Origin of the sequence: Chiayiivirga flava (assembly GCF_014202825.1) — a bacterium.
Taxonomy (GTDB): domain Bacteria; phylum Pseudomonadota; class Gammaproteobacteria; order Xanthomonadales; family Xanthomonadaceae; genus Chiayiivirga; species Chiayiivirga flava.
Genome location: NZ_JACHHP010000002.1, coordinates 630,234 through 860,919, shown reverse-complemented (window position 1 = coordinate 860,919; position 230,686 = coordinate 630,234). Strand labels below are relative to the sequence as shown.

The window sequence follows — 230,686 nt, the reverse complement described above, 5'->3', positions numbered from 1 at the left end:
CTGGCCTGTGCCGCCCCGGCCGCCGCGTCCGCGCTGCCGCTGGTGGAACTGGATGCCGGCTTCGAGTCCGACGGCGTCTTTGTGGTGCCGCCCAACACCGCGGGCACCGCGCGCACCGTCGCGCACCTGCCGCGCCGCGACAAGGGTTCGGTCGCGGTGGTCGCATTCACCGGCGGGCAGTGTCCGGCCCTGCGCGAGTGCGTGCTGACGCTGGGCTTTTCCGACGGCGGCCGCGTCGACACGATCGGCGGTCCGGGCCCGGAGATCGCGTTCACGTCCGTCGGGGGCGCCGCGATCGATTCGCAGGATCGCGTGCTGATCGCCGGCGCCAACGAGACCGCGCCCGGCAACGTCGATTTCCAAGTGCTGCGCCTGCTCGCCAACGGCGCGGCGGACGCCGGTTTCGGCAACGGCGGCGCCGCTACGGTCGGCTTCGACTACGGCGGCAACGACACCGACATCGCGCACGCCGTGGCCATCGATGCCGGCGATCGCGTGGTGCTGGCCGGCGCCGTAGAACTGGCCGGCACGCTCGACACGGATTTCGGCATCGCGCGCCTGCGCACCAACGGCACGCTGGACCCGAGCTTCAACCTCGGCGGCCGCGTGACGATCCATTTCGACTTGCAGTCCACCAACCCGACCGATGCCGCCAGGGCGGTGGCCGTGCAGGCCGACGGCAACATCGTCGTGGCCGGCACGGTGCGCGACTTCGCAGTCAACGTGATGCGCATCGGCATCGCCCGCATGACGCCCGATGGCGGACTGGACCCGACCTGGTGCGAGGAAGACTGCGATTTCACCTACGGCACCGCACGCAACGGCAAGCGCGTGATCTTCTTCGGCGCCGCGTCCGAAGCACGCGAACACGACCTCGCGCATCTGGCCGTGGGTGATGGCGGCGAAGTCGTCATCGCCGGCAACATGCGCTTCGGCGGCGTATTCAGCGGCTTCGTGCAGCGCTTCGCCTACGACGGCGATTTCCAGCGCGAGCGCACCATCAATGCAGGCGATGCGAGCCCGGGATCGGCCACGCGGCTCGGTTCGGTCAGCCTCGTCGATCCCGGCTGGCCGGCGTCGGACATGATCGTCACGGGCACCACCGGCCCCGCCGGCGACAACCGCTTCTTCGCGCAACGCCTCGACTTCCAGCTGGCGCCGAAGATGGGCTGGGCCAACGGTGCGCCGGACACCAGCCTCCTGCAGTGGATCGCCAGCGACAGCCTGTTCGACCCGGGCGAGGATCGGCCCGGTCTCGGATCGATCGATGCGCGCGGGCGCGTGCTGACGGCGGGGGCCGCGGAGGTCGCAGCATCGACGGGTTCGTTTGGCGCGATGATGGGCCGCATCCAGTCGCCGACCTTCGTGTTCGCCGACGGGCTCGAAACCGAAGGCGGGCTGTAGGCCGCGCACCGCATTGGAGTGCGCTGCGCTGCGGCGGTAAAGTCGCAGGCTCTTCGAACGGAGCCTGCGACATGATCGAACTGCACTACTGGCCGACACCGAACGGCCACAAGATCACGCTCTTCCTCGAAGAAGCCGGCGAACCGTACGAAGTGCAGGCCGTCGACATCGGCGCGGGCGACCAGTTCAAGCCCGAATTCCTGCGCATCGCGCCGAACAACCGCATGCCGGCGATCGTCGATCGCGAACCGGCCGACGGCGGCGCGCCGATTCCGATCTTCGAATCCGGCGCGATCCTGCTCTACCTCGCCGAAAAGACCGGCAAGTTGCTGCCCACGGACATCCGCGGGCGCAAGACCGCGCTCGAATGGCTGTTCTGGCAGATCGGCGGGCTCGGGCCGATGGCCGGGCAGAATCATCATTTCGCGCGTTACGCGAAGGAGAAGATTCCCTACGCGATCGATCGCTACGTCAACGAAACCGACCGCCTGTACGGCGTGCTGGACAGGCATCTCGACGGCCGCACGTTCATTGCCGGCGACGCGATGAGCATCGCCGATTGCGCCTGTTATCCGTGGATCGTGCCGCACGCGGACCAAGGCATGGCGCTGGAGGATTTCCCGCATCTCAAGCGCTGGTTCGACGCCATCGCCGCGCGTCCCGCCACGCAGCGTGCCTACGCGTGGGCCGAGAAGATCAAACGCACGCCGATGGACGACGCACAGCGCGCCGTGCTGTTCGGCCACACGCGCAAGTCCGTGAAATGAGCCGGATCCGCCGATGAAACTCGCCACCGCCTTCGCCTGCCTGCTGCTGATGACGACCGCCCACGCCGACACGCCCGCCACCGCACCCCGCGCACTCACGCTCGAGGCCATCACCGGCGACGCGCCGCTGTCCGGGCCCACGCTCATGCAGCCGAAGATCGCGCCGGACGGCTCGCGCGTCACCTTCCTGCGCGGCAAGGACACGGACCGCTTTCGCCTCGACCTGTGGGAATACAACGTCAAGGCCGACAGGACGCGCCTGCTGGTCGACTCGGCCGTGGTGCTGCCCGGCGATGAAGTGCTGTCGGACGAGGAAAAGGCGCGGCGCGAGCGGCAACGCATCGCGGCATTTTCCGGCATCGTGGCCTACGACTGGGCGCCGGACAGCCGTCGCCTGTTGTTTCCACTTGGCGGCGAGCTCTACCTGCACGATCTCGAGGCGCGTGGCGCCGACGCCACGCGCAAGCTGACGTCGGGCGGCGGGTTCGCCACCGATCCGAAGGTCTCGCCGAAGGGCGGTTACGTGAGCTTCGTGCGTGCGCGCAATCTGTGGGTGGTCGATCTGCAGACCGGGCGCGAGCTGCAGCTCACGCGCGATGGCTCGGACACCATCGGCAACGGCGTCGCGGAGTTCGTGGCGGACGAGGAAATGGATCGCCACACCGGCTACTGGTGGGCACCGGACGACAGCGCGATCGCCTACGCCCGCATCGACGAATCGCCGGTGCCGATCCAGCAGCGCTTCGAGATCTACGCCGATCGCACCGAGGTGGTCGAGCAGCGCTATCCGTCGGCCGGCGATCCGAACGTGCGCGTCGAACTGTTCGTGGTGAACCCCGCGGCGTTCGCGAAGGCGCCGGGCACGGTGGACGGCACCATCGAGACGCGCAGCGGGCCGCAGACGGTGAAGCTGCAGACGTCGATGGCGCCGCCGCAGCCGCAGCGCATCGACCTCGGTGCGGAAACCGACATCTACCTCGCGCGCGTGGACTGGCGCGATGCGCAGCACCTGACGTTCCAGCGCCAGAGCCGCGACCAGCGCACGCTGGATCTGGTCGAAACCGACCTCGCCACCGGCACGCAGCGCACGCTCGTGCGCGAGACATCGACCACGTGGGTGCCGCTGCACCACAACCTGCGTTTCCTCGACGACGGCAGCCTGCTGTGGTCGTCCGAGCGCAGCGGCTTCGAGCACCTGTACCGTATTGCGACCGACGGCACTGCCACGGCACTGACCTCGGGCGACTGGATCGTCGAAAGCGTGCTCGGCGTCGACGAGGATGCGGGCACGGTGTACTTCAGCGCGACGAAGGATTCGCCGCTGCAGCGCCACGTGTATTCGGTGCCGCTGGCCGGCGGCGATATCATGCGGCTCTCGCAGGCACCCGGGATGCACGATGGGCGCTTCAGCACGAATGCGTCGATCTGGGTCGACAGCTGGTCGAGCACCACGACGCCGCCGCAGATAGAGCTGTATCGCGCCGACGGACGCAAACTCGCCACGCTGCTCGACAACGATCTCGCCGCGCCGACGCATCCTTACGCACCATACCGCGCCGCGCATCGTCCGACCGGGTTCGGGCAGCTGCTGGCCGACGACGGCAGCGTGCTGCATTACAGCGTGGTGAAGCCGGTGGGGTTCGATGCGTCGAAGAAATATCCCGTCGTCGTTTACGTGTACGGCGGCCCGGCCGCGCAGACCGTGCTCGAATCGTGGCCCGGCCGCGCCGATGCCTTCTTCAACCAGTACCTCGCGCAACAGGGCTACGTGGTGTTCTCGCTCGACAACCGCGGCACGCCGCGACGCGGGGCGAAATTCGGCGGTGCGCTGTTCCGCAGGCAGGGCACGGTGGAAGTGCAGGACCAGCGCCGCGGCATCGACTGGCTGCGCGCGCAGCCGTGGGTGGATGGCGAACGCATCGGCGTGCACGGCTGGTCGAACGGCGGGTACATGACGCTGATGCTGCTGGGGCAGGCGTCGGATGCGTATGCCTGCGGCGCCGCGGGTGCGCCCGTCACCGACTGGGCGCTGTACGACACGCACTACACCGAGCGTTACATGGATCTGCCGAAGGCGAACGTGGAAGGCTACGAGGCGGCGAGCGTGTTTTCGCATCTGGACGGGATGACGTCGAAGCTGCTGCTGGTCCACGGCATGGCGGACGACAACGTGCTGTTCACCAACAGCACCAGGCTCATGAGCGAGCTGCACAAACGCGGCAGGGCATTCGAACTGATGACCTACCCCGGCGCCAAGCACGGCCTGCAGAAGGCCGACCTGCTGCATCGGCTGCGACTGACGGAATCGTTCTTCGCGCGTTGCCTGATGCACTGAGCGCCGCGCATGGCACGGAACCTGCGACACGATCTTCGGGCGCGCACGTCGCGCGGCCCGGACCGAAGGAGACGACCATGCAACCGACCCGCACGACCGCGATGCAGGCCTGCATCGACGCCTGCATCCGCTGCCAGCGCACCTGCCTGCACGAGGCGATGACGCACTGCCTCGAAGCGGGCGGCGAACACCTCGAGCCGGAACACTTCCGTCTGATGCTCGACTGCGCCGACATCTGCCGCACCAGCGCGGACTTCATGCTGCGCTCCTCCGCGCTGCACGGGCTGACGTGCGGGGTGTGCGCACAGGTGTGCGAACGCTGCGCCGACAGCTGCGATGCCATCGACGGCATGCAGGCCTGTGCGGACACGTGCCGCACGTGCGCCGAGCACTGCCGGGCGATGGCGACCGCGCACTAGCGCCGCGCACCGGACAACCGCACGCCCTGACCCGCGCCGGCGTAGAGCCAGCACGCTGCGGCCATTGCGCAATGCGGCCCGCAGACGCGCGCATCCGTGCAGTCTGCGCTGCCGCATCGGCGTCGCGGCGAGCGCGCGAAACGACGCAACGCATGCAACCGGTGTCCGACGGCGGCCGGCGCGGCGGCGTTCCGACCGCGCTCGCCCCCCGCGCGGGCAATGCACCGGTCGCCCGCCGGATGTCACACTGCGCCCATTGCGCCTGTCCCGGACGTCATGCTGACCTTCCTCACGGCCACTGCGAACCTGCCGTTCACCGTCGCGCTGGGCGTGATGCTGATCCTGCTGCTGATCGAAATCGTCAGCCTCGGCTTCGGCGTCGCCGCCTCGGGGCTGTTCGACAGCATGCTGCCGGACGTCGACGGCCACGGTCTCCACGTCGGGGACGGCGGCGGGTCCGAGCTGGCCGGCGCGCAGCTGGCCGAGCGCTGCATGCAGTGGCTGCACATCGGCCGCGTGCCGATGCTGATCCTGATCGCGACGCTGCTGACCGGTTTCGGCCTGTGCGGGCTTGCGTTGCAGTGGATCGCAGCGCACCTCACCGGGGCGCTGCTGCCGGCCTGGATCGCGGCCCCCGTCTCGGTGTTCCCCGCGCTGTTCTTCGTGCACGTGGTCGGCGACCTGATTGCGCGTGCGCTGCCGCAGGACGAAACCGATGCCGTGTCGAGCGACTCGTTCGTCGGCCGCAGCGCCACCATCGTGCTGGGCACCGCGCGTGTCGGCGCCGCGGCCCAGGCATGGCTGCGCGACGAACACGGCAAGCGCCACTACGTGATGGTGGAGCCGCGCCACGACGGCGACGCGTTCGAGGCCGGCGACCGCGTGCGCCTGGTGGCCCGCGACGGCGCGCGTTTCCGTGCAGAACACGACGGCGGCTGAATCCGGACCACTTTTTGCCACCCACCTCCCAGGGGAACCCGATGGATCTGAGCAACAACACCGAAACGATCACGATCCTCGTGCTCTCCGCCATCGTCGCGGGCTTCCTGCTGTTCGTGCTGCTCGTCGTGGCGCGCCTGTACCGCCGCGCGACGAAGGAAGTCTCCTTCGTCCGCACCGGTTTCGGCGGCCAGAAGGTCATCATGAACGGCGGCGCGCTGGTGTTCCCCGTGCTGCACGAGATCATCCGCGTCAACATGAACACGCTCAAGCTCGACGTGATGCGCGCCCGCGAGCAGGCGCTGATCACGCGCGACCGCATGCGCGTCGACGTGCAGGCCGAGTTCTACGTGCGCGTGCAGCCGACCGAGGAATCCATCGCCAACGCCGCGCAGACGCTCGGCGCCAAGACCATGGTGCCGCAGGAGTTGAAGGAACTGGTCGAAGGCAAGTTCGTCGACGCGCTGCGCTCGGTCGCCGCCGAGATGGGCATGGAAGAACTGCACGAGCAGCGCGCCATCTTCGTGCAGAAGGTGCAGCAGGTGGTGGCCGAGGACATCCTCAAGAACGGCCTCGAACTCGAGTCCGTGTCGCTCACCGGCCTCGACCAGACCAGCAAGGAGTTCTTCAACCCCGACAACGCCTTCGACGCCGAGGGCCTGACCAAGCTCACCGAAGCGATCGAACTGCGCCGCAAGAAGCGCAACGAGATCGAGCAGGACACCGAAGTGCAGGTGCAGCGCAAGAACCTCGAAGCGCAGCAGCAGCGCCTGCAGATCTCGCGCGACCAGGAATACGCGCGGCTGGAACAGGAACGCGAGGTCGAGATCCGGCGCGCCGCGCAGATCGCCGAGGTCGCACGCGAGCAGGCGCAGAAGCAGCAGGAAGCCGAGGGCGCCAAGATCGTCGCGCAGCAGCAGGTCGACCAGGCCAAGCTCGTCGCGCAGCGCGCGGTCGAGGAACAACGGATTGCCATGGAGCAGCAACTCAAGGAACGCGACATCGAGAAACTCAAGAACGTCGAGACCGCACGGGTCGCACAACAGAAGGTGGTCGAACTCGCCGAGCAGGACCGCGCCATCGCCATCGCGGAAAAATCGAAAGCCCAGTCCGAGGCACAGGCTGCGGCCGATGCCGCGCGCGCGGCGGCGGTGAAAGCGGCGGAGCAGGTCGATACCGTACGCGAGGTCGAACGTGCCGAGCGCCAGAAGAAGATCGAACTCGTCGAAGCCAGCAAGGTGGCCGAGCGCGAACAGATCGCCATTACCGTGGCCGCGCAGGCCGACAAGCAGGCCGCCGAAGAAAAGGCCGAAGCCATCCGCACGCTGGCCAATGCCAACGCCGACCAGAAGCGCATCGAGGCCGAAGCCGATGCCGCGTCCGAGAAAGTGCGCGCCGACGCTGCCGCCGCGCGCTACGAGGTGGACGCGGAAGGCAAGCGCAAGCTCAACGACGCCGCCAACACGCTGTCGGCCGAACAGATCGCGATGCAGCTGCGTATCGCGTTGCTCAACCACCTGCCGGCGATCATCCGCGAAAGCGTCAAGCCGATGGAATCGATCGACGGCATCAAGATCGTGCAGGTCGGCGGCCTCACCGGCAATGGCGGGATGGGCGACGGCGCGGGCGCGGCGGCCGGCGATGGCAACCTCGCCGAACAGGTGGTCAGCAGCGCGCTGCGCTACCGCGCGCAGGCGCCGCTGCTCGAATCGCTGCTGGCCGAGGTCGGCCTGTCCGGCAAGGATGCGGCGGGCCTGACCGCGGCCCTGCACGAGCAGGCAACGCCGGGCGGCGCTCCGGCGCCCGGCAGTCGATCGGAGCGCTGAGCACGCACCGCGCAGCGACCGCACAACGGCTCGCCGCGCGCATGAAGTTTTTTCATGCGCGCATGCGCGCGGTTACTTCGTGCAAAAAACTTGCGTCTGTGCCTCATGGCGGTAGCATCGTCGACTCGACCGGGGGAGGCCGAGGATGCAACGCAAGCGCGGTGCGCGCGAGCCGGGCCAGCAACGCACGCTCTACCAGCGTGCGCGGCTGGCGATCATGCTGGGATTCGGCGTTGCGCTGATCCTGCTGGGCTGGGCCACCTACGAGGCCTACCGCCAGAGCCGGACGACCGCAGCCGGCGGGGAACGGGTCGATCACACGCTGCGCGTGCTCAATACCGCGCTGCAGCTGGAAACCACCCTGCTCTCGATGGAGGTGGAGCATCGCGCGTTCCTGGTGCGGGGCGATGCCGCGCTGGCGGCAGCGCGCGATACCCACGCCCGACTTGCGCTGGACCTGCTGCGCGACCTCGCCGTGCTTGTCCGCGACAATCCCACGCAAGCACCGCGCATCGCCCGGATCGAGGCCTTGCTGGGCGAACGCCGCAACGCCATGAACGAGTCCACGACGCTGGTGCAGAACGCCGGCGTGGAGGCAGGGCGGGACAATTTCCGGCCGCAGGGCGAAGGATCCATCGAGCCGATCCGGGCGCTGCTGGGCGAGATGCGCGTGGTGGAGGAACGCCTGCTCGAACAGCGTTCGCGGCAGGCCATCGCCGCGGCGCAGCGGCTGCGCTGGGCGCTGCTGTACGGCCCCGGCGCGGGACTGGGCGCGATGCTGCTCGGCTTCCTCGCGCTGCTGCGCATGCTGCACCACGCCGACGCGATGCGCCGCCAGCTGGCGCAAGCGAACGCCCTGCAGACGGCCATGTTCCAGAGCGCCGGGCCGATGCTCATCGCCACCGCCCCGGACGGACGCATCACGCTGTTCAATCGCGCCGCCAGCGAGAAGCTCGGCTATCGGCCGGAGCAGATGATCGACAAGCTCACGCCCGCGGTGTTCCACGACGCCGACGAGATCGCCGAACGCGCCGTGACCCTTGCGCGCGAGCTGGGCACCCCGGTGGCGCCGGGGTTCGAGGTGTTCACGACGCTGCCCGAACGCGGCACGCCGGAGGAACGCGTCTGGACCTATGTGCGCAGCGATGCGAGCCGGTTCCCGGTGCAGCTGGTGGTCAGCGCCTTGCGCGACGAAGGCGGCACGTTGCTGGGCTTTCTCGGAGTGGCGCAGGACATCAGCGAACGCGTCGCGGCCGAGCGCGCCATCCGCGATCTGAACGCCGCCCTGCTCAGCCGCACCCGCCAGCTGGAGGACTCGGTGCGCGACCTCGAGAGCTTCAGCTATTCGGTGTCGCACGATCTGCGCGCACCGCTGCGGCATGTGGACGGCTATGCGCGCATGCTGGCCGAGGATGCGGGCGACGCGCTCGACGCCGAATGCCGCCGCTACATCCGCGAGATCGGCACCAGCGCGCAGCGCATGGGGCGGCTGATCGACGACCTGCTGTCGCTCTCGCGCCTGGGTCGCACGCCGCTGCAGCGCGCGCCGGTGGACATGAACGCGCTGGTCCGCGATGCCTGCCGCGAGCTGGACTGGCACGGCCAGCCCGACAGCGTGATCGAGATTTCGCGTCTGCCGCCGTGCGTGGGAGATTCGTCCCTGTTGCGACAGGTCTGGGTCAACCTGCTTTCCAACGCGATCAAGTACAGCGCGCCGCGCGGTGCGGCGGCGCAGATCCAGGTGGACGGTTCGCGCAACGGCGATCGGGTGCGCTACCGCGTCGCCGACAATGGCGTGGGGTTCGACATGCGTTTTTCCGACAAGCTGTTCGGCGTGTTCCAGCGCCTGCACGCGCAGGACGAGTTCGAGGGCACCGGCGTCGGACTCGCCATCGTGCAGCGCGTGGTGGCCCGGCATGGCGGCAGCGTGGACGCGCGCGGGCAGCCCGGCGCCGGCGCGGAATTTTCCTTCGAACTGCCCCTGGAGGCCCCGGCATGAACGACTTCGACCAGGTCGAGATCCTGCTCGTGGAGGATTCGTCCGCCGACGCGGAAATGACGCTGCGCACGCTGAAGCGGCGCGGCATCGCCAACCGCATCGAATGGGTGCGCGACGGCGTGGAGGCGCTCGACTTCCTGTTCTGCGAAGGCGCTTGGGCGCAGCGCCGCGACACGCGCCCGCGCCTTGTACTGCTCGACCTGAAGATGCCGCGCATGGACGGCCTGCAGGTGCTGCAGCGGCTCAAGCAGGACGACCGCACGCGCACCATCCCGGTGGTGATGATGACCTCCTCGCGCGAGGAGGGCGATCTGCTCGCAAGCTACAACCTCGGCGTCAACAGCTTCGTGGTCAAGCCGGTGGACTTCACCGAATTCGCCGAGAAGGTGGCCGAGATCGGGATGTACTGGATGCTCGCCAACCAGGCGCCGCGCTGAGCCATGCCATACTTGCAGGGACAGACGCTGCGCGTTCTGCTGATCGAGGATTCGAGCGCCGACGTCGACATGGTGCTGCGCTCGCTGCGCGAACTGGACCGTCCGTTCGAGCATCGTCGCGTCGCGAGCGAGGCCGACCTGCAGCGCACGCTCGCGGCGTTCGAGCCGCACGTGGTGCTGAGCGACTTCTCGATGCCCGGATTCAGTGGGCGCGCGGCGCTCGACATCGTGTCCGCCGTCGCGCCGCAGACGCCGTTCATCTTCGTGTCCGGCACCATCGGCGAGGAGCTCGCGATCGAAGCGCTGCAGCTGGGCGCCGCCGACTACGTGCTCAAGGACAACCTGCGCCGCCTGCCGGCCTCGGTGGAGCGCGCCCTGCGCATGGCCGCGCAACAGCAGCAGCAGCTGCGCACCGAGCGTGCGCTGCGTGACAGCGAGGAGCGCTACCGCAGCATCGTCGAGAGCACCGCCGACTGGATCTGGGAGATGGATCCGCAGGGACGCATCACCTACTCCAACGCCGCCATCGAAACGATCCTCGGCTACCACCCCAGCGAAATGGTGGGGCGCGACGCCATGCAGTTCGTGCCTTCCGAACAGCGCGCGGACCTGGAGCTGACGATGCTCGGCCACGTCGCCCACCGCCGCGCCTGGCGCGGCTGGATGATGCCGTGGCTGCACCGCGACGGCGGCATCCGCATCCTCGACAGCAGCGGCGTGCCGGTGTTCGGCGAGAACGGCGCCCTGATCGGCTACCGCGGCACCGATCGCGACGTGACCCTGCGCATGGAGCAGGACGAGAAGATCCGGCGGCTGGCACGCATCCACGCGGTGCTCAGCGCACTCGGCAACGCCATCCTCGTGTCGCGCGACCGCGACGATCTGCTGACCCGTGCATGTCGCCTCGCGGTGGAACAGGGCGAATTCCCGGCCGCGGCCATCGTCGAGATCGACCGCGCACAGGGCACGCGCCAGCTCACCCACCACCACGGCGACGGCGACCTGCACGATGCGACCGTGCGCGATCTCGCGTCCGCGTCGCCCGATGCCACCTGGAAGATACTGCGGCGGGCCTTGCAGACGCCGCGCCGCTCACTGATCCGGGAGGTGGCGACGCTGCACTCCGACCCGCTGGTGCGCGAGGCCTACGCCCGCACCGGCACCCACGCCCTCGTGCTGCTGCCGCTGGGCCGCGACATGACGAGCGTGCTGCTGCTGCACAGCCGCCAGGCGCATGACTTCGACGCCGACGAAGTGGCGCTGCTCGAACGCCTCGGCGCCGACCTCGACCATGCGCTCGATTTCATCGCCAAGAGCGAGCGCCTCGAATACCTCGCCTACCACAACCCGCTCACCGGCCTGCCCAACCGGGCCGCGTTCGGCGAACTGGTGGGAACGCGACTCGGCCAGGGGCCGCTGCTGGTGGCGATGTTCGACGTGGTGCATTTCCATTACTTCAACGACTCGCGCGGCCGCGACTTCTGCAACGAGCTGCTGCGCAGCATCGGTCGCCGGCTCGGGGAGCGCTTGCCGGCGTCGGCCGTGCTCGCGCATCCGGTCGAGGACAGCTTCGCCGTCGTGCTGCCGGACGGCGCGGGCGAAACGGCGCGCGACGACATGGCACGCCTGATCGACGGTTGCTGCGGCGAACCGTTCAACGTCGACGGCGAACACGTGTATGCGGAACTGCGCTGCGGGCTGGTCGAGGCGCCGCGGCACGCGACCGATGTGGAGGCCATCGAACGCAATTCGCTCGCGGCGCTGGCCGAGGCGCGCAACCGCAACGAGCGCGTGGTGATGTACAGCGAGGCGCTGAGCGACCGCGCGCAGCGCCGCATCGCGCTCGAACGCGAATTGCGCGTGGCGCTGGAGGCGAACCAATTCGAACTGTTCCTGCAGCCCAAGTTCGCCGCGCGCGGCGACGTGCTGGCGGGCGCCGAGGCCCTGCTGCGCTGGCGGCATCCGCAACGCGGCCTCATCGCGCCGTCGGAATTCATTCCCGTGCTGGAGGACACCGGCCTGATCGTGCCGACCGGGCGCTGGGTGATGCGCAGCGCGATCGCGATCGCGCGCCGCTGGCGCGAGGCCGGCCACCCGGAATTGCGCCTGGCGGTGAACGTGTCGGCACGCGAACTGCGCCGCGACGACTTCGTCGCCGACAGCGCCGCCAGCATCGCCGCCTGCGGCACCGGGCACCGGCTGGACATCGAGATCACCGAAAGCCTGCTGATGGAGAACATCGACCACAGCATCGACGTGCTGCGCCGCATGCGCGCGCTCGGCTTCCGCGTGCACATCGACGATTTCGGCACCGGCTATTCGTCGCTCAACTACCTCTCGCGCCTGCCGGTGGACGTGCTCAAGATCGACCAGGCCTTCATCGCGCAGATCGCCGACAATCCCGAATCGCTGGCCCTGGTCACCAACATGATCGGTCTTGCGCACGCGCTCGACCTGCGCGTGGTGGCCGAGGGCGTCGAACACGAGGAACAGGCCAAGCTGCTGCGCCTGCTGCGTTGCGACGAGCTGCAGGGGTTCCACCTCGGCCGCCCGATGCCGGTCGAGGAGTTCGAGCGCACGCTGCTGGCGCGCTGACCGCGCGCGGAGCTCAGTCGATGTCGAGCCACACGGGCGCGTGGTCGCTCGGGCGTTCCCACGTGCGCGGCTCGCGATCGATCGCGGCGCCGGTCGCACGCGGACGCAGGCCCTCGCTCGCGAGCACCAGATCGATGCGCAGTCCGAGATTGCGGCGGAACGCGGCGGCGCGGTAGTCCCACCAGCTGAACTGCCCGGCTTCATCGGAAAACCAGCGGTAGCTGTCGGCGAGGCCGAGGCCTTCGAGCCGGCGCAGCGCGGCGCGTTCGGCGGTCGAGGTGAGGATGCTGTCGTCGTTCCAGATCGCCGGATCGTGCGTGTCGCGATCGGCCGGCGCGATGTTGAAGTCGCCCAGCACCACGAGATTCGGCCAGCGCAGCCGCTCGGACGCGAGCCAGCCGTGCACGGCGTCGAGCCAGCGCAGCTTGTAGGCGTATTTTTCGCTGCCGACGCTGTGGCCGTTGACCACGTACAGGTTCACCACGCGCAGATCGCCGAACGTGGCCGCGATGACGCGGCGCTGCTCGTCCTCGAATCCCGGGATGCCGATCTGCACGTCCGTGGCCGGCATGCGCGACAGCAGGGCGACTCCGTTGTAGGTCTTCTGCCCCGCGAACACGCTGTGGTAGCCGAGCGCGGCGAGGGCATCATCGGGGAAGCGGCTGTCCTCGAGCTTGGTTTCCTGCAGCGCGGCGACATCCGGCGCCCGCTCGCGCAACCACTGCTCCAGGTGTGGCAGGCGCACATTGAGGGAATTGACGTTCCAGCTGGCGATGCGCATGGGAATCCTGGGGTGAGGTTGCGACGGCGCATCGCATTCTGCCTGTGCCGCTGGGTGTCACGCCAAGAGGCCGCAGGACCCGTCTGCTCGCTGAACGAAACCGTCGGGGCATGCGCTGCGGCCCGGGCCGCCGCGTACGGCCTTTTTGTACCCACACAAAAAGGAGTCGCCCATGTCGACCATCCACTCACGCATCGCCGGCGCCGCCCTGCTGGCACTGTGCAGCGCCTCGGCGCTTGCCGCAACGCCCGGCGCGTTCGACAGCTCCTGGGGCTTCGGCGGCGGCAAGGCACAGCTGCCGTTCGATCTGGGCGTCCTCAAGCGGGATACGGCCACGGCCGCCGTCCAGGGCAGCGACGGCTCGTTCTACATCGCGGGCACGGTGACCGGGGCGGACAATCTCGATCACATCGGCATCGCCAAGCTCAGCCCGGACGGCAAGATCCTCACGGGGTTCAGCGGAGACAGCCGCAACGTGTCGCTGCTGGCGAACGTCGTGGCCACCGGAATCGCGCTGTCGCCGGACGAAAACCGCGTCTATGTTTCCGGCTATACCACGGCGAATGCGCCGGACTACGACATGGTGGTCTGCCAGTTCTCGGCCAACAACGGCACCAATGTCGTGTTTCCGGACAGCGGCACCAATTCCAGCTGCGTCTCGCCGAGCAGTTTTCCGGGTGACCAGGACATTGCACGCGACGTCGTCGTGCAGCCGGACGGAAAGATCGTCGTCGCCGGGACGGTCGGACGGACCTCGCCTTCCAACACCTACGCCGCGTTCGCGCGCTTCGAAGCCGGCGGAAACGTGGATTCGACATTCGGGAACGTGCTCGGCAAGCCGGGGCTGGCCCTGGTGCGGGACACCGACGCCTACGCGCGACATGTCGTGCGTGCCGTTGCGCTGACGTCGGACGGAAAGATCGTCGGCGTCGGCGACACGGTGCGCGTCAACACCACCGATCTGGCCGGACTCGTCGTCCGGATCGACGGCGCTCCCAACAGCCAGGCGGATGCCGAGGAGCTCGCGGTGCAGCGCGACAACAGCCCGGACCGTGACACCGTCTTCAACGACGTGATCGCCGTGGCCGATCCCGATGCGGAAGACGATGCCCTGCTGGTGGCCGGATCGGTGGAGCTGAGCGCGAACAAGGCAAGCGGCTTCCTCGGCAAGATCCGTTCCGACCTCGGCGCACTGGACATCGGAGGGTTCGGCGAAGACAACGGATTCACTGCCGTGACTCCCACGGTCGATACCCTCGCGTTCCGCTCGATCGCGCTGCAGGACAGCGGCAAGATTCTCGCGCTCGGAACGCGCGTCTACGACGATTTTCCGTATACGTTCGTCGATGTGATGCGGTTCGATGCCGACGGCATGCGCGACGGGCAGTTCGGTCTGGGACAGGTCCTGAATGCAGGCCACACAGTGATCGACTTCGGGACGGACGCAGGCTTCAACGCGCCCGCCGGGCTCGCGGTGCGCGGCAACGAAGGCGCATACATTGCCGCTCACGCATTCAAGACGGACCAGAACAACGACTTTTTCGCAGCCAAGCTCAGGCTCGACGTGCTGTTCGCCGACGGCTTCGAGGACTGAATCGACGTTCCGCAACAGCAGACCCGGCCAGGGACGGCTGGGCCTGCTGTTGTCTCGCCGTCGTCGGCATCGCAGGCACCATGCACGGCGACGAGCCGCATCGCGGAATCGGACGCGTATGGCTTCTCTGCGCCGTCGCAGCAGACAGGCGGTCGGCCTCCGCCGCAAGCGGCGCCAGTCCGTGCATCGGAGGGCACGGCCTGCGTCGCAAGGCCATGCTTTTGCACCGCGGTCGGTCGTGCCTGCCGCAAGACAACCGCTGAACCTGCGACGACCGATGCACAGGCCGCGCTCGACAGCGCGCCGCATCGATCGGACACTGGCGTCCGCCGCAAAGGATGAAACGCCATGTCCACTCCCGCAAGCACACGCCCTGTCCTGCTCGTCGCCGCCCTCGCGCTCTCGCTAGCCGGCTGCACTCCGCCGGCGCCCGAGGCTCCCGCGTCCGCACCGTCGGCGCCTGCGTCGTCCACCGCCACGACGGCGCCTGCAACCGCGCCCGCGGACGCCTGCGACGCCTCCAAGGCGCAGTGGGCGATCGGCCAGTCCCTCGACGAAGCCCTGCTCGAACGCGCGCGGGTCGACGCCGGCGCGCGCGTTGTCCGCAGTCTCAAGCCCGGTCAGATGGTGACGATGGAATTCAATGCCGAGCGACTCAACGTCGACGTGGACGACAACGCCATCGTCACCGGCGTGCGCTGCGGCTGACGTCCGCTCAGCGACGCGACGCGACGCGCGCCCGCAGCGCGTCGCGGTCGAGCAGGTCGCCATCGACGTAGAACCACAGCCCGTTCTCGCGCACGAAGCGCGAGAGTTCGTGCTGTCGCTGGGCCGAGCCTCCGCCGACGCGGAACCGTGCAATGAACTCCACCGTGGCGTGGTCCGGCCCGTCGGCCTTGCGCGCCACCACATCGAGCCCCAGCCACGCGGTTCGCGCGGCCGACTTGTCCTGCAGATCGAGCACGGCCGGACGCGTGGACGGGTGCCAGGTGGCCAGAAGGTAGTCGACGTTGCCCCGCGTGTAGGCGGTGTAGCGTGAGCGCATCAGCGTCTCGGCGTCCGGCGCCGGCGCGCCTGCGTGCAGCCTGCCGCAGCAGTGTGCGTAGTCGAGGATGCGGCCGCAGGGGCAGTTGCTCTTCATCGTGCGCCGTCCCTGGCCGGAGCGTCAGTCCGCGACGCCGTTCCGCTCGCGCATGTGCCGCACCGACCGCGCCACCAGTTCGCGCAACACATCCATGTCGACCTCGTCCAGCCGCTTGACGTACAGGCAGCTCTTGCCGGTGGTGAACCGGCCGAGCCGTGCCAGCAGCCCGTCGTAGGCGTCGAAGCCCGGCATGATGTACAGCGTGAGCGCGGCCTTGCGCGGCGAGAAACCCACCAGCATCCAGTCGAGTTCGCGTCCGCTCTCGTAACGCAGGCGGCAGTGGCCGAAGCCGACGATCGCCGGGCCCCACATCGCCGGCGGGTCGCCGGTGACCTCCTGCATCAGTGTGCACACCGCCTGCGCGTCGCGGCGGCGGCGCTCGTCGGTCACCGTCGCCAGAAACGCGGCAGGGCTTGCCAGCGTCTTCTGCGTCTTGAGTTCGGCCATGCGCGTTCCCTGCCGGGGGCGGAGCCGATACCTTAGTTCGCCCGCGCAACCGGCGCCAGCGTGGATCCCTGGGCATGCCCTCGCTGCACCGCAGCACGAGCGACGCTACCATGCACCGCCATCCCACCGGACATGACCGCATGAAATTCGCCGGTACCGATCGCTACGTCGCCAGCGACGAGCTCACACTCGCCGTCAACGCCGCGATCACGCTGCAGCGCCCGCTGCTGATCAAGGGCGAACCGGGCACGGGCAAGACCCTGCTTGCCGAGGAACTTGCGCGCGGCCTCGGCGCGCCGCTGATTCCCTGGCACATTAAGTCCACCACCAAGGCGCAGCAGGGCCTGTACGAATACGACGCCGTCAGCCGCCTGCGCGACTCGCAGCTCGGCGACCCGCGCGTGCAGGACGTGCGCCACTACATCCGGCGCGGCAAACTCTGGGACGCGTTCGCGAGCGAACAGCGCGTCGTGCTGCTGATCGACGAGATCGACAAGGCCGACATCGAGTTCCCGAACGACCTGCTGCTCGAACTCGATCGCATGGAGTTCCACGTCTACGAAACCGGCGAAACGGTCCGCGCCGTGCAGCGCCCGATCATCGTCATCACCTCCAACAACGAGAAGGAACTGCCGGACGCGTTCCTGCGCCGCTGCTTCTTCCACTACATCGCCTTTCCCGATCGCGACACGCTGCAGCGCATCGTCGACGTGCATTACCCGGACATCGACAAGGACCTCGTCGCACGCGCGCTCGACATGTTCTTCGACCTGCGCGACGTGCCCGGCCTGAAGAAGAAGCCGTCCACCTCCGAACTGATCGACTGGCTCAAGCTGCTGCTGGCGGACCAGATTCCCGCGAGCGCCCTGCTCGAACGCGATCCGGCCAAGGCCATCCCGCCGCTCTACGGCGCGCTGGTGAAGAACGAGCAGGACGTGCAACTGCTCGAACGCCTGGCCTTCATGCATCGGCGCGGCAACCGCGCCTGACACGGCGACGCACCCGTGCTGATCGGCCTGTTCGAATCCCTGCGCGCCGAGCGCGTGCCGGTCACGCTGCGCGAGTGGCTCGACCTGATGGGCGCGCTGCAGGCCGACCTCGCCTTCGCCGATCTCGACGCCTTCCACTCACTCGCACGCACCGTGCTGGTGAAGGACGAACGCCACTTCGACCGCTTCGACCGCGCCTTCGGAAAGTTCTTCGGCCAGATCGCACGCATCGACATGGAGCAACTCGCGCAGGTGCCCGAAGAATGGCTGCGGCAGGCCTTCGACCGCCTGCTCACCGACGAGGAGCGCGCGAAGATCCGGGAACTCGGCGGACTCGACGAGTTGATGCAGCAGTTCCGCGAACGCCTCGCCGAGCAAAAGGACCGCCACCAGGGCGGCAACCGCTGGATCGGCACTGGCGGCACCAGCCCGTTCGGCGCCGGCGGATTCCATCCGAACGGCATGCGTGTGGGCGCGAAGGGGGGCCAACGCATGGCCGCGAAGGTATGGGAGCAACGCAGCTACCGCAACCTCGACGGCGATGCCGAGCTCAGCCCGCGCAACTTCAAGATCGCGCTGCGCCGCCTGCGCCGATTCGCACGCGAAGGCGCGGCCGACGAACTCGACCTCGATGGCACCATCACCGCCACCGCGCGCGAGGCCGGCATGCTCGATATCCGCATGCGCCCCGAGCGCCACAACGCGGTGAAGGTGCTGCTGTTCCTGGACATCGGCGGCTCGATGGACGACCACGTCGCGGTGTGCGAAGCGCTGTTCGCCGCGTCGAAGTCCGAGTTCAAGCGCATCGAGCACTTCTACTTCCACAACTTCCTCTACGACCACGTGTGGAAGGACAACCGCCGCCGCGCCACCGAGCGCACGTCGGTCACCGAACTGCTGCGGCGCTTCAATCCCGACTACAAGGTGATCTTTGTCGGCGACGCCGCGATGGGTCCGTACGAGATCACGCATGCCGGCGGCAGCGTCGAATACTGGAACGAGGAATCGGGCGAGGTCTGGTTCGAGCGCGTGAAGCGCCACTTCCGCAAGGTCGCCTGGATCAATCCGAATCCGCCGGATCGCTGGCGTTACCATCAGTCGACGCAGATCGTGCAGCAGCTGGTCGAGCAAAAGATGTACGCGCTGACGCCGGACGGGCTGGCGGCGGCGATGCGGTTTCTGGCCTGACGGGGTTGCGGATTGGGGCGTCCGGAGACGCGCAGTGGTTCGGCGGGTGGCCCCCATCCGCCTGCCGGCACCTTCCCCCGCTACGCGGGAGAAGGGCATCTTCGAATCGGCTTTCAGATGTTTCGAGTGCTTCGGTCTTCGAACAGCAGACAACGAAGTTCCCTTCTCCCGCGTAGCGGGGGAAGGTGCCGGCAGGCGGATGGGGGCACCCCGAAGAAGAGCCGTTACCGATCGAAAAAACAGCTTGAATCCTCAAGCCGCCAACCCGTAGCTCTTCAGCAACGCCGCCGGATCCGGCTCGCGTCCGCGGAACGCGACGAAACTCTCCAGCGCCGGCCGCGATCCACCCACGGCAAGAATCTCCTCGCGATAGCGCGCCCCGGTTACCGAATCGAAAATCCCGGCATCGTCAAACGCCGCAAACGCATCCGCCGACAACACTTCGGCCCACAGATAGCTGTAATAACCCGCCGCATAACCGCCCGCGAAAATGTGCGTGAACGCATGCGGAAACCGATGCCACTCCGGCGGCACGATCACCGCGACCTCGCGCCGCACCTCGTCGAGGATGTCCAGCGCCCGCGCCCCGCGCGCCGGGTCGAATTCCAGGTGCACGCGGAAATCGAACAGCGCGAACTCCAGCTGCCGCACCAGGAACATCCCGGCCTGGAAATCGCGCGCGGCGATCATCTTGCGCAGCAGCGCGTCCGGCAGCGCCTCGCCGGTCTTCCAGTGGCGCGCAAACAGATCGAGCGCCTCGCGCTTCCACACGAAGTTCTCCATGAACTGGCTCGGCAGTTCCACCGCGTCCCATTCCACGCCGCTGATGCCGCCGACCGACGGCAGGTCGATCTCGGTCAGCATGTGGTGCAGGCCGTGGCCGAATTCGTGGAACAGCGTGACCACGTCGTCGTGCGTGAGCAGCGACGGCGTGTCCGCACTCGGCGGCGCGAAGTTGCACACGAGGAAGGCCACCGGCGGCTGCAGCGTGCCGTCGTTGTCGCGGCGGCGGTTGCGGCAGGTGTCCATCCACGCGCCGCCCTTCTTGCCGCTGCGCGCGTACAGATCGACGTAGAAGCCGGCGCGCACGCTGCCGTCGGCGTCGAGCACGTCGTAGTAGCGCGCGTCCGGATGCCACAGATCGACATCGTCGCGCTGCCGCAGGCGCACGCCGAACACGCGCTCGGCCACGGCGAACAGGCCCGCGATCGCCGCGTCGAGCGGTAAGTACGGCTTGAGGTCTTCCTCGCTGAAGTCGAAGCGCCGCTGGCGCAGTTTCTCGCTGGCGTAGCCGATGTCCCACGGCTGCAGGTCGTCGATGCCGAGCGACTCGCGCGCGAACGCGCGCAGTTCGTCGAGTTCGCGCAGGGCCACCGGCCGCGCCCGCGCGGCCAGATCGTGCAGGAAACCGAGCACGCGCTCGGGCGTGCCGGCCATCTTGTCGGCCAGCGACAGGTGCGCCTCGCTGTCGAAGCCGAGCAGCAACGCGGCTTCGTGACGCAGCGCGACGATGCGTTCGATCCGCGCCGAGTTGTCGAACTGGCCCGCGTTCGGGCCCTGGTCCGAGGCCCGCGTGGCGGACGCGCGGTAGATCTCGGCGCGCAGTGCGCGATCGTCGGCGTAGGTGAGAATCGCGGTCACCACCGGGCCCTTGAGCGTCGCCAGATGGCCGTCGAGGGATTTGTCGCGTGCCGCCTGCGCCAGCATCGCGCGCGCCGAGTCCGGAAGGCCCGACAGCTCGGCATCGGCGAGCGGGCGGGTCCACGCATCGGTGGCGTCGAGCACGGCGTTGCCGAATTCGGTGGTGATCTTCGACAGTTCGTTCTGGATCGCCGCGAAGCGTTCGCGCGCCGGCGATTCGAGCGCCACGCCCGAAAGGCGGAAGCCGCGCAGGCTGTCGTCGACCAGGGTGCGGCGGGGACGGTCCAGCCGGGCGAAGTCCGCGCCGTCGCGCAGTGTTTTCACCGCGTCGTACAGGGCGCGGTTCTGGCCGAGTTCGGTCGAATGGTCGGTGAGTTTTTCCAGAGCCTCGCCGTAGGCGTCGCGCAGCGCGGGCGTGTCCTTCACGCCGTGCAGATGGCCGACCGGCGACCACGCCCGGTTGAGCGTTTCCTCCAGCGTTTCGAGCGGCTGCATGAGCGTGTCGAACGTGCGCGCGGCGGGATCGGCGACGAGGCGCTCGACCTCGCTGCGGAAGGTGGCGAGCAGCGCGTCGACGGCGGGGTTGACGTGGCCGGGTTCGATGCGGGAAAACGCCGGCAACGGGCGGTCGGCAAGCAGGGGATTGGTGGTGTCGGTCATCCGGGCAAGGTGACGGGTGGCGACGGCGAATTCAAGCGCTCGCCACGGCAAGGTGAATGCAGGCGGAACGGTTGCTACACTCGGGAATCGTGTGGCCCACGCCGTGTGGCCCGACCGTTTCCCGGGGTGACCGATGTCCGTTTCGCGATTGCTGGCGCTGCCGCTGGCGCTTTCCACCGTGTTCCTGCCCGCCGTCGCCACGGCGCAGAGCCTGCCGGCGCCGGCGCTTCCCGATGCCGCGCAGCGCGACGACACCTGGGCCGTGCGCCTTCGCCCCGGCGCGGACCCCGCCGCCGCCGCCGCTGCCGCCGGCGCGGTGAACCTCGGCCCGATCGCGAAGCTGCCCGACACGTATCTGTTCCTCGTCGCCGGCGGCGGAGCGCAGCGTGCGGCCATCGACCATCGCCTGGCGCGCGCGGCCGACATCCTCTGGCAGGAACACCAGGTGCCGCGCCAGCGCTACCCGCGCCTGCCCACCGACCCGCTGTTCCCGAACCAGTGGCACCTGATCCGCGGCGCGCTCGCGAGCGTGGACGCCAATGTGCAACCAGCCTGGGACGCGGGCGTGGTCGGCAACGGGGTGGTCATCGCGGTGGCCGACACCGGCGTCGCGCACGCGCATCCGGATCTGGCGCCGAACTACCGCGCCGACCTGAGCTTCGATTTCAACGGCAACGACCCCGATCCGAACGACAGCCACGGCCACGGCACCTCCGCCGCAGGCGTGGCGGCGGCGGCCGACGATGGCGGAAGCTGCGGTGTGGGCGCGGCCTATCGCGCGCAGATCGCCGGACTGCGGCTCATCGACGGCTTCGTCAGCGATGCCACCGAAGCGCAGGCGCTGGCCTGGATGGTCGACGACGTGGCCATCTCCAGCAACAGCTGGGGTCCGAGCGACAACGGCGCCACGGTCGAAGGGCCGGGCCCGCTCACGCGCGCGGCGATGGAACAGTCGGCCGCCGAAGGCCGCGACGGTCGCGGCACGATCTACGTGTGGGCCGCCGGCAACGGCGGCACCACCGACGATGTCGGCGCCGACGGCTACGCCAGCATGCGCCAGGTCATCGCCGTGGCAGGCGTCACGAGCGAAGGCGGCACGCCGTGGTACGGCGAACACGGCGCGGCGCTGCTCGTGGCCGCTCCGACCAACGGCGGTTCGCGCGGCATCACCACTACCAATCTTGGCGGTGGCTGCACCAACTCGTTCGGCGGCACCTCGTCGGCCGCACCGCTGGCGGCCGGCATTGTCGCGCTGATGCTCGACGCGCGCCCCGAGCTCACCTGGCGCGACGTGCAGCAGGTGCTCGCGCTCACCGCGGTGAAGGTCAATCCCGGCCACGCCGGCTGGTTCGACAACGGCGCCGGCCTGCACTTCAACGAGTTCTACGGCTACGGCATGATCGATGCCGGCGCGGCGGTGGAACTTGCCACCACGTGGGAATTGCTTGCGCCCGCAATCGAATCCGTCTCGCCGGTGCACACGCCGGCCATCGCGATCCCGAACGCGGCCGCAGGCGGCGGCGCCACCGACAGCATCACCGTGGACAGCGACATCGATGCGGTCGAACACGTCGAGGTGATCTTCAGCGCCGCGCACCAGCGCCGCGGCCAGATGGAGGTCACGCTCGTCTCGCCGTCGGGCACGGAAATCCGCCTGCTGCGCCGTCGCTCCCCGGACAATTCCGGCACGGCCTTCAGCAACTGGAAGTTCGGCGCGAATGCCTTCCGCGGCGAGGATCCGAACGGCGACTGGACCCTGCGCGTGCGCGACGCGGTCAACGACGGCTTCTCCGGCACGTGGCAGAACTGGCAGCTGATCGTGCACGGCACCGGACCGATCGGCCCGCAGCCCGACGCCGCCATCACCACGCCGGCACCGTTCGCCGACACGCCGGTATCCGGGCAGAGCGATGCGCAGGACGTGGTGCTGACGAGCACCGGCGATGCGCCGCTGTCGCTCGACACCGACGCCACGCTCGACGACGCGACGCATTTCGCGATCGAAGCCAGCACCTGCACCGCCGGCGGCAGTCTCGAACCGGCCGCGACCTGCACCGTCACCGTGCGGTTCGCGCCGCAATCGCCCGGACCGCACGCCACCGTGCTGCGCATCGCCACCGATGCCGGCGAATTCAGCGTGCCGCTCGGCGGCACCGGCGTCGTCGCGAGCGGGGCCTGGAGCGGCGATGCGGACTTCGGCACGGTGGGCATCGGCCACGCCGGACCGCTGCGCGAATTCACCCTCGCCAGCGTGGGCGGCGCGCCGCTGCAGCTCGCGGGGGCACCGAGCATGAACAATCCCGCGCACTTCATCGTCGAGGCCGGCACCTGCGTCGACGGCATGGACCTGGGCACGAGCGGAACCTGCACCGTCGGCGTGCGCTTCGCACCGACCGCAACCGGCACGCAGACCGCGGTGCTGCGCGTGCCGACCAACGCGGGCCTCGTGACCCTCGCGCTGTCCGGCGAGGGCGTGGACATCGGCGGCAGCTGGAGCGGCAACGCCGCGTTCGGCGAACTGCTGGTCGGCAGCACCAGCGCCACGGCGACGCTGGTGCTGACCGGCGACGGCGCCACGCCGCTCACGCTGACGACCGATGCCGTCCTCGACGACACCGCGCAATTCGCCGTGACGGCGAACGGCTGCCTCGCCGGCACGGTGCTCGAGAGCGGCGAATCGTGCAGCGTGGAGCTTGCCTTCGCGCCGCAGTCCGCCGGCGCCTTCGCCACCCTGCTGCGCGTTTCCAGCAATGCCGGCGAACTCACCGCGCCGGTCAGCGGCAGCGGCATCGTGCCGATCGCGATCTTCGGCGACCACTTCGAAGCGGCCGACTGATCCGGCTCGGGCGTCGCCGGTGCCGCTGCGGCGGCACCGCCGACGCTCAGCGCGTCAGGAATTTCACCAGCCGGTCGGCGAGCCCGCGGTACGGCGGCTTGAACAGCGCCATGCCGGTGAACCGTGCCTGCCAGAACACCGAGGTCTGCTTGCTGAAGGTGAGGAAGCCTTCGCGGCCGTGGTAGTGGCCCATGCCGCTCGGACCGACACCGCCGAACGGCAGGTCGGCCTGGGCGAACTGCAGCACCGTATCGTTGATCGCCGCCCCGCCGACCACGGTGCCGTCGAGCACGCGCCGCGTGCGTTCGCGGTCGTGGTCGAAGTGGTAGAGCGCGAGCGGGCGGTCGCGGCGGTTGACCGCGGCGAGCACGGCGTCGAGTTCGTCGTAGCTGAGGATCGGCAGGATCGGGCCGAAGATCTCGTCCTGCATCACGCGTGCGTCGTCGCCCGGTTCGAGCACCAGCGTCGGCGGCAGTACGCGTCGTTCGGCGGCACGTGCGTCGTCCACGGCGACGAGCGGCATCACGGTCAGGCCGTGCGCGCGCGCATCGTCGAGATACCCGCGCAGGCGCTCGAACTGGGCGCGGTTGACGATGCGGGTGTAGTCGGGATTGTCGTCGAGCGTCGGATATCGCGCCCGCACCTCCTGCGCCAGCGCCGCGACGAACGCATCGCGCTGCGCGCGCGGCACGTACACGTAGTCCGGCGCGATGCAGGTCTGCCCCGCGTTGAGCCACTTGCCGGACGCGATGCGTGCGGCAGCACGGTCGAGCGGGTAGCCATCCGCGACGATGGCCGGCGACTTGCCGCCGAGTTCCAGCGTGACCGGCGTCAGGTTCGGCGCGGCGGCAGCGAGCACCTTGCGGCCCACCGCGGTGGAGCCGGTGAAAAACAGATGATCGAACGGCAGCGCCGAAAACGCGGCGGCCACGTCGCCGTCGCCGAGCGCCACGGCCACGCGCTCGGCCGGAAACACGTCGGCCAGCAGCGTGCGCAGGAACTCGCTCGTGCGCGGCGTGTGCTCGGACGGTTTGAGGTACACGTGATTGCCGGCCGCGATCGCCACCGCGAGCGGCATCAGCGCGAGGTTCACCGGATAGTTCCACGGCGAGATCACGCCGACCACGCCGAGCGGCTGCACGCGCACCTGCGCACGCGCCGGCAGGAACAGCATGTCGACGCGGCGGCGCTGCGGCTTCATCCAGCGTTTGAGATGGCGGCGCAGATGGTCGATCTCGCCCAGCACGGTCATGCCGTCCGAGACCAGCGTCTCGTGCCGCGAGCGGTGGCCGAAGTCGGCGGACACCGCCGCGTTCATCGCGTCGAGCCGGGCCTTGAATGCGCTGCGCAGGCGTTCGAGATCGTCGATGCGCTGGGCGTAGTCCGGCACCCGTGCGGCCTGCGCGGCACGCAGGCGGGCGAGCGTCGGGGCGAGGTCCGCAATCGGCGTCGTGTCGGTCATCGATGCAGTGTAGCGGTCAGCCGGTGTTCTGCACGCCCGCGCTGATGCCGTTGACCGTGGCCACCAGCGCGCGATAGTCGGCATCGTCCGGCCGGTCGTTCGCGCGCCAGCGTTCGAGCAGCTCCACCTGCAGCAGGTTGATCGGATCCACGTACGGATTGCGCAGACGGATCGACAACCGCAGGCGCGTGTCGCCGGACAGCAATTCGTCCGCGCCCTTGAGCGCAAGCACGGCATCGCGCGCACGGTCGAACTCGGCGTCGATGCGCGCAAAGAAATCGTCGTGCAGGGGGCCTGCGAGGCGCGAGTATCCGGCAAAGATCTCCAGGTCCGACTTGGCCAGCACCATTTCCAGATCGTCGACCAGGGCGGCGAAGAACGGCCAGTCGCGCACCATCTCGGCGAGCGCCTCGACACCCCACTGTTCGATGCCGTGCGTCAGCCCCGCACCGACGCCGTACCAGCCGGTGAGGCCGCAGCGGTTGAGCGACCACGCGAACACCCACGGAATGGCACGCAGCGCACTCACGTCGCCCTTGCCGGCGCGCTTGGGCGGGCGCGAGCCCAGACGCAGGCGTTCGATCAGGTCGATGGGCGTCGCGGCACGGAAGTAATCGCGGAAACTCGCATCCTCGTGCACCAGCGCGCGGTAGGCATCGCGCGAGACCTGTGCCATCTCGCGCATGCGCGCGCGCCACGCCGCCTCGCGCAGCTCGGGCGGGCGCGGGCGCAACGTCGCGCGCAGCACCGCGCCGGTGGTCTGTTCGAGGTTGCGCAGCGCGAGCGCGCGGATGCCGTACTTGCGGTGGATGACCTCACCCTGCTCGGTGACGCGCAACAGACCGTCGACCGTGCCGCGCGGCGCGGCGATCACCGCGCGCTCGGTCTTGCCGCCGCCGCGGCTGATGCTGCCGCCGCGGCCGTGGAAGAACTCGACCCGCACGCCGTACTCGCGACCGAGTGCGAACAGCGCGATCTGCGCCTGCTGCAGCGCCCAGCGCGAGGCCATCATGCCGGCGTCTTTCGAACTGTCGGAATAGCCGAGCATCACCACCTGGCGGTTGCCGCGCGCGCGCAGATGCTCGCTGTAGCGTGGCTCGGACAGCAGCGCGGTGAGCACGTCCGGCGCGGCTTCGAGGTCGGCGACGGTTTCGAACAGCGGCGCCACGTCGATGGCAATGTTCGCATCGGTATCGCCGGCGCAGCGGGCAAGCGCGAGCACGGCCAGCGCGTCGGCGGCGCTGCGGCTCATGCTGACGATGTACGGGCCGAGCGCGGCGGCGCCGTAGCGTCGGCGCGCCTGCGCCAGCGTGCGGAACACCGCGAGCGTCGGTTCGGCCGCAGCGACGTCGCCGGCCATCGAGGCCGGCGGTGCGCGCTCGGCCAGCACCGCGGTCAGGCGCTTCACGCGCTCGGCGACGGAGGCCTGCGCGAAATCCGCGTCGGCCAGGCACACGCCGAGTGCCTCGGTGTGCACGGCCGAATCCTGCCGCACGTCGAGCGTGGCCAGATGGAATCCGAACGAACGCGCACGCCACAGCACGCGCCGCAAGGCGAAACCCCCGGCGTGTTCGCCGCGGTGTGCGGCAAGGCTGCGGCCGATGCGTTCGAGATCGGCGATGAAGCCGTCCGGGCCGTCGTAGCCGAGCGGCACGTCGAGTTCGGTCGCTTCCAGCCGTGCCGCCATCAGCGTCAGCAGGTTGCGGTACGGCATGTCGGCGTGGCGCGCGCGGATCGCGGCGGCGGCGTCGGGGAACCGCGCGCGGTAATCGTCGATGCGGGCGAGCACCTCGTCGGAGACCGCCACGCGCGTGGTCGACTGGCTCAGCACGCTGCCGAGCTTGGCGAGATCGCGCCGATACGCAGCCAGGATCGCGCCGCGCTGGCTCGCGAGCGAGGCGGCGACGGTGTCGGCGCCGACATTCGGATTGCCGTCCATGTCGCCGCCCACCCACGAGCCGAAGCGCAGCACGGTCGGCAGCGGCGGCACGGTGCCCTGCTCTGCGCCATAGACCTCGCGCAGCGCGTCCTCGAGCATTTCGTAGAACACCGGCAGCACGCGGTAGAGCACGTCGGAGAGGTAAAAGCCGACGTGCTCGAGTTCGTCCGCCACGGTCGGACGTTCCGGCGGGCTCTCGGCGGTCTGCCACGCGGCGGTGAACGCGGTGCGCATGCGTTCGACGTCGGCGCGGCGCTCCTGCGGCGTGAGTGTGCGGTCCATGTCCTCGACCAGGCAGCGCACCACTTCCTGTTCCTTCTCCAGCAGTGCGCGGCGCACGGCTTCGGTCGGGTGCGCGGTGAACACCGGCTCGATGCGCAGACGCGCGAGTTGCGTCGCGAGCTCGTCGATGCCGACACCGTCGGCGCGGAGCCGCTGCAGCGCGTCGACCAGGCCGCCGGGCTGCGGCGCGTCGCCGTCGCGCTGGTAGTCGCGGCGGCGGCGGATGCGGTGCACGCGTTCGGCCAGATTGACCGCGTTGAAGTATGTGGAAAACGCGCGCACCACCGCTTCGGCGGTTTCCGGATCGATGCCGTCGAGCTGTGCGGCGAGCTCGTCGGCCGGCGCTTCGGCTTCCCGGCGCAGGATGGCGGCGACGCGCACGCGTTCGACCAGCGCGAGGAAGTCGTCGCCGCGCTGTTCGGCCAGGATCTCGCCGACGAGTGCGCCGAGGCGGTTCACGTCCTCGCGCAGGCACTGGTCGGTGGCGGGCAGCGCGACCTCGCGCAGCGGCGTGTCGGGATGGATGGCGGTGTCGGCGGTCATTCGCCGAGCCTACCGCAATGGTGCGGCGGTGCAACATGGCCGTCCGCGCGTATGCCCTGTGACTTGCGCGGCGTCGCGCACGGGCGCATAACGTGCGTCGACAGGGGCATCGGGAGGGCGGACGATGATCGGACATCGGCGACACTCGGCAGGCTTGGCCCTGCTGCTGCTTGCGGGCGCTGCAGTGCAGGCGGCCGGAACCACGGCATCGGCGGAAGACGCGCCGGCCACGGCAACGACGGCAAGCGCCGCACCCGGCGCGGATGCGCCTGCAGCCGCGCCGGCGCCCGACACGCCGGAGGGCCTGTTCGACCGCCTCGATCGCAACGGCGACGGCGCGATCGATGCCGAGGAGTTCCGCAACGCGATGGCGCGCCGTTTCGGCCGCCTCGACGCCGACAGCGACGGGCGGCTTTCCGGCGACGAGATTCCCGACAACGCGCGCATCGCGACGTTCGCCGACGCCGACGGCCATCTGTCGCACGAACAGTTCCAGGATGCCGTTCCGCAGGTGTTCGCGGACGTCGACGCGGACGGAAACGGCACATTGTCGCTCGATGAAATGCGCCATGCCCGCCGGGAGAAACAGCCATGATCCGCACCGTCTGCTGGATGCCGCTGCTGGCGGCGCTCGCCTGCGCGGCGGGGCTGTCGGCCCCGCAGGTGGCGCAGGCCCAGTCGACCTTCCGCTGCGAGTCGCAATCGCACCAGACCAACTACTGCGACGTGGACACGCGCGGCGGCATCCGCCTCGTGCGGCAGCTCAGTCACGCCGGCTGCTGGCAGGGCGATACCTGGGGGTACGACCACCGCGGGGTGTGGGTGAGCAACGGGTGCCGTGCCGAATTCGCCGGCAGCGGCTGGAACGACCATCGCCGCGACGACGGCAACAACCGCGACGCGGCCGTCGCGGGGGCCCTGGTGCTGGGACTGATCGGCGCCGCCATCCTCGCCGACAAGCACAACGACCGCGACGACCGGCGCGACGACAACCGCTACGACGGCGGCTACTACGGCAGCAGCATCACCTGCGAGTCCGACGACGGGCACTACCGCCGCTGCCCCGCGAACATCGGGCGCGGCCGCGTGGAGATCGAGCGCGTGCTCAGCCGCGCGGATTGCCGCTACGGCCAGAGCTGGGGCACCGACCGCGGCGGGATCTGGGTCGACCGCGGCTGCCGGGCACGCTTCTCGATCCACTGACGCTGCCCGCGCGCCGCGCACGGGCGTGCGCGGCGCTTGCTGCATACTCTGGCGCTGTCGCCGGCCCTGCGCCGGCCTCGCATCGGGGTGACGCGTGCATTGGGTGATGGCGATCGTCGGGGCGTTGCTCGGTGCGCTGCTGGGCGGCGCGGACAGCAGCGTGCTGGGATTCTTCGTGGGCATCCTCGTCGGATGGCAGGGCGTGCGCATCGCGCAGTTGCGGCGGCGCGTGGAGGAGGCCGAGGCGCTGGTGCGCGGCGCGAGCGCGTCGATGACGGTGCAGGCGCGCGCGGTGGCGCTCGATGCACTGGCGACGGTGCGCGGCGAGGTCTCGGCCGGAGCGGCGGCACGCTCCGCCGACCCTGCCCCGTCGCCCGCCGACGCCGCGGCGCCGGCAAGCGGCCCGGCGACGTCGCCGGGCGATGACGTCGCACGGCCTGCCGCGCCCGCCGCAGCGCCACCGCAGGCGCCGTCCCACGTCGCAGCGCCCCCGCCGCGGACACCGCCCGTCGGGCCGCAGCCGGGCTCCGTCGCGTCGCCGACGCCGCCCGTCGCCGCGCCTGCGGCACCTGACCGCGCCTGGCGCGAATCGCCGGCACCCGCCGCGATGCCGCGCGCACCGGCCGAACCGGCTCCGCTCGATCGTTTCGCGGCCGCGGTGAAGCGCTGGTTCTTCACCGGCAACGTGCCGGTGAAGCTGGGCATGGTGGTGCTGTTCTTCGGCGTGGCGGCGGCGCTGAAATACGCAGTGGAGCAGGGCTGGCTCAGCGCGCCGATCGAGTTCCGCCTGGCCGGGATTGCCGCGCTCGCGCTCGCCGGGCTGGTGTGGGGCTGGCGCAACCGGCGCGAACGTCCGGCGTTCGGCCTGAGTCTGCAGGGTGGCGCCATCGGCGTGCTGCTCTTGACGGTGTTTGCGGCGTTCCGGATGTACGGCGTGCTGCCGCCGGGCGTCGCGCTGGCCTTGGTGGTGGTTCTCGTCGCAGGCGCGGCGGCGCTCGCGGTGCTGCAGGATGCGGTGGCGCTGGCGGTGCTCGGCTTCGTCGGCGGCTATCTCGCGCCGGTGCTGATCTCCACCGGCAGCGGCAACCACGTGGCGCTGTTCACCTACTACGCGGTGCTCAACGCGGCGGTGTTCGCCATCGCGTGGCTGCGGCCATGGCGCGCGCTGAACCTCATCGGCTTCGGCTTCACGTTTGTCATCGGCACGCTGTGGGGCGCGCAGTATTTCCGGCCCGAGCTGTTCGCGACGGTGGAGCCGTTCCTGGTACTGTTTTTCCTTTTTTATGTCGCGATCCCGGTGTTGTACGCGCTGCGCGACGGCGGCGGTCGGCGCGGCTTCGTCGACGGCACGCTCGTCTTCGGCACGCCGTTGCTGGCGTTTCCGCTGCAGGCGGCGATGCTGGCCGACGATCGCCACGCGCTCGCGCTCAGTGCGCTGGCCGTGGCCGTGCTGTACGCGGCGCTCGCGTGGTGGCTGATCCGCCGCCGGCGCGTGCTGCTGCTCGGACAGGCGTTTGCCGCGCTGGCGCTGGGCTTTGCCACTCTCGCGGTGCCGCTGGCGCTGTCGGCACGCTGGACCTGCGCGACATGGGCGCTCGAAGGCGCGGCGGTCGCATGGCTCGGGCTGCGCCAGCGACGCTGGTTGCCGCAGGCGGCCGGCTGGGCGCTGCAGGGGCTGGCCGCGCTCGCCTACGTGTACGGCGTGGCCGATGGCGGCTTCGTTGCCGATGCCGGCGAACGCGCCGTGCTCAACGGCCATGCACTGAGCGTGCTGCTGATGGCCGGCGCGGCGCTGTTGCTGAGCCGGCTGTACGAACGCGCGCACGGGCATCGCGCGCTGGTGTGGCTCGGCTTCGTCGCGGGCATGGCGTGGTGGGGCGTGGCCGGGCTGCGCGAGCTGGTGGTGCATTTCGCGACGGTGGACGCATCGCTGCGCGCGGTGTGGTTCGGCGCGCTGACCGTCGCGCTGTCGGCGCTGCTGCGTACCGTGCTGCGCTGGCCGCGGCTGGGCTGGAACATCGTCGCCACGGCCGCGCTCGGCATACCGCTCGCGGTGTTGAGCCATTTCGATGCGGACAACGCACTTGAACGGCCGGCGCTGCTGCCGTGGCTGGTGTGGTTCGCCGCGTTGCTGCTCGGACTGTGGCGACTGCGCACGCCACTGCAGCGCGGCGTGTCGCTCGCGCACGTGTCCATGCTCGCGACCGCGAGCGTGCTGTACGGCCTGGCGCTGCACGAGACCGCGTCGTGGATCTTCGCGCTCGGCGACGCATGGTTGTTCCTGGCCGCCATCGCGCCGCTGGGGCTGCTGCTGCTCGCCACGCACCGGGTGCCGGCGCTCGGCGCGTTTCCGCTCGCGGACCTGTTTCCCGCGTACGCCCCGCGCTGGTTCGTGCCGGCGTGGCTGGCGATGGGCTGTGCGTGGCTGCTGTCGCTGGGGCATCCGGGCGATGCCGATCCGCTGCCGTACGTGCCGCTGGTCAATCCGATCGAACTGTTCCAGCTCGGCCTGCTGGTGCTGGCCGCGCGCTGGCTGCCGTCGCGGCGCTCCGAGGCGCCGCTGGCGGCGCTCGTGGCGATCGGCGGCTTCGTGTGCATCACGCTCGCCGGGCTGCGCGCGGTGCACCAGTACACCGGCGCGGACTGGTCGCCGGGCATCGTCGACGACCGCATCGCGCAGGCCACGCTCACCGTGCTGTGGAGCGGACTCGGCGTGGCTGCGTGGATCGTCGGTTCGCGCCGCTTGCGTTGGGACGTGTGGCTGTGCGGCGCCATCCTGATGGGCGTGGTGCTGGCCAAGCTGGTGCTGATCGACAGCAGGTATTTCGGCACCGCGCCGGGCATCGTCTCGTTCCTCGCGGTGGGCGCACTGCTGGTGCTGGTGGGGCGGATCGCGCCGACACCGCCGCGCCAGCGCGACGCGGCAGCGGAGTCCGGCGCATGATCGGGCGGGTGACCGCGATGCTGGCGCTCGCGACGCTCGCCGGCGCGGCACTGGCGCAGTCGCGTGCGGATCCGCCGCCCCCGGTGCCGGCCGATTTCGCGCGCGCCTGGCCGGTGCTCGGCGAGGACAGCGACGGTCTGCTGCGTTTCGCGCTGACGCCCGAGGTGTATGCGCAGCTTGCACGCGACGATCTTGCCGACATCGCCGCGTTCAACGCCGACGATGCGGGCATCGCGCTCGGCCCGGTGGCGCTGGTGCTCGAACGCCCGCAACGGTCGCGTCCGCCGCCGCCGGTGCCGCTGCCGATGTTCGCGGTGCCGCGCACGCTGCGCGAGGAGCCCGGCCGATCGCTGATGCTGGTCGAACGCGACACCGACGGACGGCTGCGGCGTGTCGACGATGGCCTCGCGCCGCCCGCGCCCGCAACCACCGCGCAGGATCTGCTGCTCGATCTGTCGGCCGTCGATGCGCCGGTCGCAGGGCTGCAGCTGGAGATCGCGTCCGAGGCCGGGCGGGTGAACGCACGCGTCGACGTCGAAGGCAGCGCGGATCTCTCGCGCTGGCACGGCCTGGTGCGCGACCAGGCCGTGGTGTCGCTCAACGAGAACGGCGTGCGGCTCGAACGCCTGCGGCTGGAATTTGCCGCCACCGACCTGCCCTACCTGCGCCTGCGCCGCGTCGACCGCGACGCCGACCTGCCGCTCGCCGGCGTGCAGGCGCTGCGCGTGCGGCGCACCGTGGTGCCGGATCCGGCGCGCGCGGCCTTCACCCTCGACGGCACGCCGGGCGGTCCGATGGCGGGCGCGTTCGACTACACCGGCGCCGGACCGTTCCCGGTCGAAAGGATCGCGGTGCAGCTGGCCGAACGCAACGCGGTGGCACGGGTCATCGTCGAGAGCCGCGACAATCCGGCGCTGCCGTGGCGCGAACGCGCGCGCGGCACGGCGTTCCGCCTCGGCGCGGACGACGGCATCGGCAACGCACCGTTCGACATCGCGCCGGTGCGCGATCGCCACTGGCGCGTGCGCACCGACCCCGCGCAGACGCGCGCGCCGGCGCTGACGCTGGCGTACCGGCCGGACCAGTTCGTGTTGCTGGCGCAGGGCACGCCGCCGTACCGCATCGCCGCCGGCAGCCGCCGCGCGCTGCGTCCGGACTATCCGCTGCGCGTGGTGCTGGCCGAGGTCCAGTCGCGCCGCGGCGACGGCTGGCTGCCGCCGGAAGCCACGCTCGGTGCCTCCGTCGAACTGTCCGGCGACGCGGCGCTGTCGCCGCGGCCGCAGGCGTCGGAACCGGCGTCGCTGCGGCACTGGCTGCTGTGGGGCGTGCTGCTGGCGGGCGCGGCGCTGGTGATCGGCATGGTGCTGCACCTGCTGCGCAACCCCGGCGACGGCGGCGCAGAACCCTGACTCGCCGCGGCGCTGCCCGCAGGCCGCGCCGCGCCGCGCCGCGCGTCACTCGTCGAAGCGCAGGTGCTTGACCGACTTGCCGTGACGGCGGATCAGGCGCAGCGCCTCGATCCCGATCTGGATGTGGCGCTCGACGAAATTGGTCGTGATGGTGAGGTCGCTGGCCTCGGTCTTCACGCCTTCGGGAATCATCGGCTGGTCCGACACCAGCAGCAGTGCGCCGGACGGAATCGAGTTGGCGAAGCCGGTCGCGAAGATCGTCGCCGTCTCCATGTCGATGGCCATGCAGCGCAGCTTGCGCAGGTAGTCCTTGAAGGCGTCGTCGTGTTCCCAGACGCGGCGGTTGGTGGTGTAGACGGTGCCGGTCCAGTAGTCGTGGCCGAGGTCGCGGATCATCGTGGACACCGCGCGCTGCAGCGCGAACGCCGGCAGGGCCGGCACTTCCGGCAGCAGATAGTCGTTCGACGTGCCCTCGCCGCGCACGGCGGCGATCGGCAGCACGAGGTCGCCGAGCGCGTTCTTCTTCTTCAGCCCGCCGCACTTGCCGAGGAACAGCACGGCCTTCGGATCGATGGCCGAGAGCAGGTCCATCACGGTGGCCGCGTTGGCGCTGCCCATGCCGAAGTTGATGAGCGTGATGCCGTCGGCGGTGCAGCTGGGCATCGGGCGGTCGCGGCCCACCACGGTGCCGCCGGTGAGGCGCGAGAACTGGTCGAGGTAGCCGCCGAAATTGGTCAGCAGGATGTGCTGGCCGAAGCCGTCGAGCGGAACGCCGGTGTAACGCGGCAGCCAGTTGGAGACGATCTCCTGTTTTTCTTTCATGGGATGGGTTCGATCCGTAAGGGTCGCCGGCGACGCCACGCCGGCAGTGAACGTTTTTCGTGTTTTCGAGAGCGATTCTAGCGTGTCCGCCTCGTGCCCGACGGGCGTGGTCTGGGGGTGGCTCTCGCCGGTCTCCTTCCCCCTTGACGGGGGAAGGCCGGGATGGGGTGGCCCTTGATCTGCGCTTGCTCCTCCGGGCATCGCGCGGACCTGCCGAAAAAATCGGGGGCCGATCAACAGCAAGAGCCACCCCCATCCCAACCCTTCCCCCGTCGAGGGGGAAGGGCTCAACAGCAAGGGCGAGGGGCTCGAGAGCGAGCGCGAAGGACTCAGGATCCCACCAACACGAATTCGCCCAGCGGCATCGGCCGGCCGTTCACCAGCAACTCCACCCGGTGCCGGCCCGCGTAGTGCGTGCGCGTGGTCCGCTGCTCCAGCGACAGCCGCTTTGCGATGCGCACCGCCTCGCCCGCCGCGAGGTCCAGCGTGCGCAACTTGAACACCTTGGCGCGCGCCTCGCCGTTCGCCTTGACGTAGAACACCACGTAGTCCACCAGCACGCGCTGCGCAGCGGCGCCGGTGTTGCGCAGCGTGAAGCCGATGTCGACGCTCTCCCCGATCGCCACGCGCTTCGGCGCGATGCGCACCGCCTCCACGGCCACCCGGGCCTCGTGTGCGAAACCCAGCACCTCCAGTGCGCCGGCTTCCGCCCGCTTCACCGCCGAGCGCAGCGCGTGCCGCACGATCCACTGCCGCTCCTCGCCCGCGTCCACCATCCAGCGCCGCGCCACCGCGGTGAGCACCTCGGGGTGGTCCTTGCCGATGTCGTTGAGATGGTTGGCGACCGAACGCCGCACGTACAGCGACGGGTCGTCGCGCAGCAGCTCCAGCAGCGCGAGCGTCGGCGCCGGATCGCGCTGGAAGGCGCGCAGACGCGCCGCCCACGGCAGGCGCGGACGGGTGCCTTCGGACACCAGGCGCCGCACGTGTTCGTTCGGATCGCTCGCCCAGGCGCGCAGCTGCGCCAGCGCGAGTTCCGGAAAGCGTTCGATGAAGGGCCGCACGCTGAACTCGCCGGTGAACCGCTGCGTGAGTGCATGCAGGGCGCGCATCGAGGTCGCGAAATGATCGAGCCCGTGCAGCGAGACGAACTCGGTGTACGGCAGGAACAGGAAGGCACCCATCGGCGCGCCGTCGCGCGCCGGCGCATGGTCGACCGAGGCCAGCAGCAGGGCGATGGCCGCGTCGTAGTCGTCCGGCAGGTGGCGGCGCAGCGCGTGCGCGATGTGGCGGCCGCGCTGCATCAGGTTCAGCGGTTCGTAGCCGCGCAGGGCGTCGGCGACGAAGGCGTCCGCGTCGAAGGCGGCGTCGACGGCCTGCAGCATCGCGCCGATCCGCTTCGGGATCGCGGCGCCGAAACTGTTCCTGAGCGGCTCGGCCATGCGTTCGCGGTCCATTGGCGCTGCCGATCGCAGCATCCGCCATGGTAGCGCGCATGCCGGCGCGCGAGGCATCACCCGCGTGCGCGCATCGCGCGCCGGTGGCGGCGCATACTTGCGGGCAAGGTTCCGCGGAGATCGACCATGTTCTGGGCCATCGTCGTCGCGCTCGTGCTGTTCGTCGCACTGCTGTACCACCGCATGGCGCTGCTCGCGTGGCTCGCGGCCGCGGGCGCGCTGCTGATCGGTTGGCGCATCGGCGGCGTCGCGTCGCCGCTTGCGTTCAACGGCGTGATCGTGGCCCTGCTGCTGCTCGCGGCGCTGTTCGGCGTGCCGCCGCTGCGGCGTGCGCTGGTCACGCCGTGGCTGATGCGCACGATGGCCAGGATGCTGCCGCGCCTGGGCCACACCGAGCGCGTGGCGCTCGACGCCGGCACGGTCTGGTGGGACGGGCAGCTGTTCTCCGGTGCGCCGCGCTGGCGCGAGCTGCTCGATACCGCGCTGCCGCCGCTGTCGCCGCGCGAGCAGGCGTTCCTCGACGGGCCGGTGAATGCGCTGTGCCTGCAGATCGACGACTGGCAGGTGCAGCAGCACCGCGATCTGCCGCCCGCGGTGTGGGAGACGTTGAAGCGCGAACGCTTCTTCGGCCTGATCATTCCCGAGGAATTCGGCGGGCACGGGTTCTCGGCGATCGCGCAGTCGCGCATCGTCACGAAGATCGCGTCGCGCTCGGTGGCGGCCGCCGTGACGGTGATGGTGCCCAACTCGCTCGGACCGGCCGAGCTGCTGCTGCACTACGGCACCGACGAACAGAAGCATCGACTGCTGCCGCGGCTCGCGCGCGGCGAGGAAATCCCGTGCTTCGCGTTGACCGGCCCGGAAGCGGGCTCGGACGCGGCGGCCACGCAGAGCGAAGGCATCGTCGAGCGGCGCGTGGTGGACGGCGTGCCCGTGCTCGGCCTGCGGCTGTCGTGGAAGAAGCGCTACATCACGCTGGCGCCGGTGGCGACGCTGATCGGACTCGCGTTCCGGTTGAAGGACCCGGACCATCTCATCGGCGACATCGGCGACCGCGGCATCACCTGCGCGCTGATCCCGCGCGACACCCCCGGCATCGAGATCGGCCAGCGCCACGATCCGATGGGCGTGCCCTTCATGAACGGTCCCATCGTCGGCCACGATGTGTTCGTGCCGCTCGATGCGGTGATCGGCGGCGCAGGCGGCGTCGGCACCGGCTGGCGCATGCTGATGGAATGCCTCGCGGCCGGACGTTCGATCTCGTTGCCGGCGCTGAGCGTGGGCGCGGCGCAGATGTGCACGCGCATCTGCGGTGCGTACGCGACGGTGCGCGAACAGTTCGATACGCCGATCGGCCGCTTCGAAGGCATCGAGGAACCGCTCGCGCGCATCGCCGGGATGACCTACCTGATGACCGCGACGCGCACCGTCACTTGCGGCGCGCTGGACCTGGGCGAAAAGCCGTCGGTGATCGGTTCCATCGCCAAGGCCTACCTCACCGATGCGATGCGCGGCGTGGTCGGCGATGCGATGGACATCCGCGCCGGCGCGGCGATCCAGCGCGGGCCGCGCAACATGCTGGCGGCGTCGTGGGCGGCGGTGCCGATCGGCATCACCGTGGAGGGCGCGAACATCCTCACGCGTTCGATGATCGTCTACGGCCAGGGCGCGATCCGCTGCCATCCGTACGTGGCCGAGGAAATCCAGGCCATCGCCGACGGCGACCTCGCGCGCTTCGATCGTGCGGTGTGGGCGCACCTCGCGTTTGCGCCGTCCAATGCGGTGCGCGCGTTCGTGCTGGCGCTCACCGGCAGTCGGCTCGCGGCGGTGCCGCGCGGCGACGCGGCGCGCGCGATGCAGCACCTGAGCCGCTTCTCGGCGGCGTATGCCTTCGTGTCGGACGTGGCGATGGGCGTGCTCGGCGGCCAGCTCAAGCGGCGCGAGAAGATCTCCGGGCGTCTGGCGGACGCACTGGCCTGGATGTACCTGGCGTCGTGCGCGATCAAGCGCCACCACGACGAGGACAAGACGCCGGCCATGCGCGACCTCATGCTGTGGAGCGTGGATCTGTGCCTGCAGCGCACGCAGGAGGCGCTGCGCGGGGTGATCGACAATTTTCCGTTGCGCCCGGTGGCGTGGCTGCTGCGCGTCGCGGTGTTTCCGCTCGGGGCGCGCTTCCGCGCACCGTCCGATCGCCTCGGCGGACGCATCGCGCGCGAGGTGCTGGAAGACCGCGCCACGCGGCTGGCGCTGACCGGAGACGTGTTCGTGCCGCCGCCGCACGAGCCCGGGCTGGGCCGGCTGGAGGCGGCGCTTGACCAGGCCGTGGGCGCGATTCCGATCGAAACAAAACTGCGCGACGCGGTGCGTGCCGGCCGGCTCGAGCGCGCGCCCGGACATCTGCTCGACGACATCGGCCTCGCTGCTGGCGTGATCAGCGCGGAGGAATACGCGCGTCTGAACGAAGCGCGCGAGGCACGCGACGAGGTGATTGCGGTCGACGCCTTCGATCCGCAGGAGTTTCTGCGCCAGCGCGGATGACGGGCAACAAGCCCATCCGCCGTCATGGGGCAAGGGCGCATGAGCTGGAGCGCCGAAGGAATCCTGAAAAAAACTCCACGTCGATGTGATATCCGCGCCCCGGCCTGCGAATAACCTTGGCAACGGGCAGCGCATCGCCCGGACTGCATCGTCTTCGCCCGGGATCGCCGTGACCGCTGCAACACCCCAGGACCAGTTCCTCGCCCTGCTCGATCGGCACAAGCCGATCCTCTACAAGGTCGCGTCCGCGTACTGCGCGCGGCGCGAGGACCGCGGCGACCTGATCCAGGACATCGTCATCGAGCTGTGGCAGGCGTTTGCGCGCTTCGACGGACGCGTGGCCTTTTCCACGTTCATGCATCGCATCGCGGTGAACGTGGCGATCTCGCACTACCGCGGCGAGAGTCGCCGCATCCGCGACGCGTTGCCGATCGAGGATTTCGCGTTCGATCTCGCCGCGGCCGACCGCGTGATGGACGATGCCGGCGACGACGTGCACGCGCTGCGGCAACTCATCGCGCAACTGGACGAGATCAACCGCGCGCTGATCCTGCTGTATCTCGAAGGCCACGACCACGCCGCGATCGCGGCCATGCTCGGCATGTCGCCGAGCAATGTCGCCACGCGCTTCCAGCGCATCAAACACAGGCTGCAGCGCGACCACGCCGCGGCGGAGGCACATCCATGACCCACGAACTCGACCTCGATGCACTGCGCGGGCGCTGGAGCGCGATCGACACGCGCCTGGACGCCAGTCTGGAACTGAACCTCGCGGCGCTGCGCGCATCGCTGTCGCAACGCATGCACGCGGCTTTCCGCCGCCACTCGGCGTGGCTGCTCGCGGCGCTGGCGTTCGATGCGGTCGCGCTGCTGCTTCTTGCAATGTTCGGCATCGCGCACCGGAACGAACCGGCGCACGCCCTCGGCGCGCTCGCGCTGCTGCTGCTGATGGCGATGGAAGCGGCCACCGACGTGCACGCGTGGCGCACGCTGCGCCGCTTCGATTTCGATGCGCCGGTGCTGGAGGTGCGCGCGCGCCTCGCCGCGCTGCGGGCGCGGCGCCTGCGCACCACCGGCGCGTTCATCCTGTTTTCGGTAGCACTGTGGTGGCCGTTCGTCGCGGTCCTGTTCGAGGGCCTGTTCGGCGTGGACCTGTACCGCGTGCTGCACTGGAGCGTGCCGGCGATCAACCTCGGCGTCGGCCTGCTGCTGGTGCCGCTGGCGGCGTGGATCGCGCGCTTGCTGGCACGACGCTACCGCGGCGACGCGGGATTCGAGCAGTTCCTCGACGATGCCGCGGGCAAGAGCTGGAGCGCCGCCAGCAACCGCTGGAGCGCGTATGCCGACACCACGGCCGCGATCGCGCGCGGCGACGGTGCCGCGCTGCTGCAGTCGCAGGTCGACCGCGAGTCCCTGCTGCGGGGCGTGGCGGCGCCACTGCGGTCGCTGCGACACTCGCTGTGGCTCGGCATCGCGCTGACCGCGCTGCCGTTGCTGGCGATCGCACTGTTCAACATGGGGCATGGCGGCGTGGCGCGCTTCCTTGTGCCGGGCCTGCTGCTGCACCTGCTGTGCATCGCGCACATGGTGGCGAACATCGCGCACCTGCACGCGGTGCGGCGCCTGGAGTTCGGCGCGCCGCCCGCGCGGCTGGCGGCCGCGGTGACGTGGATGGCGCAGCGCCGCGAGCGGCTGGCGCGCTGGACGCTGGTGCTCGCGCCGCTGTTCGTGCTGCCCGCCGCCGTGGTGCTGACCAAGGCCGCGTTCGGCATCGATCTGTTCGTCGCGCTGCCGCCCGGTCTCTGGCTCGCGGTTGGCGTCGCCGCCGCGTGCGCCAGTCTCCTGCTGGCACGGGCGCGTGCCCGGTTCGCCGCGCCGCTGCTGGCGGCGATCGGCACGGGTTGCCTGGGCAGTAGCCGGCGTCTGGCCGACGCTCTCGCCGCACACGCGCCCGCCGACACCGGCTGACATTCGCGCGACGCCGCACCGCGGCGTCGCCGACAGCGTTTCAACCCCACACCTGGCCACCCGCGCGACCGCCTCGGCGGCCGCGACGCCCATCCCTTGTCCGGAGAATCCCATGCCCACCGCTCCCGAACGACTGCACGGCCTCGACGCCGTGCGCGGTTTCGCCCTGCTGCTCGGCATTGCGCTGCACGCGTCGATGGCCTACCTGCCCGGCGCGCAGTATTTCTGGATCGTGGCCGATGCCGATCCGAGCACCGCGCTCGCGGTCGGCTTCCACACCATCCATCTGTTCCGCATGACACTGTTCTTCGTGCTGGCGGGGTTCTTCGCGCGCCTTGCGCTGGAGCGGCGCGGCACCACGGGCTTCGTGCGCGATCGCGCGAAGCGCATCGTGCTGCCGCTGCTGCTGTTCTGGCCGATCGTGATGACCGGCATCGTCGCGGCGCTGGTGTGGGGCGCGATGCTCGCGAACGGTGGCGTGATGCCGGCGCAATCGCCGCCGGGCCCTGCGTTCACGCCGGATGACTTTCCGCTCGCGCACCTGTGGTTTCTGTATCTGCTGGTGCTGTTCTACATCGCCGCGCTGGCGCTGCGGAGTCTGGCCACGCTGCTCGATCGGCGCGCCGCGTCGGCGGCGTGGATCGATCGCGCCGCACGCGTGCTGTTCGGCCCGGTCGCGCCGCTGCTGCTCGCATTGCCGGTGGCGGCGGCGTTGTTCGCGCAGCCGGGCTGGCTGCCGTGGTTCGGCATTCCGACGCCGGACCAGTCGCTGTATCCGAACCGGGCTGCGCTCGTCGGTTACGGCGTGGCGTTCGGCGCCGGGTGGCTGTTGCAGCGCCAGCGTGGGTTGCTCGACGGACTGCAGCGGCACTGGCCGTGGATGCTGGGACTGGCGCTCGGCAGCACCGCGGCAGGCCTGTGGCTGCTCGGCCTGCAACCGAATTTTTCCGTCGCCGCGGGCAGCCGGACGGATCTGCTGTCGGCGCTGCTGTCCGGTCTCGCCGGGTGGAGCTGGACGCTGGCGCTGCTTGGCCTGGGCCTGCGCTTCCTCTCCGGCGCCAGCGCGGCGCGGCGCTATCTGGCCGATGCGTCGTACTGGATGTATCTGATGCACGTGCCGCTGGTGATGGCGCTGCAGGTCGCGTTCTCGCGCGTGGCGTGGCCGTGGTACGTCGAGATGCCGCTGCTGCTGGGTCTGGTCGTGGCGCTGCTGCTCGGCACGTACGCGTTGCTGGTGCGGCGCACCTGGCTCGGCGCGATGCTCGGCGGCACGCGCCGCCGCCGCGATGCCGACGTATCTCGCGCCACGGCGAGCGCGGGCTGACGCGGATCGGTTCGTCGCCGACACGGGGCAGGACGGCGCGGGTCGCGACTTCCGGGCTATATACGAATTCCTTCGTGATATCGAGAATCCAGCGCCCGTTCCGAGTGGAGTCGCACGCATGTTCCTGTCCCGCAGTGTCTGGTTGCTCGCCTTGCGCGGGTTGCAGCGCCATCGTCGCGCCAACGCGGCCATCGTCGCCACGCTGGCGGTGCTCGCGGCGGTGCTGGTGGCGATGCTCTCGCTCGGCCACAACCTGCTCGTGGCGCCGTGGACCTACGATTCGGCACGCTTCGGTGTGCTGCGCCACGGCATCGCGGGCTCCACGCAGGAGCGCTACGGCTTCGCGCCCGACGCGTATCGCGCGCTGCGCGATGCCGGCGTGTTCGAATCGCTGGCGGCCAGCACCACGCATCCGGTGGCGTTCGGCGACGGTCTCGGCGCCGCGCGCCCGCTGACGCTGGTGCGCACCACGCCGTCCGCCCTCGACGTCACCGACGCGCAGCCGCTGCTCGGCCGGTTCGTCGCCGCGGACGAGGACGGCGACACGCGCCGCGTGGTGATCTCGCATGCGCTGTGGAAGGGCGATTTCGACGGCCGCGCCGACGTGCTCGGGCAGGACCTGCTGTTCGACGGACAGCGCCACGAGATCGTCGGCGTGATGCCGCCGCGCTTCCATTTCATGGGCGGCGACGTGTGGACCGCGCATCTGGACGATCCGGCGCGCGACACCACCACCGACACCCGGCTGGTGCTGAATTTCAAGCTGCGCGCGGGCGTGTCGATCGCGGATACCGCGGCGGCGCTGGTTGCCGTGGCCGACGCGTTGCCCGGGCGCGGCGATCCGGCGCGGTATCCGCGCGGCTGGCACATGACGCCGCTGCGCGTGATCGACGCGGTGACCGGGCCGCAGCGGCCGGCGATCGTGGTGGTGCTGGCCGGCGCGGCCGCGCTGCTGGTGCTCGGTGTGCTCAACGTGGCGGCACTGCTGGTGGCACGCCAGATCGCCGACGCCGGCACCGTGGCGACGCGGCGTGCGCTGGGCGAATCGCGACGCCTCGGCGTGGCGGTCGCGTTCGTCGAATCGCTGCTGCTGGCGCTGGCGGCGCTTGCGATCGCGTTGCCGCTCGGACGCGTGCTGTTCGATCGCTTCGTCGGGCTCGTGGCGCTCGAGTGGGTGCCGCGCGAGCTCGAAGGGGCGTTCGCCTATTCGACGCCGGCGCTGTGGTCGCTGCCGTGGATCGGGATTGCCATCGCTGCGTTGCTGACGCTGCTGCGGCTGCCGGCACTGCTGCACGGTGACGCGCGCGGCGCACTGTCGGGACAGACGCGGGTCGGCGGTCGCCGCGGCGACATGGCTGCGTCGCGGTGGCTTGCGGGCCTGCAGCTGGCGCTGGCGAGCGCCTTCCTGGTATCGACGCTGGCGATCGGCGCCGGTGCGCAGGCGCTCGCCGAGCGCGATCTCGGGTTCGAACGCGCGGCCACCCAGCACGCGGTGCTGGTGTTCCCGCGCGAGCGCTACGCGGACGGAGCGCAGCGGATGGCGGCGCTCGACCGCCTCGCCGAGACGCTGCGCGCGGACGGCGCCGCGGCGGTGGGGTTCACCACGGCGGCGCCATTGCAGCGCTACACCCGCATCGGTCACGTCAGCGCGATGAACGGCGTGACGCTGGACGAAGCGTTCCCGATCGATCACCAGGTGGCGCACGGCGATCTCGCCGGCGCGCTCGGCCTGCGCCTGCGCGAAGGCCGCTTCCTCGACCCGCGCATCGACCGCGCCGATGGCGAAGCGGTGGCGGTGGTGACGCGTGCCGTGGCCGAGCGCCTGGCGCCGCAGGGCAGCGCGCTCGGCCTGCGCATCACGGCGGCCAGCGGCAGCGACGTGCAAGTGGCGCGGCGCGTCGTCGGCGTGGTGGACGACGTGCGCCACGAAAGCCCGCTCGCGCCGACGCGGCCGACGCTGTACGTGCCCTATGCGCAGGACGCCGCGGCGGCGACGCCGGCCGGCGGCCAGGTGGCGCTGCTGGTGCGCTGGCAGGCGATGGATGCGGCCGCGACGCAGCGCATCCAGGCCGCGCTCGCCGCCATCGACCCGTGGATCGCGCTGCGCGAAGTCACCACGCTGGAGGCGCGCGCCGAACGCAGCGTGGCCGGCGTGACGCTGGCGCGGCAGCTGTTCGCGGGCTTCGCGGTGCTCGGGCTGCTGCTGGCCACGCTCGGCGTGGCGGCGGTGGCGGCGCTCGGCGTCGCGCGCCAGCACCACGGCCTGGCGGTGCGGGCCGCCATCGGCGCAACGCCGCGGCGGCAGGTGTTTGCAGTGTTCGCGTCGAGCGTGCGCGTGGCCGTGCCGGCAACGCTGGCCGGCGCCGGACTCGCGTGGCTGCTCGTCGGTGCGATGCAGGCCGCGCTACAGGATGCCGCCGCGCTGCAGTGGCAGCATCTGCTCGCCGCGCCCGCGCTGCTGCTTGCGTGCGCGCTGCTCGCAACCCTGCTGCCGGCGCGCGCGGCGACGCGGGTGCAGCCGCTGTCGTTGCTGCGCGGCGGATGAAACCGTGCGGCGGCGCCCGGGCCGCCGGCGCGGCTCAGCGCTCGTCGTTCGTAGCGCCGCCGCCGTCGTGCTCGCCGCCGCCGGCCGGATCGTCGAAGCCGAAGCTCGATTCCATCGCCGGCGCGCCGTCGCCATCGCCGTCCTGCGGCACGTCGCGGCACTCGGACACGGCCAGCGCCGCAGCGCGGCCGCGCGACGGCGGGATCAGCGCGGTGGCGGCGTCGGCGGCGAGCAGCAGCTCGCTGCGACGCTCCTCCGGCACCTGCTGCCAGTGGCAGCCGAGCAGCGCCCCCTCGAGCGCGTAGAGCAGGTTCAGGCTCGGACGGAACCCGGCGCGCTTGACCTTGATGAAGGCGCCGACCGCACCCAGCGCCACGAGATCGTCCTGCGTGCGCACGCCGACCTGGCGCAGCCACGCGGCCGATTTCGGGCCGACATTCCGCAGCTTGTCCCCACTCATCGCAACGACTCCCGGTTGTTGGCGTGCACGTCGGCGCACTGCGCGTCCACGCCGATGGCATCCAGATAGATGGCGGCGATCGCTTCGAGCCCGGCCTGGTCGTCCGCGTCGAAGCGGTCCGGTTCCGGGCTGTCGAGATCGAACACGCCGACCAGCGTGTCCGCGACGTACAGCGGCACCACGAGCTCCGAGCGCGACGCGGCATCGCAGGCGATGTGGCCGGGGAACGCATGCACGTCCGCCACCCGCTGCGTTTCGCGCGTCACCGCCGCGGTGCCGCACACGCCGCGCCCCAGCGCGATGCGCACGCACGCGGGCTTGCCCTGGAACGGTCCGACCACGAGTTCGCGCCCGTCGAAAAAGTAGAAACCCACCCAGTTGAGCGCCGGCAACGCGTGGTACACGAGCGCGGCCAGATTGGCCGCGTTCGCGATGCGATCGGTCTCGCCGTGCACGAGGCCATGCGCCTGCTCGGCGAGCTGCGCATAGCGCTCGGATTTCGTGCCGGACAGCGTGGAGGTTTCGAACATCGCGCGGACGTGGGCCGAGGGGCACCGGAGCGTGGGCGGAGTCCGAGTGTAACCGGTTTTGCGCGACCGGCCGGACGCGGAGCCGGCCGGCGCTTGCAATGGCCGGCGCCGGAAACGGAACGGCCCGGACAATCCGGGCCGTTCCGTCGTGCGCATGCGCGGACGGCGGTCAGCCCAGGCGACGCCGCCAGCCGATGCCGAGCAGCAGCAACGCCAGTGCGAACAGCACCGGCAGGCTGGTGGCCGGGATCACGGCCGGCTGCAGCGGTGCCGGCGGTTCCACGGTGCCTTCTTCCACCTCGAAGCCGGTCGGGTTGGCGGTGCCGGTTTCGGACGGATCGTCGGTCTGGGCGGTGGCTTCGTTCGTCCCATCCGCATCGGTGTCGTAGTTCACCGTGCCCTGGTTGGCGATGGTGCCGGTGGCGTCGGCGTCGATGCTGGCCACAATGGTGATCGTCACCGAACCGCCTGCAGGGATGCTGCCGTTCCACGTGACGCTGCCGGCGGCGAACGCGGTGCTGCCGGAGGTGGCCGAGGCGCCGACATACGTGAGACCGGCCGGCAGCGGGTCGACGAACTCGTCGCCCGGGTTGTCGGCCTGGGTGCCGGCGCCGGTGTTCTGCAGCACGATCGTGTACGTCACCGTGTCGCCCTGCGCAAACGTCCCGGCCACCGTCTTGGTGGCGCCGACCAGCGCACCTTCGACCACGTCGACCGTGGTGTCGTCGACGGCACTGTCGTTGGCCGGGTTGGTGTCGACGCCGGCCGCTGCGGTCACGGTGGCGGTATTGGTGATCGCCGTGGCGTCCGCCGCATCCTCGTCCACCGTGCAGGTGGCGAGGTACTGGACCGAGGCGCCGGCCGGCAGCGCCAGCGCGGCGTCGGCGATGTTGCCCGTGCCCGACGCGGTGAAGCCGCTGGCGCCGCCGCTGCCGGTGGCGGTGTAGGCGACCGCGGTGCAGGTGGCAGGGAAGGTGTCGGCGACGGCCACGCCGGTGGCGTTGGACGGGCCGGCGTTGCTGGCGACGATGGTGTAGGTGAGCGTGGCGCCGGGCGCGACGCTCGCAACGCCGTCGCTCTTGACGATCGACAGGTCCGCACGCGTGAGCACCGTGGTGCTGTCGGTGGCGCTGTCGTTGCCGGGCACGGGGTCGGTGAACGCGCTGGACACCGTGGCGGTGTTGGCCAGCGTGCCGGTGGCGCCGGCATCGACCGGACAGGTCACGCTGTAGGTCACCGACGCACCCACCGGCAGCGTGACGCCGTTGGCGGCGATGTTGCCGCTGCCCGAGGCGGCAAAACCGCCTGCACCGCCGCTGCCTGTCGCCGTCCACGTGGCACCCGTGCAGGCCGCCGGCAGCGTGTCGGTGATGCTGGCGGCATCGACGTCGGACGGGCCGGCGTTGGCGGCGACGATGGTGTACGTGGTGGACGTGCCTGCGATCACGTCGTCGACACCGTCGCTCTTGGTGATCGACAGGTCCGCCTCGCCCGCGCCGACGACGAAGCCGGTCGGATCGTTCGGCGCGGCCGTGCCCGGGTCGTCGGTCGGCACGCTGGTTTCGTTGCTGCCGTCGGCGTCGCCGTCGAACGAGACCGTGCCCTGGTTGGCGACGGTACCGGTGGCCGAGGCGTCGATGGTCGCGACGATGGTGATCGTCACGCTGCCGCTCGCCGCGATCGCGCCGTTCCACGTCACCGTGTTGGTGCCGACGCTGGCGATGGCGGCGCCGCTGCTTGCCGAGGCCGACACCAGCGTGAGCGAGGGCGGCAGCACGTCGACGAACTCGTCGCCGGGATTGTCGGCCTGCGCACCGCCGCTGTTCTGCAGCACGATGGTGTAGGTGACGTCGGTGCCGGGCGTGAACGCGCCGGCCACCGTCTTGGTCGCCGACACCACCGCCGGTGCCGGGTTCACGGTGTTGCTGTCGGTGTCGCTGTCGTTGCCGGGCAGCGGATCGACGATGCCGGGATCGCCGGTGGCGATCGACGCGACGTTGTCCATCGGACCGGTGGCGAGCGGGTTGATTGCGCACGTGGCCGTGTAGGTCACGCCGCCGCTTGGCGGCAGGTTGACGGTGTCGGCGATGTCGCCGCTGCCGCTTGCGGTGCAGGTGCCGCCACCGCTGCCCGCGCAGCTCCACGTGACGCTGTCGCACTGGCTCGGGAAGGCGTTGGTCACGGCGGCCGTCGGCACCGTGCTGGGACCCCCGTTGAACGCGAAGATGGTGTAGACGGTGCTGTCGCCGGCGGTGACGGCCGTGACGCCGTCGTCGGCCGTGATCGAAAGATTGGCCTGCGGCGTGAGCGTGTCGTCGTCGGTGGCGGCGTTGTTGCCCGGGTTGCTGTCCGTCGTGCCGGCCGGCTCGATGACCGTGGCGGTGTTGGACAGTGTGCCCGTGGCCGCGGCGGAAATCGCGCACGAGGCCGTGTAGTTGGTGCTGCTGCCGGGCGGCAGGTTGACCGTGTCCGCGATGTTGCCGCTGCCTGCCGCCGTGCAGGTGGCGCCACCGGCGCCGACGCAGGTCCAGGTACAGGTGAGCGACGCCGGGAAGGTGTCGACCACCGTCGCGCCGGACGCGTTGCTCGGACCGAGGTTGCTGGCTCCGATCGAGTAGGTGACGCTGCCGCCCGGAATCGCCGTCGGCACGCCGTCGGTCTTGCTGATGGCGAGGTCGACCGTGGGCGTGAGCGTGTCGGTGTCGGTGTCGCTGTTGTTGCCGGGGTTGCCGTCGGTGACGCCGGCCGGCTCGGTCACCGTGGCGGTGTTCGACAGCGTGCCCGTGGCTGCGGCGGAGATCGCGCACACGGCGGTGTACGTGGTGCTGCCGCCCGCGGGCAGGTTCACCGTGTCGCCGATGTTGCCGCTGCCTGCCGCCGTGCAGGTGCCGCCGCCGGCACCGACGCAGGTCCAGGTGCAGGTCTGCGACGCCGGGAAGGTGTCGGCCACCGCCGCGCCCGTGGCGTTGCTCGGACCGGCATTGCTGGCGGTGATGGTGTAGGTGACGCTGCCGCCCGGCACGGCGGTGAGGACGCCGTCGGTCTTAGTGATCGACAGGTCGGCCTGCTGCAGCAGGGTATCGGTGTCGGTGGCGCTGTTGTTGCTACCGTCCGGATCGCCGATCGTCGACGACACCGTGGCGGTGTTGCTCAACAGGCCGCTGGCCGCCGGCGAGACGGCGCAGCTCGCGGTGTAGGTGGTGCTGCCGCCCGCGGGCAGGTTCACGCTGTCGTTGATGTTGCCGCTGCCCGCCGCCGTGCAGGTGCCGCCGCCGGCACCGACGCAGGTCCAGGTGCAGGTGAGCGCCGCCGGGAAGGTGTCGGCCACCGTGGCGCCGGTGACGGGATCGGGTCCGACGTTGCTGGCGGTGATCGTGTAGGTGGTGCTGCCACCGGCCGGCACGCTGCCGACGCCGTCGGTCTTGGTGATCGAGAGATCGGCGGACAGCGCGCGGCAGGCGGTGACCGAGACATCGTCGATGGCGAGGCCGCCGAACTGCACCGTGGTGTCGCTGTCGAGGTGGAAACGCAGTTCGGTGTTGAGTCCGGCGAGGCTGTCGGCGCGCGCGCGCATCAGACCCCAGCCGGCGCTGCCACCGATGTTGTTCTGCGGATTGCCGGTACCGGCGCTGGCGCTGATCGGCGTCGGGCCGAGCCATTCGTACAGGCGCACGGGCGTGGCACCGCCGACCTGCTGGGCGTCGACGAACATGTGGTCGAAGTTCGCGGCTTCGACCTGGTGACGCTGTGCCCACGTGATCACCACCGGCGCGGACAATCCGGCCAGATTGATGTTCGGCGAGAGCAGATCCTGGTTGCTGCTGGCGTTGTAGGTGTTGTCCAGATCGGTCTTCCAGCAGTTCACGCCGCTGTGGCAGGTGTTGAACGCCGCGATCGGATTGGCCGTGGTGGTGGCGACCGTGGCGGGCAGACCGAGCTCCCATTCGTCCTGCGTGCCGGCGTGGGTGAAGCCCGCGTCACCGGATTCGAAGTCGGTGCTGTAGACGGTTGTCGGCGCGAAACCCGGCGCGCAGGTCGGCGGCGGCGGCATTTCGCAGATGTGCAGGCTCCAGGACGTGAGCGTGCCGCCGTTGGCGCCGGCGGTGTCGTCGTAGATGTCCAGCGTCCACGTGCCGCCTGCGTTTTCGCCGTCGAACCAGTCGAGGCGGTAGGCGCCCGATGTCGAGGCCGTGCCGGCGGTCGAGTTGTTTTCCGGTTTGAGCCGCATGTTGCGCAGGGCGGTGAACGCGGGCGGGATCGCGGCTTCGTCGTCGAAGGTGACGTCCATCTGCTGCTGCCCGCCGGTGGCGGCCGCACCGATGTCGCTGAACAGGCCGTTGTTGTTGCCGGCCGGCGAACGCAGGTGCACGTCCATGTCCTGCATCAGGGCATGGTTGAGCTCGATCGAGACATCGAGATCGGCGATGCGCGGATTGCCCGGCACGGTGATCGTGGAGCTGACGAGACCGGTGCCCGGCCCGATCGTCTGCGGCACGTTGGTGCTGGTGTAGGTGGTGCAGTTGACGCCTTCGTCGACGTTCGGGAAGACCGAGACGTTCAGGTGGTAGGTGGCCGTGGGGCCGCCGACCGCCCCGGACGCCGAGTCGACGAAGGCGAAGTAGGTACCGGCGGTCTTGACCGTGAAGAACATCGCCTCGGAGGGGCGATTGGGATTGGGCGCGACATCGCCGGTGCCGGCATCGTCGGTTGCGAGGATCTGGTTGCCGGCATCGCCGAACAATGCAAACCCGAGCCGTCCGTTCCAGGTGACCAGATCGTCTTCGGGGTCCAGATCGAGCGACAGGAACACCGTATCGCCCGCATTGAGGTTCAGGCTGTACCAGTCCTGCTCGGTGGCGGCCGCGGGGCTGCGCGCGCCGCTCACCCAGCCGCCGGCCGGCAACGGGTTGGCGGTTGCGGGCGTGTCGTTGGCTTCCACCTCGGGCGTCGGGGTGCCGCTCTGCAGGCGGAAATACAGTTCGTAGCGGCGCTGGCTCGTGGTGCCTGCGGTGAAGTCGTTCACGCGAAGGAAGTAGGTCCCGGTGGCCGGAATCACGGTGCCGGCGATGCTCGACGACAGGCTCGCATAGGTGCCGTTGTCGTCGTCGAATTCGAGCACGGTGGTGCCGTCGCTATCGAGCAGGGTCAACTGGCTGTCGGTGCTGCTGCCGGCCGAACCGCTGGTCATCGTGGCGGCATAGACGCGATCGCCCGCCGTGGCGGTGAACGAATACACGTCGACATCGCCGTTCGGGTAGAGACTGGCGCGGACCACCGTCTGGGGAACGGCGAGCGGCGAGGCCGCCGCGGCGCTGCCGTTCGGTTCGATCTCGCCCGCGTAGCCGAGGCCCTTGGCAACGCCGGCCGCGGGATCGAGCGCATAGGTCAGCCCCTTGACCGGCGACACCGGTGCAGCGGCTCGTTCCGGCACCAGGCCCTTGCGCACATCCGGTTCGACGCGGAACTCGGCAAATTGCGGCGTGACCGCCGCCATCGCCCTGGCGGGCGCCTGCGCGGACGGCGCCGCAAGGGCCGCGCCGAAGGAAAGAAGCGAGCACAGCGCAACGCACGCGCCATGCACGGATGCGGTCGACAGTTTCATGCAGGACCCCCGAAAGTCCGCGACGCCGATCGATGCCCCCATCGATGCGTGGCTGCCGCGGTTGCAATAGCGTATGCCTGTCTTGCAGCGGCGTCGAGCGGGGGGACGATCGGGTAGATTGCAGGCCGCCGTGTGCGGCAGGCCGGGGCCCGGCTGCCGCGGTCGGACGCCCTTGTTAAGCTCGATCCACCGATGGACGACCTCGCCTCCCGCCCCGCCTTCCGCCTCCGCGGCGCGCAGATCACGCGCCTTGAAACCTTCGTCGACGCCGCGTTCGCCTTCGCGGCGACGATGCTGGTGATCGCGTTCGATGCGCTGCCGCAGACCTTCGCCGAACTCTACGACGCACTGCGGCGCGTGCCGACGTTTGTGCTCTGCTTCGCGCTGCTGATGCTGTTCTGGCTCGCGCACAACCGCTGGAGCCGGCGCTTCGGGCTGGAGGACACGTGGTCCACCCTGCTCAGTCTCGCACTGGTGCTGATCGTGATGATCTACATGTATCCGCTGCGCATGATCATCTCCGGCGCGCTGCATCTGTTCAGCGGCGGCTGGGTGCCGGAAGAACTCGCGTTCACCCCGGGCGGCGAAGCCATCGAACTGCAACTCGCGTTCATGGTCTACAGCGTCGGCTTCGGCCTGCTTGCGTTGCTGGTGGTGCTGCTCAACCGGCATGCCTTGCGGCACGCCGAAACGCTGGCGCTGTCGCCGTACGAACGTGCGGAAACCCGCACCGAAATCGGCGTGCACGGCATCATGGCCGCGTCGGCGGTGCTGAGCGTGGCGGTCAGCGCAGGGTTCCTGCTAGGCACCTCGGGCGGCGACCGCATGCAGTGGTACCACGCGCTGCCGATGTGGGTGTATTGCCTGCTCTCGATCGCGATCCCGGTCTACGCGGTGCGGCGCGATCGTTTGAAGCATGGCCTGTCTGCCGCCGATGCCCGGCCGGCCCCGGAGCCATGAGCCACGCCTTCTTCGTCACCGGCACCGACACCGGCATCGGCAAGACCGTTGCCAGCGTCGCACTGCTGCATGCGCTGCGCGCGCGCGGCCAACGCGCCGTCGGCATGAAACCCGTTGCGAGCGGCTGCGATGCCACGCCCGAGGGCCTGCGCAACGACGATGCCCTCGCGCTGCAGGCCGCGAGCGATCCACCGCCGATGTACGCCGACGTGAACCCGTTCGCGTTCGCCGACCCCACCACGCCCGAACTTGCCGCCGCGCTCGACGGCGGCCGCGTCGCGCTGGCGCCGCTGCAGGCCGCGTTCACGCGTCTGCGGGGGCAGGCCGATGCGGTGGTGGTCGAGGGCGCCGGCGGCTGGCTGGCGCCGTGGGGGCCGGGGCTGCTGCAGTCCGATTTCGTGCGCGCACTCGATCTGCCGGTGATCCTCGTCGTGGGTCTGCGCCTGGGAGGAATCAGCCATGCCTGGCTCACCGCCCGCGCGATCCGTGCCGACGGTCTGCGGCTTGCCGGGTGGATCGGCAACGCGATCGACCCGCACTGGCGCCACCCCGACGCGAACCGCGCGATCCTCGCCCGCGGTCTGGAAGCGCCCTGCCTGGGCGTGCTGCCGCACGGCAGCGATACCGGTGCCGCGGCCGGAGCGCACGCGCTGCGGCTCGATGCCCTGCTGACAGCGCCGCCCGCGCCGCAACGCGATTGTGTGACCTGACTTCAGGCATGGGGGCCGCGGACATGGCACGCTGGTAGACTGCGCCACCCCCGAACCACGCCGCCGGATGTCGAACGACGCCCCGTCCGTTCGTCGTGCGCACGTCATGCCAAGGATGTTTCCATGCGCCGGATTCCCCCGCTCCTGATTCTTGCCGCGGCCGCGGCATTCGTGCTGGCCGCCTGCGGTGGCGGCGACGACGGCGCCGCGCCTCCCGGCGCTGCGCCGGGCGGTGCGCCCGGCGGCGAAGGTGACGGCGCGGGCGGAGCGCCCGCCATGCAGCTGCCGGTGGAAGCGGTGGCGGTCAAGCGCGAGCCGCTCGAAGCCGCGGTGCAGACCGTCGGCACCACGCGCGCCGACGAATCGGTGGTGATCCGGCCCGAGGTCGCCGGCCGCATCGTGCGCCTGCCGTTCACCGAGGGCGACCGGGTGAAGAAGGGCGACGAACTGTTCGCGCTCGACGATTCGGTGCCGCGTGCCGCACTCAGCGAGGCCAGCGCGACGCGCGTCAACGCACAGCGCGCGGACACCCGCGCGAGCGAACTGGGCCAGCGTCGCCTCATCTCGCAATCGGAAATCGACACGCTGCGCTCGCAGCTGGGCGTCGCCGATGCGCGTGTGGCGTCGGCCCGCGCCACGCTCGGCAAGTACACGCTGCGCGCGCCGTTCGATGGCGTGATCGGTCTGCGCGAGGTCAGCGTCGGCGAATACGTCAGCCCCGGCCAGGCGCTGGTGACGCTGGTGCGGCTGGATCCGATGGAAGTCGACTTCAGTCTGCCCGAAGCCGAACTGTCGCGCATCGCGCAGGGCCAGCCGGTGACGCTGCAGGTCGACGCCTACCCGGGCGAGACTTTCCGCGGCGAAGTGGCCGCGGTCGATCCGGTGATCGACATCAACAGCCGCAGCGCGAAGGTGCGCGCGCGCATCGACAACACCGATTACAAGCTGCGCCCCGGCCTGTTCGCGCGCGTTTCGCTCGGCACCGGCGCGCAGGGCCAGACCGGCCTGCTGATCCCCGAGCAGGCGCTGATGCAGCAGGGCGAGGAGCGCTTCGTCTACACCGTGGTCGACGGCAAGGCCAAGCGCACGGTCATCCAGACCGGCCTGCGTCTGCCGGGCCGGCTGCAGGTGGTGTCGGGCCTGAACGAAGGCGACATGGTCATCACCGCCGGGCAGGCCAAGCCGATGATGTTCGACGGCGCCGGCGTCATGGTGATGCCGGCGGCGGGCGCGGCCCCGGCGCAGGGTGGCGCACCGGCACCGGCGGCGACGCCGACCGGAAACGGCGCGGCCGAACCCGCGAATCCAACGCCGCCTGCCGCCCCACCCGCGCCGGAACCCGAGACAACGGGCGACGACGCCGACACACCCGAAGCCTGACACCCGCACCCGTCGTCCCGGCGAAAGCCGGGACCCGGTGACGTTGCATCGCTCCATCTCGGCGACACGCAAGACCAGCACCGAGCAACGTCACTGGGTCCCGGCTTTCGCCGGGACGACGGAGAAATGATTCCGAGACGCGCCGACGGTCGACACGCCCCCCGCCACACCGTCGGCACCGCCACTTCCCGCAGCGACGCACCCTCGCTGCCGATCGGACACCACCATGGTTCTTTCCGACATCTCCATCCGCCGCCCGGTCTTCGCCACGGTCATCAACCTGGTGATCCTGCTGCTGGGCGTCATCTCGTACCAGCGCCTCGCGGTGCGCCTGATCCCGAACGTCGACGTGCCGGTGGTGACGGTCAACACCAACTATCCCGGCGCCAACGCGCAGGTGATCGAATCGCAGATCACGCAGCCGATCGAGGACGCGCTGTCGGGCGTGGAAGGCATCGACTTCATCTCGTCGGTGAGCCGCGAGCAGTCGAGCCAGGTCACGATCCGCTTCCGCCTCGACCGCGACGCCGACGCCGCCGCCTCCGACGTGCGCGACCGCGTCGGCCAGGCCCGCCAGTTCCTGCCCGACGAAGCCGACGAGCCGATCGTGCAGAAGCAGGAAGCCGACGCGCAGCCGATCATCTACCTCGCCTTCTCGTCCGACCGCCACAGCACCGTCGAGATCGCCGACATCGCCGAGACGCTGGTCAAGGACCGCGTGCAGACGATCCCGGGCGTGGCGCAGGCGCAGGTGTTCGCGACCACGTTCGCGATGCGCGTGTGGCTGCAGCCGCAGCGCCTCGCCGGCTTCGGTCTGACGACCACCGACGTCGAGAACGCGCTGCGCGCGCAGAACGTCGAGATCCCGGCCGGGCGCGTGGAAAGCAGCAACCGCGAATTCACCGTGCTGTCGGAAACCGATCTGCGCACGCCCGAGGAATTCGGCGCGGTGATCCTCGGCAACGTCAACGGCTACCTCGTGCGTCTGCGCGACGTGGCACGCGTGGAGCTCGGCGCCGGCGAGGACCGCTTCCGCGCCCGCTACAACGGCCGCACCGCGGTACCGCTGGGCATCGTCAAGCAGGCCGTGGCGAACCCGCTGGAGATTTCCGAAGGTCTCAAGACCATGCTGCCGGAAATCACCCGCACGCTGCCCGAGGGCATGAAGGTCGAGATTGCCTACGACTCGACCATCTTCATCGCCAAATCCATCGACGAGGTCTACGCCACCATCGCCGAAGCGGTGGTGCTCGTGGTACTGGTGATCTTCCTGTTCCTGCGCAACTGGCGCGCCACGCTGATCCCGCTGGTGACGATTCCCGTGTCGCTGGTCGGCGCGTTTGCGCTGATGTACCTGATGGGTTTCTCGATCAACACGCTGACGCTGCTTGCGATGGTGCTGGCGATCGGCCTGGTGGTCGACGACGCGATCGTGATGCTGGAGAACATCTTCCGCCACGTGGAAGAAGGCATGGCGCCGTTCGAGGCCGCGCTCAAGGGCTCGCGCGAGATCGGATTTGCGATCGTCGCGATGACGCTGACGCTGGCCGCGGTGTACGTGCCGCTGGCGTTCTCCACCGGCCGCACCGGCAAGCTCTTCATCGAGTTCGCGCTCACGCTCGCCGGTGCCGTGCTCGTGTCCGGCTTCACCGCGCTGACGCTGTCGCCGATGATGTCGTCCAAGCTGCTCAAGCACGAGGAAAGCCACGGGCGCATCTACCAGTTCGGCGAGCGCGCGCTGGTCGCGCTCGACAACGGCTACCGCCGGCTGGTGCGGCTGGCGCTGAAGCTGCGCTGGTTCGTGGTGGCCGGCGGTCTCGCGCTGCTCGCCGGCGCCTGGCTGCTGCTCGGCAGCCTGCCGAACGAACTGGCGCCGCAGGAGGACCAGGGTCTGGTCATCGGCTTCGGCGTCGCGCCGGAAGGCTCGACGGTCGACTACACCGACCACTACGCGAAGATGATGGAAGGCGCCTTCGCAAAGCTGCCCGACGCGGACCGCTATTTCGTCCTGGTCGGTTTCCCGGCGGTGACCAACATGATCGCGTTCGTGGGCCTCAAGGACTGGGACGAGCGCGAGGTCGGCGCGGCCGACATCCAGGGCCAGCTGTTCCCGCAGTTCATGGGCATCCCCGGCATCCTCGCGTTCCCGGTGCTGCCGCCGCCGCTCGGACAGGACGGCTTCGGCCAGCCGCTGAGTTTCGTGATCCAGAGCACCGGCACCTGGGAAGACCTCAACCAGATCGTCGGCCAGGTGATGCAGCGCATGGTGCAGAACCCGGGGCTCTCGAACCCGGACAGCGACCTGAAGCTCGACAAGCCCGAGCTGAAGATCGACGTCGACCGCGAGAAGGTGGCAGCGGTGGGCAGCAGCGTCTCGGTCGTCGGCCGCACGCTCGAAACCCTGCTCGGCGGACGCCAGGTGACGCGCTTCAAGCGCGGCTCGGAGCAGTACGACGTGCTGGTGCAGGTGGAGGATGCCGACCGCCGCACGCCGGGCGACCTGTCCAACATCTTCGTGCGCGGTGGCGACGGGCAGATGGTGCAACTGTCGAACCTCGTCACGGTCAACGAATCGCTCGCGGCCAAGGAGCTCAACCACTTCAACAAGCTGCGCTCGGCCACGATCTCGGCCGGCCTCGCGCCCGGCTACTCGATGGGCGAGGCGCTGGACTGGATGGAGTCCACGCTCAAGGAGGTGGCGCCGAACGCGCAGTACGATCTGTCCGGACAAAGTCGCGAATTCCGCGAATCGTCGAGCGACTTCGCGCTGATCTTCCTGCTGGCGATCGCCTTCATCTACCTCGTGCTCGCGGCGCAGTTCGAGAGCTTCATCGATCCGTTGGTGATCCTGTTCGCCGTGCCGCTGGCCGCGTTCGGCGCGTTCCTTGCGCTGAAACTGAGCGGGCACGGCAGCTGGAACATCTACAGCCAGATCGGCATCGTCACGCTCGTGGGACTGATCGCCAAGCACGGCATCCTGATCGTGGAGTTCGCGAACCAGCTGCAGGAACAGGGCCGCTCCAAGTTCGACGCCGTGGTCGATGCCGCCGCTCTGCGCCTGCGTCCGATCCTGATGACCACCGGCGCGATGGTGCTCGGCTCGCTGCCGCTGGCGATCGCCACCGGCGCCGGTGCGGAAGCGCGCAACCAAATCGGCTGGGTGATCGTCGGCGGCATGGGCATCGGCACCTTCTTCACGCTGTTCGTGGTGCCGGTGGTGTACCTGCTGCTCGCCAAGACGCATGTGGCCGTGGATGCGCAGACCGGTCGCGCGATCGCGCATTGACGGACGCGCCGCTTCGAAAGAGGCGCCGCTTCGCAACCGGGCGACGCGGCGTTTCTGTTCGAGACCGGCGTCTATCCAGCGGCGAAGCCGCCCCTGTCGTCATTCCCGTGCAGGCACACGGCTGTCCGGGCAACGCACGCACTCCCCACCGTCGTCCCGGCGAAAGCCGGGACCCAGCGACGTTGCTCGGGCCGCTTGAAATGCGTTGATCACCCAGAAACGTCACTGGGTCCCGGCTTTCGCCGGGACGACGGGTCTGGACGTTGTTGTCGGGCCTGTCGACAGGGCGGCCGTTGACACGAGAGCAGCGGGCGCCTGGCGTGCAGCGGAGCGCGCTGAATCGTCCGGACAGCGGTGCGCCCGCGCGGGAACGACGGCAGGAGAGGTTTCGCGATTCCTCGTTTTGCGTCTGCGCTTGCGATGCGTACAAGCGCGCCGCCGGACCGCAATCAGTCCGTCCCCGTCCGCACCAGCACGCTGTGCAACGCCTCCGGCGACGCCACATGCTCGACGCAGCGAAACCCCGCGGCCACCAGATCGATCCCCGCGAACAGGGCCTCGCCCTGCCCCAGCACCACCGGCGAGGTCACCAGATGCATCTCGTCGATCATCCCGCGCTGCAGATACGCCCGCACCGTCTGCACGCCGCCGCCGATGCGCACGTCGCGCTCGCCCGCCGCTTCGCGCGCCCGCTGCATCGCCTCGTCAGGCCCGCCGGTGACGAAGTGGAACGTGGTGCCACCCTCCATTTCGAGTGGCGTCCGCGGGTGGTGCGTCAGCACGAACACCGGCACGTGGTACGGCGGCTCCTCGCCCCACCATCCGCGCCACGACGCGTCTGGCCACGGTCCGCGCACCGGACCGAACATGTTGCGGCCCATGATCCACGCACCGACGTTTTTGAAGCTGCGCCGCGTGAACGCGTCGTCGACGCCGGTGCTGCCGCCCTCGCCGCCCGTCATCGCCTGGAAGGTGCGCGTGCCGAGAATCCACTTGTGCAGACCGTCCGCACCGACGCCAAGCGGATGCGTCTGACTCTGGTCCGGCCCCGCCCCGTAGCCGTCGAGCGACAGCGAAAATGCCGCAACCTTGACCTTGCCCATGATCGTCTCCATGCCGGATGTGGATGATCGACGATTCGACGGCAGCATTCTCGACGGCATGCCTGCAATGCGTCGTGCCCTGAATTCCCTGCGTCGACCCCATCGTCAGGGATGTCGGACCTGACTACCCGCAGTGGACCACACGCAGCCCCAGATACGTCGCGAAGGCATCGAAGTCCCGATCGGCGTGCAGCAGCTCGAGGTCGCTGACGATGCATCGTGTCGCGATCAACGTATCGATCGTCTTGCGCACGGTCACGCCACGTGCGCGCAGCGTGCGGAAGTTGCTTGCTGCCTGGATCATCACATCGGGTCCTCCGATGACGACAAGATCGAGATGCGACAGCATGCGCCGGGCGGTGCGGAACACCTCGTCCGACGTGAAGCCCTGCAGCACTTCCGTCAGGATGAGGTCGCCGATCGCCACAAGATCGGTGAGGAGCAGCTCGTTGAGCCTGTCGGTCTGTGGCGTCGCGTTTCCGCGAAAGAAGTCGACCCAGACGCTCGAGTCGACGAGGATCACTCGTCGACCGGCGGCTCGTCGACCGGCGGCTCGTCGCAACGCATCGCGTCGAGGTCACCCGTCCAGGGCAATCGACCGAACATCTCGCGCAACTGGGCCTGGCGGCGAAAGCGCAGCAACAGGTGCAACCCTGCTTCCACGGCTTCGCGCTTGGTGCGGATGCCCGTGACGCGCAGCGTATCGGCCATCAGCTTGTCGTCGATTTCGATGTTGGTGCGCACCAATGTGTACCGATAGTCGATTCGGTACACATCGTAACATCATTCGTCGCGCGTCACGCGCAGCACTTCGTCGGCCGAGGTGACGCCGGCGAGCACCATGCGCCAGCCGTCTTCAAGGATCGACGGGGTCTTGGTGCGGGCATGTTTTGCGAGGTCGAGTTCGCTGGCGCCGTCGTGGATGAGGCGACGCATGGTGTCGTCGACGATGACGAGTTCGTAGACGCCGGTGCGACCCTTGTAGCCGGCGTTGCGGCCGGACGCACTCGAGTCCGGGCGGTAAAAGACCAGCGACGGATCGAAGGGTTTGCCGAACGCGGCGCATTCGGCCGGCGTCGGCGTGTAGGCCTCGCGCGTGGCGGGGTCGAGCACGCGCACGAGGCGTTGCGCGATCACGCCGAGCAACGACGACGAGAGCAGGAAGGGTTCGATGCCCATGTCGCGCAGGCGCGTCATCGCGCCGACCGCGCTGTTGGTATGCAGCGTCGAGAGCACGAGGTGGCCGGTGAGCGAGGCCTGCACGGCGATCTCGGCGGTTTCGAGGTCGCGGATTTCGCCGACCATCACGACGTCCGGATCCTGGCGCAGGATCGCGCGCAGGCCGCGGGCGAAGGTCATGTCGACTTTCGTGTTGACCTGGGTCTGGCCGATGCCGTCGAGGTAGTACTCGATCGGGTCTTCCACCGTGAGGATGTTGCGCGTGGCGTCGTTGAGGCGCGTGAGTGCGGCGTACAGCGTCGTGGTCTTGCCGGAGCCGGTGGGGCCGGTGACGAGCAGGATGCCGTGCGGGCGGTGGATGATCGCGTCGATGCGTTCGAGCGTCGCCGGTTCCATGCCCAGCTGCGGCAGGTCGAGGCGCCCGGCCTGCTTGTCGAGCAGGCGCAGCACCACGCGTTCGCCGTGGCCGGCGGGAATCGTGCTGACACGCACGTCGACCGGGCGACCGGCGATGCGCAGGCCGATGCGGCCGTCCTGCGGCAGGCGGCGCTCGGCGATGTCGAGCTTCGCCATCACCTTGATGCGGCTCACCACCGGCTGCGCGACGGCCTTCTGCGGCGCCAGCACTTCGCGCAACTGGCCGTCGACGCGGAAGCGCACCACGAGGCGGTTCTCGAACGGTTCGATGTGGATGTCGGACGCGTTGTCCTTGATCGCCTCGGTGAGGATGGCGTTGATCAGGCGGATGATCGGTGCGTCGTCGTCGCTTTCGAGCAGGTCTTCGGGTTCGGGCAGCGCGTCGGCGATCTGGTTGAGGTCCAAGGTGTCGTCGAAGTCGGCCACCATCGCGCGGGCGTCGTCGCTGCCGCCTTCGTAGAGCTCGCGCAGCAGGCGGTCGAACGCGGGCGGCTCCAGCGTTTCGAGCGTGAGCGGGCGGCCGGCGTGGCGGCGCAGTTCGGCGATGATCTCGGGCTTCACACCCGGGCGATGCGCGACACGCGCGCCGTGCTCGTCGAACGCGACGATGGTGGCGCCGTTGCGCCGCGCAAATCCGAAGCTCGGACGCGTGGCGCGGGCTTCAGTCACGCTCGGCGCCCGTTTCAAAGCCGCCCTGCTGCGGCGGAATCGGCGGCGGGTTGGACATCAGGTCGTTGCGGCCTTCGATCGCGCGTGGCTGCGACGGGATCGATGCGGGCGGCAGCGGCGGCAGCACGTTGCCGTTGTATTTTAGCTCGCGGTTCTCGCGCATGCGCAGCTGCTCGGTGCGCAGGAAGTTGTACTTCTCGCCGGACACCGCGGCTTCCGTCGCCGCATCGCGCAGGATGATGGGTCGCAGGAACACCATCAGGTTGCGGCGTGTCTTGCTCGAGTCGCGCGACTTGAACAGGTTGCCGATCAGCGGAATGCGCGAGAGATACGGCACGCCCTGGATGTTTTCGCGTGTGTTGTCTTCCGACAGGCCGCCAAGGATCAGCAGGCCACCATCCGCCACCATGACACTCGTGGTGAGCTCGCGCTTGTTGGTGATGAGATCGACGGCGCCGTCGACCGAGTTGGCGATGGACGACACTTCCTGCTTCACTTCCAGCCGCACGCTGTCGCCGGAGTTGATGTGCGGCGTGACGGTGAGGATCAGGCCGACGTCCTTGCGCTCCACCGTCTGGAACGGGTTGTTGGGCGTATTGCCGCCGCCGCTGGACGTGTTGGTGTAGGAGCCTGTCAGGAACGGAACTTCCTGCACCACCTTGAACTCGGCTTCGTGATTGTCGAGCGTGACCACCGACGGGTTCGACATGATGTTGGCGCGGCCGTCGCCGCGCAGCGCTTTCACAAGCGCGCCGATCTGCAGCACCTGATTGCCGCCCAGATCGATGGTGCCGCCGACGTAACCGAGATTGAGGCCACTGCTCTGGCGGAGCGTACCCGCCGGGTCGGCCATCGCCGCGATGATGCCGCCGATGCCGTTGCGCGGGAAATTCGTGCCGCCGATGATGCCGGTGTCGTCGCCACCGTCGTAACTCGAACTTTGCCACTGCACGCCGATCTCGTCGGCCAGTTCGTCGGTGACTTCCGCGATGATCGCCTCCACCAGCACCTGCGCGCGGCGCACGTCGAGCTGGCGCACCACCGACTGGATCTCGCGGAACACAGCGGGCGATGCCGTGACGATCAGCGAATTGGTTTCCGCATGCGCCTGGATGGTGGCCGACTTCGCATCGCCGCCACCCTCCGCCGCTGCCGCCGGCTGCGTGCGCGTGAGCGAGGCGGTAACGCCGTCGAGGATCGGCACAAGGTCGTCGGCCTTGGCGTACTGCAGGTAGATCACCTGGGTGTTTTCGCCGCCGTCGAGCGGCGTGTCCAGGTGCGCCACCAGCGAACGCAGGCGCAGGCGCTGCGAGCGGTCGCCCGAGAGCAGGATGGAGTTGGTGCGTTCGTCGGCGATGAGCTTGGTGCCCGCGCCCTGCGCGCCGGCACCTTCGAGCGTGGTGAGCGTGCGCGCCACTTCGGCGGCGCTCGCGTGGCGCAGCGCGATCACCTCCACCGCCGAATCGGACTGCGTGTCGATGCGGCGGATCAGCGCCATCAGGCGCTCCACGTTGCCGGCGCGGTCGGTGATGAGCACCGAATTGCTGCCCGGGTGCGCGGCGAACGTGGCCTGCTGCGGCGCGAGCGGGCGCAGCAGCTTCACCACGTCGTCGGCGGAGATGTGCTGGATCGGCACCAGCCGCGTGACCAGCGCATCGGCGCCGCCGCCGCCGTTGCCGACGCTGCCGTCCTGCGCGGCGAGTGCGTCCGGCACGATCTTGACCATGTCGCCCGAGGCCACCGCCGCAAAGCCGTGCACGCGCAGCACCGAGAGGAAGGTTTCGTAGATTTCCGCCGCCGTCTGCGGCCGCGCCGAGATCACGGTGACGCGGCCCTCGACGCGCGGATCGACGATGAAGCTCTTGCCGGTGATCTCGCTCACGGTCTGGATCAGCACGCCCATGTCGGCGGCCTTCAGATTCAGCGTGTGGCGGCCGTCGCCGGTGGTGGTTGCGGCGGCGGTTCCGGTGCCCGTTCCGTCGGCGGGCGTCGCCGGCTGCGGCGCCGCCTGCGGCAGTTTCGGCACGTTCACCACGGGCGGGGTCTGGGCAAACAGCGGAAGCGCCACGAGCAGTGCCACGGCGGCGGACAGGCGGGTCGATCGGAGCATGGACGGTGTCTCGTGGTGGCGCGTTGAGTGGAACGTGGGCGAAGCGGGAGTGCGGCGTGTCTTGGTCTCGGGAAGGCGCAGATTGCATCGGGTGGAACGCGATCGCCGCGATGTCGCATCGGCAACGCGGTGAAGCAGTACAGCGCGATGTGCCGAAGGTGCGTCGGCCGATGCCGTCGACGGCGATGCGCCGCGCCGGCATGCAGCGCGTCCCCTGCCCCCCGTCACAGCCCGATCGTCAGCTGGATCTCCTTGCCGTCGCGCCGCACCGTTACCTGCGCGCTGCGCGCATTCTGCAGGTTGGAAAGCAGCTGCGCGCCGCGTTCGGGGCCGTCGAGCGGAATGCCGTTGACCGCCGTCACCACATCGGTGGGCAACAGGCCGGCGCGGCTGAGCAGCTCGGCGTTGCGGCCCGCCGCCAGGCGCACGCCGGCCATGCGGCCGTTTTCGAGCACCGGCATGATCTGGACGTCTTTGGCGAGCTCGGCGGCGTCGACGCCGGTGGCGGTGCGGATCGATTCCAGACTCGGCGCGCCGACCGCGATGGTCGGGTTGATGAAGGGCACCGCCGGTGCCGCGGCACCGGGCAGCGCCGTGCGACGCCCGCCCGACGCGTTCGACCCGGCGCCGCGCGTCTGTGCGCCCGGCGCAGTGCGCGTCTGCGCGGCGGACTCGCCCGGCAGGCTCAGCGATTCGTTCGTGCCGTTGCGGCTCAGCAGCACGCGCCCGGCGTAGATGCCGTCGAGCCGCGCGCCGCCGGGCAGCGTGTCGCCGACACGATAGGCCTGATCGGGATTGGTGCCTTCGGCGATGATCGCGATGCCGCCCTCGGGCGCGTTCTCGTTCAGCGTGCCGCGCAGCAACAGGTTCAGCGCCGTCGCCGGCGCCTCGCGCGCCAGCGCCGCGAGATCGACCGTGCCCTGCGTGCTGCCGAACAGATGCCACGCCGCCACCGACTGCGCCGGCTGCGCACTGCCGGCGGACGGTGCATCGAGCGGAATCGGCGCCACGGCGGGCAAGGTCGGCCCGGCCACGAAAAGCCACGCGAGCTTCACCAGCGCAAACGCGCACCCGGCAAACGCAAGCGCAAGCGCCGCGCGCGCCAGCAGGGCGGAGCGGCGACCGAAGGCATCGGAGGCGAGCGCGTCGAACATTCGGAAAGGTCGGACCGGTGCAGGTGCGAAGACAACCCGCGCACTGTAGCAAACCCGTCCGCGCGCGTACCCCTGCCGGTGTCGGCAGGGGTCGACACCGCACTCAGTGCCGCGGCGTGGGCCGTTTGAAGAAGCCGCTGACGCGTTGCTTGATGCGACCGATCAGCGACGGCTTGTCGCCCGCCGGCGCGGCGGGTGCCGCGGCCGCAGGCGCGGACGCCGCGGCCTTCGCGGTGGCCTGCTCGGCCGGCACGGTGCCGGCGTCGCCGCGATTGCGGCCGCGGCCGCCGCGCCGACGGCGCGGCTTGCGCGCCGGTGCGTTCGGATCGGGCGCGGTGGCCGGCTGCGCCGGATCGGCGGCCTGCGACACCGTGCCCGGGGCCGCGTCGCGCGGCGGGCGCGGCGCGCGGGGTGGACGCGGCGCGCGCTCCACGACGGTGCCGTCGGGCGCCACGCCGGCGCCTTCGCGCGGCGCACCGCTGCGCGGCGGGCGCGGACCGCGCGGGCGCGAGGCGCCGTCGCGGTTGCCGCCACGCGAGCCCGCGTCGCCGCGGCTGCGCGAACCACCGCCGCGGCCACCTTCGCGCTCGCGTTCGGCCGCCTTGGCCTCGCGCACCTCGCGGAAGATTTCCGTGACGCTGTCGCCGTCCTCGTTCGTCGCGTCGTCGCCGTCCACCGGCTCGCGCGGCTTGCGCGGCAGCGCGCGCAGGAGGTCCGCATTGACCGCTTCCACCGGGATCTTCTGCTCGATGTAGGCCTCGATGCCCGGCAGGCTCTCGGCGTACATCTCGCACGCGAAGCTGATCGCGTCGCCCTCGGCGCCGAGGCGCGCGGTGCGGCCGATGCGGTGCACGTAGTCTTCCGCGTCGAACGGCAGATCGTAGTTGTAGACGTGGCTGACGCCGTCGATGTGCAGGCCGCGCGCGGCCACGTCGGTGGCCACCAGGATTTCGAGCTGGCCCTTCTGGAACTTGTTGAGCAGCGACTCGCGCTTCTTCTGCGGCACATCGCCCGACAGCACGCCGACGCGGTAGCCGGCACGCTCCAGCCCCCGCGCCACGCGCTCCACCCACGCCTTGGTGTTGACGAACACCATCGTGCGCGCGCCTTCGGAGCGCGAGAGCAGCCCGATCAGCAGCGGCAGCTTCTCCTCGTTGGCCGGGAAATACACCACCTGCCGCACCTTGGCGTTGGTGATGAACTCCGATTCCACCACGAGCTTTTCGGGCTCGTTCATGTGCTCGTACGCCAGCTCCAGCACGCGGTGCGAGAGCGTGGCCGAGAACAGCAGCGTCTGGCGCTCGGTGCGCACCGGCATGCGGCGCAGCAGGAAGCGGATGTCCTTGATGAAGCCGAGATCGAACATGCGGTCGGCTTCGTCGAGCACGCACATTTCGCAGGCGTGCAGCGAGACGACCTTGTGCTGCTTCACGTAGTCGATCAGGCGGCCGGGGGTCGCGATGATGACGTCGGCACCGGCCTGCAGCAGCTGGCGCTGCTTGTCGTAGTCGACGCCGCCGTAGACGAGCGCGAACTTGATGCCGAGGTCGGCGCCGAACTTGACCGCGTCCTTGTGAATCTGGATCGCGAGTTCGCGCGTGGGCGCGAGGATCAGCGCGCGCGGGTCTTCGGGCTTGCGTTCGGCCAGCGCCGGGCGCGTCAGCAGGCGGTTCACCACGGCCACGAGGAAGGCCAGGGTCTTGCCGGTGCCGGTCTGGGCCTGGCCGGCGACGTCGCGGCCGTTGAGGGCCAGCGGCAGGGTCAGCGCCTGGATCGGGGTGCAGCGGGTGAAGCCGGCGGCGTCGAGGCCGGCCTTCAGCGTTGGATGCAGGTCGAAACTGGACAGCGGGATATCGGTCAGTGGCTTCTCGCCGGCTTTCACCGCCGGGGCGGGAACCCGGGTCTCGGGGATCGCGGGTGCCGTCTCGGGCGGGTGCGGAGCGGTGGTCTGGTGGTCTTGCGGCGTTGCGTTCATGCGTCCTTCTTCGAACGCGCCCATGCGCGTTCGTGGGGGCGTTCCGCGGCTTCGGAGTCCGCAGAAACCTGAAGATAATCAGATGATTGCGGCTCGTTCCGGAGCGTATCGCGGTTCGCGATGGTTGCGAGATCGTCGCTCTCGCGCGGGCACGGCAGGTGCGGTTTGGCTTGGCTTGCGTGGCCGGCCGCTTGCCCGCACACTGCGGCGGACTTCGGCGGCCGATGACGTGGTATCGACGTGGTGCGGTGCTTGAATCGGATCGTTTAGCCGCCAAATTGTAGCCGATGCGGACGCCCGCCGCGCCGCAACGTTTAAAGGAGCCCCATGAACGACAAGATCCTCAACGTCGGCGACGCCGATTTCCAGAGCCTGGTGCTCGATTCGGCCGAACCGGTCCTGGTCGATTTCTGGGCCGAATGGTGCGGCCCGTGCAAGATGATCGCGCCGATCGTCGACGAGCTGGCCGACACCTACGCCGGCAAGCTCAAGGTGGCCAAGATCAACATCGACCACAACCAGCAGACCCCGCGCCAGTACGCCGTGCGCGGCATCCCGACCCTGATGATCTTCAAGGACGGCAAGGTGCAGGCCACCCAGGTGGGCGCGGTGGGCAAGGCGCAGCTCACCCAGCTGATCGATCGCACCCTCTGACGCCCTCGGTTGCCGGCGCCGCATGCGTGCGCCGGTACCCATGCGCCGGCGCGGACACCGTGCTGGCGATGAACGAAATCTCGCGCCGCGTCTTTACCTCCCGCGATTGCCGGTGTAAGTTTCGTTCCATCTGACGGAGCGCTCGCTCCGCTCCTTTCTCGAATCGCATCCTTCTCCCCCGACTCGCAGCCCGCGAGGAATTCCCGTGCACGAAAACGATACCGACACCGGCGGCTCCGCCGCGCCCGCGCGCACCGAACACGACGCGCCCGCCGCCAGCAGCCCCCCCTCGTCCAGCACCCCGGCTGCGCCCGGTACAGCGGCGTCGGCCAATGCAGCCGCGCCCGACGGTGAAAAGCCGGGCGACAAGGCCGGCGGACAGTCCGGCGGCCAGACGCCCCAGGCGCAGGGCGGCGGCCAGGGCGGCCAGAACAACCCGCCGCGCAACAACCGCGATCGCCACCGCGACCGCCGCGAACGGCGCCGCGGACGCGATCGCGACAACCAGCGCCAGCAGGGCGAGATGGCCGACGGCGACGGCGACGACGACACCCCGCAGCACGACAACCGCCCGCCGATCCAGTTGCCGGCCGATTTCCCGGTCTACAGCCTGACCGACCTCAAGCGCATGCCGGCCAACAAGCTGCTCGACATCGCCGACCAGCTCGGCATCGGCGAGAGCGTGGCGCGCATGCGCAAGCAGGACGTCACCTTCGCGGTGATGAAGATCCTCACCCGCCACGGCGACGGCGTCGCTGCCGACGGTGTGCTGGAAATCCTGCCGGACGGCTTCGGCTTCCTGCGCTCGCACGACGCCAGCTACCTCGCCGGCCCGGACGACACCTACATCTCGCCCAGCCAGATCCGCCGCTTCAACCTGCGCACCGGCGACTTCATCACCGGCCGCATCCGCAGCCCGAAGGAAGGCGAGCGCTACTTCGCCCTGCACAACGTCGCGACGATCAACGGCGAGCCGCCGGAAGCGTCGAAGAACAAGGTGCTGTTCGAAAACCTCACGCCGCTGTTCCCGCGCCAGCGTTTCACCCTCGAACGCGGCAACGGCTCGTCCGAAGACATCACCGGCCGCATCCTCGACCTCGTCGCGCCGATCGGCCGCGGCCAGCGCGGCCTCATCGTCTCGCAGCCCAAGGCCGGCAAGACGATGCTGCTGCAGAACGTCGCGAGCGCGATCACCTACAACCATCCGGACGTGCACCTGATCGTGCTGCTCATCGACGAGCGCCCGGAAGAAGTCACGGAAATGCAGCGCACCGTGCGCGGCGAAGTGGTGAGCTCCACCTTCGACGAACCGGCCGCGCGCCACGTGCAGGTCGCCGAGATGGTGATCGAGCGCGCCAAACGCCTGGTCGAGCACAAGAAGGATGTCGTCATCCTGCTCGACTCGATCACGCGCCTCGCCCGTGCCTACAACACCGTGGTGCCGTCGTCGGGCAAGGTGCTGACGGGTGGTGTCGACGCCAACGCCCTGCAGCGCCCGAAGCGTTTCTTCGGCGCCGCGCGCAAGGCCGAGGAAGGCGGCTCGCTGACCATCATCGCCACCGCGCTGATCGACACCGGCAGCAAGATGGACGAGGTGATCTACGAGGAGTTCAAGGGCACCGGCAACATGGAAGTGCACCTCGACCGCCGCATCGCCGAAAAGCGCGTCTACCCCGCCATCAACATCAACCGCTCCGGCACGCGCCGCGAGGAACTGCTGATCGAACCGGACTTCCTGCAGAAGATCTGGATCCTGCGCAAGCTGCTGCATCCGATGGACGAACTGGCCGCGATCGAATTCCTGCTCGACAAGATGAAGAACACCAAGACCAACGACGAGTTCTTCACCTCGATGAAACGCTGAGCCCTGCTCCGGCACGCCTCAGAAAAAGCCCCGCCCATGCGGGGCTTTTTCTTGCTCCCTTCTCCCGCCGGGAGAAGGTGCCGAAGGCGGATGAGGGCGCCCCCGCACGCACCCGCACCACCACCCGCAGAAACGCCAAAACGCCTCCCGCACTTCACCCCACATCCAACGGACTTACCACCCCCAATCCACCCCGCTGCAACACGTGCGTGTAAATCTGTGTCGTCGAGACATCCGTATGCCCCAGCAATTCCTGCACCGTGCGGATATCCGAACCGGCCTCGATCAAATGCGTTGCGAAACTATGCCGCAACGTATGACACGTGGCGTGTTTCTCGATGCCGGCCTGCCGCACGGCGCGAAACACCGCCCGCTGCAACACCTTCTCGTCCACATGATGCCGACGCACCGCGCCATTCCGCGGATCGACACTCCGCGCCCGCGCCGGAAACACGTACTGCCACGCCCACGCGCGCCCTGCCGTCGGAGACTTCCTCGCCAGCGCATCCGGCAACCACACCTCGCCGAACCCCTCCTCCAGATCGCGCCGATGCACCTCCCGCGCTGCATCGAGCTGCCGCTGCAACGCTCCCACGCATGCCGCCGGCAACATTGTCCGCCGATCCTTGCCACCCTTCCCATGCCGCACCGTAATCTCGCGCCGCGCAAGATCCACGTCCTGCACGCGCAGCCGCAAACACTCCATCAACCGCAACCCCGCGCCGTACAACAGACCCGCCATCAAGAAAGACATACCCTCCAGTTGCCCCAGCACCCGCGCCACCTCCTCGCGCGTCAACACCACGGGCAACCGCTCCGGCCGTTTCGCCCGCCGAATATCGTGCATCCACGGCAGATCGACCCCGAGCACCTCGCGATACAGAAACAACAGTGCCGCCAAGGCCTGATTCTGCGTCGACGCCGACACCCGCCCCTCGCTCGCCAACCGCGAGAGAAACCACTCCACCTCACGCGCGCCCATCGTCTCCGGATGCCGCTTCCCGCACGCAAGAATGAAACGCCGCACCCACCCGACATAGGCCTCCTCGGTCCGCAGCGCCAACCCCAACCGCCGGACCCGCAACCGCACCCGATCCAGCAACCGCGGCGCCTCACCGACCTCGCTTGCGCCACCCTCCCGTGAATGCAACGATGCCATCCATGTCTCCCCGCGCCGGAAAAACCCCAACGCTACACCCCACGCAATGGGGCGTAACTCGGGCGACATCGGGGATTCGCATGGGAAATTTCCTGCCGGGCACAGCGTTACACCCCGGCGTTACGCACCACATCCGTGGTGTCCCATAGGTGTTAGACGGGAACGGAGAGATCGCGGTGGATCAGGGGGATGCAACTCTACTTGCCGCAGCGGTTGCGGCTGTCTTTTCTGTCGTTAGCCTGTTCGTGTCAGCGCATTTTGCGCGGCAATCTGATTTGCGCAGCACCAGACGGACAGCGTTAGCCAATGACTTTACGGAACTGGGAAACAAACTGTATCAACTGGTCGCGCTCTCAGTGAAGATGAGCCAGTGCAAGACCGACGCAACATTTGCAGCGACTCGAACTCAGGCAGATGCCGTCGCGAAAGAGATTGATCAAGTTAGGCTCAAGACGCGTTATCCACTTTGGGGTTTAGATTCTGGCTTTCGCACAATTAAATGGATGCCCGTCTACATCGCCCACATGAAAGATCAGCGCACCAGCGCAAGGACAAAAGAGCTTCTCGTTCTCGGCACATATTTACGAGAAGCAATGGACTTTGCCATTTGCCATGCCTACTTTCATGGGCAACAACCGACGATCATTCAAAGAGCAAGAGTACAGTGGCGAGCCTATCGGCTTCGCGGATACTTCGATGACGGCAGGTTCTCCCTCGATGCTCCCGTCTAACAATTCATTCAAGCCGACGTTGCTTCGCAACGCGGCTTAATTCAGGCGTTAGCCATGATCCAAACCGCACCCGCAGCGCCTACATCACGTGAGCAAGTACTGTTCACGTACACCGGTTCCGGCTGTGGAGGACATGCTTCTCATGTGCTGGCTGGCGACACGATTTTTGTTCGCGACGAGATTGATTGCTTCTGTTTCGCCACGCCGCCCGCCTACAACGTCCGGTTTGTAATGGGACCGTTCGCGCCTGGCGAGTACACCGTCCGTTACGAGCTGTACGTTGCGTCCGCCGTCAATGACTGCGGCCCTCCTGTCCTGCGCAGTGCATTTTCGCAACCTTTTGTCGTGTCGGAAGGAGTTTCGCAGTCGGGCTCCGCGCACCATTCGGTACCGACCATCGGGGGCGCTTCGATAATCGTGCTTTTGCTTGTCGTTGCCGGCATCGCCGCCGCTCGGATCTCCTCCACGCGTCATGACTAACTGTGTGCTCAAACCGACCGTTGAGGATATGCTTCGTTCCTCTGGACCGCTGCCGCGCAGCGGCGGCTTAACACGGTGTTAGATTTTGCCGTGAGCGAATTGATGCTGGAGGAGACCAGAAAGCTCAGTAGAGCACACGACCTACTGTGGTACAGGCGCTTAAACTGGCGCGTGTTCGTGCGTGACAGAATTTATGGCGCATTTTCCCATGCGCGTGAAGACGCATCGAGTTGCAGCTACCCTTTCCCAGTTGATGTCAAATTGTTTCCAACACCCAACGAAGAGACGATTCAAATTACAACTGGATTTATTAAAACAGGCGCTGAAGGTGCCGCAGCATTAGAAGGTGGTGGCGCACTAGTAGCGTCGCAGTCTATATCAGGACATGTAATCTTCATCGTTTATCCACGCAAATCCGATCGAGTCCAATCTAATTTCAAAGAAATTTTATTGTATCGTCCGATCGATCCGGCCGAGCTCACATTATCAAAAATTCAAGACGCACTGAAAAAGTTCTTTTTTGTGGCGCGTATGACGTCCTTGTGTGGTCATGATTCGAGTGGCGTCATTGATCGTGCACGGCTCAACTGGCTGTTACTCAATGATCTTCGCTACAAAAATAAATTGCTGCGATCTGTGCTGTCCATGCGCAACAAGTGGGGAAACATCATTATTACTGCACTTCTGGCGCTTTTAGTCGCCCTCTACGTACAGAAATAAATCTAACTATTCATTCAAGCCGACCGCTGGGAAGGCACGGCTCCGAACCGTTGCCGTCGCAGGCGGCGGCTTAACTAAGGTGTTAGGTCGCATCATGGGCAACCCTGAGTACGTCAAAGAAACTGCGCTGATTCTGCGGGCCCTCCAGGAGGCGCGAGAACATTTCTACGAAACATCCACTGAGTTCGAACTAGCCCCTTACGGCCACGTCGAGACCCGCGATAGCAACCCATTCAATCTTGCGCCGTACCACGAATTGCTTCGGGAGCACCTTCCCAACCTAGCAAATGAAGTTAACGCCTTCGGGCATAGAATCGGTCAGCTCGAAGCTTGGTCAAAGGTTCTTCCAGATTGTGAAGCACTCGATCAGCTCACTCTTGCGATCGAGCTAATTGATTCCATTGCGCTTTCAGCGGTCCAAACGCCGTATGCTTTGCGCTTCAGGTTCATTTTCGCGGCCAGCCACCTGTCACACCAGGCGAACAAGGCTACTGACCCTTCCTGGGGAGAGTCGCGTCTGCCGAACGACACGGGGATCGACTATCGCGTTATGAAGCGCTGCGTCGAGAGGTGGAGCACTGGGCCTTCGCTTCTAAATTCGCTGTCAGGCCTTTCGGACTCTGCGTACTCCGAGGCGACCGGTAATTTTAGAAACCTTTACAACCATTCCGCTCCGCCTCGATTGGTGCATGGATTCAGCGGGCTGGTTAGCCGCAAGCGCGATTCTGAAACCGGAACCACAAGGTATGGCTTTGGGGCGCGCCCGCCTCTGGAGCTTGCTCATTTGGCTTCAACTCTGTCAGTGCAGCATGGTCATGCGCTAACTTCATTTCATGCTCTATCAAGGCTAGTCAAAGAACAGCTGGCTGCGGTGTATGCGATCTAACTATGCGTTCAAGCGGACCGCGAGGAGAGGCGATCGTGTTTCCTGATGTTGTATCGGCCCGCGGCCGCTTAACGCGGCGTTAGGTTGCTGTGTCTAGCATTTCGCAATCTCGGGCAGCGCTCCGAATCTTCGGGGACGACCTCGTTCCTGACGAGATTTCAGTGCTTCTCGGCTCAAGGCCGACGGACTCGTACTCGAAGGGGGAAGTTCGGCACACAAGCACCGGGCACGTCATAACCCGAAAGACGGGGATGTGGAAGATCACCGCCGCGCCGCGCGAGCCGGAGGATCTGGACCACCAAGTCCACGAAGTTCTCTCGGCCCTTTCCTCTGACATGGCGGTGTGGTCGACGCTCAATCAGAAGTATCAGATCGATCTGTTCTGTGGTCTGTTCATGGAAGGATCGAATGAAGGATGTTCCCTCTCAGTAGCTACAATGTCTGCCCTTGCTGCACGCGGGATCGAGGTAGGCTTCGATATCTACGCTCCTGATCGCCCTATTGATCCCTCAGCTCCGTGTCCATGTGAAAGCGGAAAGGCATACTCTCAGTGCTGCGCGCCATCAACCTAACTATGCGTTCAAACGGACCGCGGGGACAGGTCATCGTGTTTCCTGATGTATATTCGGCCCGCGGCCGTTTAACGCGGCGTTAGGTGCCACATGAGAGTTCAGCATCTACTTCCCCTCATCTTGGCACTAGCCGCTGGATCCGTCATAGCTACGGACGGGCCAAGAACGAGCTCAATTGGCTACGCTAGCGTTGCGGAGGCTTTCGAAGACCTAAAGAGCAACCCGCTTGCCGAGGTCAGGGAGCAGGATGGGTGGACTGTCGTCTCGATGCAAGACGGAGAGGAGCGTTCAATCTGGTCGTTTACTCCTCCGGGACACCCCGCACACCCGGCTGCGGTGAAGCGCCCCATCTATGAACAAGATGGGGCCGTCAGGATGCGTACCAATGCCCTTTGCCAAGCATCCAAGCTTGAGTGCGACAGGCTCATGGAGGAGTTTGCGGAATTGGAGCGGAAGATTCGTGAGCACATGCAGAGTGCTGCAAGTGGCGCCTAACAATTCATTCAAGCCGACGCCGCTTCTCGGCGCGGCTTAATTCTGGCGTTAGCCGCTAAACACACATGACAGCCGCCCACGAACCTAAACAAGAAAGCCCCGCTGTGACTTTGCAACGGCGTGTTCGCCGTATTGTCACTCTGGCGGCGCTCGCGCTCGCATTGGCTCACCTGCTTTTTCCGAACCTTGCGATCGATGCAATTACTCTCGGGTTGCTCGCTGTTGCGATCATCCCGTGGCTGGCACCGCTCATTAAAACGTTGGAGCTTCCCGGCGGCTGGAAGGTCGAGCTGCAAGAGATGTATCAAGTCTCTAGCCGCGCTCAAGACGCAGGACTGATTTCCTCCGAGTCGGGGAGTCCGGCTCCTGAACACTCGTTCCAACTTGTTGCAGATCGCGACCCCAATCTGGCACTTGCTGGGCTGCGCATCGAGATTGAACGCCGACTGTTGCGTCTCGCAGAGTAGCATCAGGTCCCTCTCCGCTCGCGGGGCATCAGCACCATCCTCCGAGAGCTGGATAAGCGTGGAGTTCTCACTACCAAGCAGAGGTCGGTACTTGCCGACCTGGTTGGCCTGCTGAATGCCGCGGTACATGGCGCCGAGGTCGACCGGAGAGCATCTGAGTGGGCGATGGAGATTGGTCCCGGCCTTCTCCAGTCTCTCGACAAGCTGACCGAGCCAAGAATCTTTGTGCAGCCAGACGAGCCTAAAGATCCTAAGGAGGGCGACCTATGGATCTACTAGTAACTGGGCACGCGGGTAACAATTCATCCAGGGCGACGCCGCTCCGCGGCGCGGCTTAACTCAGGCGTTAGTCGCCTACAATTGCCTCGCTACTCGGAGGTTTGCAAATGCAGCTCGATGATCAGCGCATCGACGAAACCGTACTTGCTCTCTTAGCGCTGTTTAGCTTCGATGGCGGTCGCTCTTGGAAGGGTTACAACTGGGATGTCATGGATCGTCTGTATGCGCAGGGCTGCATCGACAATCCGCGCAGCAATTTCAAGTCGGTATGTCTCGAGCCGCAAGCACTTGAGCGCGGCTTGGCAATCGCAGAGCAACTGTTCTCCAAGCGGCCCGGCATCGGCGGCTAACTACGTGTCCAAGCCGACTTGAATCGCCCAGCCTTTTGTAGACACTTTCGAGCCACTCACAATGGCGAGACAGGTGCCAATGAGCGGCAAGCGGTCGCAGGCCAGTCAGCACGGCGCAGAATCCGACCGATCTCGCGCAAGGCCGCGCATGTGGAGTGATGGATGATCGAACTTCCCGTCCGGGACCCGTGCGATCTGTGCGTGGCAGCGCGTGACGAGCGCTGGAGGATCATCACGGACTGCGATCACACGCTGACCGTGATCAATCCGTGGCAGTTCGAGGTCGGCCAATGCTGCGTGATCACGCGCCGGCATGTCGCCACGCTGCTCGATCTGTCCGACGACGAGTGCGCGGCCGTGCTGGCCGCGGCCAGACGCGTGGCCGCGGCGCTCGTGCGCGCGTACCGGCCGCTCGGACTGCTCACCTTCCAGAACAACGGCGTCTTCAGCGGGCAGGAAACGCCGCACTTCCATTTCCACGTGGTGCCCCGCCAGCCGGGCAGCGACTGGGGCATCGGCCCGCCGCAACTGGCCACGTTCGACGGTGCCGGACGCGCGCGCGGCACCGCGCACGATGCCGGCGGGGATGCACAGCGGCGCGAGCGGGTTCGGGTGCCGGACGAACAGCTGGCCGGGACCGTGGCGCTGATTCGTGCGAATCTGTCGGAATGACGGACCGGGGACCATGTCGTGAGCTGGGGCGGAGTGATCGTGCTGGGCATGCTGGTAACCACTCTGGCGCAACTGCTGGCGTGTGTGGCGGCATTTCGCCACAGCGCGGCGTCCGGTTTGCTGGCGCTGCTGGTGCCTGGATATCTGTTCCTGGCGTTGAATCGGTCCGGTGCGTACTGGCCGATCGTGGGTTCGTGGCTTGCCGGGGTGCTTGCGGTGGTGGCGGGAACGATCGCGCTGGCGTGAGTGGGAACGCGGTGGCGTCGAGCCGCGGCCGCAGGCGCGCGGTCGCGCCCTGCGCGCGCGCTACCCGGTCGCGGCCAGCGGCGTTTCGCCGGGGCGCAGGGTGAGCACACGCGCGCCGGTGCGGGTGACGGCGACGGTGTGTTCGAACTGGGCCGAGAGCGTGCCGTCGCGGGTGTAGACCGGCCACGTGTCCGGCGCCGTGCGGATCGCGCGTTTGCCCTGGTTGAGCATCGGTTCGATGGTGAAGACCATGCCTTCGGCGAGCAGAGGGCCGGTGCCGGGTCGGGCGTCGTGCAGGATCTGCGGGTCTTCGTGCATCTGTCGGCCGATGCCGTGGCCGCAGTACTCGCGCACCACGCTGTAGCCCTGCGCGCGTGCATAGCGCGTGATGGCGTGGCCGATGTCGCCGGTGCGGGCGCCGGGGCGCACCGCCGCGATGCCGTGCCACAGCGCGCGGTACGCGGCGGAGACCAGGCGGCGCGCCGGGTAGGCCACGTCGCCGACGAGGTAGGTGGTGCTCGAATCGGCGATGTAGCCGTCCTTCTCCAGCGTGATGTCCAGGTTGACGATTTGGCCGCTGCGCAGCACGTCAGCGTTCGACGGCACGCCGTGGCAGACGACATCGTCGATCGACGCGTTGAGCACGTAGCCGAACCCGTACTGGCCCTTGCTGGCGGGGCGGGCTTGCAGCTCGTCGACGATCATGCGTTCGACCAGGTCGTTGATCTGCATCGTGCTGCGGCCTTCGAGCGGCAGCGTGTCGAGTCGCGCGAACACCTGCGCCAGCAGCGCCCCGGCACGCGCGAGCCGTTCGATCTCGTCCGGGCGCTTGATCACGCGTGCGTGGCGTCCGGTTTGTCCTCCGGCGCACGCGCGACACCGGCCGCGAGCAGACGCTCGGCGACGATCTGCTGCAGGCTGCGGCCCGGGTGCATCTCGCACAGCATGCCCAGCCGGATCCAGTAGCTGGCCTGTGCGTTGACGGAGCGGCTGGTGACGCTGCAGGCGCGGCGCAGCTGATCGTGCAGTTCGTCGTCGATGTTGACGATGCCCATGCGGGGTCTCGGCGGGTGGCTGGACCGCTATTATATACGAATCGTATATTTTCTGTATAGATCGCTGCGAAACTTGGGCAACTGCGACCCGGTCAGTCCGCGGTTGCGAGCCGTCGGCATGGCGCAGCGTTTCGAGCACGCCCGCCGTGTCGTTGCGATCGCCGGTCAGATGCAATTCCGGGTTCGACTTGATGCATGGGGAACAGCGTGAGGCGATGCCGGGCACGATGGAGCGACAGGCCCGGTGACGTGCCTGGGCGCATGCCACCGTCACTCCATGCGGCGGATGCCGACGTAACAGGTCGCGTGAACGCGGCGCTGCCGAAGCGTTGCGTTCCGGCAACCGATGCATGGCATCGACAATGCCTGCGGAATGCCCCGTCGCACGATCGACGGCGATGATGGAAGCAGCAGCAGTGACGGGCGTCGACTTCATCACAGACGCCTCTCGTGATTCCGCGGGTTGACGTGGCGATGCTCGGTGTTTGCTGACGATCCGCGCAGCGTTTCCGCTCGCACACGAGAGACGCCGCCGCGGACGATCCGCGGCGGCGTCTCTGCGTCAGGCTTCGATTTGCCGGGCGTCAGTCGCCCAGGCCCTCGAATCCGTCCGCAAAGATGGCGATTCCGGCGGGCAGTCCGTTGCCTGCGAGTGCCACCGTCGCCGGGGAATCCGCCGCATCCGACGGCAACTGCAGCGTGCCCGTGGCCGCGCCGGTGGCTTGCGGTGCGAAGACGATGTCGATGTTGCAGGTGTCTCCTGCTGCCAGCGACGTGTTCGAGCACGTGTCGGCGACGATGGCGAACGCGGCATCGTCGATCGCGGCGGTGCCGATGGTCGCCGCCACCGTGCCGGGATTGCTCACAACCACCGTCCTCGCGTCGCTTTGCACACCCACCACAACGCTGCCGAAGTCGAGCGACGTGGTGTCCACCGAGAGCTGCGGCGTGGCCGTCACGTCCAGCGTCACCGGCACCAGGTACAGCGCGTCCTCGGCGTTGCTCGCGAAGCACAGCTGCGCGGTGACCGTGCCTTGCGGCAGGCCGGCGGTGTCGAACTGCAGGTCCACCGACTGCGACGCGCCCGGCGCCAGCGTGCCGGACTGGGTCGCGAGGTCGAGCCACGTCGGCAGCGTGCAGTCCGGCGCCGGTGCCGCGCTGGTGCCGGTGACGGACATCACCAGGTGCATGTCCGGCGCGCCGATCGATGCGGTGTCGACCGGATCGTCCGCACCACACGCGGTCGCGGCCACGTAGGACGGTGCGGTCTGGCCGGCGGCGTTGGACCCGGGCGCGTAGTTGCCGGCGCTGGCTTCCATGTCGGGAATCGCCACCTCGAACACCAGCGTGGCGTCGGCGGGCACGGTGGCCGGCAGGGGCACGTCGATGTATGCGGTGGACTGCGGCTGCAGCGCCACATCGGCGGTGGCGATGCGCTGCATGGCGAAGTAGCGCAGGTCGGTGCCGTCGAGCAGGTAGAGGTTCACCGTGACGGTGGTGGCCACTGACACGTCTTCCACGGCGAACTGCACCGAGTCCACGGCGAAGTCGCTATCGATGCCGAAGTCGGCCAGGGTGAACACGCGCAGGAACTGGTTGGCGTTGGTGGTGCCGGTGTCGTTGTTTCCGCAGACCAGCGAGTTGCCGACCACGATCGCGTCGCTGGTCGAATGCGTCAGCGTCTGGCCGAGCGGCGGCAGGCCGTTCGGGCCTGGCGTGCCGGCGCCGGTACGCGCTGGACTTCGGCGGAAGCCGGCGAAGTCGAGAGCGCCGTCGGGCAGCGCTGCCGATACCGCCGTCGCGGCGCCCAGCACGTGCAGGCGGCGTGCGGGCGGCGTTGCGTCCTGCACCAGTTCCCACGCGAGCGTGCCGCTGGTGCCCGGGTGCGAGACGGTGATCGGCAGGGTTGCGCTCGCGTCCTGCGGCAGCATCGCTTCGATCGGGTTCGGCGTCACCGCGATCTGCGGCGGCGGTTCCACGCCTTCGCCGGTCGCGTCGACGAACGCTACACCGGCGCTGCCCGGCGCGATCACCTGCGCCGCGTAACTGCGGATCGCATCGGGGGTGAAGGCCACCTGCGCGACGCAGGACTGCGCCGGACCCAGACGCTCGCCGCCACAGGCGTCGCCGACGATGGCGAAGTTCGCGGCATCGGCGCCGCCGAGCGTGATCGCGCCGGAGAACAGGTCTGCGGTGCCGACGTTGCGCACCGTCAGCGTCTGCGGCGCCGAGCTCGCGCCCACGGCCACCGCGCCGAAGTCCATGGCCAGCGGCGCCACCTGCAGCTGGGGCAGGCCCAGCGTGAAGATGTAGGCCTTGCCCTGGAACGCGTTGTCGCCGACGGTGGCCTCCGAGGCGCCGACGATGGCCGTGATGCCGGACAGATCGACGCGGTCGCCCATGTGCTCGCCCTGGCGTCCGGCCACGGCGCGGATGCGCGACTGCTGCGTCCACACGCCCATCGCGCGCTGGAACACGTACACGGCACCGGCTTCGAGGTCCACGCCCGGCGTCGCGCCGTTGAACGGCGCGCTCACGATCACCTGGTCGCCGGCGATGCCGACCGCGGCGCCGAATTCGTCGCCGATGGCGGGGTCCGCGGCCATGAGCTCGGCCTGCTGCGTCCATGCCGTGCCGTCGTCGACGAAGACGAAGGCACGGCCGGTGCCGCCGTCGTCCAGCAGCGGCGGCTGGCGTGCGCCGATGACGACGCTGTCGCCGTCGAGCGCCACGCTGCTGCCGAAGGTGTCGTCTTCGGTCGGGACGCCGGGCGTGATCTTCTGCGTCTGCGTCCACGTGCCGCCGCTGCGCTCGAAGGCGTAGGCCGCGCCGGCGAACAGCGCGCTGCCGACATCGGCCTGATGCGCGCCGATCACGACACGATCGCCGTCGATCGCCACGGCATTGCCGAAGCTGTCGAACTCGCCGCCGTCGCTGGCGAGCAGCTTCTGCTGCTGGGTCCAGGTGCCGCCGCTGCGCGCGAACACGTAGGCCGCGCCGACCACGTTCTGGTTGCCAAGGAACATGCTCGGCGCGCCCACGACGATGCTGTCGCCGTCCACGGCGAGGGTGCGGGCGAAGTCGCTGAAGCCTTCGCCATCCGCGGCGACGAGGCGCGCCTGCTGCGTCCACGTGGTGCCGCTGCGCGTGAACACGTACACGGCGCCGGCGAAGTCGACCACGCCGGTGGCGCTCGGCGCGCCGACCACGGCGGTGTCGCCGTCGATCGCCACCGCGCTGCCGAAGCCGCTGAACGGCTCGGCCACGCTGGCGGCGAGCACCGCCTGCTGCGTCCAGGCGCCGCCGCTGCGCACGAACACGTACACCGCACCGGCGCCGTCGTCGGCGCCGACGTTCGCGAACGGCGAGGACACCAGCGCGGTGTCGCCGTCCACCGCCACCGCGCGGCCCACGTTGGCGAACGCCATGTCCGGCGTCACCAGTTCCACCTGCGCCGCGGGCGGCGTGCCGGCCTGTACCGGCAGCACCGCGCCCACGCACCAGGCCACGAGACCGGCCGCCACCATGGCGCCCCATCGATGTCTTGCTGACTTCATGCCCACGTTTCCTCCGGAAGGTTGTCACGCCTGGTCTGCCTGCGGGCGGCGCTGCCGCCTCGCCGGGGTCGGTGATCCGCGCGCCGGGGAAGACAGGCGTTCGCCGCGACTGCCCCGGGATGCGATCATCGGAGGTGTAACGCGCAGGAACCGGCAAACGATGGTCATCGAATTCCGCGGCGGCCCGGCGCCGTGCCGAACTCCGCACCCCGCCATGAGACACGCCGCCGCCGCCACCCACACGCAGTCCGCGCGCTATCTGCGCGCCAAGGCCATCGCGCTCGACCTGCTCGACGCACCGCGGCGCCTGCCCGACGACATCGCGCTCGCCTGCGGCGGCGACACCGACCTGGAACGCGACGTGCAGTGGTTGATCGACGCCGCACTCGATGCCTCCGGCGACGACGCCGTCGCCCCGCCGCTGCGCGATGCGTTGGCCGGCAGCGCCATGCACCTCGAAGCGCCGGTGCCGCGCGACTACCGTGTGCTGCGCCGCATCGGCGAGGGCGGCATGGGCGTGGTTTACCTCGCCGAGCGCATCGACGCCGGCCTGCAGCAGACCGTTGCGCTGAAACTGCTGCATCCGCTGCCGGAAGCCGATCCGGCCGCGCAACGCCGCTTTGCCACCGAGCGCGCCATCCTGTCCACGCTCAACCATCCGAACATCGCGCATCTCGTCGACGGCGGCGTCACCGCTACCGGACGGCCGTTCCTCGCGATGGAACACGTCGATGGCGAACGCATCGACAGCTACTGCGACCGCGCCGGGCTCGGCCTGCCGCGTCGGCTCGCGCTGTTTCTCAAGGTCTGCGCCGCCGTCGAGCATGCGCACCGCCACCTCGTCATCCATCGCGACATCAAGCCCTCCAACATCCTCGTCGGCGCCGACGGCGAGCCGAAACTGCTCGATTTCGGCATCGCGCGCCTGCTCGACACCGGCCACGCGGATGCAACGCGCACCGATGCGCGCACGCTCACGCTCGCATACGCGAGTCCGGAGCAGATCGTCGGCGGCGCACTCGGCACCGCCAGCGACATCTACTCGCTCGGCGTGGTGCTGTACCAGCTCGTAGCCGGCGCGCGTCCGTTCGAGCCGCTCGAAGGCGCGCATCTGCTGCCGCAGGCCATCGTCGCCGGGGACGTGCCACCGCCCAGCCGCCGCGCGCGCGAGCTGGCACGCGAAATGCCGGCCGGAACGCGCCCGAGGCGCGTGCCCGCCGACCTCGACGCCATCGTGCTCAAGGCGATGCGGCGCGAACCGGACCAGCGTTATCCGAGCGCCGCGGCCTTCGCCGCGGACGTGCGCCGCTTCCTCGCCGACCGGCCGGTGCGCGCGCAACGCGGCCACTGGCGCTACCGCCTGCGCCGGTTCGCATGGCGCAGGCGCGGCGCGCTCGCGGTGGCCGGGCTGTTCCTTGCGGTGCTGGCGGTGTCCGTGTCGGAGTGGACGCGGCAGGCCGCGCGCATCGCCACCGAACGCGACCGCGCCGGCGCCGTCGTCGATTACATGAACGCGCTGTACCAGAACACCGATTCGCTGCACCTGGGTGGACAGGATGTGACCGTGCGGCAGATGCTCGATCTCGGCGCCGCCGGTCTGCGCACGCGCACGGATCTGTCGCCCGAACACCGCGCCGCTCTGCTGCTCGCCACCGGTCGAGCCTACAACGCGCTTGGCCTCACGCGTGACGCGGTGCCGCTGCTGGAGGAAGCGCGCGAAGCGTTGCATGCCGCAGGCGCCGATGCCGCCGTCGAACAACGGGCCGAGCTGCAGCTTGCGCTCGCCGCGGCCTACAGCGGCAGTCGCCGGCTCGCAGACGCCATCGCCGCCGACGGCGCCGCGCTTGCGCTGCTGCGCGACGCCCCAGGCAACCACGCCAACGAGATCGCGCAGGCCACCATCCGCTGGCTGCACAACCACGCGGTCACGCTCGACATCCCGCTCGAACAGGTGCGCGCGCGCCTGCGCGATGTGCTCGCGCAGCTCGATGCCCGCCCCGATGCGCCGCCGGGCCTTCGCATCGCGGCCTGGCGCGCCATGGTGATGGCCTACGGCAGCGACGGCGACGGCGCGCTGGCCGCGGCGGAGGAGGCGATGCGCATCGCCTCCGCCACGTATCCGGCGGACGATCCGCGCCTGCTGCCGGTGCGCTACGCATGGGTCACCGCGGTGCACGAGCGCGACCCGGCGCGTGCGGCGGAGCTGCTGCCGGGATTGATCGCCGACCACGAGCGCCGCATGGGCCCGAGCGTGCGCGTCGCCGCCCTGCTCAGCAACTACGGCAGCACGCTCACGCGGCTCGACCGCGCCCGCGAGAGCCTGTCCGTATACGAACGCGCGGCCGCGATGGCGCGCGAGGTGAGCGGCGAGAACAGCCAGTTGTACCGGCTCACGATCGGCAACTACGCCGCGGCGCACATGGCGCTGGGCGACGGCGACCGCGCCGTGGCGCTGGTGCGCAGCGTGCTTCCCGGGCTTGTGGCGGAGGCGCAGACCGAGGGCGCGACCGAAGCGCAGGTGTTCCTTGCCGCGTCGCGCGAGACGCTGGCGCAGGCCGCGATGCTGCGCGGGGATCGCGCCGAGGCCGAAGATGAACTCGCCCAGGCCGCGGACGGTCTCTCGCGCATCGATCCGGAGGCCTATCCCGACATGTACCTGCGCGTGCTCACGCGACTGGCGCAGGTGCAGCATGAGCGCCACCGCAACCTTGAGCTGGCGCACACGCTGGCGCGCTTCGACGCGGCGATGGCGGGGCGCACCGATGCGGCCTTCGCCGGCTATGTCGCCGACGTGGCGGCGCTGCGCCCGCGCTGAGCCGGTTCGGCGGCGCGAGCGCCGACGCAGCATCCGGCCACGACGTCAGGCGTCGAGCCGCCGCTGCAACCACGCACGCGCCATGCGCCACTCTCGCGTCACCGTCGAGACCGACAGCTCCATCGTGCGCGCCGTCGTCTCGATGTCCAGGCCGACGAAGTAACGCAGCTCCACGATGCGCGCCTGACGCTCGTCGATGCGCGAGAGTGCATCCAGCGCGCCGTCGAGCGCGATCAGATCGCTGTCCACGCGCAGCGCCGCGGGATCGACATCGTCGAGCGACACGCGCGCATCGGCGGGTGGACGCTTGCTCGCCTGCTGCCGCCGCGCATGGTCGACCAGCACGCGCCGCATCAGCGTGCCCGCGATCAGCAGGAAGTGCCGGCGATCGGCCCACGCCGCGCGTTGCCCGGCGAGCCGCAGATAGGCCTCGTTGACAAGGCCGGTGACCTGCAGCGTGTGATCGGCGCGTTCGCCCGCCAATTGCCGCGACGCGAGCGCGCGCAGCTCGGCGTACACCAGCGGAAGCAGCCGATCGAGCGCATCCTGCTCGCCGTCCCGCCAGCGCTGAAGCAGCTGCGTGACATCGTCCATCGCAGCATCTTACCGCGCGCTTCGCGTCCCCAATCGACCGATGCGAGCCGGAGTGGCCGCGCCTCGCACCGCCCCTGCCCGCGTGCGTCGCGGCCCGCCGGACCCAAGGCGGCAGCCGGCACATACATCGCATGAAACGACCCACGCGGGGCACGGGCTGTCCTGTTGCCGGGTGTGCGTGAGAACGCTGTTCCCGTTGTGCGAGCGCCGGTTGCGGCGGTTGGATCCTCGCGTGATCATCCGGCTTTTCACGAGCCGGGAAGCCGACATGCCGATCTCGCCACCTGTCGCGCGCACCCACATGCTGATCCGCAAGCCGGCAGCCGAGGTCTACCGTGCATTCGTCGATCCGCTGCAGACCTGCCGGTTCTGGTTCACGCGCGGCAGCGGCGAACTGCGCCAGGGCGCGACGGTGACGTGGCATTGGGACATGTACGGCGCGTCCGCCACCGTCGACGTGATCGCGCTGGAGCCGGACCGCCGCATCCTGGTGCATTGGCCGACGCCGGTGGAGTGGACGTTCTCGCCGCGCGGCGACGGGGCCACGTTCGTGACCATCACGGCCGGCGGCTTCGACGGCAGCGACAACGAACGGGTGGCGCAGGCCATCGATGCGATGGGTGGGTTCACCCTGGCGCTGGCCGGCTGTAAGGCGTGGCTGGAGCACGGCATCGAGCTGTCTCTGGTGGCCGATCACGATCCGGGCCAGCACGTGCCGCGCGACGGCTAGGCAGGCGCTCCGCAGCTCCGCGACCCGGGAGCGGAGCACCGGTTGACGTACTGTGTGTTGCACAGTACTGTGCGAGTCACGGGTCGGGCGGGCAGTCGCTGCACGGCGGCCCGGCACCGCCTCGTCCCAGGAGTGGCCCTTGAGCCTTGCCGTCCCCCATCGCCTGCACGCGCTCGACGCCGCGCGCGCCGGCGCCCTGCTGCTGGGCCTCGTGCTGCACGCGACGATGTCGTTCTTCCTGCCGTTCCCGGCGCAGGACGTGTCGCGCAGCACCGCGCTCGCGATGATTTTTTTCGTGATCCACATGTTCCGCATGAGCCTGTTCTTCGTGCTCGCGGGCTTCTTCGCGCGGCTGCTGCTCGAGCGGCGCGGCGTGCGCGGGTTCGTCGGCGACCGGGCGAAGCGGATCGGGGTGCCGATGGTCGTCGGCTGGCTCGTGCTGGCGCCGCTGACCGTGGGCATCCTGCTGGTCGGGCTGTCGCGCACGTTTCCCGAGGTGGCGCCGGCCGACGCCGCGGCGATGGCACCGCAGGGCATCCCGCTGACGCATCTGTGGTTTCTCTACTACCTGTGCCTGTTCTACGTGGCGGCGCTGGGGTTGCGCGCGGCCGCGGCGGGGGTGGATCGCGGCGGCGGACTGCGCCGGGGTGCGGCGGCGGTGCTGCGGTTCGTGCTGCGGGGTCGGGTGGCGGCGCTGGTGTTTGCGCTGCCGCTGTGCGCGGTGCTGCTGGCCGATCCGGCGTGGGCGCCGTGGTTCGGGATCCAGACGCCCGACACCGGCCTGCTGCCGCGCGTGTCCGCCGTGGTCGGCTTCGGTACGGCGTTCTGCGTGGGCTGGTGGCTGCAGCGCGACACGGCCCTGCTCGACACCGTGCGCCGCGACTGGGCCGTGCATCTGACGCTGGCGGTGGTATTGAGCGTGATCTGCCTGTGGCTGACGGGTCCCGTGCCGCCGGCCGACGCGACCGCGCTGCCCGGCGCACCGTGGCGGCGCACGGTGTACGCGATTTCGTACACGACCGGATCGTGGTGCTGGGTGCTGGGCCTGGTTGGCGCGGCGCTGCGCTTCTGCGCCGCCGAACGTCCGGTGCGGCGGTATCTTGCCGATGCGTCGTACTGGTTCTATCTCGCGCACCTGCCGATCGTGTTCGGGCTGCAGGTGCTGATGGCGGACTGGCCGCTGCACTGGTCGCTGAAGTTTCCGCTGATCCTCGCGATCACGTTCGGCGTGCTGCTGGCGAGCTACCACTACGGGGTGCGGCCCACGTTGCTCGGCGAGGTGCTCAACGGGCGCCGCGTGCCGCGCGGTCGCGGGGCCGATGTCGCGCCGCGCACCGCGACGGACGCGCCGCACGCCGCGGCACCGGTGGCGCGGCTCGACACAGTGAGCAAGCGCTACGGCGCCACCGTGGCGCTGGACGCGGTGACGTTCGACGTGCGTGCCGGCGAACTGCTCGCCCTGCTCGGGCCCAACGGCGCCGGCAAGTCCACCGCCATCGGGCTGTGGCTCGGCACGCTGCAGGCCGATGCGGGCAGCGTGCAGCTGCTCGGCGGCGCGCCGTCGGACGTGCAGCGCCGGCTCGGCATCGGCGCCATGCTGCAGGACGTGAGCCTTGCACCGATGCTCGACGCGCGCGAGCACATCGCGCTTGCGGCGAGCTGTTACGCGGCGCCGCGCACCGTGGACGAGACGGTTGCGCTCGCCGGCATCGGTGCGTTCGCCGGCACGCGCTACGGGCGCCTGTCGGGCGGGCAGAAGCGCCAGGTGCAGTTCGCGGTCGCGGTGTGCGGGCGGCCGCGGCTGCTGTTCCTCGACGAACCCACGGTGGGCCTCGACGTGCAGGCGCGCGAGGCGCTGTGGTCCACGCTGCGCGCCCTGCGCGACGACGGCTGCGCCATCGTGCTGACCACGCATTACCTGGAGGAGGCCGAAGCGCTGGCCGATCGCGTGGCGGTGCTGGCGAAGGGCCGCATCGTGGCCGACGGCACCGTCGACCAGATGCGCGCGCTGGTGGCGCGCCGCCGCATCCGCTGCGCGAGCAGCGTGCCGCTCGACACCGTGCGCGGCTGGCCGGGCGTGGTGGACGCCGCACGCGATGCGCGCCTGCTGCACGTCACCGCGACCGACGCCGAGGCGGTGGTGTGCCGGCTGTTCGCCGCCGATCCGGCACTGTCGCAACTGGACGTACGCCAGGCGAGCCTCGCCGAGGCGCTGACCGAACTCACCGCGGAGGCCGCATGAACGACGTCGCCGACACCCCTGCCATGACCACCGTCGCCCTCCCCGGTGCCGATGCGCCGCTGCCGCTGCCGCGCCTGCTGCACGCGTACATGCTGCACGCGCGCTTCGAGCTGCTCGGCGCGTTGCGCACGCCGGGTTTCGCATTGCCGTTCATCAGCGTGCCGGTGCTCGTCTACCTGCTGTTCGGCGTGCTGATCAGCGGCGATGCGGACGGCGGCGAACTCGGCGCGGGCCTGCCCAACTACCTGTTCGCCGGATTCGCGACGATGGCCGTCGCCATGCCCGGCATCTTCAGCGGCGTGATCCTCGCGCAGGAGCGCGAGGCCAATCTGCTGCGGCTGCGGCGCGCGATGCCGCTGCCGCCGGGCGCGAGCATCGTGGCCAAGGTGGCGATGGCGACCGCGGTGGCGGCGATCGCGGTGGCGCTGGTGGCAGCCGCGGCGCTGCTCGCCGGCAGGATCACGCTGTCGCCGGCGCAGGTGGGCGTGATGTGCGGCGTGCTCGTGATCGGCACCGTGCCGTTCGCCGCGATGGGACTGCTAATCGGTGCGCTGTCGTCGGCGTCGGCGTCGCCGGCGTGGGGCAATCTCGTGTTCCTGCCGATGATGTGGCTGTCCGGGCTGTTCATGCCGTTGCCGGACGTGCTGCGGCCGTGGGTGGTGCTGTGGCCGACCTTCCATCTCGACCAGCTCGCGCTCGGTCTGGCCGGCGTGGCGGAGTTCACGTGGATTCCGCCGTCGGTCGCCGCGGCCGCGCTCGCGGGCGTGACCGTGCTGTGCGGCGGGCTCGCGATCCGGCGCCTGGCGCGTGTGGGTTGACGATAGCCGTGCACGCGCCGCACGCAGTACTGTGCACGTCATGGCCGATGCCGATGCCTTCGCGAAACTCGAACTGGAACTGCGCCGTGGCGTGCTGGTGCTCGCCACGCTCTCGCAACTGCGCGCGCCGCGCTACGGCTACGCGCTGCGGCAGGCGCTGGCCGACGCCGGCCTGCCGATCGAGGAAGGCACGCTGTACCCGCTGCTGCGCCGGCTGGAGACGCAGGGCGTGCTGCAGAGCGAGTGGAAGATCGAGGACGGCCCACCGCGCCGCTATTACGCACTCAACGCCGACGGCCATGCGCTGCTCGCCAAGCTCACCGCGGCCTGGCGCGCGATGAACGGCGCCATGGACCGTCTGCTGGACGAAGGATGACGATGGACGCCAGGCAGGTCATCGAGACTTACGTCACCGATGTCGCGCTGCTGTTGCCGCGCCGGCAGCGCAACGACGTCGCGTTCGAACTGCGCGCGCTGCTCGGCGAGGAACTGCAGGCGCTTGCGGATGCCGCGGGCCGCCCGCCGGATGCGGAGATGGCGCTGGCGCTGGCGCGCGGCATGGGTCGGCCGGCGGATGTGGCGGCACGCTACCGACCCGCGGTCACCATCATCGACCCGGCCGACGGCGCCGCCTTCCGGCGCGCGGCGTGGATCGGGCTCGTGGTCATCTGGGGCCTGGGGCTGCTGCGCAGCTTCTGGCCGCCGCTGCCCGAGTCCGGCGTGCTCGGTGCGCTCGGGCACTGGTGGACGACGGCGGCATTGCCGTCGCTGTGGTGGCCGGGAGTGCTGGTGGCCGGCTTCGCGGCCGCGGCGTGGGGACGGCGACGCTGGCCGCGCACCGCCGACTGGATGCCGCGCCCCAGCGACGCCGCCGGCAACCGCGGCCTGCTCGTCGTGGCTGCGGTGGCGGCGCTCTGCGGGGCGTGCGTGCTGGTGGCGCCGGCCTACTTCATCGACGCCGCCCTCGGCGGACGCGCCGCGCCCGTGGTGATCGAGTCCTTCACCTACACCGAGACGTTCCGGCAGCGGCAGGGCATCGTTCTGCTGGTGCTGCTGTTCGCCCAGGTGGCGCTGATGGCGGTGGCGATCGTGCAGGGTCGCAGACCGCCGCTGCTGCGCCGCGCGGAAACCGCGCTGGCGTTGCTGTTCTGCGCCGCGATGGCGTGGACGATCGCGTCCGGCCCGATCTTCCTTGGCGCCGAGAGCGACCGCACCGCAAAGTCGCTGCTGATCCCGATCCTCGTGTGCACGCTGATCGGGATCGGCCTGCAGTGGTATCGCCGCGTGCGGCCGGCGCCGGGCTGACGCGCGAGCGGGCGACACGTGATCCGGCGGTGCCGATGCGGGCGCGCCAGCTCCGTGTCCTCGCCGCTTCGGACGTACACTGCGCCTGAGCGCCTGCGCCTGCGCCGCGCTGCAACCGCAATCGATTGATTGGAATCGCGTCGGACAGGATGAACGTGGATCGCGTCGCAATGCGGACGTTGGCCTCGCCGGGATGCGCCGCCCATCGCGGCCCGCTGCGTTTCGCGCATCCATGATCACGCGGCTGCCGCCGTGGGTGTGGGCGGGTGCATGGGTGCTCGCATTCATCGCGGGCATCGTCAACGTGGTCGGCCTGCTCGGTTTCGAGCACCAGGCGATCACGCACCTCACCGGCAACAGTTCGCTGCTGGGTGAGGCCATTGCCTCGCTGGATGGCGCCGCCGCGGTCAAGTTCGCCGCGCTGATCGGCGCGTTCGTGCTCGGCACCGCGGTCAGCGGCTACATCGTGCAGGACAGCGCACTCACGCTCGGGCGGCGCTACGGCGTGGCGCTGCTGCTGGTGTCGCTGCTGCTGTTCGTTGCGGTGCCGTTGCTGCAAGCGCGCAGCGCCTGGGGCATGTACGCGGCCGCGTGCGCATGCGGCCTGCAGAACGCGATGGCCAGCACCTACAGCGGCGCGGTGGTGCGCACCACGCATGTGTCGGGCATGTTCACCGACCTCGGCATCGCGCTCGGGCACCGGCTGCGCGGACTGCCGGTGGACGGGCGGCGGGTGCGGCTGTGCGTGTGCGTGATCACGGGGTTCCTCGCGGGCGGCATCGTCGGCACGTTCGCGTTCCGCGCGATGGGGTACGCGGCGCTGCGCGTGCCCGCCGCGCTCACCGGCGCTGTGGCGGTGGGTTACGGCGTGTACCGGGCGCGACGCGCGTGATGCATACCGCCGCGGTGCTGGCACATGCGGCGCGATCACGGTAGCGTGCCGCATCGGCAACCACGCACACGGAGCATCCGATGGCACACACAGGCAGCTGTCACTGCGGCAAGGTCGCATTCGATGTCGACGGCGAACCCGACAGCGCGCTCGCCTGCAATTGCTCGATGTGCCATCGGCGCGGCTCGCTGCTGTGGTTCGTGCCGCGCGATGCGCTGCGCCTGCGCACACCCGAGGCGGACGCTGCGTCCTACACGTTCAACCGGCACGTCATCGTGCACCGCTTCTGCGCCACGTGCGGCATCCACACCCACGGCGAAGGCGTCGACGGCAACGGCAATCGCGTGGCCGCAATCAACCTGCGCTGCATCGACGGCATCGCGCTCGATACCATCCCGGTGACGCACTACGACGGGCGCGCGCTGTAGCGCAGCGGCCCCCGGCCCGGCCCGTCGCAAGGCATCTCACCGCGCCGCAAGGTCCGCAGGCGTGAAGCGGATCGCCTGGCCGCCGCCCGCGGCCAGGCGCAGCTGCAACGTGTCTGCGCTGGTGACTTCGCGCGTTTCGACGGCGAAGGCGAACGGCGCGGTCTTCCAGTGCGCGTCGTCGCCGTCGCGGTAGATCTGCGCGACGTAGCGCCGGCCCGCATCGAGAAACGACAGAGGCACCGGCAGCACGCGGCCATGCTCGTCGGTGACGCTGCCCAGGTACCAGTCCTCGCTGTTGCGGTCCTTGCGCGCGACGGTGACGAAATCGCCGATGGCGCCGTCCAGCACGCGCGTCTGCGCCCAATCCACCGGCACGTCGACGATGAAACGGAACGCGTCCATGTGCCGTTCGTAGTTATGCGGCAGATCCGCCGCCATCTGGATGGGGCTGTAGAGCACCACGTAGTTCGCCAGCTGCTTGGCGAGCGTGCTTTCGATGCGTGCGCCGCCGCGGCCGGTGAGACTCAGCACGCCCGGGGTGAAATCCATGGGCCCTGCCAGCATGCGGGTGAAGACGAGATTGGCCTCGTGCTCGGGCGGATTCGGCGGCTGGCCCCACGCGTTGTACTCCATGCCGCGCGCGCCTTCGCGTGCGATCCAGTTCGGATAGGTGCGTCGCAGCCCGGTGTCCTTCACCGGCTCGTGCGCGTTGATCGCGATGCGGTGTTTCGCCGCGGCCTGCACCACGCGCAGGTGGTGGCGCACGTTCCACTGGCCATCGTGCCACTCGCGCAGCACCGGGCCGCCGGGCGTGTCCTGGCGTTCGATCTGGCCGGCGTCGCAGACGTAACCGGTCTTCACCTGGTCGATGCCGAGCCGCGCGTACAGCGCGAACGCGGCATCGAGCTGGCGCTCGTAGTGGCTGACCGCACAGGCGGTTTCGTGGTGGCCGATGAGATGCACGCCGTGGCGTTTCGCGTACGCGGCCAGTTCCTCGATGTCGAAGTCGGGCGTGGCGCGCGTGAAATCGAAGTTCCAGCCGTTCGAGAACCAGTCGCCGTCCCAGCCCGGATTCCAGCCTTCGACCAGCACGCCGCGGAAGCCGTGCCGTGCGGCGAAATCGATGTAGCGCTTGGTGTTCGCGGTGGTCGCGCCGTGCTTCGGACCGGTAGCCCAGGTCGAATCCTCCAGATGCAGCTCCCACCACACGCCGACGTACTTGGCCGGCTTCACCCAGCTGACGTCGCCGAGCACGCTGGGTTCGTTGAGGTTGAGGATCAGGTTGGACTCGACCAGCCCGCCGGCGCGGTCGTCGATCTGCAGCGTGCGCCACGGCGTGTGGAACGGCGCGCTGCGGCGCACGCTCCAGCCCTCGGCGCCGGGCGCGAGTTGCACCTTCAGCCGCTGCCCGTCGACGCGCCGCAGCCACATCGCCGCGTAGTCGACGAGCGCGGCTTCGTGCAGCGCGATGTGCAGACCGTCGCGCGTGCGGATCGTGAGCGGCGTGTGCGCCTGGCCCACCTCGGCGAGCGGCGTGCGCGTGTAGAGATATTCGTAGCGGTTCCACTCGCCCGCGGGGATCCACCACGCCTCCGCCGGCGCCGCAATCGCGAACTCGGTAAGCTCGTCGTCGATCAGCACGTCGGCGCCGCTACTGTCCTGCGGCTGCTTCGGAAATTCGTAGCGGAACCCGACACCGTCGTCGAAGAGACGGAACACGACATCGACGCTGCGTTTGTGCAGCGTCGTCTCGGTGAAGGTGGCACGCAGCTCGTTGTAGTGATTGCGCACGAAGCGGCTTTCGCCCCACGGCTGTTCCCAGGTCTCGTCGCGCATGGACGTGGACTGCGCCGTCAGCGCGAGATTGCGCTCGAAGCGTCCATCGCGCAGCAGCAGCCCCAGGCGCGACGGCGCGATCACCGGCTCGCCAAGCCGATCGATGCGGTACGCGAGGCGGCCGTCGTCGAGTTCGAGCGTGACGGCGAGCACCTTGCCCGGCGACGCGAGCGTGGCGACGGACTCGGGCGCGGCGCGGACGATACCCGCGCCCGCCAGCGCAAGAACGAGCATGACGCAGCGTGTGTTCATGGGTTCCTCACGAGAAATTTCCGGAGACGTGTTGCCTGCGGCGAGCCCCGGCCGTGCACAGGTCACGCAACGGCGTCCGCCTTGCAATGCCGCTGGATGAACGCCTCGTGCGTCGGCATCGCCGCGGCGGAGCGCTCCAGCACGCCCTTCACGCCGTCGAGGAACTGCCGCAGCTCGGCATCGCTCAGCAGATCCACCATCGCGTGGTACGACGCCGGCAGCACGTCCTGCCCGAGCAGCACCTGCACCCAGCTCAGCTCGGTGAACAGCTCCTCGTGCTCGCGGAACAGGCGGCCGCCCTCGCGGAACAGGGCGATCTTGTGCGCCAGCGTGTCGGGGATCGGCATCTCCCGGCAGCGTTGCCAGAACGCGCCGGGGCGTTGGGTGGCCTTGTAGTGCAGCAGGATGAAGTCGCGGCTGCGGGTGTATTCGAACTGCAGCACGCGGTTGTATTCGTCGATGCCGGCCGGCGCGAAATCGCGGTCCGGGAACAGCGCGACGAGCTTGGAGATCGCGGCCTGGATGAAGTGGATGCTGGTCGATTCGAGCGGCTCCATGAAGCCGCTGGCAAGGCCGATCGCCACCACGTTGCGGTGCCAGAACTTCCGCCGCATGCCGGTGACGAAGCGCAGCGGGCGGGGGTCGGCCAGCGCGCGGCCGTCGAGGTTTGCGAGCAGCGTGGTGGCGGCTTCGTCGTCGCTGACGAACTCGCTGCAGTAGACATAGCCGTTGCCGATGCGGTGCTGCAGCGGGATGCGCCACTGCCAGCCGGCGTCGCGCGCGGTGGAGCGCGTGTACGGCGTCAGCGGCGACACCGATTCGCACGGTACCGCTAGCGCGCGGTTGGCCGGCAGCCAGTGGCTCCAGTCGTCGTAGCCGGTGTGCAGCGCCTGCTCGATCAGCAGGCCGCGGAAGCCGGAGCAGTCGATGAAGAGATCGCCGTCGATGCGCTCGCCACCGGCGAGCGTGACCGATTCGACGAAGCCGTCGGCGCCGCGCAGCGTGGTGTCGACCACCTTGCCCTCGGTGCGACGCACGCCGCGCGCTTCGGCGTAGCCGCGCAGGTACTTCGCATACAGTCCCGCATCGAAATGGAACGCGTGGAACACGTTCGACAGCGGCGAATTCTGCACGTTGGCGCCGCGCAGGAACCTGTTGCCGCGCGCGGCGACGGTGTTGAACACGTAGTCGCCGAGTTCGCCGGCCCAGCCCTGCGCGTGCGCCTTGCGCCAGTACTGCCAGAACGGCACCACGCCTAGTTCGCGCCCGCCGATCGGGCCGAACGCGTGGGTGTAGCGATGGCCCGGGCGTGTCCAGTCGACGAACTCGATGCCGAGCTTGAACGTGCCCTGCGTGCGGCGGATGAACTCGTCCTCGTCGAGCCCGAGCGTGCCGTTGAACAGGCGGATCTGCGGAATGGTCGCCTCGCCGACACCGACGATGCCGATCTCGTCCGACTCCACGAGGCGGATGTCGACGCTGCGGCCCAGCAGCTTCGCCAGTGCCGACGCGGTCATCCAGCCGGCCGTGCCGCCGCCGACGATGACCACGGACCGGATGCGCGAATCGGACGATGCGTTCATGCGTGCGATGCCATGGGGGGACGCGGGAGCCGAGCGTGCCGCGTCACGGCGCGCGCGGCAACACGAACGCCACCGCCGTGCGCGCGGGCACGCGCAAGGTGCCGGTGTCCGCGTCGAAACGCGCCTCGCGCGCGCGGCGATCCGCGGCGGCCTCGGCCGCGTGCACCGGATGCAGCACGTAGGCTCGGCCGCGCTCGGTGGGCAGCACCAGCGTGCGCGCGTCGGTCTCGGCATTGAGTGCGTAGAGGATCGCGTCGAAGCCGGCATCCGCATGGCCGCGGCCGTCGAGGCGGCCGACGATCACGCCGGATTGCTGCGCGGGTCCGGTGTTGAGGAAGCGCAGTCGGTTCCGGATCTCGTCCGCGCTGCGCAGGCGGAACAGGCCGGAACTGCCGCGGATGCGCAGCAGGTCGCGGAAGGCATCGCGCGTCCACGCGATGTCGTCGGCGGACGGCTTGATGCCGGTGTCCGCAAGCACCGGACGCATCAACTCCCAGCTCGCGGCGTTGTCCTGCGCCGGCGGCAGCCCGGCACCGAAGCCGTTGTCGGTGTACGTCCAGTCCAGGCGATTGAACCAGTCGCCCGAATCGAAGCTGTTGCGGTCCATCGATTTGCTGCGCAGGATGTCCTGCCCGGCGTGGAAGTACGCGATGCCCTGGCTGAAGGCCACCAGCGCCGCGCCGAGCGTCTGCACGCGCGCGCGCTCGGCGGCGGGCGTGTCGCGCGGCAGCTTGAAGGCGTTGAGATCGAACAACGTCTGGTTGTCGTGGTTCTCGACGTAGTTGACCACTTCGCCGGGTTGGCTCGTGTACCCCGCCGGCTGCCCGGCGTAGTCGATGGCCGACGCCGGCAGCGTGCTGCCGGATGCGGTCTCGAACGCGTACGAACGCAGCGAGCCGGCCAGCCCGACGCGCAGCAGGTCCGCGCGGCGCGCGTCCGCGCCGCCGTTGAGCCAGCCGGTGTTGCGCACCTGGTCGATGCCGTTGTCGCCGGCGCTGCCGCCGCGCGCGGCGTCGCGCGCGCGATCGCTGAAGGTGGCGATGCCGCTGCCGCCGAGCGACAGCTGCGAGGCCTGCACGAAACGTGCGCCGTCGGCGATCTCGCCGAAGTTCCAGCCTTCGCCGAGCAGATGGACATGACGGCCGGCGGCCGCGTCGACCGCGCGCTGCAGCCGTTCCATCGCCGCGCGCGGCTGGTGGCCCATGAGGTCGAAGCGAAACGAATCGATGCGGTAGTCGCGCGCCCAGGTGACGGCCGAGTCGATCATCAGCCGTTCCATCATCGCGTGTTCGGTGGCGGTGTTCGGGCAGCAGGTGGACGTGGCCACGGTGCCGTCGGGCAACAGGCGCTGGTAATAGCCCGGCACGATGCGGTCGAGCACGGAACGTGCGTCCTGGCCCGCGGCGCTGGTGTGGTTGTAGACCACGTCCATGCCCACGCGCAGGCCGGCCGCGTGCAGCGCCATCACCATGCGGCGGAACTCGAGGATGCGCGCGGCGCCGTCGTCGGCATCGCTCGCGTAGCTGCCCTCGGGCGCGGTGTAGTGGAACGGATCGTAGCCCCAGTTGAAGCAGTCGCGCGCCGCGTGCGCGGCGACGATCGCCTGCTGCCGCTCGCTGTCCGGCGTACCGCCGACATCGGGCGTGAGGCAGCCGCGTTCGGGAATCGTGGCGATGTCGAACACCGGCAGCAGGTGGATGTCCGTGATGCCGGCCTGCGCCAGCGCGCGCAGGTGGCGCATGCCGTCCGATGCGGTGTCGGTGAAGGCGAGGTACTTGCCGCGGTGGGCGGACGGCACGCTGGCATCGCCGATGCTGAAATCGCGCACGTGCAGTTCGTACAGCACGAGATCGGTGGCGGCGGCCGGCAGCGGCGGACGCGGTGCATCGGTCCAGCCTGCGGGCTGCAGCGATGGCGCGCCGAGATCGGCGATGTAGCTGCGGCGCGAGTCGGCGGAGAGTCCGAGCGAATACGGATCGGTGACGCGGTTGCGCACGAGGCCGACGTTAGGAACGAACACGTCGACGAGCCACGTGGCGTAGCGGTGCGCCGGACCGGCGTCGACCGTGCCGCGCCAGATGCCGGTGGCGGCGTCGCGTTGCACCGGATGCAGCCCGGTGGCCGCGCCGCTGGCGTCGGCGTAGGTACACAGCGCCACGCTGCGTGCCGTCGGTGCCCACAGCGCCGCGCGCGTGTGTGCGCCGTCGGGGTGCAGGCCGAGCGCCGGCGCGTCGGCCGCCGCCGCGTAGAGGTCGTCGAGCGCGCGCGCGTGCTGCAGCGTGGTGATGTCGAGGATCGTGCCGCCGGCGTCCTCGTGCGTGATGACGAGTTGGCCGCGGTGCAGGTCCGGCAGCGCTGCGAGGTCGGACTCGCGCACGTGCAGCTCCACGCCGTCCGCGATCCACGGCAGGCCTGGCATGGTGCCCTGTGCGATGTCGAGATCCAGCACGCGGTCGGCGCCGGTCAGCGCGTCGTTGCCGCGCACGAGGGTCGCATCGCGCGCGTGATGCAGGCGGAAGCGTCCGCTGCGGTCGCGTCCGGGCCAGCGCAGCGTGCGGCCATCGAGCCAGACGGCGCGCGCGTCGAAGGCGGGGCCGGACACGGCGCGCAGCGTGCGTGCGTGCTCCGGCATGTCGCAGTCGGCGAGCGCAGGGGCGTGGGGGGTTGCGTTCGCCGTGGTAAAGCATGCGAGCAGCACGGATGCGACGATGTTTCCGGCGAAGCGAAACGATCTGCGCTTGCCGCAACCGCTATGCCGCTTCTCTCCTTCTCCCGCCGGGAGAAGGTCCCCGGCAGGGGGGATGAGGGACGCGGCTGCCACCGGTGCCGCGCGCGTTTGCGTGCGAGGTTCTTCCCTCACCCGCCCTGCCGGGCACCCCGGTTCATGTCCGGGGCAGGCTCGTCTCCCGACGGGAGAAGGAACGCATGGCATGCGTCGAGTCGACCACATGGCCATGCAATTCACGATCGCACCGCCGCCGTCACCGGCGCCGGCCGCAGCATGCGATCCAGTGCCGCGATCACCAGCAACGTCGCCGCCAGCGTGATCGCCATCAGATGGATGTAATGCAGCGGCGTCCAGACGAACGTGAACACCGCATACAGCGCCGCGCCGAACGCGATGCCGAGCTTCACCGGCAGCGCGCCGACGCCGCGCATGAAGACCGCGGCAAGGAACGCCGCGAGCACCGGCATCGAGTACAGCCCGTTGAGCTGCTGCAGCGTCGCGATGATGCTCTGCGCATGCTGGTACAGCGGCACCATCGCGAGCGAGACGAGCGTGAAGACCAAGGTCACCCACTGGCCGACCCGCTTCACGTCGGCGTCCGGGTTGATCTTCGCCAGGTGGAAATCGCAGGTGTACAGCGCGGCGGCGGAATTGAGGCACGAATTGAAGCTCGACAGCACCGCGCCGACGATCATCGCGGCGAACGCGCCGGACAGCCACGGCGGCAGCACGTCGCCGACGAGCCGCCCGTACGCCACGTCGCCCACGTCGCCGTAGAGCTTGAATGCGATCACGCCGGGCAGGATCACGATCAGCGGGGTGAGGAACTTGAACGCGGCGGCGGCATAGATGCCCTTCTGCGCCTCGCGCATCGTCGTCGCGGCCAGCGCGCGCTGCGCGATCACCATGTTCGTGCCCCAGTAGAACACGTGGATGAACAGCATGCCGGTCAGCAGCGTCGTCCACGGAATGTCGGAGTCCGCGGCACCGATCAGCGTCCAGCGTTCGGCCGGGATGCCGGACAGATCCCAGTCCACCGCCACCAGCGCGAACACGGTCACCGCGAGCCCGATCACGAGCAGTCCGATGCCGTTGTAGGTGTCGGAGATCGCGATCGCGCGCAACCCGCCGAACGCGGCATACAGCAGCCCGCCGAGCGCGAACGCGGCCGCGATCGCCACCAGCGGCACGTCGAGCGCAAAGCTCGATTTGACGAACACCGCGCCGGTGTACAGCACCACCGGCAACAGGATGAACATGTAGCCGAGCAGGAACAGCAGCGACACCAGCCGACGGATGCCCGCATCGCCGAGGCGTTTTTCCAGCAGTTCCGTCGTGGTGGTGCACTTGTACCTGTAGTACATCGGCACCAGCACGTGCGCGAGCACGATCAGTCCGGCCGCGGCGCCGAACTCCCACCATGCCACGAGCATCATCTGCGCGCCGTTCATGCCGACGATCTGCTCGGCGCTGATGTTGGTCAGCAGCAGCGAGCCCGCGATGAACGGCCAGGTGAGCCCGCCGCCTGCGAGGAAGTAATCGCGCGATGCGTCGGCGCTGCGCTGCGCGCGGCGACAGCGCCACCACGTGAGCGCGGCCACGAGCGCGGTGAGCGCGGCAAAGACGGCGATCTGGGTCGCACCGGTGTCCATCGATTCCCTCCCCCGGATGACGCCGCGCGCGATGTATCCCCGCTGCGGCCGTCCACACGCTAGAACGGTTCGCCGTGTCATGCAGCGTCGATCCGCATGAATACGTATGCAGGGGCATCGGAGCATGGTCGCCGCTGCGGTTAAGCTCTTGCGCATCGCTGCGGGGCAGCGCGGCCTGCCGGATGCGGGCTCGCAACGGGGAAGGCACAGGGCGTCGAATGAACACGCAACCGTGGTGGCGCGGCGCCGTCATCTACCAGATCTACCCGCGCAGCTTCCAGGACACCGACGACGACGGCGTCGGCGATCTGCCCGGCATCGTCGAGCGGCTCGACTACATCGCGGGTCTGGGCGTGGACGGCATCTGGATCTCGCCGTTCTTCAAGTCGCCGATGGCCGATTTCGGCTACGACATCGCCGACTACCGCGACGTGGACCCGCTGTTCGGCACGCTGGCCGATTTCGACCGCCTCGTCGACAAGGCACATCGCCTCGGCCTGAAGGTGATGATCGATCAGGTGCTGAGCCACACCTCGATCGAACACGCATGGTTCCGCGAATCGCGCGAAAGCCGCGACAATCCGAAGGCCGACTGGTACGTCTGGGCCGACGCGCGCGACGACGGCACCCCGCCGAACAACTGGCTGTCGCTGTTCGGCGGCGTGGCGTGGCAGTGGGAGCCGCGCCGCGGGCAGTACTTCCTGCACAACTTCCTGGCCTCGCAGCCCGATCTGAACTTCCACAACCCCGACGTGCAGCGCGCCACGCTCGACAACGTGAAGTTCTGGCTCGACCGCGGCGTGGACGGCTTCCGCCTCGATGCGATCAATTTCTGTTTCCACGATCGCGCACTGCGCGACAACCCGCCCAAGCCGATCGAAAAACGCGTCGGCCGCGGCTTCAGTCCGGACAACCCGTATGCGTTCCAGTACCACTGGTACAACAACACGCAGCCGGAAAACGTCGCCTTCCTGCGCGAGATCCGCGCGCTGATGGACCGCTATCCGGATGTCGCCGCGCTGGGCGAGATTTCATCGGAGGATTCGCTCGCGACGATGGCGCAGTACACCGGCCCGGACCGCCTGCACATGGGCTACAGCTTCGAGCTGCTCACCGACGAGGTGTCGGCGCGCCACATCCGCGAGACGGTCGAGGCGCTGGAAACCAAGATGACCGAAGGCTGGCCGTGCTGGGCCATCTCCAATCACGACGTGCAGCGCGTGGCCAGCCGCTGGGGCGGCGTCGACGCGCCCGAGCACGTGGCCAGCACGCTGACGGCGCTGGTGTGTTCGCTGCGCGGCTCGGTCTGCGTGTACCAGGGCGAGGAACTGGGCCTGGGCGAGGCCGAACTGCCGTTCGAACTGCTGCGCGATCCGTACGGCATCGCGTTCTGGCCCACGTTCAAGGGCCGTGACGGCTGCCGCACGCCGATGCCGTGGAACGATGCCGCGCACGGTGGATTCAGTGCCGCCACGCCGTGGCTGCCGGTGCCGGACGCGCACCGCGTGCGCAGCGTGGCGCAGCAGGAACGCAAGCCGACGTCGCCGCTGCGTCGCTTTCGCCGCTTCCTGCAGTGGCGCAAGGAACGCCCGGCGCTGGTACTCGGCGCCGTGCGCATGCTGGCGAGTCCGGAACCGGTGGTGGCGCTGGAGCGCTCGCTCGATGGCGAGGTGATCCGCGGCTACTTCAACACTGCAGGCGATGCGTGTGACGTGGTATTCGACGGTGCCGGCACATGGCGCGTGCTGGACGGGCACGGGCTCGTGTCCGGCACGCGCGAGGGCGACGTGCTTCGGCTGCCGGGTTACGGCGTCGTGTTCATTGCTGCGGCTTGAACGACAACTGCGGAGCGATCCTGTCAGGCAGCCACCAGCGTCGTTCCATCGCAACGTCGTCCGGCCTCGACGTCATCCCAGCGAATGCCCGCCGTTGTCCGGGCAAACCCCTGTCCGCTTGCGGGTCGAGAGCGCCTGCAATGCGCTCAGTCCGACGTCGTTGGCAAGACTCGAATGCCGCGCCGTCCCAACCCGTCGTCCCGGCGAACGCCGGGACCCAGCGATTTTTCTCGTCCGGTGCCGCAAGCGTCGCAAAAAACCGGCAACGTCACTGGGTCCCGGCGTTCGCCGGGACGACGATTGGCGAAGGCGCTATCGAGTCCGCCGCGAGCCGAAGGATGGCGCCCCGTCCATCACCGCCGATACACCGCCGCGCTGATGCACGAGAAGACGCTCACCACGAACCAGCCGAACGGCAGCAGGCTCAACGTGAGCAGCCAGGTGATGCCGAACGCCACGCACGCGGCGAGGAACCAGCCGATCGCCGACAGCAGGCGGCCCTGGAACAGCTGGCCGAGGCCGGGGACGAAAAAACTGCAGATCGCGGCAATCACGTTGCCGGTGCTGCCTTGGCCACTACTCATCGTTGTCTCCTGCATCGTTGAATGGGCGGCGGCATCGGCGACGCCGCCGCGCGCACGGTGTCCAACGCAAGATGGTTGCACCGCACCGTGCAATCAAGACGCAGGCTGCCGCCCGCTGTGACGCGGGCGGCGCGCCGGGTGTTCAGCCCTGTTTCGCGGGCAGACCCTTGAGGTGCGTGTCGAGGAATTCCAGGATCGCGCCGTAGGCCTCGATCTGGTTCTTCTTCTTGGTGAAACCGTGGCCTTCGTCGTCGAACACCACGTATTCCACCGGCACGTTGTTCTTCTTCACCGCGGCCACGATGTCGTCGGACTCGGCCTTGATCACGCGCGGATCGTTGGCGCCCTGGATCACCAGCAGCGGTTTGGTGATCTTGTCGCCGTGGAAGGCCGGCGAGGTTTCGACGAGGAAGTCGCGCTGCGTTTCCGGGTTGCCGATCTCGGTGTACAGCGCCTCGCGGAAGGATTCCCAGTACGGCGGGATGCTTTCCAGCGTGCGTACCCAGTTGCTGACGCCGAAGATGTCGACGCCCACCTTGAACTCGTCGGGCTGGAACGCGAGCGCGGCCAGGGTCATGTAGCCGCCATAGCTGCCGCCCATGATGCCGATCCGGTCCGGGTCCACGTAGTCGAGCGTCTGCAGGTACTTCTTGGCCTCCACGCAGTCCCACAAGGGCTCGCGCCCGTGCTTGCCGTCGTCGGCGGTGAAGAAGGTCTGACCGTAGCCGGAGCTGCCGCGGTTGTTGATGCCGAGCACCACGTAGCCGTTGTTGGCGAGGAACTGCGCGGCGTAGTTGTACGCGCGCGTGGTCTGGCCGCCCGGGCCACCGTGCACCAGCACCACGGCCGGCACCTTGTTCACCACGGTGGCCTGGTGCGGCTTCCACAGGATGTTGGGGATTTCCATGCCGTCGAAGCTCTTGAAGCGCACCACGCTCGAATCGACGAGGTCGGCCGCGTCGATTTTCGGATTGAGCGATTGGGTGAGCCGCTTCGGTTCCGCTTCGCCGAACGTCAGCGTGTACAGATCGTTCGGTTGCCGGTCGCCGTTGAGGTAGAACGCCATGCGCGATTCGGAGTTGGCGATGCGCACGCCGCGGATCTCACCCGACGGCAATGTCGGCAGCGCTACCGGGGCGCCGCTGGCGGCATCGAACACGTCGATTTCGGTGCTGCCGTCCACGTTCACCACGTCGACGCGGTACTTGCCGTTGTGCGAGAACGCGACGTCCACGATGTCCCACGGCTCGCTGCGCACGTCCTCGTGCGTGCCGCCGGCCAGCATGTAGCGGCGCAGGCGCGAGAATTCGCCGCCTTCGTTGCTGGTGTAGTAGAGCGCGGTGCAGGTGCCGTCGAAATCCTGCGCGGCGTAGGTGGCGTTGCCTTCGTGCGGCGTCAGGTGCGTGGTCTTGCCGGTCTCGCGGTCGAGCAGATAGAGGTCGTTGTCGGCGGTGGTGCGGGTCTTGCCGAGCACCAGGTAGCGGCCGTCGTCGCTGAGCGCGCCGGGCTCGTAGCCGTCGGTGTTTTCGAACAGGCGCGTGCGCTCGTAGGTTTTCGCGTCGTATTCGTAGATGTCGAAGAATTTCGCGTCGCGCTCGTTGGTGGAGACGCGGAATTTGCTGCCGTCATGGGTGAAGCCGTAGAACTGCGCCTTGAGATTGTCGCCGGGCGTGAGGTCCTTCTCGCTGCCGTCGGCGGCGATCACGTAGAGATGGTTGAGCTCGTCGCCGCCGGTGTCGCGCGTGATCAGCAGGCGATCGTCGGCGGGGAAGAAGGCCACGGCGTAGTTGTTGTCGGTGGTCGATTGCGTCACCGGGGTCCAATCGCCGCCGGCGACGGGAATGGTGTACGCGTTCCACACGCCGCTCCTGTTGGACGAAAACAGGATGCGGCTTTCGTCCGGCGAGAACGACGCGCCGGCGACGGTGGTGGTGTCAACGAACTCCTCGATCGAGTACTGGCGCGTCGGACGCCCGACGGCATCGGCGGGCTTGGGCGGGGCCTCGGCGGTCACGGCAGGCGCGGCGGCGGGCGCGGCAGGTTCGGGTGCCCGGTTGCAGGCGGCAAGCGCGATCGCGCTGGCGAGGACGCACACGTGAAGGTGACGGGGAACCATGACGCACTCCTCAGGAGGGGAAGCCGGAACGCTAGCACGCGTGCGCACCGTGGCGCGTAGGCCAGATGGCCGATGTCGGACCACCGTGGCCCCCTTCCGGCTGCCGCCACCTTCCCCCGCTGCGCGGGAGAAGGATTCCTTCGACAAGCAATGATTCGAAGCCCGAGGCTTATGTCATCGACAATGCACAACGAAGCTCCCTTCTCCCGCGCAGCGGGGGAAGGTGGCGGCAGCCGGAAGGGGGGCGCTCCTGCCGCGCCGAAATCACGTCGACAATCCCATGCGCTACGCTTTGGCTCTTTCACGCGCCGCCACCGAATGACCACGCCCCGCCCACCCCGCGCCGCGCCGCCAACGCGCCGCCCCGCCGCGCCACGGCAGCAGGCGACGAGAACCCGACCGTCGCTGCGGCCACCGTCGCCCGCGTCGCAGCCCGAGCCGTGGTGGAAGGCGCGCGGCCGCCAGTACTGGCTCCTCGTCCGCGGCGACCGCCCCATCGGCACGCTGCTGCTGCTGTGGCCCACGTGGTGGGCGCTGTGGCTGGCGGCCGACGGTTTCCCGCCGCTGGGACTGCTGGTCATCTTCACGCTCGGCGTGTGGCTCACGCGCTCCGCCGGCTGCGTGATCAACGACTACGCCGACCGCTGGCTCGATCCGCAGGTCGAACGCACGAAGTCGCGCCCGCTCGCCACCGGCGCGGTCTCGGGCCGCGAAGCCCTGCTCGTGTTCGCGGTACTGATGCTGGTGGCGTTCGGCCTGGTGCTGCTGACCAACCGACTCACGGTGTATCTGAGCATCGTCGGCGTGTTCCTCGCTGCGTCGTACCCGTATCTCAAGCGCCACACCTACCTGCCGCAGGTCTACCTCGGCCTCGCCTTCGGCTGGGGCATTCCGATGGCATTCGCGGCGGTGCAGGGCACCGTCCCGCCGCTGGCCTGGCTGCTGTTCTGCGCCAACGTGCTGTGGGCCACGGCCTACGACACCTGGTATGCGATGGTCGACCGCGAGGACGACATCCGCGCCGGCGCGAAATCGACCGCGATCCTGTTCGGCAACGGCGATCTGCTCGCGCAGGGCGTGCTGTTTTCGATGACGCTGATCGCTCTCGCGTTCGTCGGCCAGCGCGCGGCGCTGGCCTGGCCGTATTTCGCCGCGTTGGGCGTGGCAGCGTGTCTGGTCGCGTGGCAGTTCCGTCTGGCGTGGCGGCGCGAGCGCGCCGGCTGCTTCAAGGCCTTCCTGCACAACAACTGGGTCGGCGGTGCCGTGTTTGCCGGCATCGTGGCGGCGCTGGCGCTGCGCCCGGACTGAGCGACTGCCGCACGGGCCGACGGCGGTGCGGTCGGCCGCCGGCCCGCAGGTGCGCGCGACGTCGCCGCGTTATTCGAACCCGTCGCAGAACAGGCCGTCCGGCAGGCCGTCGCAACCGTTGTCGATGAACTCGTAGGCGCCCATGTCGATGCGCGCGCCGGTGACGCGGACGTTGCCGTCGCGGTCGAGCGCCGTGGTGTTGTAGGCGTTGCTGCCGGCGTCGATCGCAGGCGACTGCGAACGCAGGCGCAGCTCCGCGCCGGAGAATCTCGGGTCGGCGCTCGCGAGGCCGCCGAGATTCACCAGCGCGGTCGGCGGGAACGCTTCGTAGCCCTGCGAATAGACCACGCCCGGCGCGTTCAAGCCGTGTTGCAGCAGCGAGTGCCCGATCTCCACGCGGCGCGAAGCCTCGCTGAGGTCGCCGTAGATGTTGTCGCCGGCGCCGGTGGCGAATGCGTCGAACGCCTCGGGTGCCTGGGTGGCGACATTGCCCCACAACACGCTGTTGAGGATCTGCGTCACCGGTCCGTCCACGTCGGGCACGAACAGCACGCCGCCGAGCCGCGCGCGATTGGCCGAGAAGCTGCTGTTGACCAGCTCCACCCGCGTGGCCGCGCCGTTGGACACGTTCATGACCGCGCCGCCGAGGTTCTCGGCGCGGTTGTCGAAGAACACCGCGTTGCTGACGCGCAGCCGCGCGAACGCGTCTTCGAAATCGAACCCGCCGTTGATGTAGAGCGCGCCGCCGTGGGCGTTGAAGTCGCCGTCTTCGGGCGCGTTGCGTCGCGCGCGATTGCCGGTGAAGCGCGCGCGGTCGATGCGCACGTCGAAGAAGTCCGTCAGCGCGACGGCGCCGCCGCTCACCGCTTCGTTGCCGATGAACTCGACATCCTCGAAGGTCGGTGTCGGCACCACCCAGACGCTGGTCACCAGCACCGCGCCGCCGCTGCTGGTCGAGCGGTTGTTGCGGAACACCGCGTTCTGCACCAGGGGTGCCGCAGGCGCACCGCCGGAATAGATCGCGAGCGCACCACCGCCGCCGGTGCCGGTGCCGTCGCCGGCGAGGTTGCCGACGAATTCGAGGTTGCGCAGCGTGGGGCTGCAGCGCTCGACGTTGCCGGGATCGAACCCGGCGATGCACACCGCACCGCCGCCGCCGGCTTCGTACAGATCCTCGCTGGCGTAGCCGCCGCTGAGCACGAAACCGTCCAGCACGGTGTCGGGGCCGATGTCCGCGCCGTCGCCGCCGTTCCAGAGCATCGCGTCGAAACGCACCACGTGCAGCGCGTTGTCGCCGACGATGTCGTCCGGCGTCGGCGTGACGCCGTCGGCATCGCGGTTGCTGTCGTTGGCCTGCATGTCGCCGCTGAGCACGCTGCGGTTGAGCCGCAGGTTGCGTTGCGCGAGCACGTTTTCGGTGCCCGCGAAGCCGCCGTAGATCCGGGTGCCCGGCGGAATGACGAAGCTCGTCCTGCGGCGCTGCTCGGACGGCGTGTAATCGGGGTCGGGATTGACCGGCGGCACGTAGCGTCCGCGTGCAACCCAAATCTCGTCGCCCGGGTGCGCGCTGAGCGCGGTGTCGAGCCGCTGGTACGCGCTCGCCCAGCTGCTGCCGTCGCCACCGGCGGGCGCGTCGGCGCGGACGAAGACCTGCGCCTGCGCGGCGATGGGTGCGCAACACAGCGCGAGCGCGAGGAGACGACGGGGAGTCGGGTGCATGGCGAGGTCCTGCTGCAGGTGGGAGACGTCCCTGCAATCACCGGAAACGGCGCGCGATCCGGACATCGCCCCGGCGGCAGCGTTGTCGCCGAAAGCGTCAACCGGCGAACACTCCCGGGATCGCGTCCGGCTGCCAGCCGCAGCGCGCCCCGCCGGGGACCGCCTGCAGCGATCTGCGCATCGCCGTGTCCGCGGCCGCCGGATCGTCCGGCACCGCCTCGGCGGGCCGCCGGAACAGAGTCGTCCGCCGGGGGCCTTGCGGCGCGCGATCCTCGCCCCCCGGGCCGCATCGGCCCAACTGAAACGGATCGTGTCGGCGGCCTCGTCCCCGTATCGCCTGAACGCGGAGTGACGCATACTGTGGTCGCCATCATCCTGAGGGGGATCCATCATGCTGTCCGCATCCGTTGGGCAAGACATCGACTGCGCCACCGCGCCACGCACACCCGCGCGCGGCCTGCGCAGACTGCTTCACGCCGCCGCCGCGCTGCTGCTGGCCGCCACCTCGGGCGTCGTCGGCGCCCAGGCGTTCAACGAAAACTTCGACGACATCACCCTGCTGCCGGGCAACGGCTGGTTCCTGCAGAACAACAGCTCGCCGGTCGGCATCACCGCCTGGTTCCAGGGCACCTCCGTCGCCGGTGGCGGCCCGTTCGATTCCTTCAACGGTGCAGCCAACGCCTACATCGGCGCCAACTTCAACAACACCACCGGCGGCTCCGGGACCATCAGCAACTGGCTGGTGGCGCCGAACCGCACGCTGCGCAACGGCGACGTGCTGACCTTCTACACCCGCAGGCCCACCACTCCCGGCGGCGGGACGGAATATCCGGACCGTCTCGAAGTGCGCATGAGCACCAACGGCGCGAGCACCAACGTGGGCACGGGCGGCTCCGGCACCGGCGATTTCACGACGCTGCTGCTGTCGATCAATCCCACGCTCACCGTCAACGTCTATCCGGCGGTGTGGACGCAGTTCACCGTCACGGTCTCCGGACTGCCCGCGCCCACCTCGGGCCGCATGGCGTTCCGCTATTTCGTGACGAGCGCCGGACCCACCGGCACCAATTCGGACTACATCGGCATCGACGCCGCCGCCTACACGCCGTACGTCTGTCCCGCGTTCACCATGACGCCGGGCGGTGCACTGGCGGGCGGCACCTTCGGCCAGGCCTACAGCACCACGCTGTCGCAGACCGGCGCCCTCGGCGCACCGAACTTCGCGATCACCGCCGGCGCGCTGCCGCCGGGCCTGACGCTCGCCGCCGGCGGCACCATCTCCGGCACGCCCGTGGCCACCGGCACGTTCAATTTCACCGTGACCGTCAATGACGCCAGCGGCTGCAGCGGTGCGCAGAACTACTCGATCACCGTCGTGGCCGACGTGCCGGGCGCGCCGCAGAACGCCACGGCCGTCGCGGGCGACACGCAGGCGGACGTGAGCTGGGATGCACCGGCCAGCGACGGCGGCGACCCCATCGTCAACTACACCGCGACCTGCTCGGACGGCGTCAACGACGTCGGCGCGAGCAGCCCCGTGTCGCCGATCACGGTGCTCGGTCTGACCAACGGCACGCCGTACACCTGCACCGTCACCGCCACCAACGGCATCGGCACCGGCCCCGCGTCCGCGCCGAGCAACAGCATCACGCCGATCGGCAACCAGACCATCACCTTCGATACGCAGGCCGACCAGATCTACAGCCCGGGCGGCAGCTTCGCCATCGATCCGCCGGCCGTCGCCAGTTCCGGCCTTCCGGTGGTGTACGGCTCGACCACGCCCGCGGTCTGCACCGTGAGCGGCGCCACCGTCTCGATCGTCGCGGCCGGCACCTGCACGCTCACCGCCGACCAGCCCGGCGACGCCGCCTGGAACCCGGCACCGCAGGTCGCGCAGTCGCTCGTCATCGCGCAGGCCAGCCAGACGCTGACCTTCCCGCCGCAGTCGCCGGCAACGCGCGTGTTCGAGCTCGGCAGCACCTTCGCGATCGATCCGGAAGCCACCAGCGCCGAGCCGAACGCCGGTACGCCCATCGTCTACAGCTCGCTCGATCCCGCCGTGTGCACGGTCAGCGGCACCACGGTGACGATGGTGGCCGTCGGCACGTGCCAGATCGCCGCCAACCAGGCCGGCGACGACAACTACACCGCGGCCGCCCAGGTGGTGTCCGACGTGGAGCTGGTGGAGCCGACCGATGCGGACCTCTCCATCGAGAAGACCGCGGACGTGACCCGTGCGCGCATCGGCGACACCGTGGCCTACAGCATCCTCGTCGCCAACGCCGGCCCGGCCGACGCCACCGACGTGCACGTGCTCGATCTGCCGCCGGACCGGCTCGATGCGGCGAGCGTGGTGTGGCAGTGCGTCGAGGCCATCGGCACCGATTGCCCGGACCCGGATTCGGACGTGGGCGAACTCGATGTCGTCCTGGCCTCGTTGCCCGAAGGCGCGTCGGTGCGGTTCGAACTGCTCGGCACCGTGATCCCGGCGGCCGACCCGGCCGACGATTTCACCGCGTTCGACAACACCGCCACCGTCGCGTTGCCGGAAGGCTCGGCACTGACCGACCCCGCGCCGGCCAACAACGAAAGCACCGCAAGCGTGCTGGTGATCCCCGAGGCGATCTTCGCCGACGGGTTCGAAACGCTGCAGTAATCGCGCGCGGGCCGCGGCCCGCGCAGCCCGGAGCCGACACGACCGTGTCGGCTCCCAGGCCGGGCGTCGCGACGGTCCGGTCGCGACGCACGGCACGCCCGCGGCGCAACGCCGCGGGCCGGGCGATCAGAAGATGGCCTTCGGCGCGACGGTCGACCCCGACGCGCCGACCACGGGAATCGGATCCATCGAAAACGCGAACACGTAGGGATTGAGCGCCCTGCGCACGAGCGCCGGCAGCGGCGCCAGCTGGGCCGCGCGCGCGGCCGCGAACTCGGCGGCTTCGTCCAGTGCCATGGATTCGATCAGCGGCACGCCGCTCTTTGCCAGCAGATGGTTGTGCACCGGAAAGGGCACACCGTCGGGAATGACGACGTTCGGCTGCACCTCGACGAACGGCGCGTCGGCACCGACGGCGGCCACACCGCGGTCGGCCAGCAGCACGGCCACTTCCAGTCCGATGCCGGGGGCGGCGAAGGTCGGCCCGAGGCCCGGCACCACATCGAGGTAATAACCCGGGTGGAACACGCCGTCGGCGTCCACCCCGCCGGCACCCAGATGCCAGCGCGCCCCGTGGCCGGTGCGGAACACCACCACATCGCCGGCCTGGATGTCGCTCAGGCGCAGACCCTGCGCGTGCAGCACGTCGAGCAGCATCTGCGCGGTGATTTCCTCGCCCGCGGTCAGCGCGGCGCCGGCATTCGCATGGCGCGCCATGTCGACGAGAATCCCGCGGGTGAAGTAGGGCTTGAGCTGATCGACGCCGAGGCGCGCATACGCGTCGCCCGGACCCGTGCCGGCCAGCAGATCGGCGCCGCTGACCTGGTTGTAGAACACGGCATCGTCGAACGTCGCATCGGCCGCGGGCAGGTGGCCGAAATGATTGAGCGCATCGACCTGCGTGCCGAGTTGCCCGATCGGAAACGCATACGGAATCTGCTCGGCGATCGTCATCTGCCGGCCCAGCTGCATCGGCGGAAAGATCTCCAGCGCGAACTCCGGACTCGCGCCCGGAAACACCGGCATGCCCGCTTCGAGCGTGTGTGCCAGACGGATGGTGCGGCCGGTGACGATGCGCAGGATCGCATCGCGCACCTTGGCCGGGGTCTGCGTGTTGCTGGCGCCGGCGTTGTCGGCGGGCCCCCACGGCGACGGCCCGGGAATCGGGTCGTAACTGCCGATGTCGAAGGGTGGCAGCGACTGCGCGGTCGCAGGCGGCGATGCGACGCCGGCCACGATGGCGAGCAGAGCGGCGGCGGTTCGGATCAAAAACATGGCGTGTCTCCCGGGATGGCGGTGGCGGGCAAGGCACGGACGGCCGCGCCCGCGACCGAAATCACGGTCGAAACGCAGCAGCAGACGTACCCCCGACGAACCCCACGGGAAACATCGTCACCGGGTGCCAGTGCGGCACGCGATTGCGCGGGAGGCCGGCGTCGGCCCCGCCTCCGCGGGTCCGGCGACCCGCATGGCGGCGATGCCCGGACGCGTCCCGGGCATCGCCGCGTGGCCGACGCTCAGGGCGCGTCGATCGTTTCCAGGCCGTCGCGGAACAGGCCGTCGATGCGGAACAGCCAGGTCGCGGTGTCGTTGCCGCTGTCGGTATCGAACTGGTCGGCAGCAGGCACGACGCTGGCGCTCGCCGGGATGACCGCCGGCGGCGAGGCGTCGCCCGTCGGCAGCGTGGCCTCGATGAAATAGTCGACGCGCCCGTCGGCCGGCACGGACACGGTGTCGTCGATGGCACCGCTGCCGCTCGCGGCGCAGGTCGCCGCACCCTGCGCTTCGCAGATCCACTCGACGTCCGTCAGTTCGAGCGGCGGCGTCCACTGCACGCCGGCCGCGACGGCGCTGCCCGGTCCGCCATTGGCGACCGCGAGCGAGAACGCGATGCGGTCGCCCGGGAAGTTGCGCGTGGCGGGCACGTCGGCCTGGATCGAGAGATCGATCGCGTCCGTGGCGATGCGGATGGTCAGCGCCCGTTCGGGCGACACGTCGCTGCCGCCGTTGGCGATGCCGGCATCGTCGCGCAACACCACGCGGAAGGTCGCGCTGCCCGCCTCCGCGCCCGGCGTGAACCGCAGCGTGCCGGTCGCATCGATGGTCGGCTCGCCGCCGACGGCGAACAGCTGCGCGCCCGGCGGGACGATGTCGATCGGCGTGAGCTCGAAGCTCAGCGCCTGGCTCGCGCCGGGACCGTCGCCGCTGCGCAGATCGGTCGCCCAATCGGCGATGGCGACGGGCGCGCCGGACACCAGCGCCGTGACCGGTGTGCCGGGCGTGAAGTCGGGCGCCTGGTTGGCGAAGAACGCGGTCACGGTGCAGGCCGATTCGATGGTCGCGGCGAAGCTCGCGCTGCCGTCGGGCTGCAGCGTGGCGCCGAGCGTGGTGACCGAGCCGCCGCAGTCGAGCGTCGGCGGAAAGAGGCCGACATCGGCCACGTCCCAGCCGGCGGCGGGCGTGGCGACCAGATCGATGCTGCTGCCGTGCGGCACGGCGTCGGGATCGACGCCGCCCAGCACCGCCAGCGTGCCGCCGGCCGAGGGATCGGCCTGCAGCGTCACGGCGTGGGTGTCGAGCGCGAAGCTCGCGGTCACGGCGCAGTCGTCGGTGATGTCGGCCGCGGTCCAGCCACCGGCGCCATCGTCGACCGGGCTGCAGGTGTCGCCGCTCAGCGTAGCGAGGTGGTAGTGCGGATCCGGTGTCAGGCTGCCGCCGGCATCGAGGCCGTGCGGGACGAGCTGATCGGCCGGCGTGATCGTGCCGTTGCCGCCGCTCACGCTGCTCGTGACGGTGTACTCGCGCACGGGCTCGATGGCATTGACGCTGGCTCCGCAGGCATTGCGGGTGGCGGTCACCGTCACCAGGTCGCCCGCGCCGGACGGCGAAAAGCTGTAGGCCGGATCCGGCCCCTGCTGCACCGTGTCGCCGTTGCGGACGAACAGGTAGTCGCCGTAGCCGGCGGTGGCCGTGTACGTCACCACCTCGCCTTCGGGCGGCGTGTCTGCAGTGCGGACCAGCGCGACATCGGCCGAGGCATGCAGCCCGATGCGAAATGTGCCGAGGTCGGTGTACATCGTGCCAGCACCGCCCGCGGCGGGGAACGAGAACATGCGGTCGGGCGCCACGATGGCGGGCGCATTGGTCGCGACGGGGAAGTAGCCCGGCGATGCTGCCGTCTGCAGCAGGCCCGCGTGAACCACCTGTCCGGCGGCGATCGTCACGGGCGCCGCGAGCGGAAACACCACCCACTGTCCGAGGTGGCTTTCGTCGAGCACCACGTCGGCGGAACTGGCCAGGATCTGCCCGTCGGCATCGAGCAGGCGTCCGGCGACGGTCTTGCCCAGATTGGCCGGTGCGTCGTGGATGCCCACAGTCACCGCCGACACCACGATCGGCACCGGCGGCGCCGCATAGCGCACCGCCAGGATGCCGCTGCCGGTGTTGAAACCGATGCCGTCGTACGGCGCGGTTTCGTCCACGTAGGCCAGCACGTCGCAGCTCACCGCCTGATCGATCGTGCGCTGGTCGTTGCCGGGATTCTCGTCGGGCGCCACGTTGGCCGTCACGGTCTGCATGCCGGTGTTCGTGTAGGCGATCGGCGTGGTGACGAACGCCGCGCTGTCGCCGGCGGCGATCAGCGGTTCGATCAAGATGTGCGTATCGGTGTTCGCGCCGCTCACCTGCATCTGCACCACCACCGAGCTGCGGTCGTTGCGCCCGCGATTGGCGACGGTGGCCGTGATCTCGTCATCCCACAGGCCGTGCAGCGCGCCGTATTTCACCGACAGCGCATCGAGGGCCAGCTCGTTGCCGAACGGATTGGGGTACCCGATGCGGATCTGCGGACGGAACGACGAGGTTTCGGCCACCGTCGCCGGCATCGATGTGGCGCTGCTGGCCATCCTGGTGCCGCCGGCCAGCAGATTGTTCGAGAAGTACGTGGCCGGATCGGTCGACGTGGAGAACGACGTGGCCGTGTATTCGTACGCGACGTACAACCCGCCACCGGTGTAGGTGAAGGGCGTCGCATTCAGATCCAGGTCCACGCTCGTCGGCGTGGCGCTCACCGGCAGATCGAGGGTGCCGTCGAACACCTGGGTCATCGTGGAGATTGCGGTCGCCCACGTGGTGGATTTCAGGTTGCTGGTGTCCGCCGTGTTTTCCAGATACACGCGGAAGCCGCCCGCGGCGGGCGCACCCACGCCATCGGCATAGCTGAAGCCGATGGACACCGGATCCGTGCCGACCGGAAGCGCTGCCAGATCGGAGGCCGTGAGGATCAGGTGGACGCGCAGGAACGTGTGCGAGTTCAGCCCGTTCGGTGCGCGCAGCTGGGTGGTCGCCGGGGCGTCCGGCGGTGCCGCGACGATGAGTGCCTCCTGCGCATGCACGGCAGCGCAGGACAACAGCAAAAGCAATGCGAAAACGTGGCGCACGGTGTCGGCTCCCCAATGGCAATGGATCAACCAGGAGCCCCGCCAGCCGGTGTCGACCTCGGACGATGCGCGCACCCGATACCGATCGGCGGTCGCAGCGGTCCTCCCCCTTGCGCGATGGTTGCACAGCACCGCCGCGCACTTCCATGCCTTTCGACGCCTGACGCGAGAGACCGCGGCACGACCGTGGAGCGCATGCGCGCATGCCGACGTGCCCCGCCCCCGATCGGCACGGCAGGCCATCTCGGTCCGGCCGACGTGGCCCGGACGCGAAGCGCGCGCCGCAACCGCGCCCGTCGCAGGTGCGGCACGGCATTGCGCGCATGTTCCGCCCTCTGCCAGTCTGCGTCATGGCCGCCACGCCACAACCGCCGCCGCGCCTGCGCTCCGCCCCGATGCGGTGCCTGGCCCTCGCCGGCCTGCTCGCGGCCGGCTGCAGCGGCCCGTCCGCATCGCTCGATTGCAGCGGCGCAGGCGAGGTGTCCGGCAGCTTCCGCGAGACCAACAGCGGCGCACTCATCTTCCGCCACGGGGCGGCCTGGCAGGAACCGGACGGCGCCTACAGCGTGCTGCTCAGCGACGATCCCGTGCTGGCGGACACCGCGCGAGCGGCCGCCGCCCCCGAGTACGAAACCGCACTCGCCGCCGACATGCTCGGCGCGCTGGTGGTCGGCTACCGCTTCGCCCCGGACGGCACCTACCGCGAATACATCACCTTCGGCAGCAGCGTCTCCCGAGGATGGAGCAGTACCGACCGCGGCCGGCTCGACGTGCACGACGACGGATGCGTGCGCGGCGACGTGAGCCTCGACGACTACGGCGCGGGCGGATTCGCGCTGCCGCTCGCCCGCCCCGAACACGAGGCCGCGTGGCCGGGCCTCGACGTGGAGATCGACACGCGCCCCGAACCGGCGCCTGCCGACCCCGCCCACGCACCGCCGCCGGAAGACCCGCTGGCGCAGTGGACCGCGGTGCACGCGCAACTGTCGGCCGCCGATCCCGCCCACGCGCTGCAGGCGCTGAACCTCTCGCCCGGCGCCGCCGCGGTGCTCGCCCGCGATGCGCGGATCCGCGCGGTGCTGGACCGCATCCGCCGCCAGTGCCCCGACCCCGCCACCGCGCGCCTGGACGAATACGGCGATGTCGGCGGACCGTCCGAACCCGCCCCCGGCATCGTGCTCGAAGGCACCGCACTGACCTCGCTGGCAGACACCGGCCCGTTTCTCCGCCTGTGCTACGTCATGGCGCGCAACGGCGAATCGATCGAACAGTGTTTCCCGCTCAGCGAAGACTGCAGCCGCGACGCACCCGCGCCCACCGATCACTGAGCCCGAACCGTCAACCAAGCACGCCGCCCCGGCGCGCCGATTTCCGCCGTTGCGCCCAACGGCGCGACCCGCGTTTCACCACCCGATCGCTTGCACCCGCACCCATCGAATGCAACGATGCCTCCCGCATCGCCTGCCGGCAAAATCCCCGCGTTACGCCCCACATCCCACCCCGCGAATCGAGCAGAAGGCATTGATTCTCAAGAAACCTCCCTGCGCAATCAGCCCGTTACACGGCGGCGTTACACACCACGATGTGGTGTCGAATAGGTGTTAGCCGTCAATGCCAGATCCCATGGTGTCTTCAATTTTTATTAGCCACGCAAGCGAGGACAAAGATCTCCTCGTGAGGCCGCTCGCGCAAAGCTTGAATGAGATTGGCCTAACTGTGTGGTACGACGAATACTCTCTCCGGCCGGGAGACAGCCTTCGCAGAAGCATAGATAAGGGACTCGCACAATGCAGTGTCGGTGTCGTCGTGCTCAGCCCAAGTTTCTTCATTAAAGAGTGGCCGCAACGCGAACTCGACGCGCTTTACAGCTCTGAAATTGCAGAAAGAGCCAGAATCATTCCAATTTGGCACGATATTGATTTTAAAGGAGTCGCTGCAGTATCTCCGCTACTAGCCGATCGTTTGGCAATCAACTCATCGATTGGCGTCAAGAAGATTGCTTCTAAGATTTCTGCTCTATTTCCAGACAGAAACAAGCTGAGTGCAAATGAACTGGCTGACCTACTAGATCAAGCGATTAATTTCGCCACTTATTCAGCGGAATCACATTCCGTCGGCGTATACCACAGATTTCTATCAATAAACGCATTCAAAGAAGATTTCGGCGTCGTACTTGATGAAAAGTCGAAAGGGCTCGACCTAGATGAAGACTTTCCTGACGCACTATCCGACGAACTAGAGCAAGTCAAAGCAAAGCTAAAAGCGAAACATCAAATTCCTCATGGCGTGTATCTGACTACCGACCCGCCGGTTAGAGAATCTGAGCTAAGTTGGTGGAGAGATTTTTTCTCCGGTTGGTCAAGTGGGACCCTGACGAAACAACAGTCAAGGACATTAGCGTTCGAGCTTGATTTAGCGGAAATGGATGAGTTTTACGTGCTGCTTAACGTTCCGAACTACCGCATCGCAAAGGAGCACCGTCAATTGCTGGAAAAAGCCATAGTAGGGATCGGAGCCGGCTACAAGACTGGCTATAAGGGTGTCGAGCGCATTTGCCGATCACTGCGGGTACTTGGAGTTGACGGCTAACAATTCATTCAAGCCGACGCCGCTTCGCGGCGCGGTTTAATTCAGGTGTTAGGAGGCTGTTACCAGTGCTAGCGCGGCTTCTCGGCATTCTCACTATTCTGCTCACGTCGTGCGCCTCCACACCTGCGGATCGGCCACTCCTGGTCCAGGCAACGCTGATAGATTTCGCGGAGAGTGCCAATTGGTCGCACTACTCCGATGGCTCCTATGAGGCCCATCACGCAACGACCTTTCAGGTGCTTGCGCCCGCCGAGCTTTGCGGCGCCAAGCTGGTTGTGCTGCACGCGGAGATCCCTGACGATTCGTCCGCTTGGCGCAGAGTGGGCGCATCGTATGAGCTGTCGTTGGCCCCGGAGCGCGCAGCCGCGCTCCGCCGCGAGGCTTCTGGCGATCAATCCTCGCAAGAGTTCTTCGGTACCACGTGGGTGACAATTCAAAGGGAGCTTGGCACTGCTCCGCCCGCTTGCGACCCCGGCTAAGCAACAGCCTCCTAACTAGGTGTTCAAGCCGACTGCCGGATGTACATTAGGCTCAAGCGACTGCTGCCGGCCGGCAGCGGCTTAACACGGCGTTAGGGCTCATGAGACTCATCATCGCGTTCGGAGCAGCGGTTCTTGCGCCGACGCTGGCACTCGGGGCTTGGTACCTCTACGGCCAGTTCGCCACCTTTGAGTCGAATGATCCTTATATCTGGGTACGCACCCGCAGCTTCCTGTCCATCTGCTTAGCCATCTCGGCAGCCCATGTGGTTGTGCTCGGCATCCCGGCCTACTTCCTCATGCGCTGGCGCGGCCTACTCCGGTGGTGGAGTGCTCTACTCGCGGGCTTCGTGCTGGGGGCCTTGCCTGCCGCGGTGATCACTTGGCCGCTGCGCTACGCCAGCCCAGGCTCCTACGCCTCGTCAAACGGCGTCGAGACCATGGTGAATGGCGTGCCCACTGTGGCAGGCTGGCTCCAATACATGGGCGGAGCGGCATCCTTCGGGGTTTGTGGGCTCGTCGCAGCTGCTGCGTTTTGTGCCGTACGCGGCATGAGCCCTAACAGTTCGTCCAAGCCGACGCCGCTTCGCGGCGCGGCTTAACTCAGGTGTTAGGCCGTTATCAACCGCGCAGGCAACCGGAGAGAATGATGGTCGAGCTGTTTGACAATGACGAGACGAGATACCTCAAGTGGGTTCAGGCCAACCCGCACGGCTTCGTCGCAAACGTTGATCGCGCTGTGAGAATGCCGAAATACCCCATGGTCCATGCAGCGACTCATGGCTCAATGTCCAGCGCCAAGATTGGCAACTTCACAACCGGCGACTACATCAAGTTCTGTAGCACTGATCTTGCCGCCCTGGAGCAATATTCACAAACCAAGCTTGATCGGTCGCTGACCCGTTGTTCTATTTGCATGTAGTCATGCGGGCGCTGCCTAACAATTCATTCAAGCCGACGCCGCTTCGCGGCGCGGCTTAACTCAGGTGTTAGTCCGCGCATGCAACCGGGTGAGAAAAATCAGCACACGCAGCCTCCCGCTCGCCCGAACTTTTTTGTGCGCGCCTTCGCAGCCTACGCGCTCGCATTCGCGCTTGCGTTCGCGGTCGCGCTCGTCTCACTTCCGCTTGTGGGATTCTGGTTCGTGGAGCGGCTCACTGCTCCAGTCGTGGGCTTTGGTGTCCTCTGCGTGGCCTTCTTCCTGTTTCCGTTCGTCTCACGGCGGCTTCGTTGAGGGCGCGGGCTAACTATGCGTTCAAGCCGACCGCCGAGAGTTGCTCGCTTCGTCCGCACCCTCTCGGGCGGCGGCTTAACTTAGGTGTTAGACCCATGAAGTCCCTGGCGCAAGTATTAGCGGAGGTCGAACGAGCGGACCTTGCCGGCGCGGGTCCGATGAATTCTGTTCACTCGGTAGTATCCGCATTTGGCGAGACGCCCCTGCATGTTGTCTCAATCTGGGGAGACGCAGAAGCGATTGAGGTGTTGGTCGCAAGCGGGGCCGAAATCGATAAACCAGGCGAAGATGGCTTCACGCCTCTGCACTGCGCGGCGGAGCAAGATCAAGAACTGGCGGTGGGTACGCTCCTTCGACTTGGAGCCCGGAATCAGCGCTGCAACAATGGGCACACTGCTCGGGAGCTTGCGGAGTTTCTCAATCACCAGCGCGTCGTCGCTTTGCTCGTGGCGCACGGGTTCTAACTATGCGTTCAAGCCGACGGGTGAGAGTTCTTCGCTTTATCCGCACGCTCTCGGGCGGCGGCTTAACTTAGGTGTTAGACGTTGTTGTTCACGACCTCGCAAGCATTTTGGATCGCAAGAGGCGGAGCTGCCGCGGCACTTGCCATTGCCGCATCCATCATCCCTGTCTACTTCGGCCCATTCGTTGGATGTAGCGCCACAGGGTGGCTTACGCTAGAAGCCGGTTGCGCTCACTGGCCTGAGGCCTTGAGAGGATTCCTCGCCGTTGCCGCCATCGCGGTGGTTTCCTCACGGTGGTTGCTGCCTACACTTGCCGTCTTGATTCTGCTAGTCGTGTCGCTGAACAATTCATGCATGGACTCCTCCCTCAACCCCTGACGGCAGTTGTGGTTGATCGTTCCTGATTCTGTTTCTGCTCCCTTCCTGCTGACGCGTGTGTTTCGATCTCACCAAGACGGTGCGGTTGCATTCGTGTATTCGGCTTTGTTGGGCATCGAGCCCGAGCCATCATGGAATCCGCGACGCAGGGCCATATGTTCAAGCGGTAGCGTGGACCAACATTGTTATCGGCTTGGCTGCATCGGGGACCGACACGCTTGCATGAGATCAAATCTGGCTATCGACCGTCCGCTAGCTCCTGATGAGCTCGCGGTAGTGCGCTGGTTACTTGCGCACGGCACCGGAGACAATTCCGCTTTCCTGGAGCAGCTTCAACTCGCCCGTGTTACTGGGCGCTGCGGTTGTGGTTGCGCCAGCATCGATTTTTCCATCAACGGGAAGCGGCCGGCCGATCCCGCTGTGCGCATTCTCTCCGACTATCAATGGAGTACCGAGCAAGGCCACCTTTGTGGCGCGTTTGTATTTGAGCAAGATGGTCTGTTGGGCGGTCTCGAGCTCTGGTCAATTGACGGCCAAAGCACTCCAGATACAATGCCGCCTATCGAGCGGCTTGTTCCGTTTGGCTCGCCCTCACAGGTCTAACTAAGTTTCTAAGCCGACCGCGAACAGTTCGTCGCATTCATCCAACGCCGTCGTGCGCGGCGGCTTAACTCGACGTTAGGTAGCCAATGTCAATTCTGAATCTTCCGATCGGCTATAATTGGGAAGTTCGCACGCCCGTCGTTGATCGTCGAATGCATCGCGAGTACGTGGACGCCTTCTTCAAGGACGGCTCACTTCGACTCAGTTCGTTTGAGTCGTTCTGTAAGCATCCGGATGAGACTCGGAGAGACTCAGAAGAAGGGAAGGCCGCGATGAAGATCGTATCTCCAAAATCAAATCTCTCCGCAATCGCCTTCAATGGGCAAGAAGCATACGTACTGTGTGGATCAATGACGGAAGTCCACCCCGGCGACGGATACGCGGGCATCAGAATAAAGGATACGCTTGCCTTTTCGGCTACTTTGGCTAGGCAGATACCTGGGTTCATTGGAGGAACCGAAGGGCCTTGCATCTATCGTAAAAATACGTTCTACGAGGCAACAGATGACCATAGTTTCTCCCCGCCCGAGGACGGAGAAGATCCTGAACGCTGGATGGAAAGGCAAAACTCCGTCGTAGGAAACCACATGAGGAACAAGTTCTTCATCAAGCAGGCGAGGTTCGCAGCAGAGTCGGAGTACAGAATGGTTTGGTTCTGTGATGGAACACCGCGCCCCTTCATTGACATCAAGTGCCCGAAAGCGATCCAGCTCTGTGAGCGCGTGGGCACCTGAAAGTTCATCTATGGACTCCTCTGTTAACTGATCCCGTCTAAATCGTGGCAAGTCGTTGCGGTTGCAGTCGTCTATTCGGCCTTGGGGTGAGCGTGATCGCTCGGGCCATCATGGAATCCGCGGACCTGGGCCACACGCTCAATCGGCGGGAGCTCGCCATCAGAGTTATCGGCTTGGCAGGTCCGGGGACCGACACGCTTGCATGAGATCGATTCGGGCAACGCGGGAAGGATGGACCGACTTCGCCACCGTCCGGACCGATCCGTACGAACAATGGGTCGGTGGTTCCGCGGCGGACATGTGCGCCCGCGCGGCGCCGATGGCGGCCGACGGCAGCGATCTCTCGTCGGCGATCCAATCCGCAATCGAGGACACCCCGCCCGTGCCGGGGACGCAGTAACGTCGTCGCGCAGACGCCGGTCGGATTTCAACCGCGCCGCAGCCGCTTCGCGGCGCGGTGCCGGCATGCCTCCCCTCCCACAGCACGGGTCACTGCCATGTCTTCCGGCGTCGGTGCGATCAAGCGCGTCAAGGTCGTCGGCATCTACCGCTGGGCCGCCGACGCCTGGTTCGATCACGATTACTACACCACGGAACACGCGCGCCTTGCCGGACAACTGCTGCAACCGCTGGGCATGATCCGCTTCGAGTGCTCGCGCGCGCTGATCGATGGTCCACCGACAGCGGGCGCGGTGATTGCCACGTCGAACGCCTATTTTTCCACGCTCGCGCAGGCCAGGACCGCGGTGTTGGCTGCGGGCGCCCTGCTGGCTGCCGACCTCCCGAACTATTCCGGTCTTCGGCCAGAACTGCAGTTTCACGAGGTGTGTGTCAGCACGTGGGGCGACGCCTGATGTCTTCGCGCTGCGTCCGCGCCGGCGACGCGGTTCCGGCGTCGGCTGCCCGGTTGCGGCAGCGGCGTGTGCGGCGCCTGACGCGGGTGCCGCGTCGACGTCCAGCCGATGCGGGGGCCGCGTGCGCGTGCGAATCGACGTCAGGACCGGCTGCAGCCACGCCTGCCGGTCGCGGTCAGAGCATGCCGATGTTCTTCAGCCACGCCAGCGCGTCGTCGGTCCAGCGGTCCGAGTCGGTGCCCTGTTTTCTGACGCCGAACGCATGCCCGCCGTTTTCGTACAGCTTGAGCGTGACATCGCCTCCGGCCTTCCTCAGTTCGCGTTCGTAGACCAGCGAATAGTGCACGGGATCGACGGGATCGTCCTTCGCGTGGATCAGCAGTGTCGGCGGGACGCGCGGCGACACCACGATGTCGGTATTGAGTTCCTGCGCCGCGAGGTTTCTGGGCCGCTTGTTCTTGTGCTCCATCGTCATGTGGCCCGGATACACCGGAATCGCGAAGTCGGGGCGAGAACTGACCGCGTCGATTGCGTCGATCGGTGCGTAGACGCGGTGCTCGAAGGCCGTGCTCGAAAGCACGGCCAGGTTGCCGCCGGCCGAGAAGCCGATCACGCCGATCCTGCGCGGGTCGATGTCCAGTTCGTCGGCGCGATGGCGAATCATCGAGATGGCGCGTTGCGCGTCCTGCAGTGCCATCGGCACGTCCGGCGCATCGTGCCGGCGGGTGACGGGATTCCAGTTGCAGCCGGTATTGGGCACGCGATACTTCAACAGCACGCAGGTGACGCCGGCATCGGTCAGCCACTTGCAGACATCCGCGCCGTCCGGGCCGAGCGTGCTGTGCGGGCCGACTGCGACCGCCTTGTAGCCGCCGCCGGGAAACACCAGCGCCGCCGTGCGCGACGACGAGGCGGCCGGCGAATGGACCAGCAGCGAAGGATGCGTGATCGCATGTTCTTGCCCGGCGAGTGCCTCGATGCCTTGCCGCAGGATGGCCGAACCTTCCGGCCAGATCGCAAACTCCCGAACCTGTGCACGCGCGTCGACGGCGACCGCGTCGTTCGCGAACGCGGCTGCCGAGGCGAACGCAAGCAATGTGATGCCGAGAGTCGATGCACGCATTGGTTTCATTCGAGCAGATTCCCGTGATTCGCCCGATGGCGGTAGCGCAAGCCTGCACGACGCGTCTGGCGTTTCGCGGGCGGGCTGTGGCTGCGCCCGTCGACGGATGGGTGTCGTGCGTCCCGCGGACTTCGCGTGATCGGGTGTGCTGCCGACGCTATGCTCGCTTCCCGCGGACCGCTGCGGAACAGCGGCTCCTGACCCGGGTGTGGCCACCGTGAGACCACCAAGCGAAGACATCGACGATCGCGCACCGGTGTGGGACTGGATGCAGCAGGTCTGGATGGACACCGATCCGGCCATTCTCCTTCCCGCGATCGCGCGCGCATGTGCCGAGTCCAAGTACACGCTGGACGAGCTCGAAGCCATCTTCTGGAACGAGGTACGGCCAGCGGTGTCGTTCAATCTCGGCCTGTCGCCGGTGCCGGAATGGGCGGGGTTCGACATCGCGTGGCTCAAGGCGCGTGTGCTTCGCACGTCGCGCTTCGGAAAACCGTTGCCGCGCAGGTGGCTGCATCCGTACGCGTCCGGCTGGTGGACGACGCTCCGCGCCGCCATCGTCCGGTGCAGGGATGCGTGCGATGCGCGGTGAGTGGCGATTGCTTGCGTGCATCCCGATGATGTCCCGTGAGCCGAATCGGGGCGCTTGAGCCGCCGACGCACAACGGCGAGCATGGGTTATTGGCCGAGCCGGAGGATCGATGAAAAACGATGATCGCATTCCCGCAATGAAGTTCTCGAAGGTGTATCCGCTGTATGTCGAGAAAGCCGAGCGCAAGAACCGCACCCGTGCCGAGGTGGATCGCGTCATCTGCTGGCTGACCGGCTACAGCGCGGCGGACCTGCAGCGGCAGATCGACACGGAAAGCGATTTCCGGACGTTTTTCGCCGAGGCGCCGGCCCTGCACCCCAACCGTTCGCTTATCCGCGGCACCATCTGCGGGGTGCGCGTGGAGGAGATCGAGGATCCGCTGGTGCGGAACGTCCGGTATCTGGACAAGCTGATCGACGAGCTTGCGAAGGGCAAGGCGGTCGAGAAGGTCATGCGGTAGGTGCGCCGGTGTCGACGACGCGTCGTGCCGTGCTACCGGTTGTCTTGCAGCGTTGCCGCGCGGCCACGGACGTTTCGTGCGCAGCGCGCGCGTGCGCGCTGACATGCTGATGCAGCTTCTTGCCGCCGCAACGGTGACGCTGGCGGGCCTGTATCTGCTGCTGCTCGGCGTGGCGGCATTCGCGGCGCCTGCGCTGGCGCGACGGTTCCTGTTCGGGTTTGCCGGATCGGCGCGGCTGCACGCGCTCGAGCTTGCAGTGCGCGTGTGGGTGGGCGGCGCGTTGGTGCTGCATGCGGAGCGTCTGCCGTGGTCGACGGGATTCGCGATTGCAGGCTGGGTGCTGCTGGTCACGACGGCCGTGCTGGCGCTGGTGCCGTGGCGACTGCACCGCCGGTTCGCGGCGTGGTCGGTGGCGCGTGCGGTCCGGCATCTGGGCCTGCTGGGCGCGGCATCGATCGCGTTCGGCTGCGTGGTGCTGATTGCCGTGGCGCGTTCGATCGCCTGACGGGAACCCGTTCCGCCGCGCATCGGCGTATCGCCGGAACGTGCGCGGAGCGTGTCGAAATCCGATTGCCGGACAACGCCGCGATGGTCCATCCTGCGCGGCATCGACAGATGCGTCCGGAGCGTGCATGCGCGACATCGGTGAACCCGCCGCGCCGGCGATGCGGTGCGGGCGGCCGGCGGCATGAACGACGCCGCACTCGACAATCCCATCTGGGCCGCGCTGCACGGCCGTCATGCGCATTGCGCCATCGGCGACGCGACGGCGCTGCGCTACCCCGCGGACATGGCGCCCTTCGTCGGGGTGCGGGCCGACTGCGCGACCGTCGCGGACGCCACGCTGGAATCGCTGGTGGCACGCGACGAGACCATGTATCTGCTCGGCCACGCACCGGACGTGTCGGACGCGTGGAGTCTGCACGCCCATGCGCCGCTGGCGCAGATGACATGCGGCGAACCGCTGGCGGCCGTCGACGGGCCTCCGATCGTGACGCTGGACGAATCCCGGCGCGCCGACGTGCTGGCCCTCACCGCGCTGGTGTATCCGCACTATTTCCGGCCGCGCACGATGGCGATGGGGCGATATTTCGGCATCGACGACGGCGGGCGCCTGGCGGCGATGATCGGCGAACGCCTGGCCACCGACACCTGCCAGGAAATCAGCGCCATCTGCACGCATCCGGAGTTCACCGGGCGCGGCCTCGCGCGGCGATTGCTGGCGTGGCTGACGAACGATCTGCTGCGGCAGGGCCGCCTGCCCTTCCTGCACGTGAGCCACGACAACCTGCGCGCGAAGCGGATGTACGACGACATCGGATACCGCACGCGTCGCGATATCGGATTCTGGTCGCTGCGACGCGCGTGACTGTCGGTGTCAGGTCGCGTCGGCGGCGGCGTCGCCCGTCCAGTTTGGCGCGCGGCTGGCGACGATGGCGATGCGGCGCGCACGCTCGGCCTGCAGCGGATCGCGCAGCACGCTGTCGATGTCGGTGCCGTCGGCGTCGTGCCCCCAGAGCCCGACCCACGCGTTGCGGCCGCTGTGCTTGGCCGCGTACAGCGCGCGGTCGGCGAGACGGATGGCATCCTGCCACGCTTCCGCGCCGTGGTCTTCGTGGTCGGGAAAAAACGGATACGGCGCGAAGCCGATCGAGATGGTGACGGCGACGCGCTGGCCGTCCGGCAGCGGAAACGAGACGTCGGCGATTGCCGCGCGCAGGCGTTCGGCCACCGCGCGTGCCTGGTCGAGCGTGACCTGTCCGCAGGCGATGAGGAATTCCTCGCCGCCCCAGCGCGACACCACGTCGTCCGGCCGGCAGCCGGTCTTCAGTCGCGCCGACAGCTCGGTGAGGATCAGATCGCCGACGGCGTGGCCGTGGCGATCGTTCACCTGCTTGAAGTGGTCGATGTCCACCAGCAGGATCAGCGCGCGCGCGCTGGCGCCGGGAACACCGTTCGCGAGCGTCGCGTCGAGGCGGTGGGTGGCGGCGCGGCGGTTGATGAGGCCGGTGAGCGCGTCGAGCGTGCTCAGGCGGCGCAGGCGCAGGTTGATGCGCCGCTGGAACAGCACGAAGGCGAGCACCGCGAGTCCGATCGCGATCAGGCTGCCGACGGCCCAGTTGCGCGCGAGGCGGGTGCGGTCCAGGCTCAGGTTCTGGATCTGCCGTTCCAGCCGCAGGCGCTCGAGTTCGCGCGCGCTGTCGGCATCCTGCAGGCGGGCCTGCAGGTCGGCCAGGCCCTGCAGGTTCAGGCGGCGCAGCGCGCCCAGTTCGAGCGTGTGCGCGCGCTCGGCCTGGTCCAGCGCGGCCTCGGGTTGCTGCAGGGCGCGCAAGGCGGCGACCTGGGCGCGGATCGCGTCGACCCGCTCGCGCAGGAACGCGTCGCTCTGCGCGACCTGTTCGGCCGCGCGGGCGTTGCGCAGCGCGGCCTCCGCGTCGCCGTCGGCGAGCTCGGTCCGCGCGAGCAGGGTCAGGCTGATGGCCTCGCCCGCCGGATCGGGCAGCGCGCGCTGCGCCGCGATGGTGGTTTCGAGCACGTCGCGGGCGTCGGTCGAACCGTCGAGCACATGCCGCAACGCGGTGCGCTCGGCATCGATGCGGTGACCCATCAGCGTGTTGGGGACGCGCTCGGCCTGCGCGTGGGCCGCGTCGAACGCGGCCAGCGCCTCGCGCTGGCGTCCGAGCCGCAGCAGATTGCGCGCATGGTTGTAGTCGAGCAGCACGTCGCGCGTGCCGGTACGTTCCGACAGCGCGATGGCGCGCTGGAACAGGGTCTCGGCGCCGTCGGGATCGTCGAGGTTCTCGGCGTGGATCAACGCGACGTTGATCAGCGTGGTGAGCTGGGCGACCTCCGATTCCTCGGCGAGCGCAATGCGCTCGGCGCGATCGTACAGCGCCAGCGCGCGATGGACCTGGCCGGCGGCATGCAGGATGGCGCCGGCGTTCGAATAGGTGCGCAGCGCCACCGCGTTCGGCTGCGGATTGGCGTCGATGAGCTGTTCCATGCGTTCGGCGGCGGCGAGCGCGCGCCCGGTGTCGCCGGCCAGCGCGCTGGCCATGCCCAGGCAACTCTGCGCCTTGATCTCGGCGAGCACGGGCAAGGCGCCGTCAGCGAGGAGGCTCTCGGCAATGGCGATCGCCTGTGCCGGCTCGCTGCGCTGCAGGCCGAAGCAGCGCACCAGCGCGGCGTCGTGCGGATCGTCGGCGGGACTTGCCGTCGTGGTCTGCGCGGCCAGCGGCAGCGCCAGGAACAGCAGCACGGCGCAGACCGGCGACAGCGCCTGCAGGCTCCTGCGCCGGGTGCGTGACGGTCTCATCTCAGAGTACGGTGCCCGTGGGATCGCGGGTGAGGCGGAAGCGCGAGGACAGCGAGCGTGTTTCGCCTTCGCCGATGTCGTCGAGCTGCGCGATGCGGCTGTCGTCCTGCCACGGCGCGGGCGACACCGGGCCGGGAATGTACTGGCGCCAGCGCTCGTTTGGCGCCGACGTGCGGCCGTACGACAGCGAATACTGGATCGGGATCATCACGGTCTGGCCGGCAGTCGCGCCGTCGATGGACTCGGTGAGATCGTAGCGCCAGTCTTCGACGGCGGCGATGCTGGCGCGCTCGAAGGCGGTGCGCCATTTGTTGGCTGTGAAGTCGGACTTGATCGGTTTGTCGAGGCTGGTCTGGTACGGGTGCACCTCGATCACGCGTCCGTCGGCGTCCAGCCGCGCGACCAGCATCACGCGCGCGCCGATGCCCTCGCGGATGGCGTTGCGCGGGTAGGTCGGCGCCTTGAGCGTGGTCGCGGCGGACGGTGCGGCTTCGCCAAAATGCACGCCCTCGATGCGCAGCTGGTAGTCGTCGCCCTGCGGGATGGCGCGCAGCGTGAGGCGCGCGCGCGTCTTCGCGATGACCGGCTTGCCGTCCACGGCGATGGGCTCGAACATCCATTCGCGCACCTTGCGCTCCACCAGAGCGGTGAGCGGTTCGGCGAGCTTGCTCGTGACCTCGTACGTGCGCACGGCGCCGTCGGGACCGATTTCCAGGTCGCCGACCACGCCGATCTCGAGCTCGGCCTCGGGGTGCGGCTCGGCGGCGGATGCGGCGGCCAACGGCAGAATGGCAGCCAGTACAAACGCGGCAGCGGATCGAAAAGGCATGGCGGCCTCCGGCACGTGGGGGGTCGCGCGAGTCTGGCGGATGCGCTGCGGCGGTTCAATGCTGCGCGAAGACCTCGCTGCATTGGCAGCAAGCGGCTCGGCGCATAAGCTTGCCGGCATGACCACGTCCCTCGACCGGCTCCGTGCCGATGATTTCGATGCCCTCATCGGCAACGCACTGCTGGTCCGCGCCGGAACCGACGAAGTGGCGATGCAGGTGGAGGCGGTGACGCGCTCGGCATATCCGACCGTGCGTGCGCTGCCCGGCTTTTCGCTGTTGCTGCGCGGGCCGCTGCAACCGCCGCTGCAGCAGGGGCTGCTGCAGTTCCCACATCCCGTGCACGGACATCTGGAATTGTTTTTCACGCCGGTTCGGCGCGACGCGCGCGGGATCGTCTACGAGATCGTGTTCAACTGACGCTGTCTGCGCGGGTGCCTGGTTCGCCGCGCGGCCACGCAGACATTCCGGCCTCGCCGCACGGCGTGCCGGGCACGCGCTCGAGGAAATGGTAGATGCCGGTGCTGCGCCGCCAGGTGAAGCCGAAGCGGCGGTAGAGGCGATAGGCCGGATTGAACGGCTCCACGTGCAGGGTGAGCGGACACGGTACGCCGTCGCACCACGCGACGAGATCGCGCAGCAGGCGCGTGCCGATGCCGCGCTGGCGCAGCTCCGGCAGCAGCGCCATGTCCATCAGGCGGAGTTCGTGCGCGCCGCGATGCAGGTAGACGCGTCCGACGACGACGCCCTCGCGCTCGATCACCAGGAAATCCGCGCCCGGGTAGTGCGCGCGGTATTGGGTGCGCTGCAGCTCGAACTGGTGCGCGACGAAGCGCTCGCGCTGGCCGGGCGGCCACGGTGCGCGGTCGAGTTCGTCCGCGCGCGCGGCGTCGTACACCGCGATCAGCGCGTCGCGATCGGCATCGCGCTCGGGCCGCAGCGCCAGCGGCAGGCCGACCAGCAGGCAATCGCGCCATGCCGTCGGTGGATGCGCTGCCACCGTCGGCGTCGTCAGCCGGCGACGGCGATGCGGAACGCCACGTAGTCGAAATCGCGCGCGGGGTCGTCGAGCAGGCCGTCGGTTGCGTTGGCGGCGAGCCGATCGCGCGCCGGACCGGCGAGCACGTAGTCGCCCGGTTCGAGCGCGGCGAAGGGTTGCGCGACAAGACTGCAGCGCTCGCTGCGGCAGGTGTCCGCGGGATCGTCGTGCAGGCTGTACTCGATCTGCAGCGCTCGCAGCGATTCGCGTGCGGCCATGAAGCGGTAGGGCCGCGTGGTGCCGGCCGGGTCCGCCGCCGAGAAGTGCAACATGTGGAACGGCGACTGCGGTGCGCCGAGCGCATCGAACATGGCGCTCAGGCGCAGTCGCGCCAGCGTCGCACCGCCGGGCGCGGGCTGCAGCGGCTGCAGATGCACGACGAGCCGCGCAGCGTCGCACGCCGGCTGCGCGCCGCAGTCGACGAGCGGCCGCAGGCGGCCGCCGTCGCGCCGCAGCAGGCGGAACCGCGGCGCCGCCTCCGACGCCGCGGCGTGCCGCAGCGGCAGCGCGGCGATGCCGGCACCGACCAGCGCCACGCGACCGGCACCCAGGAACTGTCGTCTCTTCATCGGGCCTTCCTCGTCATGTGCGCGGCGGAAACACGCCCTGCAGCGCGATGCAGAAATACAGCGTCAGGTAGGGCTGCAGGTTGTTGTGCGGCTGGTCGCCGCCCGCCGGCGCCAGCGCCAGCGGCGAGAGCTGCACGATGCTGGCGGGCGCGGCATACAGGCCAAGGCCGATGCCGGTGGCCGGCATGCTCGCCGCGGGTGTGCGCTCGATGGCGTCGGCCTGCGAGGCCTGCAGCGCGTGGCTGTGCGACGGGATCTCCGATTCGAGCAGCGTCACCGTCTCGCTGCCGCCGGTTTCGCCCAGGTCGTGCAGCGACAGGCCCGGTCCCTGGCCCGGATGCATCGGCGAGCGGCCCTGCAGGTCGGGCAGGGCGAAGTTGCTCTTGCCGTTGCCGCCGTACGTGGTGCCCAGCAGCGAGAACAGCGCGGTGTTCTGCGACAGCGGCAGCAGCTGCCCGTCGCACCACGCCCAGCCGCGCGGCGCGAAGTTGAAGGGGAAGATGCGGATTTCCGCAACAAACGGATCGGCCACGATCGCTGCCTCAGGTCGGGCTCGGGAAGATCCCGAACAGGGAGATGATGAAGTTCACGCACAGGTAGGGCTTCATGTTGGTGTGCGGCTGGCTGCCGCCCACCGCCGTCACGCTCTGTCCTGCGAGGTTGGTGCGCGGCGCATCCGTGCCGTACGGCGAGATCGTGGCGCCGGTGCTGGCCGCGAGCACGGCACCGGACGCGGCCAGCGTGGTGGCCGTGTCGGCGCTGCCGAGCATCGGATGGCTGTGCGACGGAATCTGGCCGACCGTGAGCGTGATTTCTTCCGCGCCGCCGGTCTCGGCAAGGATGAAGCTGTTGCCCTGGTGCAGCGGCAGGCGGCCGCGCAGGTCCGGCATCGCGAACGTGCTCTGACCATCGCCGCCGTAGGTGGTGCCGATGAGCTGGAACAGCGTTTCGTTCTCGGAAATCGGCAGCAACTGCCCATCGCAGAACGCCCACCCTGCGGGCGCAAAGTTGCCGCCGAACATCCGGATCTCGCCGACATACGGTTGTGCCATGACGCTTGCTCCCAGCAATTGTTGAAAAACGCAGGTCCTGTGCGTTTTTCAGGTCGGCGACGGAAAGATGCCCTGCAGCGCGATGCAGAAGCTGATGGTGAGGAACGGCTGCATGTTCAGGTGCGCCTGCGAACCGCCGGCGTTGGCCACGGCCTGCGGCGCCATCGCCACCACATTGCTGGCCGGACCGTAGGCCGCCGAGCCCAGCGAATTGGACAGCATCAGCCCGCCGGTGGGCGTGTTGGTCGTGGCCGCAACCCCGGCGGCCTGGGCCACGTGGGTGTGCGTCGGCAGTTCCGCGATGCTCAGCGTGTGCGCCTGCTCGCCGCCGCGTTCGCCCAGCGTGTGGCTGCCGCCCACGTGCATCGGCACGCGGCCGCGCAGGTCCGGCAGCGCGAAATTGACCCGTCCGTCGCCGCCGAACGTGGTGCCGAGCAGCGAGAACAGCGCCTGGTTCTGGTTGATCGGCAGCAATTGTCCGTTGCACAGCGCCCAGCCACGCGGCGGGAACCCGAACGAGAACAGGCGGACCTCGGAGAGAAAGGGTTCAGCCACGGCGAAGTATCCCTGTGGTGTGCATGAGTCGCGCGCTCACGGCAGGCTGCAGTTGGAGAAGCCGCTGCTCGCGGAGATGAGCAGCACGCCGGCACCGGCCGGATTGAGTCCGCCGACGTAGGTTTCCACGCCCGGAGAGGCGGTGGCCACCATGCCGTTGACGCCGAAGGCGTTGGTGGTGGCGACCGCGCCCTGCTTGCGCAGGCCGATGCCCGGATGGCCGCCGCTGCCGGCGCTGGTGTTGCCGGAGATGTTCACGCAGACCGTCTCGTTCACGGACGTGCCGTTGCCCGAATCGACCCGGATGCCCGGGCGCACGCCGGTCAGCGGTGCGGCCACGGTGTTGTTCTGGATCTTCGCGCGCAGCGTGCCGCTGCCGTCGCGCGCCACGGCGAGGATGCCGTTGCCGTCGGTGGCGGACACGTTGTTGCCGGTGATCGTGGTGGTCAGCGACGGCGTGTTGGCGAAGCCGGCCGTGTTCGAGGTGCCCACGCCGATGCCCTGCGCGGCGAAGATGTTGTTGGCCACGATCACGTTGTTGCTGATCGTGGACGTCACCACCGCGGTGCCGAACGCCGAGTGGCTGATGGCGGTGCCGTTGACGTTGGTGATCGGGTTGGCCACGGTGCCGTTGCCGGAGATGTCGAAGTTGCCCTGGCCCTTGCCGTTGACCAGCGCCACGATGGCCTCGGCCGCGATCGGATTGGCGGGACTCTGGCCGGCGATGCGGTTGCCGGTGATGCGGATCACGCTGCTCCCCGACCCTGCGGTGCCGAACAGCGGCGTCGGCCCTGCCGCGTTGGCATTGCCGCCCTGCGCCTGGATGCCCACGCCGCCGGGGAAGTTGCTGATCACGTTGTTGGCGAGCGTGGCGCTGGTGACGCTGGCGGCCGTGGTCGCCGAGCCGAACGCGATCAGGCGGATGCCCGAGCCCTGCGAGGTGGCCGCAACGGTGCTGCTGGTGATCGTGTTGTTCGACACCGTGACATCGGCCAGCGTGCCGGCATAGTTGAAGATGTCCACGCCGTGGTAGCGCGCGTTGGTCAGCGTGTTGCCGGTGATGACGACCGTGCCGCTGAGGTTGTTTTCGAGGCCGGCGGCGGTGTCGTTGAAACCGATGTTCGACGCGTCCACGAGGCCGCCGATGCCGGAGTTGTCGATACTGCCGTTGATGAAGCTGAACCCGTCGGTGCGGCTGCCGCTGACGCCGTCGCCGACGGTGTTCTGGATCTGCATGAAGGCGAACGACGGCGCCGCGGTGGTGAGCAGCTGGATGCCGTGGCTGCTGGTGTTGGCGATGGTGCCGCCGCTGCCGGGCGCGCCGGTGCCGGTCACCACGAGGCCGCCGAGCGTGCCGGTGTTCTGCAGCAGGATGCCGTTGACGGCGCCGCCGAAGCTGGAGACCGCCGTGAAGTTGAGATCCTGCGCGGCGATGGTGGTGTTCTGCACCAGGATCGCCGTCCCCACCGTCGTGACGGCATTGCCGCGGATGATGTCGCCGATGCCGAGCGTGCCGGCGTTCGACGCGCGCAGTGCGGTGGTGTCGCTGCTGGTGACGCGGCTCCAGCGCGGCAGCGACCAGCTGCCGGTGTTGTCGACCAACTGCACGCCGCCGCCCGATTCGCCGGCATCGTCGTGATCGAGGAGAAGCTCCTGGCCGAGCGTGAAGGTGCCGGGCGTGGTGCTGTTGCTGATCTGCACGGCGGGGACGCCGGCGCCCAGTGCGCCGTTGGTGAACAGCGTGCCGATGGTGCTGCCGGACAGCGTCATGCCGTCGATGCGTATCGCCCTGCCGGCCGTGGTGGTCACGTCGAACTGGCCGTTGATCGTCAGATTGCCGCCGCCGTTCGCCGAGAGGCCGGTGCCGCTGGTGGTTGTCAGGGCGGTGTTGCCACTGAAATTCAGCGTGGCGCCGGCGTTGCCGCTGAGCAGGATGGCGGTATTGGCCGCCGAGCCGCTGATCGCCTTGGCGCCGGTGAAGCTCAGGGTACCGCCGCTGCGCCCGGCGACGCGGACGCCGACGTTGCCGCCGCCGCTGCCGCAGGCGCCGGTGCAGGCGAAGGCGCCGCCGAGCGTCAGGTTGCCGGACGCACCGCCCGTCACGTCGAGCAGGAAACCGGCGGCGGTCTTGCCCAGATCACCGGCGTAGCTCGTGCTGCCGAGCGTGCCGCCGGCCTGGAACGTCGTGCCGCTGTGGCCCGAGAGGGTGCCGGTGCCGAAGTCGAAGGTGCCGCTGAGGTTGCTGAGCACGATGCCGTTGGCGCCGCCCGTGGACCGCGTCGAGGTGAACGACACGCCGGCCGCACTCGCACCCGTGCCGTTGAAGTTGGCGGCGGTGGTGCTGGCGTCGATGCTCGTTTCGGCCACCTCGATGCCGCTGACCGCGCCGGCGCTGATGGCCGTGCCGCTGCCTGCGGTGAGCGTCACGCCGCGCAGCACGCCGCCGTTGCCGCCGAACGTGACGCCGCCGCCGAGCGACGGCGACGGGCCCGACGCGGGCAGCGCGTCCAGCTGGCCGTTGCCGGGCACGACGACGCCGAGCAGGCTCGCGAAGCCGCCGCTGGCGGCCTGGCCAATGACCTGTTCGTTCGCGTTCAACGTATGTCCCGCGGCGTAGCTGCCGCTGGCGACGAAGATGCGATCGCCGGTGCCGCGCCCGCCCGGAATCGCGGCGAGCGAGGTGAACGGGTCGGCAAGTCCGCCGTCACCGCCACCGGCGGCGCCGGCATCCACGAACCACAGCTCCGGGCCGGTGACGTTGATCGACACCGTCTGCGGCGCGCTGCACTGCACCGGACCGACCGGCGCGCCGTCGTCGCAGATGCGGAACTGGAAGCTGCCGCCGCCGCTGAAACCGCCCGGCGGGTCATAGCGGAAGCTGCCGGTGGCGGCGTCGGTGAGCGTGACCTGCGCGCCGGCCGGCAGGAACGAACCGGCGACCAGCTGCGCGCTGAGCGCGGCCGGGGCGTCGTCCGGATCGGAGGCGCCGTCGAGCAGCTCGCCGGTGTGGCTGGCCGCGACGATGTTCAGCGCGATCGCCGAATGCGTGGCGTGGGTCTTGGGCGTGGCCAGCGGCGCGTCGTTGACCTCGGTGACGGTGATGGTGAAGACCTGCGGCGCGGAGGCGTCGACGCCGCCGTTCGCGGTGCCGCCGTTGTCGCTCAGACGCACGCTGATGTTGGCCACGCCCGACGCTTCCGCGGCCGGGGTGAAGGTCAGCACGCCCGCCGGCGAGATCGCCGGGCCGGCACTGAACAGCGCGGCGTTGTCGTTGGACACGATCTGGAACGTGAGCGTCTGCGTCACGTCCGGATCGCCGTCGTCGATCGCGGTGGCCCAGGGGTTGATCGTCTGCGCGCCCGCGTCTTCGAGCACGGTCGGGTTCGGGCCGACGAGGAAGCTCGGCGCATCGTTGACGTTGTTGACGGTGATCACGAGGGTCTGCGGCGCCGAGGTGTCCACGCCGCCGTTCGCGGTGCCGCCGTTGTCGGACAGCGTGATCTGCAGCGTGGCCGTGCCGCTGGCGTTCGGCTGCACGGCGTAGGTCAGCGTGCCGTTCGCGGCGATCGCCGGTGCGGCGCTGAACAATGTCGGGTTGGTGTTGCCGGTGACGGCGAAGGTCAGCGTCTGCGCGGCCTCGTCGGTGCCGCCGCCCGGGCCGATGCCGGTGGCCCAGTTCGGCACGGTCTGCGCCGGTGCGTCTTCGTCGATGGTCTGCGCCGGGCCGGCGGTGAACACCGGCGCGTCGTTGACCGCGTCGACGGTAATGGTGAACGACTGCGGTGCGGAGGTGTCGCTGCCGCCGTTGGCGGTGCCGCCGTCGTCGGACAGGGTCAGCGTGATCGTCGCCGTGCCGTTGGCGTTGGCCGCCGGCGTGTAGCTCAGCGTGCCGTTGGCGGCCACGGACGGGCCGGCGGCGAACAGCGCCGTGTTGGTGTTGCCGGTGATGTTGAAGGTGAGCGCCTGCGTGGCGCCCGCGTCGCCGTCGTCGATGGCCGTGGCCCAGCCGGCGACGGTCTGCGCGCCGGCGTCCTCGTTCACGGTCTGCGCGGCACCGACGACGAAGCTCGGCGCGGCGTTGACGTCGACGACGGTGATGGTCAACGTGACCGGGGCGGTGGCATCGACACCGCCATTGGCGGTGCCGCCGTCGTCCTGCAGCACGACGGTGACATCGGCGCTGCCGCTGGTGTTGGTGGCCGGCGTGAAGGTCAGCGTGCCGTTGGCGGCGATCGTCGGCGCCGTGGCGAACAGTCCCGGGTTGGTGTTGCCGCTGACGACGAAGGTGGCGATCTGGCCGGCTTCGTTCGCGGGCCCCGCGCTGATCGCCGTGGCCCACGGAATGGTCTGCGCGCCGGCGTTTTCGAGCATGGACACGGGCGCGCCGGGAATGAAGCTCGGCGCGTCGTTGACCGCGGTGACGGTGATGGTGAAGCTCTGCGGTGCGCTGGTGTCGACGCCGCCGTCGGCGGTGCCACCGTCGTCCGACAACGTCGCGGTGATCGTGGCGACGCCGTTGGCATCGGCCGCCGGCGTGTAGGTGAGCGTGCCGGTGGCGGGATCGATGGCCGGCGCGACGGCGAACAGCGCCGCATTGCTGTTGCCGGTGATATTGAAGGTCAGCGCCTGGGTGACGCCGGCATCGCCGTCGTCGATACCCGTGGCCCAGCCTGCGACGGTCTGCGCGCCGGCGTCTTCGAGCACGATCTGCGGCGGGCCGGCGGTGAAGCTCGGCGCGTCGTTGACGTTGTTGATGCTGATGGTGAAGGTCTGCGGCGCGCTGGTGTCGACACCGCCGTCGGCGGTGCCGCCGTTGTCGGCGAGCTCCAGCGTGATGGTGGCGGTGCCGATGACGCCGGGCGCCGGCGTGTAGGTCAGCGTGCCGTCGGGCGCAACGGCGGGCTGCACGGTGAATAGCGACGGATCGGTGTTGCCGGTGACGGCAAAGGCCACGGTCTGTCCGCTTTCGTTCGCCGGGCCGGCGGCAACGCCCGTGGCCCAGTTCGGCACGGTCTGCGCCGGAGCGTTCTCGAGCACGGACTGGTTCGGACCGGCGGTGAACAGCGGCGCGTCGTTGACCGCGCCGACGGTGATGGTGAAGGTCTGCGGCGCGCTGGTGTCGACGCCGCCGAGCGCGGTGCCGCCGTCGTCCTGCAACACCACGGTGACGAGGGTGCTGCCGTTGGCGTCGGGGGCGGCTTCGTAGCTCAGCGTGCCGGTTGGCGTGATGCTCGGCTGGGTGGCGAACAGCGCGGGGTTGTCGGCGGTGACGATGAAGGTGAGCGCCTGCACGGTCGGATCGTTGTCGTCGATGGCCGTGGCCCACGGGTCCGGCGTGCCGGTGAGCGGACCGGCGTCCTCGAGGCTGGTCTGGTCCGGGCCGGCGACGAAGCTCGGCGCGTCGTTCACATCGGTGACGTTGACGGTGACCGTGCCGCTGCCGACGAGGCCACCGCCGTCGGTGACCTCGACGCTGAGCGTGAACACCGGCGTCGCGGAGGTGACCGCGGCCGAGTTGGCGACGCTGATCTGGCCGGTGGCCGCATCGATCTGGAACGCGCCGTCGGTGTTGCCGCCGGTGATCGCGTAGGTGAGCGTGTTGTTCGGCGCCGTAGTGTCCGGATCGATGCCGGCGATCGGTGCGCCGACCGGCGTGCCGTTCGGGCTGGCTTCGACCACGTCGCGCGTGGCGGCGGGCAGCGTCGGGGCTTCGTTTTCGTCGAGCACGTTGATCGTGGCGATGCCGGTGTCGCTCAGGCCGCCGCCGTCGGTGGCGGTGATCTCCAGCGCAAACGCCGCGACGGTTTCGAAATCGAGCAGCGTGTTGTCGGCGACGGTGATCTCGCCGGTGGTCGCGTCGATCGCGAACGTGCCGTCGTCGTTGCCGGCGGTGATCGCGTAGGACAGCGTGTTGTCCGGCGCGGTGGCGTCCGGATCGGTCGCGGCGTAGGTGCCGACGGACGTGCCGATGGCGGCATTCTCGGCCACGGTGAAGGCAGCGTCGTCCGCCACCGGCGCATCGTTCGCATCGGTGAGCGTGACGGTCACGGTCGCGGTGTCGCTCAGCGCCGGTGCGCCGCTGTCGGTGACCGAGACGGTGAGGTCGAAGGTCGGCGTGGTCTCGAAATCGAGCGCGGCCGGATCGGCGACGGTGATCGCGCCGCTGGCCGCGTCGACGGCGAAGGTATTGCCGACGTTGCCGCTCGCGATCGCATACGTCAGTGTCTGGCCGGCGTCCGGGTCGGTGGCCGAGAGCGTGCCGACCGCGGTGGCCGCCGCGCTGTTCTCGGCCACGGTGAAGGCATACGCGGCCTGGTCGAACACCGGCGCGTCGTTCTGGTCGGTGACCTCGATGGTGATCGTGGCGCTGGCGTCGAGCGACGGCGTGCCGCCGTCGGACACCTGCACGACGAGCGCGAACGGCGCGTTCGCGAGCGTGACCGCGGCGCTGCTCGCCACGGTGATGGCGCCGGAGTTCGCGTCGATGGCGAACGCGCCGCCGGTGTTGCCGCCGGTGATCGCGAACGTCAGCGTCGCGTTCGGTGCGCTCGAATCCGGATCGCTTGCCACCACGGCCGCGACGGCGGTGCCGTCGGGCGCGTTTTCCGACACGGCGAAGGTCTGCGCGTCGATCTGCGGGGCTTCGTTGACGTCGTCCAGGTCGATGGTGATCGTGGCGGTGGCACTGAGCGCGGGGTCGCCGTCGTCGGTGGCGGTGACGGTGAGGGCAAAGGTGGCGCCGGCTTCGAAATCGAGCGCGGCGGCGTTCGCCACCGAAATCGCGCCGGTGGCGGCATCGATGGCAAACGCATTGCCGGTGTTGCCGCCCGTGATCGCGTAGGTCAGCGTCTGGCCCGCGTCCGGGTCGGTGCCGGCGATGCTGCCGACGGCCGTGCCGGCGGCGCTGTTCTCGGCCAGCGTGAAGGTCTGCGGATCGAGCGTCGGCGCCTGGTTGGCGGTCGGTTCCAGATCGCGCACGTCGATGCGCACGTGCAGGCGCGCGTTCTCGGTGGCCGCGAACACCGCCACGATGTCGATCTGCGCGGAGCCGTCGCTGGCGTCGTTGGCCGGATCGGTGGCGACGGGCGCCTCGCCGGTCCAGTCGATGATCTGGCCGTCGGCGACGAAGTTGGCCGCCCATGCCACACCCGCGCCCATCATCACGATCACGACCAGCGTGCCGCCGACGCCCGGATGCCGGCGCGCCAGCCACACGGTCAAACCGACGAGCAGCAGCAGCGTCAGCCAGCCGGTGGCCGGAATGACGGCGGGTTCGATCGGGGTCGGGCCCGGCGGTTCGACGGTGCCGGGCAGCGTGACCGTCGTCAGCACCAGGTCGGCGCCCGCGGCGTTGCTCGACACGAACGCGGCCGGCACCGTGCCGCCGTCGCCCAGGCCCGCGAGTGCGGTCGAGAACTCGACCACATCGGCGCCACCGCTGCCGAGGTTCAGGCCCACCGGGTAGCCGGCCGGCTGCGCCTGCGCGGCGCCGAAGGCGGCGCCGTCGCACAGCGCGCGCGTGACCGTCTGCACCTGCGGCGGGTCGCCGTCGACGGTCGCGCGCAGACGCAGCTCCATGCCCGCGACGCTGCCGGCATCGGTGACCACGCTGCAGCCGGTGGACGCATCGGCATCCAGATCCAGGTACACCTCGTGCACGGTGGATTGCGCGATGGCCTGCGTCGCCCACAGCGACAACAGGACCGCGACGATGCGGAAACCGGTCTTCATGTTTTGCCCCTTGCCCCAAAAAACGGCGCGCCATCCCGGCGCGGCGTGTGGATATCGCCAGTCTAACGCGATGCTGGCCCCGATGCGCATGCTGCCTGCCGCGCGGTCGCCGCACCTTGCGCCACGTCGCGGTTCGCGACTCGGCGGCGAGACGTCGTTCACGGTTACCGGCAAAGACGGCGCGATCCCGTCATCGGCCCTTGCATTTGCCACAATCCCCACCCATCCGCTGCACGAACGCCTGCGCAGGCCTGCGGGTCGGACACCGCAGCCACGCAACGCACGGAGCGCCACCATGAGCGACCACGGAACCCTCGAACTGGCGCTGGTCTTCCTGCTCGCCGCCGTGATCGCGGTGCCGCTGTTCCGCCGCCTGGGCCTTGGCGCCGTGCTCGGTTACCTCGCCGCCGGCGTGGTGCTGGGCCCGGACGTGCTGCGCGTGGTCAGCAATGCCGACAGCGTGCTCGCGGCCTCGGAGCTTGGCGTTGTGATGCTGCTGTTCGTGATCGGACTGGAACTGTCGCCGGCGCGGCTGTGGGTGATGCGGCGCCAGGTGTTCGGCATGGGCGGGCTGCAGGTGCTGCTGTCGGCGCTGCTGCTGGGCGTGTGCGGCTTGCTGTACGGGCTGGGATGGAAGGCCAACCTCGTCATCGGGCTGGGGCTTGCGCTGTCGTCCACGGCGGTGGGATTGCAGTTGCTGGCCGAACGCAAGGAGCTCACCACCGGCTACGGCCGGCTCGCGTTCGCGATCCTGCTGTTCCAGGACCTGGTCGCGATTCCGCTGCTGGCGCTGATTCCGATCCTCGGCGAAGCCAAGGCGCTGGAACAGGCCGCACCGTCGCCCGCGGCGCTGGCCAAGGCGTTTGCGGTGATCCTCGCGGTGGTGGTCGGCGGCCGCTATCTGCTGCGGCCGGTGCTGCGCTGGGTGGCGCGGGTGCGCATGGTGGAGGTGTTCACCGCGACCGCGCTGCTGGTGGTGGCCGGCAACGCGTGGCTGATGGACCAGGCCGGCCTCTCGATGGGCCTGGGCGCGTTCCTCGCCGGCGTGCTGCTGGCCGATTCCGAATACCGCCACGCGCTCGAGGCGCACATCGAGCCGTTCAAGGGCCTGCTGCTCGGCCTGTTCTTCATGGCCGTGGGCATGAGCATCGACCTCGACCGGGTGATGGACGAGCCGGGCATCGTCGCGCTGTGGGTGGCGGGGCTGCTCGCGCTGAAGATGCTGGTGCTGGTCGGCGTCGGACGCGCGGCGCGGCTGGATACGCGCAACGCGCTGCTGCTCGGCACGGTGCTCGGGCTGGGGGGCGAATTCGCCTTCGTGGTGTTCGGCGAAGCGTTCAAGGAAGGCCTCATCGACGCCGCGCTGCGCGACCGCCTGCTCGCCGTCGTGGCGCTGACGATGGCGGTGACGCCGCTGTGCCTGCTGGCGGTGGATCGCCTGCTTGGCGGTCGGCGCGAGGCGTCCACGCGCGAACGGCGCGCGTTCGACACCATCCGCGTCGACGCGCCGCGCGTGATCGTGGCCGGTTTCGGCCGCATGGGGCAGATCGTGGCGCGCATGCTGCGGGCGCAGAAGATCACGTTCGTGGCGCTGGAGAACAGTCCGGAACAGGTCGACCTGTCGCGTCGCTTCGGCAGCACGCTGTATTTCGGCGATCCGGCCAGCGTCGAACTGCTGCGCTCGGCCGGCGCCGAACACGCCGAGATCTTCGTGCTCACCACCGACGATCCGGACGCCAACATCCGCATCGCGCGGATGGTCAAGCGCAGTTTCCCGCACCTGCGCATCTACGCCCGCGCGCGCAACCGCCAGCACGTGTTCAAGCTCATGGACCTGGACGTGAACGTGGTGCGCGAAACCTTCCACTCCAGCCTGGAGCTGGGCGAACGCGTGCTGTGCGCGCTGGGCCTGTCGCCCGAAGACGCGCGGCTGCGGCGCGAGCGTTTCGAGGAACACGACGAACGTCTGCTGCACGACCAGCACCTGATCTACGACGACGAAGCCGCGTTGATCGCGTCCAACAAGGAAGCGCTGCGCGAGCTCGAACACCTGTTCGACGCCGACGAGCTCTCCGCCGCGGCGGCCTCCGCCCCGCCGCGCGGCGACACCGCCTGAACGGCCGTTGCGGCTGCCGGCGCGCGCCGCCACAATCGCGATCGCTGCCGGGGGCAGCCGGCGCCGCGGGCACCTTCCGCGGCGACTCGCCATCCAGGGGACATCCTTCATGCATCGATCCATCCGGGGCTCCGGCCCGTACGTCCGTGCCCGGCTCGCGGCGGCGTGCCTTGCGTTGTTGTGCGGCGCCGCGTCGGCGCAAAGCACCGAGGGCTTCGATGCGCTGAGCCGCACCGCGGCGGCGCGCGATGCCGCGGGGTCCGCGCCGCGGATCGATGCGTCCGCGCTGCGCCGGCTCGACGTGCACGGCCACCACGACGAGCGCCTGGGCGTGCCGAACTTCCTGTGGGTGGGCGATGCGTCGCCGGCACGCGCCGTGTCCGCGCGCGGCGCCGATCCGGTGCGCGCCGCGCGCGACCAACTGCGCACGCTGGCGCCGCTGTACCGCCTGAGCGACGCCGAGATCGACGCGCTGGAGGCCTACGACCGCCAGACCATGCCGGGCGGCGCACAGCTGGTGCGGTTGCGCCAGCGCATCGACGGCATCGACGTGTTCCGCGATTCGATGACCCTGCTCAGCGACGCCGACGGTCGCCTCACGGCGGTGTCGGGCTATCTGCTCGGCGACACGCGCAGCCGGCGCGACGCCTCGACCGCGGCGCACGGCTTCGTGCTCGACGCGCAGGACGCCATCGCACGCGTGCTCGACGACCACGGCCTCGACGGCGCTCCGCTGGCGGCCGCGCTGCAGGCACAGACCCTGCGCGCCGATGCCGGCGGCTACACCCGCTACACCCTGCCCGTGCCGGCGCAGACCGGCGATGCGCTGCGCGTGCTGCAGCCGCCGCGGGTCAAGCCGGTGTGGTTCCGCATGCCCGAAGGCCTGGTGCCGGCGTGGTACGTGGAAAGCGAGGTGGACACCGTGGCCGGCGCGCACTGGCTGGCGCACGTGATCTCGGCCAAGGACGGCAGCCTGCTGTTCCGCAAGGACCTGGTGGCCGAGGCCGCATTCACCTACCGGGTGTGGGCCGAAACCGGCGGCGATTTCCGCCCGTACAACGGACCGGTGGCGCGCACCTGGCATCCGCACCCGACCGGCACGCCGGACAACACCCAGCCGCCGTTCATCGCACCCGCGCTCGTCACGCTGCAGAACGCACCGTTCAGCGAAAACGACCCGTGGCTGGCGGACGGCGCCACCGAAACGCGCGGCAACAACGTCGACGCCTTCGCCAACATCACCGCGCCGGACGACTACAACGTCGGCGACATCCGCGCCGCGGCCACCGCGCCCGGCACCTTCGACCGCACCTACAACGTGGCGCAGGCGCCGAACACCAACACCGACCAGATCCAGGCCGCGGTCACGCAGCTGTTCTACGTCAACAACTGGCTGCACGACGCCTACTACGACGCCGGCTTCGACGAAGCCGCCGGCAACGCCCAGGTCGACAACTTCGGCCGCGGCGGCATCGGCGGCGACGACATCCGCGCCCAGGGCCAGGACTACGCCAGCACCAGCAACGCCAACATGGCCACGCCCGCCGACGGCGCCCGTCCGCGCATGCGCATGTACGTCTTCCCCGTGGGCGGGGAAGTGACGCGCGACGGCACCATCGACAACGCCATCGTCGCGCACGAATGGGGCCACTACATCAGCAACCGCCTGATCGGAAACGCCGCGGGCCTGAGCAATCTGCAGGGCGGCGGCATGGGCGAGGGCTGGGGCGATTTCCATTCGCTGCTGATGACCGTGGTGCCGGAAACCGGCCCCAACGCATACACCGGCGCGTACAGCGTGGCCGGCTACGCCACCGGCCGGCTCGCGCCCAACAACAGCTTCTACTACGGCATCCGGCGCTACCCGTACAGCACCAATCTCAACATCAATCCGCTGAGCTTCCGCCACATCCAGAACGGCGTCGCGCTGCCGGTGGGGCCACCGCGCGCGTTCACCGGCACCAATTCGTCGGTGCACAACACCGGCGAAGTCTGGGCCTCGATGCTGTGGGAGTGCTACTCCGGATTGCTGCGCGATTCGACCCGGCTGAGCTTCGACGAAGCCCAGGCACGCATGAAGAGCTACGTGGTCGCCGGCTACAAGATGACGCCGAACGCCCCGACGTTCGTCGAAGCGCGCGACGGCGTGCTGGCGGCCATCGCCGCGCAGAGCCAGGAGGACTTCGCGATCTGCGTCGCCGGCTTCGCCAAGCGCGGCGCCGGCTTCGGCGCGGTGGCGCCCGGGCGCGAGGCAGCGGGCAACATCGGCGTGATCGAAAGCACATCGACGCAGGGCTACGCGATGGCCTTCGGCGACGCCACGCTCGACGACCAGCCCGGCTACTGCGATCTCGACGGCATCCTCGACGGCGGCGAAACCGGCACGCTCGCGGTGCATCTGCGCAACACCGGATTCAGCGCGCTCGCCGCCACCGACCTCACCGTGTCCTCGTCTTCGCCCGGCGTCAGCTTCCCGCAGGGCAACGTGCTGCCGGTCTCGGACTCCGGCCCGCTCGGTGCGGCACAGGCGCTGGTGCCGATCGCGTACGCGCCCACCGGCGGCATCGACGTCATCGATCTGGACCTGAGCTGGGACGATCCGCAGCTCGACGCACCGGGCAACGCCAGCGTGCAATTCCGGGTGAACTTCGACACGGTGCCGCAATCGTCCGCCACTGACGATGCCGAAAGCCCCGCGATGGCGTGGGAGACCCGGCTCGAAGTCACCGCCGACGACACCTTCCGCTGGCAGCGCACGGAAATCTCGCCGAGCGAGCACCGCTTCCTCGGACGCGACAACGCCTCCACCGGTCTCTCGTCGCTGGTCTCGCCGCCGCTGCAGGTGTCGACGGACACGCCGTTCGTGATCACGTTCCAGCACCGCCACCAGTTCGAGAGCGGCAGCGGCGTGCACTGGGACGGCGGCATCGTCGAGCTGAGCACGGACGACGGCGCCAGCTGGATCGACATCGGCCCGTCCGCCGTGCCGACCTACAACGGCGTGCTGACCGATCAGAGCAACAACCCGATCGAAACCCGCAGCGCCTACGTCAACACCAGCACCGGCTATCCCGCGATGAGCCCGGTCACGATCGACCTCGGCAGCACCTATGCCGGACAGACGGTACGGGTGCGGTTTGCCGTGGGCACGGACGAGGCGGTCGGCGCCGCCGGCTGGGAACTGGACAACCTGGTCTTCGCCGGCATCGACAACACGCCGTTCCCGACGATCGTTCCGCAGCGCGATTTCTGCGCCGACGCCGAGATCGTCGCCGGCGACGGCCAGATCACGCTGGTCGGCACGCCGTTCGCGAGCGGGCTCACGGTGCAGGTGAGCGATGCGCAGGGCGCGCCGATCGCCGGCACGCCGGTGCAGTTCGCCGCACCGTCGAGCGGCGCCTCGGCCACGTTCCCCGGCGACGTCACCACGCTGCAGGTGCCGACCGACGGGAACGGCGTCGCGTCGACGCCGGTGCCGGTCGCGAACGCCACCGCCGGCCTCTACGACGTGGTGGCCACGTTCGGCAGCCGCAGCGTCGCGATCGCGCTCGGCAACGTGGCGCCCGCGCCCGGCACACCGGACCTGCTGCCGGCGTTCGACAGCGGCAACGTCGACGACGACGACATCACCAACGCCGATCCGGCGCAGTTCGACGTGGTCTGCGTCGACGGCAGCACGATCTCGCTGCGCGCCGACGGCGTGCCGGCGGGCAGCGGCGCGGCCTGCAGCGGCGGCAGCGCGACGGTGGCGGCGAGCCTGCCCGAGGGCGCGCTCGCGATCACCGCGGTCGCGACGGTCGGTGGCGTCGACAGCGCCGCGTCGGCGCCGCTCGCGCTGACGGTCGATCGCAGCGCGAACGCGCCGACGCTCGCGGCCGACGGCGCCGGTTCGCCGACACCCACGCTGACGGGTGTGGCCGAAGCCGGTGCCGCCGTCACGGTGTACGACGCGGGCGTGCCGGTCTGCACCGCCGTCGCCGACGGCGCGGGCGACTGGACCTGCGTGGCGTCGCTCGACGGCGACGGCGTGCATGCGCTGCGCGCCGGGCAGACGGACGTGGCCGGCAACACCAGCGCCCTGTCCGACGCCCTGGACCTGGCCGTGGGCCCGGAGATCTTTGCCGACGGCTTCGAAAGCGACTGACGGGCCTCAGGCACGATCCGCTCGCGCCGAAACGCCCGCTGCTGCGGGCGTTCCGGTTTCAGGCGAGGCCCGTCGTACGCCGGGCACGTTGCATGTCAGGCACGCGCGACGCGCGCTCGCCGAGCCTCAGCCGCGCGGTTCGCGCAGGAAACGCGCCATCGACGGCGGTGCGCGGGTGCCGGGCTCGAAGTCGGCCGCGATGTCGACGAAGCCGCGCATCAGCGCGATCTCGTTCGGGCGGCGGTTGAGGCTGTCGCGCCGGTCCGGATCGGCCCCGGCCGCCAGCAGCGCGCGCACGTTGCGGCCCAGGCCGTGCAGTGCCGCCAGGTGCAGCGCGGAAAAGCCGCGCCGTTCCTGCGCACCGACATCGGCGCCGCGCGCGAGCAGGCGTTCGAGCTGGGCCAACACCACGTCCTCGTCGCAACGCGTGCCGGCATCGGCGGCGGCGCCGAGCAACAGCAGCAGCGGCGTTTCTCCACGCGCGTTGGCGGCGTTGAGCAGGTCCGCTGACGCCGGCAGCGCGTCCCACAGCGACAACGCTGCGGCGCGATCGCGTGCGGCGAATCCGAACTGCGCCGCGGCATGCAGCGCGGTGCCGCCGTCTCCATCGCGACGCGCCGGATCGGCGCCGTGCGCGAGCAGGGCCGAGACCGCATGCGCCTGGCCCAGGCCCGCGGCGAGCATCAGCGGCGTCAGGTCGCCCGGCAGCGCCTGGTCCGGCGCGGCGCCGTGCTCGAGCAGCAGGCGCAGCACCGCGCCATGTTTCATGCTGAGTGCGGCGCTGAGGCAGGTGGCACCGGAGTTTGCCGCGTGCGACGCATCCGCGCCGCGTTCGAGCAGGCGCGCGACGAGATCGGCATGGCCGCCGCCGCAGGCGCGCAGCAACGCAGTGCAGCCTTTCGCGTCGACCCCGTCGATCGGCAGGCCCAGATCGAGCAGGCGCTCGACCGCCGCCGCATCGCCACGCAACGCGGCGTCGGGCAGATCGGCCGCGCGCAGCGGCCGTGCCGGCAGCGGCCACTGCGGCCAGTCGAGCCAGCGCGCCAGTTCGCGCCGTCCGGAGGCCAGCGCGAGGCCCAGCGGGGTCTGGCCGTCGGCGGCACGCGCGTCCGGCTGCGCGCCGTGCGCGATCAGGCGCCGCACCGCATGTTCGTCGTCGAGCGCGCATGCCAGCAGCAGGGCCGTGTGGCCGTCCGCGCTGCGGGTCTGCGGATCGGCGCCGCGCTGCAGCAAGGCGTCGAGCAGCTCGGACCAGTGCAGCCGCAACGCGTGCAGCAATGGCGCGTCGCCGGCGGCATCCGGCGCAAAGGCATCGGCGCCGCGTGCCAGCAGGTCGAGGGCGAAGCGCTGCGCTTCGTCCGCGCGCGCGGACGCAGCATCGTGCGCGGACGCGGACTCGCGCGCGGCGGCGGCCAGATGCCGCGCGAGCGCGGCGCCACCGCTCGGTGCGGCGCCGCGCGCCAGCAACAGCTGCGCGGCATTGCGACCGGCACTGCCGCGCGCCAGCAGGCGGGTGAGCACGGTGTCGCCGTCGGCGTCGCGGCGCTCGGGATCGATGCGTTCGGCCAGCACCTGCAGTGCCGGCGGCGGCAGGGTGTCGGCGAGGTCGAGGAACAGTGCGAGCAGGTCGTCGTCGGCGTCGACCAGCAGGCCACGCCGTTCGCGCGCGGCGGTCAGCCGGCCCTGATCGAGCGCCAGGCGCAGGCGCGCCAGCGGCGGTGCGTCGGCGAGTTCGTCGTCGTCGTCGGCGAGGCACGCGGGCAACGCGTAGCCGGGGTCGAGCTGCGCCACGAGCGCCCAGCGGCCGGCGGCGACGGCGTGGTCGAGCGGACGGCGGCCGTCGTTGCCCGGTTGCTGCGGATCCACCCCCAGCTGCTGCAGCAACGTGAGCGCGGCGACATCGCAGCGCCCGGCCTGGCAGGCGATGGCCAGCGCGTTGCGGCCGGCGTGGTCGACCGCCTGCGCGTCCGGCTGCCGCGGTGCGAGCGCGCGCAGCACGGCCGCGCTGCCGCTGCGCGCGGCGTCGAGCAGCGGCGTGACGCCGAGGTCGTCGCGCGCATCGACGTCGGCGCCGGCGGCGATCAGCGCGGCCGCGATGTCGGCGTTGCCCGCGAGGCAGGCCGCGTGCAAGGCGCCGCGCTGCAGGCGTCCGCGCGCGTCCACGCGCGCCTTGTGCCTGAGCAGCAGCGCGACGCCGGCCGGATCGTCCTCGCCACCGGCGGCGGCGATGAGTGCGGACTGGCCGTTCGCCGGCTCGCAGCGCGCGCCACGTTCGAGCAGGAAACGCGCGAGGCGCCAGTTGCCGGTGGCGCAGGCGGTGCCCAGTGCGCTGAAGCCGTCCTTGTCGACCGCGTCGAGCTCCGCGCCCGCGTCGATCAGCAGGGCGCAGACGGCCGGATCGGCGCTGCGCGCGGCACCGTGCAGCGCGGTGCCGCCGTCGGCGTCGGCGGCGCGTGGGTCGGCGCCGTTGGCCAGCAACGTGGTGACCGCGTCCGGTCGCCCGTGGTAGCTGTCGCGCGTGGCCACCAGCAGCGGCGTGAGCCCGGCATGGCGGCGGTTGATGTCGGCGCCGGCTGCGATCAGCGCGCGCAGCAGGCGCAGGTCGCTGAGCAGCGCCGCGAGCATCGGCAAGGTGCGCTGATCGCGCGCGTCGGCGTCCGGCAGGGCGTGCGGGTTGGCGCCGGCGTCGAGCAGGGCCAGCGCCTCGTCGACGCGGCCGGCGCGCGCGGCCGCGTACAGCCGCTGCTGCGGATCGACCGGATCGGTCGGCTCCGCCACGCTCGGTTCGGGTGCCTCGGCAGCATCGGGCGCCGTCGCCGGCGCCTCCGCGGCCGCCGGCTGCAGCAGGCGCTGCGCGGTCAGTTCGATCAGGGCAAGGCTCAGACCCGGCGCCAGCAGCAGCGCGTGCAGCACGAGTGCGGTGCTGCGCCACAGCGGCGACGGCCACGCGCCGCCCCAGCCGACCGCCAGCGTGGCGAGGCCGAGCAGCAGCAGCAGCGTCGCCGCCAGCCCCCCGCGCCAACCGCTGCCGCCGCTGTCGCTGAGGCGGCCGGCCATGTCGATCGCACGCGCCACGGTGCCGCGCTGCCGCACCGCATCGTCCCAGAGGAACACGAGGCCCGGCGCGGTCCAGATGCGCCAAGCCAACAGCCACGTCGCCGCCACGCCCGCGCTGACCAGCAACACCGCCCCGAGCGCGCCGCTGCGCTGCAGCCACAGCGCCGGCCAGCCCACCGCGACGCCAAGCAGCAGCAGCGCCGCGACCCACAGCAGCAGCGCGCTCGGCGCGCGCGCGCGCAGCGCCGCGACGTAGCCGGCCTCGTAGCGGTAACCCAGCGCCTGCACCGCGGCCAGCACGTACAGCGGCAGCGCCAGCACCGGCCCCAGCCCCAGCGCGGGATGCGGGTGCAGCAGCGGCAGCAGCGTCAGCAGCAGCGCCGGCAGGAATCCGAACAATGCCGCCGCGGCGCCGACGCCGGCGGCGTTCTCCGCCGGATCGCGCTCAGCCTGCGTCATGCGCGCCGGGCACCTCGGACGACGGAAACTGGATGTGGAAACCGCGGTCCGCCAGATTGGCGCGCACGGCCTCGCCATCGCCGCGCACCAGCCGGCGCCCGGGCGTCAGATCGAATTCGAGGGTGAAATCCAGATCGCCCAGCGGCGCCCGCAACGCCTCGGGCACGCGCGCGAAATCGTCGCGCTGGGCGAGGAACAGATAGGTGTCGGCACGCCGCCGGCTCTTGTACACGTAACACCGCATGCCGCATCCGCCTGGAAACTCCGCGGCAAGCATAGCGGCAAGTGTCCTGCCGGTGGCGACCGGGCGCGCCGACTCAGGCCGCGGCGCGTTCGCGCTTGCCCATCAACGCCTCGATCGCGTCGATGTCCTTCGGCACCGCGTCGGTCAGCACGCTGTTGCCGGTGCGGGTGATGACCACGTCGTCCTCGATGCGCACGCCGATGCCCTGCCATTTCGCCGCCACGCCCTTGCTGCCGGGCGGGATGTAGAGGCCCGGTTCCACGGTGAACACCATGTCCGGTTCGAGCACGCGGTAATCGCCGTCGATGCGGTAGTCGCCGACGTCGTGCACGTCCAGGCCCAGCCAGTGCCCGGTCTTGTGCATGTAGAAGCGGCGGTAGGTGTGGTCCTTCAGGCACTGCTCGAACGTGCCCTTGATCAGCCCCAGGCGCAGCATGCCCTCGGTAAGCGTTTCCACCGCGGCGGTGTGCGGCGCGATCCACGACGCGCCCGGCACCGATGCCGCGATCGCCGCGCGCTGCGCGTCGAGCACGAGCTGGTACACCGCACGCTGCGCCGCGCTGTAGCGGCCGTTCACCGGGAACGTGCGGGTGATGTCCGAGGCGTAGCCCTGGTACTCGGCGCCGGCGTCGATCAGCAGCAGGTCGCCGTCGCGCAGCGGCGCGTTGTTGGCGCGGTAGTGCAGCACGCAGGCGTTGGGGCCGGCGCCGACGATGGATTCGTAGGCAGGCACGGCACCGTGCCGGCGGAAGGTGTGCAGCAGTTCGGCCTCGATCTCGTATTCGATCATGCCCGGGCGCGCGGCCTGCATGGCTCGCACGTGCGCCTGCGCGGCGATGGTGGCGGCGTGCTTCATCAGCCGGCGCTCGTCCGCGCTCTTGAACAGGCGCTGCTCGTGCAGCAGGTGGCCCAGTTCCTGGAACTCGTGCGGCGGCTGCGCGCCCTGCTTGACCTGGGCCCGCACCCGATTGACCCAGCCGATCAGCTTGAGATCGAACTCGGCGTCGCGGCCGAAGTGGTAGTAGACGCGCGAGCGGCCTTCGATCAGCCGCGGCAGGATTTCGTCCATGTCCGAGATCGGATAGGCATCGTCCATGCCGAACTGGTCGATCGCGCCGTCGGGGCCGGCACGCGGGCCGTCCCAGGCCTCGCGTTCGGGATGGCGCTCGCGGCAGAACAGCAGCGTCTCGCCGTGTGCGCGTCCGGGCACCAGCACCAGCACCGCCTCGGGCTCGGCGAAGCCGGTGAGATACCAGAAATCGCTGTCCTGGCGGTACGGGTAGTGGCTGTCGTTGCTGCGGATGCGTTCGGCTGCGGCCGGCAGGATCAGGATCGCGTCGGCACCGGCCATGCGCATGAGCTGGCGGCGGCGGCGCGCGAATTCGGTCGGTTTGATCGGCGGCGGCGATGTCGGCGCGCGGGGCATCGCGTTCAGTGCAGGCGGCGGCGCGCGTCGGCATCGCGCGCGGTGTCCGCGTGCAGCAGCAATGCCGCCACGCGCACGAATTCGGCGACTTCCGCGAGGGCGTCCTCGTCGCGCTCGGGTTCGTCTTCGCCCACGGTGAACGCGGCGATGCGCGCCAGGTCCTGCAGCGCTTCCTGCGCGTCCGGCGACAGCGTCGGCGCGCTGCCGGCACCGAGGCCGAAGCCGCCGAGATAGCCGCGGCACCAGCGCAGCAGGGCGTCGACGCGCTCGGCCAGCGGCACATCCTCGTGCGGCAGCAACAGCGCGAAACCGAGGTCCGGATCGGCCAGCTGCGCGACGCTTGCGACGAACAACCCGTCGAGGGCGGCATTGGCCGCGACGCCGGCGCCGTCGGCCTCGATCTGCAGCTGCGCCATCCAGTCGTCGCGCCGCATCGCGCCGCCCGCGCTGAGCCAGCCGCACAACGCGCCGTGCAGCTCGCTCGCGTCCACGCCCAGCCGCAGGTGGCCCAGCGCCGTGGCGACGGCCTCGTAGGGCGGCAGTTCCTGATCGTCCAAGCGTGCTCCGGCACGGTGCAATGCCCGGATTCTAGCAGCGCCGTCGCGGCGGGCGCTGCGGTGCGCGGCGGAGTGCGATATGGTGGCGCAATGGAATGCGAGGGGGTCCGGAGGGCGCGGGGGCGGGCGCCGGGCGGGGGCGGCTTGACGCGCGCGTGGCTGTGGCGCGTGGCCGCCTGCGCGCTCGCGTGCCTGATCGCCTTCGCCGCGTCCGCGGCGCGACGCGATTACTACTTCCAGACGCTCGACCATCGCCAGAACCTCGCGCAGAGCTCCATCACCGCGCTGCTGCAGGACCGCGCCGGATTCATGTGGGTCGCGACGCAGGCGGGCCTGCAGCGCTACGACGGCTACCGCTTCCGTCCGCTGTCGGAGATGCTCGCCGATCCGTCGCAGGTGCCGCGGGGCTTCGTGACGGCACTGGCCGAAGACGAGGCCGGACGCCTGTGGCTAGGCACCCGGACGCAGGGCATGTTCGTGCTCGACGCGACGCGTTCCGCGCTGACCGCGGTCGGACACGGCGACGGCGAGGACGAACCGCGGCACGATCGCATCGATGCGCTGCACTTCCAGCCGGGCGTCGGAATGTGGGTGGGCAGCGCCGGCGGCATCGCGCTGCTGCAGCCCGGCAGCGGCGCGCGCGAGGACGTGCTGCGTTTCCGCCGCGCCACCACCCCCGACCCGCATGTGCACGGCATCGCCGTCGACGCCGCCGGCCAGGCCTGGGGCGCGACCGACGAAGGCCTGTTCGTGTTCGCCGTCGATTCGCACGATGCACGCAGGATCGCGCTGCCCGATGTGCCGGTGACGATCGCGGCCGGCACCAACGGCATGGTGTGGATCGGCAGTGCGTCCGGGCTGTGGCAGGCCGCCGCGCAGGACGGCGCGCCGCGGCGCGTCTGGCCCGCGGACGCCACGGGCGACGCGCCGGCCGCGAGCGTCATCACGCTGGCGGCCGACCTCGGCGGCGTGGTGTGGGCGGCGCTCTCGGACGCCAGCCTGCTGCGCTTCGATCCGGCCACCGGCATCGGCCGCCGTCTTCCGCACCAGCCGGGTCTCGACGGCGGCGCGCCCGACGCACGCCTGGTGACGGCCATGACCGTCGACCGCTCGGACCTGCTGTGGATCGGCGGAAACATCCGCGGTGTCGCCATCGGCGACGTGCGCGGCGCCACGTTCCAGACCATCGTCGATCTGGATCCGCAGCGCGACCGCCTCGTCACCAACTACGTGCGCGCGCTGTTCGAGGTGCCCGACGGACGCCTGTGGATCGGCACCGAGGGCGACGGGCTCAAGCGCTACGACATCGATGCCGACCGCTTCGAGAGCTTCGAGCCGCTGCTGCGTCGTGCGCTTGCCGACGGGCCCGGCCGCAGCGCGCCGTTGCGCGTGCAGGGCATCGCGCCGGCGGACGGCACCGCGTTGTGGGTCAGCACCGATCGCGGCCTGTTCCATGTGGATGCCGATGCCGGCCGCGTGCGGCGCGAGGCCGTGGGCGGCGCGGGCGCCAGTCTGGACCAGCCGCTGCGCGCCCTGCTGCGGCGGCGCGACGGCTCGCTCTGGATCGCGGTGTGGAACCAGGGTCTGGCCCGCTACGAACCCGCGACGGGACGCTGGACGATGTTCCGCGCCGATCCGCGGACGGACGGCGCGCTCGGCAACGCCCAGGTGCTCACCCTGTTCGAGGATGCCGACGACCGGCTCTGGATCGGCAGCATGGACGGCCTCGATCTGTATCTGCCGCAGGGCGACGGATTTCGCCGGTTCCGCCACGATCCGGCCGATGCCGCCACCCTGTCGGGCGCGCCGGTGCGCGCGCTGCACCAGAGCCGCGACGGCACGCTCTGGGTCGGCAGCCACAACGGCCTGGACAGGATCGTCGAAGGTGGCGGTTCGATCGCGTTCGAGCGGTACGGCGAGCGCATCGGGCTGCGCGATCCGGTGGTCTACGGCATTGCCGAGGACGGCGCCGGCTTCCTCTGGCTGAGCGGGCACAGCGGCATCACGCGGATCGACCGCAACAGCGGCGCGGTGCGCCGCTACGGCCTGCGCTCGGGGCTGCAGGACCTCGAGTTCAATGGCGGCGCCACGCTTCGCCTGCACGACGGGCGCATCGTCTTCGGCGGGGTGCGGGGCATCAATCTGTTCCGCCCCGAAAGCATCCGCGACAGCGCGTTCGCGCCTCCCATCGCGCTGATCGGTGCCACCGTCGGCAACACCGCGCTGCCCGAAGCCGACCTGCCGCCGTCGCGCCGGCTCGCCTTGCCGCAGTCGGCGCGCATCCTGCGCCTCATCGTCGCCGCGCTGGACTTCGCCGCCCCGGGCGAGAACCGCTTTGCGTTCAAGCTCGACGGCTTCGACGCGGACTGGGTGGAAGCCGGCGCCCAGCCCCACGCCACCTACACCAACCTCGCCGCCGGCGACTACCTGTTCCGCGTGCGCGCAACCAACCGCGACGGCGTCTGGAGCCCGCACGAACTCAAGGTGCCGGTGCGCGTGGTCCCGCCGTGGTGGAACAGCGCGCCGGCACGCGCGGCGTATCTTGCCGGCGGCAGTGCGCTGCTGCTCGGCCTGGTGTTCGCGCAACGCCGGCGCCGGGCGCACCGGCGCGAACTGATGGCGCAGCTGCGCGAGCGCGAGGAACGCCTGAAGCTCTCGCTCTGGGGCTCGGGCGACGAATTCTGGGACTGGGACGTGCGCGCCAACCGGATCTACCGCATGGGCGCCGACCAGCTGCTGGGCATGCGCGACGAACACGAGATGAGCGCCGACGAATGGCGCACGCGCGCGGTGCACCCGGACGACCTGCCGCGCGTGCAGCAGATCCTGCAGGAACACATCCTGGGCAAGAGTGAATCGTTCGAATCCGAACATCGGATCCGCAACGCGCACGGCGAGTGGATCTGGGTGCGCTCGCGCGGAAAGGTGGTGGAGCGCGACGCGCAGAACAACCCGCTGCGCATCGCCGGCACCGCGCACGACATCAGCGCCAGCCGCCGCGCCGAACGCGAGCGCCGCATCGCCTCCGAAGTGCTGCGCAGCATGAGCGAAGCGGTGGCGGTCACCTCGCTCGACTTCCGTTTCGTCTCGGTCAACGCCTCGTTCTCGCGCATCACCGGTTACGACGAGGAAGAGGTGATCGGCCTCGCCGCCGGCCTGCTCAACAGCACCCAGAACAGCGACGAGTTCTACCGGCGGCAGCGCGAGGCGCTGGAAGCCGACGGCCACTGGAAAGGCGAGATGTGGCTGCGCCGCCGCGACGGCGAGGAATTCCTCGCGTGGATGGAAATCTCGCAGGTGGGCGACAGCTTCGGCGGGCGCAGCCACTACGTCGCCGTGCTCAACGACATCACCGACAAGAAGCGCGCCGAGCAGGAACTGCGCTACCTCGCCAACTACGACACCCTCACGGGCCTGCCGAACCGCAGCCTGCTGGCCGAACGGCTCGCGCGCGCGGTGGTGCGGGCGCGGCGCATGGAGTCGCGGGTCGCGGTGCTGTTCTTGGACCTCGACCGCTTCAAGGACATCAACGATTCGCTCGGCCACGCCGCCGGCGACCGCATCCTCAAGTCCGCCGCCGCACGCTTGCTGCGCACCGTCGGCAGCAACGACACCGTCGCGCGCCTGGGCGGCGACGAATTCACCGTGGTGATCGAGGACATCGGCGACATCGCGCGCGCCGAGGCCGTGGCGCAGAACATCGTCACCGCGTTCGCCGAGCCGCTCGACATCGACGGCCGCAGCGACGTGACCATCTCGCCGTCGATCGGCATCAGCCTGTATCCGGACCACGGTCTGGTACCGACCGACCTGCTCAAGTTCGCCGACACCGCGATGTACCAGGCCAAGGACCGCGGCCGCAACACCTGGCAGGTGTACACCGAGGAGATGGACGCGCAGGCGCGTCGTCGCGCGGTCATGATCGCGGCGCTGCGCAAGGCGCTGGACCGCGGCGAATTCTCGCTCGAGTTCCAGCCGCGCCTGTCGCTGATCGACAACCACATCAGCGGCGTCGAGGCGCTGTTGCGCTGGAACAGCACCGAACTGGGCCCGATCGCGCCGTCGGTGTTCGTCCCGATCGCCGAGGAAACCGGCCTCATCCTGCCGATCGGCGAGTGGGTGCTGCGCGAGGCCTGCATGACGCTGCAGCGCTGGAACCGACATGCGCTCGACGACATCGGCATGGCCGTCAACGTCTCGGTGCTGCAGCTGCTGCGCGGCAACCTGCCCGATCTGCTGCGGCGCGTGCTCGCCGAGATCGACATCCCGCCTGCGCGCCTGGAACTGGAAGTGACCGAGAGCATGGTGATGGCCAACGCCGAGCAGACCATCAGCGTGCTGCGCGAGCTCAAGGACATCGGCGTGTCGCTCGCGATCGACGATTTCGGCACCGGCTACTCCTCGCTGATCTACCTCAAGCGCCTGCCGATCGACACGCTGAAGATCGACAAGGAATTCGTCGGCGACCTGACCCACGATCCCGACGACGAAGCCATCACCGCCACCGTCATCACGATGGCGCACTCGCTCGGACTGAACGTCGTGGCCGAAGGCGTGGAAACCGAGGAGCAGCTGATGTATCTGCGCGAACAGGGCTGCGACGAGATCCAGGGCTTCTGGCTGTCGCCGGCGCTGGACGTGCACCATTGCCTGGCCTTCATCCGCAATTTCCGCGCCCAGACGCGTACCCCGGGCGCCGACCGGACCGCCGGTTGACCGCCCCCGCGCCGCACCCTATCGTGGCCGCATGGCCGCGTCCGACCACCTCGAACAAGTGCACCAGCTGACCGACAAGATCGATCGGCTCTGCGACGTGGTACGCCGCTTGCTGGACGAGAACCGCAGCCTGCGCACCAGCCAGGACCAGCTGATCGGCGAGCGGGCGGCGCTGCTGACCAAGAACGAACAGGCGCGCTCGCGGGTGGAAGCCATGATCCAGCGGCTCAAAAGCCTGGAGCACAACGCGTGAGCGATCCGGTCGAGGTCCGCATCCTGGACCGCGAATATCTGGTCGCCTGCCAACCGCAGGAGCGCGACGGACTGGTCGCCGCGGCGACGTTCCTCGACGCCCGCATGCGCGAACTGCGCGGCGGCAACAAGATGGCCGGCGTCGACCGCATCGCGGTGCTGACCGCGCTCAATCTCGCGCACGAACTGATGCAGCTCAAGCGCGGGTCCGGCGACGAGGAGCGCGAGCTCACCCTGTCGCTGCGGGACCTGCATCGCAAGCTCGACGGGCTCATCGATTCGGTGTCGCGCTAGCGTCGCGGCGTGCGCGTCAAGCCCTGCGCGCGGCGACGTTTTTCAAGTGCACCCCGGCCGCCGCGCCGCACACCGGTTTAACTTGCAGCACGCCGGCAGTTGCTATGCTTGCCGCGCATCCTCTGCCGTGTCCGACAGCGTACGCTTACATATTGCCTTGACCCTAATGAATGACCCCGGGAATGCGACATTGTGCCGGCGTGCATGTCCGCCAACGTGCGGGAAGCCCGAAGCGCAACGAGCCTTCCCACCTGATCCTCTGGGATCAAGGTCGTTTGGTACGCATCGCCACGGCGGAGGTTGCCTTCCGTCTCCCCGACGCCTCCATCTACGGATGCGTTCACCCCGCGCAAGCGGCTCCGCCGGCACGACGCGTTGACCGCTCCCCGCTCCGACCGCCGCGCCGTGCGCGAACAGATGCGTGCACGGCGCAGCGCGCTGCCGGCCGCGCAGCGTCTGGCGGCCGCCGATGCGGTGGCGCGCCACGTCCGTTCGCTCGATGCGGTGCGCGACGCCCGCTACCTCGCAGGCTACTGGGCCACCGGCGGCGAAGTGCCGCTGCACGCGCTGCTGGTGCCGGCGCCCGGGTTCGTCTACTGCCTGCCCTGCCTCACGTCCGGCAACGCGCTGCTGTTCGCGCCGTGGCGGGCCGGCGATGCGCTGGTGCAGAACCGCTACGGCATTCCGGAACCCGATCTTGCGCCGAGCTCGTGCCTGCCCCCGGACGCGATGGACGTGGTGCTGGTGCCCCTGCTCGCCTTCACGACCGACGGGGTGCGCCTGGGTGCCGGCGGCGGGTACTACGACCGCAGCTTCGCGTTCCTGCAGGCCGCGCAGCGCGCCGCGAAGCCGCTGCTGGTCGGCGTCGGCTACGCCTTCCAGCAACACGACGGCCTGCAGGCCGAACCGTGGGACGTGGGGCTCGACTACATCGCCACCGAGCGCGCGCTGATCCGCTGCCGCTGAGCGCGCGGTCGTCGGCTACACTGCCGGCCGGTCACCACGACGCACGCGCATGAAGCACTGGCTGATGAAGTCCGAGCCCGACACGTTCTCGATCGACGACCTGGCGAAGGTCGGCACCGAACCGTGGAGCGGCGTGCGCAATTTCCAGGCACGCAACTTCATGCGCCAGATGGCCGTCGGCGACAAGGTGTTCTTCTACCATTCGAGCTGCGCCGTGCCCGGCGTGGTGGGCATCGCCACGGTCGCCTCCGAAGCGCATCCGGACCCCACGCAGTTCCAGCGCAAGAGCGACTACTTCGACGAAAAAAGCACGCGCGAACAGCCGCGCTGGGACCTGGTTGACGTCGCGTTCGAGCGCAAGCTCAGGCGCACGATCACGCTGGACGAGATCCGCCAGCACGACGACGACCTCGGCGACTTCGCCCTCACCCGCCGCGGCAACCGACTCTCGGTGATGCCGGTAACCGCGGCGCAGTGGAAGCGCATCCTCGCACTCGAGTAGCTGCGTCCGTCGGCCCGCTCTCACTCGTTTCTCGTTTCTCGTTTCTCCCTTCTCCTTTCTCGCTCCTCTCCCCGCCCCATGACTGACCGCGACACCCAGAAGCGCCAGGCCGCCGAGCGTGCATTGACCTACGTCGAAGACGGCAAGATCGTCGGCGTCGGCACCGGCTCGACCGTGAAATTCTTCATCGAGGGCCTGGGCCGCATGCGCGATCGCATCGCCGGCGCCGTGTCGAGTTCGGAACAGAGCACCGCACTGCTGCAGCAGCACGGCATCGAGGTGTTCGACCTCAACGCCGTCGGCCCGCTGACGCTCTACGTCGACGGTGCCGACGAGTGCGATCCGCAGCGTCGCCTGATCAAGGGCGGCGGCGCGGCACTGACGCGCGAGAAGATCATTGCCGCGGCGAGCGCGCGTTTCGTGTGCGTGGTCGACCCGGCCAAGTGCGTCGACGTGCTCGGTGCGTTTGCGCTGCCGGTGGAGGTGATTCCGATGGCGCGCAGCCACGTGGCGCGCGCGCTGGCGGCGTTCGGCGGCCAGCCGGTGTGGCGCGACGGCGTCGTCACCGACAACGGCAACTGGATCCTCGATGTGCACGGGTTGCGCATCACCGATCCGGTCGGGCTGGAGCGCGAGATCAACCAGATCGTCGGAGTCGTGAGCGTGGGCCTGTTTGCGGCGCGGCCGGCGGATGTGGTGATTGCGGGCGATCGGGTGCTGGGGTGAGGTGCGGGCCGGCATGGTCTGGCGCGCAGTCACCGTCGATCCGTGGGACCTCCCCGACACCCCATGGTTCGAGCGTCCAGGTCACGCCCTCGTGCCTGCCGGCACGCTCACCTCTCACTGCCGTCACTCCCGGCTCGGCTTCAGCGGCAACCCCTGCGCCTGTTTCACCGCGCGCAGCACGAAACTCGTGTTGACGTCCGCCACGCCGGACGAGCTCAGCAGGCGGTCGAGCAGGAACCGCGAGAAGTGCTCCAGGTCGGCCACCGCCACGTGCAGCAGGTAGTCCATGTCGCCGGTCAGCGCATGGCACGTCACCACCTCGTCCCAGTCCTGCAGCGAGGCGACGAAGGATTCGATCGCCTCGCGATCGTGCCGCGCCAGCTGCAGTCGCACGAATGCCTGCAGGCCGATGCCCAGCGCCGCGGGGTCGAGCCGCGCGCCATAGCCGGCGATCACGCCGTCGCGCTCCAGCCGCTGCACGCGGCGCAGGCACGCCGACGGCGACAGGTTCACGCGCTCGGCGAGGTCGGCGTTGGAGAGGCGTCCCTCGCCCTGCAGCACGGCGAGGATGTGCAGATCGATGCGATCCAGGCTCGCGGCGGTCATTTGAGCTGTGATATTCAGATTATACGCAACAATATTGCAGCGAATGGATGCTTTCGTGCAACAACGCAACCCCATTGCAGCGCTTCCGCCGTAGCATCGTGTGCAACATCCAGTCCGGAGCCCGCCCCGTGAATGCCGCCCCGCAGCGCCTCGAACATTCGCTGACCGACAAGGGTTACGTGCCGGTCTACGCCGCCGGCGTGATCGAACAGCCGTGGGCCGACTACAGCAGCACCGACCACCGCGTCTGGGCGCAGCTCTACGACCGCCAGCGCAAGTTGCTGGTCGGCCGCGCCAGTGACGAATTCCTCGTCGCGCAGGAACAGATGGGCATGACGCCCGACCGCATCCCGCGCTTCGATGAACTCAACGAGCGCTTGTGGCGCGCGACCCGCTGGCAACTGGTGGCCGTCGAAGGCCTGCTGCCCGAACTGGCGTTCTTCGAGCATCTGGCCGCGCGGGAATTCCCGGTCACCTGGTGGATCCGCAAACCCGAGCAACTCGACTATCTCGCCGAACCGGACCTGTTCCACGATCTCTTCGGCCACGTGCCGCTGCTGATGAATCCGGTGTTCGCGAACTACATGCGCGCGTACGGCCTCGGCGGCGTGAAGGCCACCGGCGTCGGCGACTGGGCGCTGCAGCATCTGGCGCGGCTGTACTGGTACACGGTGGAGTTCGGCCTGATCCGCAACCGCGACGGCGAGCTGCGCATCTACGGCTCGGGCATTCTGAGCAGCAAGGGCGAGAGCCTGCACTGTCTGGAATCGGCGGCGCCCAATCGCATCGGCTTCGACCTGGAGCGCGTGATGCGCACGCGGTACCGCATCGATTCGTACCAGAAGACGTATTTCGTGATCGACAGTTTCGAGCAGCTGTTCGAGGCGACGCGACCGGACTTCCGTCCGCTGTATGCGCGCATCCACGATGCACCGTCGTACGCGGCGGGTGCGGTATTGCCCGGCGACGACGTGATCCAGCGCGGCACTGGCGAAGGCTGGCTGGCGGACGGGGACGTGTAGGACGGCGTGACGGCGGCGGTGGATCGGCCGTGCCGCTTCGCCGGTTCGGTGTTGTCTGATAGGCGTCCGCCCGGCCGACCCCCTTCCGCCTGCCGGCACCTTCCCCCCGCTGCGCGGGAGAAGGAGCGCATGGCCGGGCGCCAGTGTTAACCTGCAACGTTCGGCTCCTCCCCAGCTTGCAGCAAAGCAGTCCTTCTCCCGCGTGCGGGAAAGAACCGCGTTACCCGGACGCGCCACAACCCGCAACGTCCGCCTCTTCCCAACCTCCAGCGAAGCATTCCTTCTCCCGCGCAGCGGGGGAAGGTGCCGGCAGGCGGAAGGGGGTGCTCTCGCAGCGCCGGTGCAACCGACTTCCACGCATCAGCCGTTATCGAGACGCCGTGGCAACGCAATCTCGAACATGCGGTACCCGGCATCTTCCATGCCGAGCGCGGCGTATGTCCGCTGCGCGACCGCGTTGTCGCGCTCCACGTACAGGCGCAGGCCGCACACGCCGGCGTCGGCGCGCGCCTGCGTTGCGACGTGGTGGTACAGCGCGCGGAACACGCCGTGGCGGCGATGCGCCGGCACGATGTAGACGCTCTGGATCCACCACCAGTCGCCGCAACGCCAGTCGCTCCATTCGTGCGTCAGCATCAGCGTGCCGGCGGCGGCGCCGTCGCGCTCGGCCACGAGGTAACGCCCGCGCTGCGGCTGCGCGAACAGCGCCGCAATGCCGCGCCGCACGGTGTCCGGATCGAGCGTCTTGTGTTCGGTTTCCAGCGCCATCGCGATCGCCCAGCGCGCCAGCAGATCGATGTCGGCGGAGTTGGCGTCGCGCACGGCAATCGTGCGATGGGTCGGGGAGTCGGACATGGCGCGTGCAGGCAGTGGCGGGCCGCGCAGTATCGTCGATGTGCGCCGCACGTGACGCTGTCAAGACAGCGCACGAACGCGCGTTCCGATGCGCTCAGGTGCGCACGGTAAAATGCGCCGATGACCCGCACCTTCAAAGACCACTTCTCCGGCCACGCCGCCACCTACGCGCGTGCGCGCCCGACCTACCCCGATGCGTTGTTCGACTGGCTCGCCGGCGTGCCGGCGCGGCGCGGGCTGGCGTGGGATGCCGGTTGCGGCAACGGACAGGCCACGGTGGCGCTGGCGCGGGTGTTCGAGCGCGTGCTCGGCACCGATCCGAGCGCGGAGCAGATCGCGCAGGCCGCGCCGGCCGGAAATGTGGAGTACCGCGTCGAACCGGCGGAGGCGCCCACGCTGGCCGACGGCAGCGTCGATCTGGTCACCGTGGCGCAGGCGTTGCACTGGTTCGATCTGCCGGCCTTCTACGCGCAGGTGCGGCGCGTGCTGGCCGACGACGGCGCGATCGCGGTGTGGAGCTACGGGCTGTCGCAGGTGTCGCGCGACGTGGATGCCGCGTTCATGCGTCTGTACGACCAGTGGCTCGGAAACTACTGGCCGCCGGAGCGGCGGCACATCGAGAACGGGTATGCCGAGCTCGAGTTTCCGTTCGCCCGGGTGGACGGTGTGCCGGCGTTCGAGATGGCCGTGACGTGGACGCTGGGGCAGTACCTCGCGTACCTGGGTACGTGGTCGGCGACGCAGCGCTACAAGGCAGCGACCGGGGTCGATCCGATCGAGCGGATCGCGCCGGAGTTCGCGGCGGCGTGGGGCGAGGCGGACACGCGCGTGGTGCGCTGGCCGCTGGTGTTGCGCGTCGGGCGGCAGGCGTAGCGTTCCGCGACCTTCCGCCTCGGGAGACGGGTGCGGATGCAGAACCCAGCGAAATCGGCGGGTGGCTGCATGATCGCATTTCACCGCCGCTCGCTCGGTACATCATGCACCGATACGACGGACCGCATGTCCCTCATCCGCCTGCCGGCACCTTCTCCCGGGGGGGAGAAGGGTGGCAGGACGTGGCGTTGCGTGCTGAGCATCATGGCATGGCGATGCGCGACATCAGCGATTCGTCAGCTGGATCTCGATCCTTCGATTGATCGCGTAGGCGGCTTCGCTGTCGCCGGTGTCGAGCGGGCGGAACTCGCCGAAGCCGTTCGCCGCGAGGCGATTGGCCGGAATCCCGCGCACCACGAGATACTTCACGATCGCGATCGCACGCGCGGTCGACAGTTCCCAGTTCGACGGGAAGCGCGGCGTGCTGATCGGACGCCGGTCGGTGTGGCCGTCGATGCGCAGCACCCAGTCGAGCTCGCTCGGGATTTCGCTGGTGACTTCGCTGAGCGTCGCGGCCAGCTTGTCGAGCTGCGCGTAGGCCGCCGGCGTGAGCTCGTCGGTGCCTGACGCGAACAGCAGCTCGCTCGGCACCACGAAACGGTCGCCGACGATCTGGATGTCGGCGCGGTCGCCGAGCACCGCGCGGAGCTTGCCGAAAAAGTCGGAGCGGTAGCGCTGCAGTTCGTTGACCTTGTTGGCGAGCGCGAGATTGAGTTCCTTGCCGAGGTCCGCGATGCGCACGTCCTTGGCCTTCGACTGCGCGTTGGCCAGTTCGAGCGAGGCGCTGATCTCGTCGAGCTGCTGGCGCAGCGCCGCCATCTGCCGGTTGAGCAGCTCCACCTGCGCCGCGGACTTGGCCGACAGATCGGTCTGCACCGCAAGTTTCTCGCGGTTTTCGTCGAGCTCGGCCAGGCGCGAGGCGATTTCGCTTTCGAGCTGGCGGCGCAGCTCGGCCAGCGCGTTGATGTCGGCGGTGAGACGCGCCACCTCGGCCTCGCTGCCCTCAAGCTGCGCCGTGGCCTGGGTGAGCGCGGCGCCGGTCTGGTCGAGGTTGAGGCGCAACGCATCGCGCTCGCCGGCGGCGGTGGCGAGCGAGGCGGAAATGTCCTCGATGCGTTGCAGCGCCTGGGCCTTGGCTGCCTCTTCCATCGACAGCGACTTTGCCAGCTGCGCGAGCTCGGCGTTGAGTTCGGCCAGCGCCTTGTCGCGTCCGGACAGTGCATCGGACAGCACGAACTGGCCGACGGTGAAGATCAGCAGCAGAAACACCAGCACCATCAGCAGCGAGCTGAGGGCGTCGACGAATCCGGGCCAGAAATCGACCGCGCGGCGGCGGCGTGCGAGGCTGGTGCTCATGCGTCAGTGGCCGCCGCTCAGAACCGCTCGCGCGGCAGGTCCGGCGCCGGCGCGACGGGACGCTTGCCGTCCACGGCCGCCGCGATGGTGCGTGAGAGCAGACGGAATTCGGCGCGCAGTTCGTCCGACAGGCGCGACCCGCCCTCGTTCTGCTGCGCCAGCGTGCGCAGCACGGTCTTCAGCTCGCTCTGCGCCTGCGCAAGATCGCTGGCGCCGCGCGACTCCTTGCCCAGGTGTTCGGACAGGCGCGCGAGCTGGGTGTTGAGTTCGGACAGCTGCTCGGCATTGCCGCGGCGCTCGCGCTCGCTGTCGACGATGGCGCGCTGCATGCGCTCCAGGCCGTCGGCCGTCTGCTCCAGCAATGCCTGCACATATGCGGGCACGGAGGCATCGCCGTCGGCGATGGCGCCGCCGGACGACAGCCGGGTCATGCCCGACAGCCAGTCTTCCACTTCGGTGTAGAAGCGGTTCGACGCGCGCCCGGACTGCAGATCGAGGAATCCGAGGATCAGCGAACCGGCGAGTCCGAACAGCGACGTCGAGAAACTCGTCGCCATGCCCGATAGCGGCGCCTGCAGGCGCGTCTTGAGCGTTTCGAACATCGCCAGCGCATCGCCGCTGGCCGACAAGCCGCCGATGATGTCGCTGACCGAACCGATGGTCTTGAGCAGTCCCCAGAACGTGCCGAGCAGGCCGAGGAAGATCATGAGGCCGATGAGGTAGCGCGAGAGGTCGCGCTGTTCTTCCAGGCGCAGGTAGATGCTGTCGAGGATGGAACGCGTCGAGGCGGTGGACAGCGACTGCTGCTTGGCGCCCTTGCCGAGCATCTTGGCCATCGGTGCCAGCAGCACCGGCGACTCCTGCACGCGATCGGGGCTGGAGCGCCGGTAGCCTTCGATCCATGCCACTTCGCGCTGCAGGCGCAACACCTGGCGCAGGTTCACCGCGATCCCGACGACGAACACCGCGATGATCACGCCGTTGAAGTAGGGCGTCGCGCCGAACGCGCTGCGCAGCGACGGAAACAGCAGGACGGCGGCCACGCCGACCAGCGCGAGGAAGCCGAGCATCCAGAGCAGGACGCGATTGGGTTGGCTCATGGACGAAACCTTTGCCGATGGATGGAGTGCGACGCGGCGACGCGATGCCGGCTGGGCGGCCGACGGCGCGCGCGCCAGCATGACGCGGGCCGGCTGAACCGTGCCGCGCCGATGCGACGTGACGAGTGCGACCGTGCTGGGACCACTCGCATCCTCGGATGTTCCCGGTCGCAGCCGCTGCGACGTGTCTCGGGCATCATGTGCCCATGCCGGCCGCGCCCGACTTCCGTCTCTACCATGGCAACGATCTCGAGGTGCTGGCTGGCGTGCTGGCGGCCGAGCTTGCGCGCATCGACGTGTCCTGCGACCCGCTCGCGCCGGACACCATCCTCATTCCGCAGCCGTCGATGCGGCGCTGGCTGCAGGCCACGCTCGCACGCGAGCACGGCGTGGCCGCGAACCTGCGCTTTCTCACGCCCGGCGAGTTCGTGCGCGATGCGCTGGCGGCGAACCTCGGCGGCGACGACGCGGCCAGCGCCGATGCCGCGCATCTGCGCTGGCGGTTGTGGTCCAGCCTGCGCGACCGCTCGGTGCGCCAGCAGCGCGCGCTGGAACCGCTGCGGCCGCTGCTCGAGCGCGAACGGCCCGAGCGCGCGGCATGGACGCTCGCCGGCGACCTGGCCGCGGCCTTCGAGAAGTACCAGGCCTGGCGCCGCGACTGGCTGCACGACTGGGATCGCGGTGCCGCACCCGGCGACTGGCAGGCGACATTGTGGCGGCACGCGACGCGTGGCCTTGCGCACCGCGGCGCCCGCCTCACGGACTATCTCGCGCGTTTCGGCGAGGACGGCGATGCGGCGCCCGTCGGGCTTGCGTCGCGGCTGTTCGCGTTCTGCTGCCAGAACGTCTCGCCCGACGTGCTGCGCGTGATCGCATCGCAGGCGCGCGCGGGCACGCTGCACTTCTTCTTCGTGTCGCCGGTGGAGCGCTGGTGGGGCGATCTGCAGACCGCGCGCGAACGACTGCGTGCCCAGCCCGACGCGGGTTTCTCCGGCGACGACGAACACCCGCTGCTGCGCGCCAACGGCGTGGCCGGGCGCGACTTCGTGCGCCTGCTGTTTTCCTACGACGTGGCGCACCCCACCTGGGAACAGGCGATCTACGTGCCGCCGGACCCGGCCACGCGCACCGGCCTGTTGCATCGCATGCAGCGCGATCTGCTGGCGCGGCGCGCGCCGGTGCCTGCCGATCTCGCATCCGACCGCTCGCTGCAGTTCCACCGCTGCCACACCCGCCTGCGCGAGGTGCAGGTGCTGCACGACCAGCTGCGCGTCCTGCTCGATGCCGACCCCACGCTGCAGCCGCGCGACATCGCGGTGCTGACGCCCGACATCGATCGCTACGCGCCGTACGTGCACGCCGTGTTCGGCGCCACGCAGGGCGAGCGCGGACACGTGCCGTACGCGCTCGCCGACGGCAGCGCCATTGCCGCGCATCCGCTGGTCGACACCTTCCTGCGCGCCCTCGCGCTGCCCGAAGCGCGCTTCGGCGTCGGCGAGGTGCTCGCGTTGCTGGCGCAGCCGGCGGTGGCCGCGCGGTTCGAGCTCGACGGCGGCGAACTCGAGGCGCTCGTTGACTGGCTGCACGCCGCCGGCGCACGCTGGGCGCTCGACGCGCGCCACCGCGTCGCGCACGGTGCACCCGAGGAACCTGCGTACACGTGGGCGTGGGCGCTCGATCGCATCCTGCTCGGCCACGCCGGCGGCGACGATGCGATGCTGGAGGGCATTGCGCCGTGGCCCGAGCTCGAAGGCGGCGCCATCGCCACGCTCGATGCCGCGTTGCAGGCGCTGCGCACGCTCGCACGGCTGCAGCGCGAACTCGCGCAACCGGCCGATGCCGCGCGCTGGGAAGCACGCATCGCGCGCCTGCTCGACGACCTGTTCGAGCCGAACCCGTCCGATGCCGCCACCCGACGTGCGCTCGAGACATTGCGCGCAACGCTGCAGCGTTTCGGTGAGGAAACCCGCACCGCGCAGGTCGACGACGCCATTGCGCCCGACGTGGTGCGCGCGTGGTTCGATGCCGCGTTGCGCGAGGACCAGACCCGCCAGCCCTTCCTCAGCGGCGGGGTCAACGTCGCGCGCATGGTGCCGATGCGGCTGATCCCGTTCCGCGTGGTGTGCCTGATCGGCATGGACGACGACGTGTTTCCGCGCCGCGACCCGGCCGGCGGCCTCAATCGCATCGCGCACGCCCTGCGCACACCCGCGCATCGTCTCGGCGACCGCTCGATCCGCGACGACGACCGCCTGCTGTTCCTGCAGCTGTTCGCCGCCGCGACGGACACGTTTTACCTGAGCTGGCTGGGCGCCGATCCGCGCAGCGGCGAGGCACGGCCGCCCTCGGTGGTGGTGGCGGAGTTGCTGGAGCAGGCCGCGCACACCGCCGGGCGCGACGCGGACGCGCTGATGGTGTCGCATCCGCTGCAGCCGTTTGCGCCGGAAGCGTTCGGCGCCGGCGATGCGCGCCGCACGAGTTACCTCGCGCAGTGGCGCGTCGCGACCGACGTGCCGCGCGTCGCCGCCGCATTGCCCGCGTTCGCCACGGTTCTGCCGCCACCGCCGCCCGAAACCGCGGTGCAGCATCGCGTCGTGCTGCACGATCTGCTCAATCCCGCGCGCGCCTGGCTCGAACGTCGTCTCGGCCTGCGCCTGCGCACCCTGTCGGAGGATGCCGCCGACGACGAACCGTTCGATCGCAACGACGGGCTGCATCGCCATGCGGTGCGCGACGCGGTGTTCGCCGAGTTGCTGCGCGACGACGCGCTCGACGTCGACGCGCTGCGCGCGCGGCTGCTGGCGCAGGCGCGCATCGCGCCCGGACGCGCGGGCCGGCACGAGGTCGCGCTCGCGTGGCAGGAGCTGCGCCCGCTGCTTGCGCGGTGGCGCGCGCCGCAGCGCGGCGCGATGCGCGCGCGCGACTTCGAGATCGACCTCGGCGGCACGCGCCTGCACGGCCGGCTGGACGCGGTGTTCGACAGCGGCCTGCACCAGTGGAGCCTGAGCGAACCGCACGGCCGGACGCAGCTGCGGCTCGGCCTGGACGCGCTGGTGTGGTCGGCGCTCGGCGAAACCGCGCCAGTGCATCGCCTCATCGCGAAGGAAGGTTCGCGCCGTTGCGCGGCCATCGCGCCGCATGCCGCGCGCAGCGTGCTCGATGGCCTGCTCGCGCTGCGCAGGCAGGCCCTGCAGGAGGCGCTGCCGTGGGGACCGCGCGCCGGCTACGCATTCGTGCAGCGTCTGCGCGAGCGGCAATGCAGCGACGAGGAGGCGTTCGAACACGCACGCACGGTGTGGGACCAGGTCGAACGGCACGATCCGTGGATCGCGCTGGCGCTGCGCGGACGCGATCCGTTCGCGCCGGGCAACACGCGCGAGGCGGAGGCGTTCCGATCGATCTCGGTGACGGTGTTCGGCGCGCTGCTGCAGGCCGACGCCGCATGAGCGATCTCGGCCTCACCGTTCCGCTGTCCGGCATCCAGCTGATCGAAGCCAGCGCCGGCACCGGCAAGACGTACACCCTGGCCACACTGTACGTGCGGCTGATCGTGGAAGCGCGCCTGACGGTGCCGGAGGTCCTGGCGGTCACCTTCACGGTGGCCGCGACCGCGGAACTGCGCACGCGACTGCGCGAGCGGCTGACCCTCGCCCTGGCACTGGCGGACGGCGGAGCGGCACCGGACGGCAGCGAGCCCACCGTCGCGCTGGTCGACGCGGCGTTGCGGTCCGAAACGCGCGCGGCCCTGGTGCATCGCCTGCGCGCAGCGGTCGAATCGATGGATCTTGCGCCGATCCACACCATTCACGCCTTCTGCCAGCGCGCGCTCGCGGACCACGCGTTGGAGGCCGCGCAGCCGCTTGCCGCACGCGAACTGGTGACGAACGAAAATGCGCTGCGGCTGGAGGTGGCGACCGAGTTCTGGCGCCGCGTCAGCTACGACGATGGCGATGCCGACGTGCTGCTCGAACACTGGACGTCGCCGCAGCGGCTCGCGGACGACCTGCGCGACTGGCTCGGCCACGACGCAATCGAACCGCACATCCCGGCGCAGACGCCGACGGCCGCCGCCGCGCTCGACGCCGCGACGCAGGCCCTGCGCGCCGCGGTGCCGGCGCATGCCGACAGCGCGCGCGCAGCGCTGCAGCAGGCGTTCGACGGCGGCACGATGCAGAAGCAGAAGTTCGCCGTGCGCCACGTGCAGGCGCGCTGGGAACATCTGTTGACCTGGCGCGACGCGCCGGCCACGGTGCCGCCGCCGCGCGACAAGCTCGACTGGTTCACGCCCGAGGGCCTGCGCGAACGCGCGAAGGACGGCCAACACGCCCGCGTGCCGCAGTCGCCGCTGTTCGATGCGATCGCGGCGTGGATGGCGGCCGACGATGCCCTGACGCTCGAGCGCGCGCGGCGCCGCATCGCCCTGGTGCACCGCGCCTGCGCGTTTGCGCGCGGACGTCTGGCCGAACTCAAGGCGCAGCGCGGCCAGCAGGGCTTCGACGATCTCGTGCGCGACACCGAAGCGGCGCTGCACGGACCGAACGGCATGCTGTTCGCACGTCGGCTGCGGGCGCAGTACCGCGTCGCGCTGGTCGACGAGTTCCAGGACACCGATCCGCGTCAGTGGTCGATCTTCCGTCATGTGTTTGCCGCGCAGCCCGACCCGGACGATCCGCGTCCGCATGCGCTGTTCCTGATTGGCGACCCGAAGCAATCGATCTACCGCTTTCGCGGCGGCGATGTGTTCACCTATCTGGCCGCGGCACGGCAGGCGTCGCAGACGCACAGCCTGGCGCACAATTTCCGCTCGCGCCCGAGCTTGCTGCGCGCCGTGGAAGCGCTGTTCGCGATGGGCGGCGAGGATGCGTTCGCACAGGACGGCATCGCATTCGTGCCGGTCGCCCCCGGTGGCCGCTGCGCCGACGACGCGCTGCGCATCGACGGCGCCGTCGCGCCCGCGCTCACCGTGCTGACGCTCGCCTCGATGCCGAAGCAACCGATCGACGAGACCCGCGACGCCGCCGCCATCGCCTGCGCCGCGCAGATCCAGGCCCTGCTGCGCGACGCCCGCGCCGGCCGGGTGCAACGCGGCAGCGGCAACGACACGCGGGCCGTCCGCCCCGGCGACATCGCCGTGTTGGTGCGCAGCAACCGCGACGCGCTGCGCATGCAGCACACGCTGGCGGCCATCGGCGTGCCGAGCGTGGCGCCGGCGCGCGACAGCGTGTTCGCGAGCGAGGAGGCGGAAGAATGGCGCCGCCTGCTGCTCGCCATCGTCGCACCCGGCGACGACGGCCGCCTGCGCGCCGCACTTGCCACCCCGCTGCTGGGCTGGAGCGCGGCCGACATCGCCGCGCTCGACGACGACGCCCTGCAGCAACGCGGCGCGCAGGACCTCGCGCAGGCGTGGCGCCACCAACTCGACCGCCACGGCCTGCTCGCACTGGGCAACACGCTGTGTGCGGAACAGGCCCCGCGCCTGCTCGCGCTTGCCGACGGCGAGCGCCGCCTGACCAACCACCTGCAACTGCTCGACGCCCTGCAATGCGACCCGGCCGCAGCGCTCGGCGCACGCGCCCTGCTCGACGCGCTCGAACGTCGCATGCGCGATGCCGATGCCGACAACGAGGACGAGCAGCTGCGGCTCGAATCCGACGCCGACCGCGTCACGATCCTGACCCTGCATCGCAGCAAGGGTCTCGAATTCGATCTCGTGTTCCTGCCCTTCGTCGCAACCGACGGCATCCCGAAGCCACGTGGCGTGCTGGCCTTCCACGACGGCACCAAACGCGTCGGCTGGCTGACGGGCAGCGGCGACGGCAACGGCGATGCCGTCGCCGCGGAACGCCAGCGCGCGGAGGACCGCGCCGAAGCCCTGCGCCTGCTGTATGTCGGCCTCACGCGCGCCAAGCTCGGGCTGTGGCTGGCATGGGGCACGAGCCGCTGCGCCGGCGATAGCGCGCTGGCTTGGCTAATGCACCGCGAAACGGGCGCGACCAGCGCGGCAACGGTCGACGAGGCGTCGATCGCGGCGCGCCTGGCGGTGCTGCGGGCGGCGGCGCCGGACGCGATCCGCATCGAAGACGCCGCGACGGCTTTGCCGGCCACGCGCCTCGCCGCGGAGGCCACGCCACCGGCGCCGCCTGCGGCCATCGCGCAGCGCGAGATCGCGCGCGACTGGTGGATCTACAGCTACTCGCAACTCGCGCGCGAAGACACCGGCGCCGCCGCGGAGGAACACGGCGCCGACGACGAGGACGATCCGCTCGCGCTGTCCGCGCCGCTGCGGTCGCCCTTCGTCGGCGCGCGTTTCGGCAACAGCCTGCACCACGCGCTGGAACACGTGGACGTGGCGCGCTGGCGTGACTGGATCGACGCTGCGCCGCCGCCGGGCGAAGCCGCCGCGCTGCTGCAGGCGTTGCGTTCGGAAGGTTACGCCCCGGACACCGACGACGCCGGCGTCGCCCTGCTGTGCGCGCTGGTGCGCAACACGCTCAATGTGCGCCTGCCCGAAGGCACACGCCTGGTCGACCTGCCGGATGCGGCGCGACGCAACGAACTGGAGTTCCACCTCGGCCTCGCGCCCGTCGCGGTGCCGGCGCTGATCGCGGTGCTGCATCGTCACGGCATCGCCACCGCGCGCCAAGGTTTCGGCCTGCGCCGCCGCATCGAGGGCCTGCTGACCGGGCGCATCGATCTGGTGTATCGCCACGACGGGCGCTACTACGTGCTCGATTACAAATCGAACCTGCTGCCGGACTACACGCCGCATGCGCTCGACACGGCCGTGCGCGACAGCGAATACGATCTGCAGTACGCGCTGTATGCGGTCGCGCTGCACCGCTGGCTGCGTTTCCGCCTCGGCGACAGCTACGAGGCCGCGCGCGATTTCGGCGGCGTGCGGTATCTCTACTGCCGCGGGCTGGATGCCGGACGCGACGACGGTGCGGGCATCCACGCGCCGTCGATCCCGCTCGCGCTGCTGCACGATCTCGATGCCCTGTTCGCCGGCCGCGGAGGCCACGCATGACGCTGCTCGACGCCCTGCTGCGCAGCGCCGCGGTGCGCGCGGTCGACCATGCGTTTGCGCTGGCGCTGCGCCGCATCGATCCGGCCACGCCGGACGCCGTGCTGGCTGCGGCGGCGCTGGCGGCCGCGGCGGTGGCGCAGGGCCACAGCGTGCTGCCGCTCGCATGTGCGCACCTGCTGCTGCCCGATGCGCCGAACGACACGCCGCCGCCATTGCCGCCGCTTGCCGAATGGCTCGATGCGCTGCGTGCGTCGCGCTTCGTAGCGTCGTCCGCAGACGCAGCCAGCGAAACACGCGTGCTGGTGCTGGAGGACGACCGCCTCGCGCTGCGCCGTTACTGGCGTTACGAACGTCGCCTCGCCGCCGCGCTGTGCATGCTGGGCGACGCCGCCGCACCGTCGCCCGCCGACCACACCGCGTGGCTCGAACCGCGGCTCGCGCAGCTGTTCCCGCTGCTGCGGTCCGATCCCGGCGACGCCCAGGCCATCGCTGCACGCGCCGCACTCGTGCACCGCGTGCTGCTGCTCACCGGCGGTCCGGGCACCGGCAAGACCACCACGGTGGCGCGCCTGCTGGTGCTGGCGGTGGAAGCTGCCGCACGCCGCGGCGAGCCCGCGCCGCGCATCCTGCTGGCCGCGCCCACCGGCAAGGCCGCGGCGCGCCTGGGCGAAAGCCTGCGCACCACGCTCGATGCACTGCTCGACGACGGCCTGATCGATGCAGCCACGTCTGCGGCGATTCCGTCCGCCGCGTCCACCGTGCACCGCCTGCTCGGCACGATCCCGAACCGCAGCGTCTTCCGCCACGATGCCGCGCAGCCGTTGGCAGCTGACCTCGTGGTGGTGGATGAAGCGTCGATGGTCGACCTGCCGCTGATGACCAAACTGGTCGAAGCCGTATCGCGGCACGCACGCCTGATGCTGATCGGCGACCCGGACCAGCTGCCGTCGGTGGAGACCGGCAACGTGCTGTCGGCGCTGTGCGACGCGGCCGACCGCACGCCCGAATTCGCCGCGTTTCCCGGCCGCCGCGTGCACCTGCACCGCAGCCACCGCCAGGCCGCGCAACTCGATCTCGCACCGCTCGCCGCCGCCATCCGCGAAGGCGAGGCCGACGTCGCACTCGACGGGCTCGCGGCGGCACGCTATCGCGGCGTCGAGTGGCAGCAGAGCACGCTGCGCGCCCTGCCGGCGTGGTTGCGCCAGCACGCGGTGCCGCACTACCGCGCGCTGCAGCTCGCCGCCGATCCGCAGCAGGCACTCGACCTCGCGCGCCGCTACCGCGTGCTGACGGCCTTGCGCGCGGGCCCCTCCGGGAGCCTTGCGCTCAACGCCCAGCTCGTCGCCATGCTCGATCCGTCCCGCCGCGGCGACGCGCTCTTCCACGGCGGTCTCGCGATGGTGGTGCAGAACAGCTACCGCCACGGCCTGTTCAACGGCGACATCGGCGTCGGGTGGCGCGACGCGCACGACGACCGCCTGCACGTCTGGTTCGACACCGACACCGGCCTGCGCCCGTTCGCCCCCACCGCCCTGCCCGCGCACGAACCCGCGTTCGCGCTGACCGTGCACAAATCGCAGGGCTCCGAATTCGACCGCGTGCTGCTCGTCCTGCCCGAGCACGACACCCGCGCCGTCTCGCGCGAACTGCTCTACACCGGTCTCACCCGCACGCGCGAACATGTCACCGTGTGGGCCGGCGAAGACATCCTGCGCGCGGGCATCGCGCGCCGCGCGCAGCGGTACAGCGGGTTGGCAAGGTGCTTCGGAGGGATTCTGCCCGGTTTGCAGGAATCCACAGCTGGAGCTTTCGCTCCGCCTTGGTGAGCGGACAGCTGCGTCAGCCGGACGCGATGTTTCCTTGTCCGGAACGCGCTACAGTGACTGCGCGTTATCATCCCCCTTGGTTTTCCGGGGGCGGCCGATGATTTTTCCGATTCTACAGTTTCGTCGCTGCATGGGGCTGGCGCTGATCGCCGCCTGCGTTGCACCAATCGGAACATCTGCGAAAGATTTCAGCGATGCCGATCGGATCGCGTGCACGCTCGCGGTCGAAGAGGTGCGATGGTCGCAGCGCATTTGGCCGAAAGAGAACGTTTCATCGAAACCACCGCTCTCGCACGTCTTCGACCGACAATCCGCGCAGCGGCTCGTGCGAGACGCGGCACGCATGGAGCGCGCGCTCGCGCAACAGTTCGATGTTCGGCTCACCATATCGGACATGCAGTCCGAGCTCGATCGGATGGTCCGCAATACACGCGCACCCGAGCAGTTGCGCCGCCTGTTTGCTGCGTTGGACAACGACCCGCAGCGTCTCGCGGAGTGTCTCGTGCGTCCCGCGCTCGTGAAGCGACGCCTGCAGACGGCATATTGGCAGGACACCCGGCTCCATGCTCCTGTGCGCGAACGAGCGCTCGATGCGCTGCATGAAATTCGGGCCGGCGCGCTTCCGAGCGGAATCGTGCAGACCATCGAGCAATCTGCCACGCCTCCGGTGGCGCGCGTTCCTCGACCCGACGGATTTCTCCGTGCGCCCACATCACGACCCGGCAGCACCCCGGACCGCAAGGGTGTGGTCGATGTCGGGTCGGCATTCGAGTTTCGTAAACCATTCGTAGGCTCCGACGGCCGTCCTGCGACGCGAGTTTGGACCTGGCCCAAGGTCGACTTCCATTCGTGGTGGCAGAAGAACGCATCGACGTTCGACGGCCCCATCAAGCGTCTGGCTGCAACCGCGCTTCGCGTGCCATCCGTCGAAAAATCGGTGCTGTCGAACTTCACGGGCTGGCGGCCGGAAGGTGCGCCATCGGGTCGACGGGACGCGATGTCGCTGTGGACAGGCGACGAAATGCTGATCTGGGGTGGGCACAGTTACGACGGCGGCGGAACGCGCATGTATCTGTACGACCCCGCCACCGATTCATGGAGGACAGTCGGCGCGAGCATCAGTTCGAATGTGCCTGCCGTGTGGACCGGGAGCGAAGCGGTGTTCTGGTCCGGGCGCGCGGAGACATCCGGCCGCTACGATCCGCGCAGCGACACATGGCGACCGATGTCGATGGAAGGCTCCCCGACCGAGCGCACCGATGCCAGCCTCGTGTGGACCGGCACCGAGCTCATCGTGTTCGGGGGTGCCATTGGACTGCAAACTGCGTTGTCGGACGGGGGCAGGTACTCGCCATCGGAAGATCGCTGGACGGCGATTCCCGAAACGACTGTCGTGGCGGGTCGCTCCGAGCACTCGGCCGTCTGGACGGGACAGGAAATGCTGGTGTGGGGTGGCATGCACTTCGTACCCAGCGAGAACGGAGGTTACCTTGCCCAATTCCACGTCGACGGCGGTCGGTTCGATCCTGTTTCGGGAGAGTGGACCGCACTGGAAGGGGAAGAAATTGCGCCGCCATCGATTGAGCCCGCGCATTGGACCGGAACACTGATGGTGATCTGGAACGGCTATGCCGGTGCATTGTTCGACCCTGCTGCAAACTCCTGGAGTGCGATCAGCGACATCGATGCACCTTTGACGGGATTTTCAATGGTTACGGCCTGGACGGGGACCGAATTGCTCGTCTGGGGAACTTCGGAGGACTGGGAAAACGATTACGCGCTGATACCGGATCAGGCACGTTACGAGCCTGCTACCGACACATGGAAGCCGATGTCGACATCCGGCTCACCTGGAGTACTGGCTGGTCAGACCAGTGTATGGACGGGCGAGGAACTGATCGTGTGGGGAGGTTCCACGAACGCTTACATGGGGCCGACGTCCGGCGCCGGTGCGCGCTATGACCCCGACCTGGATCGCTGGGTCACGTTCGACGCCAAGCCACCGGGGCGTCCCACGCCGCGCGCAGGTTCGGTCTCCGTCTGGACTGGGGCCGAGTTCATCATCTGGGGCGGCAACGAGCCATCCGCAGCCCACGGCACCGGCGGGCAATATGACCCTGTGCTGGATCGATGGCAGCCGGTAACGCAGCTCGATGCACCGTCGCCTCGGACCGGACATGCGGCGGTGTGGACCGGTCTGGAGATGATCGTGGTGGGAGGACAAGCGAACGCATCGGACGAAACCTCCGAGGGAGGACGTTACGACCCTGCGAGCGATTCCTGGATCGCACTTCCGCCCGATGGGCGCGATACGCGCGATGACCTCCTGGCGTTCTGGAGCGGTCGCGAGCTGCTTGTCTGGGGTGGCACGCGGTACTGGGGCGATCCGGACGATCACGGCGATCGCTTCGACCCGCTGACGAATCAGTGGACCCCGATGTCGTCGGTCGCCGCTCCGGTGTTCGGCAGACCTCCCGCCGGCGTGTGGACCGGGACGGAAATGCTGGTGTGGGGGGGTGACAACGGCAACGTGCCGGGACATGGAGCCAGATACGACCCGGTGTTGGACACATGGACAGCAATTTCCGAAGCAAATGCCCCAACAGGGAGAGAAGCACACAGCGCGATCTGGACAGGCAGCGAGATGGTAGTGTGGGGGGGAGGCATTGCGTGGATCGTCATCCACGGGCGTGACACGGGAGCGCGCTATTCCCCGGAGAGCGATTCATGGACGCCCACCTCTCTGGTCGAGGTACCACCTGCACGCCATGGCCACTCGGCGGTCTGGACCGGCGAGGAAATGATCGTTTGGGGCGGGCGGGTAGAAGTCAATTCTCCCACCGCGACGGGAGGGCACTACGCGCCCGCGGTTGACCAGTGGCGGCCGACCGCGCTGCAAGACCCCCCGCCCGCCGCTGACGGCAATGCTGTCTGGAGCGATGGCATGATGCTGGTCTGGCCATACGCTGAAGTCTGGTTCTATCGTCCATCGCCGATCGTTCCCTCGCGCCTGTTGCTGCAGGACGGATTTGAATCCGTGAACTAGGCCACGGGTGGATGCACCAACAACCTCACGCTGCGGGTGCTCTTTTTTTGGGGTGGCGACCCTGTCGGAGGCGGGCCGCAGAACGTGACCGGAATTTGCAGCCAGATTGCAGCGAACACGACCCCCGCGTTCAGCGTCTGGGATCATGAACGACCCTTGTCCGAGCAATCATGACGAACACCGACTTCATCGAGGTCTACGACAATGCCCTCTCGCCCGCGGCCTGCGCCGCGATCGTGCAGCGCTTCGAGCGCAGCGGGCAGCACACGCCGGGGCTGGTCGGCAGCGGGTTGTTCCCGGAGCTCAAGCACAGCCGCGACATCAGCCTCGCCGGGCGCGCCGATTGGGCCGATCTGGAGCAGCAGTTGAATGTGGCCGCGTTCGGTGGCCTGCAGCGTTATCTGCGCAAGTACGCCTACGCGCTGATCGCGCCGCTGATGGTGCAGAGCGGCGGACCGGGCACGGCGCCGAAACGGATCGCGTTCGAGGATTTCGAAGCGATGCCGGACAAGCAACTGGCGCAGTTGACCATGCACGTGTTCCGCCCCGGGCGCATCAACGTGCAGCGTTACACCGCCGACGAGGGCGGCTACCCGTACTGGCACTGCGAGCTGTTTCCGAAGGACGCGAGCTGCGAGACCCTGCATCGGCATCTGCTGTGGACGATCTACCTCAACGACGGTTTCGGCGAGGGCGAGACGGAGTTCATCCACCAGAATCGCAAGATCGTGCCGAAGACCGGCAGCCTGCTGATCGCGCCGACCGCGTTCACCCACACGCACCGCGGCAACATGCCGCGCGGCCGCGACAAGTACATCGCGACGAGCTGGGTGCTGTTCCAGCGCGCCGAGGCGCTGTTCCCGGCAAAATAGGCGGTTCGCGGCGGCGACCGCGGCAGTCCGGGCGCGCATGCGCCGGTGCCGTGCGCCGGCGTCGTCCGCCACGGTCGATTTGCACGGCTCCGGCGGTGCCGCCGGACGCGTTCCGCCCGATACGGCGCGCCCGCCGCGATGCGATGATGCCCGTCCACACCGAGCGACCCGCATGGATTTCCAGCAGATCACCTTTCTCGTCATCCTCGTCGGCGCGCTGGCGCTGTTCATCAGCGAAAAGGTCCGTATCGACCTCGCCGCGATGCTGGTGCTCATGGCGCTCACGCTCACCGGCATCCTCGACGGCAAGGAAGCGCTCACCGGCTTCTCCAGCGAGCCCGCGATCATCGTCGCCGCGGTGTTCGTGCTGTCGGCGGCGCTCGCCGCCACCGGCCTGACCGATCGCATCGGTGCCCTGATCGGGCGCGCGGCCGGCGGCAGCGAGTGGCGCACCATCGCGGTGGTGATGCCGGCGGTCGCCGCACTCGCGGCGTTTTCGCACCATCTGATGGTCACCGCGATGATGCTGCCGATCCTGATGCGGCTGGCGCGCGACCACCAGCTCGCGGCTTCGCGCCTGCTGATGCCGATGTCGCTCGCCGCCTCGCTCGGCACCACGCTGACGCTGTTCAGCGCCCCGGCCTTCCTGCTCGCGGCCGATCTGCTGGTGCGGGCGGGCGAACCGCGCCTGGACGTGTTCGCGATCACGCCGATCGGTGCGGCGCTCGTGCTGCTCGGCGCCGCTTACATGCTGCTCGGGCGCTGGCTGCTTCCCAAGCGGATGGGCGCGGCCGACAACGGCGACTACATGCGGCTGGAGCGTTACTACACCGAGCTCGTGCTGGCGAAGGATTCGGAGTGGGCCGGGCGCAATTACGGCGAGTTCCTCAAACATTTCGACAAGCGTCTGCAGGTGGTCGACTGGTTGCGCCACGGCACGCGCAAGCGCTTCCGCGGTCCGGACAGCCTGCTGTCGGCGGGCGACGTGCTGCTGGTGCGGGCCTCGCCCGACGAGATCGCCTCGATCAAGGACGAACCGGGCCTGGATCTGCACGCCGTGGCCAAGTACGGCGAAGCGCAGGCCAAGGACCGCGACACCGAACTGCTCGGCGAGGAACAGCTGGTGCAGGCCGTGGTCGCGCCGCATTCGGAGTTCGTCGGGCAGAACATCGGCACCATCGATTTCTTCCGCACGCTCGGCGTGATCGTGGTCGGGCTGTGGCGCAAGGAAGGCTGGATCAACAGCGAGCTGTCGCAGGTGACGCTGCAGGAGGGCGACCTGCTGGTGCTGTGGGGGCGGCAGCAGACCTTCAGCGAGCTCGCCGCGCACCGCGGCTTCCTCATGCTGGTGCCGTTCGCGGCGCGGCAGAAGCAGCGCAGCCGCGCGCCGCTGGCGCTGATCATCATGGCGGCGGCGGTGGTGGCGGCCGCCACCGAGGTGCTGCCGGCGCAGATCGCGTTCCTGTGCGGCGCGGTGGCGATGGTGCTGAGCCGCTGCATCGGCGTGGAGGATGCCTATCGCGGCATCGACGTGCGCATCTTCGTGATGATCGCCGGCGTCATTCCACTCGGCATCGCGATGGAAAAGACCGGCACCGCGCAACTGTTCGCCGATGTGCTGCTGCGCTACACCGCGGATTTCAGCCCGCTCGCGGTGCTGCTGGTGGTGTTCTGGTCCGGCGCGCTGCTGACGCAGATCCTGTCCGACGCGGCCACGACGGTGCTGCTCGGCCCGGTGGCGATTTCGCTCGCCACCGGCATGGACCTGCCGCCGACGCCGTTCGTGGTGTGCACCGCGCTTGGCGCGGTGGCGAGTTTCCTCACCCCCATCGGCCACCACGGCAACCTGCTGATCCTCAATCCGGGACGCTACACCTTCGGCGATTTCATCAAGGTGGGCGTGCCGTTGACCCTGATGATCGGCTTTGTCAGCACGTGGCTCGCGCGCTGGCTGTGGCTCGACGGACCGCTGCTGCCGGGCCTGGGCTGAGCTGCACGCTCAGTCGTAGTGCAGGTCTTCCGCGCGACCCCAGAACACCTTGTACGAGTAGACCGTGTAGACCAGGATCGCCGGCAGCGTGATGCCGACGCCGATCAGGATCACGGCCAACGCTTCGGGCGAACTGGCCGCCTGCCAGATGTCGAGTCGGTCGACGACGAGATACGGAAACATGCTGTAGGCCAGTCCGAGGAACGACAGCACGAACAGTCCTGCCGCGCCGGCGAAGGGTTTCCAGTGCGCCGCCGCGTCGCCGCGCTGCATGCGCGCGAGCGTGCGTTCGGTCCACAGCCACAGCGCCGCGGCAGCGATCGGCACCGGCGCGGTCCAGAACAGTTCCGGCAGCGAGAACCACTTGTCGAAGATGCGCTGGCTCACCAGCGGCGTGGCGATCGACACCGCGGCGACGCCGGCACCGGTCATCCACAGCGCGCGGTGCGCCCAGCGCACGGCCTTGGCATGCAGGCCTTCCTCGGTCTTGAGGATCAGCCACGCCGCACCGAGCAGCGCATACCCCGCGATCAGGCAGCAGCCGATGAACGCGGCGAACCCGAACGCGATCCAGCCCGGCTCGAAGCCCAGGATGTAGTCGCCGATCATGTAGCCCTGCGCCCAGGTGGCGAGCAGCGAGCCGCCGAGGAAGGCGCGGTTCCACGCGGCCTTGTACTTGGCGTGCGCCTTGACCCGGAAGTCGAACGCGACGCCGCGCAGGATCAGGCCGACGAGCATCAGCGCCACCGGCAGATAGAGCGACGTCAGGATCACGCCGTGCGCCTTCGGGAACGCGATCAGCAGGATGCCCACGCCAAGCACGAGCCAGGTTTCGTTGGCATCCCAGAACGGTCCGATCGACGCCACCATGCGGTCCTTCTGCGCGTCGTCGGCGCCGGAGAGCAGGATGCCCACGCCCAGGTCGTAGCCGTCGAGCACCACGTAGATCAGCACGGCAAGACCCATCAGGAACAGGAAGATCAGCGGCAGTGCGTCGTCCATGGTCGTGTCCCTCAGCCCGGTTGCGTGTCGTCGGTGAAGGCCTGAACCGCCGCCGGTGCCGGGCCCTTGCGCTTGTCGCCGACCATCGCGCGGCGCGCCATGTAGGTCATCACCCAGATGTAGGACACGATGAGCACCGCGTACAGCGCCAGGTACATGGCAAGACTGGTCGCGATCATCGGCGCCCCGACCGGGCCCGCTGCGCCCGCGGTGGTCAGCACGCCGGTCACCAGCCACGGCTGGCGTCCGATCTCGGTGACGTACCAGCCCGCGAGCGTCGCGACCCAGCCGGCGAACGTCATGCCCGCGAGCGTGCGCAGCAGCCAGCGCGGCAGTTCGTCCGTGCGCCGCAGGCGCCACGCGCTCCACCACGACGCCAGCAGCATCAGCACGCCGATGCCCACCATCACGCGGAAGCCCCAGAACAGCGGCGCCACCGGCGGGTGGCTGTCGAACGAATCGAGCCCGCGGATCTCGCCGTCCATCGAGTGGGTCAGGATGAGGCTGGCGCCGTACGGCACGCTCAGCTCGAAGCCGTTGCTGCGCGTGGCCTCGTCCGGGAACGCGATCAGGCGCAGGTCGGCGCCGCGCTCGTTCTCCCAGATCGCTTCCATCGCGGCGATCTTCTGCGGCTGGTGTTCGAGCGTGTTGAGCCCGTGCAGGTCGCCGACGAGGATCTGCAGCGGAATCAGCGCCGCGGCGAGGTACACGCCGGTGCGCAGCGTGGCGCGCACCTCGGCGCCGTCGTCGCCGCGCAGCCGGCGGTAGGCCGAGAGGCCGGCGACGAGGAAGGCGCAGGTCAGGCCCGATGCCAGCAGCATGTGTACGAGCCGGTACGGGAACGAGGGATTGAAGATCACCTCGAACCAGCTGGTGACGTGCGCCTGCCCGTCGATCATCTCGAAGCCGGACGGCGTCTGCATCCAGGAGTTCAGCGCTAGGATCCAGAACGCCGACAGCGTGGTCCCGAACGCGACGAGAAACGTCGCGATCGTGTGCATGCGATCGGACACCCGCCGCCGCCCGAACAGCATGATGCCAAGGAAGGTCGCTTCGAGGAAAAACGCGGTCAGCACCTCGTAGCCGAGCAACGGACCGGCGATGTTGCCGACGGTTTCCATGTAGCCCGGCCAGTTGGTGCCGAACTGGAAACTCATCGTGACCCCGCTCACCACGCCCAGCGCGAAACTCAGCGCGAACACCTTCACCCAGGTGGCGTACGCCGCGGCCCATTTCGCGTCGCCGGTGGCGCGTCCGCGCAGCTTGAAGAACAGCAGGATCCAGCCCAGCGCGATGGTGATCGTCGGGAACAGGATGTGGAAGCTGATGTTGGCCGCGAACTGGATGCGGGCGAGAAGCAGCGGATCCATGGCAGGGTCTCCAGGCGCGGATCAGGCGGACTTGCCGCCGGGAAGGACGGCGATCCTGTCCTTCACGTCGATGAGCTTCTGCACCGTGGCGCCGAGCGACATCAGCCGGCGCAGCGTCTGCGGCGAGAGCTTGCGCAGTTCGTCGAACCAGCCGGTGGCAAGCTCCATCACCTCGTACATCTGCTGCATGCGCGCCTGCACGTGGCGCTCTTCCGCGGAATCGGGCGCATCGAGCAGGGCCGTGCGCAACATCGACAGCGTCGGTTCGACCTCGCGCTTCTGGCGCTCCTCGGCAAGCGTCTGGAAGATGGTCCAGACATCCTCCGGCGCGGAGAAATAGTCGCGCCGGTCGCCCGGCAGGTGCGACAGCCGCACCAGGCGCCAGCCCTGCAGCTCCTTGAGCCCCATGCTCACGTTGGAGCGCGACATGCCGAGCCGCTCGACGATGTCGTCGGCATGCAGCGGCCGCTCGGCGACGAACAGCAGCGCGTAGATCTGTCCGACCGTTCGATTCACGCCCCAGCGGCTGCCCATCTCGCCGAAGTGCAGCACGAAGGATTGCGTCAGCGGCGGCATGTTCATTTTCTTTATTTCAGTAATTCTTGAAATTACCGATATTCTAGTCCTGCCTGCATGCCCTGTCCATGCCGTGCGGAACGGCCGACTGCCGCGCGGATGACGCGCTTGGTGCTAGGCTGGACTCTCACGCAGGCAGGGGGGCATGTGTGAACACCCCGCGATCCACTGGTCGGCGACCCGGCGGCTTCGGCGCTTTCGCGCTGCTGGCGCTACTGTGGTGCTGCGTGGCGGGCGCGCAATCGGCCGCGGGCACGCTGCTGGAACAGGCCGATGCCGCCATCGGGCACGATGCGGACCTCGCCCGCAGTCTCGCGCAGCGGGCGCTCGACGAAGCCATCGGCGCCTCGGACAGCGCGCGCCAGGCGCAGGCGTATCTGCTGCTCGGACGGATCGACCTGCTGCAGGGAAAACCGACGGCCGCCATCGTCGCGTTCGAACGTGCACTCGCGCTGCCGCAGACGTCGCCCGAGCTGCGCGCGAAACTGCTGACCTATCTCGGCGCTACGCTCGATCGCAGCGGTCTGAGCGTCGATGCCGTCGCACCGCAGCAGGAAGCGCTCGCCCTGTATCTGGACGCGCGCAACTGGCAGGACGCCTCGGCCGTGCTCGCCAATCTCGGCAATGCCTACGCCGGGCAGGGCGACACCGCCGCCGCGCGCGCGCATTACGAACGCGCGCTGGCGCTCAAGCGCGAGCACGGCATCACTCGCGGCGTCGGTTCGGCGCTGAACAATCTGGCGGACGCCGCGCTCGGCGACGGACGCCACGAGGAGGCCGTGACGCTGCTGCAGGAAGCCATCGCCGCAAGCAGCGCGCCCGGCGATCTGGGTGCGCGCACCACCGCGCAGACCAACCTCGCGATGGCGCTGGCCGGGCTCGGACGCTTCGATGAAGCGCTGGCCCAGGTCGAGCGGGCCCAGGCGCAAGCGCTGGCGCTGGACGACACCAGCCGCCAGCTCGGTGTGTTGCGTGCCCGCGCGACGGTGCTGCTGCAACGCGCGCGCGCGGCGGCGCCGGGCAGCTCCGCGCGTGCGCTCTCGCTGCGCGAGGCGGCGCAGAACGTGCAACCGGCGATCGCCCGCGCGCGCGACGGCGAGGATCTGGTGCGCGCCGTGCAGTTGACCGAGCTGCTGTCGGAGATCCGCGAGGAACAGGGCGACGCCGCCGGCGCGCTGGCGCTGCTGCGCGATGCCCGGCGCCAGCGCGAAGCGATCGACGCACGCGCCCAGGGCGAACGCCGGGCCGCGGCGTCGGCGCGCTTCGAGTACGCCAAACAGAGCGGCGAACTGGCCGTGCTGCGCGAGCGCGACGCCGCCAGCAACGACCGCGTGCGCACCCAGCGCTGGCTGCTGCTGGCCCTCGGACTGGCGGGGCTTGCGTGCGTGGCGGCGGCGCTGTTCGCGCTGCGCCGCCTGCGCGAGCGCCACCGCTTCGACCAGACCCTGCAGCAGCGCAACCGCGAACTGGCCGCCGCCCTCGACGAAGCCAACGCCCAGCACCGCCGCTCCGACGCCTACGCCGCAAGCCACCGCCACCTGCTGCAACTGGCGAGCGAAGATCTGCGCGCGCCGCTGAACGACATCCGCGCCGATGCCGAGCGCCTGCTCGCCGATCCGGGCGACGCCGACCGGCAGCACCGGCGCATCGCGTCGATCGCGCGCGCCGCGGCCGACCTGATCTGGGTCACCGACCAGATGCTCGAAAGCGCGCGCGAGCCGGATTTCGCTGCTCCGCTGGACCCGCACCCGAACACGCCGCTGCGCCCGCTGCTGCGCGACCTGCTCGACGAAGCCAGCGTGCACGCCCTGCGCCACCAGCAGGACCTCGCGCTCGACGCGCCGGACGAGGTCGAGGCCGCGGTGCATCCGCAGCGCCTGCGAGCGGTGCTGCACGAGCTGCTGGAACTGGTGCTGCGCGCAAGCCCGGCGCACACGCGTTGCGTGGTGCGGCTGCGCCGCGTCGGCGACACCGCGCGCATCCTCGTCGACGATCCGGCCGGCGCCGCGGCCGGCTGGCAGCAGAAGATGGACGCGCCGCGCGACGGCGCCCACGTCCCGCGTCTGGGGTTTGCCTGGATCGCGCAATCGATCGATGCGCTGGGCGGCGAGATCGGCACCACGATGCACGGTGCGCCGCCGGCGCGCGCGATCGCGATCCTCCTGCCGTGCGTGCCCGGCGCGGCATCGACGCCGGTCACCGCTCCCGCGACCGAACCCTGGGACCCGGCGCTCACGCCGTGACGCGCGACGCCCGCGACAGCGTGACCACCGACGCCACCGCGGCCGCGAGCAGCAGCAAACCCGACGCCAGCAGGAACGCCGCACCCGGCAGATCCACCGCCGAGCCGGGCGCGATGAAGGTGGCGAACGTGGTCGCGAACAGCAGCGGCCCGACGATGCCCGCAACACTCGCAAGACTGCCGAGCGAGCCCTGCAGCCGGCCCTGCTCGCTGCTGCCGACCTCGCGCGTGAGCATCGCCTGCAGCGCCGGACTCGCGAAGCCCCACAGCGCCATCACCGGGATCCCGAGCAGGAACCAGCGACCGTCGGGGGCGAGGCCGTAGATCGCGAACCCCGCCGCGCCTGCGCACAGCCCCAGCAGCAGCGTGCGCCGCTCGCCGATGGCGCGCACCGCGGGGCCGACGAGCACGCCCTGCACCAGCGCGCTGCACACGCCCACGCCGGCAAGCACCCAACCCACCGTCCCGATGTCCCAGCCGTAGCGGTGCCAGGCGTACAGCACGAAGGTGCTCGGCAGCACGTAGTGCGCCACCGCCGAGAGACCGGCGACCGCGGCCAGGCCGACGATCTGCGGATGGCGCCGGAACAGCGTGATCGCGCCGAGCGGGCTGGCGTGGCGCCACTCCAGCCGCGTGCTGCGTCGCTGCGGCGGGAGCGATTCGGGCAGGACGAACCACCCATAGAGGAAATTGAGCACCGCAAGTCCGCCCGCGGCGTAGAACGGCAGGCGCACGTCGATGTCGCCGAGCACGCCGCCGAGCGCCGGCCCGAGCACGAATCCGAGCCCGAACGCCGCGCCGACCACGCCGTAGCCCGCGGCGCGACGATCGGCCGGCGTCACGTCCGCGATGTAGGCGTTGGCGATGGTGAAACTCGCCGCGGTCACGCCGGAGATCAGCCGCGCCACGAGCAGCAGCGGCAGCGTCTGCGCCACGGCCATGAGGAAGAAATCCAGACCCAGCCCCAGCGACGACAGCAGGATGACCGGGCGACGCCCGTACCGGTCGGACAGCGCGCCCTGCACCGGCGCGGCGGCGAACTGCATGGCCGCATACACGGTGCCGAAGATGCCGACCCACATCGCGGCGCGCGCCACGTCGCCGCCGAGGAAGCCCTCGATCAGATGCGGAAGCACCGGGATGATCAGGCCGAACGCGAGGATGTCGATCGCGACCGTGACGAAGATGAAAACGAGCGCCGCCCGCCTGACCGGCGCGCCCGACTGCTGGATATCCACGTGTCCCCCTGCCTGTGGGGCGAGTCTACCGCGCGCTGCCCCGTCGCGCCGCAATGTGCAATTCCACATGGCGCAAGCAGGCGGATTGCACGTTTGGCGCCCGCCCGACGCCGCATGGGCGTCCCGGGCACGCATCGCGGCGACGGTGCGCTACCGCCCGGCAGTGCCGCCGCGAGCCGGTTCGGCCCCCATCGAAGCCCGCATCGCCTGCGCGCGCGGACACACCCGCCTCAGCGACGCAGCCCGACGATGTTGAGGAACTCCGCGCGCGTGCGCTCGTCCTCGCGGAAGCTGCCGAGCATCTGGCTGGTGGACATCGTCACGCCGCTCTTGCGCACGCCGCGCGTGGTCATGCACTGGTGCGAGGCCTCGATCACCACACCCACCCCGCGCGGCTTGAGCACGTCCTCGATGCAGTGCGCGATCTGGGCGGTGAGTTTTTCCTGCACCTGGAACCGGCGCGAGAACGTCTCGACCACGCGCGCGAGCTTGCTGATGCCCACCACGCGGTCGGTGGGCAGATAGCCCACGTGCGCGCGGCCGATGATCGGAGCCATGTGGTGCTCGCAGTGCGACTGGAACTCGATGTCGCGCAGCACGATCATCTCGTCGTAGCCGGCCACTTCCTCGAAGGTGCGGCGCAGGTACTCCGCCGGGTCCACCGCATAGCCGGAAAACCAGTCGGCGTAGGCGCGCGTCACGCGCTTGGGCGTGTCGAGCAGGCCTTCGCGGTCGGGATCCTCGCCCGCCCAGCGCAGCAGCGTGCGTACCGCTTCCTCGGCCTTTTCGCGGCTCACCGGGTGGCCGTTGTCGTCCTGGTTCATGCCGTTCTCTTCGCAGCATCCGCCGTGCGCGGATGCACCTTGGTGCGGGTCAGCGCCGCAGCGTGTCGAAATCCGGCACTTCGAATTCGTAGTCCGGATTGAGGTAGTCGGGCACATCTTCGCTGCAATCGGTCACCTGGCAGCGGCGGCGCTGCAGATAGGCGTCGCGGATCAGCAGGTACTCGTCTTCCGCGCCCTTGAGGAAGGCCTCGGCCGGCAGCGCGCTGGCGCGGGCGTCGACGCCGTACAGCACGCTGTACTCGGCGCCGTTTTTCTCGGCGAACCAGCTGATCGGGCTCACGGTGGTGTTGACGCCCTTGCCCAGGCCGTCGCGCACCGTGCCCGGCCCGAAGATCGGCAGCACCAGATAACGCGATTCTTCCCAGCCCCAGACCGCGAAGGTCTGGCCGAAATCCTTGTCGTAGTACGGAATGCCCGCGTCCGTCGCCGGGTCGAGGATGCCGCCCAGGCCCAGCGTGAGATTCATCAGGAACCGGCCGAAGGATTTGCCGGCGTCCTTGGGCTGGCCCTGCAGCAGCAGGTTCAGCGTGGTGATGGGCTGCTGCAGGTTGCCGAAGAAGTTGGACACGCCCTTGCGTACCACTTTCGGCGTGACGGTGGCATACCCCTTCGCGATCGGCCGCAGGATGATGCGATCGAGCGTGCTGTTGAAGGCATAGGCCTTGCGGTTGAAGCCTTGCCACGGATCGAGCGCGTCGAAGCTCGAAAGGTCGTGATCGGCGGTCTGTGCGACGGCAACGGCCCCATCGGGCGAGTCCTGCGCCTGCGCGACGGTGGCGGGCGACGGCGTCTCGCTGCGCGTGTTGGCGCGCTGCCCGGCGCAGCCGGTGGCGAGCGCGAGCAGCAGGACGAGGGAACAGCGGATCACGGTGGTCATGGTGGCATTGTACGGTGTTGGTGGGGGCTGCGGATTCGCATGACCGGCGCCGGCATGGCCAACCTCGATCCTTGCCAACGTTGCCAGCCTCGATCCTTCTCCCCACGGGAGAAGGTGCCGGCAGGCGGATAAGGGACGCGAGGTCCGCCGAACAAGGACTGCCCCCGGGAGAGCACACCCGGCTCCTCCGGAAGGTCGAGGCACGACGATGTGGCTTTCCCTCATCCGCCTTCGGCACCTTCTCCCGGAGGGAGAAGGAGGATCAACGGCTGCGTCCGGGCGTGAGAACGAGCGACGGCTATTCGGCGGGGATGCGGTGCGCCGCGCACAAGGCGCCGTAGCGCTCCGGCACGCCTTTCAGCGTGGCCGCGGGCACGCCCAGCGCACGCTGCTGCGCCTGCACGGCGCGCAACAGCGCCACCCCGGCGCTGTCGAGGTCGGTCACCGCCGAGAGATCCAGCACCCGGATCCGCGCCATGCGCGGACGCCAGGTGCGGTAGAGGGTCGCCACCACCGCCGCGTCGACGTGCGCCGGCAGCGACTCCACCGTGCCGGCGTCTGCCGCGTCGGCGGCGGCGCGCGTCACTGCGCTTCGCCCGCCTGGATCTCGCCCGACTCGAGCTTCGCGATCACCTGGTCGAGCGACTGGCTGCGCAGCTGTTCGTCGAACTGGGTGCGGTAGGTCTGCACGTACGACACGCCTTCGATGATCACGTCGAACACCTTCCAGTCGCCGCCGTCCTTGCCCGGGCGGAACATGTAGTCCACCGGCACCGGCGCCCCGCCCTTGCGCACGATCTGGCTCGCCACGCGCATGAGCTCGCCGTTGCGCAGCGGCGTCTGCGACAGGATCTTCACGTCGACGCCCGGATCGATGTCGATCAGCGCGGTGGCGTAGCGGCGCAACAGGCTGTCGGTCAGCGCGTCGGCGAACGCGGTGATCTGCTGCTGCGAGGCCGACTTCGCGTGCCGCCCGAGCACGAGCTGGGCCGAGTAGGTCCGGTCCATCACGCCGTCGAGCTGCGACTTGACGAAGGCGGTGAGCTTGGCCGGATCGGCCTTGTAGTCGGCGCGCTGCTCGACGATCGAGGTCAGCACGGCCTTGGTGCGGGTCTCGACGATCTCGCCGGGATCGGCGGCGAGGGCCAGCGCGCTGGTGCCGAAGGCGGCAAGCGCGAGAAGAATGCGCTGGATCATGGGGGTGTCACTCCGTGGTGGGTTCGTGCGGCGTGGATGCGGCCGGGGTGGCGGCCGCGGGCGGGGTCGGCGTCGTGGCACCACCCTCGTTGGCTGCGCCGGCGCCCCCTGCACCGGCTGCGTTTGCGCCGGTGCCGTTGCCGCCGGCACCGAACAGGTACTTGCTGATCAGCTGCTCCAGGATCACCGCCGACTGCGTCAGCAGGATCTCGTCGCCGTCCTTCAGCGGCTCCGGGTCGCCGCCGGGCGAGAGCCCGATGTAGCGCTCGCCGAGCAGGCCGGAGGTGTAGATGGACGCGGACGTGTCGGCCGACAGGTCGCCGATTCCGCGCGTGAGGCGCAGCGCGACGATGGCGTCGAAGGTCTGCGGATCGAGCGACACGCCCTCGATCTCGCCGACCTTGACCCCGGCGATCTTCACCGGCGCGCCGAGCTTGAGCTCGCCGGTGTTGGTGAAGCGCGCCGTGACGCGATACGTGTCGCCGCCGAGCCGGCTGCCGGAGTTGGTCGATGCGAACGCCAGGATCATCGCGCAGGCGAAACCCATCAGGATGAAGGCGCCCACGCTCAGTTCGGTCTTGTTGGCCATGTGATCCTCAGTACAGCGTCGCGCTAAGTATGAAATCGAGAAACAGCACCATCAATGAACCCATCACCACCGACCGCGTGGTGGCGATCGACGTGCCCTCGATGGTCGGTTCGGCGTGGTAGCCCACGTGCGTTGCGATCAGCGTGCAGCTGAGGCCGAAGAACACCGACTTGACCGCCATCTGGCCGAAGTCGTTGGCAAGATCCACGCTGTCGCGCAGCGAACCCCAGAAATAGCCGCCGTCGATGCCGAGCACGTGCACCGCCTGGAACCAGCCGCCGAGGATGGCGAACGCGCAGAACGTGACGGTGAGCAGCGGGACGCTGACCACGCCCGCGATGAAGCGTGGCACCACCACCTTGCCGACGGGGTCGATCGCCATCATCGACAGCGCGTTGATCTGGTCGGTGGCGCGCATGAGGCCCAGTTCGGCCGCCATGGCCGAGCCCGCCCGGCCGCAGAACAGGATCGCCGCCAGCACCGGGCCGAGTTCGCGGTAGAGCGAGAGCCCGAGCAGCGTGCCGAGCGCGTTGCCGGCGCCGAACGTGGACAGCGTGCGATAGCCCTGCAGCGTCATGACCAGGCCCACGAACGCGCCGCCGACCGCCACGATGGGAATCGAGCGTGCGCCCACGGTGTAGAACTGCCGCACGGTGTCGGCCACCTGCGCTCGCGAGGGCCGGATCGCCCCGAGGATGCGCACCAGGAAGAGGCCGAACGCACCGATGGAAGCCAGCGTCCTACCCATGCGCGGCCGCCTTCGCGCTGCCGCGGTAGTCGAAACCGATGGGACCGTCCGGCGCGCCGTCGAGGAACTGGCGCAGCAGCGGATCGGTGCTGCGCGTGAGCGCGTCAGGGGCACCGTCGAACACGATGCCGGCGTTGGCGATCACCAGCACGCGGTCGGCGATGGTGAGCGTTTCGTGCACGTGGTGGGTGATGACGAGGCTGGTCATGCCGAGGTTGTCGTTGAGGCGCCGGATGAGATCGACGATGACGCCGCAGGCGATCGGATCGAGCCCGGTCAGCGGTTCGTCGTAGAGCATCAGCGGCGGGTCCATCACCATCGCCCGCGCCAGCGCCACGCGGCGCGCCATGCCGCCGGACAACTGCGTGGGCTCGAGCTGCGCGGCTTCGCGCAACCCCACCGCGTGCAGCTTCATCAGCACCAGCTCGGCGATGACCTCGTCGGGTAGGTCTGTGTGCGTGCGCAGCGGCAGGGCGACGTTTTCGAACACGTCCAGGTCGCTCAGCAACCCGTTGCCCTGCAGCAGCACGCCCATGCGCTTGCGCAGCGCGAACAGCGAGCGCACGTTCGGCCGCGGCAGCGTTTCGCCGAGCACCTCGATGCGTCCCGACGCCGGGCGCAGTTCGCCCACCACGGCATTGAGCAGGGTGGACTTGCCCGCGCCGCTCGGGCCCAGCACCGCGGTCACGGAGCCGGTGGGGATCGAAAAGTGTGCATCGCGGACGATCTCGCGCGCACCGCGCCGGAGCGTGACGTGGTCGAAGACGATGGCGGCACTGGCGGACGGCTCGCTCATGCAGGACGGATCCGGACTGGATGCAGAAGGACTGCGTACGGTGGGTGGGCCACGGTGAAGGTCCGCTGAGCGCGCGACCGCGCGCCGGCAGCACGCCGGCCGCGCATCATAATTGAACTGGACGGTACTGCGCGCCTGCCGTCACTCGCTGCGCAGCGCGGCGATGGGATCCAGTTGCGCCGCCTGGCGCGCCGGATACACGCCGAACGCGAGGCCGACCAGCGCGCACAGCGCCGTCGCCGCGAGGATCGGCAGCGGCGCCCACGCCACCTGCCAGCCGGCCAGGGTCGCGATGAGATAGGCGAGCAGGCCGCCGAACGCGAGCCCGAGCAGCGCCCCCAGCGCGCAGATGACGCTGGTTTCGCGCAGGAACTGCGCGACGATGTCGCGGCGGCGGGCGCCCAGCGCGCGCAGCAGCCCGATCTCCCGGCGCCGCTCCAGCACGTTGGCGAGCATGATGTTCATGATGCCGATGCCGCCCACCAGCAGGCTCACCGCCGCGATCGCCGCCATCACGATGCGGAAGATGCGCTGCGTCTGCTGGTGCTGGCTGAAGAGCTGCGCCGGGACCACGAGCGAGTAGTCGTCGACGCCGGCGTGGCGCTGGTCGAGCACCGCCGCGGCCACCTTCGCGCCCGGCGCCACCAGGTCCGGCGCGCCCAGCCGCAGCCAGAAGCGGTCGATCTCGTCCTCCAGCGGCTGATAGCGGAACCGCGCCAGCGCACTCGCCAGCGGCACGAACACGCGGTTGGACTCGATGCCCAGCTGCACGCCCTCGAAGGTGTCGGACGACAGGTCGCGGTCGGCCAGCACGCCGACCACGTCGAACCACACGTGGTTGACCTTCACGTGCCGGCCGACGGCGTCGCCCGCGGGGAACAGGTCGCGCGCGGCCTGGTGGCCGAGCACGGCCACGGCACGCAGCGCGGTGTCGTCCTCGGCGGTGAGCGCGCGGCCCTGCGCGACAGTGAGCGACGACAGCTCGAAGTAGTCCGGCGTCACGCCGCTTGCCTGCGCGTCGCCGCTGCCCGACTCGCTGAACACGGCGTGTGTCTTGATGCGTTTTTCCGCGGCGAACCGGTCCGCGCCGGGCACCACGTCGAGCGCGGCGCGGGCGTCGGCGCGGGTGAGACCGAGGCTGCGCGCGCGTTGTTCGCGCAGCGACTCGGCATCGAAGGTTCCGGCTTCGACGATGAGGTTGTTAAGCCCCAGGCCCTGCACCAGGCGCAGGGCCTCGCGCCGGCTGCCTTCACCGACCGCCTGCATCGCGACGATGGCGCCGATGCCGAAGATGAGCCCGAGCAGGGTGAGGCCCGTGCGCAGCTTGCGGCGCGAGAGTTCATCGAGGGCTTCGCGCCAGAGGACAAGGTGGGAGACCGGTTTCATCGGTTGCCGCTCTCTATTCGATGGGGAAGCAAGAGCGCCCCCTTCCGCCTGCCGGCACCTTCCCCCGCTGTGCGGGAGAAGGGACACTTCGATGCGGCCTCACGAGTTCGGACTGCCTCTCCACATTCCGCGGCATGCAACGAAGGAATCCTTCTCCCGCGCAGCGGGGGAAGGTGCCGGCAGGCGGAAGGGGGACAGCGCAGACGCCCCACGACATCCCGCGACAACCCACAGAACCCCGCACCCTCACGACTCCGCCTCCGCAACCTGCTCCGGCGTCAACGCGACCGCGTCGCCGACCGCAAGCCCAGCCACCACCTCCGACCGCGACGGACCGCGCGCGCCGAGCTCCACGTCGCGCCGCACGAAGTCGTCGCCCTGGCGCACATACACGAAGGTTTCGCCCGCACGGCTGCGCAGCGCGACGTTCGGCACGCTCACGCCCGCCGCCGCGTCGTGCAGATGGATCACCACCTCGAACGCCTGTCCCGGCACCCAGCCGTACGTGCGCACCGCGTCCGCCGGCACCGAGGCCTTCATCGACTGGTACTTCACCGGGCTTTGCCGATTGCGCACCTGCGCCGCCGTCGCCACCCAGGTCAGTTCGCTGCGCACCGTCTGCGCCGGTGTGCCGAGGGGGAAGATGTCCACCGGCACGCCGGCACGCACGCCCTGCGCCTCGATCTGCGGCAGCGCGATCTCCAGCTCCAGGCGCTCGGTGTCGGGCAGCGTCGCGAACGCCTCGCCCGCCCACAGCGTGCTGCCGAGCTTGGGCTTTTCGCCGCTCCAGTCCGATTCGAGCACGATCACGCCGTCGTTCGGCGCGCGCAGTTCGAGCGAGGCCATGTCCTCGCGCTTGGTCTTCGCGGTGAGGTCGAAGGTGGCGCGCTGCGAATCGAGCACGCCGAGCTCGGCGGCGCCGCGGGTGGTGGACTGGCCGCGCTGCCACTGCAGCTTGTCCTGCTTGTCGTCGAGGAATTTTTCGTCCTCGATCGCATCGAGGATTTCGTTGCGGGCGAACATCAGCAGGTCCGCGCCGGCGTAACGTTGCGCGATGCCGAGCTGCGAGCGCACGGCGGCCAGGTCCACGTCCACGCGACCGGTGCCGGCGTCGAGTTCGTCCTGCTTCGCCGCACGCGCGAGCAGATTGCGTTCCAGATCGAGCAGTGCCTTGGCGAGCTCCAGCTCGCCCTGCGCGGGGGAAAACCGCGCCACCACGTCGCCCTTCTTCACCGGGCTGCCGTCCGCCACCATCCAGACGAGCTGCTGGTTGGCCCAGTTGCGCCCCGGCACGTTGAGCGGCGTGGACTGCACCGACTTGAGCCGCCCGTCGGCGTGGATGCGCAGCGCCACCGGCGCCTCGCGCACCACCTCCACCGGCACCGTGACGGTGGCGTCGTTGCCGCAGGCCGCAAGCAGCAGCGCACCGCACAGTGCCGGTCCGCACAACGCACGCGCGGTCACGCGGCCTCCTTCGCCGGCGCGCGCACCTGCACGCGCACGGACTGGCCGGGCTTGAGCTTGCCGGTGTCGCCGTCGAGCTCGATGACGACGTCGATCACCGGCACCGGCTGCACGCGCGAGCGGCTGCGCACGATGCGCCCGATCTCCGCCACGCGGCCGTCGAGCGCGGCACCGGCACCGCCTTCGGTCGTCACGCGCACCGCCGCGCCGGGCGCGAGCTTGCGCAGGTCGCGCTCGGGCAGCGTGGCGCGCACCGCGAGCGAGGCGAGGTCGGGGATCTCGGCCACCGACTGACCGCGGAAGACCTGCGAGCCGACGGCGAATTTCTCGCCGTTCCAGCTGCTTCGATGCATCATCACGCCGTCGCGCGGCGCGGTGACGGTGAGCGAGGCGATGGCCGACTGCAGCGTTTCCACTTCGGTCTGGATCTGCTGCAGCTGTGCATCGACCAGACGCAGTTCCTGGCGCCGCTGTTCGGCCGCCAGCCGCTCGCGCCGCTGCGCGAGCTCCGCCAGCCGTTCGGCCTCGCGCCGCTCGATCACGAGCTTGCGGTAGGCGACGCGGGCGATGGCGTCCTCGGGCTGGCTCGCCTTGCGCTGCGCCTTGTCGCGCTTGCTCAGCTGCTCGGCCGTGGCGAGGCGTTCGGTGCGCTCGCGTTCGGCCAGTTCCAGCAGCAGTTTTTCGCGCTCGCTGCGTTTTTCCGCGAGCGCGCTCTGTTTCTCCACGAGGCGCTGCTGCGTTTCGCCGCCGTCGAACACCACCACCATGTCGCCGGCCTTGACCGGCGCGCCGTCGCCGGCCAGCTGCGTGATGTTGAGTTGCCACAGGTCGTCGATGGACGGCGGCGCGATCTGCGCACTGCGGCGCGCGAACACCTCGCCGTCGAGCCGCAGCGTGTCGCCCGCCGTTTGCGCCCGCGCCGCGCCGGCGAACAGCAGCGCGACGGCGCAGGCCAGCAGCGCGCACCTCACGGCGCGCTCCGCGCGGTCGAGGCGCCGGGCACGCCGGCGTCCACCGCCACCCGCACGCTCATCCCGGGCAGCAGGCCGGCGCCGGAGACGTCGTCGATGAATGCGATGTCGAGCGTGAACCAGCGCGCGCTGCCCCATTCGGCCTTCGGCTCGGGCGCACCGCCGATGCGTTCGATGCGGCCCTGCGCGCGCGTGCCCGGCAACGCATCGAACAGCAGCGTGACCGCCTGCCCCGGCGCCAGCCACGCACGCTCCGGCTCGAGCGCCCACGCGCGCACGCCGAGCGCACCGTCGCCGATGACCTCGCCGATCTGGTTGCCCATCTGCGCCGACGAGCCTTCGTCGTAGCGCGTGCCCTGCCACGGATCGAAGCCGTGCACCACCATGCCGGCCCGCGTGGCGCGCTGCTCGGACGCGGCGACCTGGAGCCGATGGAAATCGCGTTCGGTTTCCAGCTTGCGGATCTCCAGCGCACCATCGGCGCGCCGGCGTTCGACGGCGGCGCGTGCGGCGGCAAGCTCCTCGGTCTTGAGCGCGTGTTCGCGCTCGGCGCGCTCGAGCTCGCCGCGGTAGCGATCGAAATCCAGCGCCGACACCGCCGATGCGGGAATCGCCGCGTCCACGCGCGCCTTGTCGCGCACGGCCTCGGCCTGCACCAGCGCGATCTGCGCGTCGGCCTGCTTGACCGCAAGCTCGGCGGCTTCCTTCGCGGCGGTCGCGCGCGCCTGCTCGATCTGCGCGTCGAGTTCGCGGATCTGGCGCAGCGACTGGCCCGGATCGATGCGCACCAGCACATCGCCCGGCTCCACCCGCTCGCCCTGCGGCACGTAGTAGCGCAGGACCACCGGCGACGAATTGGACGGCGGCACGTAGATGGCCTCGGCGCCGAGCGCGCGCACCTCACCGCTGAGCGACATCGACTGCGCCTGCGCCTGCGCGCCCGGCAGCAGCGCGAGCGCGAGCGCCGCGCGCAGCATCTCAGTGGGCCGAATCATGCTCGATCTTCCCGTCGCGCAGGCGGATCTGGCGCTGCGCGACGCCGGCGACGTCCGCGTCGTGCGTCACCAGCACCACGGTCTGGCCGCCCGCATGCACCTCGCCGATGAGGGCGAGCACGTCGGCGGCGCTTTTCGAGTCGAGGTTGCCGGTGGGTTCATCGGCGAGCAGCAGCGCGGGCTGCAGCACAAGCGCCCGGGCGATGGCGGCACGCTGCATCTGGCCGCCGGACAGCTGCCCCGGGCGGTGGTCGACGCGGTCCTGCAGCCCCACGCGTTCGAGCAGGTGCATGGCACGTGCGCCGGCCTGCGGATCCGGCACGCGCGCAAAGCGCAGCGGCAGCAGCACGTTCTCCAGCACCGACAGCCGGGGCAGCAGGTGGAAACTCTGGAACACGAAGCCGATGCGGCGGTTGCGCAGCTCGCTCGATGCTTCGTCGTCGAGGGCCTGCACGTCCACGCCATCGAGGGCGTAGCGTCCCGCGTCGGGCCGGTCGAGACAGCCGAGCACGTTGAGCAGGGTCGACTTGCCCGACCCCGACGGGCCCGTCAGCGCGACGAAGGCGCCGCGCGCGATGGCGAGATCCACGCCGTCGAGCGCGCGGACGGTCTGCCCGCTCATGGCGTAGCGGCGTTCGATGGCGTGCAGTTCGATCATGCGGCGGGCTCGTTGCGTGCGACCGGGCGCAAGACCGGGCGCGCGGCGGGGAAGTTCCGGATGCTGCCATGAATTTCGCCTCGGCTCGCGTCGTGCATGGACTCTCTCGGCAATCCCGTGATGGGCACCCCATGCGCGGGGCGGCGGGCGCGCCGTCCGACCTCGATGGCGCGTCGACTTGGATGCACGATCCGCGTTCCGTGTTGCCTGCGGCCCGTCGGTCCGCAGGTCGCCGGGCGGCGACGGTTCCGGTCCCGACTTGACGCCGGCCGTTTCCCATGCCAAAAGTAACGGACCGGAGGGCTGCGTTACCGCCCTTTCGGGAACCCAGAAGGGGAGTAGCTCTGCGCTACCGCATCGTCAGTACGGATCGCAAGATCCCGGTGCGGCAGGCAGGACGCGCGTCGATCGACGCGCCGCCTGCGAGCAAGACCTTCGCCACGACGGCGGAGGTGCGTCCGGAATCCGGGCAACGTCCGCCGCGTGCGGACCGTGTCTTGGATTACTCGGAGGCGATATGGAAACCATCGGAACACCGTGGATGTGGATCGGCTTCACGGTCCTCGTGCTGGCCGCGCTCGCGGTCGATCTGCTCCTCATGCGCAGCAAGGGCCCGCACAAGGTCTCCACCAAGGAGGCGCTGTGGTGGAGCGCGGGCTGGATCGCGCTGGCGCTGGTGTTCAACGTGCTGCTGTGGTGGTACCTGATCGAACCGCTCGGCGCGGCCGAGGCCGAACGCGTGGCGATGGAGTTCTTCACCGGCTACCTCGTGGAGAAATCGCTCGCGGTCGACAACATCTTCGTGTTCCTGATGATCTTCTCGTACTTCGCCGTGCCGGCCGAACAGCAGCAGCGCGTGCTGATCTACGGCGTGCTCGGCGCCATCGTGCTGCGCGCGATCATGATCTTCATCGGCGCGGCCCTGATCGCACAATTCCACTGGATCCTCTACGTGTTCGGCGCATTCCTGCTGCTGACCGGCATCAAGATGCTGTGGAGCGCCGGGCAGGAGCCGGACCTGGACAACAATCCGCTGCTGCGCTGGATGCGCAACCACCTGCCGCTGACGCCGAACTACCACGGCGATGCCTTCATCGTGCGCGAGGACGGCATCCGCCGCTACACGCCGCTGTTCGTGGTGGTGGCGATGATCGGCATCACCGACGTGATCTTCGCGGTCGATTCGATCCCGGCCATCTTCGCGATCACCGAGGACCCGTTCATCGTGCTCACCTCGAACGTGTTCGCCGTGCTCGGCCTGCGCGCGATGTTCTTCCTGCTCGCCGGCGCCGCCGACAAGTTCCACCTGCTCGCGTACGGCCTTGCCGCGGTGCTGATCTTCATCGGCACGAAGATGCTGATCGTCGATTTCTGGAAGGTGCCGATCGGCGCGTCGCTCGGCATGGTGGCCGTGTGCATCGCGACCTCGATGGTGCTCAGCCTCGTCATCAAGCCGCGGAACAAGGAGCCCAAGCCCGGCAATCCGCTCTGAGGCCGCGCCGCGCGGCGGCCTTGACTCCGCCCGCGCCGAGCCTCAGATAACGCCGATGGACCTGCCCATCCCCGAAACGCCCGCCGATCCCGTCGCCCAGGCGCGCCACGACCGCAGCCGGTTCTTCGGCGCCCTGCTGCTGAGCCTTTGCTTCGTCGCGCTGCTGTGGTGGATCAAGATGCTGGAGGTGTGGCTCGGCCAATCGCTGTCGGGGCTGGGCGTGCGGCCCGGCAGCGTGCCCGGGTTGATCGGCCTCGTCGCCGCGCCGCTGCTGCACGGCTCGTTCGGGCACCTGCTCAACAACACCCTGCCGCTGCTGGTCCTCGGCACGCTAACGCTGGCGCTGTATCCGCGCGCGGCGACGCGCGCCATCGCGCTGATCTGGCTCGGCTCGGGCCTGGGCATCTGGCTGTTCGGACGCGACTCGGTGCACCTGGGCGCGAGCGGACTCAACCACGGGCTGATGTTCCTGCTGTTCACGCTGGGCCTGCTGCGGCGCGATCGGGCCGGCATCGCGGCCCTGATGATCGCGTTCCTGCTGTACGGCGGCATGCTGCTGACCGTCTTCCCCGGCGATCCGCAGATCTCGTGGGAGGCGCACCTGTTCGGTGCGATGAGCGGCGTCGCCGCCGCGCTGCTGTGGCGTGCGCGCGACCCGCTGCCGGCGCGCAAGAAATACAGCTGGGAGCTGGAGGACGAATCGATACGCGCGCTCGAAGACACGCTCGCGGCCGAGGAACGCGATCTCTACGAACCGCCGGCACCGCGCGACGTGCCGGTGCTGTGGCAGCGACCCGATCCGGCACCGCGCGGCGTGGTGGTGCCCTTCCGCCCGCGCCGCGACGGCGACGCGACCGACTGACCCGCGTCCGCCACGGCGGCGGCGACATGCCGGTTCACCGCCGTCCCCTTCCCCGCCACCTGTGCACGCGCTAGGCTCGCCCGACCGGCGCGCCTTCCGCGGCGCGGCGCCACGCGGCGGCAGGGGACGGAATGCAGCTCGCAGAACTCACCGTCATGGTGGTCGAGGATCACGGCTTCCAGCGCCGCATGGCGCTGCGCCTGCTCGCCGAACTGGGCGTGGTGCGCTGCGCCGAGGCCGCCGACGGCGAGTCCGCGCTGCAGGCCTTGGCCGCGACCGCGCAGCGCCAGGACGTGGTCATCGTCGATCTCGACATGCCCGGCATGGACGGCATCGAATTCATCGGCCATGTCGCGCAGCGCAAGCTCGCGCACGCGGTGGTGGTGGCGTCCGCGCTCGATCCGGCGCTGCTCGGCACGGTGCAGACGATGGCGCGCGCCTACGGCCTGCGCGTGCTCGGCTGCGTGGAAAAGCCGATGACCGCCGCCAAGCTCGCCGACGTGCTGGCCGCGTACGACACCGCGCAGGACGAGGAAGACGTCGAGACCGCGATCGGCATCACGCCGCAGGCGCTCGCCGAAGGCCTCGAGCGCGACGAATTCGTGCCGTTCTTCCAGCCGCAGGCGACCTTCGCAAACGGCCATGTCGACGGCGTCGAGGCGCTCGCGCGCTGGCGCCGCCGCGACGGCAGCGTGGTGCGGCCGGCGCAGTTCGTCGAGGCGATCGAACGCGAGGGCATGATCGACCGCTTCACCGACCTCGTGCTGGAGAAGGCCTGCGCGTGGCGCAACCGCTGGGAGCGCGCCGGGCTGCGGCTGAAGGTGTCGGTCAACGTCTCGATGCTCAACCTTGCCGACGTCGCCGCCGCCGATCGCTTCCAGCGCATCGTGCTCAGCCACGGCGTGGACCCGCGCGACGTGGTGCTGGAGATCACCGAAGGCTCGGTGATGGGCGAAGCGGCGGCGGCGCTGAACGTGCTGGCGCGCCTGCGGCTCAAGGGCTTCGGACTGTCGGTCGACGATTTCGGCACCGGCTACAGCTCGCTCTCGCAGCTGTCGCAGATTCCGTTCACCGAGCTGAAGATCGATCGCAGCTTCGTCAGCGGCGCGCCGGCGCAGCCGCGCAAGCGCGCGGTGATCGAGGCGAGCCTGGAGCTTGCGCGCAAGCTCGGCCTGCGCGTGGTGGCCGAGGGCGTGGAAACCATCGAGGAATGGCAGATGCTGGCCGAACTCGGCTGCACCTGCGCACAGGGCTACCTCATCGGACGCGCCGTGCCCGGCGACCAGCTTGCGCAGGTGATCTCGCGCTGGCGCCGGCCCGACGCCTGAGCCGCAGCGTGCGCGCCCCGCGGGTCGGCATCCGCCTGCAGCTGCTGGCCCTGTTCGGCCTGCTGCTGCTCACCGGCGCCGGCGTGCTGCTGCTGGACGAAGTCAGCGAATACCGCACCCGCGCCGCGCTCGACACGCTCAAGAACGAGTCGCTTGCCGGGCTGCGCCGGATCAAGGCCATTTCCGACGCCTACGGCCTGGAGATCACCGGCACCGCGTTCCGCGTGCGCAACCACCTGATGGGCTGGGAGCAGGGCGCGGGCGCGGTGGACAACGCACTGGCGCGCATCGAACAGCACTGGACGCAACTGCAGACCGTGCCGCGCACGCCGGAGCAGCAGTCGGTGTTCGTGCAGATCGCGCAGGCGCGGGTCGACGCCGACCGCACCGCGCGGCGGCTCGGGGCCGTGCTCGCGGCGCAGGACATGGCCGCGCTGGGCCGCCTGGCCGATACCGAGCTGTTCCCGGCCATCGATCCGGTGACCTCGCGCCTGAAGTTCCTCTCCGACCTGCAGATGATCGAGGCCGAACGCCTGGTCCGCGACGACGGCCGGCGCGTGGCGGCGGTGCGCTGGCTGCGCGTCGCGCTGAGCGTGCTCACCCTGCTCGTGGTCAGCATCGTCGGCCGCTACATCCTGCGCAACATCTACCGCGGAGTGGAGAGCCTCACCGACCTTGCGCAACGCATGCGGCGCCGCGATTTCGACGGCGCACCGCGCTACCGCCCGCGCGGCGAACTGGGCGAGGTGGTGGACGCGTTCGTCGCGATGCGCAGCGACGTGCGCGACTACGAGAACGAACTCGCGCAGTCGCATGCGCACACCGAGGACGTGCGGCGCGCGCTGGAGCTGCGCGAAGGATTCCAGCGTTCGCTGCTGTCGGCCGCACAGACGGCGATCCTCTCGGTCGACGCGCAGGGCCGCTTCACCCACGTCAATCCGTTCGCCGAGCAACTGTTCGGGTTCCGCGCACAGGACCTCGTGGGCAAGGAAACGCTGGAGCGACTGTGCGACCCGGACCAGCTGCGGCGCACCGCGGCGGCACTCGCGCGCAAGCTCGACTGCGAGATCGCGCCGCGCGACACCTTCTTCGCGCTGGCCGGCATCGGCCCGGTGCACGATGCCTCGACGCGCACGCTCGCCGGCCTCGGCCGCACGCCGCGCGAATGGAAGTTCGTGCGGCGCGACGGCAGCGTGGTGCCGGTGCTGATCGCGCTGTCGGCGATCGAATCGAGCGGCACCGACGACGACGCGCCGCCCGGCCTGCTGCTGGTGGCCACCGATCTGACCGAGATCAAGCGCCTGGAAGCCGAACTGCGCGACAGCGAACAGCGCGAACGCGAGGCCAACCGCGCCAAGAGCGGCTTCCTGGCCGCGATGAGCCATGAAATCCGCACCCCGCTCATCGGCGTGACCGGCATGGTGGAGGTGCTCGGACACACCGCGCTCGATACCGACCAGCGCCGCGCGCTCAACGTCATCCACCAGTCGGCGCAGACGCTGCTGCAGATCATCGGCGACATCCTGGATTTCTCGAAGATCGAGGCCGGCCGCCTGGAACTTGCCCCGGTCACGCTGAGCCTGCGCAAGCTGGTGACCGCCACGGTCTACAACTTCGTCGGCGCCGCGTCGAGCAAGGGACTCAATCTCGAGTTCGACATCGATCCCGCCCTCGGACGCGCGCATGTCGCCGATCCGGTGCGTCTGCGGCAGATCCTCGCCAACTTCCTCTCCAACGCGCTGAAGTTCACCGAGCACGGCCGCGTCACCGTGCAGTTGCGCTCGCTCGGCATCGAGGGCGACGGCGAGCGCGTGGAATTTCGCGTGGAGGACACCGGCATCGGCGTGTCGGCGCAGGCGCAGGCGCGCCTCTTCCAGCCCTTCACCCAGGCCGAGGGCGACACGACGCGCCGCTTCGGCGGCACCGGCCTGGGCCTGGCGATCTGCCGTCGCCTGGCCGATGCGATGGGCGGCGACATCGCGATGCACAGCGCCCCCGGCGACGGCACCACGATGACGTTCGTCGCGACGTTTCCGCGCGGTGACGTCGCCGACATCGAGGGAGGCGAATCGCTCGACGACGATCCGCTTCCGAGCTTCGAACCGCGGCCGCTGCCGACCATCGACCAAGCGCTGCACGACCGCAGCCTGGTGCTGCTGGTGGACGACCACCCCACCAACCGCCTCGTCATCGCGCGCCAGCTCGCACTCGCGGGCTTCGCGTGCGAAACCGCCGAGGACGGCGAACAGGGCCTCGCGCGCTGGCGCAGCGGACGGTTCGCGCTGGTGCTGTCCGATCTGCACATGCCCAAGCTCGATGGCTACCAGCTCGCCGCGGCCATCCGCGCGAGCGAGGCGCAACGCGGCCTGCCGCGCACGCCGATCGTCGCGCTGACGGCCGCAGCGCTCAAGGGCGACGCCGAACGTGCGCTCGGCGCCGGGATGGACGACTACCTCGTCAAGCCGGTCTCGATCCCGACCCTGCTCGAACGGCTTCATCACTGGCTGCCGCACCTGCAAGGCGGAAGCGGCGCGGCGCTTCCGGTGCCGATGGACGCGCACGCTCCGGCGCCGTCCGCGGCGCCGATCGACGCGGACGTGCTGCAGGATGTCAGCGGCGGCGACCGCACGACCGAACGCACCGTGCTGGACGACTTCGTGCAGGCCACCCAGCAGGATCTGGACGCGATGACGCGCGCGCACGCCATCGGCGATCTGCTCGGCGTCACACGCGAGGCGCACCGGATCAAGGGCGCGGCGCGGCTGGTCGGCGCACGCGAGCTGGCGGCGCTGGCGGCGGAGACCGAAGTCGCGGGTGGTGCCGACGACGTGGCGGCGCTGACGCCACTGCTGGCGCAGCTGCGCGCCGCGCTCGATCGCCTGCGCGCGTTCCGCGCCGCACGCTAGCGCGCCGCGCTCACACCATCGTCGTACGGCCCGCTGCTGCCGCAGCGGCTATGCTGCGGTGCACGCAACACTCCCGATCCGCATGGCCTTCGACGCGTTCTTCCTGATCCTGCTGATGCTCGCGCTGGGCATGCTGTGCCGGCGCCTGTTTCCGGCCAACGCCGCCGACACGCTCAACCAGTTCGCGCTCTACGTGCTGTTGCCCGCGGCCATCCTGCGCTACGCATCGCGCCTGTCGATCGGTGCGGAGGTGCTCGCGGTGGCGGCGGTCCCCTGGGCGGTGCTGGTCGCGACGATCGTGTGCGTGCGGTTGCTGACGCGGCCGCTGAAGCTCGATGTCGGCACGCGCGCCGCACTGATGCTCTGCATCGGTCTGGGCAATACCTCGTACCTCGGGTATCCACTGACGCTCGCGCTGCTCGGCGACGCGGCGTTGCCGACGGCCGTGATCTACGACCAGTTCGGCTCGTTCCTGATCCTCGCCACGTGGGGCTTGTGGGTCTTGGCGAGATACGGCGGCGAGGCGCCGCCCACGCCGGCGCAGAGCGCGCGCAAGGTGCTGACGTTTCCGCCGTTCGTGGCCCTGGTGGTGGCGCTCACCGTGATGCCGGCGCAGCCGCCGCACGCGATCGACGCGGTGCTGCTGCGCCTGTCGGACGCGCTGCTGCCGGTCGTGGCGCTGGCCGTCGGCCTGCAGCTGCAACTGCGCCTGCCACGCGAGCAGCTCGCACCGCTCGGTGCAGGCCTCGCGCTGAAACTGCTGCTGATGCCGCTGCTGGCGCTGGGCCTGGTCGCGCTGCTCGGGCTGCGCGGCCTGCAGGCCGACGCCGTGGTGCTGGAAACCGCCATGCCGCCGATGATCACCGCCGGCGCGCTCGCGATCTCGCACCGCCTCGCTCCGACGCTGGCGGCCGCGCTCGTCGGCTACGGCACGCTGCTGTCGATGCTCACGCTGCCGCTGTGGCACTGGCTGATCGGGTAACGCCTCAGAACGACCAGCGTCCCGTGACGCGCAACGCACGCGGCTCGAAGACGTGGAAATGGATGTCCTCCACGCCGCCGTCGGCCTCGCCCGGAAGGCGCGACGCGTAGTAGTAGTCGATGTCGTGGTCGTCGGCATCGAGCAGATTGAGGATGTCCAGGCTCAGCGCGAAGCGCTGCCATTCGCGCATCACGCGCATGTTGAGGAGGGTCGAACCGTCCGATTCGACGCTGTCGTCCTCGATCAGCGGATAGGCGCCGAGGTGCCGCACCCGCGCGCTCGCGGACCAACCGTCCGCGAAGTCCGCACGCAGGCCCGCGCTCGCCACCAGCGGGATCGAGCCGGGCACGTCGCGACCGGCCGGATCGGCGTCACGGAAGCGCGTGTCGGTGTACGACAACTCCACCTCCGCACTGAGCCAGTCGCGGCCGAACCAGTACATGCCGAGCTCGATGCCGTCGCGCCGGCTCGGCCGGCTGGCTTCGGTGTTGCCGGCGTCGCCGACAAACAGCAATTCCGAATCCAGGTCCAGGTGCCACAGCGCCGCGGTGGCGTGCAGCCGCTCGCTCAGGAACCAGCGCAGGCCCAGCTCATAGCCTTCCGACTCCACCAGCGGATCGACCGGCGACGCCGGCTCTCCGCTGACCGGATCCACGCGCAGCGTGGTACCGCGCGCGTCGTTGGAATGAAAGCCCTGGCCGTAACTGAGGTAGGTCTCGACCGCGTCGACCGGCTGCCAGATCAGCGCGGCCTTGGCCGATGCGGTGCCGTCGTCGGCGCTGCCGGAGTTCTCCGGCTGCAGCGCGGTCACGTCGAAGTCGTAGCGGTCGTAACGCCAGCCGAGATAGCTGCGCCACGTGGGGGAGAAGCGGAACTCGTGCGCGGCATGGATACCGAAGCCGGTTTCGTCGACCGCATCGTCGCGGATCGGCGTGGTCGGCACGCGGTTTCGCGACCGCGACAGGCCGACGCGTTCGATGTCGTCGCGCCGGCCCTGCACGCCCACGCGCCAGCGCGAACGCTCGCCGCTCCACTGCTGCGACAGATCGAAGCCGGTGATGCGGCGTTCGTCGAACTGCTGGAACTGATCTCCGCCCACCGGATCGTCGAGGAAATAGGTGAAGTTCGACCACAGCGCGAAGTCGTAGTCGATCAGGTAGGCATCGGCGCGCAACTCGCCACCGAGCGCCGCGCCGTGCCAGCCGCCGGACACGCTTTGACGCGAAGATTCGCCGCCGAGCGTGGTATCGAGCGACCCCAGGTCCGTGATGAGGCCGGCGTCGACCGCGCGCTGCGGGATCTGGTCGGGCGAGTTCCAGGTGTTGTCGTAGCCGAGCACGGTGACGTGTGTGCGACCGTCGCCGGCATCGCGGCTGTAGCGCAGCATGAGGTTTTTCTTGTCGACGTCTTCGTCGACATCGTCCCACGGACCGTCGTAGCGCTGCAGCTCGGCGCCGAGCAGCAGGTCGCCGCCGCCGGCCTGCAGCGAATCGGCCAACACGCCGCGTCCGTAGCCGTGCTCGCCCAGGCCCAGGTCCAGGCGTCCGGCATCGAGCCGGTCGGCGAGCTGGAACTGCGCCGATCCCGCGGCGGAAAAATCGCCGACATCGGCGTAGTAGGTGCCCTTCCGGTAGGTCAGCTCCTGCACCAGTTCGGGGATCAGGAAATTGAGATCGGTGTAGCCCTGGCCGTGGCCGTGGCTGCGCATGTTGACCGGCATCGCATCGACGGACGTGGCGAAATCGGTGCCGTGGTCGAGATTGAAGCCGCGCAGGAAATACTGGTTGGCCTTGCCGCTGCCCGAGTGCTGGGTGGCGACGAGGCCCGGCACGAATTCCATTAGGTCGCCGGTGCGCAGGAGCGGGCGCCCGGCGATCTCCTCTGGCCCGACGCGTCCTTCCGAGGCCGACACCGCTTCGCCGACGAGGTCGGCGCGGCGACCGAGCACGAGAATGCTGTCGAGTCGCTCGGCCGTCGGTTCGGCCGCCTGCGCCGCAGCGGCGCCGGGGGCGAGCACCGCGCTTGCCAACAGCAAGCGGTAGACGGCAGGCAGACGCGTGACAGACGACATGAGAGGCTCCGCGACCGGCGTTTCGAACATTACGCGCCGGGACCGGTCGCGGATGCAGGCCACGGGGCAATGCCGGCTATCATCGGGCGTCCATCGCCGACGGGAATCGTTCGATGCAACGCCTGCTCCTGCTCGCCCTCATCGGGGTCGCCACCGGCGCGTCTGGCGCCGACCGCATCACCGGCGCGCCGTTCGCGACGCGTTCGGAGGTGTTCGCGCCGCACGCGATGGCGGCCACCTCGCACCCGCTCGCGACGCAGATCGCGCTGCAGACGATGCGCGACGGCGGCAGCGCCGTGGATGCCGCGATTGCCGCAAACGCCGCGCTAGGGCTGATGGAACCCACCGGCAACGGCATCGGCGGCGACCTCTTCGCCATCGTCTGGGATCCGACGACGCGGAAGCTGCACGGCTACAACGGCTCGGGCCGCTCGCCGAAGGCGCTGACCATGCAGCACTTCCGCGATCTGGGGCTCGCCGACATCCCGCCGCACGGTCCGCTGCCGGTGAGCGTGCCGGGCGCGGTGGACGGCTGGTTCGCGCTGCACGGGCGCTTCGGCAAGCGCACGATGGCGCAGAACCTCGCACCGGCCATCCGCTACGCGCGCGACGGCCATCCGGTGCACGAGACCATCGCGTATTACTGGAATCTGTCGGTGCCGCGCCTGGCGAAATGGCCGGGCTTCACCGAGCAGTTCACGATCGACGGCCGGGCGCCGCGCACGGGCGAGGTGTGGAAGAACCCGAACCTCGCCAAGACGCTGGAGACGATCGCGAACGGTGGCCGCGACGCGTTCTACACCGGCACCATCGCACGCACGATCGACGCCTACTTCCGCGCCAACGACGGCTTCCTGCGCTACGAGGACCTCGCGGCGCACCGCGGCGAGTGGGTCGAGCCGGTGTCGACGAACTACCGCGGCTATGACGTGTGGGAACTGCCGCCGAACGGCCAGGGCATCGCCGCGCTGCAGATGCTCAACATCCTCGAAGGCTACGACCTCAAGGGCTACGGCTTCGGCAGCGTCGAACACATGCACCTGATGACCGAGGCGAAGAAGCTCGCCTTCGCCGACCGCGCGCGCTGGTACGCCGATCCGGCGTTCCAGGACGTGAACATCGGAAAGCTGATCTCCAAACCCTACGCCGAATCGCGCCGCGCGCTGATCTCGATGGACACCGCGCTGAAGGAAGTGCAGCCCGCCACGCCGCAGGAACTCGAACAGGGCGACACCATCTACCTCACCACCGCCGATGACGACGGCATGATGGTCTCGCTGATCCAGAGCAACTACCGCGGCATGGGCAGCGGCATGGCGCCGCCGGGCCTGGGCTTCATCCTGCAGGACCGCGGCGAAATGTTCGTGCTGAAGGACGGCCACCCGAACAGCTACGCGCCCGGCAAGCGTCCGTTCCAGACCATCATCCCCGCCTTCGTCACGAAGGACGGCAGGCCCTGGCTGAGCTTCGGCGTGATGGGCGGCGCGATGCAGCCGCAGGGCCACGTGCAGATCCTCGTCAACCTCATCGACTTCGGCATGAACCTGCAGGAAGCCGGCGACGCGCCGCGCATGCACCACGACGGCTCCACCGAACCGACCGGCCAGAACACCGCGATGAGCGACGGCGGCGTGCTGGAGATCGAGAGCGGCTTCCCGCACGACAGCGTGCGCGCGCTGATGCGCCGCGGCCACGTGGTGAAGTTCGCCGACGGCCCGTACGGCGGCTACCAGGCCATCGCGCGCGATCCGGCCACCGGCGTGTATGCCGGTGCCTCGGAGAGTCGCAAGGACGGGCAGGCGGCGGGGTACTGACGCGGTCACGTCGGCACGGCGTTTGACGTCGGGGCCGTGTCCGTTCGCCGGGAGCATCCCATGCCGCAGATGCGTCGCACCGCCCTGACCCTTGCGCTGGCACTGGCGCTGCCGACCGGCGTGCGCGCGCTGGAGCGCCCAGCGGACCTGGGACAAGGCGACGAAGATGCGCTGCACACCGCCTATCTTGCCGAGGTGGCGAGCACGCTCGCCGGCTCGGCCGACGCCTTCGAGCGGATGGTGGCGGCCGCGCTGCTCGGCGATCCCGGCGTGGCGGCACGCGCGCGGCAGGCGCTGGCGTCCGACGACGGCGCGGCGCTCCGCGACGCGCTGGTCGCCGACGCGCTGCAGGACGCCGGCGACGATCCGCTGGTGTGGTGGAGTGCCGTGCTCGATTGTCCCGCCGCCACGTCGGCCGTCTGCAAACGCGACTTGGCACTGGCGCGCCTGCGCGCGATCGAGCCCGACAATGTTTTCGTGTGGCTGGTCGATCTGCCGGCGCTTGCGCAGCAGGCCGAATCCGTCGACGCGGCGCTCGCGCGTGCGGCCGCGGCCACGCGCTTCGACGTGCATGCCGTCGAACGCGTGCTTCGCCTGGTCGCCGCGTTTGCGCGCGTCGAACCCGACGCGGCGTGGCTCGCCGCAATGGCGCACGACCCGGCGGCGACGGCCACGCCCGCCGCGGCCAGTGCGTTCGCCGCCGTCGGCATCGCGCTGGGCGACGCGCTCCCGCCGATCTCGCCGCTGATGCAGCAGTGCAGGCAGGACGCGATCGCGCGCGTGCCGGCGCGCGGCGACACCTGCCGGACCATCGCCCGCACCCTGGTCGACGCCTCCGATTCGATGCTCGGCGCCATGCTCGGCACCGGCCTGGCGCTGGAGCTTGCGCGGACCGCGGACGAACGCAGCGCGGCCGTCGCCGCGCGACGCGACCTGCTCTGGCTGGCCGCGGCCTCCGGCGAACTGGAATCCGCCCTCGCGACGGACGGCGAGCGGGTGGCCGACCACCTCGCGCGCTGGAACGCACCGGGCGCCACCGAGCTGTCGGCGCTGCGTTCGCTGCTGATCGAGAACGGGCTGCCGTTGCAGGCGCCCGACGCCTGGACGCCACCGGGTCGCTGGGCGCCGGACGGCGGGCCCGTCCCGATCCGCACCCGCTGAAACGCAAGACGCCGCCGGAATCGCTTCCGGCGGCGTCGTGTGCAGGCCCCGGGTCGCGAACGACCCGGGCGCGGTCGACCTCAGTCGCCCTCGAAGCCGTCCACGAAGATCACGTCGCCCGGCAGCGGGGTGACGGTCAGCGTGAAGGTCGCATCGGCGCTCAGTGCGTCGGGCGTGTCTTCCGTGGCGGTGACGGTGACGACGGAATCGCCCTCGTCGCCCGCCGCCGGGGTGCCGCTGATCACGCCGGTGACCGGATCGATGCTCGCCCACGCCGGCAGGCCGGTGGCCGAGAACACCAGGTCGTCGCCGTTCGGATCGCTGAACGCGGAACCGGCGTCGAGCGCGAGCGTCTGGCCCACCTCGATGCTGGTATCGCCGATCACGCCCGCCACCGGCGCAACGTTGCCTTCGACCACCGTCAGGTCGAACGTGGCATCGGCCGTGCCGCCGTCCGGATGATCTTCGGTGGCCGTGACCGTGACGCTGGTCGTGCCCACGTCCGCCGCGGTCGGGGTGCCGCTGATCACGCCGGTGACCGGATCGATGCTCGCCCATGCCGGCAGCGTCGCCGAATAGGAGAGCGTGTCGCCGTTCGGGTCGGCGAAGAAGCCGCTGACGTCGAAGCTGAAGGCGCCGTCGACGGCCGCCTCCTGCGGCGGGATCGTACCGGCCGTCGGCGGTTCGTTCGCGGCCACCACCGAGAGCGTGAAGCTCTCGTCCGCGCTGAAGGCGTCCGGCGTGTCCTCGGTCGCGGTCACGGTGACCACGGAATCGCCGATGTCGCCGATCGCCGGCGTGCCGGTGATCTCGCCGGTGAGCGGATCGATGATGGCCCAGCCCGGCAAGCCGGTGGCCGAGAACGCCAGGTCGTCGCCGTTCGGATCGCTGAACGCGGCGCCCGCGTCGTAGCTCAGCGCCTCGCCCACTTCCACGGTCGCGTCGGCGAGCGGCTCGGACTCCGGCGCTTCGTTGACGGCCGGGGTCGTGGTCGGCAGCAGGCACCAGCTCACGAGGCTGCCGGTGTCGATACCGACGTTGTCGCTGATGTTGACCGTCCAGGTGCCGGCCAGATCCATGCCGTCGAAGCCGGCGAGCGGATTGTTCGGCGTGTAGTGCTCACCGACGACGTACGCCGGGGTGGCGTTGGCGCAGTTGTTCTCCGCCGAAAGCGTCGCGGCATCGTCGAGGACGATGTCGGCGTCGTTGCCGTTGCAGCCGTTGGTGCTGGCGGGCACGCCCGGGCGATCGAACAGCACGACGGTGGTGGTGTCCTTGGTGAGCGAAATGCGGACGTCGCCCATCCAGGTGTGGGCCACGTTCATGCCGAACTGCAGATCGGTGATGGTGCCCGAATCGGGGATGACGATCTGGCTCGTCACGCCGGCCGGCACGTTGTCCGGAATCGCGAGGTTCGGGGTCAGGCAGTACTGCAGGCCGGTCTCGAACGAGAACACTGCCGAAGCGACGCCGTCGCCGCAGCTGTTGGACGCGATCACGCGCCAGAAGTACTCGGTTTCGACACTCAGGCCGGGCACCTGCACCGAGGTGGCGTCGGTGACCGTCTCGTCGAATTCCGGACTGCTGAAGTCGCTGTTGTCGTCGACCTGCACCTGGTAGGACACGGCGCTCGCGACCGCCGACCACTGCAGCGTGGCCGTCGTCGACAGGCCGGTCGCACCGTCGGCGGGCGCGGTCAGCGTCGCTGCGGCGGGCACGCCCGCGGCCACGGTCAGCGGCAGGTTCTTGCTCACCGTGTCGACGCCGTCGGTGGCTTCCACCTGGGCCGTGTACGCGCCGCTGGCGACGCCGGCAAGACCGCTGATGGTCAGCACGGCACTGCCGGGCGGCTCGACGGTGGAATCGTCATAGCTGCCCGAGGCGCCTGCCGGCAGGTTGGCCACGCTCAGCGTCACCGTGTCCGTGAAGCCGGGTTCTTCCTGCGTGACATCGACATCCACCACGGCGCTGCCGTCGGCGGCGCAGACCTCGAGCGCGGGCGGGTCGAGCACCACGTTGAACGGCGCCTCGATCTCGTTGCGGCCGTCGATGACGAGCGTGCCGGTGTTGTCCGGATCGAGCCAGTCGCGCAGCTGGGTGGCGGCGGTGCCGCCGGCAGCCCAGGAGACCGCGACGCGGCCGTACCAGTCCGAGGTCTGGCTGCTGCACGAGGCGAAGCCGCCGTGCAGCTGGCCGACGATGCGCTTTTCCGGGCTGAACAGCGGCGAGCCCGACGAGCCGCCTTCGGTGGTGCCCAGGTCCCAGTCGGTCACGCGCAGGTGGGTGCCGTCGCCGGGCACCGCGTTCTGCAGGTAGGTCGTGATCGTGGTCGGATCGTTTTCGAAGCTGATGCGCTTCTCGTCGACGCCCGGATGATGGATCGCGACGGCCGACGAGGTGGCCTGGTCGCGCGCATCGATGCCGGCCCAGTACGGGTTGTACGACGGATCGACCGGATCGTCGAACTCCACCAGGGTGAAGTCGGACGCGGCGCGGTTGGCGCGGAAGATCGCACCGGTGTTGAACTGCGTACGCGTGCCGTCGCCGGCACCGCCCGACGCGCCGCTGCCGGGAACGCGGCAGGTCGAGTTCTCGAAGTTCCAGTACGCCACCATGCCGGCGGCGCCCGCCACCGAGCCGAAGCTGCAGTGCGCGGCGGTGAGGAAATACGGCGTCAGGTCGCCGTTGACGTTGTTGACGAGCGCACCGCTGCACTGGTCGGTGCCATTGAGCGTCAACGCCGCCACCGAGCGGATCTCCTCGCGCCAGTCGTCGCCTTCGGGACAGACCACGTCGACGTTGCATGCGCCGGACTTGGCGAACCACGGGATCTCGCCCAGACCGCGGTAGCCGTGGTTGATCGAACCGATTTCGAGCTTGACGTCGTCGACCGCCTTGGCCGGCACGGTCAGAACCACGGTGACCTGGTCGCCCTTCACCAGCGGGGTCCAGAGCTGGCCATGCTTGTCGTTGTCGGCGGCGGTGAAGCTGCGGAACTCGGCCTTGCCGGCGGCGTTGAGCAGGGTCAGTTCGGCGCCTTCTGGCAGCTGGAAGCGCGAGAAGCCGAGATTGATCGAGAGCGCGTCCTTGGAGCCGAGCACCAGGCGCCAGCGCTTGATGCCTGCGCTCGGTTCGTCCCAGGTGCCGTATTGCGCCGGCGCGATCTTGTTGGTGTGCGCAATGGCGAAACGCGTGACCGGCTGGCCCGCGTCCATCTTCTTGATGTCCTGCAGTTCGACCCAGTCGCGGTCGATGCCCGGCGTGTTGACCTGCTGGATCCCGAGGTGGTTGGTCGTGACGCCCCAGCCGCCCTTGCCGTCGGCGAATTTCTGTTGCGCCAGCGCGGCGCCCGTCGGCGCGGCGCACAGCGCGGCAAGCGCCAGTGCCAACGCCCGGCAACGCGATGCCGGAGATTGTTTCGTCTGCATTCGTGTCTCCCAGATGCTTTGAAGTGGAGCGCCCCTGCTCACCCGCCGTTTCCGAAAAATCGTGCATTTGCCGCCGCGTCCCGGGCAGGTTCGCAAGCGGAACCTTTGCGCCGTCCCGATGTCCCCGGCCCCCCAAGCCTAGTTCAAAGCTGCGGAGGCGGTCGAGTGAAAAGTGTGACGTATTTCACACTTTTGGACACCGATCGGACCGGCGCTGACCTTTTTCCTCGGCTCCTTACGTATGGCCAGTCCCCTGCACGCAGGTCGCAGCCGCGCCTGCGGCCAGCGGAAGCGCGGCCCGGCAGCCGGTCCCGCCTTGACGCCGCCGCGTCGAACGTCCCGGTGACTTCCGGCACTACGGCCTGCGGGCCGCGACGGCGAAGCTTTCTTTGCCCATGATGCGGTGCGGCACTAGAATTTCGCTCCCTTCCCGCCGCGCACCGCCCCAAGGATTCCGCCATGCCCATCGATTTCGAACTCGCGCGCCACGCGATGGTGGAGCAGCAGGTGCGGCCGTGGGAGGTGCTCGATCCGCGCGTGCTCGACACGCTGGCCACGCTGCGGCGCGAGGACTTCGTGCCGTCGCGCCACCGCCGCCTCGCGTTCACGGACATGGCGCTGCCGCTGGAGCACGGCGAATCGATGATGAAGCCCGTGGTCGAAGGCCGGCTGCTGCAGGCGCTGGACATCTCGCCCGAGGACGAGGTGCTGGAAATCGGCACCGGCAGCGGCTTTCTGACCGCGTGTCTGGCGCGGCTCGCGCGCGACGTGCACAGCATCGACATCCATGCCGACTTCGTCGAACGCGCGCGCGACCGCCTCGCCGCGACGGGTCTTGCCAACGTGCGCGTGGAAGTGGCCGACGCCCTCGGATTCGCGCCCGGCCGGCAGTTCGACGCAGTCGCCGTCACCGGCGCGGTCACGGCCGTGCCGGCGGCGTTCCTCGCCTGGCTCAAGCCCGGCGGGCGCCTGTTCGCGGTCCGCGGTCACGCACCGGCGCTGGAAGCCGTCCTGCTTCGCCACAACGGCGGCGTGGCGATGGCGCCGGAAAGCCTGTTCGAAACCGATCTGCCCTATCTGCGCGGTGCGGCACCCGTGGAACGTTTCGTGCTCTGACCGCATCCCTTCTATCCCGACGCTACGACCAACGCCTTTCCGAGGATTCCCGATGACCGCGCTGCCCCGCCTCCGCCCCCTGTGCGCCGCCCTGCTGCTGAGCTGCGCCGCCGGCGCCGCCCCGGCGGCCGACCTGATGCAGGCCTACGATCTGGCGCGCCAGAGCGATCCGCAGCTGGCCGCGGCCGACGCCAACCGGCTCGTCACGCAGGAAGGCGTGCCGCAGGCGCGGTCCAACCTGCTGCCGCAGATCAGCGCCTCCGCCGGCTACAACCGCACCCGCAGCGACAGCGAGGGCTCGCGCGTCATCTCGATCGATCCGCCGATCATCTCGACCCAGGCCGGTTCGTCCGAAAACAGCTCGCGCAGCTACGGCATCGACCTCACCCAGAGCATCTACGACCACCGCAACTACACCAACCTGCGCGCCAGCCGCTCGCGCTCGGCCGGCGCCGACGCGACCTACGATGCCGCCAACGACGCGCTGATGGTCCGCGTGGCCGAGGCCTACTTCAACACGCTCACCGCGATCGACTCGCTCGCGTTCGCACGCGCCGAGGAGCGCGCGGTGAAGCGCCAGCTCGACCAGGCCGACCAGCGCTTCGAGGTGGGCCTCACCGCCATCACCGACGTGCACGAGGCGCGCGCGCGCTACGACAGCTCGCGCGCCAACGCCATCGCCGCGGAAGTGTTCCTCGACGACGCGCGCGAGGCGCTGACCGAAATCACCGGCCAGGCCATGACCAACCTGCAGGGCCTGAGCGACGATTTCGCGCCGTCCAAGCCGGTGCCGGACGACATCGCGCGCTGGGTCGAGACCGCGCTTGCGGAAAACCCCACGCTGCTGGCGCAGGAATACGCCGTGCAGGCCGCCGGCCACGACATCTCCACCGCACGCGCCGGCCACCTGCCCTATCTCACCGGCTCGGCCAGCTACGGCAAGGGCTTCAACTGGGGCGAGTCGCGCAGCGGCGGCTTCACCGAGCCGAGCAACAACGAAGGCACCGACAAGACCATCGGCATCCAGCTCGTGGTGCCGATCTTCACCGGCGGCCTCACCCAGTCGCGCGTGCGCCAGGCCATCTACACCCGCGATGCGAACGAGGACGTGCTCGAACAGCAGCGCCGCGCCGTCACGCGCCAGACGCGCAACGCGTTCCGGTCGCTGCTCGCCGGCATCAGCGAGATCGAGGCGCGCCGCCAGGCACTGGTCTCCGCGCAAAGCGCGCTCGAAGCCACCGAAGCCGGTTTCGAGGTGGGCACCCGCACCATCGTCGACGTGCTGATCTCGCAGCAGACCCTGTTCTCCGCGCAGAGCGGCTACTCGACCTCGCGCCACAACTTCCTGGTCAACACGCTGCGCCTGAAGCAGGCCGCCGGCACGATCGCCATCAACGACGTGCAGGACGTGAACCGCAACCTGGTGCGCGATGCCGAAGCCGCGCTCGACCTGCCGCCGTCCGCGGACGGCAGTGCGATCACGCCGGACGGCGAGTCGCAGGTCGAGCCGGTGGAGCCGGTCGAGATCGAGCCGGTTCCGCAGGTGCCGCCGGGCGGCTGAGTCCCGCGCCCGCCGGGCCGCGTCATCGCGGGCGGTCCGGACGCGCGCGCGGGCATGTCCCGCGCGCTGCGGCGACCCGATCTCCGTGCGGGCGGCACGCCGGCCGCCCGCCGCACCGTCATCGACCGCGTCCCGACGACCTTCGCCTCGCGTCCGGGTTGCGCGTGATCGGCTGCTTGCCGGCCACCACGCGCTCGATGATGCGCAGCGTCCGCGCCACCGCGCCGCGCTGGCATTCGACCAGGCCCAGCGCCGCCGCACCCATCGCCTCGCGCTGCGCCGGATCGCCGAGCAGGCGCTGCACTTCCGCGGCAAGCGCGTCGGCATCGGGCACACGCAGCGCGGCGCCGCGTTCGAGCAGGGCGTCGGTCACCTCCTCGAAATTGAACGTGTGCGGGCCGACGATCACCGGCACGCCGAGCGCCGCGGGCTCCAGCACGTTGTGGCCGCCGATCGCTTCCAGGCTGCCGGCGACGAAGGCGATGTCGGCCGCGGCGCAGAACGGCACCAGTTCGCCGAGCGTGTCGATGACGAAGCACTGGGTCTGCGCATCGGCCATGCCCTCCTCGGTGCGGCACGCGGTGCGGAACCCGTAGCTGCGGCACAGCTGCGCCATCGGCCGGAACCGCTCGGGATGGCGCGGGGCGACGAGCAGCAGCGCGTCGGGAAACCGCCGCAGCACCTGCGAATGCGCCTCGATGATGGCCTGCTCTTCGCCCTCGTGCGTACTGGCGGCCATCCACGTGGGCCGGCCCGCGCCCCAGCGCTCGCGCCACGCGGCGGCCTGGCGCTTGAGATCGAGCGGCACGCGCATGTCGTATTTCACGTTGCCGACGATGTGCAGGCGTTCGGGGCGCGTGCCGAGCTCGAGGAAGCGTTCGGCGTCCTGCTGCGACTGCGCGGCGACGAAGGTGGCGCTGCGGATCGCCGCACGCGCCAGCGGGCGCACCGGCCCGTAGCCGTCGAGCGACTGGCGCGAGAGCCGCGCGTTCGCCACCACGATCGGCACGCCGCTGCGTTCGCACTCGCGGAACAGGTTGGGCCAGATCTCGGTTTCCATGATCACCGCCACGCGCGGCTGCACCCGGGTGAGAAAGCGGCGGATCGCGGCCGGCAGGTCGTACGGCAGGTAGACGTGGAACACGAGGTCGCCCCAGAGCTGGCGCACGCGGTCCGAGCCGGTGGGCGTGACCGTGGTGACGACGAAGGGATGGTCGGCGTAGCGCTCGCGCAGCGCGTCGATCAGCGGCGCGGCCGCGTTGACCTCGCCCACCGACACCGCGTGCACCCAGATCGAGCCGGTCATCTTCGGATCGGGAAAGAAGCCGAAGCGCTCGAACCAGCGCGAGAAATAGCCGCGCGCGCGCAGGCCGCGGAACGCGAGCCGGTAGAGGATCACCGGCGTCAGCAGGTACATCGTCAGGGTGTAGAGCGCCCGCATCATGGGGCGCGACCGCGGATCGGTGGCATCGGGCAAGGATAGCGGAGGGCCGGGAGCGAGGAACGAGTGATGAAATCAGCAGCGAGAAACGGGTGAAAAGCCGGCACGGACTCGTTCCTTGCTCCTCTTCACGCGTTCCTGCCCGGCCCCGACCCCTTGCAGACACGAGGGCAGCCGCCTAATGTAACCACATGGTTACACAGCAGCAGTCCGGCGCCGTGTTCGCCGCCATCGCCGATCCCACGCGCCGCGCGATTCTCGATCTGCTGCGCCGACAGGAACTGCGCGCCGGGGATCTGGCGCGGCATTTCCCGGTGAGCCGGCCGGCCATCGCCAGGCACATCGGCGTGCTGCGCCGCGCCGGCCTGCTGCACGAGCGGCGGCAGGCGCAGGCGCGGCTCTATTCGCTCGACGCCGCCGCGCTCGCCAGCGTGGACCGCTGGCTGGCGCCGTACCGCCTGTTCTGGAGCGCGCGCCTGAGCGATCTCAAGCGTGCGATCGAAGCCGACATCGATCTCTCCTCGTGACCTCCCTCCACCCGACCGGACGCAACGCATGACCGCCCTCGAAAACGACTTCGGCAGCGACTTCAAGGTCTCGCCCGAGACGCTGTTCGCGGCACTGACGGATCCCGACGCGCTGCGCGCATGGTTCGCCGAATCGGTGGACGTCGATGCGCGCCCCGACGGTCGCTTCCGCTTCTGGGGCCGTCACACCTACGCCGTGCCCACGCGCACCGACGCCACCCAGCAGCTGCTTGCGTTCGAGCCACCGCACCGCCTCGTCTTCACGTGGCCGATGCACGGCGAAACCGGCACCGTCGAACTGTTGCTGGCGCCTGGCGATGCGGACACGAACCCGGGCGGTACGCGCCTGCGCGCCGTGCACCGCTTCGCGCGCGCGCCAGCGATCGGCCGTGCGAAGGAACTGGTCGACGATCTCTGGCGCCTGTACTTCGGCAACCTGCAGGCCTGGCTCGATGGCGGCGCGGCAATCTCGCGCCCGGACTTCACCGATCCGGACCCTCGCGTCACCGCGTCCATCCTCATCGACGCGCCGCGCGAACGCGTGTTCGCCAGCTTCCTCGATCCGGCCAGCCTCGATCGCTGGATCGCGTCGGCGGCGCAGGTCGAGCCGCACGTCGGCGGCCGCTACAGCTACGGCTGGAACTACCGGATCGGCGAACGCGACGTGGCCGGCGGTCCATCCCGCATCCTCGAACTGGTCGAGAACGAGAAACTCGTGACCGACTGGCCGGACTGGCGCGGCGATCCGGACATGCCGCCGCAACGCATCACCTGGCTGTTCGCGAGCGAGGGCAGCGGCACGCGCGTCACGCTCGTGCACGAGGGCTTCACCCGCGCGGCCGACATCAGCGACTACCCGTTCGGCTGGGCGTTCTTCCTGGGCATGCTGCCGAAGGCATTCACGTCCGACGCGGCCTGAGCGAACCGGCGGCTCAGCGCAGGCTGCGGTAGCCGCCCGGCACGCCGCGCGGCGACAGCACCAGCTGCCACAGCTGGGTGCGGCGCGCGCGGAATCCGGCCGCGGCGGCCGCGAGGTAGTAACGCCACATGCGGCGAAAGCGTTCGTCGTAGCGCGCCGGGAGCGCCTGCCAGCGCGCCTCGATGTTGGCGCGCCACGCGCGCAGCGTGCGGACATAGTCGGCGCCGAAATTGTGCCAGTCCTCCAGCACGAACACGCCTTCGACCGCGCGCGCGATCTGCGCGGCGGACGGCAGCATCGAATTGGGAAAGATGTACTTCTCGATCCACGCGTCGGTGTGGTCGACACTCGCCTCGCCGCCGATGCTGTGCAGCAGGAAGAGGCCGTCGTCGTGCAGCAGCCGGCGCGCGGTCTCGAAATAGGTGCGGTAGTTGCGCACCCCGACGTGCTCGAACATGCCGATCGAGACGATGCGGTCGAAGCGGCCGTCGAGTTCGCGGTAATCCTGCGTGCGGATCTCGATCGGCAGCCCCGCGCAGCGCTCGCGCGCGTACGCCGCCTGCTCGCGCGAGATCGTGACGCCGACGCCGCTGACGCCGTACTCGCGCGCCGCGAACGCAAGCGCGGTACCCCAGCCGCAGCCGATGTCGAGCACGTGCATGCCGGGCGCGAACCCCAGCTTTTCGCAGACCAGGCGCAGTTTCGCGACCTGGGCGGCGTCCAGCGTGTCGGCCTCGCGCCAGTAGCCGCAGCTGTACTGCATGTGCGGGTCGAGCATCGCCGCGTACAGATCGTTGCCGAGGTCGTAGTGGCGCAGGCCCACGTCCCATGCACGCCGGCCCGCCTGCAGATTCAGCAGGCGCGCACGCAGCGCCGCCCACAGCTCGGCGCGGCCGTGCACGCGCTCGTCCAGCCGCGCGGCGACGAGGCGGAACAGGAGTTCGTCGAGGTCGGCGCTGTCCCACGCACCGTCCATGTAGCTCTCGCCGAAGCCGAGCGATCCCTGCGCAAGGACACGTGCGTAGAACCCCTCGTCGTGCACACGCAGATCGAACGGACGCGCGCCGTCGGTGCGCACGTCGGCGTGTGCGAGCAGGTCGGTGACGACGCGTCTGGACAGGGTCGAACGCATGGGAACCTCGCGCCGCCATCCAAGCGCAAAGCGCCCCCGCACGCAAGCGCCGGCGTGCGCGACGACCCGGTCGCCATCACCGCGGCGGCCGCGGCCAGCGGACGTCCACGCGATGGGTGGCGCCATCGTCGCGGATCGGGAAGCGCAGTCCGTCCTGCGCCACGCCGTCCAGATGCAGGCTGGCGGGCAGCGCATCGATCTCGTTCGCGTCGACCTGGACCACCTCGATCGCGTACAGGCTTTCCCCGTGCCGGAAGCGGATGCGGTAGCCCGGCCAGTCCGCCGGGATGCACGGCTGCAACCGCAGCGTGTCGCCCTCGCGCTGCAGGCCGAGCAGGGACTCGGTCAGCAGGCGGTACATCCAGCCGGCCGAGCCGGTGTACCAGGTCCAGCCGCCGCGGCCCACGTGCGGGGCCACGCCGTAGACATCGGCCGCAAGCACGTACGGTTCCACCTTGTAGGTCGCCACGGCATCGGCGTCGCGCGCATGGTGCACCGGATTGATCATGCGCGCCAGTTCCCAGGCCTTCGCGCTGTCGCCCAGCTGCGCGAACGCCATCGCCGCCCACACCGCCGCGTGCGTGTACTGCCCGCCGTTTTCGCGCACGCCGGGCACGTAGCCACGGATGTAGCCGGGGTCCTTGGGCGTGGTGTCGAACGGCGGATCGAGCAGCTGGATCAGGCCGGCCTCGCGTTTGACGAGATGGCGATCCAGCGCCGCCATCGCCTCGTTCGCGCGCGCCGGATCGGCCGCGCCCGACAGCACGGACCAGCTCTGCGAAATCGAGTCGATGCGGCATTCGTCGCTCTGCTGCGAGCCCAGCGGCGTGCCGTCGTCGAACCACGCGCGCCGGTACCACGCGCCATCCCAGGCGTGCACCTCGATGTTGTCGCGCAAGCGCCGCGCGGCGTCGACGCAGTACGCCGCGAACGCGACGTCGCCGCGTTCGCGCGCGAGCGGCTCGAACTGCAGCAGCACGTGATGCAGGAAGAAGCCGAGCCACACGCTTTCCCCGCGCCCGGCGTCGCCGACGCGGTTCATGCCGTCGTTCCAGTCGCCGGTGCCGATCAGCGGCAGGCCGCGTTCGCCCAGCAGTTCGGTGCCCCGCCGCAACGCGAGCACGCAATGCTCGTAGAACGAGCGCTGCAGGCCCGACGCCAGCGGCAGGTCGTAGTAGGACTCCTCGTCCGCACCCACCGGCCGGCCTTCGACGAACGGCACCGGCTCGTCGAGCACGCGGGTGTCGCCGGTGATCTGCACGTAGCGGCAGGCGGCCAGCGGCAGCCAGAGGAAATCGTCGGAACAACGCGTGCGCACGCCGCGGCCCTGCGGCGGATGCCACCAGTGCAGCACGTCGCCCTGCGGGAACTGGTGCGCGGCGCTGAGCAGCAGATGCGAGCGGCTGAGTTCGGGCATCGCGTGCACCGTGGCCATGGTGTCCTGCAGCTGGTCGCGGAAGCCGAACGCGCCGCCGGACTGGTAATAGCCGCTGCGTGCGACGTAACGGCAGGCCAGGGTCTGGTACAGCAGCCAGCCGTTGGCGAGCACGTCGACGCTCGGCTCGGGCGTCTCCACGCGCACCGCATCGAGCGTGTCGCGCCAGTGGATGCGCACCGCCTCCAGCGCGTCGCGTGCCGCCGCGACGCCACGCGCGCGCTGCGCGATCTGCAGCGCGCCGCGCAGGTCGGTGCCGACGCCAAGCCGGAACGCGGTCTCGACCTGTTGTCCCGGCGCGAGATCGAACGGCACCTGCAGCGCCGCGCACGGATCAAGCCCGGCACCGAGGCGACCGGACAGGTGCCTGCGCCGCAACGCGTCGGGATCGGCAAGGCTGCCGTTGCGTCCGAGAAATTCGGTGCGGTCCGCGGTGAAGGTGCGCGTCGGACCGTCGACGTCGAAGAACGCGACGCGGCCGGCGAACTCGGTGTTGTACGGGTTGCGCGCGGTGAGCACGCCGGACGCGGCGTCGACGTCGCTGACCACGTGCATCTGCGATTTCGCGCGGATGTCGCCGAGCACCCACTCGACATAGCCGGTCGCCGACACGCGCCGCGGACGGCCGGACAGGTTGCGCAGCACCAGCACGGAAAACTTGACCGGCTGGTGCAGCGCCACGAACACCGTCAGCTCGCTCGCGATGCCGTCCTCGACGTGCTCGTACACGCTGTAGCCGAAGCCGTGGCGCGTGCGGTAGGTGCCGCTGCCGCGGCACGGGAGCGGCATCGGCGACCACACCCGTCCGCTGTCCTCGTCGCGCAGGTAGAAGGCTTCGCCGTCGGTGTCCGACACCGGATCGTTGTGCCATGGCGTGAGGCGGAACTCGTGCGCGTTCTCGAACCAGGTGTAGCCGGACGAGCTTTCGCTCACCACCGTGCCCAGCTGCATGTTCGCCATCACGTTCGACCACGGCGCCGGTGTCGCCGCGCCGTCGTGCAGCGCGATCGCGTACTCGCGGCCGTCGGGCGAGAAGCCGCCGGTGCCGTTGTCGAACTGGAGCGCATCGGTCGACGCGAACGGCCACGGCGTCGCGTCCGCGGACGCGTCCGCGGGCGGCGCGTCCGCCGTCGGCTCGATCAGCAACGGCACGGTGCGTTCGCGCGGCGCGCTGCGGCCCACCTGCGCCGCCAGCGTGCCGCGCTGGTCGCTGACGATGACGCGTGCGACGGTCTGCAGCAGGATCCGATCCTCGTGCGAAATCTGCTGCGCCGGCCGCACGAAGATGCCGCCGGGCCGATCGAGCACGTTGCCTTCGGGTCCGGCCGAGACCAGGCTCAGGATCTGCTCCTGCAACTGCTGGCGGTAACCGGCCTGGTCCTCGTTCCAGATCACCATGTCGACGTTCAGGCCTTTCAGGCGCCAGTACGCATGCGCCTGCACCATCTGGCGCACCAGTTCGATGTTGGCCGCGTCCGCGATCTGCACCAGCACGATCGGCAGGTCGCCCGAAATCGCATGCCCCCACAGCCCCGATTGCCCGCGCCGGTTCTGCAGCAGCACCGCGCTGTCGGCGCGCAGCAGCGCGTGGGTGTAGATCATCAGGCCCGCCAGCCGCTCGTACAGGCGCGCATCCGACTGCGAGGCATTGATCTGGCGCCGCACCACCTGGCTGTGCGTCCAGGCAAGATCGAACACGCGGTCCGCCAGGCGCCGGTCGCGGTACTTATCGATCAGCGCGAGGCAGGCATCGCGATCGCCGCCAACGCCGGTGACCATGTCGAGCATGGCGCTCTGGTCCGGCGCAAGCGTGATCCGCACGCGGATCGCGACGATGGGATCGAGCACCGACCCGTCCGAGTCGGACAGGGTCTCCTGTCGCGTCAGCGCCTGCGGGGCGCGCGGAGTGTTGCCGCGCCCGAGGAACCGCGCACGGTCGGTCTCGTAGGAAATCGCGTCGATGTCGGCGTAATGCACCGCCATCAGATGGAACATCCACGGCGGCACCTCGTGCTGCGACCGTGCGCGCCGCGTGCACAGCAGCGCCTGGCGTTCGCGCACGATCTTCGTCTGCACGAATAGGTTGCCGAAGGCCGGATGCATCTCGTCGGCGAGCGGCGGCGCCAGCACCACCTCGGCATAGGTCGTGATCTCGACCGTGCGGGACTGGCGCGAGCGGTTGACGATGCGCAGGCGGCGCAGCTCGATGTCGTCCTCGGCCGAGATCGCGATCTCCAGATGCGTGTCGAAGCCGCGGTTGCGACCGCGGAACTCGGCCTTGGCGTCGGAGAAGATCGCCTCGTACTGCTCGACCGCCACGCAGGTGGGCTGGAACGCGGCCGACCAGAAATCGCCGCTCGCCACGTCGCGCAGATAGCAGAACGTGCCCCAGTGGTCGCGCGTGCCGTCCTCGCGCCAGCGTGTGATGGCCATGTCGCGCTGCCGGCTGTAGCCGCCGCCGGCGCTCGTGAGCAGACCGTGGTAGCGGCCGTTCGACAACATCTGCACCGACGGCCGCGCCGTGCCGGGATTGCGGAACACGCGCAGATGCGTTTCCGGCGCCGGCAGCGCGGCGCGCGCGCCGGTGGTTTCGGCCTCGTGCGGATGGAACACGCCGGTGCGCGGGATGCGCTCCTGCAGCAGCAGCAGGGTCGCCTGGAACTCCGGATCGGCGACGAAGCGCTTCTGCATCGGCTGGTCGCGCAGGAGATAGTCCAGTGCAAGGAATCCCATGCCCTGGTGGTGCGCCATGTACGAACGCACCACGGCGAAGTCCTGCCCGCGCGGCACGCGCTGTGGCGTGTAGTCGATGGCCTCGAACAGGCCGAAGCGCCCGCCGAACCCGAGCTCGACCAGGCGCTGCAGGTTCTGGCATGCGGCATCGGGCGCCACCATCAGCGCCATCATCGAGGCGTACGGCGCGATGACCAGATCCTGCGCCAGGCCGCGCTTGAGCCCCAGACCCGGCACGCCGAACGCGCGGTACTGGTAGTTCATCTGCGCGTCGACGGTGTTGTAGCCCGACTCCGAAATGCCCCACGGCACGTCGCGCTGGCGGCCATACCGGATCTGCGCGGCAACCGAATGCTTCGCGGTCTGGTCGAGCAACGTATCGGGATAGCTCGGCATCACCAGCTGCGGCATCAGGTACTCGAACATCGAGCCGCTCCACGACAGCAGCGCCGCGTTGCCGTCGACCTCGGTCAGCAGCCGACCCAGCGCAAACCAGGTCTCCTGCGGCAGCTGGCCCTGCGCGATGGCGACGAACACGCCGAGCCTGGCTTCCGATGCGAGCAGGTCGTAGTGGCCGGCGTCGAGCCGGCGGTCGTCGACGTTGTAGCCGATCGACAGCAGATGATGCGCGCGGTCGTAGAGGAAGCCGTATTCCATCAGCGAGAACTGGCCGGCAACGTGCGCAAGCCGCTCCAGCTGCAGGATGCGTTCGCGTGCGCGGGCATGCACCACCGCGCCCTGCGTCGCGCCGCGCAAGGCGCGCAACGTCGGAATCGGACCGGCCGGCGGCGGCCCATCGTCGACGGCGTCGAGCCACGGCGCGAAAAACACCAGTTCGGCCTGCGCCGATTCGCAGGCATCGACCAGCGCTGCGCTCCAGTCGGGCTCGGCGAGTCCTGCAAGCCCATCCGTTGCAGCCGGCCACGCGGCACGGATCTCGCGTGCCTGCGCAGCGAGCTCGGCCAGCGTGCGTTCGGCACTGCGCAGCGTGTCCGGCGCCGCGCCGCGGGCGATGTCGAGCGTGGCGCGGAAGCGCACGATGGCGCGCTCGATCGCGTCGTCGGCCGACGGTGTCGCTCGGCGCGTTTCCTCCAGCACGCCCAGCGTGTCGGCGAGGCCGTCGAACGTGCTGCGCGCCAGGATCGGCGCGTCGATCAACGCCAGCAGGCCCTGTCGCAGGGTCAGCAGGTGGCCGGCAAGATTGCCGCTGTCGACCGTGGAAATGTAGCGCGGCGGCAACGGCTGCAGCGTGGCCGTGTCGTACCAGTTGTACAGGTGGCCGCGATGGCGCGGCATCGTCTCGATCGTGGCGAGGACGCGATCGGTGCGTTCGATGACGGCGCCGGTCTGCAGGTAGCCGAAATCGCGCGCCGCAAGGTTGGCGAGCAGCGAAAGACCGATGTTCGTCGGCGAGGTGCGGCGTGCGACGACGAAGGCCGGATGCTCCTGGATGTTGTCCGGCGGCAGCCAGTGGTCCTCGGCCCGGATCTGCGTCTCGAAAAACCCCCAGGTGCGGCGTGCAAGGCGGCCGAGGAAGGCCAGCTGCGGTGGCGAAAGCTGCGCGCGGCGCTGCTGCGGTGGACGCCCGAGCCACGCCATCAGCGCGGGCGAAACGATCCAGAGCGCGAGGATCGGCGCCGCCACCCACAGGGCCGTCGGATTCGCGCGCGCCAGCATCGCGCCGACGCACAGCGCGAACGCCGGACCGGGCCACATGCCGAGCAGCTCCGCGCGGCTGCCGCTGCCGAGCTTGCGTTCGACCTCGCTGGACGGATTCCACTGCAGCAAGCCGCGGCGCGTGACGCCCATGCGCCACAGCGTGCGGACGATCGCGCCGCTGCTGAAAAACGCCTCGTACGGCAGGCACGCAAGGTTCACCGCCGCGCGCCGCAGCTGGCGGCCGCTGGAGCGGAGCAGCGCGAGCAGATGCGTGTCGAGCGCCATGTCCGGCGGGCGCGTGGTCAGATCCCAGATCGCCGGCACCAGCACCGGCAACGCGAGCAGGCACAGCAGCCAGACGGTCCACGTCAACGGCGACGACAACAGCAGCCAGCCGAACACCAGCAGCGCGGTGGCGGCGAGCGGGACGAGGCTGCGGCGCAGGTTGTCGAGCAGCTTTCCGCGTGACAGCCACGACAGCGGATTGCGCTCCCGGGTTCCGTCCTGCAGCGGCACGCGCGGCAGCAGCCACGGCAGCAGCTGCCAGTCGCCGCGAATCCAGCGCGCGCGCCGTTTCACGTCGGCGGCATAGCGCGCCGGATAGTCCTCGTACAGGCGCACGTCGCTCACCAGTCCGGCGCGTGCGTAGCAGCCTTCGAGCAGGTCGTGGCTGAGCACGCGGTTGTCCGGCAGCCGACCGTGCAGCGCGTGCTCGAACGCATCCACGTCGTAGATTCCCTTGCCGACGAACGAGCCTTCGCCGAACAGGTCCTGGTAAACGTCGGAGACGGTGCGCGTGTACGGATCGATGCCCGGTTCGCTGCCGTACATGCGCGCATAACGCGACGCCACGCGTCCGCTCATGCTGCTGCCGACGCTCGGTTGCAGGATGCCGTAGCCGCGTGTCACGCGCCTGCGCCTTTCGTCGAACCGCGCGCGGTTGAGCGGGTGTGCGAGCGTGCCGACAAGCTCGCGCGCCGCGTCGCGCGGCAGGCGGGTGTCGCTGTCGAGCGTGATCACGTAGCGCACGTTGCTGAGTACGTCGACGTTACCCGCCGTGCGCAGGAAGGTGCCGCCCGGCACCCCGCCGCGCAGCAGGCGGTTGAGCGCGACGAGCTTGCCGCGCTTGCGTTCGCGCCCCATCCACACGCGCTCGCGCGCGTTCCATTCGCGCGGACGGTGGAACAGGAAGAAGCGATGGCCGTGTTCGGGCGCGTAACGCGCGTTGAGCAGATCGATCTGCCGCGCGGCGTGCGCGAGCAGCGCATCGTCCTCCGGCTGCACCTGGGTCGGAGCATCGAGGAAATCGGTCAGCAGGGCGAAGTGCAGGTGCGGATCGCGGTTCGCGAGAAAGCGCACCTCCAGGCCTTCGATCAGATCGTCGATGCCCGCGAGGCTGCCCAGCATGCTCGGCACCGCAACCAGGGTGCGCGCGTCGACGGGAATGCCCTCGGAAAAATCCAGCCGCGCCAGCGGTTGTGGCGCGACGCGGATCGTCGCGATCCAGTTCACCAGCGCGATGCCGAGCTCGCTGAAGGCGATGACGCCGAGCACCGCCAGCAGCGCCAGCAACGCCGTGCCCACGCGCTGGGCGTGCATTTCGGTGAGCATGCCCCAGGTGAAGGCCGCGGTGACGGCGGCGATCGGGAGCAGATACAGCGGCAACGGCGTTCGCCGCGCACGCAGCCGCGGCGCGCGTGTCGCACCGGTCGCGACCTCGGCCTGCAGACGCGTCACGCCGTCGTCGACCAGGTAGTAACCGACATGGGATTCCAGTGCGTCGGCCTGCGCACGGGCGCGCGCCAGCCGGAGCGCGGCGGCGGCGACCTCGACTTCGTCGATCGCGGCGCGCCGCGCGACGCCCTCCACCACGTGCCGATAGGCATCGCGTGTGCCGAAATCCATCCGGGCGTAGGTCCCGGACGGATCCTGGCGCAGGGTCTGTTCGACCACGCTCATGGTCTCGACGAATTCGCGCCAATCCATCTGGGCAAGGAAGCGCAGGCTGCCGATGCTGTTGCTGATCGACACCTGGTCGGCCGCCTGCTGCTGCGTTTCGGCATGCACCAGCGCCTCGACGCTCTGCTCGGCATCCGCCAGCCATTGGTCGATCCAGCTCGCCGGCATTGCCAGCGCGGTACTGCGTCCGTGCAGCCCGCGCGCAAGCTCGGCCACGAACGCGCCCGACATCGGCGGCGACGAGCGCGCCATGTCGGCCACCACCAGCACCACATCCTTGGGCGCGGCGTCGGCGGTGCGGTTCAGGCGTGCGGCCCAGTCGCCGGCGAGGCGATGGTCGGCAGCGTCGCGCATCACACGCACCGCCATGCGCCGCAGGTTCTCGATCAGCGCAAGACGCAGCATGATCGGAATCGCCCACAGTTCGCCCAGCCGCAGCGGTGTCACGGTCTGGTACGCGGCGACGAAGCGGCTCAGGGTTTCCGCATCGATGCGTCCGTCGCCGTGCGCGATGGCTTCGAGCGCGAGGTCGTAGACGCGCGGCAGCCCGGTGGACGGACCGCCGGCCAGCGACGGCAGCTGGCGGCTGTAGTCCTTCGGCAGATGCCGCCGCGCGATGCGGATCTGTTCCTCGATCAGGTAATAGTTGTCGAGCAGCCATTCGCCGGCCGGCGTGATGCGGATCTCGTCCTGCACCATGCGCGTGAGCAGGGTTCCGGCTTCGTCGAGCAGATGCTCGTTCTGCCGCAGGCGCGCCAGAAGCAGATCCGGTTGCGGCCGCGCATGCACGCGGTGCGACTGCGCGAGCGTGCGGCCGTGCTCTTCCATCTGCTCGGCGCTGAGCAAGCGCGAGCGCAGCGGCGCTTCGGCCACCGGTGCCGGGGCGCGCAGAGCGCCCTGCGCCAGGTGCCGGAGCCAACGCAACGGAAGGCCGAGAATCTTGCGGTTGCGCGGCATGCCACGTCCTGCCCTGGGCGATCGCTCGCCGGACCCGCAACAGTGCAACGGGACGCGCCGCAATTGTCGACGTTTGGCTGAATCCCTCGCGCCGGTCGCCGCAAGTGCGCATATCGCACGAGGCGCAGCACCGAAACGGCTCCGATCGTGCGCGATGCGGCGCGCCCGACGCGCGAGTCAGCTCCCGCGCGTCTCCGCGACGAGCGGCTGCGCGGCGGCGCGTGCCCCTTCGTCGGTCAGGACGCAACGGTCGTTGCCGCGGAAGTGCACCCAGTTGCGCCGGCTCGCCTCTTCCATGCCGGCATGGAACAGCGGCCACTGCGCGTCGAGCCCGAGCGTCGCCTGCAGCGTGCGCAGTTCGACGGCGAGCACATCGGCATGCGGCACGCCGACCAGCGCGCGTGCGATTTCGCGCGCCACCGAGCGCGCGTCGGCGGGACGCGCGTCCGCGACGACGGCAGCAACGCTCGGCACGGCGGCGCCGGTCGAGTGTGCCGACGGCGTGTCGGCGGGCGACGTTGCGGGCGCGGGTTCGGCCGGGATCGCGGGAATCGGAAATTCCGGAAAGACGTCGGCCAGGCGATACCCGGCTTCGGCGGCGGACGCATGCAGCAACGCGCGGACTTCGTGCGCGGGCCGCCGCTGCCTGCGGCGCTGGCGCTCGCGCTCGGCGGCGCCGAGCAGCCGGTCCAGGGCCTTGAGGTCGAGATGCTTGATGTCCACACGGAATTCTCGCCGGTTCCGCCGCAGTGCGCCAGCGCGCAGGCGGCATCGACCGCTGCGTCGTTCCGACGTCGGCATACTGTGCAGGCTGCATTGCGACGCCGGCAAAGCGCCCGCATCGCGGGCGGTCCGGCGACCGTGCAGCCGCCATCCCGATGCGTCGCAACGACGTTGCGCAAACGCGCCGGAGGCACGACGGACGCGCGTCGGGCCGAGGATCGCGTCGCCCGTTGGCGGCTATGGCATGCGGCTTGCTGCCCGTGTCCGCATTCGTGCCTCATCCGAAGGACTTGCCCATGCCTGCGTCGCGTCGAACCCGCGCTCCCGCACCGCGTCCCACCGACGACGCCGGCCGCCGCCGCCCCGCCACGAAAGGCGGCGACGGCAATCGCAGCGATCCGCCCGGTTACGCGGATTACCAGACCGAACGCGCGCTGACCGGCAGCGGCGAGCCTCGCCCGGTGCAGCGCTCGCGGGTGGTGCCGAAGAAGTGACTCGCCTGCCGGCGCACATGACGCGCCAGGCCCCGACATCGAGATCCTCCCCGCAATCCGCCGCGTGAGGCGACCGCCGATCCGTCGCGTGAGGTGACCGCAGGCGGCCGCGCGAGCCGCCGCATGCTCTCGCGCGTATCCGCGCCGGGTCCGTCTCCGGCCACCTCGCCAGCGGCCGACCCGACAGCGTATCCATCCCGGTCGCGACCCCGAACACGACTCTCCCGCGCCCGCGCGCCGCACGTTGCCGGGCGCAGACACCACGCGTGCGCCCTGGCTCGCGCGTTGGAGTATGTCTTTGTTAACCGCCCATTAAATCTGGCGACGTAAAAACACGTTAAACTCTTCTCACTTGCAGCATAGTCGTCAATGCAGGCTCACGTCTCTCAGTCAAGCTGTTGAATAGCAAAGAAATGAGTCACCCATGGATCTGATCTTGTTGTTGACGCTCGCGCCGGTCGCCGCGCTCGCCTTGGGCGGATTGCGGCACGTCCCGGAGGGCATGGCCTGCACTGTGCACCGCTTCGGCCGCTACGCCCGCACCCTCTCGCCGGGCCTGCGCTGGACCATTCCGTTCGTCGACCACATCGCGCACCGCGTGCGTCTGGTAGGACACCAGGTGGCGGTACCGCACGTCACGGATGCCAGCCTGCCTACGCGTGGCGCGGTGTACTACCAGATCCTCGAACCGCAGCGGGTCGGCGGCGCCCTCGATACGGTGGACGCACTCGTGCAGCGCGAAGCCGGCGACGGGCTGTCCGCGCTGCTTGCACGCGCCGCGGCCGACGATGCGGACATCCTGTCCGCCCAGCTCAAGGCCGAACTGAACCAGCGCCTCGCGGACCTGGGCCTGCGCGTCACGCGCTGCAAGCTCGATTCCGCACGCGCCGCCTGAGCAGCTCGCGCGGTCCGACCGCGCCCTTCACGCCAGCCTGAGCCGCCCCTGCGGCGGCAGCGCGTTGCGGCCGCACGGCCACGCCACGATACTTGGCGCCCCTTGCGCCCGGGCCTTGCCGTGACGCGTCCTTCCCACCTCGCCCCGCGCCTGTCCGACGGCCTCGCCGCGCTCGGCCTGCCGGCGCAGCCACTGACCGACCGCCTGCTCGATTATCTGGCGTTGCTGGTGCAGTGGAACCGGGCCTACAACCTCACCGCGATCCGCGATCCGGACGAGATGGTGGTCAAGCATCTGCTCGATTCGCTCTCGATCCATGCCCACGTGGCCGGCCGCATCGCCGACATCGGCACCGGGCCCGGCCTGCCCGGCATTCCGCTGGCGCTGGCCAATCCCGGACTTACCGTCTCGCTGGTCGAAACCGCCGGCAAGAAGGCGCGCTTCCTGCGCGAGGCGGTGCGAACGCTCGGCCTGGAACGGGTCGTGGTGCACGACTGCCGTGCCGAGGACGTGCCCGAATCGGGCCAGCACGACCAGCTGCTCGCGCGCGCGCTCGCCCCGCTTGCAGGTATCCTGCGCCTCGGGGGACACCTGCTGAAACCCGGCGGGCGGCTGCTGGCAATGAAGGGCCGCGATCCCGTCGACGAACTGGCCGACCTTCCGCCCGGCTACCGACACCTGGCCACGCACCCGCTGCGGGTGCCGGGGCTGGACGCCGAGCGGCATCTGGTGGTCGTCGAACACATCGCTGGCTGACGCTGACACGCGCCCGGCGCGACGCAGCGCGGTCGAACCGTCCAAGGCAACAGGTCAGGCAGAATCCGCATCGCCATGTCGCGCATCATCGCCGTCGTCAACCAGAAAGGCGGGGTCGGCAAGACCACCACCGCCGTCAACCTCGCCGCTGCGCTCGCGGAGATCGGCCGGCGCGTGCTGCTGATCGATCTGGATCCGCAAGGCAACGCCACCATGGCCTCGGGCATCGACAAGCGCGATGCGCATCCGTCCGGCTGCGAAGTGCTGCTGGGCGAGGCGCTGGCGAAGGCCGCGATCAAGCCCACCGCCGGCAAGTTCGACCTGCTGCCGAGCAACACCGATCTCATCGCGGCCGAGATGCAGATCATGGACATGAAGGACCGCGAACGGCGCCTGCTGATCGGCCTGGAACCGATCGCGCGCGAGTACCAGTACGTGCTGATCGACTGTCCGCCGTCGCTGAGCCTGCTCACGCTCAACGCACTCGCCGTGGCCGACAGCGTGCTCGTGCCGATGCAGTGCGAATACTTCGCGCTCGAAGGCATCGCCTCGCTCACCGACACGATGGACGCGGTGAAACGCCGGCTCAATCCGAAGCTCGAGATCGAAGGCATCGTGCGCACCATGTACGACGTGCGCAACAACCTCGCCAACGCGGTGTCGGCCGAACTGCAGCGGCATTTCGGCGACAAGGTCTACCGCACCGTCATCCCGCGCAACGTGCGCCTGGCCGAAGCGCCGAGCCACGGCCAGAGCATCGTCGAATACGACCGCGGCTCGCGCGGCGGCGTGGCGTATCTCGGCCTCGCCGGGGAAATCATCGGCCGCGAGCGCGCGCACGCGGCGGCCCGCACGGAGGCACAGCACTGATGGCCAGCAAGAAACCCGCGCTCGGTCGCGGCCTGAGCAGTCTGATCCGCGAGGCGGCGGCACCGTCGAAGGACGAGCCCGCCGCCGGCGACCGCCTCGGCACGCTGCCGATCGAAGCGCTGCAGCCCGGCAAGTACCAGCCGCGCAGCCACATGGACAAGGACCGGCTCGCCGAGCTGGCCGAATCGATCCGCGCGCAGGGCATGATCCAGCCGATCATCGTGCGCGGCATCGGCGCCGGTGCCTACGAGATCATTGCCGGCGAACGCCGCTGGCGTGCGGCGCAGCTGGCGCAGTTGCGCGATGTGCCGGTGGTGATCCGCGAGATCGACGACCACACGGCGCTTGCGATGGCGCTGATCGAAAACATCCAGCGCGAGGATCTCAACCCGCTGGAAGAAGCGCTCGCCTTGCAGCGCCTGATCGACGAATTCAGCCTCACCCACCAGCAGGCCGCGGAGGCCGTGGGGCGCTCGCGCGCAGCGGTCTCGAACCTGCTGCGTCTGCTGGAACTGCCCGAGGCGATCCGTGCGTTCGTCGAACGGCGCGAACTGGAAATGGGTCACGCCCGCGCGCTGCTGACCCTGCCGCCTGCGCAGGCGCTGGCGCTGGCGCAGCAGGCCGCGGCCGACGGCTGGAGCGTGCGCGAGATCGAGAAGCGCGTGCAGCAACTGCAGCAGGGTCCGGCGGGCGCGAAACCGGTCGCGAAGAAGAAGCCCGACGCCGACATCGCCACGCTGGAGCGCGAACTGGGCGAGCAGCTCAACGCCCGCGTCACGGTGAAGCACGGCCGCGGCGGCAAGGGGCAGCTGATCGTGCAGTACCACAGCCTGGACGAGCTCGAAGGCATCCTGGCGCGCGTGCGGCGCTGACGCAGCGCCGTCGCGTTCCCGGCCGGGACGACGGCGCGCGCGGCGTCACAGCGGCGTGCAACGCGCTCCCCGACACCGTTCCGACATCCCGCGCGTTACCATCTGCGCCACCCCACTCCGCCGAATCCGCCCATGCTCAGCGTCGTCGTGCCGGTGCACAACGAACAGGACAATGTCGCGCCGCTGATCGAGGAAATCGTCGCGGCGCTGCGCGGTGTCACGCCGTTCGAAATGGTCTATGTCGACGACTGCAGCGGCGACGCAACGCCCGCCCGCCTGCGCGACCTGCTGCCCGTGCACCCGGAACTGCGCGT

167 protein-coding genes, 1 other RNA gene and 1 pseudogene (2 of these 169 only partly in view) are annotated in these 230,686 nt (G+C 69.5%); 98 read left to right on the top strand and 71 right to left on the bottom strand.

Features of this window, described 5'->3' with window-relative positions:
• The 9 genes from HNQ52_RS08065 to HNQ52_RS08025 form a co-directional block, all read left to right on the top strand.
• On the top strand, positions 1 to 1,404 hold the 3' portion of the coding sequence (locus tag HNQ52_RS08065; RefSeq protein WP_183960586.1) for an NHL repeat-containing protein. Its footprint begins 30 nt before the window's first position; only the last 1,404 of its 1,434 coding nucleotides appear in the window; its start codon lies off the left edge, out of view; it ends in the stop codon at positions 1,402 to 1,404.
• Positions 1,405 to 1,475: 71 nt separating this feature from the next.
• On the top strand, positions 1,476 to 2,171 hold the full coding sequence (locus HNQ52_RS08060) for a glutathione binding-like protein (protein ID WP_183960585.1): 696 nt from the start codon (positions 1,476 to 1,478) through the stop codon (positions 2,169 to 2,171).
• Positions 2,172 to 2,184: 13 nt separating this feature from the next.
• The gene (locus HNQ52_RS08055; RefSeq protein WP_425486481.1) at positions 2,185 to 4,506 is read left to right on the top strand and encodes a S9 family peptidase; all 2,322 of its coding nucleotides are present in this window, start codon (positions 2,185 to 2,187) and stop codon (positions 4,504 to 4,506) included.
• Positions 4,507 to 4,583: 77 nt separating this feature from the next.
• Positions 4,584 to 4,925 (top strand): four-helix bundle copper-binding protein, encoded by a 342-nt coding sequence (locus HNQ52_RS08050; RefSeq protein WP_183960584.1) that lies wholly within the window; start codon positions 4,584 to 4,586, stop codon positions 4,923 to 4,925.
• Positions 4,926 to 5,201: 276 nt separating this feature from the next.
• Positions 5,202 to 5,864, top strand: coding sequence for a YqiJ family protein (locus HNQ52_RS08045; protein ID WP_183960583.1), 663 nt, complete (start codon positions 5,202 to 5,204; stop codon positions 5,862 to 5,864).
• Positions 5,865 to 5,905: 41 nt separating this feature from the next.
• Positions 5,906 to 7,690: a flotillin family protein gene (locus HNQ52_RS08040; protein WP_183960582.1), complete on the top strand. Its 1,785-nt coding sequence runs from the start codon at positions 5,906 to 5,908 to the stop codon at positions 7,688 to 7,690.
• A 145-nt stretch (positions 7,691 to 7,835) separates the two neighbouring features.
• Entirely contained in the window at positions 7,836 to 9,689 is a 1,854-nt protein-coding gene (locus HNQ52_RS08035; protein ID WP_183960581.1) for a sensor histidine kinase, read from the top strand.
• A complete protein-coding gene (locus tag HNQ52_RS08030) occupies positions 9,686 to 10,126 on the top strand; it encodes a response regulator (protein WP_183960580.1) in 441 nt (146 codons plus the stop codon). The genes HNQ52_RS08035 and HNQ52_RS08030 overlap by 4 nt, the downstream gene beginning before the upstream one ends.
• 3 nt (positions 10,127 to 10,129) lie before the next feature.
• Entirely contained in the window at positions 10,130 to 12,721 is a 2,592-nt protein-coding gene (locus HNQ52_RS08025; protein ID WP_183960579.1) for an EAL domain-containing protein, read from the top strand.
• 13 nt (positions 12,722 to 12,734) lie between these two features.
• Here HNQ52_RS08025 and xth read toward each other — a convergent pair whose 3' ends face one another.
• Positions 12,735 to 13,502: an exodeoxyribonuclease III gene (gene xth / locus HNQ52_RS08020; RefSeq protein ID WP_183960578.1), complete on the bottom strand. Its 768-nt coding sequence runs from the start codon at positions 13,500 to 13,502 to the stop codon at positions 12,735 to 12,737.
• 172 nt (positions 13,503 to 13,674) lie between these two features.
• On the opposite strand from xth, the gene HNQ52_RS08015 reads away from it, so the two are divergent.
• Positions 13,675 to 15,096 carry an NHL repeat-containing protein gene (locus HNQ52_RS08015; RefSeq protein WP_183960577.1) on the top strand — a complete coding sequence of 474 codons (1,422 nt, stop codon included), beginning with the start codon at positions 13,675 to 13,677 and terminating at the stop codon, positions 15,094 to 15,096.
• A 348-nt stretch (positions 15,097 to 15,444) separates the two neighbouring features.
• A complete protein-coding gene (locus HNQ52_RS08010; protein ID WP_183960576.1) occupies positions 15,445 to 15,804 on the top strand; it encodes an I78 family peptidase inhibitor in 360 nt (119 codons plus the stop codon).
• A 7-nt stretch (positions 15,805 to 15,811) separates the two neighbouring features.
• On the opposite strand, the gene HNQ52_RS08005 is transcribed toward HNQ52_RS08010, so the two are convergent.
• Complete coding sequence (locus HNQ52_RS08005) at positions 15,812 to 16,237, bottom strand: YchJ family protein (RefSeq protein WP_183960575.1); 426 nt, start codon at positions 16,235 to 16,237, stop codon at positions 15,812 to 15,814.
• Positions 16,238 to 16,261: 24 nt separating this feature from the next.
• Positions 16,262 to 16,687: a DUF1801 domain-containing protein gene (locus HNQ52_RS08000; RefSeq protein ID WP_183960574.1), complete on the bottom strand. Its 426-nt coding sequence runs from the start codon at positions 16,685 to 16,687 to the stop codon at positions 16,262 to 16,264.
• Between the two features lie 140 nt (positions 16,688 to 16,827).
• Here HNQ52_RS08000 and HNQ52_RS07995 point away from each other — a divergent pair, with 140 nt between their 5' ends.
• A complete protein-coding gene (locus HNQ52_RS07995) occupies positions 16,828 to 17,676 on the top strand; it encodes an AAA family ATPase (RefSeq protein ID WP_183960573.1) in 849 nt (282 codons plus the stop codon).
• A 15-nt stretch (positions 17,677 to 17,691) separates the two neighbouring features.
• Positions 17,692 to 18,864, top strand: coding sequence for a VWA domain-containing protein (locus HNQ52_RS07990; protein WP_183960572.1), 1,173 nt, complete (start codon positions 17,692 to 17,694; stop codon positions 18,862 to 18,864).
• 252 nt (positions 18,865 to 19,116) lie between these two features.
• On the opposite strand, the gene HNQ52_RS07985 is transcribed toward HNQ52_RS07990, so the two are convergent.
• Complete coding sequence (locus HNQ52_RS07985) at positions 19,117 to 21,165, bottom strand: M3 family metallopeptidase (RefSeq protein WP_183960571.1); 2,049 nt, start codon at positions 21,163 to 21,165, stop codon at positions 19,117 to 19,119.
• Positions 21,166 to 21,298: 133 nt separating this feature from the next.
• Between HNQ52_RS07985 and HNQ52_RS07980 the strand changes: the two genes are divergently transcribed.
• Positions 21,299 to 24,001 carry a S8 family serine peptidase gene (locus HNQ52_RS07980; RefSeq protein WP_183960570.1) on the top strand — a complete coding sequence of 901 codons (2,703 nt, stop codon included), beginning with the start codon at positions 21,299 to 21,301 and terminating at the stop codon, positions 23,999 to 24,001.
• Positions 24,002 to 24,047: 46 nt separating this feature from the next.
• On the opposite strand, the gene HNQ52_RS07975 is transcribed toward HNQ52_RS07980, so the two are convergent.
• Together HNQ52_RS07975 and ppc are read right to left on the bottom strand one after the other, a co-directional pair.
• A complete protein-coding gene (locus tag HNQ52_RS07975; RefSeq protein WP_183960569.1) occupies positions 24,048 to 25,463 on the bottom strand; it encodes a coniferyl aldehyde dehydrogenase in 1,416 nt (471 codons plus the stop codon).
• Between the two features lie 16 nt (positions 25,464 to 25,479).
• On the bottom strand, positions 25,480 to 28,227 hold the full coding sequence (gene ppc, locus HNQ52_RS07970) for a phosphoenolpyruvate carboxylase (RefSeq protein WP_183960568.1): 2,748 nt from the start codon (positions 28,225 to 28,227) through the stop codon (positions 25,480 to 25,482).
• A gap of 154 nt (positions 28,228 to 28,381) precedes the next feature.
• Here ppc and HNQ52_RS07965 point away from each other — a divergent pair, with 154 nt between their 5' ends.
• The 4 genes from HNQ52_RS07965 (at position 28,382) to HNQ52_RS07950 (ending at position 33,783) form a co-directional block, all read left to right on the top strand.
• Entirely contained in the window at positions 28,382 to 28,822 is a 441-nt protein-coding gene (locus HNQ52_RS07965; RefSeq protein WP_183960567.1) for an EF-hand domain-containing protein, read from the top strand.
• Positions 28,819 to 29,430, top strand: a complete 612-nt coding sequence (locus tag HNQ52_RS07960) for a DUF3011 domain-containing protein (RefSeq protein WP_183960566.1) — start codon at positions 28,819 to 28,821, stop codon at positions 29,428 to 29,430. Before HNQ52_RS07965 ends, HNQ52_RS07960 begins: the two co-directional genes overlap by 4 nt.
• A 106-nt stretch (positions 29,431 to 29,536) precedes the next feature.
• Positions 29,537 to 32,374 carry a DUF2339 domain-containing protein gene (locus tag HNQ52_RS07955; protein WP_221281976.1) on the top strand — a complete coding sequence of 946 codons (2,838 nt, stop codon included), beginning with the start codon at positions 29,537 to 29,539 and terminating at the stop codon, positions 32,372 to 32,374.
• A complete protein-coding gene (locus HNQ52_RS07950; protein WP_183960564.1) occupies positions 32,371 to 33,783 on the top strand; it encodes a DUF3999 family protein in 1,413 nt (470 codons plus the stop codon). The genes HNQ52_RS07955 and HNQ52_RS07950 overlap by 4 nt, the downstream gene beginning before the upstream one ends.
• Before the next feature lie 45 nt (positions 33,784 to 33,828).
• On the opposite strand, the gene HNQ52_RS07945 is transcribed toward HNQ52_RS07950, so the two are convergent.
• Positions 33,829 to 34,605, bottom strand: coding sequence for an AMP nucleosidase (locus HNQ52_RS07945; RefSeq protein ID WP_183960563.1), 777 nt, complete (start codon positions 34,603 to 34,605; stop codon positions 33,829 to 33,831).
• A 329-nt stretch (positions 34,606 to 34,934) separates the two neighbouring features.
• A complete protein-coding gene (locus tag HNQ52_RS07940) occupies positions 34,935 to 36,047 on the bottom strand; it encodes a DNA alkylation repair protein (RefSeq protein WP_183960562.1) in 1,113 nt (370 codons plus the stop codon).
• 141 nt (positions 36,048 to 36,188) lie between these two features.
• On the opposite strand from HNQ52_RS07940, the gene HNQ52_RS07935 reads away from it, so the two are divergent.
• The 5 genes from HNQ52_RS07935 to HNQ52_RS07915 all read left to right on the top strand — a co-directional run bounded on the left by HNQ52_RS07935 (position 36,189) and on the right by HNQ52_RS07915 (position 44,440).
• Entirely contained in the window at positions 36,189 to 38,603 is a 2,415-nt protein-coding gene (locus HNQ52_RS07935) for an acyl-CoA dehydrogenase (RefSeq protein ID WP_183960561.1), read from the top strand.
• 169 nt (positions 38,604 to 38,772) lie between these two features.
• On the top strand, positions 38,773 to 39,291 hold the full coding sequence (locus tag HNQ52_RS07930; protein WP_183960560.1) for a sigma-70 family RNA polymerase sigma factor: 519 nt from the start codon (positions 38,773 to 38,775) through the stop codon (positions 39,289 to 39,291).
• The gene (locus HNQ52_RS07925; protein ID WP_183960559.1) at positions 39,288 to 40,571 is read left to right on the top strand and encodes a hypothetical protein; all 1,284 of its coding nucleotides are present in this window, start codon (positions 39,288 to 39,290) and stop codon (positions 40,569 to 40,571) included. Before HNQ52_RS07930 ends, HNQ52_RS07925 begins: the two co-directional genes overlap by 4 nt.
• Positions 40,572 to 40,683: 112 nt before the next feature.
• Complete coding sequence (locus HNQ52_RS07920; RefSeq protein WP_183960558.1) at positions 40,684 to 41,895, top strand: acyltransferase family protein; 1,212 nt, start codon at positions 40,684 to 40,686, stop codon at positions 41,893 to 41,895.
• Positions 41,896 to 42,013: 118 nt separating this feature from the next.
• On the top strand, positions 42,014 to 44,440 hold the full coding sequence (locus tag HNQ52_RS07915) for an ABC transporter permease (protein WP_183960557.1): 2,427 nt from the start codon (positions 42,014 to 42,016) through the stop codon (positions 44,438 to 44,440).
• Between the two features lie 34 nt (positions 44,441 to 44,474).
• Here the strand turns inward: HNQ52_RS07915 and HNQ52_RS07910 are convergent, their stop codons facing one another.
• The 3 genes from HNQ52_RS07910 to HNQ52_RS07900 form a co-directional block, all read right to left on the bottom strand.
• On the bottom strand, positions 44,475 to 44,900 hold the full coding sequence (locus tag HNQ52_RS07910; protein ID WP_183960556.1) for a TfoX/Sxy family protein: 426 nt from the start codon (positions 44,898 to 44,900) through the stop codon (positions 44,475 to 44,477).
• Positions 44,897 to 45,430: a GAF domain-containing protein gene (locus HNQ52_RS07905; protein ID WP_183960555.1), complete on the bottom strand. Its 534-nt coding sequence runs from the start codon at positions 45,428 to 45,430 to the stop codon at positions 44,897 to 44,899. Before HNQ52_RS07905 ends, HNQ52_RS07910 begins: the two co-directional genes overlap by 4 nt.
• 169 nt (positions 45,431 to 45,599) lie before the next feature.
• Entirely contained in the window at positions 45,600 to 51,032 is a 5,433-nt protein-coding gene (locus HNQ52_RS07900) for a beta strand repeat-containing protein (protein WP_183960554.1), read from the bottom strand.
• Between the two features lie 192 nt (positions 51,033 to 51,224).
• On the opposite strand from HNQ52_RS07900, the gene HNQ52_RS07895 reads away from it, so the two are divergent.
• The 4 genes from HNQ52_RS07895 to HNQ52_RS07880 all read left to right on the top strand — a co-directional run bounded on the left by HNQ52_RS07895 (position 51,225) and on the right by HNQ52_RS07880 (position 57,368).
• On the top strand, positions 51,225 to 51,992 hold the full coding sequence (locus HNQ52_RS07895; RefSeq protein ID WP_183960553.1) for a TMEM175 family protein: 768 nt from the start codon (positions 51,225 to 51,227) through the stop codon (positions 51,990 to 51,992).
• Positions 51,989 to 52,702 (top strand): dethiobiotin synthase, encoded by a 714-nt coding sequence (gene bioD, locus HNQ52_RS07890; RefSeq protein WP_183960552.1) that lies wholly within the window; start codon positions 51,989 to 51,991, stop codon positions 52,700 to 52,702. The genes HNQ52_RS07895 and bioD overlap by 4 nt, the downstream gene beginning before the upstream one ends.
• Before the next feature lie 123 nt (positions 52,703 to 52,825).
• Positions 52,826 to 54,082, top strand: coding sequence for an efflux RND transporter periplasmic adaptor subunit (locus HNQ52_RS07885; RefSeq protein WP_183960551.1), 1,257 nt, complete (start codon positions 52,826 to 52,828; stop codon positions 54,080 to 54,082).
• A 226-nt stretch (positions 54,083 to 54,308) separates the two neighbouring features.
• Positions 54,309 to 57,368: an efflux RND transporter permease subunit gene (locus tag HNQ52_RS07880; protein WP_183960550.1), complete on the top strand. Its 3,060-nt coding sequence runs from the start codon at positions 54,309 to 54,311 to the stop codon at positions 57,366 to 57,368.
• Between the two features lie 449 nt (positions 57,369 to 57,817).
• Here HNQ52_RS07880 and HNQ52_RS07875 read toward each other — a convergent pair whose 3' ends face one another.
• From HNQ52_RS07875 to rhlB, 7 genes are all read right to left on the bottom strand, one after another.
• Entirely contained in the window at positions 57,818 to 58,471 is a 654-nt protein-coding gene (locus HNQ52_RS07875) for a dihydrofolate reductase family protein (protein ID WP_183960738.1), read from the bottom strand.
• Positions 58,472 to 58,595: 124 nt separating this feature from the next.
• A complete protein-coding gene (gene vapC / locus HNQ52_RS07870; RefSeq protein ID WP_183960549.1) occupies positions 58,596 to 58,994 on the bottom strand; it encodes a type II toxin-antitoxin system VapC family toxin in 399 nt (132 codons plus the stop codon).
• The gene (locus HNQ52_RS07865; protein WP_183960737.1) at positions 58,991 to 59,215 is read right to left on the bottom strand and encodes a type II toxin-antitoxin system VapB family antitoxin; all 225 of its coding nucleotides are present in this window, start codon (positions 59,213 to 59,215) and stop codon (positions 58,991 to 58,993) included. The genes vapC and HNQ52_RS07865 overlap by 4 nt, the downstream gene beginning before the upstream one ends.
• Positions 59,216 to 59,254: 39 nt before the next feature.
• Positions 59,255 to 60,736, bottom strand: coding sequence for a type II secretion system ATPase GspE (gene gspE / locus HNQ52_RS07860; RefSeq protein ID WP_183960548.1), 1,482 nt, complete (start codon positions 60,734 to 60,736; stop codon positions 59,255 to 59,257).
• Positions 60,729 to 62,846 (bottom strand): type II secretion system secretin GspD, encoded by a 2,118-nt coding sequence (gspD, locus tag HNQ52_RS07855; RefSeq protein ID WP_183960547.1) that lies wholly within the window; start codon positions 62,844 to 62,846, stop codon positions 60,729 to 60,731. The genes gspE and gspD overlap by 8 nt, the downstream gene beginning before the upstream one ends.
• A gap of 224 nt (positions 62,847 to 63,070) precedes the next feature.
• On the bottom strand, positions 63,071 to 64,000 hold the full coding sequence (locus tag HNQ52_RS07850; RefSeq protein WP_183960546.1) for a type II secretion system protein N: 930 nt from the start codon (positions 63,998 to 64,000) through the stop codon (positions 63,071 to 63,073).
• A 103-nt stretch (positions 64,001 to 64,103) separates the two neighbouring features.
• The gene (gene rhlB / locus HNQ52_RS07845; protein WP_183960545.1) at positions 64,104 to 65,975 is read right to left on the bottom strand and encodes an ATP-dependent RNA helicase RhlB; all 1,872 of its coding nucleotides are present in this window, start codon (positions 65,973 to 65,975) and stop codon (positions 64,104 to 64,106) included.
• A gap of 327 nt (positions 65,976 to 66,302) precedes the next feature.
• Here rhlB and trxA point away from each other — a divergent pair, with 327 nt between their 5' ends.
• Positions 66,303 to 66,629, top strand: coding sequence for a thioredoxin TrxA (gene trxA, locus HNQ52_RS07840; RefSeq protein WP_183960544.1), 327 nt, complete (start codon positions 66,303 to 66,305; stop codon positions 66,627 to 66,629).
• Positions 66,630 to 66,759: 130 nt separating this feature from the next.
• Positions 66,760 to 68,493, top strand: a complete 1,734-nt coding sequence (gene rho / locus HNQ52_RS07835; protein ID WP_221282005.1) for a transcription termination factor Rho — start codon at positions 66,760 to 66,762, stop codon at positions 68,491 to 68,493.
• 154 nt (positions 68,494 to 68,647) lie between these two features.
• Here rho and HNQ52_RS07830 read toward each other — a convergent pair whose 3' ends face one another.
• Positions 68,648 to 69,652 (bottom strand): integron integrase, encoded by a 1,005-nt coding sequence (locus HNQ52_RS07830; RefSeq protein WP_183960543.1) that lies wholly within the window; start codon positions 69,650 to 69,652, stop codon positions 68,648 to 68,650.
• A gap of 176 nt (positions 69,653 to 69,828) precedes the next feature.
• Between HNQ52_RS07830 and HNQ52_RS07825 the strand changes: the two genes are divergently transcribed.
• The 9 genes from HNQ52_RS07825 (at position 69,829) to HNQ52_RS07785 (ending at position 75,550) form a co-directional block, all read left to right on the top strand.
• Positions 69,829 to 70,383: a hypothetical protein gene (locus HNQ52_RS07825; protein WP_183960542.1), complete on the top strand. Its 555-nt coding sequence runs from the start codon at positions 69,829 to 69,831 to the stop codon at positions 70,381 to 70,383.
• Positions 70,384 to 70,437: 54 nt separating this feature from the next.
• Positions 70,438 to 70,863, top strand: a complete 426-nt coding sequence (locus HNQ52_RS07820) for a hypothetical protein (protein ID WP_183960541.1) — start codon at positions 70,438 to 70,440, stop codon at positions 70,861 to 70,863.
• A 75-nt stretch (positions 70,864 to 70,938) separates the two neighbouring features.
• Positions 70,939 to 71,583: a hypothetical protein gene (locus tag HNQ52_RS07815; RefSeq protein WP_183960540.1), complete on the top strand. Its 645-nt coding sequence runs from the start codon at positions 70,939 to 70,941 to the stop codon at positions 71,581 to 71,583.
• Between the two features lie 79 nt (positions 71,584 to 71,662).
• Complete coding sequence (locus tag HNQ52_RS07810) at positions 71,663 to 72,469, top strand: hypothetical protein (protein ID WP_183960539.1); 807 nt, start codon at positions 71,663 to 71,665, stop codon at positions 72,467 to 72,469.
• Between the two features lie 89 nt (positions 72,470 to 72,558).
• Positions 72,559 to 73,041 (top strand): DUF4279 domain-containing protein, encoded by a 483-nt coding sequence (locus HNQ52_RS07805; protein WP_183960538.1) that lies wholly within the window; start codon positions 72,559 to 72,561, stop codon positions 73,039 to 73,041.
• A gap of 560 nt (positions 73,042 to 73,601) precedes the next feature.
• Positions 73,602 to 74,003: a hypothetical protein gene (locus HNQ52_RS07800; RefSeq protein WP_183960537.1), complete on the top strand. Its 402-nt coding sequence runs from the start codon at positions 73,602 to 73,604 to the stop codon at positions 74,001 to 74,003.
• Between the two features lie 386 nt (positions 74,004 to 74,389).
• A complete protein-coding gene (locus HNQ52_RS07795; protein ID WP_183960536.1) occupies positions 74,390 to 74,632 on the top strand; it encodes a DUF6429 family protein in 243 nt (80 codons plus the stop codon).
• A gap of 162 nt (positions 74,633 to 74,794) precedes the next feature.
• Positions 74,795 to 75,304, top strand: coding sequence for an HIT family protein (locus HNQ52_RS07790; protein WP_183960535.1), 510 nt, complete (start codon positions 74,795 to 74,797; stop codon positions 75,302 to 75,304).
• 18 nt (positions 75,305 to 75,322) lie between these two features.
• Positions 75,323 to 75,550, top strand: coding sequence for a hypothetical protein (locus HNQ52_RS07785; protein WP_183960534.1), 228 nt, complete (start codon positions 75,323 to 75,325; stop codon positions 75,548 to 75,550).
• A gap of 60 nt (positions 75,551 to 75,610) precedes the next feature.
• Here HNQ52_RS07785 and map read toward each other — a convergent pair whose 3' ends face one another.
• From map to HNQ52_RS07770, 3 genes are all read right to left on the bottom strand, one after another.
• Entirely contained in the window at positions 75,611 to 76,387 is a 777-nt protein-coding gene (gene map / locus HNQ52_RS07780) for a type I methionyl aminopeptidase (RefSeq protein ID WP_183960533.1), read from the bottom strand.
• Positions 76,384 to 76,605, bottom strand: coding sequence for a ParD-like family protein (locus HNQ52_RS07775; RefSeq protein ID WP_183960532.1), 222 nt, complete (start codon positions 76,603 to 76,605; stop codon positions 76,384 to 76,386). Before HNQ52_RS07775 ends, map begins: the two co-directional genes overlap by 4 nt.
• A 584-nt stretch (positions 76,606 to 77,189) precedes the next feature.
• Positions 77,190 to 80,162 (bottom strand): choice-of-anchor D domain-containing protein, encoded by a 2,973-nt coding sequence (locus HNQ52_RS07770; RefSeq protein WP_183960531.1) that lies wholly within the window; start codon positions 80,160 to 80,162, stop codon positions 77,190 to 77,192.
• Positions 80,163 to 80,376: 214 nt separating this feature from the next.
• Between HNQ52_RS07770 and HNQ52_RS07765 the strand changes: the two genes are divergently transcribed.
• On the top strand, positions 80,377 to 82,977 hold the full coding sequence (locus HNQ52_RS07765; RefSeq protein ID WP_183960530.1) for a serine/threonine-protein kinase: 2,601 nt from the start codon (positions 80,377 to 80,379) through the stop codon (positions 82,975 to 82,977).
• Between the two features lie 45 nt (positions 82,978 to 83,022).
• Here HNQ52_RS07765 and HNQ52_RS07760 read toward each other — a convergent pair whose 3' ends face one another.
• Positions 83,023 to 83,571: an ECF-type sigma factor gene (locus HNQ52_RS07760; RefSeq protein WP_183960529.1), complete on the bottom strand. Its 549-nt coding sequence runs from the start codon at positions 83,569 to 83,571 to the stop codon at positions 83,023 to 83,025.
• Positions 83,572 to 83,803: 232 nt separating this feature from the next.
• Here HNQ52_RS07760 and HNQ52_RS07755 point away from each other — a divergent pair, with 232 nt between their 5' ends.
• The 8 genes and pseudogenes from HNQ52_RS07755 to HNQ52_RS07725 all read left to right on the top strand — a co-directional run bounded on the left by HNQ52_RS07755 (position 83,804) and on the right by HNQ52_RS07725 (position 89,986).
• On the top strand, positions 83,804 to 84,301 hold the full coding sequence (locus HNQ52_RS07755; RefSeq protein ID WP_221281973.1) for an SRPBCC family protein: 498 nt from the start codon (positions 83,804 to 83,806) through the stop codon (positions 84,299 to 84,301).
• A 52-nt stretch (positions 84,302 to 84,353) separates the two neighbouring features.
• A pseudogene (locus HNQ52_RS17640) lies at positions 84,354 to 85,526 on the top strand (acyltransferase family protein); the annotation flags it as partial.
• A gap of 141 nt (positions 85,527 to 85,667) precedes the next feature.
• A complete protein-coding gene (locus tag HNQ52_RS17635; RefSeq protein ID WP_425486486.1) occupies positions 85,668 to 86,543 on the top strand; it encodes an ABC transporter ATP-binding protein in 876 nt (291 codons plus the stop codon).
• Positions 86,540 to 87,361, top strand: a complete 822-nt coding sequence (locus tag HNQ52_RS07745; protein ID WP_183960528.1) for an ABC transporter permease — start codon at positions 86,540 to 86,542, stop codon at positions 87,359 to 87,361. The genes HNQ52_RS17635 and HNQ52_RS07745 overlap by 4 nt, the downstream gene beginning before the upstream one ends.
• Before the next feature lie 40 nt (positions 87,362 to 87,401).
• The gene (locus HNQ52_RS07740; RefSeq protein WP_183960527.1) at positions 87,402 to 87,737 is read left to right on the top strand and encodes a PadR family transcriptional regulator; all 336 of its coding nucleotides are present in this window, start codon (positions 87,402 to 87,404) and stop codon (positions 87,735 to 87,737) included.
• 2 nt (positions 87,738 to 87,739) lie between these two features.
• Complete coding sequence (locus HNQ52_RS07735; RefSeq protein ID WP_183960526.1) at positions 87,740 to 88,666, top strand: serine/threonine-protein kinase; 927 nt, start codon at positions 87,740 to 87,742, stop codon at positions 88,664 to 88,666.
• A 232-nt stretch (positions 88,667 to 88,898) separates the two neighbouring features.
• The gene (locus HNQ52_RS07730) at positions 88,899 to 89,558 is read left to right on the top strand and encodes a YoaK family protein (protein WP_183960525.1); all 660 of its coding nucleotides are present in this window, start codon (positions 88,899 to 88,901) and stop codon (positions 89,556 to 89,558) included.
• A gap of 80 nt (positions 89,559 to 89,638) precedes the next feature.
• A complete protein-coding gene (locus tag HNQ52_RS07725; protein WP_183960524.1) occupies positions 89,639 to 89,986 on the top strand; it encodes a GFA family protein in 348 nt (115 codons plus the stop codon).
• 36 nt (positions 89,987 to 90,022) lie between these two features.
• Here the strand turns inward: HNQ52_RS07725 and HNQ52_RS07720 are convergent, their stop codons facing one another.
• The 4 genes from HNQ52_RS07720 to HNQ52_RS07705 form a co-directional block, all read right to left on the bottom strand.
• A complete protein-coding gene (locus tag HNQ52_RS07720; protein ID WP_183960523.1) occupies positions 90,023 to 92,074 on the bottom strand; it encodes a glycoside hydrolase family 97 protein in 2,052 nt (683 codons plus the stop codon).
• Positions 92,075 to 92,136: 62 nt separating this feature from the next.
• Entirely contained in the window at positions 92,137 to 93,657 is a 1,521-nt protein-coding gene (locus HNQ52_RS07715; RefSeq protein ID WP_183960522.1) for a tryptophan halogenase family protein, read from the bottom strand.
• 43 nt (positions 93,658 to 93,700) lie between these two features.
• The gene (locus HNQ52_RS07710; RefSeq protein WP_183960521.1) at positions 93,701 to 96,289 is read right to left on the bottom strand and encodes an alpha-1,6-glucosidase domain-containing protein; all 2,589 of its coding nucleotides are present in this window, start codon (positions 96,287 to 96,289) and stop codon (positions 93,701 to 93,703) included.
• Between the two features lie 329 nt (positions 96,290 to 96,618).
• Positions 96,619 to 98,037, bottom strand: a complete 1,419-nt coding sequence (locus tag HNQ52_RS07705; protein WP_183960520.1) for a solute:sodium symporter family transporter — start codon at positions 98,035 to 98,037, stop codon at positions 96,619 to 96,621.
• Positions 98,038 to 98,255: 218 nt separating this feature from the next.
• Between HNQ52_RS07705 and HNQ52_RS07700 the strand changes: the two genes are divergently transcribed.
• Positions 98,256 to 99,872 carry an alpha-amylase family glycosyl hydrolase gene (locus HNQ52_RS07700; protein ID WP_183960519.1) on the top strand — a complete coding sequence of 539 codons (1,617 nt, stop codon included), beginning with the start codon at positions 98,256 to 98,258 and terminating at the stop codon, positions 99,870 to 99,872.
• A 353-nt stretch (positions 99,873 to 100,225) separates the two neighbouring features.
• Here the strand turns inward: HNQ52_RS07700 and HNQ52_RS07695 are convergent, their stop codons facing one another.
• Positions 100,226 to 100,456, bottom strand: coding sequence for a hypothetical protein (locus HNQ52_RS07695; protein ID WP_183960518.1), 231 nt, complete (start codon positions 100,454 to 100,456; stop codon positions 100,226 to 100,228).
• A gap of 142 nt (positions 100,457 to 100,598) precedes the next feature.
• A complete protein-coding gene (locus HNQ52_RS07690) occupies positions 100,599 to 102,572 on the bottom strand; it encodes a S9 family peptidase (RefSeq protein WP_183960517.1) in 1,974 nt (657 codons plus the stop codon).
• Positions 102,573 to 102,890: 318 nt separating this feature from the next.
• Between HNQ52_RS07690 and ubiA the strand changes: the two genes are divergently transcribed.
• On the top strand, positions 102,891 to 103,880 hold the full coding sequence (gene ubiA / locus HNQ52_RS07685; protein WP_183960516.1) for a 4-hydroxybenzoate octaprenyltransferase: 990 nt from the start codon (positions 102,891 to 102,893) through the stop codon (positions 103,878 to 103,880).
• A gap of 69 nt (positions 103,881 to 103,949) precedes the next feature.
• Here the strand turns inward: ubiA and HNQ52_RS07680 are convergent, their stop codons facing one another.
• Complete coding sequence (locus HNQ52_RS07680) at positions 103,950 to 105,599, bottom strand: choice-of-anchor Q domain-containing protein (RefSeq protein WP_183960515.1); 1,650 nt, start codon at positions 105,597 to 105,599, stop codon at positions 103,950 to 103,952.
• 391 nt (positions 105,600 to 105,990) lie between these two features.
• Between HNQ52_RS07680 and HNQ52_RS07675 the strand changes: the two genes are divergently transcribed.
• Entirely contained in the window at positions 105,991 to 108,255 is a 2,265-nt protein-coding gene (locus HNQ52_RS07675; protein ID WP_183960514.1) for a choice-of-anchor J domain-containing protein, read from the top strand.
• Positions 108,256 to 108,381: 126 nt separating this feature from the next.
• Here the strand turns inward: HNQ52_RS07675 and HNQ52_RS07670 are convergent, their stop codons facing one another.
• Together HNQ52_RS07670 and HNQ52_RS17545 are read right to left on the bottom strand one after the other, a co-directional pair.
• Positions 108,382 to 109,530, bottom strand: coding sequence for a cyclase family protein (locus tag HNQ52_RS07670; protein WP_183960513.1), 1,149 nt, complete (start codon positions 109,528 to 109,530; stop codon positions 108,382 to 108,384).
• Between the two features lie 242 nt (positions 109,531 to 109,772).
• Entirely contained in the window at positions 109,773 to 112,694 is a 2,922-nt protein-coding gene (locus HNQ52_RS17545; protein ID WP_183960512.1) for a DUF11 domain-containing protein, read from the bottom strand.
• 395 nt (positions 112,695 to 113,089) lie between these two features.
• On the opposite strand from HNQ52_RS17545, the gene HNQ52_RS07660 reads away from it, so the two are divergent.
• From HNQ52_RS07660 to HNQ52_RS07625, 8 genes are all read left to right on the top strand, one after another.
• Positions 113,090 to 114,022 (top strand): hypothetical protein, encoded by a 933-nt coding sequence (locus HNQ52_RS07660; RefSeq protein WP_183960511.1) that lies wholly within the window; start codon positions 113,090 to 113,092, stop codon positions 114,020 to 114,022.
• Between the two features lie 283 nt (positions 114,023 to 114,305).
• Positions 114,306 to 115,283 carry a toll/interleukin-1 receptor domain-containing protein gene (locus HNQ52_RS07655; protein WP_221281972.1) on the top strand — a complete coding sequence of 326 codons (978 nt, stop codon included), beginning with the start codon at positions 114,306 to 114,308 and terminating at the stop codon, positions 115,281 to 115,283.
• A 580-nt stretch (positions 115,284 to 115,863) separates the two neighbouring features.
• The gene (locus tag HNQ52_RS07650) at positions 115,864 to 116,364 is read left to right on the top strand and encodes a hypothetical protein (RefSeq protein WP_183960509.1); all 501 of its coding nucleotides are present in this window, start codon (positions 115,864 to 115,866) and stop codon (positions 116,362 to 116,364) included.
• A gap of 47 nt (positions 116,365 to 116,411) precedes the next feature.
• Positions 116,412 to 116,684, top strand: a complete 273-nt coding sequence (locus HNQ52_RS07645) for a hypothetical protein (RefSeq protein WP_183960508.1) — start codon at positions 116,412 to 116,414, stop codon at positions 116,682 to 116,684.
• Between the two features lie 407 nt (positions 116,685 to 117,091).
• Complete coding sequence (locus tag HNQ52_RS17630) at positions 117,092 to 117,460, top strand: ankyrin repeat domain-containing protein (RefSeq protein ID WP_183960507.1); 369 nt, start codon at positions 117,092 to 117,094, stop codon at positions 117,458 to 117,460.
• Positions 117,461 to 118,060: 600 nt separating this feature from the next.
• On the top strand, positions 118,061 to 118,441 hold the full coding sequence (locus HNQ52_RS07635) for a hypothetical protein (protein WP_183960506.1): 381 nt from the start codon (positions 118,061 to 118,063) through the stop codon (positions 118,439 to 118,441).
• A 152-nt stretch (positions 118,442 to 118,593) separates the two neighbouring features.
• Positions 118,594 to 119,175, top strand: a complete 582-nt coding sequence (locus HNQ52_RS07630; protein ID WP_183960505.1) for a hypothetical protein — start codon at positions 118,594 to 118,596, stop codon at positions 119,173 to 119,175.
• A 497-nt stretch (positions 119,176 to 119,672) separates the two neighbouring features.
• Positions 119,673 to 120,029, top strand: coding sequence for an EthD family reductase (locus HNQ52_RS07625; protein WP_183960504.1), 357 nt, complete (start codon positions 119,673 to 119,675; stop codon positions 120,027 to 120,029).
• Positions 120,030 to 120,204: 175 nt separating this feature from the next.
• Here the strand turns inward: HNQ52_RS07625 and HNQ52_RS07620 are convergent, their stop codons facing one another.
• Positions 120,205 to 121,152: an alpha/beta hydrolase gene (locus HNQ52_RS07620; RefSeq protein ID WP_183960503.1), complete on the bottom strand. Its 948-nt coding sequence runs from the start codon at positions 121,150 to 121,152 to the stop codon at positions 120,205 to 120,207.
• A 217-nt stretch (positions 121,153 to 121,369) separates the two neighbouring features.
• Between HNQ52_RS07620 and HNQ52_RS07615 the strand changes: the two genes are divergently transcribed.
• The 4 genes from HNQ52_RS07615 to HNQ52_RS07600 all read left to right on the top strand — a co-directional run bounded on the left by HNQ52_RS07615 (position 121,370) and on the right by HNQ52_RS07600 (position 123,573).
• Positions 121,370 to 121,744 (top strand): DUF7079 family protein, encoded by a 375-nt coding sequence (locus HNQ52_RS07615; RefSeq protein WP_183960502.1) that lies wholly within the window; start codon positions 121,370 to 121,372, stop codon positions 121,742 to 121,744.
• Positions 121,745 to 121,853: 109 nt separating this feature from the next.
• Positions 121,854 to 122,204 carry a DUF2200 domain-containing protein gene (locus HNQ52_RS07610; protein WP_183960501.1) on the top strand — a complete coding sequence of 117 codons (351 nt, stop codon included), beginning with the start codon at positions 121,854 to 121,856 and terminating at the stop codon, positions 122,202 to 122,204.
• A 103-nt stretch (positions 122,205 to 122,307) separates the two neighbouring features.
• Entirely contained in the window at positions 122,308 to 122,709 is a 402-nt protein-coding gene (locus HNQ52_RS07605) for a hypothetical protein (protein WP_183960500.1), read from the top strand.
• A 183-nt stretch (positions 122,710 to 122,892) separates the two neighbouring features.
• Positions 122,893 to 123,573, top strand: coding sequence for a GNAT family N-acetyltransferase (locus HNQ52_RS07600; RefSeq protein ID WP_183960499.1), 681 nt, complete (start codon positions 122,893 to 122,895; stop codon positions 123,571 to 123,573).
• 9 nt (positions 123,574 to 123,582) lie between these two features.
• Here HNQ52_RS07600 and HNQ52_RS07595 read toward each other — a convergent pair whose 3' ends face one another.
• Together HNQ52_RS07595 and HNQ52_RS07590 are read right to left on the bottom strand one after the other, a co-directional pair.
• Complete coding sequence (locus tag HNQ52_RS07595) at positions 123,583 to 125,520, bottom strand: GGDEF domain-containing protein (RefSeq protein WP_183960498.1); 1,938 nt, start codon at positions 125,518 to 125,520, stop codon at positions 123,583 to 123,585.
• A 1-nt stretch (position 125,521) separates the two neighbouring features.
• On the bottom strand, positions 125,522 to 126,349 hold the full coding sequence (locus HNQ52_RS07590) for an energy transducer TonB (protein ID WP_183960497.1): 828 nt from the start codon (positions 126,347 to 126,349) through the stop codon (positions 125,522 to 125,524).
• Here HNQ52_RS07590 and HNQ52_RS07585 point away from each other — a divergent pair.
• The gene (locus HNQ52_RS07585; RefSeq protein ID WP_183960496.1) at positions 126,348 to 126,767 is read left to right on the top strand and encodes a DUF6916 family protein; all 420 of its coding nucleotides are present in this window, start codon (positions 126,348 to 126,350) and stop codon (positions 126,765 to 126,767) included. The two genes, HNQ52_RS07590 and HNQ52_RS07585, sit on opposite strands and share 2 nt — an antisense overlap.
• On the opposite strand, the gene HNQ52_RS07580 is transcribed toward HNQ52_RS07585, so the two are convergent.
• From HNQ52_RS07580 to HNQ52_RS07555, 6 genes are read right to left on the bottom strand one after another with little or no spacing between them, the layout of a single operon-like run.
• A complete protein-coding gene (locus HNQ52_RS07580) occupies positions 126,760 to 127,347 on the bottom strand; it encodes a GNAT family N-acetyltransferase (protein ID WP_183960495.1) in 588 nt (195 codons plus the stop codon). The genes HNQ52_RS07585 and HNQ52_RS07580 overlap by 8 nt on opposite strands.
• 11 nt (positions 127,348 to 127,358) lie before the next feature.
• Positions 127,359 to 127,955 carry a hypothetical protein gene (locus tag HNQ52_RS07575; protein WP_183960494.1) on the bottom strand — a complete coding sequence of 199 codons (597 nt, stop codon included), beginning with the start codon at positions 127,953 to 127,955 and terminating at the stop codon, positions 127,359 to 127,361.
• A 13-nt stretch (positions 127,956 to 127,968) separates the two neighbouring features.
• Positions 127,969 to 128,487: a tail fiber protein gene (locus tag HNQ52_RS07570; protein ID WP_183960493.1), complete on the bottom strand. Its 519-nt coding sequence runs from the start codon at positions 128,485 to 128,487 to the stop codon at positions 127,969 to 127,971.
• Positions 128,488 to 128,497: 10 nt separating this feature from the next.
• Positions 128,498 to 129,007, bottom strand: coding sequence for a phage tail protein (locus HNQ52_RS07565; protein WP_183960492.1), 510 nt, complete (start codon positions 129,005 to 129,007; stop codon positions 128,498 to 128,500).
• Positions 129,008 to 129,055: 48 nt separating this feature from the next.
• The gene (locus tag HNQ52_RS07560; protein ID WP_183960491.1) at positions 129,056 to 129,562 is read right to left on the bottom strand and encodes a tail fiber protein; all 507 of its coding nucleotides are present in this window, start codon (positions 129,560 to 129,562) and stop codon (positions 129,056 to 129,058) included.
• Between the two features lie 36 nt (positions 129,563 to 129,598).
• Positions 129,599 to 137,293, bottom strand: coding sequence for a beta strand repeat-containing protein (locus HNQ52_RS07555; protein ID WP_183960490.1), 7,695 nt, complete (start codon positions 137,291 to 137,293; stop codon positions 129,599 to 129,601).
• Positions 137,294 to 137,588: 295 nt separating this feature from the next.
• Between HNQ52_RS07555 and HNQ52_RS07550 the strand changes: the two genes are divergently transcribed.
• Positions 137,589 to 139,409: a monovalent cation:proton antiporter-2 (CPA2) family protein gene (locus HNQ52_RS07550; RefSeq protein WP_183960489.1), complete on the top strand. Its 1,821-nt coding sequence runs from the start codon at positions 137,589 to 137,591 to the stop codon at positions 139,407 to 139,409.
• Between the two features lie 109 nt (positions 139,410 to 139,518).
• Positions 139,519 to 143,553, top strand: coding sequence for a M36 family metallopeptidase (locus HNQ52_RS07545; RefSeq protein WP_183960488.1), 4,035 nt, complete (start codon positions 139,519 to 139,521; stop codon positions 143,551 to 143,553).
• A 126-nt stretch (positions 143,554 to 143,679) separates the two neighbouring features.
• Here HNQ52_RS07545 and HNQ52_RS07540 read toward each other — a convergent pair whose 3' ends face one another.
• The 4 genes from HNQ52_RS07540 to HNQ52_RS07525 form a co-directional block, all read right to left on the bottom strand.
• On the bottom strand, positions 143,680 to 147,069 hold the full coding sequence (locus HNQ52_RS07540; protein ID WP_183960487.1) for an ankyrin repeat domain-containing protein: 3,390 nt from the start codon (positions 147,067 to 147,069) through the stop codon (positions 143,680 to 143,682).
• Complete coding sequence (locus tag HNQ52_RS07535; protein ID WP_183960486.1) at positions 147,056 to 147,313, bottom strand: YcgL domain-containing protein; 258 nt, start codon at positions 147,311 to 147,313, stop codon at positions 147,056 to 147,058. Before HNQ52_RS07535 ends, HNQ52_RS07540 begins: the two co-directional genes overlap by 14 nt.
• A 73-nt stretch (positions 147,314 to 147,386) precedes the next feature.
• Positions 147,387 to 148,739, bottom strand: coding sequence for a Xaa-Pro aminopeptidase (gene pepP, locus HNQ52_RS07530; RefSeq protein WP_183960485.1), 1,353 nt, complete (start codon positions 148,737 to 148,739; stop codon positions 147,387 to 147,389).
• Positions 148,740 to 148,744: 5 nt separating this feature from the next.
• The gene (locus HNQ52_RS07525) at positions 148,745 to 149,296 is read right to left on the bottom strand and encodes a UPF0149 family protein (RefSeq protein WP_246387653.1); all 552 of its coding nucleotides are present in this window, start codon (positions 149,294 to 149,296) and stop codon (positions 148,745 to 148,747) included.
• 144 nt (positions 149,297 to 149,440) lie between these two features.
• On the opposite strand from HNQ52_RS07525, the gene HNQ52_RS07520 reads away from it, so the two are divergent.
• The 7 genes from HNQ52_RS07520 (at position 149,441) to rpiA (ending at position 156,752) form a co-directional block, all read left to right on the top strand.
• Complete coding sequence (locus tag HNQ52_RS07520; RefSeq protein ID WP_246387651.1) at positions 149,441 to 154,012, top strand: EAL domain-containing protein; 4,572 nt, start codon at positions 149,441 to 149,443, stop codon at positions 154,010 to 154,012.
• Positions 154,013 to 154,043: 31 nt separating this feature from the next.
• Positions 154,044 to 154,265 carry a TIGR02449 family protein gene (locus tag HNQ52_RS07515; protein WP_183960482.1) on the top strand — a complete coding sequence of 74 codons (222 nt, stop codon included), beginning with the start codon at positions 154,044 to 154,046 and terminating at the stop codon, positions 154,263 to 154,265.
• The gene (locus HNQ52_RS07510; RefSeq protein ID WP_183960481.1) at positions 154,262 to 154,558 is read left to right on the top strand and encodes a cell division protein ZapA; all 297 of its coding nucleotides are present in this window, start codon (positions 154,262 to 154,264) and stop codon (positions 154,556 to 154,558) included. The genes HNQ52_RS07515 and HNQ52_RS07510 overlap by 4 nt, the downstream gene beginning before the upstream one ends.
• A 116-nt stretch (positions 154,559 to 154,674) precedes the next feature.
• A non-coding RNA gene (ssrS, locus tag HNQ52_RS07505) (6S RNA) lies at positions 154,675 to 154,862 on the top strand.
• A gap of 71 nt (positions 154,863 to 154,933) precedes the next feature.
• Positions 154,934 to 155,524: a 5-formyltetrahydrofolate cyclo-ligase gene (locus HNQ52_RS07500; protein ID WP_183960480.1), complete on the top strand. Its 591-nt coding sequence runs from the start codon at positions 154,934 to 154,936 to the stop codon at positions 155,522 to 155,524.
• A 49-nt stretch (positions 155,525 to 155,573) separates the two neighbouring features.
• On the top strand, positions 155,574 to 156,026 hold the full coding sequence (locus HNQ52_RS07495) for an EVE domain-containing protein (RefSeq protein ID WP_183960479.1): 453 nt from the start codon (positions 155,574 to 155,576) through the stop codon (positions 156,024 to 156,026).
• A gap of 78 nt (positions 156,027 to 156,104) precedes the next feature.
• Complete coding sequence (gene rpiA, locus HNQ52_RS07490; RefSeq protein WP_183960478.1) at positions 156,105 to 156,752, top strand: ribose-5-phosphate isomerase RpiA; 648 nt, start codon at positions 156,105 to 156,107, stop codon at positions 156,750 to 156,752.
• Positions 156,753 to 156,875: 123 nt separating this feature from the next.
• Here the strand turns inward: rpiA and HNQ52_RS07485 are convergent, their stop codons facing one another.
• On the bottom strand, positions 156,876 to 157,358 hold the full coding sequence (locus tag HNQ52_RS07485) for an Lrp/AsnC family transcriptional regulator (protein ID WP_183960477.1): 483 nt from the start codon (positions 157,356 to 157,358) through the stop codon (positions 156,876 to 156,878).
• Positions 157,359 to 157,486: 128 nt separating this feature from the next.
• Here HNQ52_RS07485 and phhA point away from each other — a divergent pair, with 128 nt between their 5' ends.
• On the top strand, positions 157,487 to 158,380 hold the full coding sequence (phhA, locus tag HNQ52_RS07480; protein WP_183960476.1) for a phenylalanine 4-monooxygenase: 894 nt from the start codon (positions 157,487 to 157,489) through the stop codon (positions 158,378 to 158,380).
• Between the two features lie 360 nt (positions 158,381 to 158,740).
• Here phhA and HNQ52_RS07475 read toward each other — a convergent pair whose 3' ends face one another.
• Positions 158,741 to 159,235: a GNAT family N-acetyltransferase gene (locus HNQ52_RS07475; protein ID WP_183960475.1), complete on the bottom strand. Its 495-nt coding sequence runs from the start codon at positions 159,233 to 159,235 to the stop codon at positions 158,741 to 158,743.
• 120 nt (positions 159,236 to 159,355) lie between these two features.
• Here HNQ52_RS07475 and HNQ52_RS07470 point away from each other — a divergent pair, with 120 nt between their 5' ends.
• A complete protein-coding gene (locus HNQ52_RS07470) occupies positions 159,356 to 160,108 on the top strand; it encodes a class I SAM-dependent methyltransferase (protein ID WP_183960474.1) in 753 nt (250 codons plus the stop codon).
• A gap of 225 nt (positions 160,109 to 160,333) precedes the next feature.
• Here HNQ52_RS07470 and HNQ52_RS07465 read toward each other — a convergent pair whose 3' ends face one another.
• Both HNQ52_RS07465 and HNQ52_RS07460 read right to left on the bottom strand, forming a co-directional pair.
• Positions 160,334 to 161,464, bottom strand: a complete 1,131-nt coding sequence (locus HNQ52_RS07465; protein WP_183960473.1) for a peptidoglycan -binding protein — start codon at positions 161,462 to 161,464, stop codon at positions 160,334 to 160,336.
• Positions 161,465 to 161,481: 17 nt separating this feature from the next.
• Positions 161,482 to 162,564 carry a flagellar motor protein MotA gene (locus HNQ52_RS07460; RefSeq protein ID WP_183960472.1) on the bottom strand — a complete coding sequence of 361 codons (1,083 nt, stop codon included), beginning with the start codon at positions 162,562 to 162,564 and terminating at the stop codon, positions 161,482 to 161,484.
• Positions 162,565 to 162,770: 206 nt separating this feature from the next.
• On the opposite strand from HNQ52_RS07460, the gene recC reads away from it, so the two are divergent.
• From recC to HNQ52_RS07430, 6 genes are all read left to right on the top strand, one after another.
• Positions 162,771 to 166,010: an exodeoxyribonuclease V subunit gamma gene (recC, locus tag HNQ52_RS07455; protein WP_183960471.1), complete on the top strand. Its 3,240-nt coding sequence runs from the start codon at positions 162,771 to 162,773 to the stop codon at positions 166,008 to 166,010.
• Positions 166,007 to 169,591 carry an exodeoxyribonuclease V subunit beta gene (recB, locus tag HNQ52_RS07450; protein WP_183960470.1) on the top strand — a complete coding sequence of 1,195 codons (3,585 nt, stop codon included), beginning with the start codon at positions 166,007 to 166,009 and terminating at the stop codon, positions 169,589 to 169,591. Before recC ends, recB begins: the two co-directional genes overlap by 4 nt.
• The gene (gene recD, locus HNQ52_RS07445) at positions 169,588 to 171,417 is read left to right on the top strand and encodes an exodeoxyribonuclease V subunit alpha (RefSeq protein WP_183960469.1); all 1,830 of its coding nucleotides are present in this window, start codon (positions 169,588 to 169,590) and stop codon (positions 171,415 to 171,417) included. Before recB ends, recD begins: the two co-directional genes overlap by 4 nt.
• Positions 171,418 to 171,514: 97 nt before the next feature.
• Complete coding sequence (locus HNQ52_RS07440; protein ID WP_183960468.1) at positions 171,515 to 174,463, top strand: Kelch repeat-containing protein; 2,949 nt, start codon at positions 171,515 to 171,517, stop codon at positions 174,461 to 174,463.
• A gap of 170 nt (positions 174,464 to 174,633) precedes the next feature.
• The gene (locus HNQ52_RS07435; protein WP_183960467.1) at positions 174,634 to 175,335 is read left to right on the top strand and encodes a 2OG-Fe(II) oxygenase; all 702 of its coding nucleotides are present in this window, start codon (positions 174,634 to 174,636) and stop codon (positions 175,333 to 175,335) included.
• A gap of 172 nt (positions 175,336 to 175,507) precedes the next feature.
• Positions 175,508 to 177,325, top strand: a complete 1,818-nt coding sequence (locus HNQ52_RS07430; protein ID WP_183960466.1) for an SLC13 family permease — start codon at positions 175,508 to 175,510, stop codon at positions 177,323 to 177,325.
• 9 nt (positions 177,326 to 177,334) lie between these two features.
• Here the strand turns inward: HNQ52_RS07430 and HNQ52_RS07425 are convergent, their stop codons facing one another.
• The 3 genes from HNQ52_RS07425 to HNQ52_RS07415 are packed head-to-tail and all read right to left on the bottom strand — an operon-like array spanning position 177,335 to position 180,279.
• Positions 177,335 to 178,327, bottom strand: a complete 993-nt coding sequence (locus tag HNQ52_RS07425; protein ID WP_183960465.1) for a cytochrome d ubiquinol oxidase subunit II — start codon at positions 178,325 to 178,327, stop codon at positions 177,335 to 177,337.
• A gap of 11 nt (positions 178,328 to 178,338) precedes the next feature.
• Positions 178,339 to 179,697 carry a cytochrome ubiquinol oxidase subunit I gene (locus HNQ52_RS07420; RefSeq protein WP_183960464.1) on the bottom strand — a complete coding sequence of 453 codons (1,359 nt, stop codon included), beginning with the start codon at positions 179,695 to 179,697 and terminating at the stop codon, positions 178,339 to 178,341.
• A 21-nt stretch (positions 179,698 to 179,718) separates the two neighbouring features.
• On the bottom strand, positions 179,719 to 180,279 hold the full coding sequence (locus HNQ52_RS07415; RefSeq protein ID WP_183960463.1) for a GbsR/MarR family transcriptional regulator: 561 nt from the start codon (positions 180,277 to 180,279) through the stop codon (positions 179,719 to 179,721).
• Positions 180,280 to 180,422: 143 nt separating this feature from the next.
• Between HNQ52_RS07415 and HNQ52_RS07410 the strand changes: the two genes are divergently transcribed.
• Positions 180,423 to 182,516 carry a tetratricopeptide repeat protein gene (locus HNQ52_RS07410; protein WP_183960462.1) on the top strand — a complete coding sequence of 698 codons (2,094 nt, stop codon included), beginning with the start codon at positions 180,423 to 180,425 and terminating at the stop codon, positions 182,514 to 182,516.
• On the opposite strand, the gene HNQ52_RS07405 is transcribed toward HNQ52_RS07410, so the two are convergent.
• The 13 genes from HNQ52_RS07405 to HNQ52_RS07345 form a co-directional block, all read right to left on the bottom strand.
• Positions 182,506 to 183,753, bottom strand: coding sequence for a TCR/Tet family MFS transporter (locus tag HNQ52_RS07405; protein ID WP_343059238.1), 1,248 nt, complete (start codon positions 183,751 to 183,753; stop codon positions 182,506 to 182,508). The genes HNQ52_RS07410 and HNQ52_RS07405 overlap by 11 nt on opposite strands.
• A 230-nt stretch (positions 183,754 to 183,983) precedes the next feature.
• On the bottom strand, positions 183,984 to 184,577 hold the full coding sequence (gene folE, locus HNQ52_RS07400; protein ID WP_183960460.1) for a GTP cyclohydrolase I FolE: 594 nt from the start codon (positions 184,575 to 184,577) through the stop codon (positions 183,984 to 183,986).
• Positions 184,578 to 184,626: 49 nt separating this feature from the next.
• Positions 184,627 to 185,475 carry an MlaA family lipoprotein gene (locus tag HNQ52_RS07395; protein WP_183960459.1) on the bottom strand — a complete coding sequence of 283 codons (849 nt, stop codon included), beginning with the start codon at positions 185,473 to 185,475 and terminating at the stop codon, positions 184,627 to 184,629.
• A gap of 298 nt (positions 185,476 to 185,773) precedes the next feature.
• Positions 185,774 to 186,061, bottom strand: a complete 288-nt coding sequence (locus tag HNQ52_RS07390; RefSeq protein ID WP_183960458.1) for an STAS domain-containing protein — start codon at positions 186,059 to 186,061, stop codon at positions 185,774 to 185,776.
• Entirely contained in the window at positions 186,058 to 186,672 is a 615-nt protein-coding gene (locus tag HNQ52_RS07385) for an MlaC/ttg2D family ABC transporter substrate-binding protein (RefSeq protein ID WP_183960457.1), read from the bottom strand. Before HNQ52_RS07385 ends, HNQ52_RS07390 begins: the two co-directional genes overlap by 4 nt.
• A 7-nt stretch (positions 186,673 to 186,679) precedes the next feature.
• Positions 186,680 to 187,261, bottom strand: a complete 582-nt coding sequence (mlaD, locus tag HNQ52_RS07380; protein WP_183960456.1) for an outer membrane lipid asymmetry maintenance protein MlaD — start codon at positions 187,259 to 187,261, stop codon at positions 186,680 to 186,682.
• 7 nt (positions 187,262 to 187,268) lie between these two features.
• Entirely contained in the window at positions 187,269 to 188,009 is a 741-nt protein-coding gene (locus HNQ52_RS07375) for an MlaE family lipid ABC transporter permease subunit (RefSeq protein WP_183960455.1), read from the bottom strand.
• On the bottom strand, positions 188,002 to 188,805 hold the full coding sequence (locus HNQ52_RS07370; protein WP_183960454.1) for an ABC transporter ATP-binding protein: 804 nt from the start codon (positions 188,803 to 188,805) through the stop codon (positions 188,002 to 188,004). The genes HNQ52_RS07375 and HNQ52_RS07370 overlap by 8 nt, the downstream gene beginning before the upstream one ends.
• A 141-nt stretch (positions 188,806 to 188,946) precedes the next feature.
• Entirely contained in the window at positions 188,947 to 190,191 is a 1,245-nt protein-coding gene (locus HNQ52_RS07365) for an ABC transporter permease (RefSeq protein ID WP_183960453.1), read from the bottom strand.
• A 246-nt stretch (positions 190,192 to 190,437) separates the two neighbouring features.
• Positions 190,438 to 191,655 (bottom strand): efflux RND transporter periplasmic adaptor subunit, encoded by a 1,218-nt coding sequence (locus HNQ52_RS07360; protein ID WP_183960452.1) that lies wholly within the window; start codon positions 191,653 to 191,655, stop codon positions 190,438 to 190,440.
• Complete coding sequence (locus tag HNQ52_RS07355) at positions 191,652 to 192,626, bottom strand: efflux RND transporter periplasmic adaptor subunit (protein WP_183960451.1); 975 nt, start codon at positions 192,624 to 192,626, stop codon at positions 191,652 to 191,654. Before HNQ52_RS07355 ends, HNQ52_RS07360 begins: the two co-directional genes overlap by 4 nt.
• Positions 192,623 to 193,621, bottom strand: coding sequence for an HlyD family secretion protein (locus HNQ52_RS07350; RefSeq protein WP_183960450.1), 999 nt, complete (start codon positions 193,619 to 193,621; stop codon positions 192,623 to 192,625). Before HNQ52_RS07350 ends, HNQ52_RS07355 begins: the two co-directional genes overlap by 4 nt.
• On the bottom strand, positions 193,605 to 194,279 hold the full coding sequence (locus HNQ52_RS07345) for an ABC transporter ATP-binding protein (RefSeq protein WP_183960449.1): 675 nt from the start codon (positions 194,277 to 194,279) through the stop codon (positions 193,605 to 193,607). Before HNQ52_RS07345 ends, HNQ52_RS07350 begins: the two co-directional genes overlap by 17 nt.
• 517 nt (positions 194,280 to 194,796) lie before the next feature.
• On the opposite strand from HNQ52_RS07345, the gene HNQ52_RS07340 reads away from it, so the two are divergent.
• From HNQ52_RS07340 to HNQ52_RS07320, 5 genes are all read left to right on the top strand, one after another.
• Positions 194,797 to 195,771: a TerC family protein gene (locus HNQ52_RS07340; protein WP_183960448.1), complete on the top strand. Its 975-nt coding sequence runs from the start codon at positions 194,797 to 194,799 to the stop codon at positions 195,769 to 195,771.
• A 55-nt stretch (positions 195,772 to 195,826) separates the two neighbouring features.
• On the top strand, positions 195,827 to 196,633 hold the full coding sequence (locus tag HNQ52_RS07335; RefSeq protein WP_183960447.1) for a rhomboid family intramembrane serine protease: 807 nt from the start codon (positions 195,827 to 195,829) through the stop codon (positions 196,631 to 196,633).
• Positions 196,634 to 196,764: 131 nt separating this feature from the next.
• The gene (locus HNQ52_RS07330; protein WP_183960446.1) at positions 196,765 to 197,961 is read left to right on the top strand and encodes an EAL domain-containing response regulator; all 1,197 of its coding nucleotides are present in this window, start codon (positions 196,765 to 196,767) and stop codon (positions 197,959 to 197,961) included.
• 8 nt (positions 197,962 to 197,969) lie between these two features.
• Positions 197,970 to 200,867 (top strand): ATP-binding protein, encoded by a 2,898-nt coding sequence (locus HNQ52_RS07325; protein WP_183960445.1) that lies wholly within the window; start codon positions 197,970 to 197,972, stop codon positions 200,865 to 200,867.
• A gap of 82 nt (positions 200,868 to 200,949) precedes the next feature.
• Positions 200,950 to 201,849 (top strand): AEC family transporter, encoded by a 900-nt coding sequence (locus HNQ52_RS07320; RefSeq protein WP_183960733.1) that lies wholly within the window; start codon positions 200,950 to 200,952, stop codon positions 201,847 to 201,849.
• Between the two features lie 4 nt (positions 201,850 to 201,853).
• Here HNQ52_RS07320 and HNQ52_RS07315 read toward each other — a convergent pair whose 3' ends face one another.
• Positions 201,854 to 203,920 (bottom strand): TonB-dependent receptor, encoded by a 2,067-nt coding sequence (locus HNQ52_RS07315; protein ID WP_183960444.1) that lies wholly within the window; start codon positions 203,918 to 203,920, stop codon positions 201,854 to 201,856.
• Between the two features lie 113 nt (positions 203,921 to 204,033).
• Here HNQ52_RS07315 and ggt point away from each other — a divergent pair, with 113 nt between their 5' ends.
• Positions 204,034 to 205,734 carry a gamma-glutamyltransferase gene (ggt, locus tag HNQ52_RS07310; RefSeq protein WP_183960443.1) on the top strand — a complete coding sequence of 567 codons (1,701 nt, stop codon included), beginning with the start codon at positions 204,034 to 204,036 and terminating at the stop codon, positions 205,732 to 205,734.
• A 60-nt stretch (positions 205,735 to 205,794) separates the two neighbouring features.
• On the top strand, positions 205,795 to 206,895 hold the full coding sequence (locus HNQ52_RS07305) for a hypothetical protein (protein ID WP_183960442.1): 1,101 nt from the start codon (positions 205,795 to 205,797) through the stop codon (positions 206,893 to 206,895).
• An 80-nt stretch (positions 206,896 to 206,975) separates the two neighbouring features.
• On the opposite strand, the gene HNQ52_RS07300 is transcribed toward HNQ52_RS07305, so the two are convergent.
• Positions 206,976 to 210,323 (bottom strand): putative Ig domain-containing protein, encoded by a 3,348-nt coding sequence (locus HNQ52_RS07300; RefSeq protein WP_183960441.1) that lies wholly within the window; start codon positions 210,321 to 210,323, stop codon positions 206,976 to 206,978.
• 459 nt (positions 210,324 to 210,782) lie between these two features.
• Between HNQ52_RS07300 and HNQ52_RS07295 the strand changes: the two genes are divergently transcribed.
• Complete coding sequence (locus HNQ52_RS07295; RefSeq protein ID WP_183960440.1) at positions 210,783 to 211,439, top strand: protein-L-isoaspartate O-methyltransferase family protein; 657 nt, start codon at positions 210,783 to 210,785, stop codon at positions 211,437 to 211,439.
• Positions 211,440 to 211,491: 52 nt separating this feature from the next.
• Positions 211,492 to 213,000 carry a TolC family outer membrane protein gene (locus tag HNQ52_RS07290; protein ID WP_183960439.1) on the top strand — a complete coding sequence of 503 codons (1,509 nt, stop codon included), beginning with the start codon at positions 211,492 to 211,494 and terminating at the stop codon, positions 212,998 to 213,000.
• Between the two features lie 118 nt (positions 213,001 to 213,118).
• On the opposite strand, the gene waaA is transcribed toward HNQ52_RS07290, so the two are convergent.
• Positions 213,119 to 214,444: a lipid IV(A) 3-deoxy-D-manno-octulosonic acid transferase gene (gene waaA / locus HNQ52_RS07285; protein WP_343059235.1), complete on the bottom strand. Its 1,326-nt coding sequence runs from the start codon at positions 214,442 to 214,444 to the stop codon at positions 213,119 to 213,121.
• 188 nt (positions 214,445 to 214,632) lie between these two features.
• Between waaA and HNQ52_RS07280 the strand changes: the two genes are divergently transcribed.
• Both HNQ52_RS07280 and HNQ52_RS07275 read left to right on the top strand, forming a co-directional pair.
• Positions 214,633 to 214,968, top strand: coding sequence for a metalloregulator ArsR/SmtB family transcription factor (locus tag HNQ52_RS07280; protein WP_183960438.1), 336 nt, complete (start codon positions 214,633 to 214,635; stop codon positions 214,966 to 214,968).
• A gap of 28 nt (positions 214,969 to 214,996) precedes the next feature.
• Positions 214,997 to 215,887: an SRPBCC family protein gene (locus HNQ52_RS07275; protein WP_183960437.1), complete on the top strand. Its 891-nt coding sequence runs from the start codon at positions 214,997 to 214,999 to the stop codon at positions 215,885 to 215,887.
• A gap of 13 nt (positions 215,888 to 215,900) precedes the next feature.
• Here the strand turns inward: HNQ52_RS07275 and cfa are convergent, their stop codons facing one another.
• The 3 genes from cfa to HNQ52_RS07260 form a co-directional block, all read right to left on the bottom strand.
• Positions 215,901 to 217,019, bottom strand: a complete 1,119-nt coding sequence (gene cfa, locus HNQ52_RS07270; RefSeq protein ID WP_183960436.1) for a cyclopropane fatty acyl phospholipid synthase — start codon at positions 217,017 to 217,019, stop codon at positions 215,901 to 215,903.
• Positions 217,020 to 217,095: 76 nt separating this feature from the next.
• Positions 217,096 to 225,762, bottom strand: coding sequence for a glycoside hydrolase family 94 protein (locus tag HNQ52_RS07265; RefSeq protein ID WP_425486480.1), 8,667 nt, complete (start codon positions 225,760 to 225,762; stop codon positions 217,096 to 217,098).
• A gap of 177 nt (positions 225,763 to 225,939) precedes the next feature.
• A complete protein-coding gene (locus tag HNQ52_RS07260) occupies positions 225,940 to 226,485 on the bottom strand; it encodes a hypothetical protein (protein WP_183960435.1) in 546 nt (181 codons plus the stop codon).
• Between the two features lie 296 nt (positions 226,486 to 226,781).
• Between HNQ52_RS07260 and HNQ52_RS07255 the strand changes: the two genes are divergently transcribed.
• From HNQ52_RS07255 to HNQ52_RS07230, 6 genes are all read left to right on the top strand, one after another.
• On the top strand, positions 226,782 to 226,979 hold the full coding sequence (locus tag HNQ52_RS07255; RefSeq protein WP_183960434.1) for a hypothetical protein: 198 nt from the start codon (positions 226,782 to 226,784) through the stop codon (positions 226,977 to 226,979).
• Between the two features lie 424 nt (positions 226,980 to 227,403).
• Positions 227,404 to 227,874 (top strand): SPFH domain-containing protein, encoded by a 471-nt coding sequence (locus HNQ52_RS07250; protein WP_183960433.1) that lies wholly within the window; start codon positions 227,404 to 227,406, stop codon positions 227,872 to 227,874.
• Between the two features lie 120 nt (positions 227,875 to 227,994).
• Positions 227,995 to 228,630: a 16S rRNA (guanine(527)-N(7))-methyltransferase RsmG gene (gene rsmG / locus HNQ52_RS07245; protein ID WP_183960432.1), complete on the top strand. Its 636-nt coding sequence runs from the start codon at positions 227,995 to 227,997 to the stop codon at positions 228,628 to 228,630.
• Between the two features lie 75 nt (positions 228,631 to 228,705).
• Positions 228,706 to 229,500: a ParA family protein gene (locus HNQ52_RS07240; protein WP_183960431.1), complete on the top strand. Its 795-nt coding sequence runs from the start codon at positions 228,706 to 228,708 to the stop codon at positions 229,498 to 229,500.
• Positions 229,500 to 230,372, top strand: a complete 873-nt coding sequence (locus HNQ52_RS07235) for a ParB/RepB/Spo0J family partition protein (protein ID WP_183960430.1) — start codon at positions 229,500 to 229,502, stop codon at positions 230,370 to 230,372. The genes HNQ52_RS07240 and HNQ52_RS07235 overlap by 1 nt, the downstream gene beginning before the upstream one ends.
• A gap of 132 nt (positions 230,373 to 230,504) precedes the next feature.
• Positions 230,505 to 230,686, top strand: partial view of a glycosyltransferase gene (locus HNQ52_RS07230; protein WP_183960429.1) — the 5' portion only. Its footprint extends 535 nt past the window's final position; the window shows 182 of its 717 coding nt (coding positions 1-182); the start codon lies at positions 230,505 to 230,507; the stop codon falls past the right edge of the window.

Bases quoted from the DNA above. Each gene is read 5' to 3' on its own strand.
- HNQ52_RS07875 (WP_183960738.1), bottom strand. From the start codon at position 58,471: ATGGGCAAGGTCAAGGTTGCGGCATTTTCGCTGTCGCTCGACGGCTAC.
- HNQ52_RS07295 (WP_183960440.1), top strand. From the start codon at position 210,783: ATGCCCATCGATTTCGAACTCGCGCGCCACGCGATGGTGGAGCAGCAG.
- HNQ52_RS07495 (WP_183960479.1), top strand. From the start codon at position 155,574: ATGAAGCACTGGCTGATGAAGTCCGAGCCCGACACGTTCTCGATCGAC.
- HNQ52_RS07595 (WP_183960498.1), bottom strand. From the start codon at position 125,520: ATGAGACCGTCACGCACCCGGCGCAGGAGCCTGCAGGCGCTGTCGCCG.
- HNQ52_RS07345 (WP_183960449.1), bottom strand. From the start codon at position 194,279: ATGATCGAACTGCACGCCATCGAACGCCGCTACGCCATGAGCGGGCAG.
- HNQ52_RS07465 (WP_183960473.1), bottom strand. From the start codon at position 161,464: ATGAGCACCAGCCTCGCACGCCGCCGCCGCGCGGTCGATTTCTGGCCC.
- HNQ52_RS07745 (WP_183960528.1), top strand. From the start codon at position 86,540: ATGAACGACGTCGCCGACACCCCTGCCATGACCACCGTCGCCCTCCCC.
- HNQ52_RS07945 (WP_183960563.1), bottom strand. From the start codon at position 34,605: ATGAAAGAAAAACAGGAGATCGTCTCCAACTGGCTGCCGCGTTACACC.
- HNQ52_RS07335 (WP_183960447.1), top strand. From the start codon at position 195,827: ATGGACCTGCCCATCCCCGAAACGCCCGCCGATCCCGTCGCCCAGGCG.
- HNQ52_RS07620 (WP_183960503.1), bottom strand. From the start codon at position 121,152: ATGCGTGCATCGACTCTCGGCATCACATTGCTTGCGTTCGCCTCGGCA.
- HNQ52_RS07300 (WP_183960441.1), bottom strand. From the start codon at position 210,323: ATGCAGACGAAACAATCTCCGGCATCGCGTTGCCGGGCGTTGGCACTG.
- HNQ52_RS07375 (WP_183960455.1), bottom strand. From the start codon at position 188,009: ATGGGTAGGACGCTGGCTTCCATCGGTGCGTTCGGCCTCTTCCTGGTG.
- HNQ52_RS07280 (WP_183960438.1), top strand. From the start codon at position 214,633: ATGGTTACACAGCAGCAGTCCGGCGCCGTGTTCGCCGCCATCGCCGAT.
- HNQ52_RS07610 (WP_183960501.1), top strand. From the start codon at position 121,854: ATGAAAAACGATGATCGCATTCCCGCAATGAAGTTCTCGAAGGTGTAT.
- HNQ52_RS07440 (WP_183960468.1), top strand. From the start codon at position 171,515: ATGATTTTTCCGATTCTACAGTTTCGTCGCTGCATGGGGCTGGCGCTG.
- HNQ52_RS07415 (WP_183960463.1), bottom strand. From the start codon at position 180,279: ATGAACATGCCGCCGCTGACGCAATCCTTCGTGCTGCACTTCGGCGAG.
- HNQ52_RS07895 (WP_183960553.1), top strand. From the start codon at position 51,225: ATGGACGACCTCGCCTCCCGCCCCGCCTTCCGCCTCCGCGGCGCGCAG.
- HNQ52_RS07995 (WP_183960573.1), top strand. From the start codon at position 16,828: ATGAAATTCGCCGGTACCGATCGCTACGTCGCCAGCGACGAGCTCACA.
- HNQ52_RS07770 (WP_183960531.1), bottom strand. From the start codon at position 80,162: ATGAAGTCAGCAAGACATCGATGGGGCGCCATGGTGGCGGCCGGTCTC.
- HNQ52_RS07305 (WP_183960442.1), top strand. From the start codon at position 205,795: ATGCCGCAGATGCGTCGCACCGCCCTGACCCTTGCGCTGGCACTGGCG.
- HNQ52_RS07850 (WP_183960546.1), bottom strand. From the start codon at position 64,000: ATGTTCGACGCGCTCGCCTCCGATGCCTTCGGTCGCCGCTCCGCCCTG.
- HNQ52_RS07795 (WP_183960536.1), top strand. From the start codon at position 74,390: ATGCAGCTCGATGATCAGCGCATCGACGAAACCGTACTTGCTCTCTTA.
- ppc (WP_183960568.1), bottom strand. From the start codon at position 28,227: ATGACCGCCGACACCGCCATCCATCCCGACACGCCGCTGCGCGAGGTC.
- HNQ52_RS07700 (WP_183960519.1), top strand. From the start codon at position 98,256: ATGAACACGCAACCGTGGTGGCGCGGCGCCGTCATCTACCAGATCTAC.
- HNQ52_RS07385 (WP_183960457.1), bottom strand. From the start codon at position 186,672: ATGATCCAGCGCATTCTTCTCGCGCTTGCCGCCTTCGGCACCAGCGCG.
- HNQ52_RS07925 (WP_183960559.1), top strand. From the start codon at position 39,288: ATGACCCACGAACTCGACCTCGATGCACTGCGCGGGCGCTGGAGCGCG.
- HNQ52_RS07705 (WP_183960520.1), bottom strand. From the start codon at position 98,037: ATGGACACCGGTGCGACCCAGATCGCCGTCTTTGCCGCGCTCACCGCG.
- HNQ52_RS07905 (WP_183960555.1), bottom strand. From the start codon at position 45,430: ATGTTCGAAACCTCCACGCTGTCCGGCACGAAATCCGAGCGCTATGCG.
- HNQ52_RS08010 (WP_183960576.1), top strand. From the start codon at position 15,445: ATGTCCACTCCCGCAAGCACACGCCCTGTCCTGCTCGTCGCCGCCCTC.
- HNQ52_RS07470 (WP_183960474.1), top strand. From the start codon at position 159,356: ATGACCCGCACCTTCAAAGACCACTTCTCCGGCCACGCCGCCACCTAC.
- HNQ52_RS07350 (WP_183960450.1), bottom strand. From the start codon at position 193,621: ATGATTCGGCCCACTGAGATGCTGCGCGCGGCGCTCGCGCTCGCGCTG.
- HNQ52_RS08035 (WP_183960581.1), top strand. From the start codon at position 7,836: ATGCAACGCAAGCGCGGTGCGCGCGAGCCGGGCCAGCAACGCACGCTC.
- HNQ52_RS07955 (WP_221281976.1), top strand. From the start codon at position 29,537: ATGGCGATCGTCGGGGCGTTGCTCGGTGCGCTGCTGGGCGGCGCGGAC.
- HNQ52_RS07605 (WP_183960500.1), top strand. From the start codon at position 122,308: ATGCTGATGCAGCTTCTTGCCGCCGCAACGGTGACGCTGGCGGGCCTG.
- HNQ52_RS07535 (WP_183960486.1), bottom strand. From the start codon at position 147,313: ATGCGGTGTTACGTGTACAAGAGCCGGCGGCGTGCCGACACCTATCTG.
- HNQ52_RS07775 (WP_183960532.1), bottom strand. From the start codon at position 76,605: ATGGGCATCGTCAACATCGACGACGAACTGCACGATCAGCTGCGCCGC.
- HNQ52_RS07800 (WP_183960537.1), top strand. From the start codon at position 73,602: ATGACAGCCGCCCACGAACCTAAACAAGAAAGCCCCGCTGTGACTTTG.
- HNQ52_RS07590 (WP_183960497.1), bottom strand. From the start codon at position 126,349: ATGCCTTTTCGATCCGCTGCCGCGTTTGTACTGGCTGCCATTCTGCCG.
- HNQ52_RS07290 (WP_183960439.1), top strand. From the start codon at position 211,492: ATGACCGCGCTGCCCCGCCTCCGCCCCCTGTGCGCCGCCCTGCTGCTG.
- recC (WP_183960471.1), top strand. From the start codon at position 162,771: ATGCCGGCCGCGCCCGACTTCCGTCTCTACCATGGCAACGATCTCGAG.
- HNQ52_RS07715 (WP_183960522.1), bottom strand. From the start codon at position 93,657: ATGAACGCATCGTCCGATTCGCGCATCCGGTCCGTGGTCATCGTCGGC.
- HNQ52_RS07425 (WP_183960465.1), bottom strand. From the start codon at position 178,327: ATGGACGACGCACTGCCGCTGATCTTCCTGTTCCTGATGGGTCTTGCC.
- HNQ52_RS07430 (WP_183960466.1), top strand. From the start codon at position 175,508: ATGGATTTCCAGCAGATCACCTTTCTCGTCATCCTCGTCGGCGCGCTG.
- HNQ52_RS08005 (WP_183960575.1), bottom strand. From the start codon at position 16,237: ATGAAGAGCAACTGCCCCTGCGGCCGCATCCTCGACTACGCACACTGC.
- HNQ52_RS07545 (WP_183960488.1), top strand. From the start codon at position 139,519: ATGCATCGATCCATCCGGGGCTCCGGCCCGTACGTCCGTGCCCGGCTC.
- HNQ52_RS07680 (WP_183960515.1), bottom strand. From the start codon at position 105,599: ATGCACCCGACTCCCCGTCGTCTCCTCGCGCTCGCGCTGTGTTGCGCA.
- HNQ52_RS07830 (WP_183960543.1), bottom strand. From the start codon at position 69,652: ATGGCATCGTTGCATTCACGGGAGGGTGGCGCAAGCGAGGTCGGTGAG.
- HNQ52_RS07625 (WP_183960504.1), top strand. From the start codon at position 119,673: ATGTCTTCCGGCGTCGGTGCGATCAAGCGCGTCAAGGTCGTCGGCATC.
- HNQ52_RS07675 (WP_183960514.1), top strand. From the start codon at position 105,991: ATGCTGTCCGCATCCGTTGGGCAAGACATCGACTGCGCCACCGCGCCA.
- HNQ52_RS07255 (WP_183960434.1), top strand. From the start codon at position 226,782: ATGCCTGCGTCGCGTCGAACCCGCGCTCCCGCACCGCGTCCCACCGAC.
- HNQ52_RS08060 (WP_183960585.1), top strand. From the start codon at position 1,476: ATGATCGAACTGCACTACTGGCCGACACCGAACGGCCACAAGATCACG.
- gspD (WP_183960547.1), bottom strand. From the start codon at position 62,846: ATGCTCCGATCGACCCGCCTGTCCGCCGCCGTGGCACTGCTCGTGGCG.
- HNQ52_RS07690 (WP_183960517.1), bottom strand. From the start codon at position 102,572: ATGGTTCCCCGTCACCTTCACGTGTGCGTCCTCGCCAGCGCGATCGCG.
- HNQ52_RS07340 (WP_183960448.1), top strand. From the start codon at position 194,797: ATGGAAACCATCGGAACACCGTGGATGTGGATCGGCTTCACGGTCCTC.
- bioD (WP_183960552.1), top strand. From the start codon at position 51,989: ATGAGCCACGCCTTCTTCGTCACCGGCACCGACACCGGCATCGGCAAG.
- rpiA (WP_183960478.1), top strand. From the start codon at position 156,105: ATGACTGACCGCGACACCCAGAAGCGCCAGGCCGCCGAGCGTGCATTG.
- HNQ52_RS07315 (WP_183960444.1), bottom strand. From the start codon at position 203,920: ATGTCGTCTGTCACGCGTCTGCCTGCCGTCTACCGCTTGCTGTTGGCA.
- HNQ52_RS07980 (WP_183960570.1), top strand. From the start codon at position 21,299: ATGTCCGTTTCGCGATTGCTGGCGCTGCCGCTGGCGCTTTCCACCGTG.
- HNQ52_RS07365 (WP_183960453.1), bottom strand. From the start codon at position 190,191: ATGAAACCGGTCTCCCACCTTGTCCTCTGGCGCGAAGCCCTCGATGAA.
- HNQ52_RS07565 (WP_183960492.1), bottom strand. From the start codon at position 129,007: ATGGCACAACCGTATGTCGGCGAGATCCGGATGTTCGGCGGCAACTTT.
- HNQ52_RS07575 (WP_183960494.1), bottom strand. From the start codon at position 127,955: ATGAAGAGACGACAGTTCCTGGGTGCCGGTCGCGTGGCGCTGGTCGGT.
- mlaD (WP_183960456.1), bottom strand. From the start codon at position 187,261: ATGGCCAACAAGACCGAACTGAGCGTGGGCGCCTTCATCCTGATGGGT.
- ggt (WP_183960443.1), top strand. From the start codon at position 204,034: ATGCAACGCCTGCTCCTGCTCGCCCTCATCGGGGTCGCCACCGGCGCG.
- HNQ52_RS07695 (WP_183960518.1), bottom strand. From the start codon at position 100,456: ATGAGTAGTGGCCAAGGCAGCACCGGCAACGTGATTGCCGCGATCTGC.
- HNQ52_RS07515 (WP_183960482.1), top strand. From the start codon at position 154,044: ATGGCCGCGTCCGACCACCTCGAACAAGTGCACCAGCTGACCGACAAG.
- pepP (WP_183960485.1), bottom strand. From the start codon at position 148,739: ATGCCCCGCGCGCCGACATCGCCGCCGCCGATCAAACCGACCGAATTC.
- HNQ52_RS07790 (WP_183960535.1), top strand. From the start codon at position 74,795: ATGATCGAACTTCCCGTCCGGGACCCGTGCGATCTGTGCGTGGCAGCG.
- HNQ52_RS17630 (WP_183960507.1), top strand. From the start codon at position 117,092: ATGAAGTCCCTGGCGCAAGTATTAGCGGAGGTCGAACGAGCGGACCTT.
- HNQ52_RS07915 (WP_183960557.1), top strand. From the start codon at position 42,014: ATGTTCCTGTCCCGCAGTGTCTGGTTGCTCGCCTTGCGCGGGTTGCAG.
- HNQ52_RS07960 (WP_183960566.1), top strand. From the start codon at position 28,819: ATGATCCGCACCGTCTGCTGGATGCCGCTGCTGGCGGCGCTCGCCTGC.
- HNQ52_RS07900 (WP_183960554.1), bottom strand. From the start codon at position 51,032: ATGAAACTGTCGACCGCATCCGTGCATGGCGCGTGCGTTGCGCTGTGC.
- folE (WP_183960460.1), bottom strand. From the start codon at position 184,577: ATGAACCAGGACGACAACGGCCACCCGGTGAGCCGCGAAAAGGCCGAG.
- HNQ52_RS08000 (WP_183960574.1), bottom strand. From the start codon at position 16,687: ATGGCCGAACTCAAGACGCAGAAGACGCTGGCAAGCCCTGCCGCGTTT.
- ubiA (WP_183960516.1), top strand. From the start codon at position 102,891: ATGACCACGCCCCGCCCACCCCGCGCCGCGCCGCCAACGCGCCGCCCC.
- HNQ52_RS07395 (WP_183960459.1), bottom strand. From the start codon at position 185,475: ATGACCACCGTGATCCGCTGTTCCCTCGTCCTGCTGCTCGCGCTCGCC.
- HNQ52_RS07585 (WP_183960496.1), top strand. From the start codon at position 126,348: ATGGCGGCCTCCGGCACGTGGGGGGTCGCGCGAGTCTGGCGGATGCGC.
- HNQ52_RS07460 (WP_183960472.1), bottom strand. From the start codon at position 162,564: ATGAGCCAACCCAATCGCGTCCTGCTCTGGATGCTCGGCTTCCTCGCG.
- HNQ52_RS07555 (WP_183960490.1), bottom strand. From the start codon at position 137,293: ATGAAGACCGGTTTCCGCATCGTCGCGGTCCTGTTGTCGCTGTGGGCG.
- HNQ52_RS07880 (WP_183960550.1), top strand. From the start codon at position 54,309: ATGGTTCTTTCCGACATCTCCATCCGCCGCCCGGTCTTCGCCACGGTC.
- HNQ52_RS07540 (WP_183960487.1), bottom strand. From the start codon at position 147,069: ATGACGCAGGCTGAGCGCGATCCGGCGGAGAACGCCGCCGGCGTCGGC.
- HNQ52_RS07475 (WP_183960475.1), bottom strand. From the start codon at position 159,235: ATGTCCGACTCCCCGACCCATCGCACGATTGCCGTGCGCGACGCCAAC.
- HNQ52_RS07920 (WP_183960558.1), top strand. From the start codon at position 40,684: ATGCCCACCGCTCCCGAACGACTGCACGGCCTCGACGCCGTGCGCGGT.
- HNQ52_RS07885 (WP_183960551.1), top strand. From the start codon at position 52,826: ATGCGCCGGATTCCCCCGCTCCTGATTCTTGCCGCGGCCGCGGCATTC.
- HNQ52_RS07735 (WP_183960526.1), top strand. From the start codon at position 87,740: ATGGACGCCAGGCAGGTCATCGAGACTTACGTCACCGATGTCGCGCTG.
- recD (WP_183960469.1), top strand. From the start codon at position 169,588: ATGACGCTGCTCGACGCCCTGCTGCGCAGCGCCGCGGTGCGCGCGGTC.
- waaA (WP_343059235.1), bottom strand. From the start codon at position 214,444: ATGATGCGGGCGCTCTACACCCTGACGATGTACCTGCTGACGCCGGTG.
- HNQ52_RS07935 (WP_183960561.1), top strand. From the start codon at position 36,189: ATGTTCTGGGCCATCGTCGTCGCGCTCGTGCTGTTCGTCGCACTGCTG.
- HNQ52_RS07760 (WP_183960529.1), bottom strand. From the start codon at position 83,571: ATGGACGATGTCACGCAGCTGCTTCAGCGCTGGCGGGACGGCGAGCAG.
- HNQ52_RS08015 (WP_183960577.1), top strand. From the start codon at position 13,675: ATGTCGACCATCCACTCACGCATCGCCGGCGCCGCCCTGCTGGCACTG.
- HNQ52_RS07240 (WP_183960431.1), top strand. From the start codon at position 228,706: ATGTCGCGCATCATCGCCGTCGTCAACCAGAAAGGCGGGGTCGGCAAG.
- recB (WP_183960470.1), top strand. From the start codon at position 166,007: ATGAGCGATCTCGGCCTCACCGTTCCGCTGTCCGGCATCCAGCTGATC.
- HNQ52_RS07275 (WP_183960437.1), top strand. From the start codon at position 214,997: ATGACCGCCCTCGAAAACGACTTCGGCAGCGACTTCAAGGTCTCGCCC.
- HNQ52_RS07330 (WP_183960446.1), top strand. From the start codon at position 196,765: ATGCAGCTCGCAGAACTCACCGTCATGGTGGTCGAGGATCACGGCTTC.
- HNQ52_RS07435 (WP_183960467.1), top strand. From the start codon at position 174,634: ATGACGAACACCGACTTCATCGAGGTCTACGACAATGCCCTCTCGCCC.
- HNQ52_RS07635 (WP_183960506.1), top strand. From the start codon at position 118,061: ATGAGATCAAATCTGGCTATCGACCGTCCGCTAGCTCCTGATGAGCTC.
- HNQ52_RS07235 (WP_183960430.1), top strand. From the start codon at position 229,500: ATGGCCAGCAAGAAACCCGCGCTCGGTCGCGGCCTGAGCAGTCTGATC.
- trxA (WP_183960544.1), top strand. From the start codon at position 66,303: ATGAACGACAAGATCCTCAACGTCGGCGACGCCGATTTCCAGAGCCTG.
- HNQ52_RS07730 (WP_183960525.1), top strand. From the start codon at position 88,899: ATGATCACGCGGCTGCCGCCGTGGGTGTGGGCGGGTGCATGGGTGCTC.
- HNQ52_RS07645 (WP_183960508.1), top strand. From the start codon at position 116,412: ATGGTCGAGCTGTTTGACAATGACGAGACGAGATACCTCAAGTGGGTT.
- HNQ52_RS07265 (WP_425486480.1), bottom strand. From the start codon at position 225,762: ATGCCGCGCAACCGCAAGATTCTCGGCCTTCCGTTGCGTTGGCTCCGG.
- HNQ52_RS07650 (WP_183960509.1), top strand. From the start codon at position 115,864: ATGAGACTCATCATCGCGTTCGGAGCAGCGGTTCTTGCGCCGACGCTG.
- HNQ52_RS07655 (WP_221281972.1), top strand. From the start codon at position 114,306: ATGCCAGATCCCATGGTGTCTTCAATTTTTATTAGCCACGCAAGCGAG.
- HNQ52_RS07320 (WP_183960733.1), top strand. From the start codon at position 200,950: ATGGCCTTCGACGCGTTCTTCCTGATCCTGCTGATGCTCGCGCTGGGC.
- HNQ52_RS08025 (WP_183960579.1), top strand. From the start codon at position 10,130: ATGCCATACTTGCAGGGACAGACGCTGCGCGTTCTGCTGATCGAGGAT.
- HNQ52_RS08045 (WP_183960583.1), top strand. From the start codon at position 5,202: ATGCTGACCTTCCTCACGGCCACTGCGAACCTGCCGTTCACCGTCGCG.
- HNQ52_RS08050 (WP_183960584.1), top strand. From the start codon at position 4,584: ATGCAACCGACCCGCACGACCGCGATGCAGGCCTGCATCGACGCCTGC.
- HNQ52_RS07660 (WP_183960511.1), top strand. From the start codon at position 113,090: ATGCGGTGCCTGGCCCTCGCCGGCCTGCTCGCGGCCGGCTGCAGCGGC.
- HNQ52_RS07600 (WP_183960499.1), top strand. From the start codon at position 122,893: ATGAACGACGCCGCACTCGACAATCCCATCTGGGCCGCGCTGCACGGC.
- HNQ52_RS08040 (WP_183960582.1), top strand. From the start codon at position 5,906: ATGGATCTGAGCAACAACACCGAAACGATCACGATCCTCGTGCTCTCC.
- HNQ52_RS07765 (WP_183960530.1), top strand. From the start codon at position 80,377: ATGAGACACGCCGCCGCCGCCACCCACACGCAGTCCGCGCGCTATCTG.
- HNQ52_RS08055 (WP_425486481.1), top strand. From the start codon at position 2,185: ATGAAACTCGCCACCGCCTTCGCCTGCCTGCTGCTGATGACGACCGCC.
- HNQ52_RS07370 (WP_183960454.1), bottom strand. From the start codon at position 188,805: ATGAGCGAGCCGTCCGCCAGTGCCGCCATCGTCTTCGACCACGTCACG.
- HNQ52_RS07975 (WP_183960569.1), bottom strand. From the start codon at position 25,463: ATGACCGACACGACGCCGATTGCGGACCTCGCCCCGACGCTCGCCCGC.
- HNQ52_RS07820 (WP_183960541.1), top strand. From the start codon at position 70,438: ATGATCCAAACCGCACCCGCAGCGCCTACATCACGTGAGCAAGTACTG.
- HNQ52_RS07710 (WP_183960521.1), bottom strand. From the start codon at position 96,289: ATGCCGGAGCACGCACGCACGCTGCGCGCCGTGTCCGGCCCCGCCTTC.
- HNQ52_RS07985 (WP_183960571.1), bottom strand. From the start codon at position 21,165: ATGACCGACACCACCAATCCCCTGCTTGCCGACCGCCCGTTGCCGGCG.
- xth (WP_183960578.1), bottom strand. From the start codon at position 13,502: ATGCGCATCGCCAGCTGGAACGTCAATTCCCTCAATGTGCGCCTGCCA.
- HNQ52_RS07485 (WP_183960477.1), bottom strand. From the start codon at position 157,358: ATGACCGCCGCGAGCCTGGATCGCATCGATCTGCACATCCTCGCCGTG.
- HNQ52_RS07670 (WP_183960513.1), bottom strand. From the start codon at position 109,530: ATGTTTTTGATCCGAACCGCCGCCGCTCTGCTCGCCATCGTGGCCGGC.
- HNQ52_RS08030 (WP_183960580.1), top strand. From the start codon at position 9,686: ATGAACGACTTCGACCAGGTCGAGATCCTGCTCGTGGAGGATTCGTCC.
- HNQ52_RS07250 (WP_183960433.1), top strand. From the start codon at position 227,404: ATGGATCTGATCTTGTTGTTGACGCTCGCGCCGGTCGCCGCGCTCGCC.
- HNQ52_RS07910 (WP_183960556.1), bottom strand. From the start codon at position 44,900: ATGAGTGGGGACAAGCTGCGGAATGTCGGCCCGAAATCGGCCGCGTGG.
- HNQ52_RS07420 (WP_183960464.1), bottom strand. From the start codon at position 179,697: ATGGATCCGCTGCTTCTCGCCCGCATCCAGTTCGCGGCCAACATCAGC.
- HNQ52_RS07725 (WP_183960524.1), top strand. From the start codon at position 89,639: ATGGCACACACAGGCAGCTGTCACTGCGGCAAGGTCGCATTCGATGTC.
- cfa (WP_183960436.1), bottom strand. From the start codon at position 217,019: ATGCGTTCGACCCTGTCCAGACGCGTCGTCACCGACCTGCTCGCACAC.
- HNQ52_RS07940 (WP_183960562.1), bottom strand. From the start codon at position 36,047: ATGGCCGAGCCGCTCAGGAACAGTTTCGGCGCCGCGATCCCGAAGCGG.
- HNQ52_RS07720 (WP_183960523.1), bottom strand. From the start codon at position 92,074: ATGAACACACGCTGCGTCATGCTCGTTCTTGCGCTGGCGGGCGCGGGT.
- HNQ52_RS07950 (WP_183960564.1), top strand. From the start codon at position 32,371: ATGATCGGGCGGGTGACCGCGATGCTGGCGCTCGCGACGCTCGCCGGC.
- HNQ52_RS07630 (WP_183960505.1), top strand. From the start codon at position 118,594: ATGCATCGCGAGTACGTGGACGCCTTCTTCAAGGACGGCTCACTTCGA.
- rhlB (WP_183960545.1), bottom strand. From the start codon at position 65,975: ATGAACGCAACGCCGCAAGACCACCAGACCACCGCTCCGCACCCGCCC.
- HNQ52_RS07740 (WP_183960527.1), top strand. From the start codon at position 87,402: ATGGCCGATGCCGATGCCTTCGCGAAACTCGAACTGGAACTGCGCCGT.
- HNQ52_RS07550 (WP_183960489.1), top strand. From the start codon at position 137,589: ATGAGCGACCACGGAACCCTCGAACTGGCGCTGGTCTTCCTGCTCGCC.